Below are 226,658 nucleotides of genomic sequence, written 5' to 3' on the forward strand. Positions count from 1 at the left end.
CTGGCCGCCGTCAGGACCCAGGCGCGCGGGCTGGCGGCCGGGCCGGGACCGGGGGAGCGCGACCGGGGGCGATGACTCCGGGGGTGGTCGCCGGTCTCCCCTCGCAGCCGGCCGACCGCACCCCAGGAGGGCACCGTGACCGCCACCTACACCTTCGACGTCTTCTCCACCCTCGACGGCTTCGGCTCCTACGGCGAGGACGGCGACTGGGGCGGCTACTGGGGCAAGGAGGGCCCGGAGTTCCTCGACCACCGCCTCGCGGAGTACCGCGCGGAGCAGCGGCTGGTCCTCGGGGCCGCCACCTTCCGGGAGTTCGTGCAGTTCCTGGACCCGGCCCGGGTCACCGACCCGCTCAACACCCGGATGCGGACCATGCCGACGACGGTCGTGTCGACGACGCTGCAGGCCCCCCTCGACTGGCCGGACGCGACCCTCGAGCACGGGGACGCCGTCGACGTCGTCGCCCGGCTCAAGGAGGAGTCCGAGGTGCCGCTGCGCTCGCACGGCAGCCTGTCGATGAACCGGGCGCTGATGGCCGCCGGCCTGGTCGACCGCGTGCAGGTGACGGTCTTCCCCGTGATCACCGGGAGGACCGGGACGGCGCCGGTCTTCGGGGGCGCGGCCGACTTCGACCTCGAGCTGATCGGGAGCCGGACGTTCGACGGCCGCATCCAGGAGCTGGTCTACCGGCCCACCCTGCACGGCTGAGTGGACCGTGCGGTGAACCCGTCGTCCGGCGTGCCCGCCGCCCGGTCCCGCGGGTCCTGGCGCCCGCGCGGATAGGGTCCGAGGTCCGGGCCGGGTCCACGGCTCGTCGACAGTGGCCGCCGGATCGCGCCGGGCGGCCGTCGCGGGGGTCCAGCGTGGTTCTGCTGCTCGTGTTCGCCGGCCTGTTCGGGCTGGCGATCGGGTCGTTCCTCAACGTCGTCGTGCACCGGGTGCCGGCCGGGCTGTCCGTCGTCGCGCCGCCGTCGCGCTGCCCGGTGTGCGAGAACCCGATCCGGGCCCGGCACAACGTCCCGGTGCTCGGCTGGCTGGTCCTGCGGGGGCGGTGCGCGGACTGCGGGACGCCGATCGCGCCGCGCTACCCCCTGGTCGAGCTGCTCACCGGCGTCCTGTTCGTGCTGGTGACCTGGCGGTTGGCCGAGCTGGACGAGCCGGCCGCGCTCCCCGCCTGGCTCGTGTTCACCGCCCTCGGCGTCGCGCTGGCGTTCATCGACCTGGACACCCGGCGGCTGCCGAACGCGCTGGTCCTCCCGGCCTACCCGGTGCTCGGCGTCCTGCTCACGGGCGCCGCCGCCGTCTCCGGCGACTGGGAGGCGCTGCTCCGGGCGGGGCTGGGCGCCGGGGCGCTGTTCGGCGCGTTCCTGCTGATGGCGCTCGCCTATCCGGGCGGGATGGGGATGGGCGACGTCAAGCTCGCCGGTGTGCTCGGCCTGGTGCTGGGCTGGTTCTCGTGGGCCGCGGTGGTCGTCGGGGCGTTCGCCGGCTTCTTCCTGGGCGCGGTCGTCGGCGTCGTCGTCATGGCCGCCGGGCCGCACGGACGCAAGACCGCCGTCCCGTTCGGGCCGTTCATGATCGCGGGCGCGCTGCTCGGGCTGTGGATCGCGGACCCGGTGGCGGACCTGCTGCTGCGCAGGTGACCCGGGTCAGACCCGCTGCGGGACCTCGGGCGACCGGCGCGGCGCCGGCACGACCGGCCGGGCCGAGCCGGGCGGGTGCTGCGTCAACCCGAGACGGACGGCGGTCATGACGGCCTCGGCGCGCGAGCGGACGCCGAGCTTCTCGTAGACGCGGGACACGTAGGTCTTCGCCGTCGACGGGCTGATGAACAGCTCGGCGGCCAGCCCCGGGATCGACCGGCCGGCGACCAGGAGGTCGAGCACCTCGCGCTCGCGGGCGCTGAGGTCGGTGCCGCTCGGGACGGCCGCCTCGCGCTGACGGCGGAGCGCCGCGGCCAGGCCGGCGGCGGTGAAGGAGGTCGCGGCGACCGCGGCGTGGCGCACGGCGGCGACCACCTCCACCACCGGCGCCGTCTTGGGGACGTAGGCGGAGACGCCGGTCTCGAAGGCGTCGAGCAGGACGGCGTCATCGGAGGTGGCGGTCAGCAGCACGATGCCGAGGTCGTCGAACCGCTCGCGCAGTTCGCGGGCCAGGGCCATCCCGTGCTCCTCGCCCGCATCGAGGCCGATGACCACGACGTCGGGCAGCAGGGTGGCCGCGAACCGCACGGCCTGGTCGGCGGACGCCGTCTCGCCGACGACCTCGAGCCCGTCCTGCTCCTCGATCAGGTGGCGGATGCCCCATCTGGTGACCGGGTGGCTCTCGACCACCACGACGCGTGCGCCCATAGCGCGTTCCCCGTTCTGTGCCCCCGTGTACAGACCGCGCCGCTCGTCGACTCCGAGGAGAGACACGTTGCGCACAATTTGTAACGGGCAGCAAGGGGCCGGGTCAATGCCAGGTGTCGCCCAGACGGGGGAGGGCGCTTGGGCAGGACTGCACCAGCCGGCTCCACGACGGGACATCCGCTGTACTGCACAGCGTACCGAGATCGCAACGCACTGTAGTCGACCACGCCGTGTCAGGGCCGTGGTGTCCACCGAACGGCCGACAGCTGTCCACCGGTCGTCGTCCGGATCAGGACCGAACGTCCGTCCCGCCGGCCTCCTGACCACCGCATTCTCCTCTCGGCAACCGCACGACCACACAGCGCGGTTACGGCGACGAGGAGGTGACGGCGATGGCCCTGGCGTTCGGTCTCGACGAGCGCGACGTGGCGACGTTCTCCGCCGCCCTCCGCCTGCCGGTGCTGCTGCTCGACGACCTCGCCGCCGTCGTGGGCGCAGCCCGCCACGACCGCGACCTGCGCCTGGTCGTCCTCGGCCCGTCGCTCGCCGCCGCGGACGTGCTGCGCTGCGCCGCCGAGGTGCGCGCCGCCCGCCCCGGGGCGGTCGTCGTCCTCCTGCGGACGGCGCTGAACCGGCTGGAGCGGCACGTCGTCGGCAGCGCCGGCGTCGACGCCGTCCTCCCGGCAACCGACATGGCCGCCGCGGCACGCAGCTGCCTCGAGTTCCTCGCGGCCCGCGCCGCGTGGGGGAGCGGCCGCGTGGTCACCGTGCACGCCGGCAAGGGGGGCTGCGGGACGACGACGGTGGCGGTCAACCTCGCCGTCGCGCTGGCCCGGGACACCGGGCAGCGGGTCTGCCTCGTCGACCTCGACCTCCGCTCCGGGGACGTCGGCGTGACGGTGGGCCTCGAGCCGCACCGGACGCTGGCCTCGGCGCGGGCCGCGGGTGACCTCCTGGACGCCGTGGTCACGCCGCTGGAGTCGGGCCTGGACTGCGTGCTCGCGCCGCCCTTGCCCGCGGATGCCCAGCGCCTCGACGTCGGGCTGGTCGAGTCCGTGCTCGACGCGCTGACCCCGCGCTACGACGTCGTCGTCGTCGACACGCCCCCGGTCGTGACCCGGCTCGTCATGTCGGCCCTGGACCGGTCCGAGCACCACGTCCTGGTGACGACGCCCGAGCGCCCGGCGCTGCTGGGCCTGCGGCGGACGCTCGACACCCTCGACCTGCTCGGCCACCGGCGCGACGTCCGGTCGGTGGTCTTCAACCGCTCGGACTCGCGCGTCGGTCTCACCGCCGCGGACGCCGAGCGCATGCTCCGCGCGCCGATCGCGGCCCACGTGCCGTCGAGCCGGGACGTCGCGGCCTCGATCAACTCCTGCCGGCCGTTGACGGCCGCGAGCCCCGACCACCCGGTCAGCTCGGCCGTCCGGCACCTGGCCCGGACACGGCTCGCTCCCCCGATCGCCGTGCCGCGACTCCCGGCAGGGGGCGCCGTGACGTGATGCGCGCCTGAGCCGCGCCGGTCCGCCCTCCGGCGGCCCGGCAGGCACCGGAACCAGCACCACCCGCACCACCGCCGGCCTCAACGGGGGCGCCGGCGTCATCCACCCGGCGGCCGACCGGCCGTCGACCTCCACGAGGAGAACGCAGTGCTCGCCTACATCCGCAACGCCCGCAAGAACGACGAGGGCTTCACCCTCATCGAGCTCCTGATGGTCATCGTCATCCTCGGCGTCCTGGCCGGCATCGTCGTCTTCGCGGTCGGCGGCATCAACGACCGCGGTGAGCAGGCCGCGTGCGACGCCGACCTCCGGACCGTCCAGACCGCTGTCGAGGCCTACTACGCCAACCCGGCGGGCGGTGACGGCAGCTACCCGACCGCGCTCGGCGACCTGGTTCCGGAGTACCTGCGCTCCGTCCCCACCACCGTGGCGCTCGGTGCTGACGGGGCCGTCACCAGCACCTGCTGACCCAGGCTCCGACTGGGGGAGGGCCGCCGGTGCCCGGCGGCCCTCCCCACCTGAATTCCACACGCCCAATCGGATCCTCCAAGGGGAGCACCGTGCTCACGCACATCACCGGAAGCCGCGTCGACGGCCTGCTCGAGGAGCTCTGGAACGCCGGCGGCACCGACCTGCTGCTCACCGCCGGCAGCCCGCCGCGGATCCGGGTGCACGGCGACCTCCACCCCGTCCACGGCGCCCGGCCGCTGACCGCCGACGACACCGAGGCGCTCGTCGCGGAGCTCCTGACCCCGGCCCAGTCCACGGCCTTCGCCGCGCAGCAGGACTACGACTTCTCGTTCAGCTGGCGCGACGCCGCCCGCATCCGTGGCAACGCGTTCACCCAGCGCGACCAGGTGGCGCTCGCGCTGCGGATGATCCCCCGCGAGGTGCCGAGCCTCGACGCGCTCGGCCTCCCCCCCGTCCTGGGCGACCTCGCGACGAGGCACCAGGGCCTCGTCCTGGTCACCGGCCCCACCGGCTCCGGCAAGTCGACGACGCTGGCCGCCCTCGTCGACCGGATCAACAGCCAGCGGGCCTGCCACATCCTCACCATCGAGGACCCGATCGAGTACGTGCACGACCACAAGCGCTCGCTGGTCAGCCAGCGCGAGGTCGGCACCGACACCCCGTCGTTCCCCGATGCGCTGCGCGCGGCGCTCCGCGAGGACCCCGACGTCGTGCTGGTCGGCGAGATGCGCGACCTGGACTCCATCCGTTTCGCGCTCACCATCGCGGAGACCGGCCACCTCGTCCTCGCGACCCTGCACACCAACGACACCGCGCAGTCGCTGTCCCGGATGATCGACGTCTTCCCCGGTGACCAGCAGGCGCAGATCCGCGTCCAGCTCGCCGCCGCGCTCACCGCGGTCGTGTACCAGCGGCTGGTCCCGCGGACCACGGGCGGCATGGTCGCCGCCTACGAGGTGCTCGTCGCGACCTCCGCGGCGCGCAACCTCATCAAGGAGGGCAAGACCCACCAGCTGCGCAACGTGCTGGTCACCGGTCAGCGCGAGGGCATGGTGACGCTCGAGCAGTCGCTGTCCGAGCTCGTCCGGACCGGTGCGGTCCGGTACGAGGACGCGGTGCCGCGCAGCCTCTACCCCAAGGAGATCGACGTGCCCCGGATGCACGGGAGCGTGGCCTGATGCGGTTCGGACGGCACGCATCGGCGGCCGAGGACGAGGTCGTCGTCCCCGTCGAGGACCGGCCGGCCCCCGCGGAGTCCTCGGTGCACCAGGGCGGCCGCCGTCTCGGTGAGGTCCTCGTGGAGAGCGGGCTGGTCAGTCGGGCCGACGTCCTCGCCGCACTGGACAAGAAGCGCAAGGGCGCGCCGCAGCGGCTGGGCCGGCTGCTCATCGACAGCGGCGCGCTCTCCGAGCGGGACCTCACCGCTGCCCTCGCCCGGCAGAACTCGCTGCAGGTGGTCGACCTGCGGGACCTGACGCCGGCGCCCGAGGCCCTGGCGTTGATGTCCGACAGCACGGCGCACCGGCTGCAGGCACTGCCGATCGGGTTCTCCGGCGACTCCGTCACGGTCGCGGTGGCGGACGGCTCGGCGGCCACCGCGGCCGCGGTCGAGGAGGCCCTCCAGCGCCCGGTGGTCCTCCGCCTGGCCGCCCAGTCCGAGCTGCGCCGCGCGATCGACAGCAGCTACCGGGCCCTCGCCCACCTCGAGGACCAGGTCAAGGTGTTCGAGGCGCGCGACGCCGTCCGCCGCGACGCGGTCCGGGCCGAGACCGAGGCCGTCGCCGACGACGCCCCGGTCGTCCAGGTCGTCGACAAGATCCTCACCCAGGCGCTGCGCGACCGCGCCTCCGACGTGCACGTCGAGCCGCAGGAGGAGCGGGTGCGCGTGCGCTACCGCATCGACGGCGCGCTGCACGACGTCCTCGAGCTGCCCGGCTCCATGGGCCCCGCGCTCACCAGCCGCATCAAGATCATGGCCGGGATGAACATCGTCGAGCGGCGCCGGCCGCAGGACGGCCAGATCACCACCTCGATCGAGGACCGCGACGTCGACATCCGCGTCTCCACGGTGTCCGTGGTCGGCGGCGAGAAGGTGGTCATGCGGGTGCTCGACAAGAGCCGCCCGCTGTTCGACCTCGGCCGGCTCGGCATGCCCGAGGAGATGGTCGAGCGCTACCGCGCCCAGATCCACTCCCCGTACGGCATGGTCGTCTGCTCCGGCCCGACCGGGAGCGGCAAGACGACCACGCTCTACGGCTCGCTCGGGGAGCTGAACAGCCCCGACCGCAACATCATGACGATCGAGGACCCGGTCGAGTACACCTTCCCGTCGATCAACCAGATCCAGATCAACGAGCAGGCCGGGGTCACCTTCGCCAACGGCCTGCGGGCCATCCTGCGGCAGGACCCGGACGTCATCCTCGTCGGGGAGATCCGCGACGCCGAGACCGCCCGGATCGCCGTCCAGTCCGCCCTCACCGGTCACTTCGTGCTCTCGTCGGTGCACGCCACCGACACGGTCTCGGCCCTGTTCCGGCTGGTCGACATGGGCATCGAGACGTTCCTCGTGGCCTCCTCGGTGACCACCGTGCTCGCCCAGCGGCTCGTGCGCCGGGTGTGCGGCTACTGCCAGGCGGCCCACGCCCCGACGCGGGAGGAGGTCGCCTTCCTCGAGTCCCTCTCGCCGGGGGTCAGCGAGGACGCGGTCTGGGTGCGCGGCACGGGCTGCACCTTCTGCGCGCAGACCGGCTACCTGGACCGCGTCGGCGTCTACGAGATGATGCCGATCACGTCCCGCATCCGGGAGATGGTGGTCGACCGGTCGCCGCACGACGACGTCCGGAAGACCGCTCGCGCCGAGGGCATGAACACCCTCGTCGAGCAGGCCGCCCAGCTCGTCCGCGCCGGCGTCACGACGACGTCCGAGGTCATGCGCTCCGTCTACGTGGTGGGAGGCTGACGTGCCCACGTTCACCTACTCGGCGACCTCGCCCACCGGCGAGCTGACCCGCGGGAAGTACAAGGCCGCCAGCCAGGAGGCGGCCGAGCTCGCGCTGTACGAGCAGGAGCTCCGCAACATCCGCGTCGCGGAGAGCAAGAGCTTCCTCAAGATGGAGCTCACCGCCCCCCGGGTGAAGCGTGAGGAGGTCATGCACCTCTCCCGCCAGCTCGGTGCCTTCCTCCGCGCCGGCCTGCCGGTGGTCGAGGCGGTGCGGCTCATCGGGGAGGAGGCCTCGAACAGCTCCGTCAAGCGGGTGATGACCGAGGTGGAGGTGGGGCTGCGCGGCGGCGACACGCTGTCGGACTGCTTCGACCGCCACCCCAAGGTCTTCCCGGAGTTCTACCGGGGGATCCTGCGGTCCGCCGAGCTCACCGGCCGACTCGACACCGTGCTCAGCCAGCTGGCCGAGTACCTGGACAAGGACCTGGCCACCCGGCGCAAGATCAAGTCCGCGGCGCTGTACCCCTCCGTGATCGCCGGGATGGCCGTCGTCACCGTGGCGATCCTGGCCGGCTGGGTGCTCCCGCGCTTCAAGGAGTTCTTCGCGTCGCTGGACGCGGAGCTGCCGCTGCCCACCCGCATGCTGCTCGCGGTCACCGACTTCCTCCTGGGGTACTGGTGGGCGCTGCTCGGCGGGCTGGTGGCGCTGGTCCTGGTCGTCGTCCTCGTCCTGCGGACCCAGCGGGGCAAGTACGGCAGGGACCGGCTGCTCCTCTCCGTCCCGGTGCTGGGCAACACCATCCAGTTCGTCCTCGTCGAGCGCTTCTGCCGGATCCTCTCGGCGATGGTCGGCGCCGGGGTGTCCCTCCCCGAGGCGCTGCGGGTGGCGTCGGACTCCCTGCGCAACAGGGTCTACATCCGGTCCCTGTCCTCGGTCGGCGAGGCCATGCTCCGCGGCGAGGGCCTGGCCGGTCCGCTGGCGGCCACGGGACGCTTCCCGGGCACGGCGACCCAGATGATCCGGGTCGGCGAGGAGACCGGGACGCTCGACGCGCAGCTGGAGTCCACGGCCGAGTACTACGAGGGCGAGCTGACCTTCAAGATCGACAAGCTGACCTCACTCTTCGAGCCGGCCGTCCTCGTCGCCATGGGGCTCGTCGTGGGCTTCGTCGCGGTGGCCCTCGTGTCGGCGATGTACGGGATCTACAACCAGGTGCAGGTCTGACGTGTCCCTCCGCACGGACGACCGAGGCGAGACCCTCCTCGAGCTCCTCGTCGCCACGGTGATCCTCGGGATCACGGGGGTGGCGGTCCTGACGGGGCTCATGACCACGGTCACGGTCTCGGACGCGCACCGCAAGCAGGCCACAGCCGGCGCCGCGGTCAAGGACTACGCCGAGAACCTCAGCCGCCACGTCGCGGCCAGTGACGCCCACTACGTGGAGTGTGCAGCGGCCGGGGCCTCGTCCCCCTACCAGCCGGTCTCCGTGGGCTACGCGGCCCCGGCCGGCTACTCGGCGAGCGTGTCCGCGGTCCAGTACTGGAACCCGATGAGCCGCACGTTCACCGCCGACTGCTCCTCGGCCGGCATGGAGCGCGTGACCCTCCAGGTCTCCAGCAGCGACGGGAGAGCCACCGAGCGGCTGGTCATCGTGGTCCGCAAGGCGTGCGGGGCCGGGTCGGCATGCTGAGGACGAGGCGGGACGCCGAGGCGGGGTTCACGCTCGTCGAACTGCTGATGGCGATCGTCATCCTCGGCATCGTCGCCGTTCCCCTGGCGAACGTCGTCATCGGCTACTTCAAGACCACCGGCGTCACGGCCGCCCGGATGAACGAGTCGCACGACGCGCAGATCGCCGCGGCCTACTTCGCGCAGGACGTCCAGGCGGTCGGGGTGCGCGACTACGTCGCCTTCGGCACCCGCGAGGACCCCTTCGCCCTGAAGCGGTCGGTGCAGACGAACGTCGCCGCGACCGGCGGTGACTTCCCCTGCGGGGTCGCCGAGACGCCCGACGCCGTCCTGCGGCTGGCCTGGGACGTCTTCCCGTCGGCCGGGGCGGCCACCCCGGCCGGCCAGACGCGGGTCTCCTACGTCGTGGAGGGCACGGAGCTGCACCGGATCGTCTGCACGACCTCGGCCACCCCCGCATCGGACACGGTCGTCGCGCACAACCTCGTCGACCCCGCCACGGCCGCCGCGCTCGGCGTCGACCAGTGGGACCTGAGCTGCGCCGACCCCGCGGGTACGCCGCTCGCCTCGTGCGAGGGAGCGGGCAGCGCCGTGCCCAGCACCATCACCCTGACGTTCACCGTCCGTGACCCCAACAGCCGGCCGGGCACCACCTACGCCGTCACCCTGACCGGCCACCGGAGGCAGTCGTGACCACCCCCCGGCGGCGCCGACCCGCCGTCTCGGACGACTCGGGGGCCACGCTCGTGCTGGCCCTCGTCATCGTCACCGTCGTCGCCGTCCTGGTCAGCGGGCTGCTGACCTTCGCCGACACGAGCGTGCGCGCGACGGTCAGCCTCCGTGACCAGGCCGCGGCCGCCGCCACGGCGGACGGAGCGGCGCAGGCGGCGATCAACGAGCTGCGGACGAGCGGCAGCAACAACGCCACCACTGCCGCCCAGTGCTTCCAGGCAGCCGACGGCACCTGGTCCGAGGCCACCCGCGTCTTCTCCGACCTCGTGCCCGGCAGCACGGGCAAGCCGGCCAACTCGGCGCGCGTCGAGTGCAGCATCGACAAGTCGACCGGCGCTTCCGGCGACCTCGTCCCGATCACCGCCGCCAACAGGCCCGGCAACGCCATCCTGACGCTGAGCACCAACCCGGCCGAGGTCGGCCTGCAGGTGCAGGCGAACAGCACCTCGATCCCCTTCAGCGTCAAGGGCGGGATCATCTCGAACTCGAGCATCGCCGTGACCAACGGGTCGCTCCAGACGACGACCTACGCCTACGGCGGCACCACCTGCACCGGCACGATCGTCAGCAACCCGCCGGTGCAGTGCCCCCGCGGCGGCCTCCCGGGCGACCCGAACTACGCGCCCGACACCACGACCGTCCCCGCGTACCGCGCGGTGCCGACCAACGCGGCGAGCAACTGTCCCGGCAAGGTGGTCACCTTCCAGCCCGGCTACTACGACGACGCCTACGCGCTGTCCGACCTCATGAGCGGCAACGGCGCGTGCAAGGACAGCGTCTGGTGGTTCAAGCCCGGCGTGTACTACTTCGACTTCAAGAACGCCTCGGGGGCCGTTCCGGGCATGGGCGGGTCGACCGACGAGTGGTTGATCAGGGACGGCCAGCTCATCGCCGGTACGCCGGTCGACGCGGCCGGCTCCCCGATGACCACCCCTGTCAACCCGATGTCCGTCCCGGGGGCGTGTCAGAACCCCATCACCTCGACGTCCGCCCAGGGCGTGCAGTTCATCTTCGGCGGGGACAGCCGGTTGCGGGTGGCCAACGACGCCGACGTCGAGATCTGCGGCACCTACTCGGCCACCAAGCCCCCGCTGGCGGTGTACGGGGTGAAGTCGGGGTCCGCGACCCAGACCGTCGTCCCGGACGCGGTGGCCCAGACGGTGACCGCCACCGGTTACACGGTCCCGGGGGGCGACCTGAGGTCGGCACTCGCCACCACCGGGGGCACCGCCGTGTCCTGGACCGGGGCGAGGAACGACACCGGGACCCTGCAGCTGTCGAACCTCCTCCCGGCGCCGGCCATCCCGGCCGGCTCGATCCTCAACTCCGCGAGGCTCCGGATCGTGTACGGCGCCTCCGTGAAGGCGACGAGGACGGTGACCGTCACGCCGTCGTCCGGGGCAGCGGCCGGGACCCCCTTCGACGTCTCCCCGAGCGGCGCGGCCCTGCCCGCGGGGACGCAGACCGTGGACCTGACCGCGGGGCTGGCCGCCACGGTGCACTCGGGTGGCCTGGCCGGTCTCGCCCTGTCCTACAAGTCGAAGCTCGGAGACCCCGGGACGGAGTCGATCGACGCCGTCTACCTGGACCTGACGTACACGCAACCCGCCTTCCGGGGGCAGAGCGGGTGCATCACCGCCGTCTACACCGGCGGGTCGGGCGGCCAGTGCGCGGTCATCTCCACGCCGGAGTCCTACTCCGGACGCTTCTACATCCAGGGCACGACGTACACGCCGTTGGCACCCATCGACATCGCGCTCAGCAACATCACCGAGCAGGTGCTGCGCTTCGGCGTGATCTCCCGTGTCCTCTGGCTCAAGGAGACCGGGTCGATCAGCTACTCGGGCCCGGTGATCGAGATCCCCGACGACTCGCCCGGCTACGGGCCCGGCGGGACGGTCTTCTTCCTCACCGTCTTCGTGTGTCACGAGGCGCCCGCGTGCTCGACCGGCGGGGACCGGTCGATCGTCGCGCGTGTCTACGCCCACGACACCGCCGGCTCACCCACCGCAGCGGGAAACCACAGACAGATGATCGTCCAGAGCTGGGACGTCATCCGCTGACGAGCGACGGGGGCCGGGTCTCACCCGTCCGGGTGAGACCCGGCCCCCGTCGCGTGGAATCGCTGCAGTCGAGGTCCCGGTCCGCCGACATGGCTCCTGAGCCGCCGCACCCCGCGCCGGCCAGGAGAGAGGCGACCCAGTCGTGAACCCGTTCAGGCACGCCACGGTCCAGGGCATCGAGGTCGAGCTGCCGTCCGGCGCCGTCCGCCGGTACGAGGACCGCTTCGATCTGTCCCCCGCCGACGACGGCGGCTGGGAACTCTCGGCCCACACCTTCACGTGGGACCGCGACGGCACCGGCTCGGTCGTCGTCCGCGAGACCGTGCGGGAGTGGGCCCTCGCCGACCCGGCCGACGCCGTCGCCGCGGTCGAGACCGAGCCGGCCGGGACCGAGCAGCGCGACGTCTCCGTCTTCCGCGCCTCGGGCCTGCTGCGCCTGGAGACCTACCTGCTCCTCGACGCCGCCGTCTGGGACCCGCTGTACCAGGGCTGGGACCCCGCCGAGGGCTTGGAGCTGCGCCGGGCCGGCTGACCGCCCGCCGGGACGCGACCGGAGCCCCGCGCCACCACCGGGTGGCGCGGGGCTCCGGCGCGTGCACGGCGGGCCGCTCCATCGAGTTTCCTCGAGGTCAGGACGGGGGCCGCACGACCCGGTAGTTCAGGAGCACGATCCCGGAGGGGAAGGGCCGGCACTGGATCAACCGCAGCTTCGTGCTCGCGGTCATCGTGCCGAAGAAGGGCACGCCGTCCCCGAGGACGACGGGGACGACGGAGACGCCCAGCTCGTCGACGAGGCCGAGCTCCAGCAGCTGGGTGACCAGCCGCCCGCCACCGAAGACGCAGATGTCCTTCCCGGGGTCGATCCGGGACCGCACGGTGTCGATCAGCTCGGTCAGGTCGCCGGCGTACGCGCGCGTGTTCCGGCCGGTCGGCAGGTCGGCGTCGTGAGTGACCACCCAGGTCGGGACGGCGCCGATCCCGGCGGTGCCCATCTCCCGGTACGTGTTCGCGCCGACGACGTAGGCGCCGGTGCGGGCCTCGGTCTCCGCGAAGCCGTAGTCCTCACCGGGGGCCATGGCGTCGTTGAGCCACGCGAGGTCCCCGGACCTCGACTGGATGAAGCCGTCCAGGCTGGCCGCCATCCCGGCGAAGACCGTCGCCATGCCGGACGAGCGTAGGCCGGGACGGCACGTGGCCCCAGGCGCTGCTCCGCCGCGCGCGGCTCCTCAGCCCGCCGTGTCGCCCTCCGCGGTGTACGGGCAGCCCGGCCAGTACGCCCACTCCTCGAAGTCCGCGACCCGGCCGTCGTCGGCGAAGCGCAGCACCCACAGGTCCCGGTACTCCTGGACCGGGTCGGCGTAGCGCACCTCCAGCCGGACCACCGCGTCCCGCCCCTCGACGGCGACCGGCTCGGCGGTCACCGTGAACGCCCGGCCCTCGTCCTCCCGCCAGAACGCCCGGATCGCCGCGTGGCCGACCTCCGACGGCTCGTAGGGGGAGCGCCGGTACCGGGCGTCGTCGGTGAACAGCCGGGCGACCCCGGCCACGTCCCCCTCCCGCCACGCGCGCTCGTACCCGGCCACCCACTGCACCACCCCGGCGCGGTCCACGCGGCCACGCTGCCACGTCTACCGGGGCCGGCGGGGGTTCCCGCCGCCGTGCCGATCGCGCGACGATCGCCGACTCCGGACCGCCGAGGAGGGGCGCCATGACCGACACCGCTGCTGTGACGAGGACCGGCTACGCCCCGGTCGACGGACTGGAGATGTACTTCGAGGTCCACGGGCCCGCGAGGGAGCCGGCCGCCGGCCCGGTCCTCCTCCTGCACGGCGCGTACATGTCGGCCGGCGACCTCGGGCCGCTGGTGAGCGCCCTGGCCGTCACCCGGGAGGTCGTCGTCCCGGACCTGCAGGCGCACGGCCGGACGGCGGACGTCGACCGCCCGATCACTTACGAGGGCCTGGCCGACGACGCCGCGGCCCTCCTCGCCCACCTCGGCATCGAGCGCGCCGACGTCCTGGGTTTCAGCATGGGCGGCGCCGCGGCGCTGCAGGTGGCCGTCCGCCACCCGGGCGCGGTCCGGACGCTGGTCGTCGTGTCGGCGTCGCACTCCAGCGAGGGGATGCAGCCGGAACTGCTGGAGATGATCCCGACCATCACGCCGGAGGCGTTCGCCGGCACCCCGATGGAGGAGGGCTACCGGGCGCTCGCGCCCGACCCCGACCACTTCCCGGTCCTCGTCCAGAAGCTCAAGACGCTCGACGAGACCCCCTTCGACTGGCCCGCCGAGGACATCCGCGGGATCACCGCGCCCACCCTGGTCGTCGCCGGGGACGCCGACGCCGTCCGGGTCGAGTCCGCGGTCGAGCTCTTCCGCCTCCTCGGCGGCGGCGCGATGGGCGACCTGGCCGGCCTCCCACGAGCGCGCCTGGCGGTCCTGCCGGGGACCACCCACTTCATGCCGCCGGGCAGCGGCGTCCTCGACCGCCTGGACTGGCTTCTCCCGATGGTCGTCGCCCTGTTCGACGAGCCGCCGGGAGGGCCGGCCTGAGCCCGGCCCGGTCAGTCGTCGACGAGGACGACCTCGTACTGGTCCGCGGTGGGCGGCAGTCCGGTGTCGAAGTGCGTGTTCACGACGGCGAGCCGGCCGTCGTACCGGATGGCGGTCGCCGGGATCCGGAAGAGGTCGCTGGTGACGACGTCCCGGACCGACCCGGACGTCAGGTCCCCGCTCAGCCGCACCTCGGTCACCTGGCCGAGAGGGTTCTCCTCGGTGCTGCCCTGCACCGCCCACAGCCGCCGGCCCTGCACCTCGATGCCGTCGACCCCGGGCACGGTCACCCCCGCGACCGGGGCACTGTCGCCGGTTGCCGGGTCCACCGTGTACAGCTCGCCGTTGGCCGAGTGGGCGACGACGAGCGTCCTGCCACCCCGGACGGCGGCGATGCCGTTGAGGTTGAACTCGCCGCTCGTGTCCGCCGCCGGTCCCCGCAGGGGCAGTGTGCGGAACCCGCCCGGGTTCCCGTGGTGGTCGATCGGCACGTGGTACAGGACCCCGTGCCTGCTGTCGGTGAACCACGCGCCCGTCCGGGTGACGACGACGTCGTTGACCAGCGTGGTGGGGATCATGACGTCCATGGGGGACGGCGGCGCGAACTGGTACTCCGCGACCGTCTTCCCGGTGTGCAGGTCGTACACGTACGCCTGTCCGGTGAAGCCCCCTGCCACGTAGAGCAGGCCGTGCCGGAGGTCGGTGTCCATGCCGACCGCCCACCGGCCCTCCGGAGCGTCGATGAACAGCTCGGCGGTCCCCTTCTCCAGGTCGCCGCGGAAGACGTCGCCGGCGAACAGGTCGCCCGCGTAGAACGTGTCACCCCTGCCCGCCGCGATCCCCTCGGCCGAGGTCGCGCCCGGCAGGACGATCACCTCCGGCCAGGACGCCGCCGCGGACGGGACGGTCGTGACCGTCAGGGCGACCACGCCGGTCACCAGCACCGCCGCTCGCAGGTGGCCGGTCGTCCTCCGCGTCGTCGGCACGGCTTCCTCCGGTGGGCGTCGTCGGTCGGGAGGTCGTTCCCCCGTCCGGTCCACGGTGGCCCGCCTGCCGCGTGCGGGACAGGGCCGAACGCCCCGGGACGGGGTCGCGGTCAGGCGAGGGCGAACAGCACGGCGCCGGCGGCGAACAGGGGCAGGGACACGAGCAGGAAGACGCCCACGCCGGTCAGTACCCCACCGGGGGAGCCGTGGTCGTCGAGGTCGGGCCGCCGGCCGTGCTCGTGGTCGTGGGCCCGGGTGAACACCGCGCCGCTGGTCAGGCCGACGAGGCCGGCGAGCACGAGCAGGACCAGCGCGAACCCCTGCAGGAAGCTGCCGTCCCCGAGCAGGGTCCACAGCGCCGCGACGGCCAGTGCCACGGCCGCCGCGAGCAGCACCATGACCAGCGCCTGGCGCAGGCCCCGGAGGACGACGCCCACGGGCTGACGGTAGCTCCGTCAGGCACGGCACGGGTCCTCCGCGGCGCGGGCGGCTGGACGCGGTGGGGCCCGCTGACCCTCGGCGCCGCTCTGCCGGACGCGGGGTCCGAGGTGCTGCGCCCCCGGCCGACGCTGGGGGCCGACGACCGCCAGCCGCTCAGTCGTCGACCGCCCGGCGGTGGCTCGGGCTGTCCGGGGCCAGGAGCGAGTGCTTCCGCCCGTAGGTGAAGTAGACGACCAGCCCGATAAGCAGCCAGACCCCGAAGCGGGCCCAGGTCTCCCACGGCAGCTGCCAGATGAGGAACAGCGACGCGAGCACCCCGAACGCCGGGACGACGGGCATGAGCGGCAACCGGAACGGCCGCGGCGTCTCCGGCCGCGTGTAGCGGAACAGGATGACGGCGACGCAGACCACGATGAACGCCGACAGGATGCCGATGTTCGTCAGGTCCGCGACGGCGCGGATCGGGAAGACGCCGGCCAGCAGGACCGCCCCCGCGCCGGCGATCCAGGTGACCCGTTGCGGCGTACCGGTGCGGTCGACCTTCGCGAACCACGGCGGGAGCAGCCCGTCCCGGCTCATCGAGAACCACACGCGGGTGACGCCGAGCAGGAAGGTCAGCATCACGGTCAGGATGGACAGCACGGCGAAGACGGAGATGATGCTGGCGACCACCGGCAGGCCCACGCTCTCGAAGGCCGAGGCGAAGCCGGCGGTCGGGTCGATGTCCCGGTAGTCCTGCATCCCGGTGAGCACCAGCGTCGCGGCGACGTAGAGCAGCATCGCGATGACCAGCGACAGGATGATCGCCTTCGGCATGTGCCGCTTGCCGTCCTCGGCCTCCTCGGCGGCGGTGCTCATGGCGTCGTAGCCGAAGACGGCGAAGAAGACGGTGGCCGCGCCGGTGAGCACCGGGCCGAAGCCGGACGGCAGGAAGGGGTCGTAGTTCCCCGCCTCGACGTAGAAGACGCCCAGCCCGATGATGCCGAGGATCAGCAGGATCTTGATGCCCACGGCCACCAGCTCGAACCGGCCGAAGGTCCTCGTGCCGCGGCTGAGGATGAACGTGACCAGCAGGCAGATCAGGACGGCGGGGACGTTGACGACGCCGCCCTCCTCGGCGGAGGCGGTGAGCGACGTCGGCAGGGTGAGCCCGAGGTTGTCGAGCAGTTCCCCGAGGTAGCCGGAGATGCCGATCGCCACGACGGCGACGATGGCGATGTACTCCAGGAGCAGGTCCCAGCCGATGAACCACCCGATGACCTCGCCGAGGGCCACGTAGCCGTAGGTGTAGGCGGACCCGGCCCGCGGGATCATGCCGGCGAACTCGGCGTAGGACAGCGCCGCTGCCGCGGAGGCCAGGCCCGCGATCAGGAAGGCGACGAGCACGGCCGGCCCGACGGGCTCGTTGTCGGCGTCGCCGGCGGCCACGAGCCCCGCGAGGGAGAAGATCCCGACGCCGATGATGCCGCCGACCCCGATCGCGGTCAGCTGCCACAGCCCGAGGCTGCGGGTGAGCCGGCCGCCCGCGCTGTGCTCCTCGAGGTCCTCCATCCGGTCGACCGGCATGCGCCGCCAGATCGAGTGCCCGTCACCGGTCATGGGTCCCCCTTCGTCGGCTCACCGAGGGTCCCGCTGCGGCACCGGTCGCGCAGAGCGGAGCGCGAGCCCCTTGTCGGCGGGGACCGCCGGCGAGCACCGTGACGGGGAGCGACGCGGGAGGCGTGATGCCGAAGCGACTGGTCGTGTGCTGCGACGGCACCTGGAACACCCCGGACCAGGTGGCCGAGGGCCGGCCGTGCCCGACCAACGTCACCAAGCTCGCCCTGGAGGTCGCCCCGGCCGGCGACGACGGGTTGCGGCAGTGCGTCTACTACCTGCGCGGGGTCGGCACCGCCCGCGGCGAGCGGTACCGCGGCGGCGCGTTCGGCGTGGGGCTGTCCCGCGCCGTCAAGGACGCCTACCGGACGATCGTCGACAACTACGACCCCGGCGACGAGCTGTGGTTCTTCGGGTTCAGCCGCGGCGCGTTCACCGCCCGCAGCACCGCCGGGTTCGTCCGCACCGCCGGGGTGCTCGAGCGCCGCCACGCCGGCCGGCTCGACGAGGCCTACGAGCTGTACCGGTGCCGGGAGGCCCATCCCCGCGGCACCGAGGCCGAGCTGTTCCGGCGCTCCTACTCCCACGAGCCCGACGTCCACTTCATCGGCGTCTGGGACACCGTGGGCGCGCTCGGGCTGCCGGTGCGCGGGCTCGGCTTCGTCAACCGCCGGTGGGCGTTCCACGACACGACGCTGAGCTCGAAGGTGCGCAACGCATTCCAGGCGCTGGCCGTGGACGAGACCCGCCGCGCCTTCCGGCCCACGCTGTGGGAGCCGCGCGAGGGCGACGCCCGCCCGGAGGGCCAGCGGCTGGAGCAGGTCTGGTTCTCCGGCGTGCACTGCGGCGTCGGCGGCGGCTACCGCGACACCTCGCTGTCCGACGTCGCGCTGCTGTGGATGGTGGACCGGGCCCGCGAGTGCGGCCTGGCGTTCCACCGCGACGCCTTCGCGCCGCCCCCGCCCGGCGGGGCCCCGGACGACAACCGGCCGCGCCCGGTGCCCGACCCGCTCGGCGAGCTGCGCGACTCCCGCACCGGCCTCTACCGGCTGCTGCCGCGGTACCACCGGTCGATCGGCGTGGGCCACCCGCGCACCGAGAGGCTGGCCTCGACCGCCGTCCGCCGGTACCTGCAGGACGAGCGCTACCGCCCGCCCGGCGTCGCCGCGTTCCTCGCCCGCGGCGGCCCGCGCACCGAGGTCGACGCCGGCCGGCGCTCAGCGGGCGGACGCCCGCTGCCACTCCCGCGGACTCATCCCGAAGGCCTCGCGGAACCGGCGGGCGAAGTGGCTGGGGTCGGCGAAGCCGCAGGCACGGGCGGTCGCGGCGATGGACCGCTGCCGCCCGGCGGGTGAGGTCAGGCGGGTCCGCGCCGCCTCCAGCCGCCGGGCGATGACCTCCTGCTCGAGGCTGGCGCCGGCCGCGGCGAAGGCCTTGTAGAGCTGCCGGACCGAGACGCCGTGCGCCCGGGCGACGGCGGCCGGGGTGAGGCCCGGGTCGGTGAGGTGCCGGGCGACGTACGCCCGCACCCGGGTCACCAGCGTGTCCTCCCGCACCGGCGGGCCGTGCCGGTCGTCCCCGGCCGCGGACACCACGAGCGCGCGGACCAGCTCGACCGTGGCCGCGCCGAGCGCGGCGGCTCCGGGGTCGGCCGACAGCGCCGCGGCGTCGTCGGCGATCCGCTGCAGGTGCGCGCGCACCAGCCCGTGCAGCGCGCTGGACCGCAGCCGCGGCGCCGCCCGGCGGACGACGTCGACCGGCAGGCCGAGCCGGTCGAGGGGGACCAGCAGCGCGCGGGACCCGCCGCCGGTCGCGCAGGCGAACCCGTGGGGCGCGGTCATGTCGACCAGCATCAGGTCCCCGCCCTCGACGAGCTGCTCGTGGCCGAGCTGGTCGAACTCGCCGCGGCCGCGGTGCTGGAAGGCCAGCGCCACCAGCGGGACGTCGTCGCGGGCGACGTGCCGCCGGGTGCGGACCATGCGGAAGCGGGTCGCGTCGGTGGCCAGCAGCACCGCCGTCCCGTACGGGAACGCGTGCACGCGCGCCTGCACCTCCGCGGGGTCCTCGCGGTGCTCGACGCGGCAGGCCGCCGACGCCTCCTGCACGGCGACGCGGAAGGCCTCGGCGCGGTCGGCGCGGGGGAGCGGGGTGGTGTCGAAGAGCAGCATCGCGCCGTCCCTGGGCGTCGGCAGCGGACGTCCCCCGTGGACGCCGAGCCTGGCAGAGCCGGGCCGCTCCCGGAACCCGCACGGATGCAGGCAGGGACCGCAGCCGTGCACGCAGGGACCGTTCGCCGGCCGGGTCCGCTGCCAGGCTCGCGCTGACCGGCCACCACCCCGAGGGAGCGACCGTGACCACGCCACCAGCACCTCGCACCGCACCGAGCACCACCGCACCGGGCACCACCGCGCCGGACACCATCGTCCTGATCCACGGCTTCTGGGTGACCCCGCGCAGCTGGGAGCACTGGAAGACGCACTACGAGCAGCGCGGCTTCCGCGTGCTCACCCCGACCTACCCCGGCTTCGAGGGCGAGGTCGAGGCGCTGACCGCCGACCCGACGCCGATCGCCGAGGTCACGCTGCCGGCCATCGTCGAGCACCTGTCCGCGCTGGTCCGCGGGCTGGACCGTCCGCCGGTGCTCATGGGCCACTCCGCCGGCGGGACGTTCACGCAGCTGCTGCTCGACCGCGGCCTGGGCGCGGTGGGCGTGGTGTTCAACTCGGCGCCGACCGAGGGCGTGAAGGTGGTGCCGCTGTCGCAGCTGCGCTCCACCTGGACGGTGCTCAGGAACCCCGCCAACCGGCACCGCGCCGTCGGGCTGACCGAGGAGCAGTGGCACTACGCCTTCGCCAACACGTTCCCCGAGGACGAGTCGCGGGCGCTGTACCGGCGGTACCACATCCCGGCGTCGGGCCGGATCCTGTGGAACTCCGTGCTGGCCAACCTCATGCCCGGCCCGCAGGACGCGCACGTCGACTACGGCAACGAGGCGCGGCCGCCGCTGCTGTTCGTCTCCGGCGGCGAGGACCACCTCATGCCGCCGTCGGTGCAGCGGTCGAACGCGGCGCACTACCGCGCCGACACGGTGACCGAGGTGCGCGAGTACCCCGGCTACCCCCACCTGCTGCCCGCCTCACCGGGCTGGGAGGCGATCGCCGACGAGTCCCTCGACTGGGCGCTCGCCCACGCGACGGGACCGCGTCGGCAGGTCGCCGGCGCGCAGTGACGCGCACCCGGGGTGCCCGCCGACGTCCGACCCGTTCCTGCTGGCCAGAGGCGGCTCCGGCGGCGATCATGGCGTGATGACGGTCACCGCGATGCCGGCACGGGCCCGCTGGGTGTGGGACGCACGCGACCGGACGCGCGCGGTCCGCGTCTCCGCGCACCCGGCGCAGGGCCTGGTCAACCTGAGCATCTGGCGCGACGACGCGTGCGTCGGCACCGTCAAGCTCCGGCCCGACGAGGTGGCCGGCCTGGTGTCCGGGCTGACCGAGAGCCTCGCCGAGCTCGCGGTGACGCCGCCGCCCGCCCCGGCGGCCCCGGCCACGGTCACCGAGCTGGAGACGCGGCTGGCCGCCGTCGAGTCGCGGCTCGAGGCGCCGCGTCCGACCTCCGGCCGGCTGGTGCAGACCGTGCTGCGGCGCGTGCAGGACCGCCTGCGGCGCTGACCGGGTCAGCGCCGCAACGCCGCGTCCAGCGCGGCCACGAGCCGGCTCGTCCGGTTCCCGCCCGACGGAGCGGCCGGGTAGCGCCGGAGCACCGCGACCAGGCCGGGCGTCGCCCGCTGCCGCGCCCGCTCGATCCACTCGGCTCCCACCGCCTCGTCGCCACCGGCGGCCAGCTCCGCCGCCCGTGCCGCGGACGCCGCCGCCCCCAGGACGTGCCGCACCTGCGTCGCCCGCGCCAGCGGGTGCAGGTAGGCCGCGGCCGCTGCGGAACCGGCCGCGCGCGCCGCCTCGCGCGCGGCCCCGGGCGGAGCCTCCGCCGCGGCCCGGTGCGCCGCCAGGGCGGTCGTCCGCTGCAGCACCGTCCGGGCGGCCCCGCCGGCGAAGGCCTCCGCCGCCTCGACCGCCGTCCGCGGTCGCCCGTCGCCCGGGCGCTCCGCCTCGAACAGCGCCAGGACCTCCCGGGCGCACCCGGCCGCGTAGCGGGCGACCAGGCGGATGTCCTGCAGGCTCAGCTCGACCTCCCCGGGCACCGGGGCAGGGTCGCAGACGACGGCCCCGGACCGGCGCCGTCCGTACATTCGAGGGGGTGACCGTCACCCCCGGCGTCTCCGTCGCCCTCAGCACCCGCTTCGTCACCGCCCTGCCGGAGATGGCGGTGCCGTGGCGGGCCGTGGAGACGCCCGACCCGCGGCTGCTGGTGCTCAACGAGCCGCTGGCCGCGGAGCTCGGCCTGGACCCCGAGGCGCTGCGCGGTCCCGCGGGCGTCGGGCTGCTCACCGGCACCGTCGTGCCCGAGGGTGCCCGGCCGGTCGCGCAGGCCTACGCCGGCCACCAGTTCGGCTACTACAACCCGCGGCTGGGCGACGGCCGGGCGCTGCTGCTGGGCGAGCTCCCCGGCGCCGACGGCCGGCCGGTCGACCTGCACCTCAAGGGCTCGGGCGCCACGCCGTTCTCCCGCGGCGGCGACGGGCTGGCCGCCGTCGGGCCGATGCTGCGCGAGTACGTCGTCAGCGAGGCGGTGCACGCCCTCGGCATCCCCACCACCCGCGCGCTCGCCGTCGTCGCCACCGGGCGGCCGGTGCGCCGGGAGACCCTGCTGCCCGGCGCCGTCCTCGCCCGGGTGGCCGCCAGCCACCTGCGGGTGGGCAGCGCGCAGTACGCCCGCGCCACCGGCGACGACGACCTGCTGCGCCGGCTCGCCGACGAGGCGATCGACCGCCACCACCCGGCAGCCGCCGACGCCGGCAACCGGTACCTCGCGCTGTACGAGGCCGTCGTCGCCGCCCAGGCGGACCTGGTGGCGCGCTGGGCGCTCGTCGGCTTCGTGCACGGTGTGATGAACACCGACAACGTGACGCTGTCCGGCGAGACGATCGACTACGGGCCGTGCGCGTTCCTCGAGGCCTACGACCCCGACACCTGGTTCAGCTCGGTGGACGAGGGCGGGCGCTACCGGTACGGCAACCAGCCCCTGGCTGCCGAGTGGGACCTCGCCCGGCTGGCCGAGGCGCTGCTGCCGCTGTTCGCCGACGAGCAGGAGCAGGCGGTCGCGCTCGCCGTCGAGGCGCTCGGCGGCTTCCGCCCGCGGTACGAGGCGGCGCTGCTGGCCGGGTGGCGGGCCAAGCTCGGCCTGCCCGCCGGGCTGGACGACGAGGTCGCCCGGCCGCTGGTCGGCGACTGGCTGGCGCTGCTGCAGGCGAACCGGGTCGACCTGACCTCCTCGGTGCGGACGCTGTCGGCGGCCGCGCGCGGCGACGCCGAGCCGGTCCGCGAGCTGGTCCTCGACCTGGCCGGGATCGACACCTGGCTCGGGCGGTGGCGGGCCCTGGCGCCGGACGCGGACGCCATGGACCGCGTCAACCCCGTGTACGTCCCGCGCAACCACCTCGTCGAGGAGGCGCTGGCCGCGGCCACCGCCGGCGACCTCGGCCCGGTCGAGCGGCTGGTCGAGGTGGTCCGGCGCCCGTTCGACGAGCGGCCCGGCCTGGAGCGCTACGCCGCGCCCGGCCCCGAGGGCCCGTTCGTCACGTTCTGCGGCACCTGACCCCGCAGGTCGAGCTCCCAGCGCCGGCAGCGGAACGGGCGCCCGGCGAACTCGACGTCGACCTCCCCGCGGTCGGCGAAGCCGAGGGAGGCGCACAGCCGGTTGGAGGCCGCGTTGCCGACCGACGGCAGCGCCGTCACCGTGCCCCACCGCTGCGCGGCCCCCGGTAGGCCGAGCAGCAGCCGGACGGCGGTCCGCGCCACCCCGCGGCCGCGGTGGTCCGGGTGCACCACCCACCCGATCTCGGCGCCGGCGGGGTCGTGGCCGACCAGGGAGACGTTCCCTGCGGGCACCCACCCGGCCGCCGTCGCGACCTCCGCGACGACGACCCACGCCCGTCCCGCCGCGGTCTCGGCCACCTCCCGGGCGTGCCCGGCGCGGATCCGGCCGGCCGGCAGCGGGCCGCCGAGGTCGCGCATCGTCGCGGCGTCCCCGCGCAGCGCCAGGTACAGGTCGACGTCGCCGACGGCGACCGGGCGGATCCGGACGTCCCCGTCCCCGGCCGTGAGCACCTCCGTGGGCACCTGCGCATCCTCCCGTCCCTTGTCCCACCGGGCGCGGCGGGTCGATGCTGCGGCATGGCGTCCAAGAAACGGTCCGGCCCCTCCGTCGAGGAGGCACCCAGGTCCACCCGCAAGGTCGACCCCGCGTACTACGAGAAGGAGATGACCCGCCTCCAGGTGGAGCTGGTCAAGCAGCAGGAGTACATCCGCGCGACGGGCCTGCGGGTCGTCGTCCTGTTCGAGGGCCGCGACGCCGCCGGCAAGGGCGGCGCGATCCAGCGCATCACCGAGTCGGTCAACCCGCGGGCCACCCGGGTGGTGGCCCTGCCGGCGCCGACCGAGCGCGAGCGCGGGCAGTGGTACTTCCAGCGCTACGTGGAGCACCTGCCCACCCGCGGCGAGATGGTCCTGTTCGACCGGTCCTGGTACAACCGCGCCGGCGTCGAGCGGGTCATGGGCTTCTGCACCGACCAGGAGTACGAGGAGTTCCTGCGCTCCTGCCCCGAGTTCGAGCGGATGCTCGTCCGCAGCGGGATCACCGTGCTCAAGTACTGGTTCTCGGTGAGCGACACCGAGCAGGAGAAGCGGTTCCAGGCGCGGCTGCGCGACCCGGCCAAGCGCTGGAAGCTCAGCCCGATGGACCTCGAGGCGCGCAACCGCTGGGTCGACTTCTCCAAGGCCAAGGACGCCATGTTCGCGGCCACGGACATCCCCGAGGCGCCGTGGTGGGTGGTCGAGGCCGACGTCAAGACGCGCGCCCGCCTCAACGTCATCAGCCACCTGCTCGGCCAGGTGCCCTACGAGGACCTCACCCCCGAGCCGCCGGTGCTGCCGCCGCGGCCGCCGAACGACGAGGAGTACGTGCGCCCGCTCATCGACACCCAGCGCTTCGTCCCCGACGTCGTCCCCTGACGGTCAGGGGAGGACCGGCAGCACCACGCACGAGGGGTGCGCGGCGTCGTGCCGCACCTCGAACCGGTTGGCCCGCAGCTCCGTCGCCGTGCCCAGCGGCTCGCCGGTGCCGGGGTTGCGCGCGAACCGCGGGAACGCGCCGCCGCTGACCTGCACCCGCACCCGGTGGCCGGCGCGGAACCGGTAGGCGGTGGGGAACAGCGTGACGTCGACGGCGAGCGTGCCGTCGCCCGCGACCGCGACGTCGACGGCCGGGACGGTGCGCGGGTCGAGCCGGCGGATCCCGTCGACGACGTTGCGCGAGACGCCCGCGGGGTCGACGTCGCAGACGCGGACGAAGACGTCGGCGTGCGGCAGCTCGGTGCGCAGGTGCACCCGCGCCCGCACCGGCCCGACGACGTCGAGGTCGGCGGCCAGCGGGGGACCGGTGAACACCAGGACGTCGTCGCGCGCCTCGACGTCCCGGTTGTCGGCCTGCTTGCCCGGCGGCTGCAGCAGCGGCCCGCCGACGGTCGGCGTCGGGTCGGCCGGGTCATAGGTGAACCGGCTGGGCGCCTCGTCCTCCGGGGTGCCGCCGAGGCCGCCGCCGGCGCGCAGGTGCAGGACCTGCTCGCGGGCCCGCGCCGGGGGCCACTGGTCGAGGTCGAGCCAGCGGCCGGCCTGCTGCAGGAACACCCGGACGGCGGCGCCCTTGGGCACCGGCCCGCCGAGCAGGTGGTGGTCGAGCCAGGCGACGTCGCTGCGCAGGACCGCTCGCAGCTCGCCGGGCTCGCCGTGCAGCCAGGGCCCGAGGGTGATCCGCACCGGGACGCCGGCGGCCTGCAGGGCGGTGACGTCGGCCATCTGCCCGGCGACGAACAGGTCCCACCAGCCGGTGACCATGTTGACCGGCGGCATGCGGGTCAGGTCGGCGCCGCCGTGGTCGGCGGCGGACCAGAACGGGTCCCCGGGCTCGGAGTGCGCCACGTAGTCGCGCCAGAAGGGGACCGGTGCGCCGGCCACCGGGACGTCGGCGGCCTGCAGCGGCAGCCGCTCCAGCGCACGGCGGACGCGCTCGCGCAGCCGCGGGTTCGGCAGGCCGCCGAGCAGCCCGCCGCGCTCCTGCCGGCCGATCTGCGCCGACCACGCGAGCGCCGTGTGCACCGAGGGCGCGCCGCCCGGGAAGAAGACCGTGCCGCTGACGTCGGCCGAGGTGATGTGCGGTGACACCGAGGTGAGCGGCGGGTCGGCGTAGGGCGCCACCGCCCACTGCGTGTGGCCGAAGTAGCTGCCGCCGGTGGTGGCCACCCGGCCGTCGCACCACGGCTGGGCGCGCAGCCAGGCGACGGTGGCCAGGCCGTCCTCGTGCTCGGTGGTGAACGGGCGGAAGTGCCCGCCCGAGCCGAACGTGCCGCGGGTCGCCTGCACGAAGACGGTCAGGCCGCGCCGGGCGAGGGGCGCGGCGAACAGTTGCCCGCCCGCACCGGCCCGGCCGTAGGGCGTGCGGACGAGCACGACCGGCTGTGGTCCGCGCGCGCCGGCGGGGCGCCACAGGTCGCCCACCAGCGCGACGCCGTCCGGCATGGGGACGGCCAGGTCCCGCTCGACGGTGTACGTGCCGGCGGTGGGGCGCAGCCCCAGCGCGAGGTCCGCGGCCAGGGCGCCCAGCCTGCTCAGGACGGTCATGGCCGGACGCTACCGACCGTCCGTGTGCCCGGGAGGGCGGTTCAGGAGGTCCGCTCCGCGGGCTCCTTGAGCGCCCGGTTCATGGCCTCGAAGGCGGGCAGCGTGCTCCGCCGCAGCGACCGCGCCAGAAGCGGGACGAGCACACCGCGGAAGGTCTCCTCCTGGACCAGCCGGGTGCCCGCCCCGGCGGGCTCGAGGCGGAAGGCGTGCTCGCCGTCGAAGAGGCCCGGGACGCCGAGCCGGCCGAGCCACCGCAGCTCGCGGGCCGGGGCGACCTCGCGCAGGCGCGGGCGGATGGTCAGCAGCCGCCCGCCCACCGGCTGCATCCGCAGCGACAGCCGGGCGCCGGGGACGACGTCGCCCTCGGCCCGGACGATGAACGGGTTCCACTCGGGATAGGCGCCCAGGTCCGTGAGCTCGGCCCACACCCGCTCGGGCGGCGCGTCGATCTCGATCGCGGTGGACAGCCGGGTCATCGCGCGGGGCTCCTCGGGTCGGCTCCGCCCACCGTGGCCGACGTCGGCTGCCGCCGTCGAGGGCTCCCGCTGCGGGCTCGCCGTGGCGGAGGAACTGCGCTGAGCGGCCCCGCCGACCTACGCTCGTCGCGCCGAGGGCCGGAGGCGGCCCGGAGGGGGCGGTGACCATGACGCGGAGCCCTGACTTCCTGCCCGTCCTGAGCCGGGGACGGCACCGCACGCCCGTACGCGGCGCGTGCTTCCTCGAGTACACGGCCCTGCTGGCCGGTGAGCCGTTCAGCGACGCTCCGGCGTGCGTCGACGCGGAGCTGGCCGCCGTCCTGCGGCACGCCAACGACGTGCTCTCCGACGCCGACCGGCCGCGCCTGGTCCCGCTGCTGGGCCGGGCGATCGGCCTGGCCGTCCCCGCGGTGCCGGGGCGGCTGCGGAGGGAGGCCGCGCGGCGGTTCGCCGCGGCCGTCGGGTCGACGCTGTCGGTGGACGAGCGGCGGTTCGTGCGCACCGCGCACGTGGACCGGTTGTTCTGGTCGCTGATGTTCGAGCCGGTGCCGGTGAGCACGTCCGCGGCGTGGGTCGACCGGCTCGTCGAGCGGCTGGACCTGCTGCACGGCTGCTACGAGTCGGTGGTCGCCGAGCTCACCGCGCGGCCGGCGCCCGCGGTCGGCTGACGCCCGCGTGACGCTGCCGCCGGCCGTCGTCCGCGTGCGCGGGGAGGCCTCCGCCGACCACGCGCCCGACTGCGCGACGCTCGCGGTGCACGTCCGCGAGGTCTCCCCGGACGGCCGGGCCGCGGCGCTGGCGCTGGCGTCGGAGGTCGCCGCCGGCCTGCGCGCCGCGCTCGCCGGGGCCGCCGGGGTCCGGGCCGTGGTGCTGTCGCGCGTGTCGGTGCACGAGCGGTTCGTCTGGGACACCGGCACCGCCGAGCGGGCCGGGTGGGAGGCGACCGTGGGCGGCACCGTGCAGGCCGACGCGGGCGCCGTCCCGGAGCTGGCGGAGGTCGTGGCCGCGGCGGGCGCCGGGATCGGCGGCGTCTCCTGGGACCTCGACGACGCCGCCGCCGCGCGCCGCGCCGTCCGCCGGGCCGCCGTCGCCGCCGCCCGCGAGGCCGCCACCGACCTCGCCGACGCCGTCGGCCGCCCGCTCGGGCCGCTGCTGGAGCTGGCCGACCCGGGGCTGTCCTCCGCGGTGCCGGGCGCCCCGGAGGCCATGGCGGTCATGGCCCGCGGCGGCGGTCCCGCGCTGGAGCTGGACCCGCAGGACGTCGTCGTCCGCGCCGTGGTCGAGGCGACCTTCGCCCTGGGGGAGTGAGCCGAGGCCATGCCATGATCGGCCGGTCGGCGCCGGACCCCGCCCGGGGACACCCGCCGGCCCCGACCCGCGAGACGGTCCGTCCCCGTGGCGCCGGCCCGGCGGTCCCCGCCGGCTCCCCGCCCCGGGGCGTCCCGTCCGCGCGAGGACCGACATGACCACGCAGCTCTCCCGCCCGCCGTCGCCCTGGCCGGGCTCCCGCCACGAGACCGAGCACCGCTGGGACCTCGACGACGTCGTCTCGCTGGCCGACGCCGCCGCGCGGGTCCGCGCGCTGGCCACCGAGCTCCGCGCCGCGCACGCCGCCGGCTGGACGCTGACCCAGCCGATGCGCGACGGCCACCTGCTCGCGACCCGCCCGTCCCGGCGGCAGCGCGCCCACGCGTCCCCCGCGCCGGTGCCACTGCCGGCACCCGACGTCGCCCCCGCCCTGCGATGGCGGGTCCGGGTGGTCGACGAGCCGCCCGTCCCCGGGGACGACGTGCTGTCCGTCGGCGCCGTCCCCGGCAGCCCGGTCGTGGCCCGCGGCGGGGGAGGAGCGGTGCAGTTGAGCGGGCCGGACCTGCCCTCCGAGGTGCTCGCGGACCTCGTCCGCCAGGTGCCGCCGGCGGAGCTCGGCTCCCGGCGGTGGGCGGTCGTCGCAGCCCGGGTCGGTCCCGGCCGCGACCTGGTCGCCGAGGGCAGCGCCCTGCGGGTGCACGCGGTCGTCGGTGGCGTCCTCGTCCGGACGGTCGAGTCCCTGACCTTCCGGCACGCGGCCGACCGGGCGGCGACGCTGCCCGACGCGGCGGCCGCCTACGAGCGGCTCGCGCGGGCGGCGGAGGCGATGGCCGCGGCGGGCGGGCGGCTGACCGAGACCGACGACGGCCTGCTGCACATCCGGTACGGCCGCTGACGTGGGCACGCGGCAGGGCAGCCGGGCACCTCGGCAGGGAGGCGGCGGCTGCGACGCTGCGATGCGGTGAGGTGAGGACGGGCGTCGGCTCGGCGCACGTGCACGAGCCGACGCCCGCCGGCTCGGTCAGAACGGTGGCGGGTCGTCACCCGGGTCGGCCGGCGGCATCCCGGCGTCCTGGGGTGGTGGATCAGGTTCGGCCGCCGGTGGTGGTCGCATGCCCGGTGGTCGGGTCGTGCGGGTGATGCCCGACGGGGTGGTGACGGTGAGGGTCCCGTCGGTGCCCATCTGGAAGCGCCAGCCGCGGGCGAAGGTCTTCAGGCGGTGGTGGCTGCGGCACAGGCAGCAGAGGTTGGCGCAGTCGGTGGTGCCGCCGTGGGCGTGGGGGATGACGTGGTCGGCATCCGCCCAGCCGACGCGCTGGCCGCAGGTGGGGAAGCGGCAGGTGCGGTCGCGGGTGTGCACGAACCGCCGCTGCGGCGCGGAGGGCGCGTAGCGGTCGGTCGGCTCGGGCCGGTCGACCGCTACGCGCCCGCAGTCGTCGCCGGCTCCAGCCGACTGCTCGACGTCAGCGTCGGCCGGGTGGTCGGGGCAGCCGCGGCCGGCCAGCCGGCGGAGCTGGTCGAGCGTGGTGGTGGCGCGCAGCGTGCCGTCGTCGTCGACCAGCGCGAGGGTGACCGACCCGCCCTCGGGTGCCCGGACGCCCAGCGCGTCGAGCTGGGTGAGCAACTCCCGCAGGTGGGCGGCGGTGATCGGCAGGCCGTTGACGTGGCCGGCCTCCTGCGAGCGGCCGGTCAGCGCGCTGAGCGTGGCGATGATCTGCAGGTGCGCGGTGACCGGCGGGTGGCCGGTCTCCCACGGGCGGTGCAGCAGGTCGGCGTAGACCAGGGTGCGCAGCTGCCCGATCGGGCGGGGATCGCCGTCGGCCTTGAGCGTCCGGGCGAGGGCGTCGACGAGGGCGTAGCCGGCGGCGGCGACGTCGGCGGGGAGGTCGGCGGCGAGGGTGGCCATGCCGTCGAAGGGGGAGTCGTAGAGCCGCACGTCGGCGTGCCGCTCGGCCTGCGTGCGGCGGCCGTCGATGGCGTCGGCGTCGGCCTCCTGCAGCAGCGCCAGCGCCCGGTCCTTGAGTTTGCGCACCGTCAGCGACGTGGCCTCGGGCAGCAGCCGGGCCTCGATCATCCGGGCGGTGGCCGCGGTGGTGTGCTCCAGCACGTCGACCAGCGCCCTGGCGCGGGCCTCGTCCAGCTGCCCGGCGGCCAGCGCGGCCCGGGTCGCCGGCAGGTGCGAGCGGTAGGTCCACGCCCGCTGCGCCAGGTGGGAGGCGGCGCCCCGGCCGACGTTCAGAACTCCGACACCCCCGGTAGTTCGGTGTCCGGGGCCCATGCACCACTCCTCGCACCGGGCGTCCCGGCCGGGGGGTCGGTGTCATCGGGAGAGTCATCCGCCAGGCCCAGGACGAGTTCGGCCTCATAGGCGGAGGCCATCGCCTTGAGGGCCTGCACCCGTTCGAGTTCGGCGGCCTTCTGCGCGCGCGACAGCAGCGCCACCGGCAGCCGGGGGATGGACACGGGCCTCTGGAGCAGCCAGCCGGCGAGCGCGCGCTCCACCGGCGAGACGTGCTCGGCGACCTCCTCCACACCCCGCACGCTACGGCCGGGGTACGACAGTTCCCGCAGGTCAGCGGCGGGTTCTCACAGACGGACGGCGTCCACCTCGACGTCGACCATGACGACGTCGCCGTCGTCCTTGCCCCGCCGGATCCGCGCGGGCACGGGGAGCAGCCAGCCCGCCGCGCGGTCACGCCAGACGCTGGTCGACCACGTGCGCCCGTCGACGGTCGCCGTCACGGGAACCCGGCCGAAGGGACCGGCGGTCTCCGGCGCGTGCTCCTCCGGCACGGGCGCGAAGACCCAGCCGCCGGCACCGGGCCACCGCACGAGCGTCGCGTCGAAGGGCACGCGCGCAGCCTGCCGGACGGGGACGACGGTCCGGCGGGCTCAGCCGACGAGGAACGGCCCGATGACGGCGAGCGGCACGCAGACGAACAGGGACACGCCCACCGGCCCGAGCGAGCCGCCGGCCGGGACCTGGTCCGTCTCGGGCGCCGTGTCCAGGAACGCCCGGACCGCATCGGTGGCGCGTCCTCCTCGTCCGGTCCCGGTGCCGACCCGGTCGCCGGCCGCCGAGATCCTGCCACCGCGTCGAGGCCGGGGATCTCACCCGAAGGGGGCGCATTTCGCTCACGGGCCCCCGAGTCGCGCCGTGTCATCGTGACCGCCGTGTCCGCCACCGCCGTCGCCACCGGGGTCGTCGCGCTCCTCGGTCTGGCCGCAGGCGTGGCGGTCGACCGCGCTGCCGCGACCTTCCCCTGGCCCGCACGGCGACCGGGGACGCGGCGTCGGGACGCCCGGGTGCCCGCCGGCGGGGCGTCGCTCCCGTCGCAGGACGCGCGAGCCGGCGAGCGGCCGGCGACACGGCCGGTCCCGGTCCTCCTGACCGCCGCGCTCTGCGCGCTCACCGCCTGGCGCTTCGGCGTCTCCGCCGCGCTGCCCGCCTACCTCCTGCTCGCCGTCGCGGGGGTGCTGCTGGCCGCGATCGACCGGCGGCACTCGCTGCTGCCCAACCGGGTCGTGCTGCCCACCCTCGTCGCGGGCGCCGTCCTGCTCACGGGCGCGGCGGCGGTCACGGGGGAGTGGCCGGCGCTGCTGCGCGCGGTGCTCGCGACCGCGGCCGTGTTCGGTGTCCTGCTCGTCATGGCCCTGGTCTCGCCGGCCGGCATGGGGATGGGGGACGTCAAGCTGGGCGCCGTCCTCGGCCTGTACCTGGGGTGGCTCGGCTGGCCGCACGTCGTGCTCGGCCTGTTTGCCGGGTTCGCCGTCCAGGCCGTGCTGGCTCTGGTCCTGATGGCGGTCCGCCGCGCGGGACTGCGCACCGAGCTGCCCTTCGGCCCGGCGTTGCTGCTGGGCACCGGACTGGTGGTCCTGGCCCCGCTCGTCACCTGACGAAAGTCAGATACACAGCGTGACCGTCCGTGTGCTGAGAGCACCGGAGAGGATGAACCACCTCCTCAGACGGGGTGAAGGACCCTCAAGTCTGCGCATCTCCTGCCCGACGGTGTCCGCAGCGCCGTGACTGGCCGGGTCGACCGACCCGGACCGGCGGCCCACCCCCACAGGAGAGAACCGTGCTGAACCCGCTCGCCGCCCTCGTCACCCTCGTCTCCCTCGCCAAGGACCGCGTCGAGCGGGAGGAGAAGGGCGCCACCGCCGTCGAGTACGGCCTGCTCGTCGGCCTGATCGCCGTCGCGATCATCACGACCCTGCTCCTGCTCGGCCCCCAGCTGGACCAGCTGTTCACCACGGTGCTGGGCGGCCTCCAGGACGCCAACGCGCAGGGCTGATCCACACACACCCGGCACCGGGCGTCGTGGCGACGACGAGTCGCCACGACGCCCGGCCGCAGCGTCCAGGGAGGGAGGCTGACATGAGGAAGCGGTTGCACCGCGAGCGCGGCGCCAGCGTCGTCGAGTTCGCGCTGATCGTGCCCCTGCTGATGATCCTGGTCCTCGGGATCGTCGAGTTCGGCCACGCCTTCCAGGTGCAGGGGACCCTGTCCGCGGCGGCCCGCGAGGGCGCCCGGGTCATGGCGCTGCAGAGCAACCCGGCCGCGGCCCGCGCCGCCGTCCGCGACGCGGCCCCCACCCTCGACCCGGCGATCACCGACGCCCAGATCGCGATCACGCCCGCCGCGTGCCCGATGACCGCGGCGACCACGGCCAACGTGCGGGTCACCATCAGCTACCCGATGCCCTTCCTGACCGGCTTCTTCGGCGCCGACGTCGACCTGACCGGGACGGGGGTCATGCGGTGCAACGGCTGACCCGCGCGCTGCGGGCCCGCGTCCGGCGCCGGCTGGCCGGCGAGCGCGGCGCGGTGGCCGTGCTGCTGTCCGTCCTGCTCGTCCCGCTGCTCGGCTTCACCGCGATCGCCGTCGACGTCGGCGCCCTCTACGCCGACAAGGCCCGCCTCCAGGTCGCCGCCGACGCCGCCGCCCTCGCGGTGGCCCGCGACTGCGCCCGCGGCGCCTGCGGCGACATGCAGGCCACCGCCCAGGAACTGGTCGACGCCAACGACGAGGCCGCCGCCGGCGCCGGGGCGGCCACCGCGGCACCGCCGGTGCTGGAGAGCGGGCCCACCCGCGTGACGGTCACCGGCAGCGCCCCCCGCGAGCACTGGTTCGCCCCGGTTATCGGCCACGACGCGAGTTCCGTCTCGGCGACGGCGACCGTCACCTGGGGCGCGCCCAGCGGCGGGACGGCGATGCTGCCGCTGATCTTCTCCTGGTGCGAGTGGCAGGCCCAGACCGGCGGCGGCATGCCCTCGGGCACCACGGAACGCACCATCGTGCTGCCCAAGAAGTCCGACACCGGCTGCACCGGCCCCTCGCGCATGTTCGTGCCCGGCGGCTTCGGCTGGCTGCAGTCCGACGGCGGCAACACCTGCAAGGCGACCACGCGGATGGGCAACCGCTTCGACTCCGAGCCGGGCAACAACCCCTCGCAGGGCTGCTCGGTGGGTGACGTCGCGGCCCTGGTCGGCCGGACCGTGCTGCTGCCGATCTTCGACGAGTCCGGCGGCACCGGCAGCGGCGCCTGGTACGAGGTCTACGGCTACGCCGCCTTCACGATCACCGGCTACCACTTCGGCGGGCTCTTCGACTCCGGTGAGCCCTGCAAGGGCGAGGAGCGCTGCATCCGCGGCTACTTCACCCGCTTCGTCGACGCCTCCGGCGCCTTCGACACCAGCACCGACGCCCCGGACCTGGGCGCGTCCATCCTCCGACTGATCCGTTAGGGGCCCTTCCGTGAGACGCCGACTGCTCGCCGCCGTCGCGGCGCTGGTCCTCGTGGCCGCCGGCACCGTGGTGCTGCTGGCCTACGTGCGCGGCGCCGACGCCCGCGCCCTCGCGGGGGTGCGCACGGTCGAGGTGCTCGTGGTCGACCAGCCGATCCCCGAGGGCACCCCGGCCGAGGAGGTCGCCGACCTGGTCCGCACCGAGGTGCTGCCCGCCAAGGCGGCGGTCGAGGGGCGGGTGACCGACCTCGAGCAGCTCGCCGGCCAGGTCGCCACCGCGGACCTCGAGCCCGGCGAGCAGCTGCTGGCCGGCCGGTTCGCCGCGCCCGCCGACCTGCAGGCGCCCGGCACCGTGCCGGTGCCCGAGGGGCTGTCGGAGGTGAGCGTGGTCCTCGAGCCGCAGCGCGCGGTCGGGGGCCGGCTGGCCGCCGGCGACGAGATCGGCGTCTACATCTCGATGGAGCTGCAGGGCAACATCGACGCCGACCCCGACGAGGAGCAGATCGGCACCACGCACGCCACCCTGCACGGCGTCCTCGTCACCCAGGTCCAGGGCGCCCCGGCGCCCGCCGGCACCGAGGACGGGGACGTGGAGACCGCCTCGGCCACCAGCGTCGCCCCGACGGGGAACCTGATGGTCACGATGGCCCTGCCGGCCCGCGACGCCGAGCGGGTCGTGTTCGGCATGGAGCACGCGACCGTGTGGCTGGCGCTCGAGCGCGAGGGCACCGACACGTCCGGCACCCGCGTGGTCACCCAGGGCAACGTCTACGGCGACCTGCTCGCCGCGCTCGGCGCCGTGGCCGCGGAGGCGACCGAATGAGCCGCGTCGTGCTCGCCGGCGCCGACGACGACCTCCGGTCCCGGGTCGAGGTCGCCGTGGACGGCGACGTCCAGGTCCTGCCGCCCGGCCGGCTGCCCGGCGACCCGGGCCGGCTGTTCGAGCTGCTCACCGACGGCGAGCTGCCCGACGTCCTGCTCGTCGGCCCGCTGGCGCCGCTGCACGAGGTGCTGACCCTGGCCGCGCGGCTGGACGTGCAGTGCCCCGGCATCAGCGTCGTCCTCGTCGCCGAGCCCACGCCGGAGCTGTGGCAGGCGGCGATGCGGGCCGGCATCCGCGACCTGGTGCCACCGCGCGCCGAGCCGGGCGACCTCGCCGCGGCCGTCGAGCGCGCCGGCGCGGCCGCCGCCGACCGGCGGCGGGTGCTGCGCCCGCTGGAGGAGACCGCCCGGTTCACCGGCCGGGTCATCACCGTCGCCTCGCCCAAGGGCGGCGTCGGCAAGACGACGGTGGCGACCAACCTCGCCGTCGGCCTGGCCACTGCGGCGCCGCAGGGCACCGTGCTGGTCGACCTCGACGTGCAGTTCGGCGACGTCGCCTCCGCGCTCGGCCTGGTGCCCGAGTACACGCTGCCCGACGCCGTCCACGGCCCGGCCAGCCAGGACACGATGGTCCTCAAGACCTTCCTCACCCAGCACCCCAGCGGGCTGTTCGCCGTCTGCGGGTCGGAGTCGCCGGCCGCCGGGGACACGGTGACCGCCGAGGACGTGGGCCGGCTGCTCCACGCCCTGGCCCGCGAGTTCCGCTACGTCGTCGTCGACACCGCGCCGGGGCTGTCGGAGCAGACGCTGGCCGCCATCGACGGGGCCACCGACGTGGTCCTGCTCAGCAGCATGGACGTGCCCGGCGTCCGCGGCCTGCGCAAGGAGGTCCAGGTGCTCGGCGAGCTCGGCATGATCCCGGCCGGGCGGCACGTGGTCATGAACCTGGCCGACCCGAAGAACGGGCTGTCGCAGCGCGACGTCGAGTCCGCGATCGGCACCGGGGTCGACGTCGTCGTCCCGCGGTCGCCCGCGGTCCCGGCCTCGACCAACCAGGGCGTGCCGATCCTCGCCAGCAACGGCAAGGACCCGGCGGCCAAGGAGCTGCGCCGGCTGGTCTCCCGGTTCGCCGCCACCCCGCTGGTCAAGCCGGGCCGCTACCGCGCCAAGCACCGGGCGGCGTCGTGAACCTCGCCTCCCGCCTCGCCGCCGCCAAGGGCCGGCCCGCCGAGCCGGCGCCCGCGCCGGTCGCGCTGCAGAAGCCGGCGCCCGCGGCGGCGACGCCGCCGGCCGTCCCGGCGCCCCGGCCCGCGGCCCCGGTCGCCCCGGCGCCGCCGACCGACGCCCTCACCCGGCTCAAGGACCGCGTCGCCAAGGCGCTGTTCGAGCGCATGGGGGCGCGGCTCAACGACCCGTCCCTGTCGGAGGACGCGCTGCGCGGCCTCGTCCTCGGCGAGCTGGACACCGTCGTCGACGAGGAGAAGGTGCCGCTCTCGCCGGACGAGCGGGCCCGGCTGACCGCGGAGCTGGCCGACGACGTGCTCGGCTTCGGCCCGCTGCAGAAGCTGCTCGACGACTCCACGGTCACCGAGATCATGTGCAACGGCCCGGAGATGGTCTACGTCGAGCAGGGCGGCAAGCTGGTGCGCAGCGCCGCCCGGTTCACCTCCGAGGAGCACCTGCGCCGGGTGATCGACCGGATCGTCTCCAAGGTGGGACGCCGGATCGACGAGTCCTCGCCCATGGTCGACGCGCGCCTGGCCGACGGCTCGCGGGTCAACGCGATCATCCCGCCGCTGGCCTTCTCCGGGTCGACGCTGACCATCCGCAAGTTCTCCAAGGACCCGTTCGGCGTCGACGACCTCATCGGCTTCGGCACGCTCAGCCCGGAGATGGCCGAGCTGCTGCACGCCTGCGTCGAGGCCCGGCTCAACATCATCGTCTCGGGCGGTACCGGCACCGGGAAGACGACGCTGCTCAACGTGCTGTCGTCCTTCATCCCGGAGGGCGAGCGGATCGTCACCATCGAGGACGCCGTCGAGCTGCAGCTGCAGCAGGAGCACGTCGTCCGCCTGGAGTCGCGCCCGCCCAACATCGAGGGCAGGGGCGCGATCACCATCCGCGACCTGGTCCGCAACAGCCTGCGGATGCGCCCCGACCGCATCGTGGTCGGGGAGTGCCGCGGCGGTGAGTCGCTGGACATGCTGCAGGCGATGAACACCGGCCACGACGGCTCGCTGTCGACGGTGCACGCCAACTCGCCGCGCGACGCCATCGCGCGCCTGGAGACCCTGGTGCTCATGGCCGGCATGGACCTGCCGCTGCGGGCCATCCGGGAGCAGATCGCCTCGGCCGTCGACGTCGTCGTCCAGCTGACCCGGCTGCGCGACGGCACCCGCCGGGTCACCCACGTGACCGAGGTGCAGGGCATGGAGGGGGAGACGGTGACCCTGCAGGACGCGTTCCTGTTCGACTACTCGGCCGGCGTCGACCCCTCGGGCCGGTTCCTCGGCAAGCCGGTCGCGACCGGCGTGCGGCCGCGGTTCACCGACCGCTTCGAGGAGCTCGGGATCCGGGTCTCCCCGGCGGTGTTCGGGACGCCCGAGCCGGTGCACGCGCGGCGGTGGGCCTGATGTCCCCGGCGCTGCTGCTGCTCGGGCTGGTGCTGGTGACCGGCGGGCTGGCCGTCCTGGCGCTCGGCGTCGTGCCCGCCGGCCCGCGCCGGGTGCCCCTGGCCCGGCTGGACCCCTCGGTCGCGCCGCCGCCGACCCTGCTGTCGAAGGTGGCCGCGCAGGCCTCCGGCGGTGTCGAGCAGGTGATCGCGCGGCGCGGCGGGGTCGCGGCCGGGACGGCCGCCCTGGAGCGGGCCGGCATCGCGACCGGTCTGGCCGAGGTCGTGCTGCTCACCGGCCTGGCCACGCTCGTGCTGGGTGCGCTCGGGTGGCTGCTCGGGGGCGTGCTCGCCGGGCTGCTGCTCGCGCTCCTCGCCCCGCTGGGCGCGCGGGTGCTGGTCCGGCTGCGGACCGGCCGGCGTCAGGCCCGGTTCGCCGACCAGCTCGACGACGCGCTGCAGCTGATGGCCAGCAGCCTGCGGGCCGGGCACAGCCTCCTGCGCGCCGTGGACGCGGTGGCCGAGCAGGCGCCGGCCCCGATCGGCGAGGAGTTCGCCCGGATCGTCAACGAGACGCGGGTGGGCCGGGACCTCGGCGTCGCGCTCGACGAGGTGGCCGCGCGGGTCGACAGCGACGACTTCCGCTGGACCGCCCAGGCCATCGCCATCCACCGGGAGGTCGGCGGCAACCTGGCCGAGGTGCTCGACACCGTCGGCCACACGATCCGCGAGCGCAACGCCATCCGCCGTCAGGTGAAGGCCCTGTCGGCCGAGGGCCGGCTGTCGGCCTGGGTGCTCATGGCCCTGCCGGTCGGCATCGTCGCCTTCCTGGCGGTGAGCAACCCGGTCTACCTCTCCGCGTTCACCGAGTCCCTGGCCGGCTGGGTCATGATGGCCGTGTCGGCGGTCCTGCTGGTCGTCGGCGGGCTGTGGCTCAAGAAGACCGTGGCGATCCGGTTCTGATGACCACCGTCCCCGCTCCCGTCCTCGCCGCCACGCTGGCCGTGGCCCTCGGCGTGCCCCTGCTCGGCTGGGCGCTGTTCGCGCGACCGGAGGACGCCGCCGCCCGGTCCCGCGCCAACCTCACCCGCGGGCTCGACCTGGCCGGCGCCGGGCCGCGGGCCGCCCGGACCCGCCCGGGACCGCTCGGCCGCCTGGTCTCGGTGCTGACACCGGCGGGCACGGTGGCCCGGCTCGACCGGATGGCCGGCGCGGCCGGGCGGCCGGCGGCCTGGCCCGTCCACCGGCTGGTCGCCGCCAAGCTGGTGCTGGCCGCGATCGCCGCGGCGCTCGGGCTGCTGGTCGTGAGCAGCCGTCCGGGGCCGCTCACCGTGCTGGTGGCCCTCGCCACGACGGCCGTCGCCTACGTCGTCCCGGAGCTGCTGCTGTACAGCCGGGGCCAGGAGCGCCAGCAGGCCATCGGGCTGGAGCTGGCCGACACCCTCGACCAGATGACCATCGCCGTGGAGGCCGGTCTCGGGTTCGAGGCCGCGATGGCCCGCGCCGGGCGGAACGGGCGCGGCCCGCTCGCCGAGGAGCTGGTGCGCACCCTGCAGGACATCGGCGTGGGCCAGCCCCGCCGGGAGGCCTACCTCGCCCTGGCCGAGCGCACCGGCGTGGAGGACCTGCGACGGTTCATCCGGGCCGTCGTGCAGGCCGACGCCTACGGCGTCTCGATCGCCGACGTGCTGCGCACCCAGGCGCAGGAGATGCGGCTCAAGCGCCGGCAGCGGGCCGAGGAGAAGGCCATGCAGATCCCGGTCAAGGTCATCTTCCCGCTGATGCTGTGCATCCTGCCGGTCCTGTTCGTCGTGCTGCTCGGCCCGGCCGCCATGGACATCGTCGACGCCTTCAGCTGAGCGCCGCGGCGGCCGCGCACCCGGTGGGGTGCGCGGCCGCCGTCGGATCGGAGGGAGGTCAGCCGGTCGAGCGGGGCTGGGCCGGGTTGGTCGGGTCGCCCTGCGACGGCGGGTTCATCGCCGGGCCGGTCGTGGCCTCGGACACCTTGGAGCCCGCGGAGGCGTGCACCGGGTCGTCGGCCGCCGGGGACGCCGGGTCGCCGCCGGAGGGCTGGGCGCCCTCGTGCAGCGACCGCAGCCGGTTCTCCATGGCCGTGACCACCTGCAGCCGGTCGGCGTGGGCGCGCTCGTAGTCGAGCACGGTCTGCAGGCCGGTGGCGTCCAGCGTGCGGATGCGCGAGATCAGTCCCTCCACCGGCAGGTGGTCGTAGTCGGGCAGCGGCAGCTGGTCGTGCTCGGTCATGCGGGACCGCCTACCCGCGCCTCCCGGATCCGACACGGTGTGTGGCACTCGGGCCGGTGGGTAGGCGGCGAGCGGAGCGCGTCCCGTCGCGGGCGCCGAACCGCCACCGATCAGCACAGAGGAAGTGGTCCCCACCCCATGGACGTGTCCTTCCTGACACCGGTCTTCCAGGCCGCAGGTCCCTTCGCCACCGTGACCGCCGACGTCACGCACACCACCGAGAACGCCGACACCGAGCTCGACCTCCGCGTCCGCGCGGTCGCCGAGAAGCTCACCGAGCAGGGCGCGCCGGAGGCGGTCGTCGAGGCGGTCCGCGGCCGGCTGCTGGAGGGCAACGACGGCGGCGAGGCGGGCACCATCCGCGGCCGCGCGGTCGTCGTCGCCGCCGACGGCACCGTCGTCTTCGACTCCCAGCTCGCCGACGTGCCGCGCCAGGAGCTCGCCGAGTGGTCGCCGCAGCCGGACCTGATGCCGGTGCTGCGCGCGCTGCCCGGACGCGTCCCGCACGTCGTCGTCCTCACCGACCGCACCGGCGCCGACCTCACCGTCGCGAGCCTCCCCGGCCACGCCGAGGAGGAGGAGACGGTGAAGGGCGACACCTTCCAGATCCGCAAGTTCCAGGGCGGCGGCTGGGCCCACCACCGGTACCAGCACAACGCCGAGAACAAGTGGGTCCACAACGCCGACGACGTCGCCGAGCACGTCGCCTCGGTGGTCCGGCGCCACCAGCCGCGGTTCGTGCTGCTCGCCGGCGACATGCGCGCCCGCCAGATCCTCACCGACCGGGCCAGCGGGCTGTGGTCGGACCTGATCGTGTCCATCGACGAGGGCGGCCGGGCCGCCGGCGCCGACCGCGAGCCGGTCGAGCGGAAGGCCGCCGAGCTCGTCGCCGAGCACGAGGCGCGGGACGAGGCCGACGCCGTCGAGAAGATCAGCTCCGCCGGCGCCCACGGCCTGGCGGTGACCGGGACGGCGAACGTCGTCGAGGCGCTGCGCAAGGCCCAGGTGGAGACGCTCGTCCTCGCCGACCCGGCCGACGACGAGCAGCTGCTCGTGGGCGCCTCGCCGCTGGAGCTCGGCATCGACCGGGCCGACATGGACGCCCTCGGCGTGCAGGAGGCGCAGTCGGTCCCCGCCGAGCGCGCGCTGCTGGCCGCCGCCGTGGCGAGCACCGCCGGCGTCGTCGTCGTGCCGCGGGCCGCCATGCCCGGCGACATCCCCGTCGCGGCGATCCTGCGCTACACCGACGACTCCACCCCGACCCCCCAGTGACGGAGGCTGACCCGATGAGCGACCCGCACCAGGAGGGCACCCCGGCCGGCACCAGCCCGGCCGACGTCGACCGCCGCGCCGCGATCGCCGAGACGCTCGGCAAGGAGGTGTGGCCGGCCGACCGCGACGCGCTCCTGGCCCGCGCCGAGGAGTCCAACGCCGAGGACCGCGTGCTCGCCGACCTGCGCCGGCTCCCGGCCGGGCAGACGTTCGAGAACGTCCAGGACGTCGCCCGCGCGCTGGGCATCGGCACCGAGCAGCAGCGCTTCTGAGGAGGTCCGCGTGACCACGAACAAGGAGCCGAGCCCGGAGGCCCTGGCCAACGTCACCGAGCACAACGTCGAGACCCGCGCCGACCTGCTCCCCGAGGAGGCCGGCATGAAGGGCAGCGGCATGGAGGAGGTGGCCGCCGAGGTGATCCTCGCCGAGTCGGAGGAGCGCACCGTGCACCCCGACCCGGACGACGCCCAGGGCGCCCACCGCCAGTCCGCGGAGACGGCGGACCTGCCCTGAGCGAACGGCACGAGCACCCGGTCCAGCTGCGCTGGTCGGACACCGACGTCTACGGGCACGTCAACCACGCCCGCGTCCTCGGCCTGCTCGAGGACGCCCGGCTGGCCATGGTCGACCCCACGCCGGGCGGGGGGATCATCCTCGCCCGGCTGGAGGTCGACTACCTGCGGCAGGTGCACTACCGGATCGGGGAGCACCTGACGGTGTCGACGTCGATCACCCGGCTGGGCCGCAGCTCCATCGGCATGTGCCAGGAGCTCACCCAGGACGGGCAGGTGGCCCTGCGGGCGGAGATGGTGCTGGTCAACTTCGACTACGCCGCCGACGCCTCGGCGCCGCTGACCGAGGCGCAGCGCGCGCACTGGTCGCGCTGGCTGGTTCCCCGACCGGGGGACGCCGCGGACCGCTGACGCCGGGTGGCTCCCGGCGTAGCGTCCCGCCATGGCCGAGACCGCCGCGCCGCCCTTCGCCCGGGACCACGACGGCGGGGAGCGGCTGGTCTTCTGGGGGACGACGATCGTCGTCCGTGCCTCCGCGGACACCACGGCCGGGGCCTTCACCCTGTTCGAGGAGCAGACGCCGATCCTCGACACCTCCCGGCACGTGCACCGGGACACCGACGAGCTCTACTACGTGATCGAGGGCGAGCACGTCTTCGTGTGCGGCGAGCGGGAGTTCACCGTCGGCCCGGGCGGGACGCTGTTCCTCCCGCGCGGCGTCCCGCACTCCCACCGGCGGGTGGTGCCCGGCGAGGGCCGGCTGCTGTGCACGACCTCCCCGGCCGGCTTCGAGGGCTTCTTCCGCACCCTCGCCGAGGCCAGCGCCACCGGCGGCTCGTTCGACGAGGCCTACCGGCGGGCCTCCCGGGAGCACGGCGTCACCTGGCTCGGCCCCGACGACTGACCGCCCCACCTGCGGGTACCTGCGCCGGCATGCCCGAGACGACGAAGAGCGGAGACGCGAAGGCCGACGAGATCCCCAGCACGCTGCAGCGCTCGGACGAGAAGGCGCAGCGCACCTTCGCCAAGGCGCACGACTCCGCCGTCGAGAACTACGACGGCGACGAGCAGCGGGCCAACCGGGTGGCGTGGGCGGCGGTCAAGCACACCCACGAGAAGGTCGGCGACCACTGGGAGCCCAAGGACCACAAGGGCCCGAGCGACCCCCAGGCCGAGGGCGGCGCGGACACCGACCGGGAGACCAAGGGCGGCGTCGACGCCAACGCCACCAAGGAGCACCTCATGGACGTCGCGAAGCGCCTCGACGTCCACGGCCGCTCGTCGATGACCAAGGACGAACTGGTCGACGCGATCCGGAAGGCCAGCGACCGGGCGACGGCGAGGGCGCGCGAGAGCTAGGCGCCGGCTCAGCCCGCGGGGACGGCCCACAGCTCGCGCTGCGGGGACCCGAGCGGCGCCGCGCCCGCGGACGTGAGGACGACCTCCTCCTCCAGCGCCAGCCGCAGGCACTGGCCGCCCCACTCGGGCACCGTCACCCGGACGGCGAGCTCCAGGGCGAACACGGTGTCCGGGTGCAGCACCCGGTCGCCCTCGCCGGGCACGCCCCGCTGGTCGTCCCACCGGCCGACCACCGGCCCGGCGCCGTGGCCGTGCACGCCCACCGGGTGGGAGTAGACGTCGGCCTCCAGGCCCTCGGCGGCCAGCGCCGCCCGGGCGGCGGCGAGCACCTCGTTGCCGGTCCGCCCCGGCACCAGCGCCGCGGCGGTGAGCTCCTGCGCGCGGCGCCCCGCCGCCCACGCCCGCCGCAGCCCCGGCGGCGGGCCGTCCTCCCCGGGGCGCAGCAGGTAGGCGCTGCGCTGCAGGTCGGTGACCAGGCCGAGGCTGCTCAGCCCGGCGTCGCAGGTCACCAGGTCGCCGGGCTCCAGGACGGCGTCCTGCGGCACGGCCGGCAGCTCGACCCCGCCGTCGGCGAGCAGCGGCACGCCGGCCCGCTGCACGGTGACCCCGGGGTGGAACCACGGCGGCACACCCCGGCCGGCCATGCGCTCGTGCACCTCCCACGCCAGGTCCGCCGCCGTGCTCACGCCGGGGACGAGCACGGCGGGGGAGAGGACCTCGGCCAGCACCCGGTCGGTGTACCGGGCGAGGGTGTCGAGGGCGGCGACCTCCTCGGGCAGCCGGGTCTCCAGCCAGCCGACGACGAGGTCCTCGGCGGAGACCAGCCGGCCGGCGAGGTCGCCGAGCGCCGCGGTGAGCCGCCGGTGCTCGGCCACCGACAGCCCGTCGGCCAGCGGGCACCCGGCCGAGACGTCGACGCCGATCCGCCGCGGCGCGGCCTGGGCGACGATCCGCCGCACCGCGGCCCACTGGGCGTCCTCGTCGTCGCCCCCGTCCCCGGCGCCGCCGTCGTCGCCGGGGGCCCAGCCGGGCAGGAACTGGCCGACCGGGTAGCGGGAGACCGCGACCGGCGTGACGCCGTCGTCGCTGCGGTGCAGGACCAGGACGACCAGCCGCCGGGCCGACAGCCAACTGGCCGGCAGCAGGGTCGGCAGCACCGGGTCCTCGCCGCCCTCGCGGCCGACGACCAGCCACAGGTCGATGCCGGCGCGGTCCATCAGGCCGGGCAGGAGGTCGAGCAGCCGCTGGGTCAGCCACCGGTCGCGGACGTCGGCCTGCTCGCGCCGCGGCAACGGCACCGTCCGCGTCGGGTCCGGGACGACCAGCGTCATGGGGACAGGGAAGCAGAGAACCGCCGCCCGCACCCGGTGGAACGGGAGGTCAGGCCCCGGTGGGCGCCGCACCGGGCCGCGCGGCCCCCGGGACCGTCGGCGGGCCGAGCCGCTCGCCGGGCGGGGTGGGCCGCGGCAGCGGCGGCGCGACGGTGGCCACCCGGTCCCGGCCGGCCTGCTTGGCCCGGTACATGGCCGCGTCGGCCCGGTCGACCAGCCGCCACAGCGCGCCGGGGGCGTCCTCGCCGTCGGCCGGCCGGGTCAGCGCGACGCCGATCGAGGCGGTCACCGTGTGCCCGTGCCGGTCGCGGGTGGCCCGCACCGCGAGCCGGAGCCGCTCGGCCAGGTGCGCGGCCTCGCCGGGGTCGCCGACCAGGCCGAGGACCACCAGCTCCTCCCCGCCGATGCGGGCGAGCACGTCGCTGGGCCGCACGGTGTCGGCCAGCGCCTCGGCGACGGACTGCAGAACGGTGTCGCCGGCGGCGTGCCCGTGCCGGTCGTTGACCTGCTTGAAGTGGTCGAGGTCGATGACCATCGCGGCGACCCGCAGCCCCTCGCGGCGGGCCTGCCGCCAGATCCGGGAGGCCTCCTCGACCAGGTGCCGGCGGTTGGCCAGCCCGGTGAGCGGGTCGCGCCGCGACTGCGCCTCGGTGGCCGCCAGCAGCCGCCGCTCGCGGCGGCGCAGCAGGTGCACGCCGACCGCCACGAGGTCGAGCATCCCGGCGGAGACGGCCACCTGGACGGCGAACCCGACCGTGCTCGCGTAGCTGTGCTGCACCGCCACCGCGACGGCGACCGGCGTGACCGCCATGTGCACGCCGAGCATCCACGGCCGCAGGAACCACGCGGCCACCACCGAGGGGAACAGCAGCATCAGCGGCGTCGCGTACCGGACGGGGTCCTCGATGCACAGCGCGACGACGGCGTAGACGAGGTCGCCGAGCAGCACCAGGCCGAAGGTCTGCCACAGCCCGACGCGGCGGCGCACGATCAGCGGCACCGCGGCGAGCACGCAGGCGGCCATCGTGGCGCCGTAGGTCAGGCCCGTGGCGCCCTCGCGGACGACGCCGTCGAGGGCGAGGTTCACCAGGCCCGTGAGGCCGCCGACGACGAGCAGGACGGCGAGCAGCAGCGCGGCGACCCGGTTCTCGGGACCGCCGGGCCCGAGCACGTCGTCCGACGTCGGGGCGTCGCGGTCGGGCGGCCGGACGGAGGTCACCGGCGCAGGATGCCGCACGGGGCGGCGTCGCGGGAGGTCCACGGCGCGGAGCCCCACCACCCGGGGGACCGGGCGGGCGCCGCAGGGGCGGCGGCGCGGCGCCGCCGCTGGCAGGCTGCCCGCATGTCGCACCCGGATCCCGGCCTCGTCGACGTCCGCCCGCTGGCCGACCACCCGCTCGCCGAGGCCGGCTCGGCCGCCCTGCGCATGGTCGCCCCGGGCGCGGCCACCGCCGGCCGGTTCGGGCTGGTCGAGTACCGGCTCGGCCCCCGGTCGGCGGGCGCGGCGCCGCACTACCACCAGACGTTCTCCGAGTCCTTCTACGTGCTCTCCGGCGAGCTGACGCTCTACGCCGGCGGGCGCTGGCAGCCGTGCCGGCCCGGCGACTTCGCGCTGGCCCACGAGCGGGGCGTGCACGGCTTCCGCAACGACTCCGACGAGCCGGCGTCCTTCCTCATCCTGTTCACCCCCGGCATCGCGCGGGAGTCGTTCTTCGCCGAGATGGCGGAGATGCGCCGGAGCGGGCTGCGGCCGTCCCCGGAGGAGATGACCGCCTTCTACGCGCGGCACGACCAGGTGATGGTCGAGGAGTGACGACCGCGGCGAGCATGGCGGCCCCGTTCGGGGGCATGTCGTGATCGGGTGTCCCCGACACGTGGGGACCGGCTGACAGGAGGCGCACGTGGCCGAGGGACCGTGGTTCTACTGCCTGAAGCACCACACCGTGGAGACCCGGGACGGCTGCGCCGAGCGGCACCGCCTCGGGCCCTACGCCACGCGCGAGGAGGCCGAGCACGCGCTGCAGTCGGTGGCCGAGCGCAACGAGCGCCTGGACCAGGAGGACCGCGAGTGGGAGGGCCGCTGACCGGCCCCTGCTGACCGGCCGCTCCCGACCGGCCCGGCATGATCGGGCCCGGTGCGCCGGACCCGCCGGTGCCCGGGAGGAGGCAGCGTGACCACCGCAGCGGAGAGCCGTCCCGTCGAGGAGCTGGTCGTCGGGGTGCTGGGGGGGACCGGCCCGCAGGGGCGCGGGCTCGCGGTCCGGCTGGCCGCCGTCGGGCAGCGGGTGCTGCTCGGGTCCCGGGACGCCGACCGCGCCCGCGAGGTGGCCGCGCAGGTGGCCGAGCGGGCCGCGGCCGCCGGCGGGGGCGAGGTCTCGGTGCAGGGCGGGTCGAACCTCGACGTCGCCGGCGCCGCCGACCTGGTGATCGTCGCCGTCCCCTACGCCGGGCACGCCGACACGCTCGCCGAGCTGGCGCGCCCGCTGGCCGGGAAGGTCGTCGTCGACTGCGTGGTGCCGATGGGCTTCGACGAGCTGGGCGCCTACGTGCTCGACGTCGAGGAGGGCAGCGTGACCCAGCAGGCGGCGGCGCTGCTGCCCGACTCGCACGTCGTCGGCGCGTTCCACCACCTGTCGGCAGTGCTGCTCGAGGACCTGTCGAGGCCCACCCTCGACGGCGACGTCATGGTCGTCGGCGACGTTCGGGCGGCCACCGACCAGGTGCAGGCGCTGGCCGGGCGGCTGCCCGGGATGCGCGGGATCTACGCCGGCCGGCTGCGCAACGCCCGCCAGGTCGAGGCGCTGACGATCAACCTGGTCTCGGTCAACCGCCGGTACAAGGCGCACGCCGGCATCCGCGTCACCGACGTCTGAGCCCGCTCACCGCCCGGCCAGCGCCAGCAGGTCCGGGACGACGTCGGCCGGGGCGGGCATCGCGGCGATCTCGGCGGCCACCTCGCGGGCGGCCGCGGCCAGGGCGGGGTCGGCGACCAGCCGCTCCAGCAGCGCCGGGGTGATCCCGCCCGGCTCGACGGCGAGGCCGGCGCCGCGCGCGGCCACCAGGTCGGCGTTGGTGCGGCGGTCGCCGGCGCCGCGGACCACCAGCTGCGGCACGCCCGCGGCCAGCGCGGTCAGGACGGTGCCCGCGCCGCCGTGGTGCACCACCCCGGCGGCGGCCGGCACGACCCGGGGGAACGGCAGCCAGCCCGCCGTCCGCACCTCCGGCGGCAGAGGCCGGCGGGTGGCCCCGCGGTCGGGCCGGACCAGGACGACGTCGAGGCCGGTGCCCGCCGCGGCGGCCGCGGCGTCGCGCATCAGCCGGTCGGGGCCGGGGGTGGCCACGGTGCTGCGGCTGACCAGCACCCGCGGCCGGTCACCGGGGCGGGTGAGCTCCGCGTCGACGGGCCGGTCCGGCGTCCACGGCACGAACCGCAGCGGCGTGCCGGAGCGCGGGCCGACCACGCTCGGCGGGGACGAGGTGAGCACCTGCCGCGGCGGCGGCAGCTCGCCGAGCCCGCGGGTCGGGCGGTGGGTCCCGAGCGCCGCGGCGAGCAGCCTCTCGGCGTCGAACAAGTTGCCCTCCACCAGCACCGACGGCACCCCCTGGCGGGCGGCGGCCTCCGCCCCGGCCGGGGCCAGCGACTCGTGCACCACCAGGTCCGGACGGTGCCGGGCGGCCGCGGCGAGGACCCCGTCCGCCGTCCGGGCGCCGAGGGTGCCGAACAGCAGTCCGACCGCCTCCGTCCCGCCCCGCCCGGCCAGCTCGCGGCGGGCCAGCCGCGGCCGGCGCAGCATGATCCGCCCGAACAGCGGGCCCAGCCGCAGCCCGGGCGCGACGTCGACCGGGGACAGCTCCGGCGGGCAGCTCGCGACCGCGTCCCCGGCCGTGGCCACCACCACCTCCGCACCGGCGTCGCGCAGGGCCAGGGCGAGCGGGACCAGCGGCAGGACGTGGCCGGTCAGCGGGGAGGCGACGACCAGCACGCGCATGCGGTCAGGCTGGCCCCGCCCGCCGCGGTGCGGAAGGCGTTCCGCCGCGCCCGGCCGGCGGCGAGGATGGGGCCGTGCTGCTCGCGAGCGCGGTGGCGGTCCTGCACGCGGCCGTCGTCCTGTTCATGCTCACCGGCGCGCTGCTCGCGCTCCGGTGGCCGCGGCTGGTGTGGCTGCACGCCCCGGTGGCGCTCGGCGTCCTGGCGGTCAACCTGGCCGGCGCGCCGTGCCCGCTCACCACGCTGGAGCTCGCGCTGCGGGAGCGGGCCGGCGCCGCGCCCTACGACGACGGCTTCCTGGGCCACGTGCTGTTCGGCCCGCTCGGCCTGGACGTGCGCTCGGCCGGCGTCCAGGTCGGCGTCCACACCGTCGCGCTGGGCCTCAACGCCGTCGGCTACGGGCTGCTCCTGGCGCGGGCCCGGCGCACGGTCGGCGGCCGCCGGGCCTGATCAGTCGAAGGAGTGCTCCGGGCCGGGGAAGACGCCGCTGTGCACCTCGTCGGCGTACTCGCGGGCCGCGCGCAGCAGCTCGGCCCGCAGGTCGGCGTACTTCTTCACGAACCTCGGCACCCGGCCGCCGTTGAGCCCGGCCATGTCCGGCCACACCAGCACCTGGGCGTCGCAGTCGGGCCCGGCGCCGATGCCGATCGTCGGGATGGACAGCTCCTTGGTGACCTGACCCGCGATCGCGGCGGGCACCATCTCCAGGACGACGGCGAACGCGCCGGCCTCCTGCACGGCGTGCGCGTCGGCCAGCAGCTGCTCGGCGCCCGCGCCGCGGCCCTGCACCCGGAACCCGCCCAGGGCGTGCTCGCTCTGCGGCGTGAAGCCGACGTGCGCCATCACCGGGATGCCGTTCTCGGTGAGCATCCGGATCTGCGGCGCCACCCGCACCCCGCCCTCGAGCTTGACCGCCTGCGCGCCGCCCTCCTTCATCATCCGCACGGAGGTGGCGAACGCCTGCTGCGGCGAGGCCTCGTAGGAGCCGAACGGCAGGTCGGCCACGATCAGCGACCGCTTCGTCGAGCGGGTGACCGCCTTGGTCATCAGCAGCAGGTCCTCGACGGTGACCGGCACGGTCGAGGAGTGGCCGAGCACGACGTTGCCGGCCGAGTCGCCGACCAGCATCACCGGGATGCCGGCCTCCTCGAACACCTGCGCGCTGTAGGTGTCGTAGGCGGTGAGCATCGCCCACCGCTCGCCGCGCTCCTTCGCCTGCTGCAGGTGGTGGATGCGCACCCGGGCGGTCGACGTCCCGCCGTAGAGGACCGACTCGCTCATGCCGTGCTCCCCGTCGAACTCGCGAGCTCGTTCACGCCTGGGCTCCTTCGCGGACGCTGGGCAGGCTCTCCCGCCAGCGGTTGGTGATGGGCAGCCGCCGGTCGCGGCCGAACGCCTTGAGGCTGATCTTCGTCCCGGGCGCGGACTGGCGGCGCTTGAACTCCGCGACGTCGACCAGCCGCAGCACCCGCGCCACGACCTCCGGGTCGTGGCCGCGGTCGAGCAGCTCGGCCATCCCGAGGTCGCGGTCGACGTAGTCGGCGATGACGGCGTCGAGCTCCTCGTAGGAGGGCAGCGAGTCGCTGTCCTTCTGCCCGGGCGCCAGCTCCGCCGACGGCGGCTTGTCGATGGAGTTCTGCGGGATCGGCTCGGTCTCGCCGCGGTCGCGGGCGTGCGCGTTGCGCCAGCGGGCCAGCTCCCACACCAGGGTCTTGGGCACGTCCTTGATCGGGGCGAACCCGCCGGCCGCGTCGCCGTAGAGCGTCGAGTAGCCGACGGCGACCTCGCTCTTGTTGCTGGTGGCCAGCAGCAGGTGGCCGTGCTGGTTGGACAGCCCCATGAGCAGCGTGCCGCGGATGCGCGCCTGCAGGTTCTCCGCCGCCGTCCCGGACAGCTCGACCTGCGACTCGAAGGCGTCCACCATCGGCGCGATCGGCACGGTGGAGAAGTGCAGGCCCAACCGCCGGGCGCTGTCCTCGGCGTCGGCCAGCGAGTGCTCCGTGGACCACCGCGAGGGCAGCGCGACGGCGTGCACCCGGTCGGCGCCGAGCGCGTCCACCGACAGCGCGGCCACCAGCGCCGAGTCGATGCCGCCGGACAGGCCGAAGACCACCGACGGGAAGCCGTTCTTGTCGATGAAGTCCCGCAGGCCCAGGACCAGCGCCCGCCAGACCTCCTCGCAGTCGGAGAGCGGCTCGGCGACCGAGCCCGGCCGCGGCGCGAAGGCCGGCACCGGCTCCTCGGAGAGGACGGTGCGGGCGACCGTCATCGGCCCGATCCGGCCCTCCCGCCGCTCGGGCACCCGTCCCGGGTCGAGGTCGAGGTCGACGCAGAGCAGGTGCTCGACGAACTGCGGCGCGCGGGCGAGCAGCTCGCCGTCGGCGGAGACGGCCAGCGAGTCGCCGTCGAAGACCAGCTCGTCCTGCCCGCCGACCTGGTTGCAGTAGACGATCGGCGCGTTCGCCTCGGCGGCGCGGCGGCGGACCAGCGGCAGCCGCAGGTCGTCCTTGGCGCGCTCGTAGGGGGAGGCGTTGGGGGAGACGACGAGGTCGACGCCGGCCCGCCCGGCCACGCCGCACGGCCCGCCCTCGACCCAGAGGTCCTCGCAGATGGTCAGCGCGACGTCGACGCCGCGGAACCGCACCACCGCGAGCTCCGAGCCCGGCACGAAGTAGCGGGCCTCGTCGAAGACGCCGTAGTTGGGCAGGTGCCGCTTGGCGTAGCGGGCCACGACCCGCCCGCCGTGCAGCAGCGCGGCGGCGTTGCGGGGCTGGATGCGGCGCGGGTTGGCGTCGCCGGGCCGCTCCTCGTCGAGGGTCTCCTCGTCGCTCGGCGCGGTGTCGATCGCGGCCGGGCCCTCGGTGTGCGCCAGGTAGCCGACGACGACGGCGAGCTCGCCCAGCCCCTGCCGGTCCAGCGCGGCGGCGAGGTCGGTGAGCGCCCGCTCGCTGGCGCGGGCGAAGGACTCGCGCAGCACGAGGTCCTCGGCGGGGTAGCCGGTGAGCGTCATCTCGGGGAAGACGACGAGGTGCGCGCCGGCGCCGGCGGCCCTCCGCGCCCACTCGACGACGAGCGCGGCGTTGCCGTCCAGGTCGCCGACGCGGGTGTCGACCTGGGCCATCGCGACTCTCAGCTGCACCGTCACGGTCCCATCCAACAACCGGCCCCCGGGACCGGCCAGACCGGGGACGGGAGGTGGACCCCGCCCGGCCGCCGGCGCGGCCGCGCTGCCGCAGTCGGGACCGGAGCACGTCGTCCGGCCGGGCGCCGACCCGCCGGCGCGGGACGACGACCCGGACGGCCTCCGTGCGGACGGCGCCGCGCCGGTCCGCGGCTGAGCCTCAGCGCCCGTCGGGGGGCACGACCGCGCCGTTCGGCGCCGGCCGCGGCGCGGGCACCTCCGCGGTTGCCGGCGGTGGCGCCGCGCGCTCCAGGAAGCGCAGCAGCTCCACCGGGAACGGCAGGACGACCGTCGAGTTCTTCTCCGCGGCCACCTCGACCATCGTCTGCAGCAGGCGCAGCTGCAGCGCGGCCGGTTGCGCGGCCATGACCCCGGCGGCCTGCGCGAGCTTCTGCGAGGCCTGCAGCTCGCCCTCGGCGGTGATCACCCGCGACCGGCGCTCCCGCTCGGCCTCAGCCTGGCGGGACATCGACCGCTTCATCGACTCCGGCAGCGCGACGTCCTTGATGTCGACGCGGTCGATGTGCACGCCCCAGTCGACGGCGGGGGAGTCCAGCATCAGCTCCAGGCCCTGGTTGAGCCGCTCCCGGTTGGAGAGCAGGTCGTCGAGGTCGCTCTTGCCGATGATCGACCGCAGCGACGCCTGGGCGACCTGGGCGATCGCCGCCTGGTAGTTCTGCACGTCGACGACGACCCGCACCGGGTCGAACACCCGGTAGTAGACGACCGCGTCGACCTTGACCGTCACGTTGTCCCGGGTGATGCCCTCCTGCGCGGGGACCGGCAGGGTGACCACCTGCACGTTCACCTTGTGCAGGCGGTCGACGCCGGGCCGGATGAGGGTCAGGCCGGGCTGCCGGGGCTCACCGAGCAGCCGCCCCAGCCGGAGCACCACCCCGCGCTCGTACTGCGTCACGACGCGGACGCTGCCGGCCGCCAGGGCCAGCAGGAGCGCGAACGCGACCAGGGCGATCGTGAGAACGACGTCCATCGCGTCCTCCACCGTCGGCGTCCGGGCGGGGCGCGCGGGTCGCGCCCGTGGCCGGGACCTCCGCCGAGCGGTGCCCTCATTGAACCGCTCCGGGGTCACCCCGGAGCCGGATCCGTTCCGCGGTCCGCCACCACGCTCGAGCCTGTTCCGACAACCTTCGTTGGTTCTAGAATCGGGCCATGACGGACCGGGACGCCGCGGTCTCCGCGGTCGCGGCCCTGGCGGAGCCGACCCGGCGCCGGCTGTACGAGCACGTCGTCCGCGCCCCGCACCCCCTGAGCCGCGACGACGTGGCCGGCGCCACGGGCGTCCCCCGGCCGACCGCGGCCTTCCACCTGGACCGGCTCGTCACCGACGGCCTGCTCGACGTCCACTACGAGCGGCGGTCCGGCCGCAGCGGCCCGGGTGCCGGGCGCCCTGCCAAGCTCTACCGGCGGGCGGAGTCCCCGGTGTCGGTGTCCCTGCCGGAGCGGCGCTACGACCTGGCCGGCGACCTGCTCGCCGCGGCGCTGGCCGAGGCGGAGCGGTCGGGGGAGCGGCCGGCCGAGGTGCTGGGCCGGCGGGCGTCCGGTCGCGGCCGGGAGCTGGCCGCGGAGGCCGGGGGCTCCGGTCCGGGCGCCGCGCTGCGCGTGCTCGAGGAGCACGGCTTCGAGCCGCGGGCCGACGGCGGGGAGGTCGCGCTGGCCAACTGCCCGTTCCACGCCCTCGCCCGGCGGCACACCGACCTGGTGTGCGGCATGAACCTGCGGTTGGTCGAGGGGGTCCTGGAGGGCGTCCCGGACGCGGGCCTGGTCGCGTCCCTGCGCCCCGCGCCGGGCGCGTGCTGCGTGCGGCTGGAGGTCGCCACCCGCGACGCCAAGGGTGATTGACAGGGGTGTGAGGCAGGTCTCTACTGCTAACTGTCGTTGTCTTTAGAAGGAGAGCGCCATGGCCCGCCGGACGAGCCGCTCTCGCACCGCACCCCGCGACGGCGGCCCGCTTGCCGGCGCCGCCACCACCGCGGGCGAGCGGCCGGTGCCGCTCCGGGTGGTCCGCGAGCGGGGCGCCGTCGAGGTGCCGGCGGCCGAGCGGGCGGTGGCCGACCTGCTCGCCGCCCTGGGCCGGGACCCGCGGTCGCGGACCGGCAGCCCGGCGTGAACGGTCGCAACCAGATGCGGAGGAGCTGAGGACCATGGAGACGTTCGTCCTGGTCGGTGGCGGTCTGGCTGGTGCCAGGGCGGCCGGGACCCTGCGCGCGGAGGGCTTCGACGGCCGCGTCGTGCTGGTCGCGGCCGAGCCCGAGGTCCCCTACGAGCGGCCGCCGCTGTCGAAGGGCTACCTGCTCGGCACCGCACCCCGCGAGGCGGCCCAGGTGCTCCCGCCCGGCTGGTACGCGGAGCACGACGTCGACCTGCGGCCCGGCGTGCGCGCCGTCGCGCTCGACCCCGCCGGGCACCGGCTGACCCTGGACACCGGCGAGGAGCTCGCCTGGGCGCGGCTGCTGCTGGCCACCGGCTCGTCGCCCCGGCGGCTGCCCGTCCCCGGCGCCGACCTCGACGGGGTCCGGTACCTGCGGACGCTGGCCGACGCCGACCGCCTGCGCGCCGACCTGTCCGGCGGCGGACGGCAGGTCGTGGTCGTGGGCGCCGGGTGGATCGGGCTGGAGGTGGCGGCGGCCGCCCGTTCCCACGGCAACGCGGTGACCGTCGTCGAGCCGCAGCCCACGCCGCTGCACGCGGTGCTGGGGCAGCGGATGGGGGAGGTCTTCGCCCGCCTGCACCGGCGGCACGGTGTCGACCTGCTCACCGGGACCGTCGTGCGCGAGATCCGGGGAGCCGGCGGCCGGGTCACCTCGGTGGTGACCGACCGGGACGTGGGACTGTCCGCGGACGTGGTCGTCGTCGGCATCGGTGTCGTGCCGGACACGCGGCTGGCGGCGGCCGCGGGCCTGGAGGTCGACAACGGGGTGGTCACCGACCACGCGCTGCGGGCCTCCGCGCCCGACGTGTTCGCCGCCGGCGACGTCGCGTCGGCGTTCCACCCGTTCTACGGCCGGTACGTCCGCGTGGAGCACTGGGCCAACGCGCTCCACCAGGGCCCGGCCGCCGCGCGGTCGATGCTCGGCCAGGACGTCAGCTACGACCGCGTGCCCTACTTCTTCACCGACCAGTACGACCTCGGGATGGAGTACTCCGGGCTGGGCGCGCCCGGGGACACGGTGGTCTGCCGCGGCGATCCGGAGGACGGGGGCTTCATCGCCTTCTGGACGTCGGACGGTCGCGTCACCGCGGCGATGAACGTGGACGTCTGGGACGTCACCGGGCCCCTGCAGGCGCTGATCCGGAGCCGCCAGCGGGTGCCGGCCGCCGCGCTCACCGACCCGGACGCGCCGCTGGAGTCGCTCCTCGTCGGACCGCCGGCCTAGACGCCGGCGACACGGGGCGACGGGGGGCGCCCCACCGGTGTGCCCGGCGCCCGGACCGGGCAGGCTGTGCACGGACGACACGGCGACGAAACGAGCGGACCCGATCATGGCCAGCATGGACCGGCAGCAGGAGTTCGTCCTGCGCACCCTGGAGGAACGCGACATCCGCTTCGTGCGGCTGTGGTTCACCGACGTCTCGGGCTACCTCAAGGCGGTCGCCGTGGCGCCGGCGGAGATCGAGGCGGCGTTCGCCGAGGGGATCGGCTTCGACGGCTCGGCGATCGAGGGCTTCGCGCGCGTCTACGAGTCGGACATGCTCGCCAAGCCCGACCCGGCCACGTTCCAGGTGATGCCCGCGACCAAGGGCCAGCCCAGCGACACCGCGCGGATGTTCTGCGACATCACGCTGCCCGACGGGTCGCCGTCGTGGGCCGACCCGCGGCACGTGCTGCGCCGGGCGCTGTCGAAGGCCGCCGACATGGGCTTCACCTTCTACACCCACCCCGAGGTCGAGTTCTTCCTGCTCAAGGACCTGCCCACCGACGGGCGGCCGCCGGAGCCGGCCGACACCGGCGGCTACTTCGACCTGTCCACGCACAACGTGGCGCACGACTTCCGCCGCGAGGCGGTCTTCGCGCTCGAGGCGATGGGCATCTCGGTGGAGTTCAGCCACCACGAGGTCGCCCCCGGCCAGCAGGAGATCGACCTGCGCTACGCCGACGCCCTGTCGATGGCCGACAACGTGATGACGCTGCGGCACGTCGTCCGGGAGGTGGCGCTGGCCCAGGGCGTGCACGCGACGTTCATGCCCAAGCCGTTCACCGACCTGGCGGGCTCGGCGATGCACACCCACGTGTCGCTGTTCGAGGGCGACCGCAACGCCTTCCACGACCCCTCGGACCCGATCCGGCTGTCGGCCACCGGGCGCCAGTTCATCGCCGGGCTGCTCACCCACGCCCGCGAGTACACCGCCGTCACCAACCAGACGGTCAACTCCTACCGGCGGCTGCTGGCCGGCACCGAGGCGCCGACGGCGGCCACGTGGGGCCGGGCCAACCGCTCGGCGCTGGTGCGGCTGCCCTCCTACAAGCCGAACAAGGGCCAGTCGGCGCGGATCGAGGTCCGCTCGCCGGACTCCGCGTGCAACCCGTACCTGACCTTCGCGGTGCTGCTGGCCGCCGGGCTGCGCGGCATCGAGAAGGGCTACGAGCTGCCGCCGGAGGCCGAGGACGACGTCTGGTCGCTCACCGACACCGAGCGCCGCGCCGCCGGCTACGAGGACCTGCCGGTCTCCCTGGGCGAGGCGCTGACCGCGATGCAGGGCAGCGAGCTGGTCGCGGAGACCCTCGGCGAGCACGTCTTCGAGTTCTTCCTCCGCAACAAGTGGGAGGAGTTCAACTCCTACCGGCAGAACGTGACGCCCTTCGAGCTCAAGCGCTACCTGCCCGGCCTGTGAGGTGGCGGCGCCGAGGGTCGTTCCCCGAGGCGCCGTGGACGTGGCCGTGCCGCCCCGGAGCGCGGCTGGTACGCGGCGACGGCGTTCGTGCCGCCGCGCACGCTCGACGACGGTGCGTCGTGGTTCGTCCGGCGGGGCTCCCACCCGGGTGAGCCGGGCTCGCCGTGGTCGTGGTCACGGAGGGTGCACGGGCCCTCGCCCCCTTCCACGTCGAGGCCGTCGACGGAGGCTGACCGCGCCGCTTCGCGGGTGTTCCTCGTGCTCTACGGGCGCTGCAGGACCCGCAGAGCACGAGCGACACCCGTAGTGGGCCGGCCAGGCGGGCGCACCTTCCGCGCGCGGACGGCGGAGCGGGGCGGCGGCACGGGGGCGCACTAACCTCGGCACCGTGCCGGAGACCCCCGCCCGACTGCTCGTCGTCGTCCCCAGTGACACCGCCCCGCCCGCGCGGCTCGGGGACTGGCTGCGCGCCGCCGGCCTCGAGCTCGAGGAGCGGCACCTCGACGCCGGCGACGAGGTGCCGGCCGACCTGACCGGGTTCGACGGGCTGCTGGTCACCGGCGGCCCGCAGTCCAGCCTCGACGACGACGCCACCAGCGGGCTGGGCCCGGTCCGCGAGCTGCTGGCCCGCGCGCTGGCCGCCGACGTCCCGACGCTGGCCGTCTGCCTGGGCGCCCAGCTGCTGGCGCAGGCCGGCGGCGGGCGGGTGCGCGTGGGGATCGAGGGCCCGGAGGTCGGGGCGTCGCTCGTGGCCAAGCGGGACGCCGCGGCCGGGGACCCGGTGTTCGGCCCGCTCCCGCTCTCGCCCGACGTCATCCAGTTCCACCACGACGAGATCAGCGAGCTGCCGGCCGGTGCCACCCTGCTGGCGAGCAGCCCGGTCTACGCGAACCAGGCCTTCCGGGTGGGCCGGCACGTCTACGGGCTGCAGTTCCACATCGAGACGACACCGGAGATCGTCCGCGAGTGGGCCGACCGGGACACCGTCGGCGTCGCGGCGAGCCCGTACGACCGCGAGACGCTCTGCCGGCTGACCGACGCCGTGCACCCCGACCTCGAGGAGGTCTGGGCGCCGTTCGCGGCCCGCTTCGCCGACCTCGTGCGCGCGGGCCGCGGCGCCGCGGTCTGAGCCGGTGACCGCATCCCGGGAGGTGCCCCGCCGCGCGGTCGTGCGGCTGGCCCGCTTCGGCTTCGAGGACGGCGAGAAGGCCGCGCTGCTGCTGTCCGACCCGGCGCTGGGGCTGTGGGACCTCGACCGCAACGAGCCCGCCGACCCCGAGGCCGGCTCGGTCGTCTCCGCGCTGGCCCGCGCCGGCGACCCCGACCTCGCCGTCCGCTCGCTGACCCGGCTGGTGGAGGCCCTGGACGCCGCCGACGAGACGGGCGGGGCGGCCGCCGGCCTGCTCGCCCGGCTGCGCGGCTCGGGCGCGCTGCGCAGCCGGCTGCTGTCGGTGCTCGGCGCCAGCGCGGGCCTGGCCGACCACCTCGCCGCCCATCCCCACGACTGGACCGTCCTCGACTCCGACGGCCGCGGCGCGGTGCGCCCCGCCGCGTACGCCCTGGAGCGGCAGATGCTCGCCGCCGTCGGCGCCGACCCCGACGACCCGCCGTGGGGCGTGCGGCTCGGGAAGGCCGCGCCGGACGCCTCGCCGCACCGGGTCGCCGCGCTGCGGCTGGCCTACCGGCGGGCGGTGCTGGACCTCGCCGGCCGCGACCTGGGGGAGGGGTTGTCGGCCGAGGACGTCGCCGCCGAGCTCGCCGACGTCGCCGCCGCGGTGCTCACCGCCGGCCTCGCGCTCGCCGTCGCCGAGCAGCCCGAGGGCGCGGCGGCCTGCCGGCTGGCGGTCATCGCGCTCGGCAAGACCGGCGGGCGGGAGCTCAACTACGTCAGCGACGTCGACGTGGTGTTCGTCGCCGAGCCGGTCGACCCCAGCGACCCCGAGGCCCCGGCCCTGCAGAGCGCCACGCGGGTGGCCGCCGCGCTCATGCGGATCTGCCGCGAGGCGGCCTGGGAGGTCGACGCCGCGCTGCGCCCGGAGGGCAAGGCCGGCGCCCTGGTCCGCACCCTGGCCGGGCACACCGCCTACTACCGGCAGTGGGCGAGCACGTGGGAGTTCCAGGCGCTGCTGAAGATGCGCCCGGTGGCCGGCGACCCCGACCTCGGCCGCGGCTACGTCGAGGAGCTGTTCCCGATGGTGTGGGAGGCCGGCGACCGCCCCGGCTTCGTCGCCGAGGTGCAGGCCATGCGGCGGCGGGTGGAGGACAACATCCCGCCCGCCCAGGCCGACCGGGAGATCAAGCTCGGCCGCGGCGGCCTGCGCGACGTCGAGTTCGCCGTCCAGCTGCTGCAACTGGTGCACGGCCGGGTCGACGTCCGGCTGCGGACCGGGGGGACGCTGCCGGCGCTGCACGCGCTGCGGGCCGGCGGCTACGTCGGCCGCGACGACGCCGACACCCTCATCGCCTCCTACCGCTTCCTGCGCACCGTCGAGCACCGGCTGCAGCTGCTGCGGCTGCGCCGCACCCACCTGCTGCCCACCGACGAGCAGCAGCTGCGCTGGCTGGCCCGCTCGCTGGGCTACAAGCCCGACGCCCGCGGCACCGCCGTCGACGTGCTGCGCGCGGAGATGGCGCTGCACACGCGCGAGGTGCGCCGGCTGCACGAGAAGCTCTTCTACCGGCCGCTGCTGTCGGCGGTGGCGCGGGTGCCGGCCGAGGCCGCGCAGCTGGGCAGCAAGGCCGCCGGCGACTGGCTGCGCGCGCTCGGCTTCGCCGACCCGCAGGGGGCGCTGCGGCACATGGGTGCGCTCACCGGCGGGGTGTCCCGGTCGGCGTCGATGCAGAAGTACCTGCTGCCGGTGGTGCTGCAGACCCTCGCCGACTGCGCCGACCCCGATGCCGGGCTGCTGGCCTACCGCCAGGTCAGCGAGGCCCTCGGCGGCAACCAGTGGTACCTGCGTCTGCTGCGCGACGAGGGCCAGGTGGCCGAGCGGCTGGCCCGGCTGCTGGGGTCGAGCCGGTACGTGGCCGCGCTGATCACCCGCACGCCCGAGGCGCTGCGCATCCTCGCCGACGACGACGAGCTCGAGCCGCGGAACGCCGCCTCGCTGGCCGGGGCCTGGCGCGCCGCCGCCGGCCGCGCCGCCGACCCGCAGGCGGGCATCACCGTGCTGCGCGGGCTGCGCCGGCAGGAGCTGCTGCGGATCGCCTCGGCCGACCTGCTCGGCCTGCTCGACGTCGTCCGGGTCGGGCAGGCGCTCACCGACGTCGCCGTCGCCACGCTGCAGGCCGGGCTGGACGTCGCCGTGCGTGCGTGGGCCCGCGAGGCCGGCATCGACCCGGCCGACGTCCCGATGGAGCTCGCCGTCATCGGCATGGGCCGGCTCGGCGGCGGCGAGATGGGCTACGGCTCCGACGCCGACGTGCTGTTCGTCCACCGCCCGCGGGCGGGGGCGGAGGAGGCGAGGGCGACCCAGGCGGCCAACGCGGTCGCGCACACGCTGCGCCGGCTGCTCGGTGAGCCCGCGCCCGACCCGGCCTTCGAGGTCGACGCCGACCTGCGCCCCGAGGGCCGGCAGGGCGCGCTGGTGCGCAGCCTGGACGCCTTCCGCGAGTACTACGAGCGCTGGGTGTCGGTGTGGGAGGTGCAGGCGCTGCTGCGCGCGGCGCCGGTGGCCGGCAGCCCGGAGCTGGGCGCGGCCTTCGTGGAGCTGGTCGACCCGCTGCGCTATCCGGAGGGCGGGCTGTCGGCCGAGCAGGTGGCCGAGATCCGCCGGATCAAGGCGCGCGTGGAGCGGGAGCGGCTGCCGCGCGGCGCCGACCCGGCCACGCACACCAAGCTCGGCCGCGGCGGCCTGGCCGACGTCGAGTGGACCGTCCAACTGCTGCAGCTGCAGCACGCCGCGACGGTCCCCGGGCTGCGGGTGCCCTCGACCGTCGGGGCGCTGTCCGAGCTGTCGGGGAACGGCCTCCTGACCGTCGCGCAGGCCGGGTCGCTGCGCGACGCGTGGGAGCTGGCCAGCCGGGCGCGCAACGCCGTCTTCCTCGTCCGCGGCCGGCCCGGCGACCAGCTGCCCCGGCCCGGGCTGGAGCTGGCCGGCGTGGCGCGGGCCAGCGGGTACGGCCCCGACGTCGACCCGGGGCAGTTCCTCGACGACTACCGGCGCACCACCCGGCACGCCCGCGCCGTGGTCGAGCGGGTCTTCTACGGTCAGTCGCAGGGGGAGTGACCGGTCGTGTCGCCGTCCGGCGGCTCGGGGACCAGGCCGACGCGGCGGCTCTCGGCCTGCACGACGTCGTAGCAGTCGCACGCGGCCTCGTGCAGGCGCTCGGGGTCGACCACCGTGATCCGTCCCCGGGTGTACCGGATCAGGCCGGCCTGCTGCAGCAGCCCGGCCACCAGCGAGACGGTGCCCCGGCGCACGCCGAGCATCTGGCCCAGGAAGTCCTGGGTGAGCTGGAACTCGTCGGCGCCGACGCGGTCGCGGGTCTGCAGCAGCCAGCGGGCGCAGCGCTCCTCGGTGCTGTGCAGCCGGTTGCAGGCCACGTTCTGCGACAGCTGGACGACCATCGCCTGCGTGTAGCGGTGCAGCAGGTCGTGCAGGGCGCCGTCGCCGGAGAGGAACCGGCGGAGGTCGGCCGTGGCGATGCACAGCGCGTCGCCGGCCACCTGGCAGAAGCAGTCGTGGGGACTGGTCGGCGTCCCCAGGAACACCGGCAGGCCGGAGACGCCCTCGTAGCCGATGGTGGCCACCTCGACGGCCGGCTCGCCCTCGACCGACGCGACCACGGACAGCACGCCGTCGACGGGGAAGTAGACCGCGTCGATGTCGCCGTCGCGGCGGTAGACCTGGTCGCGGACCTGCAGGGTCACCGGCTGCAGGGCCGGCAGCAGGCGGTCGTACTCGTCGTCGGGCAGGGCCCGCAGGATGAGGTTGCGCCGCGGGTCCTTCGCGTCCGTCCGCTGCGGGCCGCACGCGGTCCGGTCGCGGGCCTGGTCGGGAGGGACCACGGCGGACCTCCGGTGCCGGGTGGGGCTCCCCGCGGGCTCGGGGGACGTCAGGCGGGCAGGGCGCCGGCACCCAGCCGCGCCCACGGCGGCAACGGTACGGCGAGCAGTTCGGCAGCGCCCGGCGCCATGGCGTAGGCGACCAGCGCGGGGGCGACCAGCCGCAGCGGCAGGACGTGCTCCACGCAGCCGGTGGCCAGGGCCGCGCTGGGCATCCCCGGCGCCTCGGCGTCGGCCGGGTCCTGGGCGAGCACCCGGCCGCCGGCGCGGCGGACCGCGCGGACGCCGGCCGCGCCGTCGTCGAGCCGGCCGGTGAGGACGGCCGCCAGCACCCGCGGGCCGTACGCGCCGGCGGCGCTGGCCATCAGCCGGTCGGCCGTGCCCAGGGTGGGGTGCTCGACCAGGGTCAGGTCCCCGTCCGGCCCCAGGACGCCGGTGGTCCCGGCCGGGAGCACCGACACGCCGGCCCGGAGCGGGCCGGCGGCCGCCGCCCGGACGGGGAGGTCCGCGGCGGCGCACAGCAGCGGGACCAGCACGTCGGTCGTGCCCGCCGCGCGGTGCTGCACCACGAGCACCGGGGTGGGGAAGTCGCGCGGGAGGCCGGCGAGGACCGTGCGCAGCGCCCTGACGCCACCCGCGGAGGCGGCCAGCACCACGACGCCGAACGGCGCCGGTGCGTCGATCTCGACCGGACCCGGCACGCGGTCGAGGGTACGCGTGTGTACGGCACCTGACACAGGATCGCGCCGGGTGTGCCGCACCCCGCGGCGGGGCACGCTGGGGGAGTGAGCGCAGCCGTCCCTGCCGAGGACCCCGACCCGACCGACGAGGACGCCGCCCCCGGCGCCACCATCACGCCCTACCGCGACGGCCCGCTCATCGTGCGCGGCGACTTCCGGCTGGTCGACCAGGACGGCGCCGAGATCGACCCGGGCCGGAGGACGGTGGCGCTGTGCCGGTGCGGCAAGTCCGGCATCAAGCCGTTCTGCGACGGCAGCCACAAGCGGTCGGGCTTCTCCGCCCCGAGCGCGCCGAGCCGCCCCCGGCCGGCCGCGGCGATCCTGCGCCAGGCGCGGGGGCCGGAGGGGCGGGCCGACTGAGGGCGGGCCGACTGAGGGGCGGGGGGACCGGAGGGGTGCGGGCCGGCCCCCGTGCCCGGCCCGCACCCCGGCTCAGGTGGCCGACTCGATCGCGCGGGCCATCCGGACCTGCTCCTCGAGCACGTCCGTGATCCGCGCCTGCACCGCGTCGAGCTGACCGATGACCTCGCTGGTCGCGTGGATGCCGGCGGTGACCTGGTCACTGCTGGTCTGGATGCCGGCGATCTGGTCCGACACCCGCTGGGTGGCCGCCGCGGTCTCCCGGGCCAGGTCCTTGACCTCGCTGGCGACGACGGCGAAGCCGCGGCCGAGCTCACCGGCGCGCGCGGCCTCGATGGTGGCGTTGAGGGCGAGCAGGTTGGTCTGGTCGGCGATGCCGGAGATGATCCGGATGACCTCGCCGATCGACGCCGACGCCTCGGTGAGGGCCGCGACCTCGGCGGTCATGGCCGACGCCTGGGACACGGCCTTCTCGGCCACCTGCCCGGCCGCGGCGGCGGCCTCGCGCAGCCGGTCGACGCTGTCGAGCAGCTCGCGGGAGCGCTGCGTGTCGGCCTCGGCCCGGCGCAGGGTGTCCAGCCGCTGGCTGACCAGCTGCTGCACGTTGCGCAGCGCGTCGGCCCGCGACTCGGACAGCTCGATGGTCTCGGTGACGAAGAAGTCCATCGTCCCGATCACCCGGCCCCCGGCGGTGACGGGGAAGCAGACGCCGGACTTCACGCCGGCGCGCAGGGCGGCGGGCCGGCGCACGCAGTCGGTCACCTCCGCGAGGTCGCGGACGAAGACCAGGTCGCGCCGCTTCCACGCGCGGCCGGACAGGCCCACGCCCTCGGCGAAGCTGGCGGCCAGGGTGACCTCGCGGAACTCCTCGCCGGCCGAGCCGGACTCGAGCTGGAAGCGCAGCACGTCCTCCGCCTCGTCCAGCGCCCAGAACGAGCCGTAGGCCCAGCCGAAGGAGGTGCGCACGCTCTCCAGCGCCGTCCGCAGGGCCGAGGCCTCGTCGGTGGCCTCGCCGACCCGGGTGACCACGGTCGTGACGGCGGCGCGGTCGTCGAGGGTCTCGCGCAGCGCGGAGGTGGCCAGGGCGGCCCGCCGGGCGTGGCCGAGCAGCCGGGTGATGGCCTGCCACTTCTCCCGGCGGACGCCGAAGAAGGGCAGCGGCGTGGCGTTGTGGAACTCCAGCACGGCGGTGACCCGGCCGTCGTCGACGGCGGGGAGGAAGCAGCCCTCCCGCGCACCGGCGGCCCAGGCGGTCTCCCAGCGCACGCACTGGCCGCGTCCGGCCGGTGCGCTGGTCAGGTGCACCGTCTGCCGCTCGCGCAGCGCCTTCCCGCCCATCCCGGCGGACTCGGTCAACCGGCCGTCGCCCGGCCACGCGGCGGACATGGCCGGGGTGAGCGGGCCGCCCTCCCAGGCGAGCGCGAACGCGCCGGTGGCGTCGGGCAGCCAGACCGCGCCGTACCCGAGGCCGCAGGTCTCCACGATGGTGCGGACGACGGCGACGTGGGCGTCGAGCACCGTCGTCACGCCGTAGTCGAGGGCCTCGACCACCTTCTCGAGGGTCTCCACGTCCCGCGGCATCGGCGTGCTCTCCGGTGTGCCGGACGGGGCCGGGTCGGTGCGCCGCCACATGGTCGTCCTCCGCGGTCGGGGACCCCGGGCCTGAGGGGTCCTGCGCCGAGAGGTTCGGCAGCGCCGTCGCCGACTGCAGCCGGACCGGAGCCGTCGTGGGGCCCCGAGACCGGATCGCGACTCAGGCGGCGAGCGCGGGCTGGGTGTACAGCGCCGAGCGCCCGGCCTCCCAGGCGCCGAGCAGGTGCCGGGCGGCGAGCCCGTCGAGGGCGAGGGAGCAGGCCGCGCCGAACAGCACGTCGCCCAGGAGCGAGGGGTCCTCGGCCACCAGGGAGCCGCACATGTCCACCGAGGCGATCTGCTCGTGCACGGCGTCGGCCTCGACGTGCTCGTCGTAGAAGACGGTGGTCGTCGCGTCGTGGCCGAGCCGGCGCAGCCCCGCGGAGTAGCGGCGGCTGGGCTCGGAGGAGGTCATCTCCACGCAGGCCAGGTGGCCCAGCGCCGCCCCGCGCCAGCGGCGGTGCAGGCCGAACAGCGACATGGTGTTGACCGAGGTGAACGCCACGGCGGGGGCGTCGTCCCACAGGGCGCCGTACCCGGCGTCCAGGCCCAGGTCGCGCATCATCCCGGCGAACAGCTCGCTGTGCATGCGCTCGGGGGCGCCGCCGCCGTACTCGTCGGCCTGGATCTCCACCATCGCGGCCTTGGCCCGTCCCGACAGCCGGGGGACGGCGAAGGTGTGCGGGTCGGCCTCCTTGAGGTGGTAGACCGACCGCAGGGTGAGGTACTCGCGCCACTGCTCGGCGGTGCCGCGCTTGGCCATGAACGACGACAGCGACGGGCCGTCGTCGGCGGCGATCAGCGCGGTCAGCTGCCGGTCGACCGGCTCGCCGGTGGGGGAGGGCGGGCCGGTCAGCTCGCGCAGCGCGGCCTGGTGCCGGCGCTCGAGGCGGGCGCGCAGCGCGATCAGGCCGGGGTCCCACTCGAGGGTGTCGTCGACGCCGTCCAGGCCCCGGTAGTGCAGCTCGTAGCACAGCGCCAGCGCCAGCTGCAGGTCGTCGTCGTGCAGGGGGTCGGTCGCGGCCGCGGCGGTCGTGCGGGCGAGCTCGGCGGTGGCGGGGGAGACCGACCCGGCGAGCAGGTCGTCGCGGAGGGCCGCGGACAGGGGGCCCCGGGCGTGAGGCAGGCGCATGGTCCGGCCCATGCCCAGACCCGCGCAGTTCGATGCACCGCGCGCGATGGGATGCCGCACACCCGTGGTACCGACGGCTCCCGCGAGCGGACGCGCCGGGCGGGGAGGAGGGTGCGGACGTGCCCTTCGACCCGCCCGCCGGCGTGCTCGGCACCGCCGGCGCCGGCGGCTGGACCCTGGTCGAGCCGCTCACCTACCACGGCACGCGGGACACCTTCGTCGTCCCGGCGGGCTTCCGCACCGACCTCGCGTCCGTGCCGCGGCCGGTGCGGTGGCTGGTCCCGGAGTCCGGGCGGTACACGCTGGCCGCGGTGCTGCACGACTGGCTGTGCCACGAGGGCATCGCCACCGGCGCGGTCACCGCGCGGCAGGCCGACGGTGTCTTCCGCCGGGCGATGCGCGAGGCCGGCGTCCCGGTGCTGCTGCGCTGGCTCATGTGGGCCGGCGTGCGCTGGGGCGCGCTGACCGATCCGCAGCGGCGGCGCGGCTGGCCGGTCAGCGCCCCGGGCGTGCTGGCGATCACGGCGCCGGCGGCGCCGCTGGTGCTGCCGCCGTCGCTGCTGGCCGTGCCGGCCCTGCTCGTCTACGCCGCCGCGGAGCGGCTGGTGTCGGGGGAGGCCGGGGGCCGCCCGTGGAGCCGCCGGCGTCCCTGAGCGTTCAGAGACGCAGGGTTCCGGAATCGGTGCGGCTTGGCCAGACTCCGTGCGGGACGCGGGCGGACCGCCGGCGTCCGTCCCCGGTGACCACAGGAGATCCTGCATGTCCCTGCCCGTCCTGCGCCGCACCACGGTGGCCGCGGCGGTGACGGCGACGATGACCGGTCTGGTCATCGCCGCCGCACTCGCACCGGCCGGCGCCGCGCCCGGCGTCCCCGACCGGCAGACGCCGGTCGACGTCCAGCTGCTGGCCCTCAACGACTTCCACGGCGCGCTGGAGGCCCCGTCGGGGTCCGGTGGCCGCGTGCAGACCGGCCCCGACCCCGACGGCAGCGGCCCGCTCGCCGCTCCCACGATCAACGCCGGCGGCGTCGAGTACCTCGCCACCCAGCTCCAGCAGCTGGCCGCTGCGCAGCGGCAGGGGAACACCGTCACGGTCGCGGCCGGCGACCTCATCGGCGCCTCGCCGCTGCTGTCGGCCGCCTTCCACGACGAGCCGACCATCGAGGCCCTCAACCTGGCCGGCCTGGACTACGCCAGCGTCGGCAACCACGAGTTCGACGAGGGCTCGGCCGAGCTGCTGCGCATCCAGAACGGCGGCTGCCACCCGGTCGACGGCTGCGCCGACGGGACCCCCTACGAGGGTGCGGACTTCCAGTACCTGTCGGCCAACGCCTTCGTGACCGCGACCGGGCAGCCGCTGCTGGAGCCGTACGCGGTCCACGAGGTCGGCGGCGTCCGCATCGGCTTCATCGGCATGACCCTCGAGGGCACCGAGCAGATCGTCAGCCAGCAGGGCGTCGCGGGCCTGGACTTCGCCGACGAGGTGGAGACCGCCAACCGCTACGCCGCCGAGCTGCAGCGCCAGGGCGTCAAGTCGATCGTCGTGCTCCTCCACGAGGGCGGTGTCCAGAGTGGCCCGGACGCGTGGAACGTCGACCAGTGCAACGGCCTGACCGGCCCGATCGTCGACATCGCCAACGGCATGTCCGACGACATCGACGTCGTCGTCAGCGGCCACACCCACCAGGCCTACAACTGCCTGGTCGACGGCAAGGTCGTCACCAGCGCCGGCAACAACGGCCGGCTGGTCACCGACATCGACCTGCAGATCAACTCGCGCAGCGGCGACGTCATGCGCGACCGGACGCGGGTCGACAACGTCATCGTGCAGCGGACCGTCGCGGCCGACCCGGAGCAGACCGCGCTCATCCAGCGCTACCGCACCGCCCTCGGCCCCATCGCCACGCGGGTCGTCGGCACCGCCGCCACGGACATCACCCGGGCGCCCGACGCCCAGGGCGAGACCCCGCTGGGCAACCTGATCGCCGACTCGCAGCTGGCCGACACCCGGGACGAGGGCGCCGTCGCGGCGTTCATGAACCCCGGCGGTGTCCGTGCCGACCTGGGGGCCGGGGACATCACCTACGAGGAGGCGTTCACGGTGCAGCCGTTCGCCAACAACCTCGTGACGCTGGACCTCACCGGCGCCCAGCTCGACTGCGTCCTCGAGCAGCAGTACGCCCGCACCGGCAACCCGGTCGTGCTGCAGCCGTCGTCGACGGTGAACTACGTCGTCGACCCGGCGGCACCGGCGGGCTCGGCCACGGACCCGTGCAGCGGGTCCCGGGTGAACGCCCTCGCGATCGGCGGCGTCGCCGTCGTCCCGACCCAGGTCTACCGGGTCACGGTGAACAACTTCCTGGCCGGCGGGGGTGACGGGTTCACCCAGCTCACCAACGGCACGAACGCCGTCACCACCTCGATCGACCTGGACGCGTTCACGGCCTACCTCACGGCGAACCGGCCCGTGACCGCACCGGCGACCGACCGGGTCGACCCGGTCGCCTGATCCCCGCACCACCCCGTCCCGGCGGCGGTCCCCACCCGGGGGCCGCCGCCGGCGCGCGTCCGGGGCCGTCCTGCGCCAGGCTCGCGGCATGACCGACACCTCCGGCCCGCCGTTCCGCGCCGACCACGTCGGCAGCCTGCTGCGCCCCGCGTCGCTGCTCGAGGCCCGCGCCCGGCACGCCGCCGGGGAGATCGACGACGCCGAGCTGCGTGGGATCGAGGACGAGGCGATCACCGACGTCGTCCGGCTGCAGGGCGACGTCGGCCTGCGCACCGCCACCGACGGCGAGTTCCGCCGCGCCTCGTGGCACATGGACTTCATCTACGCCATCGACGGCATCACCAAGGTGACCGGCGAGGACATCGTCGTCCACTTCCGCAACGCCGACGGCACGATCGACTTCACGCCGGCCGGCCTGCGCGTCGACGGCCCGCTGTCGATCGGGGAACCGGTCTTCGGGGCGGACCTCGCCTACCTGCAGTCGCAGGTGGGGGAGGGGCAGACGGCGAAGCTGACGATCCCCTCGCCGTCGATGGTCCACTACCGCGGCGGCGCGGCCGCGATCGACCCGGCCGTCTACCCCGACGAGGACGCCTTCTGGGACGCCCTGTCGGCGGCCTACGCGCAGCAGGTGCGCGGGGTGGCCGCGCTGGGCTGCCGCTACCTGCAGCTCGACGACACCAGCCTGGCCTACCTCAACGACCCCGCCCAGCGCGCCGAGCTCGCCGCCCAGGGCCGCGACGCCGAGCACCAGCACGAGCGCTACATCCGGCAGATCAACGCCGCGCTGGCCGGCCGGCCCGAGGGCCTGACCGTCACCACCCACATGTGCCGGGGCAACTTCCGCTCCTCCTGGGTGGCCGAGGGCGGCTACGACTTCGTCGCCGAGGCGCTGTTCGGCGGCCTGGAGGTCGACGGCTTCTTCCTCGAGTACGACGACGCCCGCTCCGGCGGCTTCGAGCCGCTGCGGTTCGTCCCGCCGGGCAAGCGGGTCGTCCTGGGCCTGGTGACGACGAAGCGGCCGGAGCTGGAGAGCAGGGACGCGCTCAAGCGGCGGATCGACGAGGCCGCGCGGTACGTGCCGCTGGAGCAGCTGGCGATCTCGCCGCAGTGCGGCTTCTCCTCGACCGTCGAGGGCAACGCGCTGACCCGCGACGAGCAGGTGGCCAAGCTGGCACTGGTCGTCGAGGTCGCCCAGGAGGTCTGGGGCTACGCCTGAGCCGGCACCGGGTCGCTGCCGCCGGCGCCCGGGCGGCAGCGGCGCAGCCGGTCGAGGGTCAGCCACAGCCCGCGCAGCGCGCCGTGCGTCCGCAGCGCCTCCAGCCCGTAGGTCGAGCAGGTCGGCGTGAACGGGCACACCGGCGGGCGGGTGGGGCTGACCCGCTCGCGGTAGGCGACGACGAGCCGGACCGGCCAGCGCGCCGCCCACGGCGTCCCGGCCGGCGCCGGGGTGACCAGCGCCGCGGGCAGGGCCAGCCAGAGCAGGGTGAACAGGCTGATCGCGTCGCAGCCGTCCGAGCAGCCGTCCCAGCCGTCGCAGGAGTTGCGGGAGGAGCGGGCGGAGCGGCGGCGGCGACGGCGGGTGCACCCCGGGCGGCTGGTCACGGCGGGGCATCGTGCAGGCCGCCGCCGGACCGGGGAAGGGGTTGCTGCACGGGTCGGGCGCGCAACGTCTCGTCCCTCGCGTCCCAGCCGTCCGCGCCGCCCCAGGCGTGGTCCGGTGCCGCGCCCGGGTTGCCGACCCTGGGGACAGGCCCCACGCCCGCGGGGCCCGTCCGACAGGAGGCCCCGATGTCCGACCCGCAGCCCGCGCCGTCACCCGGCCGCCGCTCCCGCCGGCTCACCGAGCTGCGTGCCGGGATGTCGGTCCTGGGCAGCGCGGCCGCCGACCTCGGCGTCGGCAGCCAGCCCGACGTCCGCGTGCTGCCCGACGGGCGGCTGTGGCTCGACGACCTCGAGATGGCCGTGTCCGCCGCCGACGTCTACCAGGCCGCCCGCGGGCTGGTCGCCGCCCAGCTCGACGCCATCGCGCACGTCTCCGGCCGCCCGGTCGAGGACCACGCGCTGGCCTGGCTGGTCACGCTGCAGACCAACGAGGTCATGGTGGCGGTGGAGGACGAGCCCGCCGTCGACGACGCCGCCTGACACCCACCCGCGCGGCGCCCCGGTCAGCGCAGCGCCCGCGCCACCGCCTCCTCGGCCCGCCGCCGGGCCGAGCCGTCACCCTCGACCAGCGCCGACAGCACGGACCCGTCGACGAGGGTGACGAGGGTCCCGACGTCGGCGCCCGGGCGGCCGCACCGGTCCAGCAGGTCGGTCAGGGCGGCGTCCGTCCGGGCGCGCGCGTCCCGCAGGAGCGGGCGCAGCGCGGGGTGCCGGCCGCAGGCGAGGAAGCGCTCGTAGAGGGACAGCAGCTCCTCGTCGTCGTCGCGGCCGGCGCCCAGGACGACGTCGACGACGTGCCGGGCCGTCGCGGACGCCGACCGCGGACGGCGGGGGAGTGCCGCGACCAGCTCCTCCGCCCGGCCGGTCTCCTCGGCCAGCAGGGCCCCGACCGCCGCCGCCCGCAGCTCGTCGAGCGCGCCGAAGTGGTAGGTGATCGTGCCCAGCGGGATGCCCGACGCCGCGGCCACGGCCCGGTGGGTCAGCGCGTCGGGGCCCCCGTCGGCCACCACCCGCGCCGCCGCCGCGGCGATGGCCGCGCGCCGGGCCTCGCCCCGGGCGGTCAGGGAGGCCATCAGTGCGCCGCCGACGGCGCCAGCTGCAGGGCGACGACGCCACCGAGGATCAGCAGGATCGCGACGATCCGCACGGTGGTGACCGGGTCACCGAGCAGCCACATGCCGACCACCGCGGTGCCGCCCGCACCGATCCCGGTCCAGACCGCGTAGGCCGTGCCGACGGGCAGCGTCCGCAGGGCCGCGGAGAGCAGCAGGAAGCTCGCCGCGGCGCAGGCCACGAAGGCGATCGACCACCACAGCCGGGTGAAGTTCTCCGACTGCTTGAGCGAGACGGCGAAGGCGGTCTCGAACAGGCCGGCGACGACGAGCAGGACCCAGGCCACGGCGCTCTCCAGAAGTGGGACGGACGTACGGGAAAGACCGTACACCCGTACGGGATTAGGTGCGCCTGTCGTGATCCTCCGCACAGCCGGGATGCGGCGCGTCCACGTCCGCATTGCTCCCTGGCGTGCCGAACCTCTGGGGACTCACGCGCCGGCGTGAGGTGGACAACTGCCGGATGACGACCGCGGGCTGTTGACGCCTCCCGCGCCCGCCTCCCCCTCCCGCAGACCCCCCGAAAGGCACCTCAGTGCTCGCACGTCTCCGCCGCGTCCCGTTCGCGGCGCAGGTCCTCCTCGCCCTCGTGGTGGGCGTCGCGCTCGGCCTCGTGGCCCGCGACCTCGGCCCCGTCGCCGACGGGACGCCGAACTGGCTCACCAGCACCCTGCAGACCGTCGGCCAGACCTTCGTCACGCTGCTCAAGGTCCTGGTCCCGCCGCTCGTCGTCACCGCGGTCATCGTCAGCATCGCCAACCTCCGCCAGGTCTCCAACGCCGCCCGGCTGGCCGGCCAGACCCTGCTGTGGTTCGCGATCACCGCGCTGATCGCGGTGTCCATCGGCATCGGCCTGGGCCTGCTCACCCAGCCCGGCCGCAACAGCAGCGTCGACGCCGCCGCCCAGGCCGCGCCCGAGACCACCGGCTCCTGGTGGGACTTCCTCACCGGCCTGGTGCCGGGCAACGTCCTCGGCCTGCAGGCCTCGGCCGGCGACGACGGCTCGATCGGCCTGTCGTTCAACGTCCTGCAGCTGATCGTGCTGTCGGTCGCGATCGGCGTGGCGATCCTCAAGGTCGGCGAGCCGGCCGAGCCGTTCCTCGGCCTGGTCCGCTCCGCCCTGGCCGTCGTCCAGAAGCTGCTGTGGTGGGTCATCCTGCTGGCCCCGATCGGCACCGTCGGCCTGATCGGCAACGCCGTGGCCACCTACGGGTGGGACTCGCTCGGCTCGCTCGGCGTCTTCGCCGGCTCGGTCTACGCGGGCCTGGCGCTGGTGCTGTTCGTCGTCTACCCGGTGCTCCTGCGCCTGCACGGCCTCTCGCCGCTGCGGTGGTTCGCCGGCGCCTGGCCGGCCATCCAGCTCGCCTTCGTCTCCCGGTCCTCGATCGGCACCCTGCCGGTGACCGAGCGGGTCACCGAGCAGAACCTGGGCGTGCCGCGGTCCTACGCCTCCTTCGCCGTCCCGCTCGGCGCGACGACGAAGATGGACGGCTGCGCCGCGATCTACCCGGCGCTGGCGGCGATCTTCGTGGCGCAGTTCTTCGACGTGCCGCTGTCGCTGACCGACTACCTGCTGATCGCGCTGGTGTCGGTGGTCGGCTCGGCCGCCACCGCCGGCGTCACCGGCGCGGTGGTCATGCTGACGCTCACGCTGTCCACGCTGGGCCTGCCGCTGGCCGGCGTCGGCCTGCTGCTGGCGATCGACCCGATCCTCGACATGGGCCGCACCGCGGTGAACGTCGCCGGCCAGGCGCTGGTCCCGACGATCGTCGCCCGGCGCGAGGGCATCCTCGACGTCGAGCGGTTCCGCACCGGCGCGGCGTCCGGCCCGGTCGCCGCCGAGGCCGGGGGCGTCGACGCCGACCTGCGGCAGCCCGTCACCGCCTGACCCGACCGGTCCTCCGACGGGCCGGGGACCCCGCACGCGGGGTCCCCGGCCCGTCGCCGTCGCCGGGGTCCCGTGACACGATCCGGCGATGGAGGACCTGCTGCGGAGCCTGGCCCGGATCACCCTGGTCGACCGGCCGCTGGAGGACGTCCTCACCGAGATCGTCCAGGCGGCCGAGCGGGGTCTGGACGGCGCGGACGCGGCCTCGGTCACCCTGATGCGGGGGGACGAGGCGTTCACGGCCGACTACCCGGACGAGATGGCGCTGCGCGCTGAGGAGCTGCAGTACGAGCGCGGCCACGGCCCGTGCACGGACGCCGGCCGGGGCGGCGTGGTGCTCCGCGTCGACGACACCCGGACCGAGCAGCGCCGGCGCGACTACGCCGCCCGCGTCGTCGAGCACGGGGTCCGCAGCTCGCTGTCGGTCCCGCTGCCGTTCCAGGGGACGGTGATCGGCGCGCTGGACGTCTACTCGCGGGAGCCGGGGAGGTTCGCCGACCCGGAGGTGGTCGACGCCGCCTCGACCGTCGCGGAGACCCTCGCGGTCGCCGTCGCCAACGCGCGCGAGCACGCCCGCCGGGGCGAGGAGGCGGCCCACCTGCGGCTGGCCATGCAGTCCCGCGCGGTGATCGAGCAGGCCGAGGGCGTGCTCATGGCCCAGCGCGGGGTGGACGCGGCGCGGGCCTTCGAGATCCTGCGCGAGGCCTCCATGCGCTACGACCGCGAGCTCCGCGACATCGCCGAGGGCATCGTCGAGTCGGTGCAGGCCCCCCGGCAGTAGGGGGTTCCGGTGCCCGCCCGCCGCTCCGACCTCCGCCGGGCCGCCGGCCTGACCGTGCTGCTCGCGGCCTGGAACGACCTCCTCGTGCCGCGGCTGCCGGAGCAGGCGTACGCGCCGCTGAACGCCGCGGCCACCGCCGCGCTGCTGGTGGCCGCCCGCGCGGGCGGGGTGTCCTCGGCCGAGCTCGGCCTGGACCCGCGGCGGCTGGGGTCCGGTGCCCGGTGGGGCGGGGCCTGCGCGGCGGTTATCGGCGCCGGCTACGCCACCGGCCTCGCCGTCCCCGCCCTGCGGCCGCTGCTCGCGGACGCCCGCGTGGCGGGGCTGGGCGCGCGCGGACTGGCCGCGCGGGTGCTGGTGCGCATCCCGGTCGGCACCGTGCTGTGGGAGGAGGTCGCCTTCCGCGGCGTGCTGCCCCCGGTGCTGCGGCGGGTGCTGCCCCCGGGGCGCGCGACCGCCGCGGCGGCGGCCCTGTTCGGCCTGTGGCACGTGGCGCCGACCCTGGAGGGGCTCAGGCTCAACGGGCGGGGCGCGGACCCGGTGCGCAGGGCCGGCGCGGTCGCCGCGGCCTGCCTCGGCACGGCGGGCGCGGGCGCGCTGTTCACCTGGTTGCGCGAGCGCAGCGGCAGCCTGCTGGCGCCCGCGCTGCTGCACCTGGCCGCCAACGACCTCGGGGTGCTCGCGGCCGCGGCGGCGGGCCGGCGCTGAGACGGCGGTCGGCGGCGACCGGGCCCACCGGCTCACCGTGCCGATCCGGAACGGCACGGTGTGGTCCCCCCCTCGGTCCGGGTACGGGGTCGGCGCCCTGAGCCACGGGGCGACCCACCTCCCTCCGGAGGACCCGTGCCCGTGCTGCCCTCCCTCCGTCCCGCCGGTCCCGCTCCGCGACGGGTCTGGACCGACGTGCCCGCCCTCGGCACCCGGGTGCACGCCCGGACGTGGCGCTCCGGCGAGGACGCGGGCCGGACCCCGGTCGTGCTGCTCCACGGCCTGGGGCTGTCCAGCCGCTACCTCGTGCCGCTGGGGCGGCGCCTGGCCGCGCTGGGCCACGACGTCGTGGCGCCCGACCTGCCGGGCTTCGGCCGCTCGCCCCGGGACCCGCGGCTGCGCCGGCCCGGCGGGCCCGACGTCGCCACGCAGACCGGGCACCTGCTCGCCTGGCTGGACGCGGTCGGCATCGCCCGGGCGCACGTCTTCGGCAACTCGATCGGCGCGCAGGTCGGCGCCGAGCTCGCCGCCCGTCACCCGGAGCGCGTGGCACGGCTGGTGCTGTCCGGCCCCACCCCGGACCCGCGGTACCGCCGGCCGTGGCAGCAGTACCCGCGGGTGCTGCGCAACCAGGTGTTCGAGGTGCCCACGCTGCAGCCGGTGATGCAGGTCGAGTACCTGTCCACGGGCGTGGCCCGGATGGTGCAGCAGCTGGTCCGCAGCTCCGGCGACCCGGTCGAGCGGCGGCTGCCCGACGTCGTCGCGCCGACCCTGGTGGTGCGCGGCCGGCACGACCGGACGCTGACCCAGGCGTGGGCCGAGCAGGTCACCCGGCTGCTGCCCGACGGCCGGCTGGTCGTGGTCGAGGGCGCGGCGCACAACGCCCACTGGTCGGCGCCGGACGTGACCGCGCGGCTGGTGGAGGTCTTCCTCTCCGGGGAGCTGGACCGCCGCGAGCCGATCGACGACGACGTGGTCATCCCGCGCTCCCGGCCCGGTGACCCGCTCGCCCCGGCCCGGCCGCTGCCGCCCCGGGCGCACGCCGTCCTCGACGTGGTGAGCACGCTGGCGCTGCTCGTCGTGCCCTGGACCCGGCCCTGGGGGCCGCGGACGCGGGCGCTGCTGGCCGCCTCCGGCGCGGCGGGGCTGGCCGACACGCTGCTCACCGACCACCCGGCCGGGCTGCTGCGCGTGCTGCCGCTGCCGGTCCACCTCAACCTCGAGGCGGCGGCCGGCCAGCAGCTGCTGCTCGCCGCCGCCACCTGGCTGCGCGGCGAACCGGTGGCCGGCCGGTGGGCCGCCGCCGTCCAGGGGACCTACGACCTGCTGCGGGCCGCAACCGCCCAGGCGCCCGCGGGGCCGGCCCGGCTGGTCCCGGCCGGGCACTGACCGGACCCCGGCCGTTCCGAGGTGGTCTCGTCCGGGGCGGCACGGCCGGGTGCGGCACTGCTCCTCCCCGGGACCCGCGGCCGCTGACGCCGGGCGGGTGCCGCCACGTCACCGGGTCGCGGGCGCGCCCCCGCTGGTCAGGACATCGGACAGGCCGGTGAGGTCGAGCAGCCGCCGGGCCGACCCGCCGGGCGGCAGCACGACCTCGAGGTGGCCGCCCGCCGTCCGGGCGGCCTCGAGCAGCAGGCCGGCGCCGACGCTCGCGACGAAGCCCAGCCGGGTGAGGTCCAGCAGGAGCGGCCGGCCGTCGGCGACCTCGGCGAGCAGCGCCGTCCGGACCTCCGTGACGCCGGCGAGGTCCAGGTCGCCGGCCAGCTCCACCCGGCGGCCGTACGGCTCGTCCACGGCCCGCAGGACCGCGGGGGCGCCCGCCACCGCAGCGGACCCCGGGGCCGGCGGCGGCACCGGGCCCGGTGGCGCCAGCCGGAACCGCAGTGCGGTGCCGCCCGGACCGGGGAGGACGTCGACACCGCCGGCGAGCGCCGCGATCATGTCCAGCCCGCGGCCGCGGAAGCCGCGGTCGGCGGCCGCCGGCTGCCAGGTGCCGCCGTCGGTGACGGTGGCCGCCACCCCGCCGTCGGGGTCGGCGACGAGCTCGACCAGCACGCGGCCGGGCTCGGTCGCGTCGCGGTAGGCGTGCTCGACGGCGTTGGCCGCGGCCTCCCCGACCGCCAGCTGCAGGTCCCCGGTGGCGTCGGGGGACAGCGCGGCCTCGCCCGCCCACCGGGACACCTCCCGCCGCAGCCGCGCCAGCTGCAGGGGGTCGGCGGGCAGCTCGAGGCGCAGGGGGGCGGGGTGCAGCCGGGCGGCGAGCACGGCGACGTCGTCGTCGGCGCCGTGGTCGCCGCCGAGCAGGTCGGTGAGCACGCCGTCGACCAGCGCCGGCAGCGGCGCCGTCGCCCGCGCCCCGGCCGCCGCCGCCAGCCGCGCGAGGCCCTCGTCGAGCAGGCTGCCGCGCCGCTCGACCAGTCCGTCGGTGTAGAGCAGCAGGGTGGCGCCGGCGGGCAGGACGCTGACCGTCTCGGGGCGCCGGCCGGTGCCGGCCACGCCGAGCGCCGGGCCGTGCCCGCCGTCGAGCAGGACGGCCGACCCGTCGGGGGCGACCAGCAGCGGCGGGGGGTGGCCGGCGGTGCTGGCGGTGAGCCGGCCGGTGGCCGGGTCCAGGACCAGGCAGGCGACGGTGGCCAGCGCGGCGCCGTCGATCCGCCCGGCGAAGCCGTCGAGCAGCTCCAGCGCCCGCGCCGGTCCCTCCCCGGTGAGCAGCACGCCGGACAGCGCGCTGGACAGGCGGCCCATCACCGCCGCCGCCGAGGCGCCGTGCCCGACCACGTCGCCCACGACCAGCGCCGTCCGCTGGCCGGGCACGGGCACCACCTCGTGCCAGTCGCCGCCGGCGGACGTGCCGGTGACCGCGGGCAGGTAGCGGGCGGTCACGGTCAGCCGGTCGGAGGTGGGCAGGCGGGCGGGCAGCAGGCTGCGCTGGAGCGTGTCGGCCATCTCCCGGCGCACGTCGGCCAGCGCGGCCCGCTCCAGCGCCCCGGCGACCTGCCCGGCGACGGTGAGCAGGAACGCGCGCTCGGCGGCGTCGAAGGCCCGCGGCCGGTCGAAGACCACCGCCACCGCGCCGACCAGGCGGGGACCGGCCAGCAGCGGCAGCGACGCCGTCGCCTGGGTCTCCGGCCGCAGGAACGGCTCCATCTCCGGGTAGCCGGACACCAGCGCCTCGCGGTCGGGCAGCCACACCGGGCGGCGGGTGCGGGCGGCCTCGGCCAGCGGGGCCGGCGCGGACAGCCGGATGGTGCTGAACCCGGCGGTCCACCCGGGGGAGTCGCCGTGGACGTCGATGGTGTGCAGCAGGCCGTCCTCGCCGAGGGCGCACACCGCGACCACCGCCGCGCCCAGCGACTCGTGCAGGCGCGCGGTGAGCTCGGCGCCGGCCTCCGCGGCGGTGCCGGCGGCGGCCAGGGCCACGGCGAGGTCGTGCAGCTGGCGCTGCCGCTCGGCCAGCCGCTCGGCGGCCACCGTCGTCGCGACCAGCCGGCCGAGGTCGCCGGCGAGCGCCCGGTCCGCGTCGTCGAAGCGGCGGCCGGGGTCCGCGACGGCCAGGGACAGCAGCCCGACCCGCTCCCCGCCGGTCACCAGCGGCACCACCAGGCGGGGGCCGACCGGGAGCGGGTCGGCGGGCAGCCGGGCCGGCGCGCGCCCGGTGGCCTCGTCCCGCAGCGCCTCGGTCACCGTGCCGACGACGAACGGCTGCCCGGCCTCCACGGACGGGCGCAGCTCCTCGGGGACGACGAGCAGGGGCACGCCCGTGAGGCCCGCGGCCGCGTCGGCGGGGGCGGCCGCGACGATGCTGTGGCGGTCGTCGTCGCCGCGCAGCCACACCAGGGCCCGGTCGGCGAGCTCCTCGATCGCGAGGGCGGCCACCGCGGCCAGCCGGTCCTCCACCGCCCCCGGGGCGGCCAGCGCCGCGCCGGCGGCCGCCAGCAGCTCCGCGGCCCGCTCCCGGCGCCGGGCCTCGGTGACGTCGAACAGGACCGCGTGCAGCGTGCGGGCGGTGCCGTCCTCGTCGCGGGCGACGTGGCCGAGGTGCTGCAGCCACACCCACCGGCCGTCGGCGCTGCACACCCGGTAGGTCAGCGTGAAGTCCACGGCGCCGGCGTCCACCTCGCGGCGCACCCGGTCCAGCACGGCGTCGCGGTCGTCGGGGTGCAGGATCCGCGACCACAGCCCCTCGTCGGCCAGCCACCGCGAGGCCGGGTAGCCGAGCAGCTCCTCGGCCCGCTCGTTGACGAAGGTCAGCCGCAGCGTGGCCGGGTCGCGCTCCCACACGATCGCGTTGAGCCCCGCGACGGTGGCCTGCAGCCGGGCCACGCTCGCCTCCGCGGCCCGCCGGGCGATCTGCTCCGCGATCCGGCGGGCGGCCTGCGCGGCGAGGGCGGTCTCGGTGGCGCGCCGCTCCGTGACGTCCAGGAGGCTGCCGCGGACCAGCCGCCGCTCGGGGTCGGGCAGCCGCAGCAGGGTGACCTCGCACGGGACGTCGGTGCCGTCGGCGCGGCGGTGGGTCCAGTCGAAGCGGGGCCGCTCGCCGGCCAGCGCCCGGTCCAGCTGCGCCGCCGACGCCTCCCGCGAGGACCGCCCGTCGGGCTGCTGCGGCGGGCTGACCTCGACCGGCCCCACCTGCAGCAGCTCGGCCCGGCTCATGCCGAACAGCTCCTCGGCGGCCCGGTTGACCGTGACGAACCGGCCCGTGTCCAGGTCGAGGATCACGACGGCGTCGGGGGCGTACTCCACCAGCGCCCGGTACCGCCGCAGCTCCGCGCGGTCGTCGTCGGCTCCCGGAGGTGGGTCCGACCCCTCCTGGGCGTGCGGGCCGGTCCCGGGTGCCGGTGCGCGCCGGTCCGGCCGGTCCACGGTCCCCCCGGGTCCGAGCCCGGGGGCCCCAGACGCGTCCACGGTGTCTCCCGTCGGTGCGGTGTCGTCCCGTGGCTCGAGTCGGCTCCCGGCATCTTCCCTCCGTCGGCGCCGTCTGCGGAAGTCCCCGCGCGCGCCCTGCCGTGCCGGGCCCGGTCCGCGGGGAGCGGACCCGGAGGAGGCTGTCCGGATGGACGTCACCACCGTCAACGACCGGCACCTCTACGAGGGACGGGTCGTGGTCGAGGACCCCGCGGACCCGTCCCGTCGGCTCGAGCTGCCCCGGAGGATCGTCCGGTTCGGGCCCGCCGGCTGGCTCACCGTGATGGCCGCCGCGGCCGAGGACCCCGAGATCGAGCTCTACCCGGCCGGCCGCGTCCTGGCGGTCACCGACCTCCGGGAGGTCGGGGCGCCCGGGCACCGGCCGGCCGGGGACGGCTGACCGCGGATCGGGAGGACGCGAGAGGGGCCGGGCACCTGCTCGCGCAGGTCCCCGGCCCCTCGTCGTGCGCCGCGTGGATCAGGTGTCGCGTGGATCAGATGTCGTAGTACATGGCGAACTCGTGCGGGTGCGGGCGGAGGCGGATCGGGTCGATCTCGTTCTCCCGCTTGTACTCGATCCACGTCTCGATCAGGTCGGGCGTGAAGACGCCGCCGTCGATCAGGTACTCGTGGTCGACCTCGAGCCGGTCGAGCACGGCGTCCAGCGACGCCGGGACCTTCTCGATGCCCAGGGCCTCCTCGGGCGGCAGCTCGTAGAGGTCCTTGTCCACCGGCGCCGGCGGCTCGATCTTGTTCTTGATGCCGTCGAGGCCGGCCATGAGCATCGCCGAGAAGGCGAGGTAGGGGTTGGCCGACGGGTCGGGCACGCGGAACTCGATGCGCTTGGCCTTCGGGTTGTCGCCCGAGATCGGGATGCGGCAGCAGGCCGAGCGGTTGCGGGCCGAGTAGACGAGGTTGATCGGGGCCTCGTAGCCCGGCACCAGGCGGTGGTAGCTGTTCACCGTCGGGTTGGTGAAGGCCAGCAGCGACGGGGCGTGGGCCAGCAGGCCGCCGATGTAGTGGCGGGCGGTGTCGGACAGGCCCGCGTAGCCGGTCTCGGCGTGGAAGAGCGGCTCGCCGTCCTTCCAGAGGCTCTGGTGGCAGTGCATGCCCGACCCGTTGTCACCGAACAGCGGCTTGGGCATGAAGGTGACGGTCTTGCCCGCCTGCCAGGCCGTGTTCTTGATGACGTACTTGAACAGCATCAGGCTGTCGGCGGCGCGCAGCAGGGTGTCGAACTTGTAGTTGATCTCCGCCTGACCGCCCGTGCCCACCTCGTGGTGGCCGCGCTCGAGCTCCAGCCCGACGTTCGTCAGGTTGGTCATCATCGTGGCGCGCAGGTCGCTGTAGTGGTCGAAGGGCTCGACCGGGAAGTAGCCGCCCTTGGCGCGGGTCTTGTAACCCAGGTTGGGGCCGCCGTTCTCGCCGGTCAGCGCGCCCGAGTTCCAGGAACCCTCGACCGAGTCGATGTGGTAGTAGCCCTCGTTGATGCCGGTCGAGTGCCGGATCGAGTCGAAGATGTAGAACTCCGCCTCCGGCCCGAAGTAGGCGGTGTCGGCGATCCCGCTGCTGGCGAGGTACGCCTCGGCCTTCTTCGCCACGTTGCGCGGGTCGCGGCTGTAGGCCTCGCGCGTGATCGGGTCGTGGATGAAGAAGTTGACGTTCAGCGTCTTGTGCCGGCGGAACGGGTCCAGGAAGGCGCTGTTGGCGTCGGGCAGCAGCAGCATGTCCGACTCGTTGATCGCCTGGAACCCGCGGATCGAGGAGCCGTCGAAGCCGAGGCCGTCGGAGAAGGTGTCCTCACCGAACGTCGACGCCGGGATGGTGAAGTGCTGCATGACGCCGGGCAGGTCGCAGAAGCGCACGTCGACGTACTCGACGTCGTTGTCGCGGATGTAGGCGGCGACCTCGTCGGGACTGGTGAACATCGATCCTCCGGTATGGGGCGGACAGCCGACTCGCAAGCTATGGCCGGGGAGTTGCCCCGGGGTGTCCCGTCTGTTTCGGGGCGGTAACAACGGCTCCGGCGTGTCGCACCGGACGCCGTCGCGTGCGGGCGGCCGGGCGTACGGCGGGCGGGTCCTACGCTGGTGGGCATGGTCAGGGACGCACAGCCACCCTCTCAGGAGCGCCGGCGGGGTGCGTCGCTGGGCCTGCCGGGGAGCGGGCCCGGGTCGCTGGCGCCCTTCGGCACCCGGGTGCTGGCCTTCCTGGTCGACGCCTTCCTCTCCGCCGTCGTCGCGGGGCTGTTCACCGCCCCCGACCTGCCGGGCAACTGGAGCCTGCTGTCGTTCGCGGTGGTCTACGTCGTGTTCCTCGTGGCGGTCGGGCAGACGCCGGGGATGCGGCTGCTGGGCCTGCGGCTGGCGCACCCCCACCCCGCGTCCCGGCTGGCGCTCTGGCGCGCCGTCGTCCGCACCGGGCTGCTCATGCTGCTGGTGCCGGCGCTGGTGGTCGACGCCGACGGCCGCGGCCTGCACGACCGCGTCACCGACACCGCCGTCGTCCTCGACAGGTGATCGTCCGCCGCGAGCGGCCGGCCGACGCCGCCGCCGTCGACGCGGTGCACCGGGCGGCGTTCCCCACCGACGTCGAGGCCCGGCTGGTGGGGGAGCTGCGCGCGGACGCGGGCTTCCTGCCGCACCTGTCGCTGGTCGCCGTCGGCGGGGACGACGTCGTCGGGCACGTGATCGCCACCCGCGGGTGGATCGACCCCCTCGACGCCCCGGTCCTCGGGCTGGGCCCGCTCGGCGTGCGGCCGGATCGGCAGGGGAGGGGCGTCGGGACGGTGCTCGTGCACGCGCTGGTCGCCGTCGCCGAGGCCGCGGGGGAGCGCCTGGTCGCGCTGCTCGGCGACCCGGGCTTCTACGCCCGGGCCGGGTTCGTGCGCGCCTCGGACCTGGGCGTCGAGCCGCCGGACCCCGCGTGGGGCGCACACTTCCGGGCCCGCCGGCTCGCCGGCCGCGAGCAGCGCGGCACCTTCCGCTACGCGGAGCCCTTCGGCCGGCTGTGACGGCCTCCCTGCAGGGGCCCGCCGCGAGCGTGCGAGCGGTGGGGGCAGGGAGGTCCTTCCTCAGCGGCGGCGGACCTGCCGCTGGCTGACCGTCATCTGCCGGCCGCCGGGCAGCGGGCCGCCGGGGACCGGCGGGCGCGCGCCGCCGAGCGCGGCCAGCCGCCGGCCGAGGGTGTTGACCTCACCGGCGGACAGGTTGCGGGGCAGCTTCATCACGTGGGCGCTGAGCTTGCGGAGGGGGACCTGCCCCTCCTCCTCGCCGACGGTGACGTCGTAGATGGGGGTGTCGCCGACGACGCGGGCGATGCGCTTCTTCTCCTGCGCCAGCAGGCCGCGGACGCGGACCGGCGAGCCCTCGGCGACCAGGATGACGCCCGGGCGGCCGAGCACCCGGTGCACCGCGTCGAGCTGGGCGGTGCCGGCGACCCCGGCGGAGACCCGCCAGTCACCGCGCATGCCCTCGAGCACCCACGCGGCGGCGCCGGGCTGGCCCTCCACCTGGCGGTAGGCCGAGCCCTGCGCGCGGCGGCCGAAGACGATCATCGCCGCGAGCACGCCCAGGATGACCGCGATCGGCAGGAACAGGAACGGCGCCCCGAACAGGATGGCCACCAGCTCGACCACACCGGCCACCGCCACGAAGGCGATGAGCATGTACCACGGCAGCCTGGGGTCGTTCTTGCGCGTCAGCGAGTAGGCCTGCTTGATCATGCGGACCTGGTTGCCGACCTTCTTCAGCCGGCCGACCTTCGGCTCGCCGTCCTTGCCGGTCCTGGCGGGCTTGCCCGCCTTCCCCGCCGCGGTGGCACCGCCCGAGGACCGGCCGCGCCCCGCGGCGGGACCCCGACCGGCGTTGCCGGCGGGAGCGGGGGAGTCTGTGGGCTTGCTGCGTGCCATGTCCCCAGGATAGGGGCGTCGCGCCGCGGTCCCGGGGAGCCCGCGGGGCGGTCAGCCCCGAGTGGTGAGACCGCGGGCCTCGACGGCCTGCTGGTAGAGCCGCCCGGCCCGGTAGGAGCTGCGCACCAGCGGCCCGGCGAGCACGCCCGGGAAGCCGATCTCCTCCGCCTGCTGCTGGAAGCCGACGAACTCGTCGGGCTTGACCCAGCGGACGACGGGGTGGTGCCGCGGCGAGGGCCGCAGGTACTGGGTGATCGTCAGCAGGTCGCAGCCGGCCTCGTGCAGCGCGCGCATGGTCTCGACCACCTCGTCGGGCTCCTCGCCCATGCCGAGGATGAGGTTGGACTTGGTGACCAGCCCGGCCTCGCGGGCGGCGGTGATCACCGCGAGCGACCGCTCGAAGCGGAAGCCGGGGCGGATGCGCTTGAAGATCCGCGGCACCGTCTCGACGTTGTGCGCCAGCACCTCCGGCCGGGAGGAGAACACCTCGGCCAGCTGGTCGGGGTCGGCGTTGAAGTCGGGGATGAGCAGCTCGACGCCGCACCCGGGGACGGCGGCGTGGATCTGGCGGACGGTCTCGGCGTAGAGCCACGCGCCGCCGTCGGGCAGGTCGTCGCGGGCGACGCCGGTGACGGTGGCGTACCGGAGCTGCATCGTCGCGACGCTCTCGGCGACGCGGCGGGGCTCGTCGGCGTCGAACTCGGCGGGCTTGCCGGTGTCGATCTGGCAGAAGTCGCAGCGCCGGGTGCACTGGTCGCCACCGATGAGGAAGGTGGCCTCCCGGTCCTCCCAGCACTCGTAGATGTTGGGGCAGCCGGCCTCTTCGCAGACGGTGTGCAGGCCCTCGCGGCGGACCAGCGACTTGAGCTCGGTGTACTCCGGGCCGGTCTTCAGCCGGGTCTTGATCCACTCCGGCTTGCGCTCGATCGGGACCTGGCTGTTGCGCACCTCCAGGCGCAGCAGCTTGCGGCCCGAGGGACCGATCCGGGACGGCTCGGAGGTACTGGTCGCCACCGTCTCGCTCATGATCCCCACCGTACTCCCGGACGGCGATCGCCCCCGCCGCCTCGAGGGCAGCGGGGGCGATCGGGGTGCGGGTGCCGGACCGTCAGGCCTGGCCGGCGGCGGGCCCGGCGGTCGGGCCCTCGTCGGCCCCGCCGCCGCTGGTGAACGGCTCGGGCGCCGTCTCGGTCGGGTCGGTGGCGCCGGCGTCGTCGTCGCCGGCGACGTTCTGGGCATCGCGGATGCCCATGTCAGACTCGGGCGGGGCCGAGTCACCGGCGACGAACATCGCGTCGGAGACGGTCTTGCCGGAGTCGTCGTTGCTCGGGGAGCTGGGCACGGGGTCCTCTCGGTAGCTGGGCACGGGCCCGTCGCCGGCGGGCGCCGGCGTCCACGGGTCCTCGGTCTTGCGGCGCAGGAACGAGAACGCCGCCGCACCGACCGCCAGCGCGAGGAGCACCCACGGCCAGCGGCGCGGCCCGGACTCCGTACCCACCTTCCGCTTCGCCTGCGCAGCCTTCTTCGCGGTCTTCCGCGTGACCGTGCGCGTGGCCTTGCGGCCGGTCTGCGCGGCGCCGCCGACGAGCTCCGCGCGCCGGTGCTCGAGCTCGCTGAGAGCGGTGCCGACGCCGGCGACCAGGCTGTCGCGGGCGCTGCCGAGAGCCGGGACGACGGTGTCCCTCGCGGCGGCCACCCGGGGGGCGACCTCGGCGGCCAGCGCCTTGCGGGTGGCGGCCGAGGCGGCCTCCACCCGGGGCGCGAGCTCCGCGGCGGCCTTGGCGGCGGCGGCACCGGCGGCGGTGAGCGCCGAGGTGACCGCCGGGCCCGCGGACTCGCGGGCGGCGACCACGCGCGGGGTCAGCGCGTCGACGGCGGCGTCGACGCGCTCGCGGGCGGCGTCGAGGACGGGGTTGGCGGCCTCGCGGGCGGCCACGACCCGCGGGGTGAGCGCCACGACGGCGGCGTCGACGCGCTCGCGGGCGGCGTCGAGGACCGGGCTCGCGGCGCCGCGGGCGGCGTCCACCCGCGGGGCCAGGGCCTCACGGGCGGAGGCGACGGCGGGCGCGGCCACCGCGACGGCGGCGGCGACCCTGGGGGCGGCCGCCTCGCGCGCGGCGTCCACGCGGGGGGCGAGTTGCTCCGCGGCGGCCCGGCCGGCCTCCGTGACGGCGGCGCCGAGGTGGCTCAGCCCCTCCTGGAACTCGGCCCCGATGACCTGGCCGCGGGACTGTGTGACCGGGCCGCGGGACTGTGTGCGGGACACGGGATGCACCTCCGGGTTGATCGACTCCGGCCATCCTGCCCGCTCCGGCGGGAAGGCACATCCCCGGAACGACCCTCCCGTGCGCTCAGGCCGGGCGGAGCAGCCCCGAGCGGTGGGTGGCCAGCCAGCGCAGCAGGTCGGTGACCGGCATGGGCCGGGCGACGGCGTAGCCCTGGGCGACGTCGCAGCCCAGCGCGGCCAGCCGGGCGGCGGTGGTGAGGTCCTCGACGCCCTCGGCGACCAGGCTCAGGCCCAGGTCGTGGGCGAGCGCGACGGTGTGCCGCACGATCGCGGCGGCCCGCTCGTCCCGGTCGACGTCGGCGGTGAGGCTGCGGTCGAGCTTGAGCTCGTCGGCGGGCAGCCGGCGCAGGTAGGCCAGCGAGCTGTAGCCGGTGCCGTAGTCGTCGATGGAGGTGCGCACGCCCAGGCGGCGCAGCTCGCCGAGCACGGTGCGGCCGCGCTCGGGGTCGGCCATGAGGGTGTCCTCGACCAGCTCCAGGGTCAGCGCGGCCGGGGGCAGCCCGCGCCGGGCCAGCTTGGCGGCGACCTTGCCGGGCAGGTCGAGGTCGGCGACGTTGGCCGCGGACAGGTTCACCGACACCGGCACCCGGTGCTCGTCCCACCAGCGGGCGACCGCGTCCAGCGAGCGCTCGAGCATGGCGTCGGTCAGCGGGCGCAGCAGGCCGGCCTGCTCGGCGGCGGGCAGCACCTGCGCGGGGCCGAGCAGCCCGCGCCCGGGGTGGTGCCACCGCAGCAGCGCCTCGACGCCGACGGTGCGGCCGTCGTCCATGGCGACCTGCGGCTGCAGGTGGACGTCGAGCTGGTCCTCGACCAGCGCGGTGCGCAGCTCCTCCATCGTGCGCAGCCGCTCGCCCGAGCCGCTGGTCGGGTCGGGGACGTAGACGTGCACGCCGGTGCGCTCGGTCTTGGCCGCGTACATCGCCACGTCGGCGCAGCGCAGCAGCTCCTGGACGTCGTCGGCGGGGACGGGCGCGGTCGAGACGCCGATGCTCACCCCGACGTGCAGCCGGATGCCGTCGACCTCGAACGGCCGGCGCAGCAGGTCGTGGACGACGCCGGCGCGCTCGGCGGCGGTGTCCAGGTCGACGGCGGGCAGCAGCACGGCGAACTCGTCGCCGCCGAGCCGGGCGAGCACCTCGCCGGGCCGCAGCGCGGGGGCCACCCGCGGGCCGACCTGGCACAGCAGCTGGTCGCCGGCGCCGTGCCCGAGGCTGTCGTTGACCTCCTTGAACCCGTCGAGGTCGAGCAGCAGCAGCGCGGCGGGGGAGGCGGTGGTGGCCCGGGCGACGACGGTGCGGGCGCGCTCGAGCAGGGCCCGCCGGTTGGGCAGGCCGGTGAGCTCGTCGGTGCGCGCCTCCTGCCGGACCACCGCGAACGTCCGCACCTCGCGGAAGGTGACCGCGGTGCGGGCCAGCGCGGCGAGCACGCAGCCGACGGCCAGCCACCCGGCGCTGTCGGGCAGGTCGTCGCCGTAGCCGGCGGCCAGCACGGCGAGGGCGGCGAGCGTGCCGGCCAGCGGCAGCGCGACCAGCCGCCAGGTGATGCGGACGCCCTCCTGCCCGGCGGCGCGCCGCGGGTCGCCGGTGGTGCGCCACGCGGCGACGGCGGCCAGCAGCACGCCGGCCTGCCACACCAGCTCCAGCGGCCCGCCGTCGGCGTAGCGGCCCTCGGCGCTCAGCACGAACAGGGCGGCGTCGGCGACGCAGAACAGCGCGATGGCCCCGGCGATGGTCAGCAGGGTGCGGTCCAGGTGCACGCCGAGGATGGCGCTGACGCCGACCAGCAGGGACAGCAGCAGCAGGTCGGCGCCGGGCCAGGCGAGCTGGGCGACCGAGACGTGGCCGCTGTCGGTGAGGTAGGGCCCGAGCAGGAACCCGGTGCCGACCGCCGTGGTGCCCAGGGCGGCGACGACGCCGTCGAGCCACATGCTGGGCAGGAACCGCGCGACGCGGGCGCGGATGAGCACGAACAGCGCGACGTAGAGGCTGCCGTAGGCGACGGCGACGCAGGTGTCGGCCACGGGGGCCGGCGTGGTGCCCGCCTGGCCGGTCTCGATGATGCGCGCGACGTTGCCGGCCGCGCCGACGACGAGGGAGGTGGCCAGCGCCCGCCAGGCGAGGCCCTCGCGGGGGGCCTGCCGGGCGGTCAGCCAGCAGGCGGCGCCGGCCGCCAGCCAGGACAGGTGGTAGAGGACGACGTCGTAGAGGACGTCCCAGGCCTGCCCGGGCGGGCGTGGGCCGACGCCGGTGGCGAAGAGGGCAGCGGCGAGCGCCGCGACCACCACGAGGGGGCCACGGGGACCGGTCCCCGCACGCCGGGGGGACACCTGAGCGCGCCGCACGAGGACGACAACGGTCCGTCCGCCGTCCGGGTGCAGTCCGGAGCGCCCGACCGACCCCTCCGGGTGAGTCCCCGGGCGTTAGACTCGGGGCGTGACCGGCGGACGTCTGCTTCTCCGGCCGTGCTGACCTGAGCGCTCAGTCAGCACGGCGACCCCTCCTGTGCGAGGGGTCTTTTCATGTCCGCCGACGGATGACACCGGGAGCACCGCGATGAGCCAGACGGCCAGCCAGCCCACGACCGAGCCGGCCGAGGAGGGCGTCCCCCCGCACCGCTACACCCCGGCCCTCGCCCAGCGGATCGAGCTGGAGTGGCAGGACCGGTGGGAGCGGGAGGGGACGTTCCACACGCCCAACCCGGTGGGCCGCCTGTCCGAGGGCTTCGAGCGGGTCGAGGGCCGGCCCAAGACCTTCATCATGGACATGTTCCCGTACCCCTCGGGTGCGGGCCTGCACGTCGGGCACCCCCTGGGCTACCTGGGCACCGACGTCACCAGCCGGTTCCGCCGCATGGACGGCGACAACGTGCTGCACCCGATGGGCTACGACGCCTTCGGCCTGCCCGCCGAGCAGTACGCCGTGCAGACCGGGCAGCACCCGCGGATCACCACCGAGGCCAACATCGCGGCGATCCGGGCGCAGCTGCGCCGGCTGGGCGTCGACCACGACGAGCGCCGCACCTTCGCCACGATCGACCCCGGCTACTACCGGTGGACCCAGTGGATCTTCCTGAAGATCTTCGGCGCCTGGTTCGACGAGCAGGCCGGGAAGGCCCGCCCGGTGGAGGAGCTGGTCGCCGAGCTGGACGCCGGCACCCGCGAGCCGGCGCCGGGCACCAACCCGTCGGGCCGGCCGTGGGCCGGGCTGTCCGACGTCGACAAGCGGAAGGTCGTCGACGCCCACCGGCTGGCCTACCTGCACGAGGCGCCGGTCAACTGGTGCCCGGGCCTGGGCACGGTGCTCTCCAACGAGGAGGTCACCCCCGACGGCCGCTCCGAGCGCGGCAACTTCCCCGTGTTCCGGCGCCCGCTGACCCAGTGGATGATGCGGATCACCGCCTACGCCGAGCGGCTGCTGGCCGACCTGGACCGCCTGGACTGGTCGGACTCGGTCAAGCAGATGCAGCGCAACTGGATCGGCCGGTCCACCGGTGCCCGGATCGGTTTCAGCTGCGGGGACGAGACCATCGAGGTCTTCACCACCCGCCCGGACACCCTGTTCGGCGCCACCTACATGGTGCTGGCGCCGGAGCACCCGCTGGTAGAGACGCTGACCGCCGAGGCGTGGCCCGACGGCACCGACCCGCGGTGGACCGGCGGCGCGGCGACCCCGGGCGAGGCGGTGCGCGAGTACCAGCGGCAGGCCTCGCGGCGCTCGGAGCTGGACCGGCAGAACGAGAGCCGGGAGAAGACCGGCGTGTGGCTGGGCGCCACCGCCGTCAACCCGGTCACCGGGGCGGAGCTGCCGGTCTTCATCGCCGACTACGTGCTGACCGGCTACGGCACCGGCGCGATCATGGCCGTGCCGGGCGAGGACACCCGCGACTGGGAGTTCGCGCAGGCCTTCGGCCTGCCGATCGTGCGCACGGTGCAGCCGCCCGCCGACTTCGGCGGCGGCGCGTACACCGGCAGCGGTCCGATGATCAACTCGTCGAACGAGCAGGTCTCGCTGGACGGGCTGACCGACAAGGCCGCCGCCATCGCGCGGATGACCGAGTGGCTGGTGGCCGCCGGGCACGGCGAGGCGACGACCACCTACAAGCTGCGCGACTGGCTGTTCAGCCGGCAGCGCTACTGGGGCGAGCCGTTCCCGATCGTGTACGACGCCGACGGCCTGCCGCGCGCGGTGCCCGAGTCGCTGCTGCCGGTGCTGCTGCCCGACGTCGACGACTACTCGCCGAAGACCTTCGCCGACGACGACGCCGACTCCCAGCCCGAGCCGCCGCTGTCGCGGGTCACCGAGTGGACGACCGTCGAGCTGGACCTGGGCGACGGGCCGAAGCCCTACCGGCGCGAGACCAACACGATGCCCAACTGGGCGGGCTCCTGCTGGTACTACCTGCGCTACCTGGACCCGGGCGACGACGCGCAGATGGTCGACCCGGAGCTGGAGCGGTACTGGCTGGGCCCGCGGTCGCCGGGCGACGTCGGCGGCGTGGACCTCTACGTCGGCGGCATGGAGCACGCGGTGCTGCACCTGCTGTACGCCCGCTTCTGGCACAAGGTGCTGCACGACCTGGGCTACGTGTCCAGCGAGGAGCCGTTCCGGCGGCTGGTCAACCAGGGCTACATCTCGGCCTACGCCTACACCGACGAGCGGGGCTTCTACGTGCCGGCCGCCGACGTGGTGGAGGAGGACGGGCAGTTCTTCTACGAGGGCCGGCCGGTCAACCGCGAGTACGGGAAGATCGGCAAGTCCCTGAAGAACATGGTCACGCCCGACGAGATGATCGGTGCGTACGGGGCCGACACGTTCCGGGTGTACGAGATGTCGACCGGGCCGCTGGAGCAGTCCCGGCCGTGGGACACCAAGGCCGTCGTCGGCTCGCAGCGGCTGCTGCAGCGGATCTGGCGGGTCGTCGTCGACGAGGAGACCGGCGCGGTCCGGGCCGCCGACGACGCCGCGCCCTCCGAGGACGTGCTGCGGGCGCTGCACAAGGCGATCGCCGGCGTGCGCGACGGCATGGCGACGCTGCGGTTCAACGTCGCCATCGCCCGGATCGCCGAGCTGACCAACGCGCTGACCGCGGCCTACGGCGCCGACTCCCCGGTGCCGCGGGCGGTGGCCGAGCCGCTGGTGCTGCTGGTGGCGCCGCTGGCTCCGCACCTGGCCGAGGAGCTGTGGGCGCGGCTCGGGCACGCCGACTCGATCGCCTGGGCGCCGTTCCCGGTGGCCGACGAGCGGTGGCTGATCGAGGACACCGTGCAGGTCGCCGTCCAGGTCAACGGCAAGGTGCGGGCGCAGGTGACCGTGCCGGCCGACGCCGACGCCGCGGCGCTGGAGGAGGCGGCGCGGGCCGACGAGAAGGTCGCCGCGCAGCTGGACGGCCGGAGGGTGCGGCGCGTGATCGCCGTCCCGGGCCGGCTGGTCAACTTCGTCGTCGCCTGAGGCCGTCGCCTGAGGCCGTCGCCCGAGGCCGCCGCCCGAGGCCGCCGCCCGGGCCGCCGGGCCCCGCCTGGGCCCCTGCTCAGGCGGGGCGGACGCGGATCATGGCGTGCCGCTCGGTGCCCGGGCGGGTGAGCCGCTGCCAGAGTCTCGAGCCGGCGTAGGAGACCCGCCACTGCCAGCCGTAGCGGCGGGCGAGCGCGGCGCGCGCCTGCCGCCACTCGTGCGGCTCCAGCAGCTCGGCGGTGGCCTCGACGACCGGCCCCGTCACCCGGCCGCGGACGTCGCACGGGGCCACGGTGACCCGCGCGGTGTGCCGCAGCCGCTTGACCTTGCCGGAGTCGGCACGGGTCCAGACGACGAGGCCGTCGCCGTCGGGGGCGGCCCAGACCGGCGTGGGCACCGGCTCCCCGGTGCGGCGGAACGTGGTCAGGCTGACGTAGGTGCTGTGCGGCAGGCCGGCCATCAGGCGGCCGGGGCGAGGGTGAGCACCCGCCGCATCGCCGCCTCCACCGTGTCGACCACCTCGGCCACCGGGACGTCGCGGCCCAGCTCGGCGCTGAGCGAGGTGACCCCGGCGTCGGCGATGCCACAGGGGACGATCGCGCCGAACGCGCCGAGGTCGGGGTCGCAGTTGAGCGCGAACCCGTGCATGGTCACCCCGCGGGCGACGCGCACGCCGATCGCGGCGATCTTGCGCTCGGGCCGGAACCGGCTGCCGGGTCCGGGGGCGTCGGCGGCCACCCAGACGCCGCTGCGCCCGTCGACGCGCATCGTGTCGACGCCGACCGAGGCGCACACCTCCATGAGCGCGTCCTCGAGCCGGCGCACGTGCGCCACGACGTCGACCGGGTCGCGGAGCGCCACGATCGGGTAGCCGACGAGCTGGCCCGGCCCGTGCCAGGTGATCTTGCCGCCGCGGTCGACGTCGACCACCGGCGTGCCGTCGAGCGGGCGCTCGTGCGGCTCGGTGCGCCGGCCCGCGGTGTAGACCGAGGGGTGCTCGAGCAGCAGCAGCGTGTCCGGCGCCTCGCCGGCGATCCGCGCGGCGTGGATCTCGCGCTGCCGAGCCCAGGCCTCCTCGTAAGGGACGGTGCCGGCCCGGACGACGCGCAACTCGGTCACGACTCCCAGCCTAGGCCCGCGCTCACCGCAGCCGCCGGGGCTCGAGGCGGGTCTCGACGGCGGTGCCGTCCGGGCCGCGCTCCACCCGGTAGGCGGCCTTGCCCGGCCGGTCGGCCACCGCCTCGACCAGCGCGGTGCCGCGGTAGACCAGGCCCACGCCGTCGTCGGTGGCGTGCCCGGCGGGCAGCGTCCCGTCGGCCACCAGCCGCTGGTACAGCGGCCGCCGCTGCTCTTCGGAGTCGTGGTGGACGCCGTTGGAGGTGGGGATCAGCCCCAGCCCGTTCGTCACCGGCCGCAGGTCGGGACCGTAGGAGTCGGTGGTGCCGCCGACGTGCCAGCACAGCGACCCGGCCGACACCCCGCCGAGCACCACCCCGGCCTGCCAGCACTCGGCCAACACCTCGTCGAGGCCGTGCACCCGCCACACCGCGAGCAGGTTGGCCACGCTGCCGCCGCCCACCCGGACGACGTCCTGCGCCAGCAGGTGCGCCCGCACGTCGGCGACGGTGGGCATCGGGAACAGGCTCAGGTGGCTCAGCCGGACCGCGCTGCCGGCGAAGGCGCCGTACACGCCGGCCAGGCGCGCGGGGTCGTCGCCGGTGGCGGTGCCCAGATAGCAGAGGCGCGGCTGCGCGGGCGCTCCGGCGAGCTCGACGGCCAGGTCGAACACCGGGCCCGGCGCCCAGTCGTAGGGACCGCGGCCGCGGGAGTCGAAGCCGATGCTCGTGGCCAGCACGGTCGGGGCGGTGGCGGGCATCAGGCGGCTCCGGCCGCGGCTGTCGAGGCGGTCGCGGGCCGCAGCCGGCGCAGGACCGCGGCGGCGGTGCGGCGGCCGCTGGCCATGGCGCCCTGGATGGAGGGGGTGTCCCGGTGGTCGCCGCAGACGTACAGGCCACCGCCGAGGTCGACCGGGCGGCGCAGCCGCAGCGGGGGCAGCGCCGCGGGCTGCGCGCCGGTCACGGTGACCGTGGTCAGGTGCTGCAGGTCCGCGGTGGCGACGTCGTGCAGCCGGGCCACCTCGTCGCGGACCTCGGCCTCCGGCGTGGGTGCCAGCGAGCTGCTGGCCACCAGGGCGCGGCCGTCGGGGGAGTAGGCCGGCTGGGCGTCGGTGAGCACCGCGCTGTTGACCAGCCGGCCGCCCGGCGTCCCCAGGACGATGAGCGGCTCGGGCCACGGCGAGGCCGGCAGCACGTGGTAGTGGGTCGTCACCTGGCGGGGCGCGGCGGCCTCGACCGCCGGCACGAGCAGAGCCGCGGTGTCGGGGTCGGTGGCCACCACGACGGCGTCGGCGCGCACCGGGCCGGCGTCGCTGTCGACCGAGCTGCCCGAGACCTCCCTGACCCGGACCCCGTGGTGGACGCGCCCCTCACCGACCCGGGCGGCCAGCTGCTCGCCGATCGCCTGGATGCCCCGCGCCGGCAGGCCGGTGCCGCCGCGGACGAAACTGCGCCACAGCAGGTCCAGGTAGCGGCTGGAGGTCTCCAGCCGGTCCTCGAGCAGCACGCCCGCGAAGAACGGCCCGAAGAACCGTTCCAGGGCCGGGGCGCCGACCCCGGCCCGCCGGAGGTGCTCGGCCGCGGAGGTCTCCGGGGCCGTCAGCAGGCGCGGGACCGGCCAGAACCCGGCGCGCGCGGAGAACGCGGCGATCGCGGCCTTGTGGGGCAGGGACCCCACCGGTGCCCGCAGCGTGTCCGCCACCGCCGAGGGCCGGCGGCGGGGGTCGGCGACCCGGTGTGCGCGGCCCCCGACGCGGATGACCGCGCCGGGGGTGAAGAAGCCGAGGTCGAGGGCAGGCAGGTCGAGGTCCGCGGCGCGCGGGTAGCCGGTGTTGAACACCTGGAAGCCGCGGTCGACGACGAAGCCGTCGACCCGCTCGGTGGCCAGCCGCCCGCCCGCGGAGGCGGAGGCCTCCAGGACGTGCACGTCGATCCCGGCGGCGGCCAGGCGGGTGGCCGCCGACAGGCCGGCCAGCCCGGCGCCCACGACGACGACCTCGGCACGGGCGGGCAGCGGCATGCCCCGAACCTAGGTGCAGTCGGCGGCGGGCACCCGTCCGGGACGGCGCCTGTGGACGCCGCCCCGGGCTGTGGACGGCGGGCGCGGGACGACGGCGGCGCGGCCTACGGTCCCCGCCGTGCCCGCCACCCCCTCGCCCAGCGCCGGCCCCGACGCCGCCCCGGTGCCACCCGTCGTGCCCGGCTACCGGCTCGACCGGCTGCTCGGCCGCGGCGGTTCCGGCGAGGTCTGGCGCGCGCGGCCCCGCGACGGCGGCGCGGCGGTGGCGGTGAAGCTGCTCGTGGCCGGCGACGCCGGGCGGCAGGCGCGGGAGGCGGCGCTGCTGGGTGCGCTCGACCACCCGCACCTGGTCCGGCTGCACGAGGTGGTGCACCAGCCTCGCCGCGGCGGCCCGGCCCGGGTGGCGCTCGTCCTCGACCTGCTCGAGGGCGGCAGCCTGGCGGCGCTGCTGGCCCGGCGCGGCCGGCTGCGCCCCGGCGAGGTGGTCACCGCGCTGGCGCCGGTCGCCGCCGCACTGGCGTGCGCGCACGAGCAGGGCGTCGTGCACGGCGACCTGTCCCCGGGCAACGTCGTCTTCACCGCCGAGGGGCGGCCGGTGCTCACCGACCTCGGCGTGGCGCGGGTGCTGGGCGAGGACGCCGCCGGTGAGGTGACGCCGGCCTACGTCGACCCCGCCGTCGCCCGCGGGAGCGCGCCCGGCCCGGCCTCGGACGTCTTCGGCGTCGCCGCGGCCGCCTTCCACGCGCTGACCGGCGTCCCGCCGTGGAACGCCGCGACCCCCGCCGACACCCTCGCCGTCGCCGCCGCGGGCGAACTGCCCGACCTCGCCGAGCTGGCCCCCGGCACGCCGCCCTCGCTGCTCGAGGTGGTCGGCCGCGGCCTGTCGGCCGATCCGCACGCACGGGGGTCGGCGGCGGCCTTCGCGCTCGACCTGCGGCACGCCTGCCGCCCGGAGCCGGTGCGGCTGCCGGCACCGGGCATCCCCGACGCCGAGCTGGCCCGGACCGGCCGCGGCCCGCGCACCGAGCTGACCCACCAGGTGCCCGGCCGGCGCCGCCGGCCCGCGCCCGCCGAGGTCCGCGCACCGTCGGGCCGGTCGGGGTGGCCGGGAGGACCGCTCGCGCGGCGGGCTGCCGCGGGCATCGCGCTCGCCGCTCTGGTGCTGGGCGCGGTGGCCCTCGGGCTGGCGCTGACCCGCTCCGGGCCCGGCGGACCGGCGGCGCCGGCGGCCGCGGCCACTCCGGAGTCCGCCGTCCCGGCGCCGTCCCCGGTCCTGTCCACCGCCCCGGCGCCGTCCCCGATCCCGTCCTCCGCCCCGGCGCCGTCCTCCGCCCCGGCCCCCGCCCCGCCGCCGTCGGCGGAGCAGGTCGACTGGACCACCGTCCTCACCGACCTCTACGACCGTCGCGCACGGGCGTTCACCACCGGCTCCCCGGCGCTCCTGGACGAGGTCTACACCGCCGACAGCCCGCTGCTGGCCGCCGACCGCGCCTACCTGGCCGCGCTCACCGCCGCCGGTGAGCTGCTGCGCGGCTTCGCCCCGTCGGTTTCCGACGTGACGGTCGAGGCCGCGACCTCCGGGGACGGGTCCGTGCGGGTGCGGCTGGTCGACAGCTGGCCGGAGTACGCGGTCGTGGCGGCCACGGCTCCGGACGGCCCGGTACTGCGCACGGAGGCCGGCCGCGGGGACGCCCCGGTGACGATGGTGCTGGTCCCCGGGGCCGGCGGCTGGCGGATCGGGACCGCGGGGCGGCTGGCGTGAGGCCGGCGGTGGCGTCAGTCGCGGCCGAGCGCGTCGCGGAGGGCGGCGGGCAGGTCGCGGTGCCGGAACGGGTAGCCGGCCGCGAGCAGCCGGGCGGGCACGGCCCGCTGCCCGGCGAGGACGCTGGAGCGGCCGAACTCGCCGAGAGCCGAGCGGATGGCGAAGCCGGGCACCGGCAGGACCGTCGGCCGGTGGACGGCCCGGCCCAGCTCCCGGACGAACTCGTCGTTGCGCACGGGGTCGGGACCGGTGACGTTGACCGGCCCGGACACCTCGTGGGCGGTGAGCAGGAAGCGGATGGCGCCCACCTCGTCGTCCAGGCTCACCCACGGCCAGTACTGCTGCCCCGACCCCACCCGGCCGCCGAGGCCGAGCCGGAAGACCGTGCCGAGGATACGCACGAGCATGGCGCCGCGGCCGATGACCAGGCCGGTCCGCAGCGCGACCACCCGGACGCCCGCCTCGGCCGCGGGGGCGGTGGCGGCCTCCCACTGCACGCACACGCGGGCGAGGAAGTCGTCCCCGGGCGGGGCGTCCTCCTCGACCACCCGGTCCCCGGTGTCGCCGTAGTAGCCGACCGCGGACGCCGACAGCAGCACCCGCCGGCGCGAGGGGTCCTCGGCGGCCGCGGCGGCGAGCGCCTCGGCGATCGTGGTGGTGCTGTCCACCCGGCTGGTCAGCACGTCCCGCCGGTAGGCCTCGGTGAACGGGCGCGGCCGGATCGGCGTGCCGGCGAGGTTGACCACCGCGTCGACGTCACGCAGCAGCGCCGGGTCGATCCGCCGGTGCTGGGGGTCCCAGCGGTGCTCGTCGGCGGTGCGGGGAGTGCGGCGGACCAGCCGGATGACCTCGTGCCCGTCGGCGCGCAGCGCCGGCACCAGCGTCGACCCGATGAGGCCGGAGGCCCCCGTGACGGCGATCTTCATGACCCTCCTCGTCCCCCCTGCCCGGTACGACCTCGGGCCCCGGCGCGTGCGCCGGGGCCCGAGCGGGGGACGTCAGCTCAGGCCGAGCTCGCCCTGGAACTGTCCGGCCTCCAGCCGCTCCTTCACCGTGCCGAGGAACCGGGCGGCGTCGGCGCCGTCGACGATCCGGTGGTCGTAGGTGAGGGCCAGGTAGACCATCGAGCGCACCGCGATGACCTCGCCGAGGTCCGGGTCCTGCACCACGACCGGGCGCTTGACCACGGTGCCGGTGCCCAGGATCGCCACCTGCGGCTGGTTGATGATCGGCGTGTCGAACAGGGCGCCGCGGCTGCCGGTGTTGGTCAGCGTGAACGTGCCGCCGCCCAGCTCGTCCGGGGTCACCTTGTTGAGGCGGGTGCGCTCGGCCAGGTCGGCGATCTTGCGGGCCAGCCCGCCGATGCTCAGGTCACCGGCGCCGTGGATGACCGGCACGAGCAGGCCGCGCTCGGTGTCCACGGCGACGCCCAGGTTCTCCTGGTCGTGGTAGGTGACGGTGCCGGCCTCCATGTCGACGGAGGAGTTCACGGCCGGGTGGGCCTTGAGCGCCTCGACCGCCGCCTTGGCGAAGAACGGCAGGAACGACAGCTTGACGCCCTCGCGGGCCTCGAAGTCCCGCTTGGCCCGGTCCCGCAGCTTGGCGATCCGCGTGATGTCGACCTCGACGACGGTGGTCAGCTGGGCGCTGACCGCCAGCGACTCGACCATCCGCCGGGCGATGACCCCGCGCAGGCGGGACATCTTCTCGGTGCGGCCGCGCAGGGAGGTGTCCGGCTGGGCCGCCGGCGACGGGGTCGTGGCCCGACCGGCGGCGGCCGGAGCCGGGGCGGCGGCCGGAGCCGGAGCGGCAGCCGGGGCGGAGGCGGCCTCCGCGGCGGCCAGGACGTCCTGCTTGCGGATGCGGCCGCCCACGCCGGTGCCGGTGACGCCGGCCAGGTCGACGCCGTGCTCGGCGGCCAGGCGGCGCACCAGCGGCGTCACGTAGGTGCCGCCACCGTCGGCCGGAGCCGCGGGCGCCGGGGCCTCCGCCCGCGCGGGCTGCGAGGGCTGGCTGCTCTGCTGGGCGCGGACGGTCTCGGCCTCGCCGGACCCGTAGTCGGCCCCGGCGGGGACCGACGGCGGGGCGGCCGGCGGCTGGGGCGCGGGCTGCTGCTCCTGCCGCGGCGCCGGAGCGGGAGCCGGGGCCGGGGCCGGGGCCTCCTGCGGCGCAGGGGGCTCCTGCGAGGCGGGGGCCGGCGCGGCAGGGGCGGGGGCACCGCCACCGGCAGCTCCGGACCCGATCACGGCCAGCTGGGCGCCGACCTCGACGGTCTCGTCCTCGTTGACGGTGATCGACAGCAGCGTCCCCGACACCGGAGCGGGGATCTCGGTGTCGACCTTGTCGGTCGAGACCTCGAGCAGCGGCTCGTCCGCGGTGACCTCGTCGCCGACCGCCTTGAGCCAGCGGGTGACGGTGCCCTCGGTGACGCTCTCGCCGAGCGCCGGCATGGTCACCGGCGTCCCCTCGCCGCCGCCCTGACCGCCGCCCTGGTCGGCGGGGGCCGGGGCCTCGGCGGCCGGAGCGGGCTGCGGCTCGTCGGCGGCGCCGGGGCCGGCGTCCTCCACCTGCTCGACCGGGGTCTGCGGGGTGGTGGCGTCCTCGGCGGAGGCCGGCCCGCCGGCACCCGCGTTGTCACCGTCGCCGCCGATCACGGCCAGCTCGGCGCCGACCTCGACGGTCTCGTCCTCGGACACGAGGATCTTGGTGAGGACACCCGCCGCGGGGGAGGGGATCTCGGTGTCGACCTTGTCGGTCGAGACCTCGAGCAGCGGCTCGTCGACCTCGACCTGCTCACCCTCCTGCTTCAGCCATCGGGTGACCGTGCCCTCGGTGACGCTCTCGCCCAGGGCGGGCATGGTGACGGAGGTCGGCATCGGGGCGGGGCTCCTTCGTGGCGGCGCGGGTGGGGGAGACGGAGAGCGGAGCCGGCCGGCTCAGCTGTGGGCGTGCAGCGGCTTGCCGGCGAGGGCCAGGTGGGCCTCGCCGATCGCCTCGCTCTGCGTGGGGTGCGGGTGGATCAGGGAGGCGACCTCGTCGGGCAGGGCCTCCCAGTTGAAGATCAGCTGCGCCTCGGCGACGAGCTCGCCGACCCGGCTGCCGACCATGTGCACGCCGACGACCGGGCCGTCCTTCTGACGGATCAGCTTGACCGCGCCCTGGGTCTTGAGGATCTGGCTGCGGCCGTTGCCGCCCAGGTCGTAGACGAGGGTCTCGACGTCGCCGTACTCGTCGCGGGCCTGGGTCTCGGTCAGGCCGACCGAGGCGACCTCGGGGTCGGAGTAGGTGACCCGCGGGACGCCGGCGTAGTCGATCGGCACGACCGGGAGGCCGGCGAGCCGCTCGGCGACGAGGATGCCCTCGCCGAAGCCGACGTGGGCCAGTTGCAGGGTGGGGATGAGGTCACCGACGGCGGAGATGGTCGGCACGTTGGTCTGGCAGTACTCGTCGACCAGCACGTAGCCGCGGTCCATCGCGACGCCGGCCTCCTCGTAGCCCAGGCCCTGGCTGACCGGCCCGCGGCCGATGGCCACCAGCACGATCTCGGCCTCGAACTCCTTGCCGTTCTGCAGGGTGACCTTCACGCCGTTATCGGTGGACTGCACCGAGGAGACCATGTTCCCGAGCTCGAAGTTGATCTTCCGGCGGCGGAAGGCGCGCTCGAGGAGCTTGGAGGAGTTCTCGTCCTCCAGCGGCACCAGGTGCTTGAGGCCCTCGATGATCGTGACGTCGACGCCGAAGGACTTCCAGGCGCTGGCGAACTCGCAGCCGATGACGCCGCCGCCCAGGATGATCGCCGAAGTCGGGACGCGGTCGAGCGTGAGGGCCTGCTCGCTGTCCATGACGCGGACGCCGTCGAGCTCGACGCCGGGGATGGAGCGCGAGTAGGAGCCGGTGGCCAGCAGGACGTGGCGCCCCTCGTAGGTCTGCCCGTTCACCGCGACCGCGGTGGGGGAGACCAGCCGGCCCTCGCCCTCGACGTAGGTGATCTTGCGGCTCTTGATCAGGCCCTGCAGGCCCTTGTACAGCCGCGAGATGACGCCGTCCTTGTAGGAGTTGACGCCGTCCATGTCGATGCCGGCCAGCGAGGTCTTCACCCCGAACTGCTCGCCCTCGCGGGCCAGGTCGGCGACCTCACCGGCGTGCAGCAGGGCCTTGGTGGGGATGCACCCGCGGTGCAGGCAGGTGCCGCCGACCTTGTCCTTCTCGATCAGGACGACCGACATCCCCAGTTCCGCGGCCCGCAGCGCGGCGGCGTAGCCACCCGAGCCACCACCGAGGATGACCAGGTCGGCGGGGGTGGTGGGTGCGCTCACGACGTGCTCCTCGATGCTCTCGGCCTGCCCCACCCGAACGGGTGGGGGATGGTCCTCGACCATCCTGCCACTCCGGGTGACGGGGCAGGCCGAGGCGGTTGCGTGCCGCGTGCGGCCGGGGTCCCCGGCCGCACGCGAGGTCAGCGGGTCAGCAGGTCCTCGATGGTGGCCAGCAGGGTGCGGACCGGCACCCCGGTGCCGCCCTTGGGCGTGTAGCCCCAGGGTGCGCCGGTGTTGAAGCTGGGCCCGGCGATGTCGACGTGCGCCCAGGGCAGCCCGGCCGGGACGAACTCGGCGAGGAAGTGCGCCCCGACGAGCATCCCGCCCATGCGGTCGGCGTTGGCGTTGACGAAGTCGGCGACCGGCGAGTCGATGCCGCGCCGCAGCTCCTCCGGCATCGGCATCGGCCACATCGGCTCGCCGCTGCGCCGGCTGGCCGCGACGACGGCGTCGCGCATGTCGTCGCTGCCCATGACGCCGGCGGTGCGCGCGCCGAGCGCGACCAGCTGCGCGCCGGTCAGCGTCGAGGCCTCGAGCAGGACGTCGGGGGAGTCCTCGGCCGCACGGGCGATGGCGTCGGCCAGGATCACCCGGCCCTCGGCGTCGGTGTTGGTGATCTCGGCCTTCTTGCCGTTGCGGAAGGTGACCACGTCGGCCGGCCGGTAGGCGGTGCCGCTGGGCAGGTTCTCCGCCATCGGGACCGTGGCGGTGACCTCGACCGGCAGGCCGAGCTGGGCGACCAGGCAGACGGTGGCGATCACGGCCGCGGCGCCGGCCATGTCGCTCTTCATCTCGTCCATCTTCGCGGCGGGCTTGATCGACAGGCCGCCGCTGTCGAAGGTGATGCCCTTGCCGACCAGGGCGACCTTCTTCTGCGCCTTCTTGCCCGAGTAGGTCAGCCGGAGCAGCCGCGGGCCGCGCGCCGAGCCCTTCCCGACGGCCAGGATGCCGCCGTAGCCGCCGGCGGCGAGCCCGTCCTCGTCGAGCACCTCGACCTTCAGGCCGGCGGCCTTGCCCGCGGCTGCACCGCGGGCGGCCAGCTCGGCCGGGTAGAGGTCGTTGGGCGGGGTGTTGACCAGGTCCCGCACCAGCGCGACCGCGTCGGCCACGGCGCGGACCCGTGCCAGCGGGGCCTTCGCCGCGCCGGCGTCGGGGACGACGACGGTGAACTCGCACGGCGGGGTGGGCCGGTCGGCGGGCAGGTCGGATTTGTAGGCGGTGAACTCGTACGCGCCGAGCAGCGCGCCCTCGCCGACGGCGTGCAGCCGCTCGGCGTCCGGGGTCCCGCCGACGGCGGCCAGCAGGGTGACGACCGAGCCGCGGCCGGCCAGCGCGCGGCTGGCGGCGCCGGCGGCGCGGCGGATCGCCTCGGGGGAGTAACCGCCGGTGGCCTCGGGGGCGCCGAGCCCGACGGCGGCGACGACGGGGAACGGGCCCTGCCCGAGGCTGGCCACCCGGGTGACCTCGTCCTGGGTGCCGCGCGCCCCGAGGTCGGCCAGGGCGGGCAGCAGCCGGCCGCCAAGCAGGCGGTCCACGGCCTCCGCGCCCGGTGTGGGCAGCGGGCCGGAGGAGCCCTTCCCGATGCCGACGACGACGGCGTCGGCGGGTGTCTTCTCGAGCGGGCGGTCGGTGGCGGTGATCGTGGGCGGCACCGCTCGATCCTAGAAGGACCCCCGTGCCCCCCACGCCTCGCAGGCTCGGCGCGGGCCCCTGCACGGGGGCCGGTTCCGGCACGCCGCCGGATAGCGTGCGGGGGTGACCGCGCGCACCTCGCCCCTCCACGACCGCCACGTGGCGGCCGGCGCCAAGCTGGCCGACTTCGGCGGCTGGTCGATGCCGATCGAGTACGCCGGCGGCGGGGTGCTCGCGGAGCACGCCGCCGTGCGCGAGGCGGTGGGCCTGTTCGACGTCTCGCACCTGGGCACGGGCACCGTGCGCGGGCCCGGTGCCGCGGCCCTGGTCGACGCCTGCCTGACCAACGACCTCGGGCGGATCGGGCCGGGGCAGGCGCAGTACACGCTGTGCTGCGTCCCCGACGGCGAGGCCGACGCCGGCGGCGTGGTCGACGACCTCATCGTCTACCTGCACTCACCCGACGACGTGCTGCTCGTGCCCAACGCCGCCAACGCCCATGAGGTCCTCGCGCGGATCGCCGCCGCCGCGCCGGCCGGCGTCACGGTGACCGACCGGCACGAGGAGGTCGCCGTCCTCGCCGTGCAGGGGCCGCGCTCGGCCGCCGTCCTCGAGGCCGCCGGGCTGGCCGCGGAGCTGGACTACATGGCCTTCGCGGGCGGGGAGGGGCAGGAGGTCACCGTCTGCCGCACCGGCTACACCGGCGAGCACGGCTACGAGCTGCTCGTCGCCGCCGAGCGGGCCGGCGCGCTGTGGGACCGGCTGCTCGAGGCCGGCGCTGCCGAGGGCATCCGCGCGTGCGGGCTCGGCGCGCGGGACACCCTGCGCACCGAGATGGGCTACCCGTTGCACGGCCACGAGCTGTCCCGGCAGATCACCCCCAACCAGGCGCGCAGCGGCTGGGCGGTCGGGTGGAAGAAGCCGGCCTTCTGGGGCCGGCAGGCGCTGCTGGCCGAGCGCGAGGACGGCCCGACCCGACTGCTGTGGGGCCTGCGCGCCACCGGCCGCGGCATCCCGCGTCCCGGCATGGACGTCCTCGACGAGGCCGGCCGCCGCATCGGCGAGGTCACCAGCGGCACGTTCTCCCCGACGCTCCGGACCGGGATCGCGCTGGCCCTGCTCGACGCCGCGGCCGGCGTCGCGCCGGACACGCCACTCGCCGTCGACGTCCGCGGCCGCCCGCAGCCCGTCGTCGCCGTCCGGCCGCCGTTCGTGCCCTCGCACGTGCGCTGAGGACGGCGCCCGCCGGGAGAGGCCCTCAGGCCTTCTGCTTGGACTCCTTCGTGGGTTCCGGCGGGTCGGGCAGCTCGTCGGCCATCGTGGCGTTGCGCTGGCCCATGGGGACCGGCGGGCCCTCGGTGGTGTCCTCGGCCGTCTGGTGCTCGGCCTCGGAGTTGATCTCCGCGCCCAGCAGGACCAGGTAGCAGGTGAGGTACAGCCACAGCATCAGCACGATGACGCCGGCGATGGCGCCGTAGGTCTTGTCGTACGAGCCGAAGTTGTTGACGTAGAAGCTGAAGCCCAGGCTGACCAGCGCCCAGATGACCGTGACGACGATCGCGCCGAGGCTCACCCACTTGAGCTGCGGCGCGTCGCGGTCGGGCGCCACCCGGTAGAGCACCGCCAGCGAGCCGGCGAACACCCCGAGCAGCAGCACCCAGCGCACGACCTGCGCCAGGACCGTCCCGACGACGCCCAGTGGCAGCGCGTCGAGCACCGCCGGGACGACGGCGACCAGCGTGAAGGTGACCAGCACGAACACGATGGCGCCGAGCGTGAGCCCGAGTGCCATCGCCTTGCGCTTGACGAACCCGCGGGTCTCGACCTCGTCGTAGGCGATGTTCACCGCGGTGATCACGTTGCCCGTGCCGCCGGACGCCGACCACAGCGCCGCCAGGACCGAGATCACCAGCGACACCGACAGCGCGCCGCCGCTGTTCTGCGTGATCGCGGTGAGCTGGTCGCCGATCAGGGCGGCCGCCTCGTCGGGGAGCTGCGCCGAGAGGCTCTCGACCTGCCGCGCGACGGTCTCCGGGGAGGCCACGAGGCCGTAGATGGAGATCGTCGCGATCAGCGCCGGGAAGATCGCGAGGAAGGCGAAGAACGCGACGCCGCCGGCGATGATCGGCATGTTGTCGGCGTTGTTCTCCGCCCACGCCCGCTTGACGATCTGCTTCCAGCCCCGGGCCGGGATCTCGGTGGGCTTGTCCGCGTGCATCCCGGGGAGCTCGGCCGGGGTCGGGCCGCCGGGGGGCACCCGGCCCGGCTCGGCCCCCTCCTCGCCCCGGGCGGCCCGCTCGGCCGCCTCCCGCGCGGCCGCCCGCCGGGCGGCCTTCTCCTCGACCCGCTCGCGGATCCGGTCGACCGCGCTGTCGCGCTGCCTGGTCCCGGACATGCCAGGCCCCCTCCCGTCGGTCGCCGTCGTCCCGGCGTCAGTCGCCCGGCCAGCTGCCGGTGAGCTTGGTGAAGCCGCGCGCGCCGGCGCGGTCGATCGCCGCCTTGGTGGCGGCGAAGATCGCCCCCTGGATGGCCGCGGCGAGGACCACCTCGCGCATGCGGTACTCGCTCTGCAGCGCGTCGGGGGCGTCGTCCTCCCCGGAGATGCGCTTCCACACCTGCTTGAAGACCGCCCCGGAGACGACGCCGGCGAGGATGCCCCCGACCAGGCCGACCGGGCGGTAGACGAGCCTCGCGCCCTTGCTGCTCACGTGCGCACCTTCCTCGCGGCCTTCCGGGTCCGCTGCTTCGTCCTCCGCGCGTTCCGCGCCACCGCCCGGCGGGCCCGGGCCGCCTCGCGGGCGGCCTCCTTGCGGGCCCGGTGGGCCTCGGCGCGGGCCTGCGCCAGGGCCGTCGCCGACCCGGTGGCGGCGGCCGCGGCCCGGCGGCGCTTGCGGCGCTGCCGCCAGACGACCAGCCCGACCAGGCCGGCGAGCGCGGCGCCGGCGCCGATGACGGCCGGCGGGCTCTCGCGGTAGGTCTCGACGGCGGTGTCCTTGGCCCGGGCCGCGCCCTCCTTGGCCCGGGCGGGGACGTCGAGGCGGTGGCTGAGCTCGTCGACGGTGCGGCCGAGCTGCTCGCGGGTGGCCTCGATCTCGGCCTTGATGGCCTCGGGGTCGGTCGGCCCGTTCGCCGCGGCGTCCTCCGGGCGGGAGCCACCGGTCGGGGTGCTCATCGGCGCGCACTCTCCTTCACCGTCGCGATGTCGGCCTTGGCGCTGGCGATCGCCTCGGTGGGCACCGGCGGCGTGCCCTTCTGCACGTCCTTCTTGCCGACCAGCGCCAGGACCCCGGCGACCGCGAACAGCACCACCGCCACGATCAGGGCGGCGAGCCAGGCGGGCAGGACCACGTCCAGGGCCAGGACGGCGGTGGCGACCAGCACGCACAGTCCCAGGAAGCCGAACAGCCCGGCGCCGCCGAACAGGCCGGCGCCGATGCCCAGGCGCTTGGCCTTCTGGGTCATCTCGGCCTGGGCCAGCCGGGCCTCGTCGCGGACCAGGCGGGAGACCTGCTCGGTCAGCTGGCTGATCAGCTGGCCGGTCGAGGCCTCGTCGGTCGACGGCGGCGGGGGTGTGGCGCGCGAGGCGCCCGCGGGGGGCACGGTCATCGGTCCTCCGGGGAACGGGGCGGTCGATGACCTCCCATGCCCGGGGAGATCGACGGCGTAACCCCGCGGGTGGTCACACCACGGACACGACGCGGGCCGGCGGCGCGGTCACTACCCTCGCGCCATGAGCTGGACGTGGCGGCTGGAGGACCCGACCGGCGCGACCCTGGACCCGGCCGCGCTCGGCGTCGAGGTGCCGCCCGCGGACAACCAGGGCGACGCCGAGTCGTGGCTGGGGGAGAACTGGCGCGACCTGTTGGCCCGGGGCGTGGCCGCGGTGAGCCTGTTCGACGGCGACACCAAGGCGTACGGGCCGATGGCGCTGGCCCCGGCTTGAACCTCAGGTGGAGGTCCAGGCCGGGGGTGGGTCAGCCGCGGGCGGTCTTGGCCGGGTCGCGCTCCACGACGTCGCCGAGCACCTCGTCGATGCGCGCCATCACGTCGTCCTCGAGGCGCACGCCCGCGGCCTTGACGTTGTCGTGCACCTGTTCCGGGCGGGTCGCGCCGATGATCGCCGCGGCCACGTTGTCGTTCTGCAGCACCCAGGCGACGGCGAGCTGTGCCATCGACAGGCCGAGGTCGTCGGCGACCGCCCGCAGCTCCTGCACGCGGGTGAGGACGTCGTCGCGCAGGAAACCGCGCATCGACCGGCCGGCCTCCTCGTGCCCGGCCCGGCTGTCGGAGGGCGGCTGCTCGCCCGGCCGGTACTTGCCGGTGAGCACGCCCTGGGCCAGCGGCGACCAGACGATCTGCGAGACGCCCTCACGCTGCGACGTCGGGACGACCTCGTCCTCGATCACCCGCCACAGCATCGAGTACTGCGGCTGGTTGCTGATCAGCTGGATACCGAGGTCGCGGGCCAGCGCCGCGCCGGCGGCGATCTCCTCGGCCCGCCACTCCGAGACCCCGACGTAGAGGACCTTGCCCGCCCGCACCAGGTCGGCGAAGGCGGTCATCGTCTCCTCGAGCGGCACCGTCGGGTCGTACCGGTGCGCCTGGTAGAGGTCGATGTGGTCGGTCTGCAGCCGCCGCAGCGAGGCGTCGCAGCTCTCGGTGACGTGCTTGCGGCCCAGGCCGCGGTCGTTGGGTCCTGGGCCGGTGGGCCAGTAGACCTTGGTGAAGATCTCCAGGCCCTCGCGGCGCTGGCCGGCCAGGGCACGGCCGAGCACCGACTCGGCGCGGGTGCCCGCGTAGACGTCGGCGGTGTCGAAGGTCGTGATGCCGGCGTCGAGGGCGGCGTGCACGCAGGCCTGCGCGGCGTCCTCCTCGACCTGGCCCCCGTGGGTGAGCCAGTTGCCGTAGGCGATCTCGGAGATGGTCAGGCCGGAACGGCCGAGGCGTCGGTACTCCACGTGCCCCGACGCTAGTGCCGGCTAGACCTCGGCGCCGACCGCGACCTCGGGCTTCGGGAACCGCCAGCGGCGGATCATCGTCGCGCGGCTGACGCCGTACCAGACCAGGCCCTTCATCCGGTGCGGCTGGTCGGGGAAGCGCTGCCGCACCGTCCTCGAGATCCGCCGGCCCAGGAACACCGAGTCGACGATGATCACCAGGAAGAACAGGAACCAGACGAAGACCGTGTAGTTCTGCACCGCCGGGCTCGGGATGAAGTACCCGACCAGCACCAGCGCGGCCACCGGCAGGAAGAAGCTGCCCGCGTTGCGGCGCGCGTCGACCATGTCGCGGACGAGCTTGCGCACCGGGCCGCGGTCGCGCGCCGGGAGGTAGGCGTCGTCGCCGCGCGCCATGCCCGCGCGCGTGTCGGCCCGCCGCTGCGCCTGCTGCTGGCGCATGCGGGCGTAGGCCTCCTTGCGCGTGGTGGGCGGCGGCGGGGGCGGGCCGGGACGGCGGCCCTGCGCCTCGGCGCGCTTGGGCGTCGGGCGGCCCTTGCCGCCGGCCTTCACCAGCTGCTGCCCGGTCAGGTCGGCGGCGGTGTCCGGGGCGGTCTCGGCGGCGCGGTCCCGGCGCCCGGGCAGGCGGAGCTTCACGCCCGCGAGTCTACGTGCGTCCCCGCGAGGGACTGGCTCTCCGCACTGCGCGCCGTACAGTGGGAAGAGGGCCCGCCACGGCGGTGTTGACCCGCGGCAGGGACTGCCGCAACGGACGCCCTCGGATGTGGGAGGACAAGACATGACGGTGCAGGACACCGAGACCACCGGCAGCACCGGCGTGCTGCTCAGCGAGCCGGCCGCCTCGAAGGTCAAGGCGCTGCTGGACCAGGAGGGTCGTGACGACCTGCGTCTGCGCATCGCCGTCCAGCCCGGTGGCTGCTCCGGCCTGCGCTACCAGCTCTTCTTCGACGAGCGGTTCCTCGACGGCGACCAGACCTACGAGTTCGGTGGCGTCGAGGTCATCGTGGACCGGATGAGCGGCCCGTACCTGGGTGGCGCGGTGATCGACTTCGTCGACACCATCGAGAAGCAGGGCTTCACGATCGACAACCCGAACGCGCAGGGCTCCTGCGCGTGCGGCGACTCGTTCCACTGAGGAAGGACCCCGTCGCCCCCCGGGACACGCTCCGCGCGCCCCGGGGCCCTGCGACGGGGCCGTTCCAGCAGGTCGCTGACGGCGCCCGCCCCCTCCCGGGGGCGGGCGCCGTTCCGCGTTCTCAGAGCTTGACGGGGTAGACCGTCTCCGGGACGTCGACGACGATCCGCTCCTCGACGAAGATCCCGTGCCACACCATGAAGACCAGCACCGACCACAGCTGACGGGCGATCCGCTTGCTCGGCACCTCCTCGGCGCGCAGCCGGTCGAGCAGGCCGAGGACGACGTCGCGATCGAGCCACTCCTGCGTCTGGCTGGAGGTGACGATCTCGCGGGCCCACTCGTGCAGCGGGCCGGCGAGGAAGTCCGCCGTCGGCACGGGGAAGCCGAGCTTGCGGCGGTTCATGATCCGCGGCGGCACGATCTGGCGCATGGCCTGGCGCAGCGCGTACTTGGTGGCGTCGCCGCGGCGGGGCACCCGCTGGTCCACCGGCAGCGAGCTCGCGATCGCGAAGACCTCGGGGTCGAGGAACGGCACCCGCAGCTCGAGCGAGTTGGCCATGGTCATCTTGTCGGCCTTGACCAGGATGTCGCCGCGCAGCCAGGTGAACAGGTCCACGTACTGCATCGCCGTCACGTCGTCGTAGCCGGCCTCGCGGGTGCGCCGGTACAGGTCCTCGGTGACCGCCACGTGCGACAGGTCGGGGTCGCGGCCGGGCAGCAGCGCGGCCAGCTCGTCGTCGCGCAGGTTGCGGGCGTTGCCGTAGTACCGCTGCTCGAGCGGGATCGACGCCCGGCGCAGCAGGTCCTGGCCGCGGACGCCCTCGGGCAGCACGTCGGCGATCCGGGCCATCGCCCGGCGGGCGGCCGGCGGCAGCTTCGACGCCCACGCGAGGCTGATCGGCTCGCGGTAGATGGTGTAGCCGCCGAACAGCTCGTCGGCGCCCTCGCCGGACAGCACGACCTTGACGTGCTTGCGCGCCTCGCGGGCCACGAAGTACAGCGGCACGAGCGCAGGGTCGGCGACCGGGTCGTCGAGGTACCAGACCACCTCGGGGATGGCCGCGGCGAACTGCTCGGCGGTGACCTCGACCGGCACGTGCTTGACGCCGAGGATCGACGCCGACTCGGCGGCGATCTCGATCTCCGACTGCGCCTGCCGCTGGAAGCCGACCGTGAACGTGAGCAGGTCCGGGTTGTAGCGGTGCGCGAGCGCGGCGATCGCGGTGGAGTCGATGCCGCTGGACAGGAACGACCCGACGGTGACGTCGGCCCGCATGTGCTTGGCCACCGACTCGTCGAGCACCTCGGCGATGCGGTCGTGGAGCTCCTGCTCCCGGCCGGCGGGCACCGGCTGCGGCGTCCAGGCCGGGTGGAAGTAGCGCGCGGTGGACAGCTCGCCGTCGACGACGGTGAAGGTCGTGCCGCTCTCGATCCGGCGGATGCCGCGGTGCAGGGTCGCCGGCTCCGGCACGTACTGCAGCGTCAGGTAGTGCTGCAGCGACGCCGGGTCGACCCCGCCGGCGGCCGCGCTGCCGCCGAGCAGCTGCAGCAGCGCCTTCTTCTCCGAGCTGAAGACCAGCCCGCCGTCGGCCAGGCGCGCGGTGAACAGCGGCTTGATGCCGAACGGGTCGCGGGCGCCGAAGGCGGTGCGGGTCTCGGTGTCCCAGATGACGAAGGAGAACATCCCGCGCAGCCGCCGGACGACGTCCTGGCCCCACAGGTGGTAGCCCGCGACGATCGTCTCCGTGTCGCCGTGCGTGGCCAGCTGCGCGCCGGCGGCCTGCAGCTCCTCGCGGAGCTCGACGTAGTTGTAGATCTCCCCGTTGAAGAGGATCCGGTAGCGGTCACCGGCGTAGGGGAGGGGCTGGGGGCTGCCCTCGACGTCGATGATCGACAGCCGGTTGAAGCCCAGGACGACGTTCGGGTCCGACCAGACCGCGGTGTCGTCGGGGCCGCGGTGGTGCAGGCAGTGCAGCGCCTCGCGGACGTCGTCGACGTGCCGCTCGGCGACCCGGGGCGCGTCGGTGGACAGGTAGGCCAGCAGGCCGCACATGCGGAGTTCTCCCGAGCGTGAGGAGGACGGTCAGAGGGGTCGGCCGGCGCGGACGCGGGTGGTCACCCGGCGCTCCGCCACGAACGACACGAGGGGGACGACGCCGGCCAGCAGCACCAGCAGGGTGCCCTTGGCGGTGAACCGCGCCTTGAGGGCCAGGTCGAACGCCGTCAGGAGGTAGACGATGTAGAGCAGCCCGTGGACGGGCGAGACGACCGCGGACACCTCGGGCACCCCGGCCGCGTAGCGCAGCGGGATGGCGACGGCGACCAGCACCAGGAGCATCACGCCGACGGCGTAGGCCATGACGCGGTAGCGGGTGAGCGCGCCGGCCACCTGCGGGGTCAGCGTCGCCTGCTGCGGCTCAGCGGCCACCGGGACCCCGCTGGCCGAGCGCCCGCTCGTTGAGCTCGGCGAGGTAGGCGTTGTAGGCGGCCAGCTCCGGGTCCCCGCTGGTGTCCACCCGCGGTCGCTGGTACAGGACGACGGCGGTGGTCGGCTCGTCCTCGTCGGGGTGGCGGTTGAGCTCGACGCGGACCATGCGGACGTAGAACCACAGGCCCATGAACCCGTACAGCGGCCACTGCAGCGCGTAGCTCCAGTTGACCGCGCCGCCGCCGTTCTCGGCCTTGGACAGCTGCCAGTAGCCGAGGAAGAACGTGGCGACGAACAGGGCGGCCACCAGCAGGTGCAGCAGCACCCACCGGGGGGTCAGCAGCCGCGTCCACACGCCCTCGACTCTAACCGCCCCCGCCGCCGGCGAGGCGGCACGGTGAGCAGGGCCACGGGCCGCCGGTCACCGGCGTCCCGGCGGTCCCGGCCGACCCGCCGGTACCGGGTCTCCGGTGGTCGGCCGCCGTGCGGGGTCGGCTAGTCTCGGCCCAGACTGAGGTCGGCGCACGGACCAGGGCGGGTACCCGCCCGCGGCCGCGCCGGGAGAGCCGCCCGGGGAACCGCCGGGCGGAGGACGAGGAGGCAGCGAGCAGTGGCTCGACGCAGCAGGCTCGCGCGGGTCGCCGCGCTCGGTCTCCTGGGGGTGCTCACCCTCACCGGGTGCGACCTCAACAACGAGTTCTGGCGCTTCGGGTTCCCCGAGGGGGTGACCGAGGAAGCCACGGAGATCCGTCAGCTGTGGACCGGCTCGGTCATCGCGGCGCTGATCGTCGGCTTCATCGTCTGGGGCCTGATCATCTGGTCGGTGGTCATGCACCGGAAGAAGGGCGACGACCTGCCGCGGCAGACGGCGTACAACCTGCCGCTGGAGATCGCGTACTCGATCTTCCCGTTCATCATCATCGCCGCCCTGTTCTTCTTCACCGTCTCGGTGCAGAACGACGTGCAGGAGCGCAGCGACGACCCCGACACGACGATCGCGGTCAACGCCTTCAAGTGGAACTGGCAGTTCGTCTACCCGGAGACCACCGGTCCCGACGGCGAGCCGGTGAGCACCGTCGGCGCGACCGACGAGATCCCGATCCTCGTGCTCCCGGTCGACCAGGACATCCGCTTCGAGGTCGCCTCCGCCGACGTCATCCACTCGTTCTGGGTGCCGGAGTTCCTCTTCAAGCTCGACGTCATCCCGGGCAACGAGAACGGCCGGGACAACGTCTTCGAGCTGCACCCGAACGAGACGGGCGCCTACGTCGGGCGCTGCGCGGAGCTCTGCGGCTCGTACCACGCGTACATGAACTTCGAGGTCCGCATCGTCGAGGCCGAGGACTACGAGGCCTACCTGGCCGCCCGCGAGGCGGGTCAGGACACCCGCGAGGCGCTCGAGAGCATCGGCCAGGACGGCGAGGCCACCACGACCGAGCCGTTCCGCGTGGGCGACGGCTACTACCAGCGTGCGGCCGACTGACGTGTCCGCCGGCACCGAGGACCACCGCACCGACGCTGCGCAGGGAGGACGGCCGTGAAGGTCGAGGCGCTCATCTTCAACCTGATCGCGGTGTTCTGCATCGTCGCCGCGGCCGTGTACGGCTTCTGGGCGCAGGAGCCGATCGGCACCACCGCGCTGATCCTGTCCGGGGGGCTCACCGGCCTCATCGGCGGCTTCTTCTGGTTCATCTCCCGCCGTATCGACGCCCGGCCCGAGGACCGCAAGGACGCCGAGATCGCCGAGGGCGCCGGTGAGCTGGGCTTCTTCCCGCCGGCCAGCTACTGGCCGTTCGGCCTGGCCTCGGCCGCGGCCGTCACGGGCCTCGGCCTGGCCTTCTGGTACGACTGGCTGATCATCATCGGGGTCGTGAGCCTGCTCGTGACCATCGGCGGCCTGCTGTTCGAGTTCTACGTGGGGCAGAACGCGCAGTCCAGCTGACGTCCGCCCGCTGACGAGGGCCCCCTCCCGCACCGCGGGAGGGGGCCCTCGCGCGTTCTCCGGCCGGCCGCGCGCTGCCCCGTGAGGTCCTCGGGGGACGAGGCGCGGGAGGCCGGGGCGGGGGAGTGGCGCCCGGCCCGCCTGCTGCGCGACGACGGGCGCCGGCCGGAGCCGCCGTCGCCCCGGACGCGTCCTCTCCGCTGCGTCCGGGGCCGCCGGGGCCGACGCCCCGAGCCTCCGCGGCGTGACCTGTGACGCCCTGGCCGAGAGCCCGGCGCTGCCCAGGGGTGTCCCTCCGCCCTGCAGGGCGCGTCCCAGCCGGCCGGGTCCCTCGGCGTGCCCCTGGCCGTCGACCGGGACGGTGACGTCGTCGCCACGGTGACCCGCTGTCGAGGCGTCAGCGCGGCGTCCCGCTGCTCGGCGCCCACACCGAGGCGCGGACCCAGACCGGCCTGCGGGTGCTCGCCGGCGGCGAGGCGCCCGTGGAGGAGCCGACGCAGCCCGTCCGCCACTCGCCGACCCGGGAGGTCCGGCGGGAGGCGACGGTGGGGTGGGACCGCCAGGACGGGGAGCGGCCGGGACGGCCGGGCAGGGGGCACCCGGGTCTCCTGGGCGGAGCCGCGCGTGGCCGCCTCCGTCCTGCGCGTCGGCACGCGGTCCGTCCCGGTCGCCGACCACGGGGAGGCGACACGTCGGTGAGGCCGCCGGTGCCGCTCCGGCCGGATGGGGTGGGGCACCGGCGAGCGGTCGCGCGAGAAGCCGTGGAGGGGCCGCCGCTGTGCGGCCCGGAGATGCAGCAGGGCCCCGGTGGAGTGCTCCACCGGGGCCCTGCGTGCTCAGTGCCGTGCGGCCTGAGTGCCTCGCGTCAGTCGCGCGGTTCCTGCGGGCGTCCACCCTCGGACGGCCGGCCGCCCTCCGCGGGACGGCCGCCCTCGGCCGGGCGCCCGCCGTCGGCGGGACGGCCGCTGGTGGTGAGCTCGCGGCCCGGCTCGGCCGCGGACAGGCCCCGCTCCTCGGCGCGCTGCTCGAGCTCCACCGCCGCCGGCTCCTCGATCGGCGAGAAGAACCCGCGGATGGCGCGGCGGGCGCCACCCACCTGGTTCATCTTCTTGGGCACCGGAGCGCCGCCGTAGGCCAGCTGGCTGTGGCCGTGCGCGTCCACCGGGCCGAGGGGCTGGTGGACCTCGATGAACTCACCGTGCGGCAGCCGGCGGATGACACCGGTCTCGATGCCGTGCTCGAGGATCTCGCGGTCGTGCTGCTGCAGACCGAGGCAGATCCGGTAGGTGAGCACGTACGCGATCGGCGGCAGGACGATCAGGCCGATGCGGCCGATCCAGGTCATCGCGTTGAGGCTGATCTGGAACTTGTCGGCGATGACGTCGTTCGCACCCGACAGCAGCAGCACCACGTAGAAGGCGATCGCCATCATGCCGAGCGAGGTGCGCACGGGCACGTCGCGCGGGCGCTGGAGCAGGTGGTGCGAGGCGGTGTCGCCGGTCAGCTTCCGTTCCAGCACCGGGTAGGCGAGCAGGAGCGTGAAGATGATGCCCGGGAGCACGACCGTCGGCCAGAACAGCGCCGGGATGTTGTAGTTGCCCGGCAGGTAGATGTCCCAGGCCGGGAACAGGCGGGTCGAGCCGTCCAGGAACATGACGTACCAGTCGGGCTGCGACGCCGAGGACACCTGCGCCGGGTTGTACGGGCCCCACAGCCACACCGGGTTGATCTGCACGAGGCCACCGAGGGCGGCGCAGACACCGAAGACCACCAGCAGCAGACCGGTCGCCTTGCCGGCGAAGGTGGGGAAGAGCCGGTTGCCGACCACGTTGTGCTCGGTGCGGCCCGGGCCGGGGAACTGGGTGTGCTTCTGCTTGACCAGGATCAGCAGGTGCACCGCGATCAGCGCCAGGATGATCGCCGGGATGAGCAGCACGTGGGCGATGTAGAGCCGTCCGACGATCAGCTCGCCGACGTAGTCACCGCCGAAGACCGCCCAGTGCACCCAGGTGCCCACGACCGGGATCGACAGGATGATCGCCGACATGATCCGGAGGCCGGTGCCCGAGAGCAGGTCGTCCGGCATCGAGTAGCCGGCGAAGCCCTCGAAGATGCCGAGGATCAGCAGCGTGACACCGATCAGCCAGTTGGTCTCGCGCGGCCGGCGGAAGGCGCCGGTGAAGAAGATCCGCAGCATGTGGCAGACGATCGCGGCCATGAACAGCAGCGCCGCCCAGTGGTGGATCTGCCGCATGAGCAGCCCGCCGCGGACGTCGAAGGAGATGTCCAGCGTCGAGGCGTAGGCGATCGACATGTGCACGCCGCGCAGGGGCGCGTACGAGCCGTCGTAGGTGACCTCGGTCATCGAGGCCTGGAAGAAGAACGTCAGGTACGTGCCGGTGAGCAGCAGGATGATGAACGAGTAGAGCGCGATCTCCCCGAGCAGGAACGACCAGTGGTCGGGGAAGACCTTGTTCAGCGTCCGGCGGAGCGGACCGGCGACGATGAGCCGGTCGTCGACCTCGAGAGCGGCCTTGCCGAGGCGCGTGGTGGGCGCCCCCGGCGCGGTGGCGGTGCGAGCCATCAGATGCGCTCCCGGTTCCAGTAGGTGGGACCCACGGCCTCAATGTAGTCGCTGCGCGCGACGAAGAATCCCTCGTCGTCGACCGTGATCGGCAGCTGCGGGAGCGACCGGGTGGCGGGCCCGAAGACCGGCTTGGCGCCCTGCGTGACGTCGAACTGCGACTGGTGGCACGGGCAGAGGATCCGGCTGGTCTCCTGCTCGTACAGCGACACCGGGCAGCCGGCGTGCGTGCAGATCTTGGAGTAGGCGACGTAGTCGCCGTAGCCGAAGTCCTCCTGGCCCGCCCGCGGCACCGACTCCTCCTGCTGCGAGGGGCGCAGCCGGATGAGCATCGTGGCGGCGTCGGACAGCCGGTTGCCGCCGGGGACGGCCGGGAACACGGTCTCCAGCGAGCCGGGCACCTGGTCGCCGGGGCGGATGGGGGTGCCGTCGTCGCGGACGAGGCGGACGCCCTCGGCCCACTCGGTGGTGCCCAGCGGGTTGCCCCGGTTCGGGTTCTTGATCAGGCCACCCAGCGGGGCGATCAGCATCAGGCCCAGGCCGCCGCCCATGAACAGCAGGCTGCGGGTGAGCAGCTTGCGCCGCTTCAGGCCGCTGTTGTGCAGCCCGCCGACGAGGGTGGCGCCGGTGGTGACGCGGTCGAAGTGCGAGCCGTCGTGCTTGTCCTGCACCGCCGTCTCGTGCGGCAGCAGCTTCTTCGTGTAGAGCACCAGGCCCACGCCGAAGAAGGTGAACGCCAGGCCCATGAGGGCGCCGAGCAGCGGGGTGTAGAGCGTGCTGAAGGTGCTGCTGCCCAGCTCCCACTGCCAGTCGGGCAGGAACCAGCCGGCGCCGGCGTAGACGACGACGAACGCGAACGCCGACAGCCCGGCCAGGCCGAACATGAGGCCGACCTGGCGCACGGCGCGCCGCTCCACCGCCGACCCGGGCTCGGGACCCGGCTCGACGTGGAGGACCTGCACGCCGTCGTACCGGGCACCGAGGCGGTCGAGCTCCTCGCGGGGGAGGGCCGCGAGCTGCTCGGGGGTGTAGTCGTCGTCCGGTCCGCCGTGCAGCGGGCCCGGGGTGTCCGCCCCGCCGGTCGAGCCGGGGCGGGTGTCGTGCGTGGTCACGCCTTGCTCCCCATCCAGAAGATCCCGAACATCAGCGCGGAGATCGCGACGGTCCAGATGACCAGGCCCTCGCTGACCGGGCCGATGCGGCCGATGCCCGCGCCACCCGGGTCGGGCATGTCGGTGATCGTCTGCACGTAGTTGATGATCGCCCGCTTCTCCTCGGGGGTGATCTGGTTGTCCCCGAAGACCGGCATGTTCTCGGGGCCGGTCAGCATGGCGGTGTAGATCTCGAGGTCGTTGGAGTCCTCGAGGCTCGGCGCGTACTTGCCGGACGAGAGCGCGCCGCCCTGGCCGACGAAGTTGTGGCACTGCGAGCAGTTGAGCCGGAACAGCTCGCCGCCGGCGGCCAGGTCGCCGTCGCGCAGGTCCCCGGAGGGGAGGGTCGGGCCGCCGCCGTTGGCCTGGACGTAGGCCATCAGCTGGTCGATCTCCTCGTCGGAGAAGACGGCCGGCTTGTCGGGGCCCTGCTCCGCCTGGCGGACCAGCGGCATGCGGCCGGTGTGCACCTGGAAGTAGACGGCGGCCTCGCCGACGCCGATCAGCGACGGGCCGCGGTTGGGCACGCCCTCGAGGTTCTCGCCGTGGCAGCTGATGCAGCTGCGCTCGTACAGTTCGCGGCCGGCGGCCTCGGCGCTGGACTCGCTGCCCTCGTCGGCGGCCTGGGCGCCCGGGGCGAGGGTCGAGTAGAGCGCGCCGGTCAGGACCAGCCCGGCCATGAGGGCGGCGACGTTGCCGACGCGGCGGCGCTGCTTGGAACGGCGGCGGGCGCGGGCGGCGGCAGCCGGGGTCCCCTCGGCCGGACGGCGGCGCGACCAGCGCGACCGCCGCGGCTCCTCGTCGGGCAGGGTGTCGGACTGCGGGTTCGTGGTGGACACCGGTTCCCTAGCGGATCAGGTAGATCGTGGCGAAGAGCCCGACCCACACGACGTCGACGAAGTGCCAGTAGTAGGAGACCACGATCGCCGAGGTCGCCTGCGCCGGCGTGAAGCGGCCCATGGTGGACCGGATGAGCACGTAGATGAAGGCCACGAGGCCACCGATGACGTGCAGGGCGTGGAAGCCGGTCGTCAGGTAGAAGACCGAGCCGTAGGTGCTGCTCGAGATGCTGGTGCCGTGCTCGGTGACGAGCACCCGGTACTCGTTCGCCTGGCCGAGCACGAAGACCAGCCCCATGACGAACGTGATCGTGAACCACCGGCGCAGGCCGTAGACGTTGCCGCTCTCGGCCGCGAACACGCCGATCTGGCAGGTGACCGAGGAGGCCACCAGGATCAGCGTGAAGACCAGCGCGTACGGCAGGTTCAGCTCGGTGGGTTCCGGGGGCCAGCCCTCGGTCGCGCGCGCCCGCGCGGTGAAGTACATGGCGAACAGCCCGGCGAAGAACATCAGCTCGCTGGAGAGCCAGATGATCGTGCCGACGCTGACCATGTTCGGTCGGGTCAGGGAGTGCACCCGCGAGGTGTCGAAGGTGCTGCTCGCCACGGGGGCCGTTGTCACGCCGCCCATCATGGCATCGGCCGCCGACGTGCACAGACCGTGGGTGGCACGGCGTGGCCGCGCCGTGACCCGCCCGAGACCGTCCCCCGGACGGGGGTCCGCGTCCACCCGGACGGGAGCCGCGCGGGCACTAGGCTGCCGGGCGTGAGCGACGCGCCGGCCACCGTCCTGGTCTACAGCTCCCGGCCCGAGGTCCGCGAGGCCGTCCGCACCGCGGTCGGCCGCCGGCCGGCGCCCGACGTCGGACCGCTGACCTGGATCGAGTGCGCCACCGGGGAGGACGTCGTCGACACCGTCGACGGCGGCGGCGTGGACCTCTGCATCCTCGACGGCGAGGCGCAGCCGACCGGCGGCCTGGCGCTGTCCCGGCAGCTGACCGTCGAGGTCGCCGACCGGCCGGCCCTGTGCGTGCTGATCGCCCGCCAGCCCGACCGGTGGCTGGCCCACTGGTCGCAGGCCGACGCCACGCTCGCGTTCCCGGTCGACCCGCTGGCCGCCCCCGAGGTCGTCGCCGGCCTGCTGCGCGCGCACGCGGGCCGCCGTCCCGTCTCGCGGTGAGCGCGGGCACCACCGCCGGGCCGACGTGGCCCGGTCTGCTGACGCGCCTGCTGGCCCGCCAGGACCTCACCGCCGCGGACACGGCGTGGGCGATGCGCGAGGTGATGTCCGGCGAGGCGACGCCGGCGCAGGTGGCCGGGTTCGCCGTCGCCCTGCGCGCCAAGGGCGAGGCGCCGGAGGAGGTCGCCGGGCTCGCCGCCACGATGCTCGAGCGGGCGACGCCGGTCGAGGTGCCGGTGCCCACCGTCGACATCGTCGGCACCGGCGGCGACGGCGCGCACACGGTGAACATCTCGACGATGGCCGCCGTCGTCACCGCGGCCGCGGGCGTGCCGGTGGCCAAGCACGGCAACCGCGCGGCGTCGTCGTCCTCGGGGGCGGCCGACGTGCTCGAGGCGCTGGGTGTCGTCATCGACCTGCCGGCCCCGGCCGTCGCCCGCTGCGTGCAGGAGGCCGGCATCGGGTTCTTCTTCGCGCCGGTCTTCCACCCGAGCTTCCGGCACACCGCGGCGCCGCGGCGGGAGCTGGGCATCGGGACCGTCTTCAACTTCCTCGGGCCGCTGACCAACCCGGCGCGCCCGGTGGCCGCCGCGATCGGCTGCGCCGACCCGCGGATGGCGCCGGTCCTGGCCGAGGTGGTCGCCGGGCGCGGCGCCCGCGCGGTGGTCTTCCGCGGCGACGACGGCCTGGACGAGCTGACGACGGCGACGACGTCGCGCGTGTGGGTGGCCCGCGACGGCGCGGTGACGCCCGGGCGGGTGGACCCGGCCGCCCTCGGCATCGCCCCGGCGGGGCCGGACGCGCTGCGCGGCGGCGACCCGGCGCACAACGCGGCGGTGTTCCGGCGGGTGCTCGACGGCGAGCGGGGGCCGGTGCGCGACGCGGTCCTGCTCAACGCCGCCGCGGCGCTGGCCGCCTTCGACGAGCGCGGCGGGGAGCTCGGGGACCTGCTCGGCGCGGGGATCGCCCGGGCCGCCGCCGCGGTCGACGACGGTCGGGCCGCCGCGCTGCTGGACCGGTGGGTGGCCGTCAGCCGGGAGGCCGCCGGCCGCTAGCGCAGGTAGCTCACTCGCCCTCGAGGCCCAGGGAGAACGCCGCCTCCAGGTCGTGCCGCGAGTAGGCGCGGAAGGCGATGTGCGTCTCGGTCTCCAGCACGCCGGGCACCTTGTTGATCCGCCCGGCGATCACCTCGGCCACCTGGTCGAACTCGCGGACCCGCACGATCGCGATCAGGTCGACCTCCCCGGCGGTCGAGTAGACCTCGCTCACGCCGTCGAGGTCGGCGATCGCGGCCGCCACCTCGGGGATCGCGTCGGTGGCCGCGTCGACCATCACGATGGCGGTGATCACGCCGGCGATGCTAGTTGAAGGACCCTCCTGCCCCCCACGCCTCGCTCCGCTCGGCGCGGGCCCCTGCAGGAGGGCCGTTCCAGTACGTCACCGGGCCGCCGGGCGCCGGGCCCGCGGCGGACGGGCCCGCGGCGGACGGTCCCTCGGGGGTGACCCGCTCGGGGCGGGCGCGGGTGCCCAGCTGCCGGCCGTCGTGGAAGGGGTCGCGCAGCGCCCGGCCGGCCTCCACCCGGGCGAGGAACCCGCTGAGCCCGCCGGTGCCCGGCGCGACGCAGGCGAGCGTGCCGGTGACCTCGACCAGCCGGGTGCCGGGCTTCTCCATCCACCGCATGACCAGCTCGGTCTCGTCGACCGTGGCGGCCAGCCCGCCGTCGTCGGGGGTGGTCTCGGCGGTGGCACGCAGGACGGCGAGGGTGTCGCGGACGGACGTCCCGCGCGGCGCGCACCCGGCCGCGACCAGCCGGCCCCGCCGGACGACCGACAGCGCCCACCCGCCGGCGCCGTCGGGCCGGGCGATGGTCAGCTCCGGCACGGCGGCCAGCGACTCCAGCCGCTGCCGCCGGCGCACCGCGCGCACGAGGACCGCGACCCGGTCGCGCAGCACCCCGGCGTCCTCGAACCGCTCGGCGGCCGCCAGCCGGTCGACCCGGTCCAGCAGCGGGGCGACCAGGGCGCTCGGGTCGCCGGCCACCGCGGCACGCAGCACCGCGGCGATCGCGGCGTACTCCTCGACCGACTGGTGGCCCGCGCAGGGGCCGCCGCAGCGGCCCATGCCGAACAGGGCGCAGGTGCTCGTGTGCACCCGCGGGGACAGCCGGGCGGTGCACTGCCGCAGGGGCAGCGCCTCGTGGATGGCGGCGGTGGCCATCTCCGCGGCCCGCCGGTCGGCGAACGGGCCGAGGAAGAGCCCCGCGTCGGGCCGGACCCGCCGCACCGTCGACAGCCGGGGGAAGGGCTCCTCGGTGAGCCGCAGCCACAGCGCGCGCTCGGGGAAGCGGGACCGGCGGTTGTAGCGCGGCTTGTGCTCGGCGATCAGCCGCAGCTCCCGGACGGCGGCCTCGAGGTCGTGCGCGCACGGGACGGCCTCGACGCGCTGGGCCAGCGCGACCATCTCGGTCATCCGGCTGCGCTGCTCGCCGGAGGAGAAGTAGCTGCGCACTCGGGTGCGCAGGTCGTTCGACGTCCCGACGTAGAGCGGCTCCTCGCGCGGCCCGCGGAAGACGTAGACGCCCGGCCCGGACGGGACGCCGTCGGCCAGGTGGCGCTTCTTCCTGCGCACCGGGTCGACCTGGCGGGTGAGCCCGTGCAGCTCCTCCAGCGACGTCACCCCGAGCGGGCCGAGTCGTTCGAACAGGCCGTGGAGGACGTCGACGGTCGCGCGGGCGTCGTCGAGAGCCCGGTGGCAGGGCGAGGTCGAGGCGGAGAAGTACGGCGCCAGGGTGGCCAGCTTGCAGTTGGGCACCTCGTCGCGGGAGAGCAGCCGCCGCGCGAGGACCGCGGTGTCGACCGAGGCGGCGGCGGGCCACGGCGTGCCGGTCTGCTCGCAGGCCGCCTTGAGGAAGCCGAGGTCGAAGGGGGCGTTGTGCGCCACGAGGACGGCGCCGCGGGCGAACTCCAGGAAGGCCGGCAGCACGGCGTCGATCCGCGGGGCGGTGGCGACCATCGCCGTGGTGATCCCGGTGAGCACGCTGATGTAGGGCGGGACCTCGCAGCCGGGGTCGACCAGCGTCTGGAACTCCCCGAGCACCTCGCCGCCGCGCACCTTGACCGCCCCGATCTCGGTGATCGCGCTGTCCTTCGGCGACCCGCCGGTGGTCTCCAGGTCGACGACGACGAAGGTGACGCCGGCCAGCGGCGTGCCGAGGTCGTCGATGCTCGCCTGGACGTAGGGGGTGCGGGGGAGCGGCCGCTCGCCGTGGGCGGGTGCCTGCTCGTGGCGCGGCCCCAAGGAGCCCGTGCCGCTGGCGGGGAAGAGCACGGCGGGACGGTAGGCCGGGGGTCGGACAGTCCCGGGGACGCGCGCCCGGGGGAGGCCTCGCCCGACCGGGGGACCGGTGGGGCGCGTCGCGCTTGCGGCGGCGGCTCCGCGGAGATGACGATCCCCGGGCGGGCCAGCGGGGTCCGGAACTGCAGAGGTGGTCCGATGCGCGCGCGTTCCCTGGGGCGCACCCGGCGGGGCGTGGTGTCCGTGCTGGTCACGGCGGTGGCGGCCGTCCTGCTCGCGGCCCCGGCGGCCGCGGAGCCCAGCGACCAGCCCGGCGGGACCAGCGGGGTCCTCGACAGCGAGGCGCTGGACCGGCTGCAGCAGCGCGCCGCCGAGGTCCAGGCCGACCTGCAGCTGCGGCAGACCGAGGTGGCCGCCGCGCGGCAGCAGCTGGCCGACGCGCAGGCCGACGTCGACGCCGCCCGCGCCACGGTCGACGCCGCCGAGGGCGAGCTGGCGCAGTACCGGGCGGTGGTGGCGCAGTACGCGTCGGCGGTCTACCGGGACGGCGGTGCGCTGACCCCGCTCACCGTGCTGCTCACCGGCGGCGACCCGGCCGACGTCGTCGCGGCGCTGGGCTACCTGGAGGCCGTCGACGCGCACACCGCCGAGGTGGTCGGCGCCGCCGAGGAGCAGCGGCGGGCCGCGGTCGACCGGCAGACCTCCGCCGACGCCGTCCTCGCCGAGGCGCGGCAGCGGGCCGACCGGCTGGCGGGGGAGGTGGCCGACCTGGAGGCCGCCGCCGACGCGGTGACCGCGGAGCTCGACGTCGCGCTCGGCGACGTCGACCGGCAGCTGTCGGACCTGCAGCGCCAGCAGGTGGACGTCAACACCCAGACGGCGGCCAACTGGCGGGCCTACCTCGACCAGCTGCGCGAGGCCGGGGTCGCCGCGCCGCCGGCGGCCGAGCTGCTCGACCCCGTGCGGGGCCTGCCCGCGGGGCTCACCCCGGTCGGCGCGGCCGCCGGCGGCGCCCAGCGCGGCGCCGCGCAGCTGTCGCGCCGGCCGGTGTCGCTGCTCGTGCTGCCCGCCGAGACGCTGGCGGCGGTCACCGCGGCGATGGACGCCCTCGGGCGGCCCTACGCGCCGGGGACGGCCGGCCCGGACTCCTGGGACTGCGGCTCGCTGGTCTCCACCGTCTACCGCGGCGCGGGCATCGACCTGCCCGGCGACCAGGCCGGCCTGTTCGCGGTCACCACGCCCGTCGACCTGGCCGACGTCCTGCCCGGCGACCTGGTCTTCCTCGGCACCCCCGAGTCGGGCCTGGGGCACGTCGGCATCGCGCTGGACGCGCAGACCATGCTCGCCGCCGACGCGCGGGCCGGCGCCGTCGTCGTCCGCCGGCTGCCCGCCGACCAGGTGCTGCACGTCGGCCGGCCCAGCCTCGGCCCGCGGCCGGAGGTACCCGCCCCCGGCCCGGCCGGCGGCGCCCTGCGGGTCGAGTGCGGCAACACCGTCTACCCGCCGAGCTTCGACGGCGCCCGGGCCTGGGGCGGCTACCCCAACGGCCTCATCCCGCCGAGCGCGCTGTGCCCGATCGGGGTGGGCGGCCACTCGCTGCGCTGCGACGCCGCGGCGGCCTGGCGGGCGATGAGCGCGGCCTTCGCGTCGGCGTTCGGGCAGCCGCTCTGCATCACCGACTCCTATCGCACCTACGCGGGCCAGGTCCGCCTCTACGGGGAGAAACCGGCGCTGGCCGCGGTCCCGGGCACCAGCAACCACGGGTGGGGGCTGGCGGTCGACCTGTGCGGCGGCGTCGACGGCTTCGGCACGCCGCAGTACGCGTGGATGGTCGCCAACGCCGGCCGGTTCGGGTGGCTGCACCCGACCTGGGCCGACCCGGGCAACGGCCGCGAGGAGCCCTGGCACTGGGAGTACGCGGGCGGCTGAGCCGGGACTGTCGGTGGCCGTCCCTAGCGTGCCGGGCAACCGACAGGGAGACCCGTCCCGACCGCGGCCCGGCACCGGGCGGCGCGGCCGGGGCACCGGAGGGACACGGCCATGCTCATCGACTGCGACTCGTGCACCGCGCGTGGTGTCGGCTGCGCCGACTGCGTCGTCACCGCCCTGCTGGGCGCCCCGCCCGCGGAGCGGGACACCGGCCCCGTGCTGCTGCCGGTGCCTCCCGTCCCCGCGGCCCGGACCGCCGACGGCGCCCTGCCGCGCCCGGGCGTCGTCGTGGAGCTCGACGACGTCGAGCGGCGGGCGGTGCGGGCGCTGGCCGAGGGCGGCCTCGTGCCGCCGCTGCGGCACCGGCCGTCGCGGGACGGGCGCCGGCGCACGGGCTGACCGGCGGGGGCCACCCGAATCGGGTACGCACCGGGGTGGCGCGGCTGCTGACCGTGTGTGTTCTCACAGTCCACGCACCCCCCGTTTGTCACAACTGCATCACGTCCGTACTGTGGCGCCGTCCGGCCGGGTGGTCGTCACCCGACGCAGGGTGACCTCGGCCGACACCGCCGAGTCACCGGACGCCCCTCCCGGAGGTGCGCGAGGTGAGCCGGGGACCCACCGCAGCACTGGGGTGAGTTCTCGTGCGCGCCGGTCCCGACCGGGGCGCGGAGATAGGGCACGTCTTCCCAGCCCGAACCCGTCAGCTAACTCGGTAGGCGGTTGCTGAGGAAGAAACGGAGAGCCGCCGCCCGTGGCGACCCCCCGCCCCGTCCTGGGGCATGCACGCGAGAAGTCCACATCCGCCACCCGCACCGCCGGGCCGCACCGCCCGTCGCGGGCCCGCCACCTCGGCCGGGTCACCCTCGTCGGCACCACCGCCGCGCTGACCCTGGGCCTGCTGTCCGGCACCGCGGCCGCCGACCCCGAGCGGGCCGGCACCCCGGAGCAGGCCGCCCAGCTCGCCGCCGAGGCCGGTCACCGGCTCGAGGTCGTCAGCGAGCAGGTCAACGAGGCCCGCGAGGTCCTCGCCCAGCAGCAGGCCGCCGCCGACGAGGCCGACCGGGCCGCCGCCGAGGCGCAGGACCAGCTGCAGGACCTCGACGGCCAGATCCGCCAGGTGGCGCGCAGCGCCTACACCGCCGGCAACGGCGACGGCTTCGCCGGGCTCGACCTGCTGCTGACCAGCGACTCCGCCGAGGACTTCGTCGCCTCGCTGGCCACCCTCGGCCAGATCGCCGACCACACCACCTCGGTCCTCGACCAGGTGAACGAGGCGGCGGCCGCCGCCCGGCAGGCGCAGGCCGACGCCGAGGCCGCCGAGGCCGAGGCGCAGCGCACCCTCGACGACCTGAGCGCCCAGGAGGCGCAGCTCCAGGACGACATCGCCGACTACCAGGCGCAGTTCGCCGCGCTCACCGAGGCGCAGCGGCAGGCGGCGCTCGCCGCGCAGGAGGCCGGCCTGGCCGCCGGCGCGCAGGCGGAGGCGGGCGACGAGCCGGCCGGCGGCTCGCGCGGCGACAGCGCTCCGACCGCGGTCGGCACGCAGGCCGCGGCCCCCGCGCCGGCCCCGGCGCCGTCGGCGGGCAGCGGCGGCAGCGGTGCCGCGCAGACCGCGGTGCAGACGGCGCTGGCCCAGGTGGGCGACCCCTACGTGTGGGGCGCCGGCGGGCCGAACGCCTTCGACTGCTCGGGCCTGACCCAGTACGCCTACGCGGCGGCCGGGATCAGCCTCCCGCACTCCAGCAGCATGCAGTCGCGCATGGGCACCGCCGTCTCGCGGGCGGACCTGCAGCCGGGCGACCTGATCTTCTACTACAGCCCGGTCAGCCACGTCTCGATGTACATCGGCAACGGCCAGATGGTGCACGCCTCCACGTCGGGGCAGCCGGTGAAGGTCGTGTCGGTCGACTCGATGGGCGGCATCACCGCGATGCGCCGCATCGCTTAGACGAAGGACCTCCCTGCGCCCCACCGCTCGCGAGCTCGCGGCGGGACCCTGCAGGGAGGCCGTTCCATCACGTCGCCGGGGCCGGTGACCCGTCCGGGTCGCCGGCCCTCGGCGTCCGCGGAGGGAGCGCCCTGCGGAGGGAGAGCGCGGTGCGGGGCCGGCGCGCGCCTAGGATCGGCCGGGTGAGCAGGGCGGGCGGGACGAGCACCCGCCCCGCGGCCACCCGGCCCGACCGCACGGGCTCCCGCCGGGCCGCGCTGCTCGTCGCGCTCCTGCTCGGCGCGGCGCTCGTCGTCGTCATCGCCCTCCGCACGCCCTGGACGCTGCTGCCCACCCCGCCCGGCGGCGCGTCCCCGGTCACCGACGACGCCGGGCTGCCCGCCGAGGTCGTCCGCCGCGCCGAGGCCCTCGCCGCCGACATCCGTCCCGCGTCGCTGACCAACCTGGTGCTCGGGCTCGCGGTCTCCGCGCTGCTCGGGCTCACCCGCCTGGGCAGCCGGCTGGTCACCGCGGTCGGCCGCGCGGGCGGCCGCCGCTGGCCGCTCACCGTGCTGCTGGGCACGGTCGCGCTGGCCGTCGTCGGCCGGCTGGTGACGCTGCCGATCTCCGCCTACGGCGAGGTGGTGCGGCACCGCTACGGGCTGTCCACGCGCTCCTGGCCGCTGTGGCTGCGCGACGTCGCGGTCTCCACCGCCATCGACGCCGGGCTCACCGCCCTCGGCCTGCTCGTGCTCGTCGCGCTGGCCCGCCGCGCACCCCGCACCTGGTGGGCGTGGGCCGCCGGCGGCGCGGCCGCGCTGGTCGTCGCAGGCTCCTTCCTCTACCCGGTGGTCATCGAGCCGGCGTTCAACAGCTTCACGCCGCTGCCGGCCGGGGAGTTGCGCACCGACCTGCTGCGGCTGGCCGAGGAGAGCGGCTCCCCGGTCGAGGACGTCCTGGTCGCCGACGCGTCCCGGCGGACGACGTCGCTCAACGCCTACGTGTCCGGGTTCGGCTCCACCCGCCGGGTGGTCCTCTACGACACCCTGCTGGCCGACGTCCCCCCGGAGGAGATCGAGTCGATCGTCGCCCACGAGCTCGGGCACGTCGCCACCGACGACGTCCTGACCGGCACGCTCATCGGGGCGCTCGGCGCGGCCGCCGCCGTCGCCCTGCTCGGCTGGCTGCTGACCTGGGCGCCGCTGCTGCGCCGGGCCGGCGCGGACTCGGCGGGGGACCCGCGCGTGGTGCCGCTGGTGCTGTTCCTCGTCGCGGTCGGGTCCCTGGTGGCGACGCCGGTGCAGAACCTCGTCTCGCGGCACGTCGAGGCCCGGGCGGACCTGCACGCGCTCGACCTCACCCGGGACGCCGCCTCCTTCGTCGAGATGCAGCGGCGGCTGGCCGAGACCAACGTCGCCGACCCGAGCCCGCCGGCGGCGTGGCAGTGGTTCTTCGGCTCGCACCCGACGGTGGCCGAGCGGGTCGCGATGGCCGGGGACTGGCTGCGGCTGGGCGACCGGTGAGCGACCGCGGCCGCACGCTCGTCGTCACGAACGACTTCCCCCCGCGGCAGGGCGGCATCCAGACCTTCGTCGCGGCGCTGCTCGAGCGCCGCCCCCCGGACTCCCTCGTCGTGCTGGCCTCCCGCTCACCGGGCTGGGAGGCCTACGACGCCCGCCTGCCGTATCCCGTGGTCCGGCAGCGGACCGCGATGCTGCTGCCCACCCCGGCGACCGCCCGCGCCGCGACGGCGCTGGCCGCCGAGCACGGCTGCGACACCGCCTTCTTCGGCGCCGCCGCGCCGCTGGGCCTGCTGGCGCCCGCCCTCCGCGACGCCGGGGTGCGGCACCTGGTCGGCGCCACCCACGGGCACGAGACCGGCTGGGTCGCGCTGCCCGGCGCCCGGCAGCTCATGCGCCGCATCGCCGGCGGCCTGGACGTCCTGACCTACATCAGCGAGTACACCCGCAGCCGCCTGGAGCCGGCCCTCGGCGGGCGCACCCGGCTGGCGCAGCTGTCGCCCGGGGTCGACGTCGACCGGTTCACCCCCGCGGTCGACGGCACCGCGGTGCGGCGGCGGCACGGGCTGGGGGAGGCGCCGGTCGTCGTCTGCGTGTCCCGGCTGGTGCCGCGCAAGGGGCAGGACGTGCTCGTGGCCGCCTGGCCGCAGGTGCTGGACCGGCACCCGGGCGCGCGGCTGCTGCTGGTCGGCGGCGGGCCGGACGAGAAGCGGCTGCGCCGCGCGGTGGCCACCCGGCGGCTGGGCGACTCGGTGGTGCTGACCGGCCCGGTGCCCCCGGACCGGCTCCCCGAGCACTACGCGGCGGGGGACGTGTTCGCCATGCCCTGCCGCACCCGCCGCGGCGGCCTGGACGTCGAGGGCCTGGGCATGGTCTACCTGGAGGCCGCCGCCGTCGGGCTGCCCGTCGTCGCGGGCACCTCGGGCGGGGCGCCGGAGGCGGTGCGCGACGGCGAGACCGGCACGGTCGTCCGCGACCCGCGGTCCCCGGACGCGGTCGCCGCCGCGGTCACCGCGCTGCTCGACGACCCCGCCCGCGCCCGCGCCATGGGCGCCGCCGGGCGGGCGTGGGTGGAGCGGCGCTGGTCGTGGACGACGATCGCCGCCGACCTCGCCGCCCTGCTGGAGCCCGCGGACGACTGAGCCCCGCCGCCCCGCACGTGGCGGGACGGGGCTCGGCCGGTCGGGTTCAGCGGCTGTAGAGGGTCTCGACCTCCTGGTCGAACTCCTTCATGACCACCGCGCGCTTGAGCTTCAGGCTCGGCGTCAGCATCCCGTTGTCCTCGGTGAAGTCCGTGGCGAGGACGCGGTACTTCTTGATCGCCTCGGCCTGGGACACCGCCTTGTTCGCGTCGGCGACGGCGGCGTCGAGCTCGGCCTTGACCTCGGGGTCGTCGACCAGCGCCGACGGCGGGGTGTCGGCCGGCTTGCCCTTGCTCTCCAGCCACGCGGGCAGCGCCTCGGCGTCCAGGGTGACCAGCGCGGCGATGAACGGACGCTGGTCGCCGACGACGATGCACTGGCTGACCAGCCGGTGGGCGCGCAGCCGGTCCTCGAGCACCGCGGGGGCGACGTTCTTGCCGCCGGCGGTCACCAGGATCTCCTTCTTGCGGCCGGTGATCCGGGTGAAGCCGTCGGCGTCGATCTCGCCGATGTCGCCGGTGTGGAACCAGCCGTCGGGGTCGATCGCCTCGGCGGTGGCCTGCTCGTTCCTCCAGTAGCCGCGCATGACGACGCCGCCGCGGACCAGGATCTCGCCGTCGTCGGCGATCCGGAACGAGACGCCGGGCAGCGGGCGCCCCACGGTGCCGATCCGCAGCGCGCGGTCGTGGTTGACCGAGGCGGCGGCGGTGGTCTCGGTGAGGCCGTAGCCCTCGTAGACGGTGACGCCGGCGCCGCGGAAGAAGTGGCCGAGCCGCTCGCCGAGCGGGGCGCCGCCGGAGATGGCGCCGAGGCAGCGGCCGCCGAGCGCGGCGCGCAGCTTGCTGTAGACGAGCCGGTCGTACAGCGCGTGCTGGACCCGGAGCAGGAGCCCCGGACCGCCGGTGTCCTGGGCGCGGGACCAGGCGATGGCCACCTGGGCGGCCCGGTCGAAGATCTTCCCCTTGACCGGGCTGTCGGCCTCGGCCTTCGCCTTGGCCTGGTTGAACACCTTCTCGAACACGCGAGGGACGGCCAGCACGAACGTCGGCTTGAACCCGCCGAGGTCCTCGACCAGGTTCTTCACGTCCGGCGTGTGGCCGATCACGGTGCGGGTCTTCACCGCGCCCACCTGCATGACGCGGGCCAGCACGTGCGCCAGCGGGATGAACAGCAGCAGCGAGCCCTGCACGTTCATGAACCGGTCGAGCAGGCTCATGCCGTTGCCGACCTCGAACAGGAAGTTGCCGTGGGTGAGCTCGCAGCCCTTGGGCCGGCCGGTGGTGCCCGAGGTGTAGATGAGCGTGGCCAGGCTGTCGGCGTTCAGCGTCGCGCGGCGCGCCTCGAGCTCGCTGTCGGGGACGGCCTCGCCGGCGGCGGTGAGCGTGCCGACGGCGTCGTCCTCGATGACGTACAGCGGGCCGAGGTCGGGGGCCTGGTCGCGGACCGAGTCGACGGCGGTGGCGTGCTCGGCCTTCTCGACGATCGCGGCGACCGCGCCGGAGTCGGAGAGGATCCAGGCGACCTGGTCGGGGCTGGAGGTCTCGTACACCGGGACGGTGACCGCGCCGGCCGTCCAGACGGCGAAGTCGATGACGGTCCACTCGTAGCGGGTCTTGGCCTGCAGCGCGACCCGGTCGCCGGGCTGCACGCCCGCGGCGATCAACCCCTTGGCCACGCCGGCCACCTGCTCGCCGAACTCCCGCCAGGTGACGTCGACCCAGCGGCCGTCCCGCTGCCTGCGCAGGCCGACCTCGTCGCCGTGCTCGGCGACGTTCTCCGCCAGCATGTCGGTGAGCGCCTCCGAGGCGCCCACCTCGGTCGTCGCCGGGACGCTGTACTCGCGCACGCTCCGTCCTCTCCTCCCCGTGCGGCCGGGGCGCCGCTGCCCGCGGTCCCCGCGCGGGACACGTCCCGCCGAATCTACCGGCTGGGGCTACCGGTGAGTAGCCGTGCCCTGCCCGCCCACCCTGCACCCTTCGGGTGAACGGCTAGCCTCAGCGCATGGCGGAGCAGTCCACCCAGTCGATCGTCGTCTCCGCGCCGGCGGCCGACGTGATGGCCGTGATCGCCGACTTCGAGGCGTATCCGCAGTGGGTGAACGCGGCCCGGACCGTCGAGGTGCAGGAGCGCGGGCCCGACGGCCGCGCCCGCCGGGTCCGGTTCGTCATCGACGCCACCGTCCTCACCGACGAGTACGTCCTCGACTACACCTGGGACGACGACCGGCAGGTCTCCTGGACCCTGGTGACCAGCAAGCTCATGAAGCGCCAGGACGGCTCGTACACGCTCCGCGAGACCGGCGGCGGCACCGAGGTGACCTACCGGCTCGCCGTCGACATCGGCGTCCCGATGCTCGGGATGATGAAGCGCCGCGCGGAGAAGGTCATCCTCGACACCGCGCTCAAGGAGCTCAAGAAGCGCGTCGAGGGCTGACCCGCGTGCGCACCCTGCTCCTCACCGGCCCCGGCGGGGCCGGCACGACCACCCTCGCCGCCGCGGCCGCAGTGCGCGCCGCCCGGGACGGGCGCCGGGTGGTGCTGGTGACCCGGCAGCCGGTCCCCGAGGGGACGGCGGCCGCGGGCGTCGAGGTGGTCGTCGCCGAGCCGCAGGCCGGGCTCGAGGCGCTGTGGGCCGAGCGGGTGGCCGGGCCGGCCGCCGCGGTGCCCGACCTCGAGCTGCCGCCGGCGAGCTCGGTGGTGCCGCTGCCCGGCGCGGGCGAGCTCGGCGTCCTCGCGGCGCTCGGCCGGGTGCGGCCGGACACCGACCTCGTCGTCCTCGACGCCGGGCCGCTGCCCGCCGCCACGGGGCTCGTCGCGCTGCCGGGCGCGCTGCGCTGGTGGCTGGAGCAGGTGGTGACCACCCGGGTGCGGGTCCTCGCCGCCGTCCGCACCGCCGCCGTCCGCACGGGCACGGTGCGCCGGGGCGCCGCCGACCTCGCCCTCGACGCGCTGCCCGACCTCGAGGCGCTGCTGGACCGGCTCCCCCTGACCGACCCCGCCGCGACCGCGGTCTGGCTGGTGGGCCGGCCGCGGCCCTCCGCCGTCGCCGCGCTGCGGGCCGCGACGACCGCCCTGGCCGTGCACGGGCAGCGCCCGGTGGGCGTGCTCGCCCGCCGGCTGCCCGGCGGGCCGGCGGACTGGGCGGCCGCCCGGGCGGCCGAGGAGGACGCCGCGCTCGCCGCCCTGGCCGGGGTCGCGCCGGTGCAGGAGGTCGCCGAGGCCGCGGTCGAGCCGGCCGGCGCCGAGGCGCTCGCCGCGCTGCTGCCCGCCCTCCCCGGGCCGGCCGGCGGGTCGGTCCCGCCGGTGCCCGCACCCGAGCGCGTGGACGGCGGCTGGCGGCTGACACTCCCGCTGCCCTTCGCCGAGCGCGCCGGGGTCCGGCTCACCCGCTGGGACGACGACCTGGTGGTGACCGCCGCCGGCAGCCGCCGCTCGCTGCGCCTGGACGCCCTGCTGCGCCGGTGCGTGGTCACGTCGGGCACCCTGGCCCACCCGGGCACCGCCGCCGCGCGGCTGGTGGTCGGCTTCGCCGCCGACCCCCAGCAGTGGCCGGCCGACCTGCTGGCGGCCGTCGGGGCGGACGGCGCGGAGGGAGCGCCGTCGAGCAGTGCGGCGGACGGCCCGGCGGACGACAGGGGGACACGGTGACCGAGGGAGCCGACTGGCTCGATCAGGCGCGGCGGCTGGTGGCCGGGCTGGGACAGGCCTGGGCCGAGACCGGCGCCGCCGCGGAGGGGGCGACGGCCGGGCACGAGCCGGGCGGGGACTGCCGCTGGTGCCCGCTGTGCCGGGCGGCCGCCGTCGCCCGCCGGCCGGACGTCAACGAGGCGCTCGCCGACCTGCTGACCAGCGCCGCCGGGGCGCTGCGGTCGGTGTCCACGCCGCCGGCGCCGCCCGCGTCCGAGCCGGCGCCGGCGCCGGAGCCGGCGCAGGTCCAGCACATCGAGCTCGGCTGAGTGGCCGGCGACCGGACCGACCCCGCGGCCCTGCCCGCGCTCGGCGTCGACGTCGGCGGCACCAAGGTGGCCGGCGGCGTCGTCGCGCCGGACGGGACGGTGCTGGACACCGCCCGCCGCTCGACGCCGACCGCGTCGGTGACCGAGACCGAGGCCGCGATCGCCGGCGTGGTCGAGGAGCTCGCCGTCCGGCACGGCGGCCCGCTGGCGGCGGTCGGCGTCGGCGCGGCCGGCTGGTTCGACCGCACCGGCGACGTCGTGCTGTTCAGCCCGCACCTGGCCTGGCGGCACACCTCGCTGCGCCGCGACCTCGCCGCCCGCCTGCAGCGGCCGCTGTGGGTGGGCAACGACGCCGACGCCGCCGCCTGGGCCGAGTACCGCTTCGGCGCCGCACGCGGGGCGGAGCTGGCCCTGTGCATCACCCTCGGCACCGGCATCGGCGGCGGGATCGTCGCCGGCGGCCGGCTGCAGCGTGGCGCGCACGGGGTGGCGGGTGAGTGGGGGCACATGCGGGTGGTCCCCGACGGGCGGCTGTGCGCCTGCGGCAACCGCGGCTGCTGGGAGCAGTACGCCAGCGGCAGCGCCCTGGCCACCACCGCCCGCGAGGTGGCCACCCGCTCGCCGGCCGCGGCGGCGCGGCTGCTCGACCGCGTCGACGGCGACCCGGCGCGGCTGACCGGCGAGGACGTGGCCCGCGCCGCGGCCGACGGCGACCCGGTGGCGCTGAGCCTGGTGAGCGACGTCGGGGAGTGGCTCGGCCAGGGCATCGCCGACCTCGCCAGCGTGCTCGACCCGGACGTCGTCGTGATCGGCGGCGGGGTGAGCGTGCTCGGCGACATGGTGCTCGACCCGGCGCGCGAGCGGCTGGGGCGGGCGCTGCCCGGCCGCGGCTTCCGGCCCGGCCCGAAGGTGGTCGCCGCGGCCCTCGGCGCCTCGGCCGGCCTGGTCGGCGCGGCGGACCTCGCCCGCGCGGCGGTCTGCGCCGGGCGCTAGGCGCCCGCGCCGCTAGACGACGGCCCCGTCGTCGCCGTCGTCGTCGCGGTCGCGCATCCGGGACAGCGCCAGGGCGGCGCTGCCGACCAGGGCCGCGACGCCGAGCACCAGGCCGGTCTCGGTCCGCAGGCCCAGCACGCCCGGCGCACCGACCAGCACCACGCCGGCGGCGGCCAGCAGCACCGCGTACAGCGTCGACGGCGAGGGCATCGGCACCGGCGGGGCCGGCGGGGGCTCGTAGTGCTCCTCGGCGAGCGGGTCGTCCTCGTCGTCGGGGGGCGGCGCGGCGGGCCGGACGACGGCGGGCTCCGCGGGCTCGGCGTCCTCGACGACGGTGCGCCCGTGCTCGGCCTCGTAGGCGGCGACGATGCGCGCCCACTCGGCGTCCTCGTCGAGGTCGCGCCGCAGCGGGCGCCGCTCGGCCGCGGGGCCGCCGGCGGGGGCGTGGTCGTCGGCGTGCCGCTCGACCAGGGAGCGGCCCTCGCCGAGGCGGGTGCGGTCGACGAACAGCCGGTCGGCCGGCGGGCTGGGGAGGAACACGGTGCGGGTGTAGGGCCCGACGTCGGCGGCCGGCTCGAGGTAGGCGGCGATGCCGGCGTCGCGCAGCACGTCGAGCAGGTGCTCGCCGACGCGCGGGTCGACGTCGCGCAGCGGCGCCCAGAGCGCGGCGTCCAGGCCGTTGTCGCGGCGGCCCCGCCCGCGCCGCGGCCCGGTCACGCCGCGGCTCCCCGGGGGAGCGGCCGGTCAGCAGCCACGGTGGTCCTCCTCCGGGGTCGGGCGTGCGGTGCGGCCGGTGCGACGCGCGGGGCCGATTGTCGGCGGGGCACCCGGATCCCTAGTCTGGCAGTTCCACAGGGAGGCGTGTTGTTCTACTGGTTCCTCAAGTTCGTGGCCATCGGCCCGGTCGTGAAGCTCGTCTTCCGCCCGCGGGCGGAGGGGCGTGAGCACGTACCGGCCGACGGCGCCGCGATCCTGGCCAGCAACCACCTCTCGGCCTCGGACTGGATCTTCATGCCGCTGTCGCTGCGGCGCCGGGTCACCTTCCTGGCCAAGCAGGAGTACTTCACCGGCACCGGCGTGAAGGGGTGGCTGCAGCGCGCCTTCTTCTCCGGCGCGGGGCAGGTGCCCATCGACCGCTCCAGCGCCACGGCCGCCGAGGACGCCATCCGCACCGGCCTCCGGATGCTCCGGGAGGGCCGGCTGCTCGGCATCTACCCCGAGGGCACCCGCTCGCCCGACGGCCGCCTGTACCGCGGCAAGGTCGGCGTGGCGCGCATGGCGCTGGAGACCGGCGTGCCGGTGATCCCGGTGGCGATGGTCTACCGGCCCCGGCGGATGCCGTTCGGCAGGAAGCTGGTCCGGGTGCGCGTGCGCTTCGGCGAGCCGCTGGACTTCTCCCGCTACGAGGGCCTGGCCGGCGACCGCTTCGTCGAGCGGTCCATCACCGACGAGATCATGTACGAGATCATGACGATGTCGGGCCAGGAGTACGTCGACGTCTACGGCGCCACCGTCAAGAAGTCGATGCAGGCCACCGGCGCCAGCGCCGCCGACGTCGTCGGGCGGCTGCAGCCGCCGGCCGGCGAGGCCGGTGACCGGGCGCCCGACACCCTCGCCGGCTAACGCTCGAGGAGCCGGCCGAGCAGGTCGGTGAGCAGGGCCAGCAGCTCGTCGCGGCTGGTCGCGGGTTCGCGCACCCACTGGTGCACGAGGTCCTCGGTGAAGGCGAACCACGAGCGCACCAGCTGCCGGCGCAGCGGGTCCTCGAGCCCGCCGAGCGCGCCGATGCCGAGGTCGACCAGCGCCTCGCGGGTCTCCTCGTAGACCTCGGCCACCCACGGGTCGCCGCCGGCGGCGCCGCGGACGAATGCCAGGTGCGACTCCCGGTAGGTCTCCACCCAGCCGACGTAGCGGTCGAGCATCCACGCCGGTCGCTCCGCGGCCGGCACGTCCGCCGCCGGGGTGAGGTGGGCGCGCAGCAGGTCGGCGGCCGCCCGCGTCACGGCCTGGTAGTACTCCCGCTTCGACGGGAAGTAGTGGAACAGCAGGCTGCGGCTGATGCCCGCCCGCCGGGCCACCTCGTCGATGGTCAGCTCCTGCACCGGCGTCGTGGGCAGCAGCTGCAGGCCGATGCCGACCAGCTGCTCCCGCCGGTCGGCGGCCGACCGGCGGGAGCGCGCGGGGGAGGGAGGCACGGCCGGACCGCTCAGGCGGCGGCCCGGGACGCCGCGGCCTCGGTGAGCAGCCGCGCGATCGACGCGGTCACCAGGGACGGCCGCTCGTTCGGGAGCATGTGCCCGGTCCGCGGGACCACCTGCACGTGCGCGCCGGGCAGGGCCTCGGCGATCCGGCGGGTGTGGCGCACGGGGGTCAGCTTGTCGGAGTCGCCGACCAGCAGCTCGACCGGCACGCGGGTGAGCGCGGCGAGCTCGGCGGACTTGTCGTGGTCGCCCAGCGCCGGCAGGAACGCGGTGAACGCCCGCACGGTGGTCGCGTGCACGATCTCCGCCCCGGCGTGCACCATCGCGTCGGTGGCGTCGGCGCCGTAGAGCAGGTCGCGCACGAGCGCCCGGTGCCGCGGGTGCTCCGGCGGCACCAGCCGGCGCAGCCGCTCGACCACGCGCGCGCCGGCCAGCGCGAGCGACAGGGCGCCGGGGGTGAGCCGCTGCCGGAGCCGCTCGGCGCGGGTGCGCGGCGGCGGCTGCAGGTCGCCGGCCGACGTCGACACGAGCGCGACGCCGCGCACCCGGTCGCCGAACAGCCCGGGCCGGGCCGCGGCCAGGCACATGACCGTCATGCCGCCCATCGAGTGGCCGGCCAGCACGACCGGGCCGGTGGGCGCGAGCCGGTCGAGCACGGCGGCGAGGTCGAGGCCGAGCCGGTCGATCGAGACGTCGGCCGTGCCCCAGCTGGAACGGCCGTGGCCGCGCTGGTCGTAGCGGACCAGGCGCAGCCGGCCGTCGGCCACCTGCGGGGTGAGCAGCGCGGCGACGTCGTCCCAGGCGGCCTGCGACAGCGTCCAGCCGTGCGCGAGGACCAGCGTCACGGGGGCGTCGTCGGGACCCTCGACGGTGGCGTGCAGCAGGGCGCCGTCGGGGGTGGCGACGGCGGCGGTGCGGCGCAGCCGCAGAGGAGCGGTCGTGCTCACGCGGCCACCTCCGGGGTGCGGGCGGGCGCGCCGGCGGGGGTGCCGACGTAGTTCTCGCGGTCCAGCCGCCGGGTCAGCCTCCGGAAGCGGAAGGTGAAGTCCGGCCAGAGCGTGGTGTTGTGGCCGTGCCGGTCGAGGTACCAGCTGCCGCAGCCGCCGGCCAGCCACACCGTGCCGCGGGACCGGCGGGCGATGAGCTCGCGGTAGGCCTCCTGCGCCTCCGGGGTGGTCTCGAGCGCGTCCAGGCCCTCGGCGGCCATGGTGCGCAGGGCGTCGTCGACGTAGGCCACCTGCGACTCGATCATGTAGACCATCGACGTGTGGCCGACGCCGACGTTCGGCCCGACCAGCAGGAACAGGTTGGGGAAGCCGGCGACGGCGCTGCCCCGGTTGGTGACCATGCCCTCGTCCCACACCTGCGCGAGGGTGCGGCCGTCGCGGCCGGTGATCCGCCGGGCGATGGGCAGGTCGGTGACGTGGAAGCCGGTGGCCAGCACGATCGTGTCGGTGGGCCGTTCGACGCCGTCGACGGTGACGATCGAGTGTGGCCGGACCTCGGCGATGCCCGCGGTGACCAGCTCGGCGTTGGGGGCCGACACCGCCGGGTAGTAGTCGTTGCTGATCAGGATCCGCTTGCAGCCGATCGTGTAGTCCGGCGTCAGCGCCTTCCGCAGCTTCGGGTCGCGGACCTGCCGGTGCAGGTGCGCCCTGGCCACCCGGTCCACCGGCCCGAGGAAGCGCCGGTTCTTGGCCATGCCGACGACGAGGAACTCGCGGACCAGGTAGAGCACCGCGCGGACCAGCCGCTGGAAGCCGGGGACCAGCCGGTACAGCCGCTGCACCCGCGGGGACACCGGGTGGTCGGTGCGCGGCACGATCCACGGCGGCGTGCGCTGGTAGACGGCGAGGCTGCCGACCCGCGGCTGGATGGCGGGGACGATCTGGACCGCCGAGGCGCCGGTGCCGACGACGGCGACCCGCTCGCCGGTGAGGTCGTGGCCGTCGTCCCAGCGCGCCGAGTGCACGACGGTGCCCGCGAAGGAGCGCAGGCCCGGGATGTCGGGCCAGCTCGGGTCGGCCAGCGCGCCGGCGGCGGAGACGAGCACGCGGGCCCGGAACCGGCCGGCCGTCGTCTCGACGTCCCAGCGGCGGGCGGCGTCGTCCCAGCGGGCGGCGGTGACCTCGGCGCCGAAGACGCAGTGCCGCCGGACGTCGAAGCGGTCGGCGGTGGCCTGCAGGTAGGCCTGGATCTCCGGCTGCTCGGAGTAGGAGCGCGGCCAGTCCGGGTTGGGCGCGAAGGAGAAGGAGTAGAGGTTGGACTGCACGTCGCAGGCGGCGCCCGGGTAGTGGTTGTCGCGCCACGTGCCGCCGACGTCGTGCGCCCGCTCGAGCAGCACGAAGTCCGCCTCGCCGCGCTGCCGCAGCCTGATCGCCATGCCCAGGCCCGCGAACCCGGTGCCGATGATCGCGACCCCGACCTCGCGGGTGTCCTCGGCGCCCGGGGCGGGCCTGTCCAGCGTGCTGGTCACCGGGTGCTCCTCCTACGACGTCCGGCTTGCTGAGCAACGGTCAACAAGCTACAACCGTCGTTGAGCAGTGCTCAACACGAGCGCCGAGACCCCGAGGGAGCACCGATGCCGCTGTGGCCCCGCAGGAGGACCCGCACCCCGCTGGCCGGGAGGGCCGTGCTGGTCACCGGCGCCGCCCGCGGCATCGGTGCCGAGCTGGCCCGCCGGGCCGCCGCCCGCGGCGCCCGGGTGGCGCTGGCCGGCCTCGAGCCCGAGCTGCTCGCCCGGGTCGCCGACGAGCTGGGCCCCGAGCACCTGTGGGTGGAGTGCGACGTCACCGACCCCGAGGCGCTGCAGGCCGCCGTCGCCCGGACCGTGGACACCTTCGGCGGGCTCGACGTCGTCGTCGCCAACGCCGGGATCGCCCCGCTGACCACCGTCATGACGAGCTCCGCGCACGCGCTGTCGCGGACGATCGAGGTGAACCTGACCGGCGCGATGCTCACCGCGCACGCCGCGCTGCCGGCGGTGGCGGAGCGGCGCGGGCACGTGCTGCTGGTCAGCTCCGCCGCCGCGTTCACGGTGCTGCCGGGCATGAGCGCCTACTGTGCGGCGAAGGCCGGGCTGGAGCGCTTCGGCGACGCGCTGCGGCTGGAGGTGGCCCACCGCGGCGTCACCGTGGCCAGCGCCCACCCGACCTGGATCGACACCGACCTGGTGCGCGACACCGAGGCGGCGCTGCCCACCTTCGCCGCGACCCGCCGGCGGCTGCCCGGCCCGCTGGGCGCGTACACGTCGGTGGAGGAGTGCGCCGAGGCGCTGGTGGAGAACCTGGAGACCCGCGGCCGCCGGGTGTTCGTGCCGCGCTCGGTCGGCGTCGTCTCGGCGCTGCGCCAGGCGGTCACCGGCGCGGTGGCGGAGAAGGTGGTGCTCCGGCTGTCGGCCGCCCGCGTGCCGCAGCTGGAGCGGGACATCGCCGCGCTGCAGGGGCAGGAGTTCGGCCGCTCCTCGGTGGGCGGCCGCCGGGCGGGCTGAGCGCACCTACGGTGGGCGGTGTGCGGCGGTTCTTCTACGACACCGAGTTCATCGAGGACGGGACGACGATCGACCTCGTCTCGATCGGCGTCGTGGACGAGACCGGCCGCGAGTTCTACGCCGTCAGCACCGAGTTCGACGAGCGCCGCGCCATCCCGTGGGTGCGCCGCAACGTGCTCGACCAGCTCCCGCCGCCGGCCGACCGGGCCTGGCGCAGCCGCCGGCGCATCCGCGACGACCTGCTCGCCTTCCTCACCGGCCCGGGGCAGGAGGTCGAGCTGTGGGCGTGGTTCGCCGCCTACGACCACGTGGCGCTGGCCCAGCTGTGGGGGCCGATGACGGCGCTGCCGCGGGCGGTGCCGCGGTTCACCCGGGAGCTGCGGCAGCGGTGGGACGACCTCGGCCGGCCGGAGCTGCCGCCCAAGCCCGCCGGCACGCACGACGCGCTGGTCGACGCGCGCTACAACCTCGCCCGCTGGCAGGCGATGGAGGCCGCCCGGCCCCGCTGAGCGGCGGGCCCGGGCGGCCTCGGTGCGTGGGCAGGGGCCTCAGACGGTGAAGACGGCGAGCAGGCGGGTCAGCTCCTGGGAGAGCCCGTCGAGCTCCACCGCGGCGGCGTGCGCCCGGTCGACGTCGTCGGCGCTGTCGCGGGCGTCGGCGCTGACCGTGGTGAGCGTGGCGGACACCGAGCCCGCGCCCTCGGCGGCCGCGGCGACGCTGCGGGTCAGCTCGCGGGTGGTCGCCGACTGCTCCTCCACCGCGCTGGCGATGGTCAGCTGGTGGTCGTTCATCGCGTGCACGACCTCGGCGATGCGGGTGATCGAGCCGACCGCGGCGCCGGTGTCGGCCTGGATCGCCTCGACCCTGCGCGCGATGTCGTCGCTGGCGCGGGCGGCCTCCTGCGCGAGCTCCTTGACCTCGTTGGCCACGACGGCGAAGCCCTTGCCCGCCTCGCCGGCGCGGGCGGCCTCGATGGTCGCGTTGAGCGCGAGCAGGTTGGTCTGCTCGGCGACGGCGGCGATGACGCGCACCACCTCGCCGATCTCCGCGGAGCTGGTGCCCAGCGCGGCGATCGCGCCCTCGGTCCGGCGGGCGAGCTCGGCGGCCTGCCGCCCCACCTGCGCGGCCTCGGCGGCGCTGCGGGCGATGTCGGTGATCGACAGGCCCATCTCCTCCGCGCCGGCCGCGGCCGCGGACACGCCGGCGCTGATGTCGCTGGCCGCGGTGTGCGCCGCCTGCGCCTGGTCGCGGCTGCGGGCGGCGCGGGTGGCCAGCCCGTCGGCGACCGCGGCCACGCCCGACGCCGACGCCGCCACCTGGCGGGCGCAGCCGCCGATGTCGCGCACGGTGCCGGCGACCTTCTCCACGAACCGGTTGAACGCCGCGGACAGCTGGCCGACCTCGTCGTCGCCGGTGACCGTCGTGCGCTGGGTCAGGTCGCCCTCGCCGTCGGCGATCTCGGCCATGCGGGCGCGCAGCTGGTGCAGCGGCGCGGTGAGCCGCCGGCCGAGCTGCCAGGCGACGACCCCGCCGAGCAGCGCGACGAGGACGGCGGCGAGGACCAGCGCGGTGACCATGGCGGCGCGGCCGTCGGCGAGCCGGTCGACCGGGCCGGTGAAGTCGGCGTCGCGGGCGAGGGTGACCAGCACCCAGTCCCACGGCGCGTAGTAGGCGACCTGGGCGGTGGTCGGGCCGGCCTCGGGGTCGGTGAAGTGCACGGTCGCCTGCTCGCCGTCCGCCAGGCCGAGGGCCGCGTCCACGATCTCGCGCACGTGGGGGCGGCCGTCGGCGTCGGTGGCGTCGATCAGCGCCTGCCCGTCGCGGGCGCCGCCGGGGCTGACCAGCACGGTGCCGGCGCGGTCGCCGGTGCCGCCCCACACCTCGACGTGCCCGTGCGCGCCGACCTGCGTGGCCTCCAGGCTCTCCCGCAGCGCCGGGATGGCCTGCTGCTGCTCGCCGACGTAGAGCATCCCGACCAGCTGCCCGGCCCGGTCCAGCAGCGGCGTGTAGGCCGCCACGTACCAGGAGCCGACGACGAAGGCGTTGCCGCGGTAGGTCTGCCCGGAGGTGACCGCCGCGACCACCGGGTTCGGCTGCCCGTCGGGGTTGACCGCGGGGATGTAGGTGCCGATCGCCCGCCGGCCGTCCGCGCCGGTGACGTTGGTGGCCACGCGGAGCATGTCGCCCGTCGGGGTGCGCTGGAAGATCGTCGCGGTGCCGCCGACCAGCGCCTCCACCTGGTCGACGACGGCGGTGGGCAGCGCGGGGTCGCCGTTCTGGCCGAGCCACTGCCCGCCGACGGTCACCCGGGGCAGGTCGACCGGCGTCACCTCGCCGGACTGCTGGTTCTCCGCCTCCCAGTGCACGGGCCCGCCGGGGCCGCCGACGGTGAGCCCGCCCGAGCGGGCCAGCACGTCGAGGGCGACGGCGAGCTGGCTGTCGACCCGCGCGGCGGTGGACTGGCCCTGGGTGGCGACGACGTCCTGCACGCCGGCCGCGGTGCGCGCGACGCTCTCCTCGACCAGTTCGGTCACCGACTCCTGGGTGGTGTCGGCGAACCGCGCGCTCTGCCACGCGCTCACCCCGGCCATCGCGCCGCCGGTCGCCGCCACGCTGGCGACGGCCAGCGCGACCACCTTCGTCCTGATGCCCCACCGTCCGAGCACGTCGTCCCCCTCCCGGCCCGGGCAGAGCACCCGGCACCGCGCCGCAGCGTCGGCAGGAGGCGGCCGGTCCTGTACCGGAACCCGCCGCGGTGGGGCGGCCGGGGCGGGTGGGGCGGACCGTGACTCAGGCGGGTCCGAGCACGGCCTGGGTCTGGGTGACCGAGGCCACCGGCCGCCCGTCGTCGTCGGTCACCTCGGTGAGGACGACGTCCGTCGAGCGGCCGACGTGCAGCGGGCGGGCGGTGGCGTGCGCGGTCCCGCCGCGGACCGCGCGCAGCAGCGACGTCGAGGAGGCGAGGGTCGACGTCGACGCCCCGGGCGGCAGGTTGAGGAAGGCGCAGACGGCGCCGACGGTGTCGGCCAGCGTCATCAGCGCGCCGCCGTGCAGCGCCCCGCCCGCGGTGCACCGCTGCGGCGCCCACGGCAGCCGGCCGGTGACCTCCCCGGGCCCGGCCCGGTCCAGCTCGACGCCGGTGGCGACGGCGAAGGGCATCAGCGCGAGCAGCTCGGCGGGGTCCACGGCGGCGATCCTGCCGGTTCCGGCGCGCAGACGGTGACCGCGGTCACGGATGGGTGCAGGATCGTGCTGACCTGCGGTTCGTCCCTCCGGGAGGCGTCGTGCGCATCGGGATCCTGACCGGCGGGGGCGACTGCCCCGGCCTCAACGCGGTCATCCGGGCCGTGGTCCGGTGCGGCATCGGCTCCGGGGACGAGGTGGTCGGCTTCCGCGACGGCTGGCGCGGCCTGCTCGACGACGACGCCGTCCCCCTGGACCTGCCCGCCGTCCGCGGGCTGCTGCCCCGCGGCGGCACCGTGCTCGGCACCTCCCGCACCAACCCCTACGCCATCGACGGCGGGCCCGCGCGGGTGATGGCCACCCTCGAGCGGCACGGGATCGAGGCGCTGGTCCCGGTGGGCGGCGAGGACACCCTCGGCGTCGCCGCGAAGCTGACGGGGGAGGGGGTGCGGGTGGTCGGCGTGCCCAAGACGATCGACAACGACCTCGACGGCACCGACTACACGTTCGGCTTCGACACCGCGGTCGGCGTCGCGATGGAGGCCATCGACCGGCTGCACACCACCGGCGACAGCCACCACCGGACGCTGGTCGTCGAGGTGATGGGGCGGCACGCCGGCTGGATCGCGCTGCACGCGGGGATGGCCGGCGGCGCCACCGTCGTGCTGGTGCCCGAGCGCCCGTTCGACGTCGAGGCCGTGGTCGCGCACTGCCTGCACCGTTTCGAGTCCGGCTACTCGCCGATCCTCGTCGTCTCGGAGGGCGCGCGGCCGGCCGACGGCGACCTGGTGACCGCCACCGGCGAGCGCGACGCCTTCGGCCACGTCCGGCTCGGCGGCATCGGCGCGGCGCTGGCCGCGCTGCTCGAGGAGCGCACCGGCCGGGAGGCGCGCGCGGTGGTGCTCGGGCACATCCAGCGCGGCGGCACGCCGTCGGCGTTCGACCGGGTGCTGGCCACCCGGTTCGGCCTGGCCGCGGTCGGCGCGCTGCACGAGGGGCGCTCCGGTGTCATGGTGGCGCTGCGCGGGACCGACGTCGTCCCGGTGCCGATCGCGGAGGCCACCGCGCGGCTCAAGCTGGTGCCGCTGGAGCGGTACGCCGAGGCCGAGGTGTTCTTCGGGTGAGGCGGGGGACCGCCGTACCCTCGACGGCGTGAGCCTGTCCCCATCCCCGCAGCCGGTGCCCGGTCTCGACCGGTGGCGCGAGCTCCCCGCCGCCCAGCAGCCGACCTGGCCCGACCGCGCCGCCCTCGACGGCGTCCTCACGACGCTGTCGTCCGTGCCGCCGATCGTGGCGCCCAGCGAGGTCGACGAGCTGCGCGGCCGGCTGGCCGAGGTCGCGCAGGGGCGGGCGTTCCTGCTGCAGGGCGGGGACTGCGCGGAGACCTTCGACCTCAACACCGACGCCCACCTGCAGAGCACCACCCGCACGCTGCTGCAGATGGCCGTCGTCCTCACCTACGGCGCGAGCGTGCCGGTGGTCAAGGTCGGGCGGGTGGCCGGGCAGTACGCCAAGCCGCGCTCGTCGGACACCGATGCCCTGGGCCTGCCGTCCTACCGCGGCGACATGGTCAACTCGCTGGAGCCGGTGCTCGAGAAGCGCATCCCCGACCCGAACCGGCTGGTGCGCGCCTACGCCAACTCGGCCGCGGCGATGAACATGATCCGCGCCTACGCGCACGGCGGCCTGGCCGACCTGCACGCCGTCCACGACTGGAACAAGGACTTCGTCGCGAACTCGCCGGCCGGCGTCCGCTACGAGGTCATCGCCCGCGAGATCGACCGGGCGCTGGCGTTCATGAAGGCCTGCGGGGTCGACGACAGCGCGCTGCGCGGCGTCGAGCTCTACAACAGCCACGAGGCGCTGATCCTCGACTACGAGGCCGCGCTGCTGCGGGTGCACGAGGGCCGGCCCTACGCCGCCTCGGCGCACTTCGTGTGGATCGGCGAGCGCACTCGCCAGCTCGACGGCGCGCACGTGGAGTTCATGTCGCGCATCGCCAACCCGATCGGCGTCAAGATCGGGCCCTCCACCACCCCGGAGCAGGCCACCGAGCTGGTCGAGCGGCTGGACCCCCACGGCGTCCCGGGCCGGCTGACGCTGATCAGCCGCATGGGCAACGGGAAGATCCGCGACGTCCTGCCGCCGATCGTGGAGAAGGTCACCGCGAGCGGCCACCAGGTCGTGTGGCAGTGCGACCCGATGCACGGCAACACCCACGAGTCCTCGACCGGCTACAAGACCCGGCACTTCGACCGGATCGTCGACGAGGTGCTCGGCTTCTTCGACGTGCACCGCGCGCTGGGCACCTGGCCCGGCGGCATCCACGTCGAGCTCACCGGCGAGGACGTCACCGAGTGCCTCGGCGGGGCCATGGAGATCAGCGACGAGGACCTCAACAGCCGGTACGAGACCGCCTGCGACCCGCGGCTGAACACCGGGCAGTCCCTGGAGCTGGCCTTCCTCGTGGCGGAGATGCTGCGTGGATGAAGGACCCCGCTGCCCCCCACCGTTCGCAGGCTCACGGCGGGCCCCTGCAGCGGGGCCGGAAAGACTGACGGGATGACCTCCTTCATCGACCTCCGCTCCGACACCGTCACCCGGCCCACCCCGGCGATGCGCCGGGCGATGGCCGAGGCCGAGGTGGGCGACGACGTCTACGGCGAGGACCCGGCGATCCGGGCGCTCGAGGAGCGGGTCGCGGACCTGTTCGGCCACGAGGCGGCGCTGTTCGTCCCGTCCGGGACGATGGGCAACCAGATCGGCATGCGGCTGGTCTGCGAGCCCGGCCAGGAGGTGCTCTGCGACGCCGACGCGCACGTGGTCACCTACGAGATGGGTGCCGCGGCCGCGGTGTTCGGCATCTCCACCCGCACGGTCGTCTCCGACGGCGGGCTGCTCGACGCGGACGCGCTGGTCGACCAGGTGCGCCCGCGCGGCGACTGGCACCTGACCGCCACCGCCGCCGTCGCCGTGGAGAACACGCACAACCGCGGCGGCGGGCGGGTGCAGCCGCTGGCCGAGCTCGAGCGGCTGTTCGCCTGGTCCCGCGACGCCGGCGTCGCCGTGCACCTCGACGGCGCCCGGATCTGGAACGCGTCCGTCGCCTCCGGCGTGGAGCTCGCCACCTACGGGCGGCTGGCCGACACCGCGTCGGTCTGCCTGTCCAAGGGCCTCGGCGCGCCGGTCGGGTCGGTGCTGGTGGCCTCCGCCGAGCGGATCGCCGCCGGCCGGCTGTGGCGCAAGCGCCTGGGCGGCGGCATGCGGCAGGCCGGGGTGCTGGCCGCGGCCGGGCTGTACGCGCTGGACTCCCACCTCGCCCGGCTGACCGAGGACCACGAGCACGCCCGGCTGCTGGCCAAGCGCCTGGGCGTCGACCCGGCCACGGTGGAGACCAACATGGTCGTCGTCGACGACGTCCCGGCGCCGGTCGTGGCCGAGGCCGCCAAGGCGCGCGGCGTGCTGGTGTCCCAGGTGAGCCCCCGGCGGATCCGCCTGGTCACGCACCTCGACGTCGACCGGGCCGCGGTCGACCGCGCCGGCGACGTCCTCGCCGACCTCCTCGACCGCTGAGGCGCCCGCCGGCCACCGCTGGGGTGGCCGGCGGGCGCCGCGGCTCACCAGGAGCTGAACAGCAGCCGGTTGGGCGTGCCGGCCCGGGTGGCGGTCCGCGAGAGCGTCACGTGGTTGGTCGTCGCGGCCGCGGTGACCGCCCCGGCGACCGTCGCCGGCGCGGCGCCCGCGTTGCCCTGCAGGTACAGCGCGGCGACGCCCGCGACGTGCGGCGTGGCCATCGACGTGCCGCTGATCGTGCTGGTCGCCGTCGGCGAGGTGTGCCAGGCGCTGGTGATGCCGACGCCGGGCGCGAGCAGGTCCACGCAGGTGCCGTGGTTGCTGAACGACGCGGCGGTGTCGGTGCGGTCGGTGGCGCCCACGGTGAGGGCGGCGGGCACCCGCGCGGGGGAGGAGGCGCAGGCGTCCTGGGCCACGCCCGCGGTGTTGCCGTTGCCGGCCGCGACGGCGTAGGTCACGCCGTCGGCGATGGAGTTGCGGACGGCGGTGTCGATCGCCGTGCTCGCCCCGCCGCCCAGGCTCATGTTCGCCACCGCCGGCGCGCCGGCCGCGTGGTCCGCGGTCACCCAGTCGATGCCGGCGACGACGCCGGAGGTGGTGCCGTTGCCGGCGCAGTCCAGGACGCGGACGCCGACCAGCCGCACGCCCTTGGCGACGCCGTACGTGGTGCCCCCCACGGTGCCCGCGACGTGGGTGCCGTGGCCGTTGCAGTCGTCGGCCGGGCCGCCGTCGACGGCGTCGTACCCGGAGACCGCCCGGCCGCCGAAGTCGGCGTGCGCGTCGTTGATGCCGGTGTCGACGACGTAGGCGGTGACGCCGCTGCCGGTGGCGGTGTAGCCGAACGTGCCGGACAGCGGCAGGTCGCGCTGGTCGGTGCGGTCCAGGCCCCACGGCGCGCCGGACTGCGCGCCCTCGGCGGTGACCACCTGGTCGCGCTCGACGGCGACCACGCCCGGGATGGCCGACAGCCGGCCCGCGGCGGCCTCGGGCAGCTCGACGGCGAAGCCGGTGAGCGCCGCGGTGTAGACGTGCGCGATCCGGCCGCCGAGGCCGCGGGCCCGGTCCGCCGCCTGGTCGGGCAGGGTCGAGCGGTCGACGGTGACCACGTAGGTGGCCCGCGGGCCGCCGTCGGCGGAGGCGGCGGAGGCGGGGCCGGCGGTGACGCCGAGGCCGGCGGTCGCCAGCGCGACGACGCCGACGGCCAGGGTGCGACGAGTGGGCAAGGACGGCTCCTCGGGGGAACTCCCCGCAACCGGGCGGCCGCGGCGGGATGCGAGCCAATCCCGTGCCGTAGATCACCGCAAGTGAAGGAACGAATCCGCAGGGTGACCGCGGCGTGTCGCCCTCCCCGGGCGCGCCGCTCAGGCGGCGGAGGACTCCACCGGACGGCCGTCGCGCAGGGCGCACAGCAGGGCGATGTCGCGGGCGTGGCCGCGGTCGGCGCTCGGCGTCTCGACGACGACCGGCACCCCGGCCATCGACGGGTGCGCCATCAGCTCGCCGAACGCGCCGACGCCGATCGAGCCCTCGCCGATGGTGGTGTGCCGATCCCGCTTGGAGCCGCGCTCGTCGAGGGAGTCGTTGGCGTGCACCAGCCCGAGCCGGCCCGGGCCCACGGTGGCCTCCAGCGCGTCGAGCGTCGCCGTCGTCCCGCCCGGGGCGGCCAGGTCGTGCCCGGCCGCCCACGCGTGGCAGGTGTCCAGGCAGACGCCCACCCTCGGGTGCCAGTCGAGCGCCGCGAGGTAGGGGCCGAGGTCCTCGACGGTGGCCGCCAGCGACCGGCCGCCGCCCGCCGTCGGCTCGACCAGCAGCCGCGGGCCGTCGTCGGGGAGGGCGTCGAGCACCGGCAGCAGCCGCTCGTGCAGCTGGCGCAGCGCGGCCTCGTAGCGGTCCTCGTCCACGGCGGAGCCCGCGTGCACGACGACGCCGCGCACGCCGAGCTGCACCCCTCGGGCGAGGTCGGCGGCGATCGTCTCGATCGAGCGGTCGACGGTCGCCGGGGTGGGGGAGCCGACGTTCACCAGGAACGGCGTGTGCACGAACGACGGGACGCCGCGTTCGGCCAGGCCCGTGACGAACGCGGCGTCCTGCGCGGGGTCGCCGGCCGACCGTTTCCAGCCGCGCGGGTTGCCGACGAAGACCTGCACCGCCTGCGCGCCGACGTCGTCGGTGTAGCGCAGCCCGCCGGTGGCCAAACCGCCGGCCACCTGGACGTGCGCCCCGACGGGGATCGACGTCACCCGAAGCTCAGCAGCAGGCTCACCTGGCTGCCCAGGTCGACGACGGTGCCCGCGCCGGGGCTCTGCCGGTACACGCGGTCGCCGGTGATGAAGGTGGACGTGGTGACCGTCAGGCCCGCGGCCTCCAGGGCCGCGGTCGCCTCGTCCTCGCCCATGCCGGTCACGTCGGGCACGGTCACCTGCGGCACGCCGATGGAGACCTGGATGGTCACCTCGCTGCCGTAGGGCGCCTCGGTGCCCGGGCCCGGGGTGACCGCCATGACCGCCCCGGTGGGGACGTCGGCGCTGCGGCCCTCGGTGCGGACGACGGTGAAGTCCTCGGCCTCCAGGTTGGCCTGCGCGGCGTCGGCGGGCTGGCCGACCACGTTGGGGATCGCGACCGGCGCCGGCCCGCGGCTGACGTAGACGACCACCGGGTCGCCGCGCCGGACCTCCGTGCCGGCCTCGGGCTCGAAGCCGGTGACCGACCCGACCGGGACGTCCTCGTCGTAGTCCTGCTGCTCGGTGGGGAGGACGGGGATGCCGGCCAGCGCCTCGCGCACCGCCTCGATCGGCTGCCCGACCAGGTCGGTGGGCACGGTGAACCGCTCGGGGCCCTTGGAGACCACCAGCTCGACGTCGGTGTTGCGGATCGCCTCGCCGCCGTCGGGGTCGGCGGAGATGACCACGCCCTCGGGCACGGTCTCGCTGAACTGCTCCTCGGCGAAGACCGGGTCCAGGCCCGCCTCCTGCAGCAGGTCGACGGCGGCGGCGCGGTCGCTGCCGACCAGCGCGGGCACCTGCGTCCAGCGGCCGGAGCCCATCCACCAGCCGATCGCGCCGACGGTGACCGCCAGCAGCAGCACGACGGCGACGGCCAGCCGCGCGCGGCGGCGCCGCACCTGCGGCGAGACGCCGGTGCGCTGCGGCGGGGCGGGCCGCCGCCCGCCGACGTCGGCCGTCGAGCCGGTGCCGACGTTCGGCAGCAGGCTGGTGCGGCCGGCGCGGGAGGAGCGGGCGCCGCCGAGCACCTCGGTGCCCGGCTCGGTGCCGCCGTCGCCGGGGTCGCTCGGGTGCCGGCGAGGGGGCCGGTTGGTCGGCCGGATGGTGGCGGGTCCCGCGGAGCTGCGCCCGGTGGGCACCGGCACGCGGGCCAGGCCCAGGTCGCTGCGGACGTCCTCGAGGTCGGCGAGGAAGGCGCCGGCGTCGAGCGGGCGGACGGCGGGCTCGCGGCGCGTCGTCCGCTTGACCAGCTCGTCGACCTGCCACGGCACGGCCGGCACCTCGGCCGAGGGCAGGGGCACGTCGTGGTGCACGTGCTGGTAGGCCACGGCCAGCGGGGTGTCGCCGCCGTAGGGCGGGTGGCCGGTGAGCATCTCGAACAGCACCAGCCCGGCGGCGTAGACGTCGCTGCGGGCGTCGGCGCGGCCGCGCTCGAGCTGCTCGGGGGACAGGTAGGCGACGGTGCCGATGAGCACGCCGCCGGTGTGGCTGGTCTGCCCGGTGCCGGTGAGCGCGCGGGCCAGGCCGAAGTCGGCCACCTTCACGGTGCCGTCGTGGCCGATGAGCACGTTCTCGGGCTTGACGTCGCGGTGCACGATGCCGGCGCGGTGCGCGGCCGACAGCCCGGCCAGCACCGGCTCGAGGACGGCGAAGGCCTCGGCGACGGTCAGCCGGCCGCGGGCCTGCAGCAGGTCGCGCAGCGTGCGGCCGCGGACCAGCTCCATCACCAGGAAGACCAGCCCCTGGTCGCTGCCCTGGTCGCTCACCCCGACGACGTTGGGGTGGCTGAGCATCGCGGCGGCGCGGGCCTCGCGGGTGAACCGGCCGACGAACGTCGGGTCGTGGGCCAGGTGCTCGGCCATGACCTTGACCGCGACCGTGCGGTGCAGCCGGAGGTCGGTGGCGGCGTAGACGGTGGACATGCCGCCGCGCGCGAGGCGCTCCTCGAGGCGGTAGCGCCCCTCGAGGACCAGGCCGACCACGGGGTCGGTCACGGCGGTGTCCACGGGCAGGAGTCTAGGAGCGCACCGCCCCGGAGCGGTCGGCACACGCGCAGGCGGGCGGGCCGCCACACCCTCCCGTCACACCGGTCACGGGAGGGGTCGCCCGCGTGCCCCCGCCCCGGCGGGGGTAGGCGTGCGGGCACCGATCGACGAGCGAGAGGACGAGCGCGTGAGCGAGCAGACACCCGAGCCGGGCCCGCAGGGCGAGGTCGAGCGCGGCGGCGCGGACGAGGGGAGCGGCGCCCCGGTCACCGAGACCGAGGTCGAGACGTCGAAGAAGCCCGAGGACCGCGACAGCGACGTCTGACGGTCCCGGCCCGGGGCACCCGCCCCGGGCTCAGGACAGCTCGAGCCCGGGGTAGAGCGGGTGCGCGGCGACCAGCTCGGCCGCGGCCGCGCGGGTCTTCTCGGCCAGGCCGCCGTCGACGACGTACCTCGCCTTCGACGGCGAGCCGTCCTTCGTGGCGGTCGGGCTGGTGTGCGACAGCACGTCGACGATCAGCTCGGCGGTGCGGTCGAACTCGGCGGCGCCGAACCCGCGGGTGGTCAGCGCCGGGGTGCCCAGCCGGACGCCGGAGGTGTACCAGGCGCCGTTCGGGTCGGCCGGGATCGCGTTGCGGTTGGTGACGATGCCGGCGTCGAGCAGCGCCGACTCGGCCTGCCGGCCGGTGAGGCCGAAGCCGGAGACGTCGAGCAGCACGATGTGGTTGTCGGTGCCGCCGGTGACCAGGCGGGCGCCGCGGCGGGACAGCCCCTCGGCGAGGGACACGGCGTTGTCGACGACGGCCTGCGCGTAGCCGGCGAACTCCGGCCGGCGGGCCTCGGCGAAGGCGACCGCCTTGGCGGCCATGACGTGCGGCAGCGGGCCGCCGAGCACCATCGGGCAGCCGCGGTCGACGGCGTCGCTGTACTCGGGCTGGGCCAGCACGAACCCACCGCGCGGGCCGCGCAGCGACTTGTGGCTGGTGCTGGTGACCACGTGCGCGTGCGGCACCGGGTCGAAGTCGCCGGTGAAGACCTTCCCGGCGACCAGGCCGGCGAAGTGGCTCATGTCCACCACGAGCGTCGCGCCGACCTCGTCGGCGATCTCGCGCATCTTCGCGAAGTCGACCTTGCGCGGGTAGGCGGAGTAGCCGGCCATGAGGATCAGCGGGCGGAACTCGCGGGCGCGGGCGCGGACGGCGTCGTAGTCCAGCAGCCCGGTCCCCGGGTCGGTGCCGTAGGAGGACTGGGCGAACATCTTGCCGCTGATGTTCGGCCGGAAGCCGTGGGTGAGGTGGCCGCCGGCGTCGAGGCTCATGCCGAGCATCCGCTGGTCGCCGAGGGCGTGCCGCAGGGTGGCCCAGTCCTCGTCGGTGAGGTCGTTGACGTGCCGGACGCCGGCCCGCTCCAGGGCGGGGGACTCGATCCGCTGGGCGAGGACCGCCCAGAACGCGACCAGGTTGGCGTCGATGCCCGAGTGCGGCTGGACGTAGGCGTAGGGGGCGCCGAACAGCTCGCGGGCGTGCTCGGCGGCCAGCGCCTCGACGGTGTCGACGTTCTGGCAGCCGGCGTAGAAGCGGTGCCCGACGGTGCCCTCGGCGTACTTGTCGCTGAACCAGTTGCCCATGGTCAGCAGCACCGCGGGGCTGGCGTAGTTCTCGCTGGCGATGAGCTTGAGGGAGGCGCGCTGGTCGGCGAGCTCCGCGCCGATCGCGTCGGCCACCCGCGGCTCGACGTCGGCGATGACCGACAGGGCGCTGCGGTAGGCGGTGGACGCGGCGGCGGCGTCGAAGGAGGGGGTCACGTCGCTCATGGGGGCTCCTGGCGGGTGTCGGCGTCAGCGGTGCCCAGGCGCCCGGCGGGGGAGTGCAGGCCGCTCCCCGGTGGTGCCCCACCTCGATGCGCCAGTCACGGCCCGCCGCCGATGGTAGCCGGGTCCCGCGCCGTCCTAGGCTCGGACCGTGCAGCCCGACGAGATGAAGACCCTCACGCCGGCAGAGGTCGCCGACGCCCTCGGGGTCTCGCCCAACAAGGTCCGGCAACTGGTCCGCGAGGGCAAGCTCATGGCCGTGCCGGGCAGCGGCAACAGCCGCATCCCCGCCGACTTCCTGCAGGACGGCGCCGTCCTGCGGCACCTGCAGGGGCTGATCACCGTCCTCAAGGACGGCGGGTTCAGCGACGCCGAGGTCTTCGAGTGGCTGTTCCGCGAGGACGAGTCGCTGCCCGGGACCCCGGTCGAGGCGCTGCGCGGCGACCGGCACACCGAGGTCACCCGTCGCGCGCAGGCCCTCGCCTTCTAGGAGCGCCGCCTTCTGAGTCGCACCGCCTGGGCGCTCGCGAGGCGGCGGGCGAAGATCCCGAGCCGGCGCGGCTCGGACACCGTCACCCGGCGGTCGAGCACCCGGTAGTCGGCGCGCTCGATCTCGGTGAGGATGCCGCCGTAGAGCGCCGTCGCCGCGCGGACGCAGTCCCGGGACTCCGGCGCGAGCATCGGCGTCCCGGGGGCCGCATCGTCGTAGCGGCGGCGGACGATCTCCACCATCTCCTGCATCAGCGCGCGGAAGCGGGCGTCGTACCGCTTGGCCTCGATCTGCTCGCGGGTGACGCCGTGGGCGGCCATGACGTCGGCGGGCAGGTAGACCCGGCCGCGGTCGGCGTCCTCGGCGACGTCGCGCAGGAAGTTGGTCAGCTGGAACGCCTCGCCCAGCGCGATGGCGTGCGGCGCGGCCTCCTCCTGCGTGACGCCGGGCGCGGTGCCGAGCACGGGCAGCACCTGCAGGCCGATCACCGACGCCGAGCCCCACATGTACCGGTCGAGCGCGGCGATGTCGGCGTAGCCGGTGACGGTGAGGTCGCTGGTCATCGCGGCGAGGAAGTCGACGAGGTGCTCGACCGGGATGCGGTACCGGCGGTAGGTGTGCACCGTGGCCAGCCGCACCGGGTCGTCGGACCAGCCGGCCTCCAGCTCGTCGAGCAGCGCCCGCGACCAGTCGGCGAGGTCGGCCGCGGGGTCGGCGCCGGGGTGGTCGACGAGGTCGTCGGCGGTGCGCGCGGCGGCGTAGAGCGCGTGGATCGCCGGGCGCCGGTCCGCGGTGAGCAGCCGGGTGGCCAGGTGGTAGCTCTTGCCGTGCTCGGCGTTGACCGCGGCGCAGTACCGGTAGGCGGCGTCGAGCCGCTCCTGCCGCCCGGCCTGGGTCAGCGGCCGCTCGGTCGCCGTCACCGCGTCACCGGCCCGGTGATCCGCTCGGCGGCCAGCCGGCCGCTGATGACCACCATCGGGACGCCGACGCCGGGCTGCACCGACGAGCCGGCCAGCACCACGTTCTCCGGGCCGCGGCGGGGCAGCGTCGGCGTCCGGAACGGGCCGGTCTGGCCGAAGGTGTGCGCCAGGGCGAACGGCGTGCCGGCCGCCATGCCCTGCCGCGCCCAGGTCAGCGGGGTGTCCACGTGCTCCACCTCGATCGCGTCGGAGATCCCCGTCCAGCCGCGGGCCTCGAGCACACCGAGCACCTCGTCGCGGTAGCGGGGGGCGAGGGCGTCCCAGTCGATGCCCGGGTTGCCGCCGGAGTGCGGGTCGAGGTTCGGCGCGGGCGCCACGACGCTGAGCACCTGCCCGCCGCCGGGCGCCAGCGACCGGTCGGTGACCGAGGGCATGCTCACCAGCAGGCTCGGGTCGCTCATCGGCCGGCCGTCGCGGGTGAGCTCGTCGAACACCTGCCGCCAGGCCGCGCCGAAGCTGATCGTGTGGTGCGCCTGCCCGGGCAGCTCGGCGTGGACGCCGAGGTGCAGCGTCACGCACGACGGCGAGTAGGTGGGCCGGCGGCGGCGGGAGAACCCGGGCACCAGCCGCTCGGGCACGTCGGTGGTCACGACGACGGCGTCGGCGGGCAGCCGCTCGCCGCCCGCGAGGCAGACGCCGGTGACCCGCCGGCCGCGCAGCTCCAGCTGCTCCACCGTCGCGCCGTACCGGAATCCCACGCCGGCGTCCGCGGCCGCGGCGGCCATCGCCCGCGGCACCGCGCCGATCCCGCCGACCGGGTGCCAGACGCCGGCGCCGATGTCGAGCTGGGCGATCACGGCGTACGCGGCGATCGCGCGGAACGGCGACACCCCGGCGTAGAGCGCCTGGAAGCTGAACAGCCGCCGCAGCCGGTCGTCGTCGAAGAACCGCGCGACGTGCGAGGACAGCCGGCCGAAGCCGCCGCGCCGGACCAGCGCCCACAGCTCGGGGCCGAGCAGGTCCAGCGGGGTGTCGAGGTTGCGGTCGATGAAGGTGGCCAGCTGCAGCCGGTACAGCTCGGCGAGGTCGGCGAGGTAGCGGCGCAGCGCGGCGGCCTCGGCCGGGCCGGCCAGCGCCTCGACCTCGGCGGCGAACCGGTCGGCGTCGGCGTGCACGTCCAGGTGCGAGCCGTCGGCGAACTGCGCGCGGTAGGTGGTCTCCAGCGGCAGCAGCGTCAGCCGGTCCTCCAGCTCGTCGCCGACGGCGGCCAGCGTGTCGGCGACCAGCTCCGGCGCGGTGAACACCGAGGGGCCGGTGTCGAGCACGTAGCCGTCGCGGGCGACCACGCCGGCGCGCCCGCCGGGACCGTCGCCGCGCTCGACGACGGTCACCTCGCGGCCGGCGCCGCGCAGCCGCAGCGCCGTCGCGAGACCGGCGAGGCCGGCACCGACGACGACGACCCGGTCGGTCGGCCCGGGGACGGTGCGCACGCTCAGGCGGTCCGCGAGGTCGCGGCGACGGCGAGCGCGTCGAGCGCGGCGCGGGCCTCGTCGGCGATCGGGGCGGCGGCGATCGCGCGGCGGGCGGTGGCGGTGCGCTCCGCGATCCGCTCCTCGACCCGGGCGCGGGCGCCGGTGTCCTCGATCAGCCGGCGCAGCGCGTCCAGCTGCTCGGCGTCGCAGTCGGGGTTGCCCAGGCAGGTGCGCAGCAGCCGGCGGCCGGCGTCGTCGGCGGCCTCCTCGGCGAGGGCGACCAGCAGCGTCTGCTTGCCCTCGCGCAGGTCGTCGTCGGCGGACTTGCCGGTGACGGCGGGGTCGCCGAACACGCCGAGGACGTCGTCGCGCAGCTGGAACGCCTCGCCCAGCGGCAGGCCGACGGCGGTGTAGACGTCGGCGGCGCGCGGTCCGGCACCGGCGATGGCGGCGCCGAGCTGCAGCGGCCGCTGGACGGTGTAGCCGGCGCTCTTGTAGCGGGCGACGGTGAGCGCGCCCTGGGCGCCGGGCAGGCCGCCGGCGGCGCGCAGCAGGTCCAGGTACTGCCCGGCGGTGACCTCGGTGCGCATGGTGTCCCAGACGGAGCGGGCGCGGGCCAGCGCCGGGGCGCTGATGCCCGAGCGGCGCAGCAGCTCGTCGGACCACACCAGCGCGAGGTCGCCGACGAGGATGGCCGCGCCGACGCCGAAGGCCTCGCCGTCGCCGGTCAGGCCGCCGTCGCCGTGCCGCGAGGCGAACCCGATGTGCGTGGCCGGCCGGCCGCGGCGGGTGAGCGCGCCGTCCATGACGTCGTCGTGGACCAGGGCGCTGGCGTGCACGAACTCCAGCGCGGCGACCGCGCGCAGCACCGCGGCGTCGTCCTCGGCCGGGCCGCTGACGTCCTCGGTGACCCCGCGCCAGCCCCAGTACGCGAACGCCGGGCGCAGCCGCTTGCCGCCGTCGGCGAGCGCGCACACCTCGTCGACGACGGGGGTGAGCGCCGGCGCCATCCCGGCGAGCGTGGTCCGCTGCTCCTCGAGGAAGCCGGTCAGCGCCGCGGACACCGCGCCGCGGATCCGGTCCAGGTCGGCGGCCTCCAGGGGCGGTGCCAGGGGCCGGACCACGGACTCTGCCTCTGCCGCCCCGGTGATCACGCGGCCAGTATCGCCCCATCGAGTAGTGCGCGTCCTGTCCAGGGGCCGGTGGTGGGCGCTCACGGGACCTCCTCGCCGCTCTGCCATCGCGTTGCCGTGGTCTTCCCCGGGTCTTCTGCCGGGAACGTGTGGACGGATGCAGCGACTGCGGCTCCCCGTACCCTCGGCACCCGTGACCCGAAGCGTCCGCGAGCTGCTCGCCTCGTCGCGGCCCACGTGGTCGTTCGAGTTCTTCCCCCCGAAGACGCCCGAGGCCGAGGTCCAGCTGTGGACGGCGCTGCGGCAGCTGGAGCGGCTGCGGCCGTCGTTCGTGTCGGTCACCTACGGTGCCGGCGGCTCCACCCGCGAGGGCACCGTGGCCGTGACCGAGCGGATCGCCGCCGAGACGACGATGACGCCGCTGGCGCACCTGACCGCGGTCAACCACTCGGTCGCCGAGCTGCGGCACGTCGTCAGCCGGCTGGCCGCCGCGGGCGTGCGCAACCTGCTGGCGCTGCGCGGCGACCCACCGGGCACCGACCCGCAGGCCGAGTGGGTCCGGCACCCCGAGGGCCTGGAGTACGCCTCGGAGCTGGTCGAGCTGATCCGCTCGATGGGCGACTTCTCCGTCGGCGTCGCGGCCTTCCCCGAGCGGCACCCGCGCTCACCGGACTTCGAGACCGACGTCGAGATGTTCGTGCGCAAGTGCCGCGCCGGCGCGGACTTCGCGATCACGCAGATGTTCTTCCGCGTCGAGGACTACCTGCGGCTGCGCGACCGGGTCGCCGCCCACGGCTGCGACGTGCCGGTCATCGCGGGCGTCATGCCGGTCACCAACGCGCGGCAGATCGCCCGGATCGTGCAGCTGTCGGGCCAGGCGTTCCCCGAGGACCTGGCGGCGCGGTTCGCCGAGCTCGACGGCGACTCACCCGAGGAGAAGGCGGCGGTGCGTGCCTACGGCGTCGAGGTGGCGACGGCGATGTGCCGGCAGCTGCTGGACGAGGGCGTGCCCGGCATCCACTTCATCACCATGAACCGGTCGACGGCGACGCGGGAGGTCTTCACCAACCTCACCGACGCCGGCACCGGGACCTCGGTGCCCTCGACGCTGGCCGCTATCCCCTGACCGGACCGGCTGCTGCGCGTCGCGCGGGCAGCGGAGCTCGCCGGCTCGCCACGGTGCGGGCGAGCCGTCGTCTCCTCGTCGGTCAGAACGGTGGGGGTTCGTCGTCCGGTCCGGCCGGTGGCGGTGGTCCGGGATCGTCGGGTGGCGGGTCGGGTTCGGCTGGTGGTGGTCGCATGCCCGGTGGCCGGGTCGTGCGGGTGATGCCCGACGGGGTGGTGACGGTGAGGGTGCCGTCGGCGGTCATCTCGAACCGCCAGCCCTTCGCGAAGGTCTTCACTCGGTGGTGGCTGCGGCACAGGCAGCAGAGGTTGGCGCAGTCGGTGGTGCCGCCGTGGGCGTGGGGGATGACGTGGTCGGCGTCGGCCCAGCCGACCCGCTGGCCGCAGGTGGGGAAGCGGCAGGTGCGGTCGCGGGTGTGCACGAACCGCCGCTGCGGCGCGGAGGGTGCGTAGCGGTCGGTCGGCTCGGGCCGGTCGAGCACCGCGCACCCGCAGGCGGCCTCGGCGGGGTGCTCGGGGCAGCCGACCCGGGCGAGCCGGCGGAGCTGGTCCAGGGTGGTGGTGGCGCGCAGCGTGCCGTCGTCGTCGACCAGCGCGAGGGTGACCGACCCGCCCTCGGGAACGCGCAGGCCCAGCGCGTCGAGCTGCTGCAGGAGTTCGCGGAGGTGGGCGGCGGTGATCGGCAGCCCGTTCACCGCACCCGCCTCCGGGGAGCGGCCGGTCAGCGCGCTGAGGGTGGTGATGATCTGCAGGTGGGCGGTGACCGGCGGGTGGCCGGTCTCCCACGGGCGGTGCAGCGGGTCGGCGTAGACCAGGGTGCGCAGCTGCCCGAGCGGGCGGGGATCGCCGTCGGCCTTGAGCCTCCGGGCGAGGGCGTCGACGAGGGCGTAGCCGGCGGCGGCGACGTCGGCGGGGAGGTCGGCGGCGAGGGTGGCCATGCCGTCGAACGGGCAGTCGTAGAGCCGCACGTCGGCGTGCCGCTGCGCGGTCTCCCGGCGGCCGTCGATGGCGTCGGCGTCGGCCTCCTGCAGCAGCGCCAGCGCCTTCTTCTTCAGCTTGCCCACGGTCAGGCCGGTGACCTCGGGCAGCAGCCGGGCCTCGATCCGGCGCGCGATCGCCGGGCCGGTGTGCTCCAGCACGTCGACCAGCGCCCTGGCGCGGGCCTCGTCCAGCTCCCCGGCGGCCAGCGCCGCCCGGGTCGCCGGCAGGTGCGAGCGGTAGGTCCACGCCCGCTGCGCCAGGTGGGAGGCGGTGCCCCGGCCGACGTTGAGCACGAGTGCGAGTTCGGCGGTGAAGAACTCCGACACCCCGGGCAGCTCGGTGTCCGGGGCCCATGAACCACTCCTCGCACCGGGCGTCGCGGGCGCGGGGTCGGTGTGGGCGGGGCGGGCGTCGGCGAGGCGGAGCACCAGTTCGGCCTCGTAGGCGGCCTCCATCGCCTTGCGTGCCTGCACCCGCTGCAGTTCGGCGGCGGCCTGCTCGTCCGACAGCAGGGACACCGGCAGTCGCCCGATGGTGACCGGCTGGTCGAGGAGCACGCCGACGAGTGCCCGTTCGATGGGCGAGACGTACTCCGCGACCTCCTCCACACCCCGCACGCTACGGCCGGGGTACGACAGTTTTCACAGGTCAGTGGGCCATACGGCCGAAGCGGATCACTGCACGCTGACGCGGCGACCGGGCTCGAGGAGGTCGGTGGTCATGCGGGCGGCCCTGCGCAGCGCCTCGCGCTCGGCGGCGTACCCGCCGAGGACGCCGACCACCGGCAGCTGGGCCAGCGCCCGCGCGCCGATCCGCCCCTTGGGGCGGGCGTCGAGCGCCTCGTCGATGCGGCCGAGCAGCCGGGAGGCCCGCCAGATGGTGCGCACGATGCCCCGCAGGCCGGCCCGCTCCTCCTTCGCGCCGATCGCGGTCTCGGTGTAGGCGCCGCGCACCCGTTCCAGCAGTGGACGGACCCGGCCGGGCGGGAGGTCGCGGTCGAGCAGGACCTCCGACAGCAGGGAGACCCGCACGGCGGGGTCGGTGACGCCGTGCTCGTTGGCCACGCCGAGCACCACGAGCGACTGGACCGCCGTCCCGACGGTGTTCTGCAGCGGCAGGAGGTCGGCCAGCCGGCCGGCCACCCGCGGCAGACTGCTCGCGACCGCGCCCACCTGGGCGGCCTGTTCGGCCCACCAGGCGTCGCGCTGGGTGGTCGGGAGGTGCGGTGGACGGGCCAACCGCCGCACGAGAGGGGCGGTGAGCCGGTCCAGCCGGCGCAGGACGTCGACGACGACGGCGTCGCTCAACGGAGGAGCCATGCCCCAGCGGTACCCGTTGGCGCGGCCGGTCCATGCGCGGGCGGTGCAGCGGCGACGGCGAAGCCGTCGGCCAGTGCGTTCCCCCGGCGCCGCGGGCCGCCCGTGCGCGGCGCTCGTACCGTGGCCGTCATGGCCGCACGCGGGTACGGGCGGGCCCGCCGCTGGTCGGTCGTGGTCGGGCTGGTCGCCGTCCTCGCGTCGCTGCCCGCGCTCGTGGGCGCGCTGCCGGCCGCCGACGCCGACGTCCCCGCCGCCGACCTGCGGGACGCCGTCCTCGCCAGCGACGGCGTCGGCTTCTCCGGCTACGCCGTCTCCGCCGGAGGGCTCGCGCTGCCCGTGGGTGACCAGCTGCCCGCCGTCGCCGACCTGCTCAGCGACCGCACCGCGCTGCGCGTCTGGTGGCGCGGACCCGAGGAGCACCGCGTCGACGTCGTGTCGGCGACGGGGGAGACCGGCGTGCACGTCGACGTGGGCGGCACGTGGACGTGGGAGTACGAGTCCGCGACCGCCACCCGCACCGCCCCGGCCCCGCTCGCCCTGCCCACGGCGCCGGACCTGGTGCCGGCGACCCTGGGCCGGCGGCTGCTGTCGGAGGCCGCCGACGACGAGCTGTCCCGGATCGGCGCCCGGCGGGTCGCCGGCCGCGACGCGCTCGGCCTGCGCCTGGTGCCCGCGGCGCCGGCCGCCTCGGTGGCGCACGTCGACGTCTGGGCCGACGCGGGCACGGGCCTCCCGCTGGCCGTGGAGGTCGTCGCCGACGGCGCGTCGGTCCCCGCGCTCGACACCCGCTTCCTCGACCTCGACCTGACCGTCCCCTCAGCCGGCGTCGTCGCGTTCGTGCCGCCGGCCGACGTGCGCGCCCGGGCCGGCCAGGACGCCGAGGGCCTGCTGCGCGAGGCCGACCGCCGGCTGCGGCTCGTCCCGCTGCCCCGCGAGCTGGCCGGCCTGCCGCGGCGGGAGCTGGCCGGCGCGCCGGAGGTGATCGGCGTGTACGGCAGCGGCGTGACGCTGCTGGCGGTGGCGCCGGTCCCCGGCCGGCTGGCGGCGGCCGTCCGCTCCGCGCTGGCCGCCTCGCCCGACGCCGTGCGCGACGGGCGCGGCACCCGGGTCGCCGTCGGCCCGCTCGGGCTGATGCTGCTCGACACCCCCGGCTCCGGCACCTACCTGCTGACCGGGACCGTCACCCTCGACGCGCTCGCCGACGCCGCGGCCGGCCTCCCCGGGGCGCCGTCGTGAGGGTGCCGTCGTGAGCTCGGTGATCGTCACCCGGGGGCTGGTCAAGCAGTACGGCCGGGTGCGCGCGGTCGACGGCATCGACCTCGACGTCCGCGCCGGCGACGTCTACGGCTTCCTCGGCGCCAACGGCTCGGGCAAGACGACGACGGTGCGCATGCTGCTGGGCCTGGTGCTGCCCACCCGCGGCGAGGTCGAGCTGCTGGGTGAGCGGATGCCGCGGGCCGGGCGCCGGGTGCTGCCCCGCGTGGGCGCGCTGATCGAGGGCCCGGCGCACCACCGGCACCTGTCCGGCGCGGCCAACCTGGCGCTGCTCGACGCCGCCGGCCCGGGCGGCTCGCGCCGCACGCGGCGCCGGCGGATCGCCGAGGTGCTCGACCAGGTCGGCCTGGGCGGGGTGGGCCGGCGGAAGGTCGGCGCCTACTCGCTCGGCATGCGCCAGCGCCTGGGCCTGGCCGGGGCGCTGCTGCGCCGGCCGGAGCTGCTGGTCCTCGACGAGCCGACCAACGGCCTGGACCCGCAGGGCATCCACGAGATCCGCGAGCTGCTGCTGGAGCTGCACCGCGGCGGGACGACGGTGTTCCTGTCCAGCCACCTGCTGGCCGAGGTCGAGCAGCTGTGCAGCCGGGTCGGCGTCCTCGACCGCGGGCGGCTGGTGCTGCAGGACGAGATCGCGCGGCTCACCGCGCCCACCGGCGCCACCGTCGTCGACACCCCGGCGCCCGAGCGGGTGCGCGCCGTGCTCGACGGGCGGGTGCTCGGCACCGACGGCGGCCGGGTGGTGGTGCGCGGGGCGGACCCGGCGGAGGTCAACGCGCTGCTGGTCGGCGCCGGCGTCCCGGTGGCGGGGCTCGCGCTGCAGCGGCCCACGCTCGAGGAGGTCGTGCTCGCCGCCGCGGGCACCAGCGCGGACCGGGTGGAGCGGGCGTGATCGGCAGGGAGCGGGCGTGATCGGCAGGGAGCGGGCGTGATCGGCACGGAGCTGCGCAAGACCTTCGGCCGGCCGCGCACCTGGGCGACGATCGCCGTCCTCAACGCGCTGCCGGTGCTGGTGGCGGTGCTCCTGCAGGTCACCGACCTCGCGCCGCGGCCGGGCGAGGGCCCGCCGTTCCTGTCCGCCGTCCTCACCAACGGGCAGCTGTACCCGCTGGCCGCGCTGGCGATCGTGCTGCCGCTGTTCCTGCCGATCGCCGTCGCGGTGGTCAGCGGCGACGCCGTCGCGGGGGAGGCGCAGGCCGGGACGCTGCGCTACCTGCTCGCCCGCCCGGCCGGCCGCACCCGCCTGCTGGTGGCCAAGCTGGTCGCGGTGCTGGCGTTCGTCGTCGTGACCGTCGTGGTGGTCGCCGCGGTCGGCTACGTCGTCGGCCAGCTGCTGTTCGACGCGCGGCCGGTCGCGGGCGGCACGTCGGTGTCGGGGACGTCGCTGACGGCGGAGGAGCTGGCCGGCCGGACGCTGATGGCGATCGGCTACGTCGCCGTGTCGATGCTCGGGGTCGCGGCGTTCGGGCTGTTCTTCTCCACGCTCACCGACTCGCCGCTGGCCGCCGCGCTCGGCGCGCTGGCGGTGCTCGTGACCTCGTCGCTGCTGTTCACCCTCGACGCCGCCTCGCCGATCGCGCCCTACCTGCCCACGCGCTACTGGCTCGCGTTCGTCGACCTGTTCCGCGACCCGGTCCTGTGGCGCGACGTCGTCCGCGGGCTGGCGCTGCAGGGCGTGTACGTCGGCGTGCTGCTGACCGCGGCGTGGGCGAACTTCACCACCAAGGACGTGACCAGCTAGCCGCCGAGGCGGGCGCAGTCGGCCGGGCCCAGCGGGACGGGGTCGCCCGGCGCGAGCTCGGCCAGCACGATGGCCTGCACCAGCGGGTCGCGCGGCAGGTCGCCGTGGCCCACCTGCGCCTGCGCGCACACCGACTGCACGGTCAGGTTCAGCGCGCCGTCGAGGCGGGCGGAGTCCGGCGGGGTCACCGTCGCGTCCTGCGTCGTCCACACCGACACCCACGTCGGCCCGGCGGGGGTCTCGTCGTCGGCGTTGAGACCGGCGAGCAGCTCGCTGTCGGTGGCCAGCTGCCGGCAGGCCTCGGGGCACTGGCCGGGCGCGACGCCGGCGGCGAGGTCGGCCAGGGTGGTGCCGTGGTGCGGCGAGCCGAGGGTCACCACCCGGCGGGCCACCTCGCCGCCGTCGCCGGCGGCCCACAGCCTGGCGACGACGCCGCCGGCGGAGTAGCCGACGACGTCGACGCTCTCGGCGTCCGTGCGCTCGAGCGCGGCGTCCGCGGCGTCGTCCAGCGCGCCGGCCGCGGCGGTGAGGTCGCCGGTGCCGTTGCCCGGCAGCGCGACCACCGTGGCGTCGCGGCCCTCGGCGGTCAGCCGGTCGGCCAGCGGCGTCAGCGAGCCGGTGGCGCCGCCGTAGCCGGGGACCAGCAGCACCGGGCCGGGCTCCTCCTGCGACACCGGCGCGGCCGGGCCGGGCCCGTCCGCCCGGGTGAGGAGCAGCACGGTCGTCGCCACGGCGGCGACGAGGAGGAGGGCCAGCACGGCGAGGACCAGGCGGCGGCGGGCGGGGGACAGGCCGGCGAGCACCCGTCCACTGTCCCCGGTCCGGCCGGGGTCCACCCCGGCCGGGAGACACTGCGCCGGTGAGAGGGTGCGCGTGCTGAGCCGCGACGAGTACCTCGCCGAGTGGTCGCGGTGGCACGGCGGCACCGACCCGGCCGCGAGCCGGCTGGTGCACGGCTGGCTGTCGCTGGCCTACGCGCTGGCCCGCGCGCTGTCCTGGCTGCCGCCGCTGGCCGCCACGGCGCTCGGCCTGCTGGTCGCGCTGGCCGCCGTCGGCCCGGCGCTGGCGGGCGGCGCGTGGCTGGTCGCGGCGGGGCTGCTGATCGGGCTGTCCGGGCTGCTGGACTCCCTCGACGGCGCGCTCGCGCTGGCCGGGGGGCGGGCGTCGCGGCGCGGCTACGTCCTCGACTCCGCCGTCGACCGGCTCACCGAGGCCGCGTACGCGCTCGCGCTGTGGGCGGCCGGGGCACCCGGCTGGCTGGCCGCCGTCTTCGGGGCGCTGTGCTGGCTGCCGGACTACCTGCGTGCCCGGGCCGGGCAGGCCGGGGTGGCCGAGACCGGGGCGATCTCGGTGTGGGAACGGCCCACCCGGGTGGTGATGGCCGGGTTCACCGTCGGCGGGGCCGGGATCGTCGCGGCCACCGGTCTGGACGCGCTCGCCGGCGTCGACGACGGCCCCGCGGTCGTGGTCACCGCCGGGGCCGCCGTCGGGGCCGCGCTCGGGCTGGTCGGGACCGCCCAGCTCGGCGTCTCGCTGCGCCGGGCGCTGGGGGACTAGTCGTTCGCCTCGGCGTGCTCGGTCAGGCGGTCCAGCGCCGACTGGTGGTCGGGCTCGGGGTCGCTGCGCCAGCCGCAGGCGCAGACGGCGACGTGGTCGCCGAGGCTGCCCTTGCCGTGGCCCAGGTCGAGCTTCTCCATGGTCGCGAGGGTGTGCTGGTCGCTCATGGGACGCACCTACCCGATCCGTCCCGCTGCACGCCGGGGCGCGTGTGACCGGGGCCGCCTTCTAGGGTTTGCGTGCTCGCCGTCCCACCCCGCTCGCCCCGAGGAGCCCCCGTGCCCGTCGTCGTCACCGGCTCCATCGCCACCGACCACCTGATGACCTTCCCCGGTCGGTTCACCGAGCAGTTCGTCGAGGGGCAGATGGAGAACGTCTCCCTGTCCTTCCTCGTCGACGACCTCATCCAGCACCGCGGCGGCGCCGGCGCCAACATGGCCTACGGCCTGGGCCTGCTCGGCCTCTCGCCGGTCCTGGTCGGCTCGGTGGGCAGCGACTTCGCCGACTACGACGCCTGGCTGACCCGGCACGGCGTCGACACCCACGGCGTGCGGTGGTCCGAGCTCAAGCACACCGCCCGGTTCGTGTGCACCACCGACGCGGTCAACAACCAGATCGCGTCCTTCTACTCGGGTGCGATGAGCGAGGCCGGCGAGATCGAGCTCGGGCCGGTCTGCGACCGCGTCGGCCACCCCGACCTCGTCGTCATCGGCCCCAACGACCCGAAGGCGATGGTGCGGCACACCCAGGAGTGCCGGGACCGCGGCTACCCCTTCGCCGCCGACCCCAGCCAGCAGCTGGCCTGGGCCGACGGCGAGATGATCCGCGAGCTGGTCGACGGCGCGGACCTGCTGTTCACCAACGAGTACGAGTCGGCGCTGCTCACCCAGAAGACCGGCTGGGACGCCGGCGAGATCCTCGCCCGGGTCGGCACCTGGGTCACCACCCGCGCCGCCAAGGGCGTGCTCGTGCGCCAGCAGGACGCCGCCCCGATCGAGGTCATCGCCGTCCCCGAGACCAAGCCGGTCGAGCCCACCGGCGGCGGCGACGCGCTGCGCGCGGGGTTCATCGCCGGCCGCACCTGGGGGCTGGGCCTGGAGCGGGCCACCCAGCTGGGCTCGGCGGTGGCCACCGAGGCCGTCGAGGTCGTCGGCACCCAGGAGTACGAGCTGCGCCGCGAGCCCTTCCTCCGGCGGTTCGCCGCGGCCTTCGGCGACGACGCCGCCGCCGAGGTCGCCGAGCACCTGCCCGCCTGACCGCCTCGCCCGGGTGGCGGGCGGTCAGCCGCCGCGGACCTGCTCGCCGATCGAGGGGTCCTCGGCCCACGTCGCGTAGGGGATGCGCGGGATCGCGCGCACCTCGCCGACGGTGCACCACTCGTTGCCGCCGAGCCGGGCCAGCGGCCGCAGCGCCTCGATCCGCGGGCGGCCGTCGCGGACGGCGTCGGCCCACACGCTGACCCACTCGACCCGGCCGAAGACGACGGTGCTGTCGCCCAGCCGCAGCGTCGAGTGCAGCGTGCACTCGATGCTCACCGGCGACTGCGCCACCCGCAGCGCGCCCACCCGCTCGCTCGGCTCCAGCCGGATGCCGGCGGCCTCGGCCTCGCTCTGGTCGGGCGGGAAGTCGGTGCCGGTGGCGTTGGCCTGCTCGAACAGCTCCTCGGGCACCAGGTTGACCGTGAAGTCCCCGGTGGCCTCGACGTTGTTCAGCGAGTCCTTGCGGCCCACCGAGGTGAACTGCACGACCGGCGGCCGCACGCACGCCACGGTGTAGAAGGAGTGCGGCGCCAGGTTGTGCACGCCCTCGGCCGAGCGGCTGCACACCCACGCGATCGGCCGCGGGACCACCACCGAGTTCATCACCCGGTAGAAGTCCGTGGGGCGCATGTCCCCGGGGTCGAAGGCGGTGCGGGCCGGGCTGCTGGAGGGCGAGGTCACGCCCCATCCTGGCCCGGGTCAGCGCAGCGCGCGTCCGCGCCAGGTGAGCGTGCCCCGCCGGTGCCCGGCCACCGACCCGGCCAGCAGCACGTCGAGGGCCAGCAGCGACAGCGGGTGCGCCAGGGCGTCGGGCCACACCCGCCCGCCGGTCGCCGCCGCGCTCACCGCGCGGCCGGCCACCCCGGCCAGCCAGCCGGCGAGGCCCGCCCGCGACCCGCGCAGCGCCGCCAGCGGCGGGACGACGCCGACGGCGGTCAGCCCCGCCGCCGCGGCCACCGACGCCGCCGGCGACCCGCCGACCGACGCCCACAGCGACTTGCCGTAGCCCTCCCGCATCGCCGCCCAGCCGTCGTACATCCGGCACTCGGCCAGCGCCGCGCCCGCCGCCGGCACCGCCCGCCCGCCGGACCGCTTGACCGCCCGCGCCAGCGCGACGTCCTCCACCACCTCCGCGCGCACCGCCGCGTGCCCGCGGGCGCGCAGGTAGCCGCGGCGGGTCAGCGCGAGGAACTGGCCGTTGGCCGCGGTCAGCGACGGCCGCGGCGAGCGCTCGGCCACCCGCAGCGGCAGCGTGGTCATCCACAGCCACGGCGACAGCGGCTGCACCAGCCGCTCGGCGAGGGTGCCCGCCACCGGCCGCGGCCACGGCGAGACCAGGTCCAGGCCGTGTGCCTCGAGCAGCCAGGCGGCGGCGGCCAGCGCGTCGGGCGCCACCCGGACGTCGGCGTCGAGGAAGACCAGCACGCCGTCGTCGGTGACGGTCTGCGCGCCCACCCAGCAGGCGTGCGGCTTGCCCAGCCAGCCCTCCGGCGGGTCCCCGGCCGGGACCAGCCGCACCCGCGGGTCGCCGGTGCCGCGGACGACGGCGGCGGTGCCGTCGGTGGAGCCGTCGTCGACGACGACCACCCGCAGGTCCGGGACGCCGGCCGAGGCCAGCACCGCGGCCAGGCAGTCGCCGACCTGCGCCTCCTCGTCGCGCACCGGCAGCACCACGGTGACCGGCCGGGTCGCCTCCGGCGGGTCGGCCGGCGGGCGGCGCAGCAGGGCGGCGTTGACCGCGGCGTGCGCGGCGCCGGCGACCGCCAGGCCGGACAGGACCCGGACGACCGCGCCGCTCACCGGCGGCGGGCCTGCACCGCGAGCACGGCGGCGACGACGGCGGTCAGCGCCGCGCCCCACGCCGCCGAGCCGGGCAGGTCCAGCCAGACGGCGTGCGCGAGCGCCCCGCCGGCCACCATCCAGGCGACGACCAGCAGCGGCGCGGCGTCGACGGGGACCGTCGGGGGGACGACGAGCTCGAGCAGCGCCATGAGCACCAGCCCGGCCAGCAGCCAGCCGGCGAGGTTGGTCAGCGGCACGGTGTCGATGCCGGGCAGCCCCGGGGTGGGGTGCGCCCAGGTCCAGTAGCCGGCCTGCACCAGCTGCGGGTCCAGGACGACGTCCCAGCCGGCGAACACCGCCGCGGCGACGGCGACCCGCGCGGCCCGCCGCCGGCCCGGCCGCACCCGGCGGGTGAGCAGCCCGGCGAGCACGCGGCTCGGCCAGGCCATCATCAGCCAGGCCAGCGGCACGAGGAACGGCACGCCGAGCAGCGTCGGGCCCAGCGCGTCGCTGTAGGAGTAGGTGCCGTAGGGGACGCCGGTGGCCAGCCCGACCGACTCGAACGCGACCGCGGTGACCGCCACCAGCCCGAGCACCGCGGCGCCGGCGCGCGCGCCGTGCGCGACGGCGGCCGAGGTCACCGACACCGCCGAGCCGAGCAGCACGATCGTCCAGGACACCGCGTCGCGGGCGGCGCCGTCGGTGAGCGGGTAGGCGACCGCGGCCAGCACCAGCAGCACGGCGAGGGCCAGCGGCAGCCGGGCGGGCGCGGGTGCCCGCCGGAGCGCCGCCGTCGCCGTGCTCACCGGGCCGCCCGCGCGAGCCGCCCCGCCGCCGCCCGGGCGCGGGCGAGCGGCCGACGGCCGGCGAGCACCACCCGGGCCGCCGTCCGGCCGGAGTTGCCCGACACCCCGCCGCCGGGGTGGGTGGAGGCCCCGGCCAGGTACAGCCCGGCCAGGCCCGGCACCCGGTAGCCGGCCAGGGCCGGCGTCGGGCGCAGCGAGAACATGCTGGCCAGGCCCATCTCCACGTGCATGACGTTGCCACGCAGCAGGGACAGCTCGCGTTCCAGCAGCACCGGCGTCTGGACGTACACGTCCTGCACCGAGGCGGCGAAGCCGGGGGCGTACCGGTCGACGGCGGCCACCAGCCGCTGCGCCTCCGCGTCGGCGAGGGCGTCCCAGTCGCCGCCGTCGGCGAGCGCGTAGGGGTACCACTGGCCCCACACGGTGACCACGTGCCGCCCGGGCGGGGCGAGGGTGTCGTCGCTGGCGGAGAAGGACATCGCCAGCGGCACCGGCTCGCGGGGCAGCCGGCCGCCCAGCCAGTCGCCGTGCGCGGCGGCCAGCTGCGCGCGGTCGGTGCACAGCAGCTGCAGGCCCTGCGCCGACACGGCCGGGTCGACGCCGGGGTAGGCCGGCAGCGCGTCGGTGAGGCAGCGCAGCACCAGGCCGAAGCCGTTGCCCACCGGCGGGGCGGCGTCGGCCAGCGCCGGCGGGGCGTGGTCGCCGGCGAGGTCGCGGGTGGCCAGCACGTGGCAGGCGGCGACGACGACCGGGGCCGCGATCCGCCGTCCGGAGACCGTCTCGACGCCGGTCACGCGGCCGCCGTCGACGAGCAGCCGCGCGGCGCCGTCGCCGAGGACGACCCGGCCGCCGTCGGCCTCCAGCCGGCGCCGGAGCGCCTGGGTGAGCCCGCCGGACCCGCCCACCGGGTGGCCCGGCGGGGTGTCGTGCAGCAGCGCCACCCAGGCGACCATCGCCGCGGTGCCCGGCTCGCTCATCGGCGGGCCGGACTGCGCGCCGAACCAGGCCAGCGCCGCCTTGAGCCGCTCGCTGCCGAACCAGCGGTCCAGCAGCGCGTCGCCGGAGCCGAGGAACTCGGCGGCGAGGTCGCCGCCGGGGGTGCGCGGGGCGTCGCCGGACGGGGCGCCCAGCGGCCAGAACGCGCGGGCCAGGCCCAGCGGGGTGGGCCGGCGGCCGAAGGAGTCGACGACGGCGCGGCTGCGCGGCCCCCACACGCCGACGAACCGGCGGTAGGCGTCGGCGTCGTCGGGCCCACAGGCGGCGGCGATCGAGGCGCAGGTGGCGTCGAGGTCGACGGAGAACACCAGCGGGCGGCCGTCCGGGCCGGGGTCACCGGGCGCCGGGGCGGGCGCGAAGCCCCACGGGTCGCAGTCCACGTAGCGCAGGCCGTGGGCGGCGAGGTCGAGCTCCTCGACGACCCCGCTGTGTCGGACGATCACGTGCGCGCTGGAGCCGCGGTCGACCCGGACGCCGGGCCAGCGCTCCACGGTGGACACCGCCCCGCCGAGGACGTCGTCGCGCTCGACCACCTCGACGGCCAGCCCGGCGCGCGCCAGGTAGCAGGCGGCGACCAGCCCGTTGTGGCCGGCGCCGACGACGACGGCGTCGACGGCCCGGTCCGGCTCCCGCACGCTCAGGTGCCGGGTACCGGCCGCAGCGGCAGCCGGGCGCCGAGGATGGCGAAGGGCCGGGCGTCCCCGGGGAAGTGGTGGCCGCGGGCGAGGTCGACGAACCCGTCGGCGTGGTACAGCCGGAACGCCTTGGTGTCGGCGTCCGGGGTGGACAGCAGCGCGACCGGCGCGTCCACGCCCTCGACCAGCGCGTGCAGCAGCCGCCGGCCCAGCCCGCGGCTCTGCGCCTCGGGGTGCACGTGCAGCTCGCACACCTCGAACGCGCCGGGCAGCCAGCGCTTGGCGGTGCGCCGGTCCAGCGCCGCGCGCACCTGGTCGTGCCACCACTGGCCGGGGGCGACGAGGTAGCCGTAGCCGAAGCCGACCAGCTGCTCGCCGTCCGGGGTCGCGGCGAAGGCCCCGACGGCGCGGAAGCCGGGGCGCTCGGTGTGCTGGACGGCGTAGCCGTAGCGGCCGGCGACCACCGAGGCGTCATAGCCCATCGCCTCGCCGTAGATGGCCAGCGCCTCGTGCATGTGCTCGCGCAGCCAGCCTGCGGGCAGTTCGGTCACCCGCGTCGCGGGCGTCGTGCCGGTCACGGGGTTCTCCTCGTTCACGGGCCCACCGCGGCGGGGTGGGGAGCGGCGGCCGGACCGTCGGCGGTCGGGCCGCTCCCGACCTCGGCGGGGGTGCCGGCGGTCAGTCGCAGCAGCTCGTCGTAGCTGGTGGGGAAGACGGCGGACGGGTGGCCCGCAGCGGCCCACACCTGGTCGTACCGGGCCAGCTCGACGTCGACGAGGGTGCCGATCGGCGCCGGGTGGCCGACCGGGGCGACCCCGCCGATCGGCTGGCCGGTGTGCGCGCGGACGAAGGCGGCCGAGGCGCGCTCCACGCGGGGCACGCCGAGCAGGGCGGCCACCTTCGCGACGTCGACCCGGTGCGCGCCGCTGGTCAGCACGAGCAGCGGCTGCCCGCCGACGTCGAACACCAGGCTGTTGGCGATGGCCCCGACCGGGACGCCGAGCTGTGCGGCGGCCGCGGCGGCGGTGTGCGCGCCGTCGGCGAGCTCGTGGACCCGCCCGGTGGCGCCGGCCCCGGCGAGCAGGCCGGCGATCGCGGCCACCCGGGGGTGGGCGGGTCGGCTCATGCGCTGATCCTGCCACCGCTGTCGTACCCCCGCCGTACCGTCCGGCACGCGGGCGGGAGGGGCTCCTCCCGGGGGAGGACGCGGGAGCGCGTCCGGCTTGACGGGACCGGCGCGGTCGGGTCTACTCGAGGTGTTCGAACACACGTTCGAACAGGTCGGCCACCGCCCCGGGACCTTCCCCGCCCGGGCGGTGGGCAGACCGTCGAGACGCGGCACGGGGTGGGGAGACGGGCATGAGCCGGGTGCTGGGTGACGTCGGCGAGCGGGCCGGCGAGGAGGTGCAGGTCGAGCGCGGTCCGCTCGGGCCGGCGCAGTTCTGGCGCGGGCAGGGCCGCTACGTCGTCGGCGAGCTGCTCGACTCGTGGGTCGAGACCGCGCCGTGGTGGCAGCGGGCCGCCGGCACCCCCGGCGGCGCCTCGGCCGACCTGGTCGCCCCCCGGGAGGTGTTCCGGGTGGAGGCGCTGCGGGCCGGCCGCTCGCGGATGAGCTTCGCCGGGGTCTACGACCTGTGCTGGGACGCCGCGGACAACCGCTGGTCTCTCGTGCGGGTGCACGACTGATGGGCGCCGCGCACGCCATGGCCCAGCAGCTTCCCCTGCCCCCGCCGCTCCCGGCGGCCGCGGGCCAGTTGCTGGACCAGGCCACCCGGGCCCTGGCCGAGGCCCGGCACGCCCCCGACGCGTGCCGCCGCTACGCCACCGCGCACCTGGCGGCGCTGCGGGCCGCCGCGGGCGTGCTGGCCGCCCGCACCCGGCCGGAGAGCGGCCGCCGCCGGCCGCGCAGCGCCTGGGTGCTGCTCGAGCAGGTCGCCCCCGAGCTGGGGGAGTGGGCCACCTTCTTCGCCGCCGGCGCGGCCAAGCGCGCCGCGGCCGAGGCCGGGCTGTCCCGCGCGGTCACCGAGCGCGAGGCCGACGACCTGGTCCGCGACGCCGGGACCTTCCTCGCCGTGGTCGAGGAGCTGCTGGCCACCACGCCCGAGCCGGCGCCCCGGCCGCGCGTGGTCGGCGGCACCGCCCACCGTCCCGCCCGCGGGCGGTGAGCGGGGACCCCTTCGTCCACCTGCACGTCGCCTCCGGCTACTCCCTGCGGTACGGGGCCAACCACCCGGCCGACCTGGTCGCGCGCGCCGCCGAGCACGGCATGACGGCGCTGGCCCTGACCGACCGCGACGGTCTCTACGGCACGGTCAAGTTCGCGCTGGCCTGCCGGTCGGCCGGGCTGCGGCCGGTCTTCGGCGTCGACCTCGCGGTCGCGCCGACGGTGGACACCACCGTGCCGCCGGCGCGGGCGCACGTGCTGGGCGAGGACGAGTTCTCCCTGCGCCGCACCGGGCGCGCCCCCGCGCGGCCGGCGCCGGCGCGGCGCCACCCGGTGCGGGGCGGCGCCGGTGTCGACCCGCGGCTGCCGCGGGTCACCTTCCTCGCCCGCGACGGCGCCGGCTGGCGCTCGCTGTGCCGGCTGACCAGCGCCACGCACCTGCGCGGCACCCGCGGCGAGCCGGTGGCCTCGCTCGCGCTGGCCGCCGAGCACGCGCCCGGGCTGGTCGCGGTGCTGGGGCCGGACTCGCCGGTGGGCCGGGCGCTCGCGGCCGGGCGGGCCGACGTCGCCTCCGCGCGGCTGGACGCCTGGCGGTCGGTGTTCGGCCCGGGCTCGCTGGTGCTGGAGGTGGTGCACCACCGCGGCCGGGGCGACCGCTCCCGCGCCCAGCGGCTGCTGCGCTTCGCCGACGAGGAGGGCGTGCCGGCGGTGCTCACCAACGCCGTCCGCTACGTCGACGCCCTCGACGCGCCCACCGCCGACGTCCTCGACGCCTCCCGGCGGCTGGTCGCCCTCGACACGCGGCACGTCGACCGGCGCACCGCCGAGGGCTACCTCAAGTCGGGCAAGGAGATGGCCGAGGTCGCCGCGGACCTCGCCGGCCCCGACCGCGACGCCGCGCTGCGGCTGACCGAGCGCACCGCCCGGCTGGCCGAGCAGTGCGCCGTCGACGTCCGCGAGGACCTCGGCATCGGCACCGTGCGCTATCCCGAGCTCGACGTCGTCACCGCGCCCGGCGAGCAGGGGATGGACCCCTCCGAGGTGCTGCGCGCCCGCTGCGAGGCCGGGCTCGGCCGGCGCGGGATGGCCCGCACGGCGCGGGTGACCCGGCGGCTCGAGGAGGAGCTCGCCGTCATCGACTCCCTCGGCTACCCGTCCTACTTCCTCACCGTCGCCGACGTCGTCGACCTCATCAGGGGCCTGCGGGTCCGGGCGGCCGCGCGCGGGTCGGGCGCGGGCAGCCTGGTCACCTACCTGCTCGGCATCTCCGACGTCGACCCGATCCGCTACGGCCTGCTGATGGAGCGGTTCCTCTCCCCGCTGCGCCACCAGCTGCCCGACATCGACATCGACGTGGAGTCCGCCCGGCGGATGGAGGTCTACGACGCGGTCCTCGACCGCTTCGGCGCCCACCGGGTCAGCTGCATCTCGATGATGGACACCTACCGGGTGCGGCACGCCATCCGCGACGTCGGCGCCGCGCTCGGCCTGCCGCCGGCCGAGATCGACGCCGTCGCCAAGGCCTTCCCGCACGTCCGGGCCAACCAGGTGCACGCCGCGCTGCGCGACCTGCCGGAGCTGCGGGCCAGCCGGATGGGCTCCCGGCGCGGCGGCGGCACCGGCGACCTCGACCTGCTGTTCGACCTGGTCGCCCGGCTCGACGGCCTGCCCCGGCACATCGCGCTGCACCCGTGCGGCGTGCTGCTGTCCGACGCCACGCTGCTCGACCGCACGCCGGTGGAGGGCAGCTACCTCGGCTACCCGATGAGCCAGTTCGACAAGGACGACGTCGAGGAGCTCGGGCTGCTCAAGCTCGACCTGCTCGGCATCCGGATGCAGTCGGCGATCGCGCACGCCCTCGACGAGGTGGCCCGGGTCGACGACACCGCCGTCGACATCGACGCCGTCCCGCGCGACGACCCGACGACCTTCGAGCTCATCCGCAGCACCCGGACCCTCGGCATGTTCCAGATCGAGTCGCCGGGGCAGCGCGAGCTGGTCGGCAAGTTCGGGCCGGAGACGTTCGAGGACATCGTCATCGACATCTCGCTGTTCCGGCCCGGGCCGGTGAAGAGCGACATGGTGACGCCGTTCCTGCTGGCCCGGAACGGCTGGCAGGACCCGGTCTACCCGCACGAGGACCTCGCGCCGTTCCTGCGGGAGACCGCCGGCGTCGTCGTCTTCCACGAGCAGGTGCTGCAGATCGTGGCGCAGATGACCGGCTGCGACCTGGCCCAGGCCGACGAGGCGCGCCGGGCGCTGGGGGACAGGGAGCTGCACCCGGAGGTGCGGGCCTGGTTCGTGCCCGAGGCGCTGCGGCGCTACCCGCTCGACGTCGTGGAGGAGGTGTGGGAGGTGCTCGTCGCCTTCGGCTCGTTCGGGTTCTGCAAGGCGCACGCGGCCGCGTTCGCGCTCCCCACCTACCAGTCGGCGTGGCTGAAGACCCACCACCCGGCGGCCTTCCTCGCCGGGGTGCTCACCCACGACCCGGGCATGTACCCGAAGCGGCTGATCCTCGACGACGCCCGCAACTTCGGGATCCGGGTGCTGGGCCTCGACGTCAACGCCTCGACCGGCACCTACCGGGTGGAGCGGCTGGCGCCGGAGGACCGGCGGGAGGACTGGCGGCGGCCGGAGTGGATGCCCGCGGCGATGCCCGACCCGTCGGCCTACGGGATCCGGCTGTCGCTCACCGACGTCAAGGGGATCGGCGAGGACGAGGTGGAGCGGATCGTCGCCGGGCAGCCCTACCGGTCGCTGACCGACTTCTGGTCGCGGGCCGCGGTGTCCCGGCCGGTGGTCGAGCGGCTGGTGCTCGCCGGCGGGTTCGACTCGCTCTACGGGTTCGGTGTCCGCGACCGCGAGGCCGGCCGGCCCACCCGCTCCCGCCGGTCGGTGACCCGCCGCGACCTGCTGCTGCAGATCAGCGAGCTGGACCGGTGGAGCCGCAGCGGGGCGAGGGCCGGGGCGGTGGGGCAGCTCAGCCTGGACCTGCTGGGCCTGGAGTCCGCGGAGGAGGCCGGCCCGGAGGAGTCCGGTCCGGTGGAGACCGGCCCGGGGTGGGGCGGGGGGTCCGGGCTGCCGGAGTTCACCGACGCCGAGCTGGTGCGCGCCGAGCTGGAGGTGCTCGGGCTGGACGCCAGCCGGCACGTCGTCGACTTCTACCGGCCGTTCCTCTCGGCGATCGGCGCGGTGCCGGCGGGGGAGCTGCTCGGCGCCCGCAGCCACGCCGAGGTGCTGGTGGCCGGGGTCAAGGTGGCCACCCAGACCCCGCCGATCCGGTCGGGGCGCCGGGTGGTGTTCGTGACCCTCGACGACGGCACCGGCTGCACCGACTCGACCTTCTTCGAGGACGTGCAGGGCCCCTACGCGGCGACGGTGTTCCACTCCTGGCTGCTGGTGATCCGCGGGGTGCTGCGGCGCACCGGCCCGCGCGGGGTGTCGATCCGGGCCACCGGCGCCTGGGAGCTGCCCGCGCTGTACGAGGCCTGGGAGACCGGCGGCCTGGCCGCGGTGGCCGAGCACATGGCCGCGCCGGGGGAGTACACCGACCAGGCCATCGCCGGGGCGGCGGCCTCGCACGGCTCGCGGCCCGTGGTGGTCAAGCCGGTGCTCGTGCACCCGACCGGCTTCCGGATGTCGCCGTACGCGGACGTCAGGCCCGCCGGGGCCGACGCCGCGACCGCCGCCCGCCGCGCCGCGGCACAACGGAGCGCCGCCGCGACGTCGAGGGGTGCCGCCGCAGCCGCCCCGCGCAAGCTCTGGCACTCCAGCCCGGGCAGCTCGGGTCACTAGAGGACTCTCGGGTCACTAGAGGACTCCTGTACCCCGGTGGCCCGTTCTCCCCGCCGAAACGAGCCACCGGGGTACGGCGGTGCCGCCCCGCACCGGCTCGCCCGCCCCGATCCGGCCCGCCAGCCCGGACGCGACCGCTGCGCCAGGGCCGGCCGATCGGGGACCGGCTCACCGACGGCGGCGAGGAGGCGCCCTGCGGCCGGCTCGAGGACCGCTTCGGCGTCTCCTGGCCGGTCGTGCCCGTCCGGCTGCTGGAGCTGCAGGCCGACCCCGACCCGACCGGCGGCAGCGCGCGGTCGAGGCGATGTCCACCATGCGCACGATCGTCATCGCCGATCTCGGGCGGGCCGCCGACCCGGTCTCCGCCTGGACGGGAAACCGGCGCCGCCCCGCCACTAGGGTCGGACGGGTGACCGCCCCCGCACCGTCCACCGGCGAACAGCTGCCCGTCCGGACCGCCGCGGTCTGGGCCGCGCTCGACCCGCTGGCCGGCGCGGGGACCCCGCTGCGCGTCCTCGACGTCGGCGGCGGCAGCGGCGTCTTCGCCGTCCCGCTGGCCCGCCGCGGCCACGAGGTCACCGTCGTCGACCCCAGCGCCGACGCGCTGGCCACCCTAGGGCGCCGGGCGCAGACCGCCGGGGTCGGCGACCGGGTCCGCGGCCTGCAGGGCGACGGCGACCTGCTGCACGAGCTGCCGCTGGGCAGTGACGGTCCCGACGGCGGCTACGACCTCGCGCTGTGCCACGCGGTGCTCGAGGTGGTCGACGACCCCGCCACCACCCTCGGCGAGATCACCCGCGCGCTGCGCCCCGGCGGCCACGTGAGCGTGGCGACCGCCAACCGGGCCGGCGCCGTCCTCGCCCGCGCGCTGGGCGGCCACCCCAAGGAGGCGCTGGCCCTGCTCGAGGACCGCGACCCCGCCCCGGGCCGCACCCGCCCCGCCCGCCGCCGGTTCGGCTCCGAGGACCTGCTCGCGCTGCTGCGGAACGCCGGGCTCGAGCCGGAGGAGTGGCGCGGCGTCGCCGTCGTCGCCGACCTGCTCGACGCGAGCTCCGGCGCCGACCCGGAGGCCGTCCGCCGCCTCGAGCTCGCGCTCGCCGGCACCTCGCCCTACCGCGACGTCGCCGCCGGCCTGCACGTCCTGGCCCGCCGCCCGTGACGGCGCTGCCCTCGGACCTCGTCCGCCCCGCCTACGGCGCGGCCAGCCTCGCCGACGTCCTGCCCGGCGCGGCCGCCGCGCTGGGGGTCGGCGTCGACCGCGGCGGCCTGCCCGCCGACCCGCTCGGCCTCACCGCCGCGCTGGCCGGCGCCCGCCGGGTGGCGGTCCTGCTCGTCGACGGCCTCGGCGCGCACCTCCTGCGCGCGCACGCGCAGCTCGCCCCGGCCCTCGCCGCCCTGGCCACGCCCGCCGGTGACCTCGCCGCCCCGTGCCCGAGCACCACGCCGGTCAGCCTGGCCACGCTCGGCACCGGCGTCCCCCCGGGCGGGCACGGCGTCCTCGGCTTCGTCACCGCCGTCCCCGGCGAGGACCGGCTGCTCAACCACGTCCAGTGGGGCGACGACCCCGACCCCCGCGACTGGCAGCCCCGCCCGACGGTCTTCGAGCAGGCCGCGGCCGCCGGCCTGCCGGTCACCGCGGTCGCCCCCTACGCCTACGCGGGCTCCGGCCTCACCACCGCCGTGTACCGGGGCGCGGCCTACGCGGGCACGGTCAGCGCCGGCGACCTCGCCGCGGTGCTGCTGCGGTCGCTGGCCGCCACCCCCACCGGGCTGGTCTACGGCTACACCCCCGAGCTCGACCTCACCGGGCACGTGCGCGGGGTCGACTCCGAGAGCTGGCGGGTGCAGCTCACGCTGGTCGACCGGGTGGTCGAGCAGGTGGTCGCCGGCCTGCCCGACGACGCCGCCCTGCTGGTCACCGCCGACCACGGCATGCTCGACGTCCCCGCCGGCACCCGCGTCGACGTCGACGACGAGCCCGCCCTGCTCGACGGCGTCGCGCTGCTGGCCGGCGAGCCCCGCGCCCGCTACGTGCACACCGTCCCGGGCGCCGCCGCCGACGTCCTCGACGCCTGGCGCGGGGTGCTCGGCGACCGGGCCTGGGTGGCCGGGCGGGAGGAGGCGGTCGCCAGCGGGGTGTTCGGCGCCGTCGGCGAGGGGATGGCCGCCCGCATCGGCGACGTCGTCGCGCTCGCCCGCGGCCCGTGGGCGGTCACCGCGTCGGCCACCGAGCCGGGGCCGAGCCGGCTGGCCGCCTACCACGGGTCGCTCACCGACGCCGAGGTCGCGATCCCGCTGCTGCTCGCCCGCGGCCGCGCGCTCGCCTAGCGGTTCAGCGGACCGGGGACACCGACAGCGCCGTCCACGTGCGCGGGTGCGCCGCGTGCACCGCCCGGCAGGTCAGCTGCGCCGCCTCGGCCGCGGGCCGGCTCTCCACCCGCACCACGACGTCGCCGTCCGCGCCGCCGAGCACCACCTCGAACCGCTCGACGCCGTCGGCGTCCTCCGCCGCGGTGGTGGCCAGCCGCCGGGAGCCGCGCACCGGCAGGTCGTCGACGCCGAGCAGCCCGAGCCGCTCCCGCGCGGCCTGCTGGGCGGCCTGCGCCGGCAGCGGCAGCCCGGCCCGCCCGCGCAGCCACGGCAGGGCCACCTCGCCGCGCGCGTGCGCGGCGACCAGGTCGGCGCCGTCGCCGGGCACCTGCCCGTAGGCGAACCCGTGCGGCAGCACCAGCACGTTGGAGGCGAACCGGCAGCCGCCGAGGTGGCTGCACTCCCAGACGTCGGCGGGCGCGGGCATCGCCGCGGCCAGCGGCCGGCCGCGCAGCGCGCAGCAGGCGTCGTGCTGCCCGTGCGTGCACACCAGGTACGCCGGCCGGTCGGCGCGCTCGCCGACCGAGCCGTCCCAGGGCGCCTCGACCAGGTCGGCGTCGTCGGCGCGGGTCGACCACCACAGGCCCTCGCGGCCCGGGCGGCCGTCGGCGTAGGCCCAGCGGCGCCCGGAGTCCGCGGCCCGGTCGCCGGGCCGGCGGACCAGCAGCACCCGCACGCCCTCGGCGCGGGCGCGCGCGCCCAGCCGGGCGGTCACCTCCGGGTCGATGCGGGAGCCGGTCAGCGCGTCCCGGCCCCACGGGCCCGGCTGCTCGACGAGCAGCCAGCGCTGCGCCGGCCCGGCCGTGGCCACCGGGGAGTCCTCCCGGACCAGGGCCGTGACCGAGCAGCGGGTGGCGTCGAGCCGGCCGGCACGAGCGGGGGCGGTCACCCGGGAGGAGGCGACGGGGTCACGACCCGGTCCCGAGGGCGTCGGCACGCTCCCCATCGTCCCCGCCGGCGCCGGGCGCCGGGGCGCCCGGTCCGTGCGGTCCCGGCTCGGGGGCGGTGGCCGGGACGCCGTCGACCCCGTGCGCGCCCTGCACCGCCGCGTCGGCGACCAGCGCGATCGACTCGGTGACCAGCCGGCGGGCGAGGACGAGCCGGTCGTCGGCATCGAGGCCGGCCAGGTCGGCGACCTTGAGCTCGCCGGCCGCCAGCAGCCCCTCCAGCGCGGCGCGGGTCGAGGCGGGGAACTCCAGCCGGCGGCGGCCGGCCAGCAGCGCCACCCGCTCGCCCTCGGCGGTGGCCGGGGCGTCCCGCAACGCGCAGCGCAGCCGGCGGCGCAGCCGCAGCACGGTGTCCGGGGTCAGCGCCGCGGCCGCGGTGGCCTGCGCCAGCGGCGCCACCGGCTCGGGGCGCACCTGCGACCAGGTCCGCGAGCGCAGCCGCTCGGCGACCTCGCCGGGGTCCACCCGGCCCAGCCACTCCTGCAGCGCGGTCACGACCGTGGCGACGTCGTCGCGGACCGACGCCGGGTCGGACAGGTCCAGGCCCAGCGGCAGGGCGCGGCGCAGCTCCCGGTCCTCGGCGGCCAGCACCCGCACCAGGTCCAGCGCGGACTCGGCCGCGGCCCAGCGGGTCACCGAGTGCACGCCGATGGTCAGGTGCGCGCTGGTCTGCCCGAGCGCGACCGCCGAGTGCAGGTAGCCGCGCGGCAGGTAGAGGGCGTCGCCCGGGCGCAGCACGGCGTCGACCACCGGCTCGCGCTCCGCGGCGGCGGCCACCGCGGCGGCCCGGTCGTTCCACGGCTGGGTGCGCAGCGGCTCCTCGAGCACCGGCTCGTGGATGGTCCAGTGCTTCTCGCCGGCGACCTGCAGCACGAAGACGTCGTGGACGTCGTAGTGCGGGCTGAACCCGCGCGAGGACGGCGGCGTGACGTAGGCGTTGACCTGCGTGGGGTGCCCCAGGTCGGCGGCGAGCTGGTCGGCGAACTCGACCAGCGGCGGCCAGAGCCGGTGCAGGCCCTGCAGGACGACGGTGCTGCCGTCGGCGAACAGTCGCAGCACGGCGTCGGAGGAGACCTGGTCGGCCACCTCGGCGCCGGCGCCACCGGAGGTGGTGAACCGCTTCGGGTCGACGACGGCGCCGTCCTTGGCGATCCGCAGGAACGGCGTGCGCAGGCCGCGCCGCGACAGCAGCTCGTCGACGTCGGTCAGCGTCAGCAGGTCGGTGAACGACTCCCCGGTGTCCTCGGCGCGGGCGAGCAGCGGGCGGCGGGACCAGTACTGCTCGGCGAAGACCGCGGGGTCGAGGTGCGTGCACCGGCGCAGGGCCGGGCGGGCGTCAGCCCCGCCCGGCCCCGCGACGGCCGGGTCCTGGCTCAGGCCGAACCGTCCGCGCCACCGTCGGCGCCGCCGTCGGCACCGCCGTCCGAGCCACCGTCCGAGCCACCGTCCGAGCCACCGCCCGCCGCGCCGCCGTCGGCCGGGCCGTGACCGGCACCGCCGTCGGCGCCGCCGTCCGCGCCACCGTCGGCGCCGCCATCAGCACCGCCGTCGGCACCGCCGTCGGCGCCGCCCCCGGCCGCGCCGCCGTCGGCCGGGCCGTGGCCCGCGCCGCTGTCGGCACCGCCGTCCGCGCCGCCGTCGTGCTGGCCGGGCGTGCCCTCGCCGGCACCGCTGTCGGCCGGACCCTCCGTGCTGGTCATGTCGTCGTCGTCGAGCGCCATCGGGCTCCTCCGGGATCCGGGTCGGGACCGTCCGCCGGACGGCGGTCGGGCGTGTCCCACCTACCTCGCCCGTGTGCCGGTCACACATGCGCCGACCAGCGAGTTCCCCGTGCGCCGGGACACGCCGGGGACGGCGCGCCGTCCCCCGCGGAGGGCCGCTAGTCTCCGAACAGGTGTTCGATCGGGGAGGTCGCGTGCGGTCGTCGGGCGGACGTGCCGAGGGGTGCACGGTGCTGCACGTCGACATGGACGCGTTCTTCGCCAGCGTCGAGGTGCGCCGGCGCCCCGAGCTCGCCGGCACGCCGGTCATCGTCGGCGGCGCGGGCAACCGCGGGGTGGTCACCTCGGCCACCTACGAGGCCCGCGCGTACGGCGTGCACGCCGCCATGCCGACGGCGCGGGCGCTGCGGCTGTGCCCGACGGCGACCGTGCTGCCGGGCGACATGGCGCTGTACGCCGAGGTGTCCCGGGCGGTCATGGCGCTGTTCCGGTCGGTGACCCCTCTGGTGGAGCCGCTGAGCCTGGACGAGGCCTTCCTCGACGTGGGCGGGGCCGGGCGCCGACTGGGCGACGCCGCCGAGATCGGGGAGTACCTGCGCGCCCGCGTCTTCGACGAGCAGGGCATCACCTGCTCCGTCGGCGTGGCCGGCACCAAGTTCGTGGCCAAGCTCGCCTCCACCCGCGCCAAGCCCGACGGGCTGCTCGTCGTCCGCCCGGCCGAGGTCATCGACTTCCTGCACCCGCTGCCGGTCGGCGCGCTGTGGGGCGTGGGCGCGAAGACCGAGCAGGTGCTGCTGCGGCTCGGGCTGCGCACCGTCGGCGACCTCGCGCACGTCCCGGCGCGCACCCTGCAGCGGGCGCTCGGCCCCGCCGCCGGCGCCCACCTGCACGAGCTGGCCTGGGGCCGCGACCCCCGCCGGGTGGTGCCCGACGAGCCGGAGCGCTCGACCGGGCACGAGGAGACCTTCCCCACCGACGTCGACGACCCCGCCGTGGTCCACCGGGAGCTGCTGCGGCTGGCCGAGCGGACGGCGGCCCGGCTGCGCGCGGGCGGCTGGCTGACCCGCACGGTGAGCATCAAGGTCCGCTTCGCCGACTTCACCACCATCACCCGCAGCCGCACCCTCGGCGTCCCCACCGACGTCGGGCAGGACGTGTACGAGACCGCGCGGGCCCTGTTCGACGCGCTCGGGCTGGACCGGGCGCGGATCCGGCTGGTCGGCGTGCGGGCCGAGCGGCTGGTCCCGGCCGGCCAGGCGCCCCGGCAGCTCGAGCTCGGCGCCCGCGAGCACGGCCGGCGCGACGCCGAGCTCGCCGCCGACCGGGCGGCCCGCCGGTTCGGCGCCGGCGCGGTGCGGCCGGCCACGCTGCTGCACCGCGACGGCGACCGCCGGGTGCGCTGAGACGGCCCCCGGGGACCCCCCGTGGGGGTGGTCACGACGGCGGTGCGGCGGGTCGCCGCGCACTCGCCTTTCGCACCCCGCCGACGGCTCGTATCCTCGGTGTCACCACCGGGTACGGGCCCGGTGGTGTCTGGCTCCGCCCACCTGGAGGTCTCGGTGCCGCTCTCCGAGCACGAGCAGCGACTGCTGGAGCAGATCGAGCGCGCCCTCGTCGACGACGATCCCAAGTTCGCCTCCTCCGTCCGCACCGGCGACCGCCGGCTGAGGGCCCGGCGAAAGCTCCAGCTCGGTGCGCTGCTGGTCGTGGTGGGCCTGGCCGTCCTCGTCGGCGGTGCCGTCGTCCCGTCCGTGCCGCTGGGTGTCCTCGGGTTCCTCGTGATGTTCGGCGGTGCCGCGCTCGGCGTCCTCAACTACCGCTCGGCCACCGGCGCCGTCGAGACCGGCCCGGCCGGTGCCCGCGGCGCGCAGGGCGGCCGCGGCCGGGGCGGGCGGCCCCGCAAGCAGCCGCTGAAGAACCGGCTCGAGGAGCGCTTCCGTCGCCGCTACGACCAGTAGCCCGCGAGACCCCGCCGACGGCCGCCGTCCCACCCGGGACGGCGGCCGTCGCCGTTCCCGGGGGCTTCGCCGTTCCCGGGGGCCGAGGGGGTCGACCCGCCGCCGGGGGGACGAGGACGATGGGACACGCCCGACGAGCCGATCGGGAGGGGGAGTCCCGATGACGCAGACGCAGCCCCTGGAGCACCTGTCCTTCGACCGCCCCGACGAGGTCCGGCAGGGCGAGAACTGGCGGCTGGAGCTGCTGCACCTGGCCGGCGGCGCCGAGGTCGGCCGCATCACCGTCCAGCCCGGCTGGCGGTGGTCCGAGCACGTCCGGCCGGTGGCCGGCACCGACCTGTGCCAGGCCCCGCACCAGCAGTACCAGGTCTCCGGCCGCATCCACGTCGTGATGGCCGACGGCACCGAGATCGAGTCCGGTCCCGGTGAGGTCACCTCGCTGCCGCCGGGACACGACGCCTGGGTCGTGGGCGACGAGCCGGTCGTGGCCATCGACTGGCACGGCGCCTCGGTCTGGGCGACCCGGACGTAGGCCCACCGGGACCGGCGGGGTCCCCGGTCAGGCGGCGGAGGTCCTGCGGGGGAGCCGGGCGGGGACCGCGGCCGCGAGCGCGTCGCCCAGCGACGCCGGCCACAGCAGCGCCCGCAGCCGGGCCTGCGGCGCCGCCGCCGCGGCCAGCCCCCGCCGCGCCCGGGTCAGCGCGGCGCCCAGGGACGGGTCGGCGGGCGCGCCGGGGCGGCCGTAGCTGGCCGCCTCCTCCGCGCGGGCCAGCCGCCCGATCGCATCCGCCGCGTCGGGGACGCCGGGGCGGTGCGCGCCCCCGGCGACCGCGGCGCGGTCGAGGGTGCGGGTCAGCGCCGCCGCCTGCTGCCGCGGGGTCTGCGCGGGGTCCCAGGGCAGGCCGAGGTCCCGCGCGGTCGAGGCGAGCTCGTCCCACAGCGCCGCCGGGCTGCCGCCGGCCACCCGGCGGCGCCGCTGGAGCGCGCGGGCGCCGGCCGGTGCGGCCAGCAGCGCGGCCAGCCCGAGCAGCACGCCGGTGGCGACCAGCACCGGGCGCGCCGACGCCGGCTCCTGCGCCGACCCGGGGTCCTGCGGGGCGCCGGCGGCGGCCCGGTCCCGCACGGGGGTGGTCGGCGCGGCGGGTGCGGTCGGCGCGGTCGGGACGTCCTGCGGGCGCTCGAGCACCTCCTGGTCGGCCGGCCGCGGCGCCCACGGCAGGTCGACGGCGCGCTCGCTGTCGATCGGGGTGGGGTCGAACGGCACCCAGCCGAGGTCGTCGAAGTACACCTCGACCCAGGCGTGCGCGTCGTCGCTGGTGACCAGCCGCCCGCCGCCGGGCTGTACCCGGCCGGGCGTGTAGCCCAGCGCGACCCGGGCGGGGATGCCCGCGGCGCGGACCATGGCGGCCATCGCCCCGGCGTACTGCTCGCAGTAGCCCTGCTTGAGCTGCAGGAAGTCGACGAGGTCGTCGCCGCTGGTACCCGGCTGGGTCGCCAGGCTGTAGATGAAGCCGTTGGCGCGGGAGAAGTGGCCCTGGATGGCGCGCACCGCGTCGTAGGGGGTGGCCGCGCCCGCGGTCAGGCTCGCGACCAGGTCGGTGACGACGGGGTCCAGCGGCGGCAGTGCGGTGTCGCGTTCCCGCACCGGCGAGCCGGGCGGCACCTCCCCGGAGGCGCGCAGCTCCTCCTCGGTGGGGCGGGCCTCGACCGCGGTGACCCGGTAGCTCTGGGCCGCGGTGCTGACGTCGCGGCCGAAGACGGTGCCGGTGGTGGGGTCGAACCGCCAGGCGCCGGGGTCGGCGATCTCCACCGTCAGCGGGGAGGTGGGCACCGGCAGGAACCGGTCGTCGTGGCCGACGGCGGTGATCGTGGCCTCGACCCGCCGCCCGTCCCGGCGCCCGGGCAGCGGGGCCAGGTCGTCGGGCTGGGCCACCGACGTCTCGCCGTCGAGGTTGCCCACCGTCCAGCCGTCCTCGGCGCCGTAGACGTCGAGGGTCACCACGCGCAGGTAGCCGGGGTCGAGCACCGAGGCGTCGAACCGCAGCAGGTCGATCGGCTCGGGCAGCGTGAGCTGGCCCTGCAGCGCCGCGGCCGCGTCGAGCGCGGTGCCGGTCGACCCGCCGCCGCCCCCGGGGCCGAAGCCGGCGGCCAGCCGGCCCTCGGGCAGGGTCGGCACCACGCTGCCGCCCACCAGCGCGGCGGCCAGGGCCAGCACGGCGGTGCCGGTCGCGGCGAGCCCGCCGGCGCCGCCCCGCCGCCCGGCCCGCGCGGCCAGCCGCCGCGCCTGGTCGGCCCACAGCAGCAGCGCCAGCCCTGCGGCCGGGGCCGCGACCGCCGTGAGCCCGATGCTGCCGCTGACCGTGCTGACCGGCACGCAGAACAGCACCAGCAGCCCCAGCCCGGCCAGGGCCGGCTGCCGGCCGCCGACGGCGATCAGGTCGACGACGACGGCGACGATCCCGACCAGCAGCACGGTGAGCGCGAGCAGGCCGGTGAGCGGCAGGGCGGGCGTGGACTGCTCGCGCATCTCGGCCGAGCCGTCGGTGAGCACCGCGGCCAGGTCGCCGAGGGAGTCCGGGGTGGGCAGCCAGCCGCCGATCGCGTCGCCGGGGGCGAACAGCGCCGTCATCAGGCCCAGCAGGGCGGCGAGCTGGCCCAGCGGCACCAGCGGCACGCCGGCGGCGCCGGCGCGGGCGGGCAGCGCCCGGCCGCCGGAGGCCCAGGCCCACAGCGCCGGGCCGGCCGCGCGCAGCGCCAGCCCGGCGAGGGCGACCACCGCGACGGCCGCCAGCGCCGGCGGCACCCAGGCCGGGCGGGTGAAGACCGGCGCCAGGGCGCAGCTGCCGAGCGCGGTGGCGACCGCGGCGGCCAGCGTGGTGCCGCCCTCGCGGCGCACCGTGCCCGGCGGCACGGGCGCCGGCGGGGGTGCGGGGACCGGCGGCGGGACCGGCCCGCCGGACCGGACCGGGGGCGGCGGCGGGGCCAGGGTGGTCACGCCGGCACCCCCAGGACGCCGCCGGCCCGGGCCCCGGCGGCGGCCGGGGCGAGGTCGGCCCACACGGCCTCGACGGTGCGCGAGGAGTCGGCGACGACGACCTGCCAGCCGGCGCCGCGCAGCAGCGCCGCGGACTGCTCCAGCTGGGTGGTCAGCGCCGAGCGCGCGGTGGCCGAGAGCCCGCGCCTGCTGCGGGCGCCGGGGTCGCCCCAGCTTGCGACGTCGAGCAGCACGGCGACGTCGGCGGACGGGCCCGAGCGGACGGCGACGAGCTCGGTGAGGTCGTCGGGGCCGACCGCGCCGAGCAGCGCGACGACCGGGCCCTCGCCGGCCACCCGGTGCACCAGCTCCGCGGCCGGTCCGAGGCCGGTGCCACGACAGGGGCCGAGCGCGGCGAGCCGGTCCAGCAGCTCGCCCGGTCCCAGGGCCGCCCGCGCGGCGGGGGCGGCGCGGCCGCCGTCCGGCGCGGTGGGGGTGAGCTCGCCGGCGGTGGTGACCACGCGCAGCGCCGCCCCCCGGAGCGCGAGCGTGGTGCCGATGCTGGCCGCGGCCTCCACCAGCCACTCGAGGCTGTCCTGCGGCGGCGTGGGGTCGCCGGGCGGGCCGGGGGCGGTGCCGCCGGCGGCCGGTCCCGGGCCCGCGGCGCGGGTGAGCAGGTGGGCGCGGGTGCGGATGTCGAGCAGCAGCGCCGCCTGGGCGCGCCAGGGCCGCTCCTCCAGCCGCACCATGAGCTCGCCGGTGCGGGCGGTGGCCCGCCAGTGCACCTTCCGCAGGTCGTCGCCGTGCCGGTACGCGCGGGTGCTCACGTCGTCCTCGCCGTGCACCGCGATCGAGCGGCGGGCGCCCTCGCCGCCGCCGCCGTGCCCGCCGCCCGGGCCGCCGGGCCCCAGCGGCCGGACCCGCGGCACGACCACCAGCGGCGCGCCGTCGGTGCCGCTGGTGGTGCGCTGCACCAGCCCGAAGGGGTCGACCAGGCGCAGCCGCAGCGGGCCGAGCCGGAACCGGCCCCGGCGGGCGCCGGACACCCGGTAGCGCATGCCGGCGGTCGCGGCGGCGGGTAGCCGCTCGACGACGAAGGAGGGAGAGCGGCCGAGCTCGGGCGGCAGGTGCTCGGACAGCAGCCACAGCCGCCCGGTGCGCCGGTCGGCGTTGGTCACCTCGAGCAGCACCTCGGCGTCCTGGCCGCGCGGGACCCGCGACGGCGACACGGTGCGCCGGACGCCGACGCGGAACCGCTGCCGGGCGACGGCGACCGCCGACAGCAGCGGCAGCGCGAGCACGAAGACGGCGATCTGCACCAGCGGCCGCTCGCCGAGCAGCGCGCCCAGGCCGAGCAGGGTGGCCCCCGCGGCGACCAGGCAGCGGCCGCGGAGGGTGAGCGAGGTCAGCGCCGAGCGCAACGGCCCACCCACGGCGGTCAGCGCCCGCGGAGCACGGGCACGGTGGACAGCAGGGCGGTGACCACCTGCTCGGCGGTGCGGCGCGCGGCCGCGGCGTCGGCGGTGAGCAGCAGCCGGTGGGCGAGCACCGGGACGGCCATCGCCTGCACGTCGTCGGGGAGCACGTGGTCGCGGCCGGACAGCGCCGCCGACGCGCGGGCGGTGCGCAGCAGCTGCAGCCCGGCCCGCGGGGAGGCGCCCAGCCGCAGCTCGGGGGAGCGGCGGGTGGCCTCGACCAGCGCGACGACGTAGCGGCGGATCGCGTCGGAGACGTGCAGCGACTGCACCGCCGTCACCAGCGCGCGCACCGTGCCGGCGTCGGCCACCGGCGTCAGGGAGGCCAGCGGGTCGGCGGTGCCGCGGTCGTCGAGCATGGCGACCTCGGCCTCGCGGTCGGGGTAGCCCATCGACACCCGTGCGGTGAACCGGTCGCGCTGGGCCTCGGGGAGGGGGTAGGTGCCCTCCATCTCCACCGGGTTCTGGGTGGCCATCACCAGGAACGGCCGGGCCAGCTCGTAGCTGACGCCGTCGACGGTGACCTGCCGCTCCTCCATGCACTCCAGCAGCGCCGACTGCGTCTTGGGCGAGGCCCGGTTGATCTCGTCGGCGACGACGACGTTGGCGAAGACCGCGCCGGGCTTGAACTCGAAGGCCCGGGTCTCCTGGTCGTAGACGGCCACGCCGGTGACGTCGCTCGGCAGCAGGTCGGGGGTGAACTGGATGCGCCGCACGCTGGCGTCGATCGAGCCGGCCAGCGCCTTGGCCAGCGTCGTCTTGCCGGTCCCGGGCACGTCCTCCACCAGCAGGTGGCCCTCGGCGAGCAGCACCACGAGGGCCAGACGGACGACGTCGGGCTTGCCCTGGACGACTCGGGACACGTTGGCCGCGATCCGCGCGCCCTCCGCGGCGACGTCGACCGGAAGCCCCGCCGTCCCGTCCGCCGCACGCATGGTGTCGGTCACCCGGCCCACGGTACGTGCCCACGGCGGTCCGCAACGTGTTCGCGCACCGCCCCCACCGGGCCCCTCCCGGGCCCCCACCACGGCGGCCCCCGCGACCCCTCCCGGTGGGCCGTCCCCCCACCGCGCCCCACCCGGCCGCCCCCCGCCGTCCCCGCGCCCCTGACCTGCACGCCAACGGGTGGAGCGGGTGGGTCACGACATGGTGTCGAGTGGTGTCTGGTGGGGCGTAGTGGGTTAGTGTGTGGCGCGGTGGGGAGCCAGGGCCCGTCCCGGGTCCGCGGAGGACACGAGGAGGACCACATGGGGGAGGTGATCCGGTGTTCGTCGGCAGCTTCGCCCTGCGTCTCGACGAGAAGGGCCGGCTCGCGCTCCCCGTCCGGTTCCGCGACCAGGTGGCCGACGGCATGGTGATCAAGAAGGGCCAGGAGCGCTGCGTCTACGGCCTGACCATGGCCCGGGTCGCCGAGCAGAGCCGCGCCGCCGCCAGCATGGCCCCCGCCGACACCGCCGAGGCCCGGATGCGCGCCCGCATGAGCTTCGGCTCGATGGTCGAGGTCGAGCCGGACAAGGCCGGCCGCATCACGATCCCGGCGAACCTGCGCCAGTACGCCGGCCTCGACCGCGACGTGGTCGTCGTCGGCGTCGACACCCGCTTCGAGATCTGGGACCAGGCCACGTGGGACGCCTACGTGGAGGAGCAGGAGGCGGCCTTCGCCGCCATGGAGAGCGAGGGGATGCCCACGCTGTCCTGACCCCCGTCCCGCCGGTCGCCCCGACCCCGCACGCCCGTCCGCGAGCCGACTTCCCCGCGGCTCGACCGGGTGCGGCCCGAACCGTCTTCCCCGCGGCTCGGACCCCGTGCGCAGGCGGCGCTCCCCGCCGCCGGTCGGACCGGCCACCGGCAACCGGCGACCCCCGCTCCCGCGGACGCCTCCTGACGCTCTTCCCCGGCGCCAGGCGACACCGCGGGGGCGGGGGTCTCCTCTTCCCCGGGCCCGGGAGGCCCGGTCCCCGCGCGGCACGCCCGGCGAGCTCCCCCAGCGGGCGCGCCGTCCGCGCCACCATGAGACACCCGCCCGGCGCGCCCCGCCGGGCCCGGCCCGCGAGGAGGACGACGTGAGCGCACCGGCGGTGCACGTCCCGGTCCTCCTCGACCGCGTGACCGCGCTGCTCGGCCCGGCATGCGCCGCCGACGGCGCCGTGCTGGTCGACGCCACCCTGGGCCTGGCCGGGCACTCGCTGGCCCTGCTCGACGCCCACCCCGGGCTGCGCCTGGTCGGGCTGGACCGCGACCCGCACGCCCGCGCCGAGGCCGCCGCCCGCATCGCCGCCGCCGGCCACACCGACCGGGTCACCCTCGTGCCCGCCGTGTTCGACGAGCTGCCCGACGTGCTCGAGCGCCTGGACCTCGCCGAGGTGCAGGCGGTGCTGTTCGACCTCGGCGTCTCCTCGCTGCAGCTCGACCGCGCCGACCGCGGGTTCAGCTACGCCGCCGACGGGCCCCTGGACATGCGGATGGACCCCGGCGCGCCGCGCACCGCCGCCGACGTCGTCAACACCTACTCCGCGGCCGAGCTCACCCGCGTGCTGCGGGTGTACGGGGAGGAGCGCTTCGCCTCCCGCATCGCCGCCGCGATCGTGCGCGAGCGGGCGCGCGAGCCGTTCACGCGCACCGAGCGGCTGGCCCACCTGGTGCGCGACGCCATCCCCGCCGCCACCCGCCGCACCGGCGGCAACCCGGCGAAGCGGACCTTCCAGGCGCTGCGGATCGAGGTCAACGACGAGCTCGGTGCGCTGCAGCGGGCCCTCCCCGCGGCGCTGGACGCGCTCGCCGTGGGCGGGCGGATCGCCGTCATCACCTTCCACTCGCTCGAGGACCGCATCGTGAAGCAGACCCTCGCCGCCGGTGCCACCGACCGCACGCCGCCGGAGCTGCCGGTCCGGCTGCCCGAGTACGGCCCCGTGCTGCGGCTGCTCACCCGCGGCGGCGAGGGCCCCACCGACGCCGAGGTCGCCGCCAACCCGCGCGCGGCGTCGGCCCGCGTCCGCGCGGCCGAGCGCACCCGGCGGCCGGCATGAGCGCCGCCGCGCGCGCGTCGCGCGCCGAGCCCTCGGCACCGGGGGAGCGGGTCGCCCGCACGCTGCCCAGCCGCCCGCTGCGCGCCCTGCCCTCCCGGCCGGCCCGCACCCGCACCACCGGCCCGGCGCCCCGGGTGGGGATCTCGCGGACGGCGTCCCGCACCGCGGCGCCCGAGCTGCGGCTGCTGCCCGGGGGCGCGGCCCGCACCCGCTCCGCGGCGGCCCGGCGGCGGGCGCCGTTCGTGCTGCTGGTCGTCGCGCTGCTGGTGCTCGCCACGATCGGCGCGCTGGTGCTCAACACCTCCATCGCGGTCAACTCCCTGCGGGCCACCGAGCTGCGCAACGCCAACGCCGAGAAGGCCGAGGAGGTGCAGGAGCTGGAGCAGCAGGTCGTCTCCGGCAGCACGCCGGTGCAGCTGGCCGCGGCCGCCGTCGCCGCGGGCCTGGTCCCGGCCGGCGCGGCCGGGCACCTGGTCATCGGCGCCGACGGCAGCGCCACCCTGCGCGGCACCCCGGAGCCGGCCCCGGACCCCGCCGCGGCCGGGGACGAGGGCTGAGCGTGCTCCCGCCCGCCCCCGGTCCCGAGCCCGCCCGCCGCACCGCCCCGCGCGCCGCCGCCCGCGGCGGCCGGGGCGCGCTGCCCCGGCCCGTGCCCCGCGCCGGCGGTCCCCGCGGCCCGCGCGAGCCGCTGCCCCGCTCCGGCGCCTTCGTGCCGCGGCGCGCCCCGGGCAGCCGGCGGGTGGGTCGGCCGCTGCGGATGGGCGCCAAGCGGCTCCGGTGGGGGCTGGTGCTCGTCGTCGTCCCGCTGCTGGTCGTCACCGGCAAGCTCGTGCTGCTGCAGGGCGTCGACGGCGCCGACTACGCCAACGCCGCCGAGCAGGACCGGCTCGCCGAGTACCCCATCTCCGCGCTGCGCGGGGCGATCGTCGACCGCAACGGCCACCCGTTCGCCTACACCGTCGACGCCTCCCGGGTCGTCGCCGACCCCACCGTCGTGGAGGACCCCGAGCGCACGGCGCTCGCGCTGACCGCCCTGCTCGACGTGCCGGTGCCCGAGCTCACCGAGCTGCTCGGCCGCGACGGCCGCTACGTCGTCCTCGCCCGCCAGGTCTCGCCCGAGACCGTCGACGCCATCGACGCCCTGGGCCTGGCCGGGATCGTCTTCGAGGACGACCCGGTCCGGCTCTACCCGACCGGGACCGTGGGCGGCCAGGTCGTCGGTTTCGTCGGCCGCGACGGCGACGGGCTGGCCGGGATCGAGCTGCAGTTCCAGGACGAGCTCGGCGGCACCGACGGCATGCGGCGGGTCGAGGTCGGCAGCGGCGGCCACCCCATCCCCTCGGGCATCGACGAGTCGACGCCGGCCACCGACGGCAGCACCGTCGAGCTGACCGTCGACCAGGACGTCCAGTTCACGACCGAGCAGCGGCTGGCGGAGGCCTGCTCCGACGGCGCGACCACCCGCGCCTCGGCCGTGGTGCTCGACGTGCACACCGGCCAGGTGGTCGCGATGGGCTCCTGCCCCGGCTACGACCCCGCCCGGGCCGGCAGCACCGACCCGGAGCTGCTCGGCAACCCCGCTGTGACCAGCATCTTCGAGCCGGGCTCGGTGATGAAGGCGGTGACCATGGCCGCCGCCATCGAGGAGGGGAAGGCCACCCCGGACCGGGTGCTGAACGTCAACGGCCACATCCAGGCCGGCGACGCCGTCGTCACCGACGCCCACGACCACGCCCCGGTCGACTGGACGGTGACCGGCATCCTCGCCAAGTCCAGCAACGTCGGGACGATCATGCTGGCCCGCGAGGTCGGCGACGCCACGCTCGAGCGGTACCTGCGCGCCTTCGGGGTGGGGGAGGAGACCGGCGTCGAGCTGCCCGGCGAGAGCGGCGGCCTGCTCGCGGACTCCGACGAGTGGGAGGAGAGCCGCGCGGCCAACATCGCCATCGGCCAGGGCGTGTCGGTGACGACGCTGCAGATGGCCTCGGTCTTCCAGGCCATCGCCAACGGCGGCGTCCGGGTCGCGCCGCGCATCGTGGACTCGGTCACCGCGCCCGACGGGACGAGGTCGACGCCGGACGCGCCCGAGCCCACCCGGGTGGTCAGCGAGGCCACCGCCGACGACCTCGCCCACATGCTCGAGGCCGTCGTCGGCCCGGGCGGCACCGCGCCGCTGGGCGAGGTCGAGGGCTACCGGGTGGCCGGCAAGACCGGGACGGCGCAGCGGGCCAACCCGGAGTGCGGCTGCTACGCGGGCGGCGGCTACGTGACGACGTTCGTCGGGTTCGCCCCCGCCGACGACCCGCAGTACGTCGTCGCCGTCGACCTCGAGCGGCCCAGCAGCTCCGCCGAGGGCGGCCAGGTCGCCGCGCCCGTGTTCGCCGACGTCATGCGCTACGTGCTCACCGAGCGCGGCGTGGTGCCGTCGGGGACGCCGCGGCCGGACTTCGCGCTCACCGGCGAGGACCTCGCCGAGGCCGCGACCGGCGGTCCCGCCGGCGACTAGTGGCGCACCGCCGAGGCCGTGCGGGTGCGCGGGGCGGGCGGGTGCCGACGGTAGATTGGGAAGACGTGAGCCCGACCGGAACCGGGTCGGTGCCCCGGCCAGCGGGGACCCGCCCGCTCGCCCTCAGCGCGCTGCGCGACCTCGTCGGCGACCCCGTCGAGGGGGACCCCGCCACGCCGGTGCACGGGGTGACCCTGGCCACCCCCGAGGTGCGCCCGGGCGACCTCTACGCGGCCCTGCCCGGCGCCCGCACGCACGGCGCCCGCTTCGCCGCCGACGCCGCCGCCCGCGGCGCGGCCGCCGTCCTCACCGACCCCACCGGCCGCGACCAGGCGGTCGCCACCGGCCTGCCGGTGTGCGTCGTCGACGCGCCGCGCGCCCTGCTCGGCGACGTCGCCGCCCGCGTGTACGGCGAGCCGGCCCGCCGGCTGCCGGTCGTCGGCATCACCGGCACCAACGGCAAGACGACGACGGCGTACCTGGTCGAGGCGGGCCTCGCCGCCGCCGGGCGCGGCACCGGGCTGCTCGGCACCGTGCAGACCCGCACCCGCGCCCGCGGCGTCGAGACGGCCTTCCCCAGCGTCCGCACCACGCCCGAGGCGCCCGTGCTGCACGCGCTGCTGGCCACCATGGCCGAGTCCGGCGTCGACTCCGTGGTCATGGAGGTCTCCAGCCACGCGCTGGTGCAGGGCCGGGTCGGCGGCGTCCCGTTCGCCGCGGCCGGGTTCACCAACCTCAGCCAGGACCACCTCGACTTCCACCGCGACCTCGAGGACTACTTCCAGGCCAAGGCGCTGCTGTTCGACGGCCGCGCCGCCCGCGAGGTCGTCGTGGTCGACGACGGGCACGGCCGCCGCCTGGCCGGGATGCTCGGCGGGCGCGCGGTCACCGTGTCCGCCGAGGGGAACCCGGCCGACTGGGCCGCCACCGGCGTCGCGCCGGCCCCCGACGGCGGCTCGGCGTTCACCCTCACCGGCCCCGGCGGCACGTGGCCCGCCCGCGTCCGGCTGCCCGGCCGGTTCAACGTCACCAACGCCGTGCTCGCCGTCGCGCTGCTCGACGCCGTCGGCGTGCCGGTGGCCGCGGCGCTCGAGGGGATCGCCACCGCCGTGGTCCCCGGGCGGATGGAGCCGGTGGACGCCGGCCAGCCGTTCACCGCGGTCGTGGACTACGCGCACACCCCCGACGCCGTCGCCTCGGCGCTCGCCGCGCTGCGCGGCGCCACGACCGGCAGGCTGGTGACCGTGCTCGGCTGTGGCGGTGACCGCGACCCCGGCAAGCGCCCCGCGATGGGCGCCGCCGCGGCACTGGGCAGCGACCACCTCGTCGTCACCGACGACAACCCGCGCTCGGAGGACCCGGCCGCCATCCGCGCCGCCGTCCTCGCGGGCGTGCCGGCGGAGCGGCGCGGCAGCGTGGAGGAGATCGGCGACCGCCGGGCGGCCATCGCCCGCGCGGTGGCGCTGGCCCGGCCCGGGGACACCGTCCTGGTCGCCGGCAAGGGACACGAGACGGGTCAGGAGGTCGCCGGCACCGTGACGCCGTTCGACGACCGCGCGGTGCTGCGCGAGGTCCTGACCGCGGCGGCCGCCGGGGCGGCGCGCCGGTGATCGCCCTGACCCTCGCCGAGGTCGCGGAGGCCGTCGGCGCCGCGCTCACGCCCGCGGCCGACCCGGCGGCGACCGTCACCGGAGTCACCCTCGACTCCCGCACCGTCGCCGCCGGCGACCTGTTCGTCGCGGTCGCCGGCGAGCGGGTCGACGGGCACGAGTTCCTCGACGCCGCGGCCGCCGCCGGCGCCGTCGCCGCGCTGACCACCCGCCCCGGCGGGCCGCTGCCGGCGCTGGTCGTCGACGACACGGTGGACGCCCTGGGCCGGCTGGCCGCCGCGGTGCACGCCCGGCTGGCCGCGGGCGGGCTGCTGACCCTCGGCATCACCGGCTCCTCGGGCAAGACCTCCACCAAGGACCTGCTCGGCCAGGTGCTCGCCGCCGCCGGCCCGACCGTCAGCCCGCCCGGCTCGTTCAACAACGACATCGGCCTGCCGCTGACCGTGCTGTCCGCCGACGAGGGAACCCGCCACCTGGTGCTGGAGATGGGCGCACGCGGCGTCGGGCACATCGCCCGGCTGTGCGCGGTCGCCCGGCCCGACGTCGGCGTGGTGCTCAACGTCGGCTCCGCCCACCTCGGCGAGTTCGGCTCGGCCGACGTCATCGCGCAGGCCAAGGGCGAGCTGGTGGAGGCGCTGCCGGAGACCGGCACCGCCGTCCTCAACGCCGAGGACCCGCGGGTGGCCGGCATGGCGCCGCGCACCCGCGCCCGGGTGGTCACCACCGGCCGGTCCGACCGCGCCGACGTCCGCGCCACCGCCGTCGCCCTCGACGACGCCGCCCGCGCCCGGTTCACCCTCGTCGCCGGCGGCGAGGAGCACCCCGTCGCGCTGCAGGTGGTGGGGGAGCACCAGGTGGCCAACGCGCTCTCGGCCGCGGCCGCCGCGCTCGCCGCCGGCATGACCCCCGTCGCCGTCGCGCGGGCCCTGTCGGCCGCGGAGCCGCGCAGCCGCTGGCGGATGGAGGTCACCCGCCGCGCCGACGGCGTGACCGTCGTCAACGACGCCTACAACGCCAACCCCGAGTCCATGCGCGCCGCGCTGGCCGCGCTCGCCGGGCTGCCCGCGACCCGGCGGGTCGCCGTCCTCGGCGGGATGGCCGAGCTCGGGCCCGACGCCGAGGCCGAGCACGAGCGGCTGGGCCGCGACGCGGTCGCCGCCGGTGTCGACCTGCTCGTCGCCGTCGGACCCGATGCGGTAGGGATGGTGTCGGGTGCTACCGCCGCCGGTGCCCGCCACGGGGAGGGCCACGGGACGCAGGTCGCGTCCGTGCCCGACCGAGCGGCCGCTCTCGACCTGCTCTCGGAGGTGCTGGTGCCCGGTGACGTCGTGCTGGTGAAGGCCAGCCGGGCCCACGGGCTGGAGGTCCTGGCCGACGGCCTGCTGACCGCCGGGGCAGGCGCGTGAAGTCCGTCCTGATCGCGGCGGCCTTCGGGCTGTTCATCTCGATCCTCTGCACCCCGCTGGCCGTGCGGGCCTTCCGCCGGCGCGGGTTCGGGCAGGAGATCCGCGACGACGGCCCCGAGAGCCACCTGTCGAAGAAGGGCACGCCCACCATGGGCGGCACCGTCATCGTCGGGGCGACCGTCGGCGGCTACCTGATCTCCCACCTGTTCCTCGTCGGGCAGCCCAACCGGGGGGTGACCGCCAGCGGCCTGCTGGTGCTGTTCCTCATGGTGGGCCTGGGCACCGTCGGGTTCCTCGACGACTACCTCAAGATCCGCTTCCGGCGCAGCCTCGGGCTGAACAAGACCTCGAAGCTGGTCGGGCAGCTGGTGATCGGGGTCGCCTTCGCGGTGCTCGCGATCAACTTCCCGGACGAGGCCGGGGTCACCCCGGCGTCGGAGTTCGTCTCCTTCGTCCGCGACATCGACCCGCTGTTCCTCGGCTCGGTCGGCTTCGTGATCCTCGCCTACCTGTTCATCGCCGGGTTCTCCAACGCGGTGAACCTGACCGACGGGCTGGACGGGCTGGCGGCCGGCTGCTCGGCGATGGTCTGCGGCGCCTACACGATCATCTCGTTCTGGCAGTTCACCCACGACTGCTCCGGCGCGCTGGTCGACGGTTGCTACCAGGTGCGCGACCCGCTCGACGTCACGCTGGTCGCCGCCGCGGGGCTCGGCGCGTGCCTGGGCTTCCTGTGGTGGAACACCAGCCCGGCGCGGATCTTCATGGGCGACACCGGGTCGCTGGCCCTCGGCGGCCTGCTCGCGGGCCTGGCCGTGGTCACCCGCACCGAGCTGCTGCTGATCGTCCTCGGCGGCCTGTTCGTCGCGGTGACGCTGTCGGTGGTCATCCAGGTCGCCTTCTTCCGCGCCACCCGGCGGCGGGTGTTCCGCATGGCCCCGCTGCACCACCACTTCGAGCTCGCCGGCTGGGCGGAGAACACCGTCATCGTGCGGTTCTGGCTGGTGACCGGCATGGCCGTGGCCTTCGGGCTGGGCCTGTTCTACGCCGACTGGCTCTCCATCACCGGGCTGTGAGAAGGGACCCCCTCGCCCCTCACGCCTCGCACGCTCGGCGCGGGCCCCTGCGAGGGGGCCGCTCCGGAAGCTCACCGCGGGGCCCGGTCGGCGGCGACCGGACGCGACACGCGCCGTCGGTGCTCCTGCTGCGCGGGCGCAGCGGCGACGATGGCGGGATGGACGGCCGGAGCGAGTCCACCCGCCCCCGCCGCACGGCCCGCCGGGTGCCCGCGGCCGCGGCGCGGCCGCGGCTGCGCGGGCCGGCCTGGCTCGACGGGCCGATGACCAGCTGCCACCTGGTGATCGGCGCGGCCGGGCTGCTGCTGGCCATCGGGCTGGTCATGGTCTTCTCCGCCTCGGCGATCGAGGCGGCGCTGGCCGACCAGCCGGCCTGGCGCCCGGGCGTGGACCAGCTGCTGTTCGCCGCGCTCGGCCTGGTCGCCCTCGGCGTCGCGGTGCGACTGCCGGCCGGGTGGGTGCGGCGCTGGTCGCCGATCGCGCTGCTGGTCGTCGTCGTCCTGCTGGTGGCGGTGCTGATCCCGGGCATCGGCGTCATGTACAACGGCTCGCGGGCCTGGATCAGCCTCGGGTTCACCGACTTCCAGCCCTCCGAGCTGTCCAAGCTCGTCGTCTCCCTGTGGGGGGCGCACGTGCTCGCCGTCCACGGGCGGCACCTGACGGTCAGGACGCTGCTGCTCCCGCTGCTGCCGGTGTTCGCCCTGCTGTCCCTGCTCCTCATGCTCGAGCCGGACTTCGGCGCCGTGATCAGCCTGCTGCTCGTGGTCTCGGGCCTGCTCTACGCCGGCGGCCTGCCCTGGCGGCTGTGGGCGGTGGGCGGCGCGACCGTGGTCACCGGCGTGGTGCTCATGGTCATGGCCGAGCCGTACCGGATGGAGCGGATCACCGCCTTCCTCCACCCCTTCGACGACCCCACCGACACCGGCTTCCAGGCCATCCGCGGCTTCTACGCGCTGGCCAACGGCGGCCTGTGGGGCGTGGGCCTGGGCAACAGCGCCATGAAGTGGAACCTGCTGCCCGAGGCCGAGTCGGACTACATCTTCGCGATCATCGGCGAGGAGCTCGGCTTCCTCGGCTGCCTGGTCGTGATCACCCTCTACGCGGTGCTGGCCTACGCCGGCTTCCGCATCGCCCGCCGCGCCACCGACCGCTTCGTGTCGCTGGCCAGCGTGGCGATCACCGTCTGGCTGGTCGGCCAGGCGGCCCTGAACATGGGCTACGTGGTGGGCCTGCTCCCGGTCACCGGGGTCACCCTGCCGCTGGTCTCCGCCGGTGGCACCTCGCTGGTGCTCACCCTCTTCATCGTGGGACTCCTCATCCGCTTCGCAAGATCCGAGCCCGAGGCCATCGAGCACCTGCGCCGCACCCCCCGCGGTCGCCTGGCCCGCTGGCTGCTGCCCGTCCCCGCCCACGCCGTCGACCCGGTCCGGCCGCCCCGGTCCCGGCCCGAGCGCGCGCCCCGCCCGGTGCCCCGCCGCCCGGTGGAGGCCCACCCGGTGCGCCGGCCCGCCGAGGACCGCCCGGCCGAGCGCCGGGTGCCGCCCCCGGCGGCCCGCCGTCCCGACCGCGACCGGGTGCCCGCCCGGCCCGCCGACCGCGGTCCCGTGCGCCCGGCCGACCGCCCGGCGCGCCCCGCCGACCGCCCGGGGCGGTCCCGGTGAGCGCCCCGTCGGTCGTCCTCGCCGGCGGCGGCACCGGCGGCCACATCGAGCCGATGCTGGCCCTGGCCGACGCCCTGCGACGGCGGGACCCCGGCCTGCGGGTCACCTGCCTGGGTACCGCCCGCGGCATGGAGACCCGGCTGGTGCCCGCGCGCGGCTACGACCTGCGGCTGATCCCGCCGGTCCCGCTGCCCCGCAAGCCCACGCTGGACCTGCTCCGCGTGCCCGGCCGGGTGCGCCGCTCGGTCCGCGACACCCGCGCGCTGCTCGACGAGCTCGCCGCCGACGTCGTCGTCGGGTTCGGCGGCTACGTGGCGCTGCCGGCGTACCTCGCCGCGCGGCGGGCGGGCGTGCCGGTGGTGGTGCACGAGCAGAACGCGCTGCCGGGGCTGGCCAACCGGATCGGCGCGCGGATCGCCGCCCGGGTGGCGGTGACCGTGCCCGGCACGCCGCTGCACCGCGGCGAGCACGTCGGCATGCCGCTGCGGACGGCGATCAGCGGCCTGGACCGCGCCGCCCGCCGCGCCGAGGCCCGCGCCGCCTTCGGCCTGGACGCCGACCGGCCCACGCTGCTGGTGTTCGGCGGCTCGCAGGGCGCGGCCTCGCTCAACCGGGCGGCGGTCGCCGCGGCCGACGCGCTCACCGCCGCCGGGGTGCAGGTGCTGCACGCCCGCGGCCCCAAGAACACCGACGTCGAGGTGCCGCCGCGGCCGGCCGGTGCCGCGCCGTACGTCGTCGTCGACTACCTGGAGCGGATGGACCTCGCCTACGCCGCCGCGGACCTGGCGCTGTGCCGCTCGGGCGCGGTGACCGTGGCCGAGCTGTCCGCGGTCGGGCTGCCCGCGGCGTTCGTGCCGCTGCCCATCGGCAACGGCGAGCAGCGGCGCAACGCGCTGCCGGTGGTCGAGGCCGGCGGCGGGCTGCTGGTCGACGACGCCGACCTCTCGCCCGCCTGGATCCAGGCGACGCTGCTGCCCCTGCTCACCGACCCCGCGGCGCTGTCCGGGTACGCCGCGCACGCCGCCGCGGCCGGGGTGCCCGACGCCGACGAGCGGCTGGCCGACATCGTCCTGGAGGTGGCGACCGGTGACCGCTGACGCGACCGCCGCGTGGACCGCGCCGGTGCCCTCGCTGGAGCGGCTGGGCGCGGTGCACTTCATCGGCATCGGCGGCGCCGGCATGAGCGGCATCGCCCGGATCCTGCTGGCCCGCGGGGTGCCGGTCTCCGGCAGCGACCGCCGCGACACCCCGACCCTGCTGGCGCTGCGGGCGCTGGGCGCGCGGGTGGAGGTCGGGCACGACGCGGCCAACCTCGGCGACGCCGACAGCGTCGTCGTCTCCTCGGCGATCCGGGAGGACAACCCGGAGCTGGCCGCAGCGAGGGCCCGGGGGCTGCTCGTGCTGCCGCGCGCGGTGGCGCTGGCCGCGGTGATGGCCGGGCGGCGCAGCGTCGCCGTCGCCGGCACCCACGGCAAGACCTCGACCACGTCGATGCTCACCGTCGCGGTGCAGGCCTGCGGCGTCGACGCCTCCTTCGCCATCGGCGGCACGCTCAACGAGTCCGGCAGCAACGCGCACGCGGGGGAGGGCGACGTCTTCGTCGCCGAGGCCGACGAGAGCGACCGCTCGTTCCTGCTGCTCGCCCCGCACGGCGCGATCGTCACCAACGTCGAGGCCGACCACCTGGACAACTACGGCGACCTCGCCGCGGTCGAGGCCGCCTTCGACCGGTTCCTCGGCACCGTGGACCCCGCCGGGTTCGTCGTCCTGTGCGCCGACGACCCGGGCTCGGCCCGGCTGCGCGGGGTCCCGACGCCGGCCCGGGTGCGCACCTACGGCACCGCCGAGGACGCCGACCTGCGGATCGTCGACCTCGACGTCGGCCCGGACGCCACGAGCTGGACCGCGGTCCTCGACGGCGCGGTGCTCGGCCGGGTCCGGATCCGGGTGCCCGGGGAGCACATGGCCCGCAACAGCGCCGCCGCGCTGCTGGCCGGCCTCGAGCTCGGCCTGCCCGCCGACGGGCTGGTCACCGGGCTCGAGCGCTTCGGCGGGGTGCACCGCCGGTTCGAGCTCAAGGGCGTCGCCGCGGGCGTGCGGGTCTACGACGACTACGCCCACCACCCGACCGAGGTGACCGCCCAGCTGCACGCCGCCCGCGCGGTGGCGGGGGAGGGGCGGGTCGTCGTCGCGTTCCAGCCGCACCTGTACAGCCGCACCCGCGAGTTCGCGGGCGCCTTCGGCGAGGCCCTGGGCCTGGCCGACGAGGTGGTGGTGATGGACGTCTACGGCGCCCGGGAGGACCCGGTGCCCGGCGTCACCGGCGCGCTGGTCGCCGACGCCGTGCCGCTGCCGCCGGACCGGGTGGCCTTCGAGCCGTCCTGGTCGGCGGCGGCCCCGGCGCTGGCCGGCCGCGCCCGCGCCGGCGACGTGGTCATCACCATGGGCGCGGGCAACGTCTCGATGCTCGGCCCCGAGGTGCTCACCGCCCTCGGCGGCGGGACCGCCGGCGCGGAGGGCGCGGCGCGGTGAGCCGCACCGGCCTGACGACCGCCGACCGGGAGCGCGGCGTCCCGGCCGAGGTCGCCCGGCCGGCCCGCCGGAGGCGGCGGCTCAGCGCGGCCGACCGCCGCCGGCGCCGGATCCTGCTGGCCGCGGTCGCCGTCGTGCTCGTCGCCGCGGCGGGGTGGGCGGTGTGGGCGAGCCCGCTGCTGGCCGTGCGGTCCGTCCGCGTCGACGGCGCCACCACGCTCACCGCTGGGCAGGTGCGCACCGCCGCCGGCGTCGCGGAGGGCACGCCGCTGCTGCGGGTCGACGTCGAAGCAGCCGCCGCGCGGGTGGCCCGGCTGCCGCAGGTGGCCGACGTCACGGTCACCCGCGGCTGGCCGCGCAGCGTCGTCGTCACCGTGGTCGAGCGGCGGCCGGTGGCCGTCGTCGAGCAGGCCGGCACGCGCTCGCTGGTCGACCGCGACGGTGTGCTGTTCGACACCGTCACCGGCGAGGCGCCCGACGGCGTCGTCCCGCTCGAGGTCGCCGCGCCCGGCCCGGACGACCCGGCCACCCGGGCCGCGCTCGGCGCGCTGGTGTCGCTGCCGGCCGACGTCCGCGCGCAGGTCACCGGCGCGCGGGCCACCACCGGCGAGGACGTGACGCTCACCCTGGCCGACGGCACCACCGTCGTCTGGGGCGGCGCCGACGACGCCGGGGACAAGGCCGCGGCGCTGGTCGCGCTGCTGGCCCAGGTCGCGTCCGGGAGGCTGGAGCCGGCGACGACCATCGACGTCAGCTCGCCGCGCGCCGTCGTCCTGCGCTGAGCCCGCGGACCGCTCGCCCTCCGTGTGCGGCCGTTCGCGGACGGCAGCCGGGACGGCGCGCCGCCGACACGCCGATGCCGCGACACGCCCGACCCGCTGCGCGGATCCGATTCGTCCCCGGAGCACCGCGGTCCCGGGTCTCGACCCCGGGATGAGACCTGCGACAGGCGGGTCGTCACCGACCGTGGTGTGCTTGTGACACCCGGGTCGCCCGGTGACGGTGAGGTGTCGACGTTGCGACACGCCGGGCCGGCGAGGGTGCTTGTAGGGCCCGACGCGGCCCACCTAACTTCGTCCGCGTCGACCCAGTTGACATAACACTAAGTCTTTACTTGAGGATGAGGGTCGAGGTCGGGAGCCCCACATGACACCTCCGCACAACTACCTCGCGGTCATCAAGGTCGTCGGCATCGGCGGCGGCGGTGTGAACGCGGTCAACCGGATGATCGAGGTCGGTCTGAAGGGGGTGGAGTTCATCGCCATCAACACCGACGCGCAGGCGCTGCTGATGAGCGACGCCGACGTCAAGCTCGACGTCGGCCGCGAGCTCACCCGCGGCCTCGGCGCCGGCGCGCAGCCCGACGTCGGCCGCCAGGCCGCCGAGGACCACCGCGAGGAGATCGAGGAGGTGCTCAAGGGCGCCGACATGGTCTTCGTGACCGCCGGCGAGGGCGGCGGCACCGGCACCGGCGGCGCGCCGGTCGTCGCCTCGATCGCCCGCAAGCTCGGCGCGCTCACCATCGGCGTGGTCACCCGGCCGTTCTCCTTCGAGGGCAAGCGCCGCGCGGTCCAGGCCGAGTCGGGGATCGAGGAGCTGCGCAACGAGTGCGACACGCTCATCGTCATCCCCAACGACCGGCTGCTGCAGCTGGGCGACCGCAACGTCAGCGTGATGGACGCCTTCCGCACCGCCGACCAGGTGCTGCTCTCCGGTGTCCAGGGCATCACCGACCTGATCACCACCCCCGGCCTGATCAACCTCGACTTCGCCGACGTCAAGTCGGTCATGTCCGGCGCCGGGTCGGCGCTCATGGGCATCGGCAGCGCCCGCGGGGACAACCGCGCGCTGCTGGCCGCCGAGCAGGCCATCGCCAGCCCGCTGCTGGAGGCCTCGATGGAGGGCGCCCACGGCGTCCTGCTGTCGATCTCCGGCGGCTCGGACCTCGGCCTGTTCGAGATCAACGAGGCCGCCTCGCTGGTCTCCGACGCCGCGCACGCCGACGCCAACATCATCTTCGGCGCGGTCATCGACGACGCCCTGGGCGACGAGGTCCGCGTGACCGTCATCGCCGCGGGCTTCGACGGCGGCCGGCCCTCCACCCGCAAGGACGCCGCCGTCGCGGCCGCCCCCGCGGCGGCCCCGGCCGCCCCGCCGGCGCCGAGCCGGTTCGGCGGCAGCCCGCCGCCGGTGTCCTCGGCCGCGCCGCGCGCGACGGGGGAGCGCCTGGTCCCGCCGGCGCCCGCGGTCACCCCGGCGCCCGTCAGCCCGGCCCCGGTCCGCCCGGCCCCTCCGGCCGGCGGCGGGATCACCGTCCCGCCGCTGCCCCCGGTGCAGAACCACACGGCGGGCGCCACCGCGGGCCGCCGGCCGCTGGGCAACGAGGACTTCGAGGAGGAGCTCGACATCCCGGAGTTCCTCCGCCAGTGAGGAAGGACCCCCCTGCCCCCCACGGCTCGCAGGATCGCCGCGGGCCCCTGCAGGGGGGCCACGAGACGGCCGCCTCGCCGGCGGTGCGCCCCCGACGGGTGGTCACCGACCGGCGGGGCGGCCGCTCGCGTGCGCCCTACGACTCGTTCAACCTCGGCGGCCACGTCGGCGACGACCCGGCCGACGTCGCCGCCAACCGGGAGCGGCTCGCCCGCGAGCTGGGCGTGCCCGGCGACCGGCTGGTGTGGATGGACCAGGTCCACGGCACCGGCGTCGCGGTCGTCGACGGCCCGGCCGAGCGGCCGCTGCCGGCGACCGACGCCCTGGTGACCCGCACCCCCGGCCTGGTGCTGTGCGTGCTGGTCGCCGACTGCGTGCCGGTGCTGCTGGCCGACCCGGTCGCCGGCGTGGTCGCCGCCGTCCACGCCGGCCGGGAGGGGGTCCGGCAGGGCGTCGTCCCCGGCACCCTGGCGGCCATGACCCGGCTGGGCAGCCGCCCGGCCGACACCACCGCGCTGCTCGGCCCGGCCGTCTGCGGCGCCTGCTACGAGGTCCCGCGGGAGATGCAGGCCCAGGTGGCCCGGGTGGCGCCCGCGGCCGCCGTGCGCACGCGGAGGGGCACGCCGGGGCTCGACCTGCGCGCCGGGCTCGCCGAGCTGCTCGGCCGCGCCGGCCTGGCCCAGGTGGTGCACGACCCGCGCTGCACCGTCGAGGACCGGCGGCTCTACAGCCACCGCCGCGACGGCGTCACCGGCCGCCAGGCCGGCGTCACCTGGCTGGGGTGAAGGCGCCCCCCGCCCCCCCGCCCCTCGCAGGCTCGCGGCGGGCCCCTGCAGGAGGGCCGTTCCCGTCCGTCACCGGGGATGATCGTCGGCATGACCACCCCGGCCGACCGCCTGCGCGCCGTCCGCGAGCGCATCGCCGCCGCGGCCCGCGCGGCCGGGCGCGACCCCGCCTCGGTGGCGCTGGTGGCGGTGAGCAAGACGCGGACGGCCGACGACGTGCGCGAGCTCGCCGCGCTCGGCCAGGCGGCGTTCGGCGAGAACCGCGCCCAGGGGCTCACCGCCAAGGTGGTCGAGCTCGCCGGCCTGCCGCTCGAGTGGCACTTCATCGGGCAGCTGCAGCGCAACAAGGCCGCCGCGGTCGCCCGCACCGGCGCCGTCGTCCACTCCGTCGACCGGCTCCCGCTGGCCCGGACGCTGGCCCGGGCGGGGGAGGAGGCCGGCCGGCCGGTCGAGGTCTTCGTGCAGGTCGACCTCGGCGGCGCCGAGGGGGAGATCGCCGAGCGCGGCGGCGCCGCCCCGGACGACGTCCCGGCCCTCGCCGACGCCGTCGCCGGCCTGCCCGGACTGCGGCTGCGCGGCCTCATGGCCGTCGCCCCGCGCGACGAGGAACCCGGCCCCGCCTTCGCGCGGCTGGCCGCGGTCGCCGACCGCGTGCGGGCCGACCACCCCGGCGCCGCGGAGCTGTCGGCCGGCATGAGCGGCGACCTCGAGGAGGCGATCGCGGCCGGCGCCACGCTGGTGCGTGTCGGAACCGCGCTCTTCGGCCCGCGGCCCCTACCCTCGCCCGCAGTCACACCAGTCACAGGGGTCCCACCCGGGACGCCGGAGGAGGTCGTCTGATGGCCGGCGCCATGCGGAGGATGGGCATGTACCTCGGGCTCGTCGAGGACGACGACGCCCGCGCCTACGGGCGCTACGACGCCCGCCAGTCCGACCCCCACGACCGGTACGACGAGGGCCGCTACGACGACGGGCGGTACGACGAGGGTCGCTACGACGAGGGTCGCTACGACGACGCCCGCTACGACTCCGGGCGCCTGGAGGCCCCGCGGCTGGACGCCGGCCGGTACGACTCGGGCCGCTACGACGAGCGCCGCTACGACCGGTTCGACGACTCCTACGCCGGCGACCGCGTCGACGAGGGCCGCCGTCCCGCCGGTGACCGCCTCGACGGCGACCGCTTCGACGGCGACCGCTTCGACGACCGCCGCCCCGGTGACCGTGCCGACGAGGACCGCCCCGGCCCCCGCGTCGCCGCGGCGGCCGCGCCCGAGCCCGCCCCCCTCCGCCGCGCGGGCGCGACCCGCCTCGGCCTGGCCCAGCAGCCGCCGTCGACCCCCGCCGCCGCCCCGGCCGCGGCGTCGGGCCCGTCCCGGCTGGGCTCGGTGGGTGGCGGCACCGGTGGCGCGGCCGCCGGCCTGGCCGCCCGCGAGCCGGTCGCCGCGCCGGAGCCGGCTCCGGTGGCGCAGCCCTACCGGATCACCGCGCTGCACCCGAAGACCTACAACGAGGCCCGCGCCATCGGGGAGGCGTTCCGCGAGGGCAGCCCGGTCATCATGAACCTGACCGAGCTCGACCACGCCGACGCGCGGCGACTGGTGGACTTCGCCGCGGGCCTCGTGTTCGGTCTGCGCGGTAGCATCGAGCCCGTCACGGCCAAGGTGTTCCTGCTCAGCCCGCGGGACGTCGACGTGACGGCCGAGGACAAGGCCAGGATCCGCGAGGGTGGGTCCTTCCCCGAGTCCTGAGCCGTCGGCCGGGGCGCTGGAGGGAAGGCAGAGACGGCACCGCAGGTGCCCCGGGACGAGCGAGGACAGTGGCTCTCTTCTGGCAGATCGTGTCGTCGATCCTGCTCGTCTTCCTGATCCTGCTGTTCGCGCGTTTCGTCGTGGACTGGGTGATGGTGCTGGCGCGCAGCTGGCGCCCGTCCGGCTTCGTCGCCGCGGGCCTGGAGGTCGTCTACGCGACCACGGACCCGCCGCTCAAGGCGATCCGGAAGGTGATCCCGCCCCTGAACCTGGGGTCCATCCGCCTGGACCTCGCGTTCATGGTGTTATTGATCGCCGTCTACATCCTGCGGAGCATCACGTCCGGTCTCGCCCTCACCGCGTGACCGACGTGCGCGCGCCCCGCGCGTGATCCGACAGAACCCGTACCCGCCGTCCGACCCGAGGTGAGCCCCTTGCCACTCACGCCAGCCGACGTGCACAACGTCGTCTTCAAGAAGCCGCCGATCGGTAAGCGTGGCTACGACGAGGACGAGGTCGACGCGTTCCTCGACGTGGTGGAGGCCGAGCTCGCCCGCCTCATCGAGGAGAACAACGAGCTGCGCGCGGGCTCGGGCACCGGCCGGGTCGCCGCCCAGCCGGTCGCCCCGGAGCCGGCCCCGGCTCCCGCCCCGGTCCCGCCGCCGGCGGCGGCGGCGCGCGAGGACGACACCACCCGCGCGTCCCGGATGCTGGCGTTGGCGTCGGAGACCGCCGACCGCTACGTCAACGAGGCCAAGGCCCAGGCCGACCAGATGGTCGCCGGCGCCAAGACCCAGAGCGACCGGCTGGTCTCCGAGGCCCGCGCGAAGAGCGAGCAGATGGTCAACGAGGCGCGCCAGCGCGCCGAGTCGATGGTCAACGACGCCCGCACCCGCGCCGACACGATGGAGCGCGAGGCGCGCGCCAAGGCCGCCGCTCTCGACCAGGACGCCGAGCGCCGGCACCGCGAGGTCATGGGCCCCCTCGAGGAGAAGCGGCAGAACCTCGAGCGCAAGATCGAGGAGCTGCGGACCTTCGAGCGCGAGTACCGCACCCGCTTCCGCTCCTACCTCGAGTCGCACCTGCGCGACCTCGACGCCCGTGGCTCCGCCGAGCCGTCGTCGGCCAGCCGGCAGACGCAGCACGCGACCGCGTAGCGGCCTCACGCACAGGGCCCCCGGACCACCGGTCCGGGGGCCCTGTCGCGTTCCGGGGCCGGTCCGCGGACGGCGCCGTGCCGGCCCCGCGCGGGCGACGGCGCCGGAGACGGCGCCGGAGACGGCGCCGGAGACGCAGAAGGCCCCGGACGTCCCGTCCGGGGCCCTCTGCCTGCCCGCACCCTCCGAACGGCGCAGGGACCTCCGTCAGCCCTTGACGCTCCCGGCCAGCAGGCCCCGCACGAAGTAGCGCTGGAGGCCCAGGAACACCGCCAGCGGCAGCACGATGGAGACGAACGCCCCCGCCGCGAGCAGGTACCAGTCCGAGCCGCGTGTGCCGGCGAGTTCGGCGACCCGCACGGTCAGCGGCACGACGTCGGGCGCGCCGCCGGCAAAGGTCAACGCGACGAGCAGGTCGTTCCACACCCAGAGGAACTGGAAGACGGCGAACGCCGCGATGGCCGGCGTGAGCAGCGGCAGCAGCACCTGGAAGAAGATCTTCACGTGGCCGGCGCCGTCCATCCGGGCGGCCTCCACCAGGGAGGCGGGGATCTCCTTCATGAAGTTGTGCAGCAGGAAGACCGCCAGCGGCAGCGCGAAGATCGAGTGCGACAGCCAGATGGTCCAGAAGGAGCCGGCCAGCCCGGTGTCCACGTAGAGGCTCAGCAGCGGGATCAGCGTCACCTGGATCGGCACGACCTGCAGGGCGAACACGGCGACGAACAGGAGGTTGCGTCCCCGGAACGGGATCCACGCGAACGCGTAGGCCGCCAGCAGCGCCAGCGAGATCGGGATGACGACCGCCGGCAGCGTGATCACCAGCGAGTTGACGAACAGCGAGGCGAAGTTCGTCCCTCCGCCGTAGAGGACCTCGTTGTAGTTGTCGACGGTGAACGACGGGTCGGTGAACACCGACCACCAGCCGGAGCGGCGGATGTCGAGCTCCGGCCGGAAGGAGGTGATGAGCAGGCCGAGGGTCGGCACCGTCCACAGCACCGCGATGACCAGCGCGATGACCGACGCCGCGGGGGAGCTGAGCTTCGCCCGGGCGGCGACCGCGCGGCGCTCCGCCCGCGTGAGCCGGCGCTCGTCGGCGGGGACGGGCGCCATGACCGGGGTGGTCGTGGTCATCGGATCTCCTCGGCGAGACGCAGCTGTCGGACGTTGTAGGCGATGATCGGGACGACCAGCACGAACAGCAGGACGGCGAGGGCCGCGCCGAGACCGACGTTGAACTGCCGGAAGGCCTGTGTGTAGAACTCGTTGGCCACGACGCTCGTGCCGAACTGGCCACCGGTCATCGTCCGCACCACGTCGAAGACCTTGAGCGTCACGATCGCGACCGTCGTCAGCACGACGACCAGGGCCGGCCGGATGCTGGGCACGGTGACGTAGCGGAACATCTGGAAGCCGCCGACGCCGTCGAGGCGGGCGGCCTCGACGATGTCGTCGGGGATGGCCTTGATGGCCGCCGACAGCACCGTCATGGCGAAGCCGGCCTGGATCCAGATCATCACGACGATCAGGTAGAGGGTGTTCGACGGCGCGTCGAGCAGGAACTGCCGCGGCTCCATGCCGAGCATGACCAGCAGCTGGTTGAGCAGGCCGATCTGGTTCACGCCGGGCTGGTCGGGGCGGTACTCGTAGACGAACTTCCAGATGACGCCGGCGCCCACCATCGAGATCGCCATCGGGAGGAAGACCAGCGCCTTGGCCAGGCTCTCGAACCGCGTGCGGTCGACCAGGTAGGCGTAGACCAGCCCGAGGCCGGTGGTCACCAGCGGGACGAGGACCACCCACAGGAGGGTGTTCAGCAGGACGGTCTGGAAGTTGTCCTCGGTGAAGACCGTGACGTAGTTGTCCAGGCCGACGAACTCCGAGCCGTCCCGGTCGTAGAACGACCCGCGGATGGTGTCGAGGGCGGGGTAGACCAGGCCCACCGCGAGCAGCAGGAGCGTCGGGCCGACGAAGCCGGCCGCGACGACCCAGTTCGGCACCCGCCGGGGCCGGTCGACGGCGAACAGGATCGCTGCCATCACGGCGGCGAACAGGAGGATGGCGACCACCATCAGGGCGAGCTTGTGCCCCGTGGTGCTCGCGTCGAGGAACCACTGCACGGCTGACGACCTCTCTCCGGCAACGGAAGGCCGGGGGGACCGCGGCCACGGCTGCGGTCCCCCCGGTCTCCAGGGATGGGTACGGCGGTCCCGTCAGCCGGCGGCTGGCGGGACTCCGGTGATCAGGCCGTCGGCCAGGCGTTCTCGACGTCGGTGAGGACCTGCTGGGTCGGCTTGTCGGTCGCGATCCAGTTGGTGAGCTCGGTCCACAGCGCACCGGCACCGATCTCACCGGGCATCAGGTCCGACCCGTCGAAGCGGAAGACGGCGTCCGGGTTCTGGAACTGCTCGGCGGCCAGCCGGTCGATCGGGGAGACGAGGTTCTCGACGTCGAGGCCGGTGTTGGCGCTGACCCAGCCGGGGCCGGAGACCTGGGCCTTGACGTTGGCCCAGTCCGCCGAGGACAGGTAGGTCTGGAACGCCTGGGTCGCCGGGTCGTCGTTGAACGCCGCGGTGAACTCGCCACCGCCGAGCACGGGGGCCGCACCCTCGCCCTCGATGGCCGGCAGCGGGAAGGCGAAGACGTCGCCGTCCTCGGCGACCTCGGTGCCCTCGGGCCAGTTGGCCTGGTAGAAGGACGCCTGGCGGTGCATCCAGCAGCTGCCGTCGAGGATGGGCAGGCCCGCGTCACCGAACTCGGTGGAGGCGATGGACTGCACCTCGCCGAGGCCGCCGTTGACGTAGGCGGGGTTCTTCAGGATGCCGCCGACGGTGTCCAGCGCCTCGACGATCTGCGGGTCGTCGAACGGGATCTCGTGGGCGACCCACTGGTCGTAGACGTCGGGACCCGCGGTGCGCAGGACGACGTCCTCCAGCCAGTCGGTGGCCGGCCAGCCGGTGGCGTCACCGGAGCCGATGCCGGCGCACCAGGGCTTGGCGCCGGAGGCGGCGATCTCGTCGGAGAGCGCGACCATCTCGTCCCAGGTCGTCGGGACCTCGTAGCCGGCGTCCTCGAACGCCGACGGCGAGTACCAGACGAAGGACTTGGCGTTGGCGCCCAGCGGAGCCGCGTAGAAGGTGCCGTCGACGGTGCCGTAGGCCTTCCAGCTCTCGTCCCAGTACTGGTCGACGTTCGCCTCGACCTGCTCGGGGGCCGGGGCGACGGCGCCGGTGCCGGCGAGCGTCGCCAGCAGCCCCGGCTGCGGGATGAAGGCGATGTCGGGGGCGTTGCCGCTCTGGACGCGGACGACGAGCTGCGCCTCGAACTCGCGCGAGCCCTCGTACTGCACGTCGATCCCCGTGCACTCCTCGAACGGCACGTAGGAGTCGATGTGGGGCTGGTCCTCGGGGTCGACGATCGACGTGTAGACGCTCACCGTCTCGCCCTCGAGGTCGCCGAACTCCTCGTACGGAGCGCAGTCGATCGTCAGGTCGGAGGCCGCCGCGGTCCCGCCGCCGCCCCCGCTTGTCTCGCTTGCGCCGCAGCCGGCGAGCACCAGTGCCACGCCCAGGCCGCCGGCCAGCGCACCCTTGCGCCGGCCTGTCGCGCGCATCGTCATGTACGTCCCTTCAGGGTCCCCGCGGTCGTCGACCGCGGCGTGTGGTCACGTGCGAACGGGCCGGTCAGCTGCCGGCCCGTCTGGTACGCCGGGGGACCATAACGTCGCGGCCGACGCCGTCCGGTGACGTTGCCGAAACCGTTATGCAACGCCTGCCCCGTCCGAGGGAGGAGACCGCGATCACGGTCCGCGCAGGTCACGGGCCGGTCACGGTCGGCGGCCCGGACGGGTGCCGCCCCGGGCGGGGCGCTGGTCCCCGGGAACGCTGCGTGTCACAGTGGGCGCGCTCTGCACCGGCGCAGAAGGGATCCTGAACGAACGCCATGGCCGCCATCACCTACGACCGGGCCACGCTCGTGTACCCGGGGGCGACCCGCCCGTCGGTCGACGCGCTCGACCTGTCCATCACCGACGGCGAGTTCCTCGTCCTGGTCGGCCCGTCGGGCTGCGGCAAGTCCACGTCCCTGCGGATGCTGGCCGGCCTCGAGGACGTCACCGACGGGTCGATCCGCATCGGCGACCGGGACGTCACGCACCTCCCGCCCAAGGAGCGGGACATCGCGATGGTCTTCCAGAACTACGCGCTGTACCCGCACATGACGGTGGCCGACAACATGGCCTTCGCGCTCAAGATCGCCGGCATGTCCAAGGAGGACCGGCTGGCCCGGGTCCGCGAGGCAGCCCGGCTTCTCGACCTGGAGCAGTACCTCGACCGCAAGCCCAAGGCGCTCTCGGGCGGGCAGCGGCAGCGGGTGGCCATGGGCCGGGCGATCGTCCGCAACCCGCAGGTCTTCCTCATGGACGAGCCGCTGTCCAACCTCGACGCCAAGCTCCGCGTGCAGACCCGCACCGAGATCGCCGCCCTGCAGCGCCGGCTCGGGACGACGACGGTCTACGTCACCCACGACCAGGTCGAGGCCATGACCATGGGCGACCGGGTCGCGGTCCTCAAGGAGGGCGTCCTCCAGCAGGTGGACACCCCGCGTGCCCTCTACGACCGGCCGGTCAACGAGTTCGTCGCCGGCTTCATCGGCTCCCCGGCCATGAACCTCGTTCCCGTGCCGCTGCGCGAGGGTGGCGCCGTCCTCGGCGGCCACCCGGTGCCGCTCTCCCGCTCGGTGCTCGACGTCCTCGCACAGGACGGCACGGGGACCGCCACGCTCGGCTTCCGGCCCGAGGCCGTCCAGTTCGTCGGGGCCGGGGAGGGGTTCCCGGTCGAGGTCCAGGTGGTGGAGGAGCTCGGCTCGGACGCCTTCGCCTACGGACGGCTCCAGGCCGGGAGCGGGGCCGACGGCGCGGAGACGACCGAGCGGCCCCTGGTGCTGCGGGCCGACGCGCGCCGGCCCCCGGCCAAGGGCGAGGTCGTGCACGTGACCATCCGCCCGGGCGAGGCGCACGTCTTCTCCGCCCTGACCGGACGGCGGATCGGCCATGCCGGGGACTGACCGGCGCCCGGCGCCCGGGAGCCGCCGGTGATTGTCGCCGCGGCGCTGCTGGTCCTCGCGGGCCTCGGGCTGTTCGTGCTGGGCGTCATCACCGCCGTCACCGCCTGGTACTGGGCCTGCGTGGGCGCCTGCGCCCTGGCGGCGGTCCTGCTGGTCGTCGCCCGGCTGCGCACCCCCGACCGCGCGGGCGCCCCTCCTCGCGAGGCGCGGACCCGCGCGGAGCCGGCCCGTGCTCCGGAGGAGCCCGCGGACCGGGCCGTGGAGGCGCCGGGGACCGGGGAGGCGCCCGCCGCGCCGGTGCGCGACCACGAGACCGGGGCCCACGCCGGACGGCACGAGGCGCCCGAGACGCCGCCAGCGACGTCAGCCGGCGGGACCCCGGACCGGGCCCCTGCGCAGCCCGCCCGGGCCGCCGCCACGGGCGTGCCGCGGAACGGCGGCGACACCCCCGAGGAGGACGTCGAGGTCACCGACCTGCTCGTGGTCGTCGACCTGACCGACGAGGTGCTCGTCGTCGACGAGCACCCTCGCTACCACCTGGCCGACTGCCCCTGGCTGGCCGGGCGGGAGACGATCCCGCTGCCGGTCAACGAGGCGCGCACCGACGGGTTCACCCCGTGCGCGGTCTGCGGGCCGGACGCGCACCTGGCCGCCGTCGAGCGCGCCCGGAAGGCCGCCCGCCGCGGCTGACCGCGGCGGGCGGCTGGGGGTCAGGCCCGGGCGAGCCAGAAGCGGGAGCCGTTCGGCCCCTCGACGCCGGGACCCTCGCCCGCGGTGCCCGCGTGGACGGCGGTCGCCAGCACCTCGCCGACCAGCTGCTCGCCGGACCCGGCGAGCGCCTCGGCCATCGCGCCGTCCGCGGTCCACCACAGCTCGATCCGGTCGCTGACCGCCAGGCCCGCGTTCTTGCGGGCCTCCTGCACCAGCCGCACCGCCTCGCGGACCAGCCCGGCCCGCTCCAGCTCCGGGGTGAGCGCGAGGTCCAGCGCCACGGTCAGCCCGGCGGCGCTGGCCACCGTCCAGCCCTCGCGCGGGGTCTCGGTGACCACCAGGTCGCCCTCCTGCAGGACCACCGCCTCGCCGTCGACGTCGACCGACGCCGTCCCGGCCCGGTAGGACGCGACCAGGGCGGCCGGGTCGGCCGCGGCGACGGCCTTCGCCACCGCCTGCACCTGCTTGCCCAGCCGCCGCCCGACGGCGCGGAAGTCGACCTTGACGCTGACGTCGACCAGGTCGCCGCCCACCGCCCCCAGCTCGTCGAGCGCGGCGACGTTGAGCTCGTCCGCGACCTCGGCCACCAGGTCGCGGCCCATCGCGGACCAGCCGGGCGCGGCGACCAGCGCCCGTGCCAGCGGCTGGCGGGTGCGCACCTTCGCCGAGGTCCGCGCCGCCCGGCCCAGCTCCACCAGCCGGCGCACCAGGTCCACCTGCGCCACCAGCTGCGGGTCGCGGGCGTCCTCGTCGACGGCCGGCCAGGACGCCAGGTGCACCGAGTCGGGCGCGTCTGCCCCGTCGCCCGTGACCAGGCCCGGCCGCACGACCCGGGTCCACACCTCCTCGGTGACGAACGGCGTGATCGGCGCCATGAGCCGGGTCAGCCCGTCGAGCACCTCGTGCAGCGTGCCCAGCGCCGAGGGGTCGCCATCCCAGAACCGGCGCCGCGAGCGGCGGACGTACCAGTTGGACAGGTCGTCGACGAACTGCGCGAGCAGCCGCCCGGCGCCCTGGGTGTCGAACGCCTCCAGCGCGTCGGTGACGCCCTCGGTGACCGCGGCCAGCTGCGCGAGCGCCCAGCGGTCCAGCAGCGGCCGCTGCGCCCGCGGGGGCGCGGGGGAGGCGGCCGGGTCCCAGCCGTTGGTCTCGGCGTACAGCGTGAGGAAGCTGGCGGTGTTCCAGTAGGTCAGCAGGACCTTGCGGACCACCTCGGACAGCGTCTCGTGCCCGACCCGCCGCGCCGACCACGGCGAGCCGCCGGCCAGCATGAACCAGCGGACGGCGTCGGCGCCGTGCCGGTCCATGAGCGGGATCGGCTCGAGGATGTTGCCCAGGTGCTTGCTCATCTTGCGGCCGTCCTCGGCGAGGATGTGGCCCAGGCACAGCACGTTCTCGTAGGAGCTCTTCCCGAACACCAGCGTGCCGACGGCCATGAGCGAGTAGAACCAGCCGCGGGTCTGGTCGATGGCCTCGGCGATGAACTGCGCCGGGTAGGCCGCCTCGAACTGCTCCCTGTTCCGGTGCGGCGCGCCCCACTGCGCGAAGGGCATCGAGCCGGAGTCGTACCAGGCGTCGATGACCTGCGGCACGCGCCGGTAGGTGCCCTCCTCGCCGGGGCGGGTGAAGGTCACCTCGTCGATGAAGGGTCGGTGCGGGTCCAGGTCGGACAGGTCGCGACCGGCCAGCTCCGACAGCTCCGCCAGCGACCCGACGACGACCGTGCGGGACGGGTCGGCGTCGTTGCGCCAGATCGGCAGCGGGGTACCCCAGTACCGGTCGCGGGACAGCGCCCAGTCGACGTTGTTGTTCAGCCAGTCGCCGTAGCGGCCCCACTGGATGGTCTCGGGGTGCCAGTGGGTCTTCTCGTTCTCGGCGAGCAGCTGGTCCTTGACCGCGCTGGTCCGGATGTACCAGGACGGCTGCGCGTAGTACATGAGCGGCGTGTGGCAGCGCCAGCAGTGCGGGTAGCTGTGCTCGTAGCGCTGCTCGCGCCACAGCACCCCGCGCTGCTGCAGGTCGACGACGAGGGCGTCGTCGGCGGCCTTGAAGAAGCGCCCGCCGACCAGCGGCAGCTCGGGCAGGAAGTGGCCGGAGGCGTCGATCGGGTTGACCACCGGCAGGCCGTAGGCCCGGCAGACGGCGAGGTCGTCGGCGCCGAACGCGGGGGACTGGTGGACCAGGCCGGTGCCGTCGTCGGTGGTGACGTAGTCGGCCAGGACGACGTAGTGCGCGTCCTGCGGCTGACCGTCGGGGCCCTCGGGGAACTCGACCAGGTCGAACGGGCGCCGGTAGTGGGTGCGCTCCCAGTCGCGGCCGGTCGTGCGGGCCAGCACCTCGACGTCGTCGGTGTCGCCGAACACGGCACCCAGCAGCGGCTCGGCGACGACGAGGGTGTCCTCGCCGCGCCGGGCGACGACGTAGGTGACGTCGGGGTGGACCGCGACGGCGGTGTTGCTCGGCAGCGTCCACGGCGTCGTCGTCCAGACCAGCAGGTCGGCCTGCCCGGCCCACTCGCCGTCGGTGACCGGCAGCCGGACGTACACCGAGGGGTCGGTGATCGACTCGTAGCCCTGGGCGACCTCGTGGTCGGACAGGCCGGTGCCGCAGCGCGGGCAGTACGGGGCGACGCGGTGGTCCTCGACCAGCAGGCCCTTGTCGAAGACCTGCTTGAGCGACCACCAGACGCTCTCGATGTAGGAGGGGTCCATCGTCCAGTAGGCGGTGGACATGTCGACCCAGTAGCCCATGCGGCGGGTGAGGTCGCTGAACGCGTCGACGTGCCGCATGACCGACTCGCGGCAGCGGGCGTTGAACTCGGCGATGCCGTAGCGCTCGATGTCGGGCTTGCCGGCGAAGCCGAGCTCCTGCTCGACGGCGATCTCGACCGGCAGGCCGTGGCAGTCCCAGCCGGCGCGGCGGGGCACATGCCAGCCCTGCATCGTCTTGAAGCGGGGGAAGACGTCCTTGAACGCGCGGGCCTCGATGTGGTGGGTGCCCGGGCGGCCGTTGGCGGTGGGCGGGCCCTCGTAGAAGACCCACTGCGGGCGGCCCTGCGAGGCCTCCAGCGACCGGCCGAAGACGTCGGCGTCCTCCCAGCGGCGCAGCACGTCCTGCTCGAGCGCGGGCAGGTCGACCTGGGGCGGCAGCGCACGGAACGGAGAGCTCACGTTTCAATCCTCCCACCCGGCCCTTCCCTCGTCCCCGAGCCGTCGAGCCCGCCCGCGGGCAGGCGCGGCGGGCCGGACGCGGTCGTACGGGAGACTGGCCGCCATGGGTGGCGGGCGGTGAACACCACGGTCACCCTCGCCCTCGCCGTCGGGGCGCTGGTCGTGCTGGTGGCCGCCGTCGCCCTGCGGCTCGCCGACCGCCTCGGCCTGCCCAGCCTGCTGCTCTACCTGGCCCTCGGCGTGGCGCTGGGCGAGAGCGGTCTCGGGGTCCAGTTCGAGGACTACCGGCTCACGCACACGCTGGCGTACGCCGCACTCCTCGTCATCCTCGCCGAGGGAGGCCTGACGACGCGCTGGGCCGACGTCCGTCGGGCGGTCGGACCCGGGGTCTCGCTGTCCACCGTCGGTGTGGCGGTCAGCGTGGGCCTGACCGCGGCCATCGGGGTCCTGGTCCTGGGCTTCGACTGGGGCTTCGCCCTCCTGCTGGCCGCGGTCATCAGCTCCACCGACGCCGCCGCCGTCTTCGCGACCCTGCGGCGGCTGCCTCTCCCGCGCCGGGTGGCCGCCTCCCTCGAGGCCGAGAGCGGCCTCAACGACGCCCCGGTCATCCTGCTCGTGACCGTGCTGGCCGAGTCGCTCGCGGGGGCGGCGACGCAACCGTGGTGGCTGGTCGGCCTGGTGGTGGTCGTCGAGCTCATCGGAGGCGCCGTCATCGGGGTCGGGATCGGCTTCGGGGGTGCGGCGCTGCTGCGCCGGGTGGCGCTCTCCGTGGCCGGGTTCTACCCACTGGCGACACTGGCGCTCTGCGTGCTCGCGTACTCGTCGGCGTCACTGGCGCACACCTCCGGCTTCGTCGCGGTCTACCTGTGCGGTCTGGTGCTCGGCAACGCCACGCTGCCGCACCGGGCGGCGAGCATCGGGTTCGCCGAGGGCATGGCCTCCCTCGCCCAGATCGGCCTGTTCGTGCTGCTCGGTCTCCTCGTCTCCCCGGGCCGGCTGCCCGAGGCCGTGGGACCGGCGCTCGTCGTGGGCGGCGCGCTGCTGCTGCTCGCCCGGCCCCTGTCGGTGGTGGCCAGCCTGGTGTGGTTCCGCTTCCCGTGGGCGCAGCAGGCGTTCATCTCCTGGGCGGGCCTGCGCGGAGCGGTGCCGATCGTGGCGGCGATCATCCCGCTGACCGCGGAGGTCCCGAGGGCGACGACCGTCTTCGACACCGTCTTCGTGCTGGTCGTCGTCTTCACCCTCGTGCAGGGGTGGTCGCTGCCGTGGGTGGCGCGGCGCCTGCGGATCGCCACCCCGGTCACCCCCCGTGACGTGCAGGTCGAGGCGGCACCGCTGGAGGAGCTGGACGCCGAGATGATGCAGCTGACCGTGCCCGAGGGCTCGCGGCTGCACGGCGTCTACCTGCCCGAGCTGCGGCTGCCCGAGGACGCCGCGGTGGTGCTCATCGTCCGCGACGGCCGCTCGTTCGTGCCGGACGCGACCACCCGGCTCATGCGCGGTGACCAGGCGCTGCTGGTGTCGGCCCGCCGCTCCCGCCCGGAGGCCGAGCGCCGGCTGCGGGCGGTCAGCCGCGCCGGCCGGCTGGCCACCTGGCGCGGCGAGCAGGGCGCCGCGACCGAGTCCGACTAGCCCCCGTGTGCACTTCCGCGGAGTTGCCCGGTGCACTTCCGCGGATGTGCCCGCCCGGGCCTCGCTCCTGTGGACAACCGGAGCCCGGCGGTGATCGACCAGCACGATCGCTCCGTGCTGTTGCGACCGACCACCCCGGAGGGCGTCTTCGTCGGCTCGCTCGCCGTCGCCGACGGGCGTCTGACCCGGAGACAGTTGGCGGAGGGGCCCTACGTCCGCGTCCTGCACGGCGTCTACGCCGACGCTTCCGTGCCACGCGACCACCTGCTGCGCTGCCGCGCCGCGGCACTGCTCATGCCGCCGGGCGCGGCGCTGGGCGGCCGGTCGGCCGCGGCGCTGCTCGGTGCACCAGCGCCGAGCTGGCGGGACCCGGTGACGGTCGTGCTGGCTGAGCCGCACAAGTGGCGCGGCCCGGACGGCGTCCGTGTGCACCGGACCGACCTGGATCCGGTCGACGTCCGGGACGACGGCTACGGACTCCGCTGGACAGCGCCGTTGCGCACCGTGTGGGACGTCGCGGTCCTCGAGACGACGGGGACGGCGGTGGGGGTGCTGGACGCGATGCTGCGTGCACGCCTGGTCGACCCCCGCGCGATGCAGGACCTCCTCCGGAGACGGACGGGGCGGCGGGGATCCCGGCGGTTCCGCCAAGTGCTCGAGCTGGCCGACCCGCGCAGCGAGTCACCGCCGGAGTCGTCGGTCCGCGTCGCCTGCGTCCTGGCCGGTCTCCCGGCACCCGTACCGCAGTACGACGTCGTGGAGGCCGGCGGCTGGCTGGCGCGGGTGGACCTCGCGTGGCCGGAGCAGAAGGTGGTCGTCGAGTACGAGGGCGAACACCACTTCGACGGCCTGCAGATCGTGCGGGACGACGCCCGGCTGGCGCGGCTCGCCGCGGCGGGCTGGCTGGTCATCCGGCTGTCGGCGTCCGACCTGCGTGCGCTGGACGACGCCGTCGCCCGGGTTCGAGCGGCCCTGAGCGCGCGCTCGGGTGCCCGGTGACGTGCACTTCCGCGGATGTGCACGGTGCACATCCGCGGAAGTGCCCCGAGGGGGCCTCAGCCGTTGAGCTCGAGGGTCTGCATCGTCTCCGCGCGGACGGCCTGCAGCAGGGCCGGGTCGGAGGACAGGTCGCGGCCGTAGGAGGGGATGGCCTCCTCGAGCGCGGCGCGGCGCGCGGCCACCCGGTCGGGGAACGCCCGCTCGACGAGCGACAGCATCGCCGAGACCGCCGTCGAGGCGCCGGGGGAGGCGCCCAGCAGGCCCGCGATCGAGCCGTCGCCGCTGACGATGAGCTCGGTGCCGAACTGCAGCACGCCCTTGCCGCTCTTCGGGTCCCGCTTGATGACCTGCACCCGCTGGCCGGCGGTGATCATGTCCCAGTCGGCCTGCTCGGCCAGGGGCACGAACTCCGTGAGCGTGCGGTGGCGCGCCTTGCGCGACTGCAGCAGCTCGGTGACCAGGTACCTGGTCAGCGCCATCTCGGTGCGCGCCACGCCCAGCATCGAGCCGAGGTTGTTCGGCTTCACCGACAGCGGCAGGTCGAACATCGAGCCGGCCTTGAGGAACTTCGGCGACCAGCCGGCGTACGGGCCGAACAGCAGCGAGAACTCGCCGTCGACCAGGCGCAGGTCCAGGTGCGGCACCGACATCGGCGGCGCGCCGACGGCGGCCTGCCCGTAGACCTTGGCCTGGTGCCGGCTGACCAGCTCGGGGGAGCGGGTGCGCAGGAACATGCCGCTGACCGGGAAGCCGCCGAACCCGCGGATCTCGGGTATCGCGGCCTCCTGCAGCAGCGGCAGCGCGCCGCCGCCCGCGCCGACGAAGACGAACCGGGCGCGCACCGTGCGCTCCTCGTCGGTCCGCTTGTCCGTGACGGTGACCTTCCAGCGGCCGTCGTCGCGCTTCTCCAGGCCGGTGACCCGCTGGCCGGTGTGCACCTGCACGCCGCGGGCCTCGCCCTGCTCGAGCAGCAGCCGGGTCAGCGCGCCGAAGTTGACGTCGGTGCCGGCGACCGAGCGGGTCGCGGCGACGACCTGCGCGGGGTCGCGGCCGTCCATGACCAGCGGCACCCACTGCGCCAGCTCGGCGGGGTCGTCGGTGTACTCCAGCCCCGCGAACAGCGGCTCGGCCGACAGCGCCGCGTGGCGGTTGCGCATGTAGGTGCGGCCGCCCTCCCCGGTCACGAAGCTGACGTGCGGGACGGGGGAGATGAACTCCTTGGGCGAGCCGGTCAGGCCGCTGCGCACCAGGTGCGACCAGAACTGGCGCGACACCTGGAACTGCTCGTTGATGAGGCGGGCCTTGGCGGTGTCCACCCGGCCGTCCGGCCCCGCGGGCGTGTAGTTCAGCTCGCACAGCGCCGCGTGCCCTGTGCCGGCGTTGTTCCACGCGTCCGAGCTCTCGCCCGCCACCGCGTCCGCGGACTCGAAGACGGTGATGCTCCACTCCGGCGCGATGACACCGAGCAGCGACGCCAGGGTCGCGCTCATGATGCCCCCGCCGACGAGCACCACATCGGGGTCGGTGGCTGAACCGAGGTCGGTGGACACGACTGCCTTCCTGCCGGGTGGACGTGCGCCATCTCCGACGATCGGCCGAACGGCGCGCTGGGACGCCCTCGACGGGGTGTGAGATTCGTCTACCCCGCGGTGAGGTGCCTCACCGTCGCGGCGGGGGTGCGGCCGCGCGGCGGGCCGGGAGGCACAGCCGCCGAGGCTATCGTCGGCTCGTCGGCCGCCTCCCCGCGGCCACCCGCCGACCGCCGCGAGCACGAGGAGCCCCCGCTGAGCGAGCGACCCGAGGACCCCGCGGAGGCCACCGCCGCGGCCGCTCCGGACGACGCCGCCGTGGACGACGCCGCCGTGGACGACGCCGCCGTGCCCGACGCCGCCGTGCCCGACGCCGCCGTGGACGACGCCGCCCCGGCGCCGGCCCGGCGGCCGCGCACGCGGCCGCGCACGCGGCTGCTGCTCCTGCTCGCCGCGGTGGTCTTCCTCGCCGACCTCGGCAGCAAGCTGCTCGTCGTCGCGACGATCGACCGCGGCGAGAACCTGCGGCTGCTCGGCGGGGCGCTGTACCTCACGCACGCGCGCAACACCGGCGCCGCCTTCTCCTTCGCCGAGGGCTTCACCGTCGTCTTCACGCTGATCGCGGTCGCCGTCGCGGTGGTGATCGTCCGGACGGCGCGGCGGCTGTACTCGACCGGCTGGGCGGTCGCGCTGGGCCTGGTCCTCGGCGGCGCCCTGGGCAACCTGGTCGACCGCGTGTTCCGCGAGCCGGGGTTCCTGCGCGGCGGCGTCGTCGACTTCCTGTCGGTGTTCGCGCCGAACGGCGAGGTCTACCCGATCTTCAACCTGGCCGACTCCGCGATCGTCTGCGGCGGGCTGCTCGGGGCCTACCTCGCGCTGCGCGGCGTCGAGTTCGACGGCACCCGGACCCGCGACCGCGGCGACGGCGCGGTGTCCCGCGGCTGACCTGTCACGATGGACCGGTGAGCGCTCCCGGCCAGCACCGCGCCCTCCCGGTGCCCGACGGCCTGGAGGGCCAGCGGGTGGACCAGGCGCTGGCGCGGCTGTTCGGGCTGTCCCGCGCGGTCGCCGCCGACCTCGCCGACGCCGACAAGGTGTGGGTCGACGGCCGCGTGCGCGGCAAGGGCGACCGGCTCACCGGCGGCAGCTGGCTGGAGGTCGAGCTGCCACCGCCGCCGGGCGAGGCGCCCCCGCCCGAGCCGGTGCCCGGCCTGACCGTCGTCCACGACGACGACGACGTGGTGGTCGTCGACAAGCCGGTCGGCGTCGCGGCGCACCCGAGCCCCGGCTGGGAGGGCCCGACCGTCGTCGGCGGGCTGGCCGCGGCCGGCTACCGCATCTCCACCTCCGGCGCCCCGGAGCGGCAGGGCGTGGTGCACCGCCTGGACGCCGCGACGACGGGGCTGATGGTGGTCGCCAAGAGCGAGCGCGCCTACACCCTGCTCAAGGCGGCGTTCAAGGAGCGGACGGTCGACAAGGGCTACCACGCGCTGGTGCAGGGCCACCCCGACCCGTCGCGCGGCACCATCGACGCGCCCATCGACCGGCACCCGCGGCACGACTGGAAGTTCGCCGTCGTCTCCGGCGGGCGCCCGTCGATCACCCACTACGAGGTGATCGAGGCCTTCCCCGCGGCCAGCCTGGTCGACATCCACCTCGAGACCGGCCGCACCCACCAGATCCGGGTGCACTTCTCCGCGCTGCGCCACCCCTGCGTCGGCGACACGACCTACGGCGCCGACCCCACGCTGGCCGCCCGGCTCGGGGTGGCCCGGCAGTGGCTGCACGCGGTGCGGCTGGGCTTCGCGCACCCCGCCGACGGGCACCGGGTGGAGTTCACCAGCGACTACCCGGACGACCTCGCGGGGGCGCTGGCCGTCCTGCGCGCCGAGTCCTGACCCTCCCGTGACCGGCCTCCCCGCCACCCTCGCCGACTGGGGTCCCGCGGCGCTGTCGGCCGTGGTCGTCGGGGTCTACCTGGTCGTCGGCGAGCCGCTGGTCGGGCACGTGCTGCACCGCCGCTTCGAGGGCCGGCTGCGCACCGACCCGGCCGCCCGGCGCTCCTTCTACCGGCGGCTGCTGGTCCTCGAGTGGGGGCTGGCGACCCTCGCCCTGGCCATCTGGCTGGCCGCGCCGGACGTCGGCGCCGCCGCGGTCGGGCTGGCCTGGCCCACCGGCGTGCCCGGGCCGGTCACCGGCGCCGCCGCGCTGGCGGTGCTGGTGCTGGCGCTGGTCTCGGTCCGGGCGCTGCGCGGCGGGGCCTTGGCGCGGGCGACCGCGGCGCCGCAGCCCGGCGAGGGGCGGCACGCCGAGCCGACGGTGCACGCCACGCTGGCGCTGCTGCCGCGCAGCCGGTCCGAGCGGCGGCTGTTCACCGTCGTCGGGGTGACCGCGGGGGTGTGCGAGGAGTGGCTGTACCGCGGGTTCTTCCTCGCGGTGGTCGCCGCGGTGGGCGGCGGGCTGCCGCAGGGGGTGCTGGTCGCCGTCGCGGCCGTGGCCTTCGGGCTGGCGCACGCCTACCAGGGGGTGGGCGGGGTCGTGCTCACCGGCGTGCTCGGCGGGGTGTTCGCGGCGCTGTACCTGGAGACCGGGTCGCTGCTGCTGCCGGTGCTGCTGCACGCCGCGGTCGACCTGCGGTTCCTGCTCGTGCCGTCGTCGGCGCTGCCCGAGGCGCTGCCGGCGCCGCGCGCTCCCGGTGGGGCGCCCGCGTGAGCGCCGCGACGGCCGCCGTCGCCACCGCCGCCGACTGGCCGGAGGTGGTCGCGGTGCGCACCCGGGTCTTCGTCGAGGAGCAGGGCGTGCCGCCGGAGATCGAGCAGGACGCCGCCGACGCCACCGCCGTCCACGCGGTCGGTCGTGACGGCAGCGGCCGGGTGGTGGCCACCGGGCGGCTGCTCGAGCGCGACGGGCGGGGCGTGATCGGCCGCATGGCCGTCGACGCCGCCGCCCGCGGCGCCGGGCACGGCGCGGCGGTGCTGGCCGAGCTGCACCGGCAGGCGGCGCTGCGCGGCCTGACCGAGGTGGAGCTGCACGCGCAGGTCACCGCCCGCGGCTTCTACGAGCGGGCCGGCTACACCGCCGTCGGGGAGGAGTACGAGGAGGCGGGCATCCGGCACGTCACCATGCGCCGCCGACTGTGACGGGGTCGTCCCGCCGCGCCGAGACACGTCCTGTCAGACCCTCGGCGTAGAACGTCCCCGGTGCGAGGATCAGGGGACCGGCCCGGGCCTGCGTCGGTGCCCGGCCGGACCAGTCCCGAGCCCGCACCGCACCGCCCGGTCTTCCCCGCCGGTCGCCCGCCGGAGCACCCGACGGCCGGGCCAGCACGACCCGTGAGGAGCGCCGCAGCACCGTGAGCAGCCCGTCGACCGACTCGTTCGCGCACCTGCACGTCCACACCGAGTACTCGATGCTCGACGGGGCGGCCAAGCTGCCCGAGGTGACGAAGGCCGCGGCCGAGCAGGGCATGCCGGCGCTGGCGATGACCGACCACGGCAACGTCTTCGGCGCCTACGACTTCTACAAGCAGGCCAAGGCCGCCGGCGTGAAGCCGATCATCGGCATGGAGGGCTACTACACGCCCGGCTCGCGGTTCGACCGCGCGCCGTTCGACTTCGGCGACAACCTCATCGACGAGGACGGCGAGGGCGGGTCCTCGCGCGGCAAGGCCGCCTACACGCACATGACCCTGCTGGCGCGCACCACCGAGGGGATGCACAACCTCTTCCGCATCTCCTCGCTGGCGAGCCTCGAGGGCCAGTACCGCAAGCCGCGCTTCGACCGCGACCTGCTCGAGCGCTACGGCACGGGCCTCATCGCGACGACGGGCTGCCCGTCCGGCGAGGTCAACATGTGGCTGCGCGCGGGCAAGCTCGACCGGGCCCGGCAGGCGGCGGCCGACTTCCAGGACATCTTCGGCAAGGAGAACTTCTACGCCGAGCTGATGGACCACGGGCTGTCCATCGAGCAGAAGACCCGCCCGCAGCTGCTGGAGATCGCCAAGGAGCTCGGGATCCCGCTGCTGGCCACCAACGACCTCCACTACACGCACAAGGAGGACGCCGAGGCCCACGACGCCCTGCTGTGCATCCAGACCGGCTCGCGGCTGAACGAGACCAACCGCTTCAAGTTCAACGGCGACGGCTACTACCTGAAGAGCGCCGCCGAGATGCGCGCGCTGTTCCCCGGTGACCTCGCCTCGGCGTGCGACAACACGCTGCTGATCGCCGAGCAGTGCGAGGTGTCCTTCACCGAGGGCGCCGACCTCATGCCGCGGTTCCCCCTGCCGCCGGGGGAGGACGAGACCTCCTGGTTCGTCAAGGAGGTTGAGCGGGGCCTGCACAAGCGGTACCCGAACGGCATCCCCGACCACGTCCGCAAGCAGGCGGACTACGAGGTCGGGATCATCACGCAGATGGGCTTCCCGGGGTACTTCCTCGTGGTCGCCGACTTCATCAACTGGGCCAAGGACAACGGCATCCGCGTCGGTCCCGGCCGCGGCTCGGCCGCGGGTTCGCTGGCCGCCTACGCGATGGGCATCACCGACCTCGACCCGCTGCAGCACGGGCTGATCTTCGAGCGGTTCCTCAACCCCGAGCGCGTCTCGATGCCCGACGTCGACATCGACTTCGACGACCGCCGCCGCGGCGAGGTCATCCAGTACGTCTCGCGGAAGTACGGCGAGGAGCGGGTCAGCCAGATCGTCACCTACGGCACCATCAAGGCCAAGGCCGCGATCAAGGACGCCGCGCGGGTGCTCGACCGCCCCTACTCGGTGGGCGACGAGCTGACCAAGCTCATGCCCCCGGACGTGATGGGCAAGGGCATCCCGCTGGCGGGGGTCTTCGACCCGGCGCACCCCCGCTACAAGGAGGCGGCGGAGTTCCGCGCCCGCTACGAGTCCGACCCGGGCGCGGCCGAGGTGGTCGACCAGGCGCGCAAGCTCGAGGGCCTGAAGCGGCAGTGGGGCGTGCACGCGGCCGGCGTCATCATCGGCCGCTACCCGCTGATCGACTCGATCCCGATCATGCGCCGCGAGAACGACGGCGCGATCATCACGCAGTTCGACTACCCGACCTGCGAGACGCTCGGCCTGCTGAAGATGGACTTCCTGGGCCTGCGCAACCTCACGGTCATCGACGACGCCCTGCGCAACATCGTCGCGAACGGCAAGGAGCCGATCGACCTCGACGAGATCAGCAAGGACCTCACCGACAAGGCCACCTACGACCTGCTGGCCCGCGGTGACACCCTCGGCGTCTTCCAGTTCGACGGCGGGCCGATGCGCTCGCTGCTGCGGCTCATGCGGCCGGACAACTTCGAGGACATCTCCGCGGTCGGCGCGCTCTACCGGCCGGGCCCGATGGGCGCGAACTCGCACACCAACTACGCGCTGCGCAAGAACGGCCAGCAGGAGATCACGCCGATTCACCCCGAGCTGGCCGAGCCGCTCGAGGACATCCTGGGCGGCACGTACGGCCTGATCGTGTACCAGGAGCAGGTCATGGCGATCGCGCAGAAGGTCGCCGGGTACTCGCTCGGCAAGGCCGACCTGCTGCGCCGCGCGATGGGCAAGAAGAAGAAGTCCGTCCTCGACGCCGAGTTCGTCGGCTTCGAGGCCGGCATGAAGGAGCGCGGCTACTCCGACGCCGCGATCAAGACGCTGTGGGACATCCTCGTCCCGTTCGCCGACTACGCGTTCAACAAGGCGCACTCGGCGGCCTACGGCCTGGTCTCGTACTGGACGGCCTACCTCAAGGCCAACTACCCGGCCGAGTACATGGCCGGGCTGCTCACCAGCGTCGGCGACGACAAGGACCGCCGGCCGGTCTACCTGGCCGAGTGCCGCCGGATGGGCATCAAGGTGCTCCCGCCGGACGTCAACGAGTCCTCCTGGGACTTCACCGCGGTCGGCACCGACATCCGCTTCGGCCTGGCGTCGGTGCGCAACGTGGGCACCAACGTCGTCGACTCGATCGTCCGGGCGCGCGAGGAGAAGGGCGCGTTCAAGGACTTCGCCGACTTCATGCGCAAGATCGACACGGTCGCCTGCAACAAGAAGGTCATCGAGTCCCTCGCCAAGGCCGGCGCCTTCGACTCCCTCGGCCACTCCCGCCAGGGCATCGCCGCCATCCACGCCCAGGCCGTCGACGCCGCCATGTCGCTCAAGCGCAAGGAGGCCGAGGGCCAGTTCGACCTGTTCGGCAGCTTCGGCGGCGACGGGGGCGGCGACGACCCGTTCGGCGGCGCGCTGGACATCGCCGTCCCGACGGCGGACTGGTCGAAGTCCGAGCGGCTGGTCTTCGAGCGCGACATGCTCGGCCTCTACGTCTCCGACCACCCGCTGCACGGCGTCGAGCACGTGCTCGCCGCGAACGCCGACACCCCGATCGCGGAGATCAACGCCGGCGGGGTCGAGGACGGCGCCAACGTCACGATCGCCGGCATCCTCACCTCGGTGCAGCCCCGCACCAACAAGCAGGGCGCGCCGTGGGCGATCGCGACGCTGGAGGACCTCGAGTCCGGCATCGAGGTGCTGTTCTTCCCCAAGACGTGGGCGGAGGTCTCGGAGAAGGTCGTCCGCGACCAGATCGTCGTGGTCAAGGGCCGGATCAGCCGCCGCGACGACCAGCCCTCGCTGTTCGGCTCCGAGGTGACCATCCCCGAGCTCACCGAGGGCCCCCGCGGCCCGGTGCTGGTGTCGATGGCCGCGGCCCGCTGCACCCCGCCGGTGGTCGAGCGGCTGCGCGAGGTGCTGGGCAGCCACCCGGGCACCACCGAGGTGCACCTCAAGCTGCTCAACAACGGGCGCGAGACGGTGCTGCGGCTGGACCAGGGGCTGCGGGTGCGGCCGAGCACGGCGCTGATGGGCGACATCAAGGCACTGCTGGGGCCCACCAGCGTCGCCCTGCTGTGACCGGCGCACCCGGGAGCGGGTCGTCCGCTCCGCGGGGTTCACTGGGGGCCGTGAGCAGCCCGTCTCCGCTCCCCGACAGCCCGTACGCCCCGCCCGCCGCGGTGGTCGGCGCCGCGGCCCCTGCTCCGGACGCCCCGCCCGCGGCCGTGCCCGCCGCCGTGCCGCCCGCCCGGCGGGCCCGGGCCGCGGTGCTGGCGGAGCTGCGGCGGGACCTGCGGGGGGCGGCGCTGTGGGCCGCGCTCGTCGCGCTCGCCGGTATCCCGGCCGGCCTGCTGTGGGTCTGGCTGGCGCCGCGGGCCCGGTTCGAGGTGGTCGAGGGCGGCGCGGTGCCGGTCGGGCGCCCGTCGGCGGAGCTGCTGGTCGCCGACGACTCGGTGCTGGTGCTCGTCCTCGCCGGCCTGGGCCTGCTCGCCGGCGGTATCGCCTGGGCGATGCGCCGCCGGCGGGGCGTGGCCACCGTGGTGGGCACCGCGGTCGGCACCGCGCTGGCCGGGGTGCTCGCCTGGCAGCTCGGGGAGCTGCTCGCGCCCGGGCCCACGCCGGCCCAGCTCGGCGACGTCGGCACCCGGGTGACCACCGGGCTGGAGCTGTCCAGCCCGCCGGCGCTGGCGGTGGCCCCGTTCGCCGCGCTCCTGGTCTACGTCGTCGCGGCGCTGTTCGCCGCCCGCGACGACCTCGGCCGGGACACGGAGCGGCTCGCCGGGGGCTCGCCGCTCAATTGAGGCTGGTGGGGCCCGCGAACTGCTGCAGCGGCGCCGGCACGGCACCCACCGTCTCGAGCAGGGTGAGTTCCCGGCGCAGCATCCGCGTCTCGGCCACCAGCCGGCGGCGGGTCGCCGACTCGGCCAGCAGCGCCTGCCGGTCCTCGGTGGTCAGCAGCGCCGCCGAGGCCACCAGGTAGGACAGCGCGCGGGCGTCGCCGTCGACGACGTCGAGCAGCGCGTCGACGCCGTCGAGCTCCTGCGCGTCGCCGGCCACGGCGGTCTCCGCGCTCCCGGTCTGCAGGCCCGCCACGGCGGTCACGTAGCGGGTGAACAGCGAGCCCACCCCGCGCTCCAGCACGCCGAGCGACCCGCGGGCCACCTCGGCCACCAGCCCCTCGTCCGGGCCCCCGCCGGCCGGGGCGGAGCCGACCTCCTGGTCGCCGGCCGCCTCCTCGGCGGCCTCCTCCTCGGCCAGCCACTCGACCTCGGCGCGCAGGTAGGGCGGGCCGTCCCCGTCCTCGCCGTCCCCGCCGACCAGGACGTCGAGCAGCCGGAACCGGTCGCCGCCGACGGTGGTGACGCGGAACCCGCCGTCGGGCTGCGGCCGCACGGTCTGCAGGTGCGCGGTACAGCCGACGTCGTAGAGCGCCTGGGCGGGGGAGACCCGCTCGACCTCCCACCCCTGCCGGATCGCGACCACCCCGAAGAACCGGCCGTCGCCGTCCTCCGGCTGCGCGAGCAGGTCCCGCACCAGCGCCCGGTAGCGGGGCTCGAAGACCTGCAGCGGCAGCACGATCCCGGGGAACAGCGGCGACCCGAGGGGGAACAGCGGGATGAGGTCGCCCACACCGGCGAGCCTACGGGCGCCGTGCGCCCCCGGCGGCGTGACGGCGG

217 protein-coding genes, 1 pseudogene and 2 riboswitches (1 of these 220 running past the window's edge) are annotated in these 226,658 nt (G+C 75.9%); of the genes and pseudogenes, 125 read left to right on the top strand and 93 right to left on the bottom strand.

The window, feature by feature from the left end:
- From ACI8AR_RS02690 to ACI8AR_RS02700, 3 genes are all read left to right on the top strand, one after another.
- Positions 1-75 carry the final stretch of a LysR family transcriptional regulator gene (locus ACI8AR_RS02690; RefSeq protein WP_457049605.1) on the top strand. 876 nt of this gene lie to the left of the window's left edge, so only the last 75 of its 951 coding nucleotides appear in the window; the start codon falls outside the window, past its left edge; it ends in the stop codon at positions 73-75.
- 60 nt (positions 76-135) lie between these two features.
- Positions 136-708, top strand: coding sequence for a dihydrofolate reductase family protein (locus ACI8AR_RS02695; protein ID WP_457049606.1), 573 nt, complete (start codon positions 136-138; stop codon positions 706-708).
- Between the two features lie 155 nt (positions 709-863).
- The gene (locus ACI8AR_RS02700) at positions 864-1,643 is read left to right on the top strand and encodes a prepilin peptidase (RefSeq protein ID WP_457049607.1); all 780 of its coding nucleotides are present in this window, start codon (positions 864-866) and stop codon (positions 1,641-1,643) included.
- Positions 1,644-1,649: 6 nt separating this feature from the next.
- On the opposite strand, the gene ACI8AR_RS02705 is transcribed toward ACI8AR_RS02700, so the two are convergent.
- A complete protein-coding gene (locus tag ACI8AR_RS02705; RefSeq protein WP_457049608.1) occupies positions 1,650-2,351 on the bottom strand; it encodes a response regulator transcription factor in 702 nt (233 codons plus the stop codon).
- A gap of 392 nt (positions 2,352-2,743) precedes the next feature.
- Between ACI8AR_RS02705 and ACI8AR_RS02710 the strand changes: the two genes are divergently transcribed.
- The 9 genes from ACI8AR_RS02710 to ACI8AR_RS02750 all read left to right on the top strand — a co-directional run bounded on the left by ACI8AR_RS02710 (position 2,744) and on the right by ACI8AR_RS02750 (position 12,282).
- Positions 2,744-3,853, top strand: a complete 1,110-nt coding sequence (locus ACI8AR_RS02710) for an AAA family ATPase (protein ID WP_457049609.1) — start codon at positions 2,744-2,746, stop codon at positions 3,851-3,853.
- 147 nt (positions 3,854-4,000) lie between these two features.
- Positions 4,001-4,321, top strand: a complete 321-nt coding sequence (locus ACI8AR_RS02715) for a competence type IV pilus major pilin ComGC (RefSeq protein ID WP_457049610.1) — start codon at positions 4,001-4,003, stop codon at positions 4,319-4,321.
- Positions 4,322-4,413: 92 nt separating this feature from the next.
- Positions 4,414-5,502: a type IV pilus twitching motility protein PilT gene (locus ACI8AR_RS02720; protein ID WP_457049611.1), complete on the top strand. Its 1,089-nt coding sequence runs from the start codon at positions 4,414-4,416 to the stop codon at positions 5,500-5,502.
- The gene (locus ACI8AR_RS02725; protein ID WP_457049612.1) at positions 5,502-7,283 is read left to right on the top strand and encodes a GspE/PulE family protein; all 1,782 of its coding nucleotides are present in this window, start codon (positions 5,502-5,504) and stop codon (positions 7,281-7,283) included. The genes ACI8AR_RS02720 and ACI8AR_RS02725 overlap by 1 nt, the downstream gene beginning before the upstream one ends.
- A gap of 1 nt (position 7,284) precedes the next feature.
- A complete protein-coding gene (locus tag ACI8AR_RS02730) occupies positions 7,285-8,490 on the top strand; it encodes a type II secretion system F family protein (RefSeq protein ID WP_457049613.1) in 1,206 nt (401 codons plus the stop codon).
- 1 nt (position 8,491) lies between these two features.
- Positions 8,492-8,956, top strand: coding sequence for a PulJ/GspJ family protein (locus tag ACI8AR_RS02735; protein ID WP_457049614.1), 465 nt, complete (start codon positions 8,492-8,494; stop codon positions 8,954-8,956).
- Entirely contained in the window at positions 8,950-9,648 is a 699-nt protein-coding gene (locus ACI8AR_RS02740; RefSeq protein ID WP_457049615.1) for a PulJ/GspJ family protein, read from the top strand. Before ACI8AR_RS02735 ends, ACI8AR_RS02740 begins: the two co-directional genes overlap by 7 nt.
- Positions 9,645-11,750, top strand: a complete 2,106-nt coding sequence (locus ACI8AR_RS02745) for a hypothetical protein (protein ID WP_457049616.1) — start codon at positions 9,645-9,647, stop codon at positions 11,748-11,750. Before ACI8AR_RS02740 ends, ACI8AR_RS02745 begins: the two co-directional genes overlap by 4 nt.
- Before the next feature lie 142 nt (positions 11,751-11,892).
- On the top strand, positions 11,893-12,282 hold the full coding sequence (locus ACI8AR_RS02750) for a hypothetical protein (RefSeq protein WP_457049617.1): 390 nt from the start codon (positions 11,893-11,895) through the stop codon (positions 12,280-12,282).
- A gap of 97 nt (positions 12,283-12,379) precedes the next feature.
- On the opposite strand, the gene ACI8AR_RS02755 is transcribed toward ACI8AR_RS02750, so the two are convergent.
- Complete coding sequence (locus ACI8AR_RS02755; protein ID WP_456936477.1) at positions 12,380-12,913, bottom strand: dihydrofolate reductase family protein; 534 nt, start codon at positions 12,911-12,913, stop codon at positions 12,380-12,382.
- Between the two features lie 63 nt (positions 12,914-12,976).
- Positions 12,977-13,360, bottom strand: a complete 384-nt coding sequence (locus ACI8AR_RS02760; protein ID WP_457049618.1) for a YybH family protein — start codon at positions 13,358-13,360, stop codon at positions 12,977-12,979.
- Between the two features lie 98 nt (positions 13,361-13,458).
- On the opposite strand from ACI8AR_RS02760, the gene ACI8AR_RS02765 reads away from it, so the two are divergent.
- Positions 13,459-14,301 (top strand): alpha/beta fold hydrolase, encoded by an 843-nt coding sequence (locus tag ACI8AR_RS02765; RefSeq protein ID WP_457049619.1) that lies wholly within the window; start codon positions 13,459-13,461, stop codon positions 14,299-14,301.
- 11 nt (positions 14,302-14,312) lie between these two features.
- Here ACI8AR_RS02765 and ACI8AR_RS02770 read toward each other — a convergent pair whose 3' ends face one another.
- From ACI8AR_RS02770 to ACI8AR_RS02780, 3 genes are all read right to left on the bottom strand, one after another.
- A complete protein-coding gene (locus tag ACI8AR_RS02770; RefSeq protein ID WP_457049620.1) occupies positions 14,313-15,287 on the bottom strand; it encodes a hypothetical protein in 975 nt (324 codons plus the stop codon).
- 110 nt (positions 15,288-15,397) lie between these two features.
- Positions 15,398-15,724 carry a hypothetical protein gene (locus tag ACI8AR_RS02775; protein WP_457049621.1) on the bottom strand — a complete coding sequence of 109 codons (327 nt, stop codon included), beginning with the start codon at positions 15,722-15,724 and terminating at the stop codon, positions 15,398-15,400.
- 157 nt (positions 15,725-15,881) lie between these two features.
- Positions 15,882-17,327, bottom strand: a complete 1,446-nt coding sequence (locus tag ACI8AR_RS02780; RefSeq protein ID WP_457049622.1) for an amino acid permease — start codon at positions 17,325-17,327, stop codon at positions 15,882-15,884.
- Between the two features lie 125 nt (positions 17,328-17,452).
- Between ACI8AR_RS02780 and ACI8AR_RS02785 the strand changes: the two genes are divergently transcribed.
- Positions 17,453-18,679, top strand: a complete 1,227-nt coding sequence (locus ACI8AR_RS02785) for a DUF2235 domain-containing protein (protein ID WP_457049623.1) — start codon at positions 17,453-17,455, stop codon at positions 18,677-18,679.
- On the opposite strand, the pseudogene ACI8AR_RS02790 reads toward ACI8AR_RS02785, so the two are convergent.
- Positions 18,605-19,492 (bottom strand): annotated as a pseudogene (locus ACI8AR_RS02790) (AraC-like ligand-binding domain-containing protein); the annotation flags it as partial. The gene ACI8AR_RS02785 and the pseudogene ACI8AR_RS02790 sit on opposite strands and share 75 nt — an antisense overlap.
- Before the next feature lie 182 nt (positions 19,493-19,674).
- Here ACI8AR_RS02790 and ACI8AR_RS02795 point away from each other — a divergent pair.
- Together ACI8AR_RS02795 and ACI8AR_RS02800 are read left to right on the top strand one after the other, a co-directional pair.
- A complete protein-coding gene (locus ACI8AR_RS02795) occupies positions 19,675-20,553 on the top strand; it encodes an alpha/beta hydrolase (RefSeq protein WP_457049624.1) in 879 nt (292 codons plus the stop codon).
- Positions 20,554-20,629: 76 nt separating this feature from the next.
- Positions 20,630-20,995, top strand: a complete 366-nt coding sequence (locus tag ACI8AR_RS02800) for a hypothetical protein (protein WP_457049625.1) — start codon at positions 20,630-20,632, stop codon at positions 20,993-20,995.
- 5 nt (positions 20,996-21,000) lie between these two features.
- Here ACI8AR_RS02800 and ACI8AR_RS02805 read toward each other — a convergent pair whose 3' ends face one another.
- Positions 21,001-21,525 carry a putative immunity protein gene (locus ACI8AR_RS02805; protein WP_457049626.1) on the bottom strand — a complete coding sequence of 175 codons (525 nt, stop codon included), beginning with the start codon at positions 21,523-21,525 and terminating at the stop codon, positions 21,001-21,003.
- A gap of 56 nt (positions 21,526-21,581) precedes the next feature.
- Between ACI8AR_RS02805 and ACI8AR_RS02810 the strand changes: the two genes are divergently transcribed.
- A complete protein-coding gene (locus ACI8AR_RS02810) occupies positions 21,582-23,039 on the top strand; it encodes a protein adenylyltransferase SelO (protein WP_457049627.1) in 1,458 nt (485 codons plus the stop codon).
- Here ACI8AR_RS02810 and ACI8AR_RS02815 read toward each other — a convergent pair.
- Positions 22,988-23,563 (bottom strand): GNAT family N-acetyltransferase, encoded by a 576-nt coding sequence (locus ACI8AR_RS02815; protein ID WP_457049628.1) that lies wholly within the window; start codon positions 23,561-23,563, stop codon positions 22,988-22,990. The two genes, ACI8AR_RS02810 and ACI8AR_RS02815, sit on opposite strands and share 52 nt — an antisense overlap.
- Positions 23,564-23,617: 54 nt before the next feature.
- Here ACI8AR_RS02815 and ppk2 point away from each other — a divergent pair, with 54 nt between their 5' ends.
- Complete coding sequence (ppk2, locus tag ACI8AR_RS02820; protein ID WP_457049629.1) at positions 23,618-24,454, top strand: polyphosphate kinase 2; 837 nt, start codon at positions 23,618-23,620, stop codon at positions 24,452-24,454.
- 3 nt (positions 24,455-24,457) lie between these two features.
- Here the strand turns inward: ppk2 and ACI8AR_RS02825 are convergent, their stop codons facing one another.
- Entirely contained in the window at positions 24,458-26,119 is a 1,662-nt protein-coding gene (locus ACI8AR_RS02825) for a CocE/NonD family hydrolase (protein ID WP_457049630.1), read from the bottom strand.
- Between the two features lie 41 nt (positions 26,120-26,160).
- A complete protein-coding gene (locus tag ACI8AR_RS02830; protein WP_457049631.1) occupies positions 26,161-26,595 on the bottom strand; it encodes an SRPBCC family protein in 435 nt (144 codons plus the stop codon).
- A 167-nt stretch (positions 26,596-26,762) separates the two neighbouring features.
- On the opposite strand from ACI8AR_RS02830, the gene ACI8AR_RS02835 reads away from it, so the two are divergent.
- The 3 genes from ACI8AR_RS02835 to ACI8AR_RS02845 all read left to right on the top strand — a co-directional run bounded on the left by ACI8AR_RS02835 (position 26,763) and on the right by ACI8AR_RS02845 (position 28,798).
- A complete protein-coding gene (locus tag ACI8AR_RS02835; protein WP_457049632.1) occupies positions 26,763-27,263 on the top strand; it encodes a hypothetical protein in 501 nt (166 codons plus the stop codon).
- A 7-nt stretch (positions 27,264-27,270) separates the two neighbouring features.
- Positions 27,271-27,903 (top strand): SIMPL domain-containing protein, encoded by a 633-nt coding sequence (locus ACI8AR_RS02840; protein WP_457049633.1) that lies wholly within the window; start codon positions 27,271-27,273, stop codon positions 27,901-27,903.
- A 154-nt stretch (positions 27,904-28,057) separates the two neighbouring features.
- Positions 28,058-28,798: a hypothetical protein gene (locus tag ACI8AR_RS02845; RefSeq protein ID WP_457049634.1), complete on the top strand. Its 741-nt coding sequence runs from the start codon at positions 28,058-28,060 to the stop codon at positions 28,796-28,798.
- Positions 28,799-28,924: 126 nt separating this feature from the next.
- Here ACI8AR_RS02845 and ACI8AR_RS02850 read toward each other — a convergent pair whose 3' ends face one another.
- From ACI8AR_RS02850 to ACI8AR_RS02860, 3 genes are read right to left on the bottom strand one after another with little or no spacing between them, the layout of a single operon-like run.
- The gene (locus ACI8AR_RS02850; RefSeq protein ID WP_457049635.1) at positions 28,925-30,181 is read right to left on the bottom strand and encodes a DUF222 domain-containing protein; all 1,257 of its coding nucleotides are present in this window, start codon (positions 30,179-30,181) and stop codon (positions 28,925-28,927) included.
- Complete coding sequence (locus tag ACI8AR_RS02855) at positions 30,139-30,435, bottom strand: hypothetical protein (RefSeq protein ID WP_457049636.1); 297 nt, start codon at positions 30,433-30,435, stop codon at positions 30,139-30,141. The genes ACI8AR_RS02850 and ACI8AR_RS02855 overlap by 43 nt, the downstream gene beginning before the upstream one ends.
- A 54-nt stretch (positions 30,436-30,489) precedes the next feature.
- Entirely contained in the window at positions 30,490-30,756 is a 267-nt protein-coding gene (locus tag ACI8AR_RS02860; RefSeq protein WP_457049637.1) for a DUF1905 domain-containing protein, read from the bottom strand.
- 312 nt (positions 30,757-31,068) lie between these two features.
- On the opposite strand from ACI8AR_RS02860, the gene ACI8AR_RS02865 reads away from it, so the two are divergent.
- The 9 genes from ACI8AR_RS02865 (at position 31,069) to ACI8AR_RS02905 (ending at position 38,943) form a co-directional block, all read left to right on the top strand.
- Positions 31,069-31,800 (top strand): prepilin peptidase, encoded by a 732-nt coding sequence (locus tag ACI8AR_RS02865; protein ID WP_457049638.1) that lies wholly within the window; start codon positions 31,069-31,071, stop codon positions 31,798-31,800.
- Positions 31,801-31,982: 182 nt separating this feature from the next.
- Positions 31,983-32,198, top strand: a complete 216-nt coding sequence (locus ACI8AR_RS02870; RefSeq protein WP_457049639.1) for a Flp family type IVb pilin — start codon at positions 31,983-31,985, stop codon at positions 32,196-32,198.
- A gap of 83 nt (positions 32,199-32,281) precedes the next feature.
- Positions 32,282-32,677: a TadE/TadG family type IV pilus assembly protein gene (locus tag ACI8AR_RS02875; RefSeq protein ID WP_457049640.1), complete on the top strand. Its 396-nt coding sequence runs from the start codon at positions 32,282-32,284 to the stop codon at positions 32,675-32,677.
- Positions 32,665-33,651 carry a pilus assembly protein TadG-related protein gene (locus ACI8AR_RS02880; RefSeq protein ID WP_457049641.1) on the top strand — a complete coding sequence of 329 codons (987 nt, stop codon included), beginning with the start codon at positions 32,665-32,667 and terminating at the stop codon, positions 33,649-33,651. The genes ACI8AR_RS02875 and ACI8AR_RS02880 overlap by 13 nt, the downstream gene beginning before the upstream one ends.
- A gap of 10 nt (positions 33,652-33,661) precedes the next feature.
- Complete coding sequence (cpaB, locus tag ACI8AR_RS02885; RefSeq protein ID WP_457049642.1) at positions 33,662-34,474, top strand: Flp pilus assembly protein CpaB; 813 nt, start codon at positions 33,662-33,664, stop codon at positions 34,472-34,474.
- The gene (locus ACI8AR_RS02890) at positions 34,471-35,661 is read left to right on the top strand and encodes an AAA family ATPase (protein ID WP_457049643.1); all 1,191 of its coding nucleotides are present in this window, start codon (positions 34,471-34,473) and stop codon (positions 35,659-35,661) included. Before cpaB ends, ACI8AR_RS02890 begins: the two co-directional genes overlap by 4 nt.
- Positions 35,658-37,106 carry a CpaF family protein gene (locus ACI8AR_RS02895; RefSeq protein ID WP_457049644.1) on the top strand — a complete coding sequence of 483 codons (1,449 nt, stop codon included), beginning with the start codon at positions 35,658-35,660 and terminating at the stop codon, positions 37,104-37,106. The genes ACI8AR_RS02890 and ACI8AR_RS02895 overlap by 4 nt, the downstream gene beginning before the upstream one ends.
- Positions 37,106-38,047 (top strand): type II secretion system F family protein, encoded by a 942-nt coding sequence (locus ACI8AR_RS02900; RefSeq protein ID WP_457049645.1) that lies wholly within the window; start codon positions 37,106-37,108, stop codon positions 38,045-38,047. The genes ACI8AR_RS02895 and ACI8AR_RS02900 overlap by 1 nt, the downstream gene beginning before the upstream one ends.
- Positions 38,047-38,943, top strand: coding sequence for a type II secretion system F family protein (locus ACI8AR_RS02905; RefSeq protein WP_457049646.1), 897 nt, complete (start codon positions 38,047-38,049; stop codon positions 38,941-38,943). The genes ACI8AR_RS02900 and ACI8AR_RS02905 overlap by 1 nt, the downstream gene beginning before the upstream one ends.
- Before the next feature lie 58 nt (positions 38,944-39,001).
- Here ACI8AR_RS02905 and ACI8AR_RS02910 read toward each other — a convergent pair whose 3' ends face one another.
- A complete protein-coding gene (locus tag ACI8AR_RS02910; protein WP_456930360.1) occupies positions 39,002-39,346 on the bottom strand; it encodes a hypothetical protein in 345 nt (114 codons plus the stop codon).
- A 138-nt stretch (positions 39,347-39,484) separates the two neighbouring features.
- Here ACI8AR_RS02910 and ACI8AR_RS02915 point away from each other — a divergent pair, with 138 nt between their 5' ends.
- Genes ACI8AR_RS02915 through ACI8AR_RS02940 form a run of 6 tightly spaced genes read left to right on the top strand, consistent with a single transcriptional unit; the run spans position 39,485 to position 42,489 of the window.
- Positions 39,485-40,618, top strand: coding sequence for a baeRF2 domain-containing protein (locus ACI8AR_RS02915; RefSeq protein ID WP_457049647.1), 1,134 nt, complete (start codon positions 39,485-39,487; stop codon positions 40,616-40,618).
- Positions 40,619-40,632: 14 nt separating this feature from the next.
- Positions 40,633-40,890 (top strand): DUF2795 domain-containing protein, encoded by a 258-nt coding sequence (locus tag ACI8AR_RS02920; RefSeq protein ID WP_457042473.1) that lies wholly within the window; start codon positions 40,633-40,635, stop codon positions 40,888-40,890.
- Positions 40,891-40,900: 10 nt separating this feature from the next.
- Complete coding sequence (locus tag ACI8AR_RS02925) at positions 40,901-41,131, top strand: hypothetical protein (RefSeq protein WP_456936507.1); 231 nt, start codon at positions 40,901-40,903, stop codon at positions 41,129-41,131.
- A gap of 26 nt (positions 41,132-41,157) precedes the next feature.
- The gene (locus ACI8AR_RS02930) at positions 41,158-41,541 is read left to right on the top strand and encodes an acyl-CoA thioesterase (protein ID WP_456936562.1); all 384 of its coding nucleotides are present in this window, start codon (positions 41,158-41,160) and stop codon (positions 41,539-41,541) included.
- A 31-nt stretch (positions 41,542-41,572) separates the two neighbouring features.
- A complete protein-coding gene (locus ACI8AR_RS02935) occupies positions 41,573-42,034 on the top strand; it encodes a cupin domain-containing protein (protein ID WP_457049648.1) in 462 nt (153 codons plus the stop codon).
- A 29-nt stretch (positions 42,035-42,063) separates the two neighbouring features.
- Positions 42,064-42,489 carry a ChaB family protein gene (locus ACI8AR_RS02940; RefSeq protein WP_457049649.1) on the top strand — a complete coding sequence of 142 codons (426 nt, stop codon included), beginning with the start codon at positions 42,064-42,066 and terminating at the stop codon, positions 42,487-42,489.
- An 8-nt stretch (positions 42,490-42,497) separates the two neighbouring features.
- Here the strand turns inward: ACI8AR_RS02940 and ACI8AR_RS02945 are convergent, their stop codons facing one another.
- Together ACI8AR_RS02945 and ACI8AR_RS02950 are read right to left on the bottom strand one after the other, a co-directional pair.
- Positions 42,498-43,820: a M24 family metallopeptidase gene (locus ACI8AR_RS02945; protein ID WP_457049650.1), complete on the bottom strand. Its 1,323-nt coding sequence runs from the start codon at positions 43,818-43,820 to the stop codon at positions 42,498-42,500.
- A 49-nt stretch (positions 43,821-43,869) separates the two neighbouring features.
- A complete protein-coding gene (locus ACI8AR_RS02950; protein WP_457049651.1) occupies positions 43,870-45,039 on the bottom strand; it encodes a diguanylate cyclase in 1,170 nt (389 codons plus the stop codon).
- 123 nt (positions 45,040-45,162) lie between these two features.
- On the opposite strand from ACI8AR_RS02950, the gene ACI8AR_RS02955 reads away from it, so the two are divergent.
- From ACI8AR_RS02955 to npdG, 3 genes are all read left to right on the top strand, one after another.
- The gene (locus ACI8AR_RS02955; protein WP_457049652.1) at positions 45,163-45,633 is read left to right on the top strand and encodes a cupin domain-containing protein; all 471 of its coding nucleotides are present in this window, start codon (positions 45,163-45,165) and stop codon (positions 45,631-45,633) included.
- 88 nt (positions 45,634-45,721) lie between these two features.
- Positions 45,722-45,904, top strand: a complete 183-nt coding sequence (locus ACI8AR_RS02960; protein ID WP_387989058.1) for a hypothetical protein — start codon at positions 45,722-45,724, stop codon at positions 45,902-45,904.
- An 87-nt stretch (positions 45,905-45,991) separates the two neighbouring features.
- A complete protein-coding gene (gene npdG, locus ACI8AR_RS02965) occupies positions 45,992-46,693 on the top strand; it encodes an NADPH-dependent F420 reductase (RefSeq protein WP_456930370.1) in 702 nt (233 codons plus the stop codon).
- Positions 46,694-46,699: 6 nt separating this feature from the next.
- Here the strand turns inward: npdG and ACI8AR_RS02970 are convergent, their stop codons facing one another.
- Positions 46,700-47,809, bottom strand: coding sequence for a glycosyltransferase (locus tag ACI8AR_RS02970; protein WP_457049653.1), 1,110 nt, complete (start codon positions 47,807-47,809; stop codon positions 46,700-46,702).
- A 74-nt stretch (positions 47,810-47,883) separates the two neighbouring features.
- On the opposite strand from ACI8AR_RS02970, the gene ACI8AR_RS02975 reads away from it, so the two are divergent.
- Positions 47,884-48,258, top strand: a complete 375-nt coding sequence (locus ACI8AR_RS02975) for a DUF2784 domain-containing protein (RefSeq protein ID WP_457049654.1) — start codon at positions 47,884-47,886, stop codon at positions 48,256-48,258.
- Here ACI8AR_RS02975 and panB read toward each other — a convergent pair whose 3' ends face one another.
- The 3 genes from panB to ACI8AR_RS02990 form a co-directional block, all read right to left on the bottom strand.
- On the bottom strand, positions 48,259-49,089 hold the full coding sequence (panB, locus tag ACI8AR_RS02980) for a 3-methyl-2-oxobutanoate hydroxymethyltransferase (RefSeq protein WP_457049655.1): 831 nt from the start codon (positions 49,087-49,089) through the stop codon (positions 48,259-48,261).
- Positions 49,090-49,120: 31 nt separating this feature from the next.
- The gene (locus tag ACI8AR_RS02985; protein ID WP_457049656.1) at positions 49,121-50,953 is read right to left on the bottom strand and encodes an NAD+ synthase; all 1,833 of its coding nucleotides are present in this window, start codon (positions 50,951-50,953) and stop codon (positions 49,121-49,123) included.
- A 196-nt stretch (positions 50,954-51,149) separates the two neighbouring features.
- The gene (locus ACI8AR_RS02990; protein ID WP_457049657.1) at positions 51,150-51,980 is read right to left on the bottom strand and encodes a slipin family protein; all 831 of its coding nucleotides are present in this window, start codon (positions 51,978-51,980) and stop codon (positions 51,150-51,152) included.
- 179 nt (positions 51,981-52,159) lie between these two features.
- Between ACI8AR_RS02990 and ACI8AR_RS02995 the strand changes: the two genes are divergently transcribed.
- The 6 genes from ACI8AR_RS02995 to ACI8AR_RS03020 all read left to right on the top strand — a co-directional run bounded on the left by ACI8AR_RS02995 (position 52,160) and on the right by ACI8AR_RS03020 (position 60,069).
- A complete protein-coding gene (locus tag ACI8AR_RS02995; RefSeq protein WP_457049658.1) occupies positions 52,160-52,849 on the top strand; it encodes a helix-turn-helix transcriptional regulator in 690 nt (229 codons plus the stop codon).
- Positions 52,850-52,907: 58 nt separating this feature from the next.
- The gene (locus tag ACI8AR_RS03000) at positions 52,908-53,117 is read left to right on the top strand and encodes a hypothetical protein (RefSeq protein ID WP_457049659.1); all 210 of its coding nucleotides are present in this window, start codon (positions 52,908-52,910) and stop codon (positions 53,115-53,117) included.
- A gap of 34 nt (positions 53,118-53,151) precedes the next feature.
- The gene (locus ACI8AR_RS03005; protein ID WP_457049660.1) at positions 53,152-54,384 is read left to right on the top strand and encodes an NAD(P)/FAD-dependent oxidoreductase; all 1,233 of its coding nucleotides are present in this window, start codon (positions 53,152-53,154) and stop codon (positions 54,382-54,384) included.
- A 115-nt stretch (positions 54,385-54,499) separates the two neighbouring features.
- Positions 54,500-55,840: a type I glutamate--ammonia ligase gene (gene glnA, locus ACI8AR_RS03010; protein WP_456936520.1), complete on the top strand. Its 1,341-nt coding sequence runs from the start codon at positions 54,500-54,502 to the stop codon at positions 55,838-55,840.
- A gap of 388 nt (positions 55,841-56,228) precedes the next feature.
- Positions 56,229-56,969, top strand: coding sequence for a type 1 glutamine amidotransferase (locus ACI8AR_RS03015; RefSeq protein ID WP_457049661.1), 741 nt, complete (start codon positions 56,229-56,231; stop codon positions 56,967-56,969).
- Positions 56,970-56,973: 4 nt separating this feature from the next.
- On the top strand, positions 56,974-60,069 hold the full coding sequence (locus ACI8AR_RS03020; protein WP_457049662.1) for a bifunctional [glutamine synthetase] adenylyltransferase/[glutamine synthetase]-adenylyl-L-tyrosine phosphorylase: 3,096 nt from the start codon (positions 56,974-56,976) through the stop codon (positions 60,067-60,069).
- On the opposite strand, the gene ACI8AR_RS03025 is transcribed toward ACI8AR_RS03020, so the two are convergent.
- Both ACI8AR_RS03025 and ACI8AR_RS03030 read right to left on the bottom strand, forming a co-directional pair.
- On the bottom strand, positions 60,051-60,851 hold the full coding sequence (locus tag ACI8AR_RS03025) for a Crp/Fnr family transcriptional regulator (protein WP_457049663.1): 801 nt from the start codon (positions 60,849-60,851) through the stop codon (positions 60,051-60,053). The two genes, ACI8AR_RS03020 and ACI8AR_RS03025, sit on opposite strands and share 19 nt — an antisense overlap.
- A 47-nt stretch (positions 60,852-60,898) precedes the next feature.
- The gene (locus ACI8AR_RS03030) at positions 60,899-61,549 is read right to left on the bottom strand and encodes a chemotaxis protein CheB (RefSeq protein ID WP_457049664.1); all 651 of its coding nucleotides are present in this window, start codon (positions 61,547-61,549) and stop codon (positions 60,899-60,901) included.
- A gap of 84 nt (positions 61,550-61,633) precedes the next feature.
- On the opposite strand from ACI8AR_RS03030, the gene ACI8AR_RS03035 reads away from it, so the two are divergent.
- Complete coding sequence (locus tag ACI8AR_RS03035) at positions 61,634-61,948, top strand: CDGSH iron-sulfur domain-containing protein (RefSeq protein ID WP_457049665.1); 315 nt, start codon at positions 61,634-61,636, stop codon at positions 61,946-61,948.
- Between the two features lie 72 nt (positions 61,949-62,020).
- Here the strand turns inward: ACI8AR_RS03035 and ACI8AR_RS03040 are convergent, their stop codons facing one another.
- Together ACI8AR_RS03040 and ACI8AR_RS03045 are read right to left on the bottom strand one after the other, a co-directional pair.
- The gene (locus ACI8AR_RS03040) at positions 62,021-63,529 is read right to left on the bottom strand and encodes a methyl-accepting chemotaxis protein (protein WP_457049666.1); all 1,509 of its coding nucleotides are present in this window, start codon (positions 63,527-63,529) and stop codon (positions 62,021-62,023) included.
- A 172-nt stretch (positions 63,530-63,701) separates the two neighbouring features.
- Entirely contained in the window at positions 63,702-64,712 is a 1,011-nt protein-coding gene (locus ACI8AR_RS03045) for an iron-containing redox enzyme family protein (RefSeq protein WP_457049667.1), read from the bottom strand.
- 119 nt (positions 64,713-64,831) lie between these two features.
- On the opposite strand from ACI8AR_RS03045, the gene ACI8AR_RS03050 reads away from it, so the two are divergent.
- The 3 genes from ACI8AR_RS03050 to ACI8AR_RS03060 all read left to right on the top strand — a co-directional run bounded on the left by ACI8AR_RS03050 (position 64,832) and on the right by ACI8AR_RS03060 (position 68,439).
- Positions 64,832-65,365: a DUF1353 domain-containing protein gene (locus tag ACI8AR_RS03050; RefSeq protein WP_457049668.1), complete on the top strand. Its 534-nt coding sequence runs from the start codon at positions 64,832-64,834 to the stop codon at positions 65,363-65,365.
- 106 nt (positions 65,366-65,471) lie between these two features.
- Positions 65,472-67,220 (top strand): bifunctional metallophosphatase/5'-nucleotidase, encoded by a 1,749-nt coding sequence (locus ACI8AR_RS03055; RefSeq protein ID WP_457049669.1) that lies wholly within the window; start codon positions 65,472-65,474, stop codon positions 67,218-67,220.
- Between the two features lie 88 nt (positions 67,221-67,308).
- Positions 67,309-68,439 (top strand): 5-methyltetrahydropteroyltriglutamate--homocysteine S-methyltransferase, encoded by a 1,131-nt coding sequence (locus ACI8AR_RS03060; protein WP_457049670.1) that lies wholly within the window; start codon positions 67,309-67,311, stop codon positions 68,437-68,439.
- Here the strand turns inward: ACI8AR_RS03060 and yidD are convergent.
- Positions 68,430-68,825: a membrane protein insertion efficiency factor YidD gene (gene yidD, locus ACI8AR_RS03065; RefSeq protein WP_457049671.1), complete on the bottom strand. Its 396-nt coding sequence runs from the start codon at positions 68,823-68,825 to the stop codon at positions 68,430-68,432. The genes ACI8AR_RS03060 and yidD overlap by 10 nt on opposite strands.
- Positions 68,826-69,011: 186 nt before the next feature.
- Here yidD and ACI8AR_RS03070 point away from each other — a divergent pair, with 186 nt between their 5' ends.
- Positions 69,012-69,365 carry a hypothetical protein gene (locus ACI8AR_RS03070; RefSeq protein WP_457049672.1) on the top strand — a complete coding sequence of 118 codons (354 nt, stop codon included), beginning with the start codon at positions 69,012-69,014 and terminating at the stop codon, positions 69,363-69,365.
- A gap of 23 nt (positions 69,366-69,388) precedes the next feature.
- Here the strand turns inward: ACI8AR_RS03070 and ACI8AR_RS03075 are convergent, their stop codons facing one another.
- Together ACI8AR_RS03075 and ACI8AR_RS03080 are read right to left on the bottom strand one after the other, a co-directional pair.
- Positions 69,389-69,958 (bottom strand): TetR/AcrR family transcriptional regulator, encoded by a 570-nt coding sequence (locus ACI8AR_RS03075; RefSeq protein ID WP_456936533.1) that lies wholly within the window; start codon positions 69,956-69,958, stop codon positions 69,389-69,391.
- Entirely contained in the window at positions 69,958-70,284 is a 327-nt protein-coding gene (locus ACI8AR_RS03080; RefSeq protein WP_456930306.1) for a DMT family transporter, read from the bottom strand. The genes ACI8AR_RS03075 and ACI8AR_RS03080 overlap by 1 nt, the downstream gene beginning before the upstream one ends.
- A 248-nt stretch (positions 70,285-70,532) precedes the next feature.
- Here ACI8AR_RS03080 and ACI8AR_RS03085 point away from each other — a divergent pair, with 248 nt between their 5' ends.
- The 4 genes from ACI8AR_RS03085 (at position 70,533) to ACI8AR_RS03100 (ending at position 74,760) form a co-directional block, all read left to right on the top strand.
- Complete coding sequence (locus ACI8AR_RS03085; protein ID WP_457049673.1) at positions 70,533-71,885, top strand: dicarboxylate/amino acid:cation symporter; 1,353 nt, start codon at positions 70,533-70,535, stop codon at positions 71,883-71,885.
- A gap of 88 nt (positions 71,886-71,973) precedes the next feature.
- Positions 71,974-72,666: a GAF domain-containing protein gene (locus ACI8AR_RS03090; protein WP_457049674.1), complete on the top strand. Its 693-nt coding sequence runs from the start codon at positions 71,974-71,976 to the stop codon at positions 72,664-72,666.
- A 9-nt stretch (positions 72,667-72,675) separates the two neighbouring features.
- On the top strand, positions 72,676-73,371 hold the full coding sequence (locus ACI8AR_RS03095) for a CPBP family intramembrane glutamic endopeptidase (protein ID WP_457049675.1): 696 nt from the start codon (positions 72,676-72,678) through the stop codon (positions 73,369-73,371).
- 141 nt (positions 73,372-73,512) lie between these two features.
- Positions 73,513-74,760, top strand: a complete 1,248-nt coding sequence (locus ACI8AR_RS03100; RefSeq protein ID WP_457049676.1) for an alpha/beta fold hydrolase — start codon at positions 73,513-73,515, stop codon at positions 74,758-74,760.
- Between the two features lie 108 nt (positions 74,761-74,868).
- Here the strand turns inward: ACI8AR_RS03100 and ACI8AR_RS03105 are convergent, their stop codons facing one another.
- Positions 74,869-78,438 (bottom strand): SpoIIE family protein phosphatase, encoded by a 3,570-nt coding sequence (locus ACI8AR_RS03105; protein WP_457049677.1) that lies wholly within the window; start codon positions 78,436-78,438, stop codon positions 74,869-74,871.
- Here ACI8AR_RS03105 and ACI8AR_RS03110 point away from each other — a divergent pair.
- Positions 78,425-78,676, top strand: coding sequence for a hypothetical protein (locus tag ACI8AR_RS03110; RefSeq protein WP_456936540.1), 252 nt, complete (start codon positions 78,425-78,427; stop codon positions 78,674-78,676). The genes ACI8AR_RS03105 and ACI8AR_RS03110 overlap by 14 nt on opposite strands.
- 94 nt (positions 78,677-78,770) lie before the next feature.
- Here the strand turns inward: ACI8AR_RS03110 and glnA (ACI8AR_RS03115) are convergent, their stop codons facing one another.
- Positions 78,771-80,204, bottom strand: coding sequence for a type I glutamate--ammonia ligase (gene glnA / locus ACI8AR_RS03115; RefSeq protein WP_456936541.1), 1,434 nt, complete (start codon positions 80,202-80,204; stop codon positions 78,771-78,773).
- Positions 80,205-80,372: 168 nt separating this feature from the next.
- On the opposite strand from glnA (ACI8AR_RS03115), the gene ACI8AR_RS03120 reads away from it, so the two are divergent.
- Both ACI8AR_RS03120 and ACI8AR_RS03125 read left to right on the top strand, forming a co-directional pair.
- Positions 80,373-80,795: an RDD family protein gene (locus ACI8AR_RS03120; RefSeq protein WP_457049678.1), complete on the top strand. Its 423-nt coding sequence runs from the start codon at positions 80,373-80,375 to the stop codon at positions 80,793-80,795.
- Positions 80,792-81,289 carry a GNAT family N-acetyltransferase gene (locus ACI8AR_RS03125; protein WP_457049679.1) on the top strand — a complete coding sequence of 166 codons (498 nt, stop codon included), beginning with the start codon at positions 80,792-80,794 and terminating at the stop codon, positions 81,287-81,289. Before ACI8AR_RS03120 ends, ACI8AR_RS03125 begins: the two co-directional genes overlap by 4 nt.
- Positions 81,290-81,349: 60 nt before the next feature.
- On the opposite strand, the gene ACI8AR_RS03130 is transcribed toward ACI8AR_RS03125, so the two are convergent.
- The 4 genes from ACI8AR_RS03130 to ACI8AR_RS03145 form a co-directional block, all read right to left on the bottom strand.
- A complete protein-coding gene (locus ACI8AR_RS03130) occupies positions 81,350-82,186 on the bottom strand; it encodes a DUF4191 domain-containing protein (RefSeq protein WP_456936544.1) in 837 nt (278 codons plus the stop codon).
- Between the two features lie 51 nt (positions 82,187-82,237).
- A complete protein-coding gene (lipA, locus tag ACI8AR_RS03135) occupies positions 82,238-83,212 on the bottom strand; it encodes a lipoyl synthase (RefSeq protein ID WP_456936545.1) in 975 nt (324 codons plus the stop codon).
- Positions 83,213-83,294: 82 nt separating this feature from the next.
- The gene (locus ACI8AR_RS03140; RefSeq protein ID WP_457049680.1) at positions 83,295-84,452 is read right to left on the bottom strand and encodes a hypothetical protein; all 1,158 of its coding nucleotides are present in this window, start codon (positions 84,450-84,452) and stop codon (positions 83,295-83,297) included.
- 85 nt (positions 84,453-84,537) lie between these two features.
- Positions 84,538-86,757, bottom strand: coding sequence for a putative bifunctional diguanylate cyclase/phosphodiesterase (locus tag ACI8AR_RS03145; protein WP_457049681.1), 2,220 nt, complete (start codon positions 86,755-86,757; stop codon positions 84,538-84,540).
- A 268-nt stretch (positions 86,758-87,025) separates the two neighbouring features.
- Between ACI8AR_RS03145 and leuS the strand changes: the two genes are divergently transcribed.
- Positions 87,026-89,920, top strand: a complete 2,895-nt coding sequence (gene leuS / locus ACI8AR_RS03150) for a leucine--tRNA ligase (RefSeq protein ID WP_457049682.1) — start codon at positions 87,026-87,028, stop codon at positions 89,918-89,920.
- A gap of 79 nt (positions 89,921-89,999) precedes the next feature.
- Here the strand turns inward: leuS and ACI8AR_RS03155 are convergent, their stop codons facing one another.
- Genes ACI8AR_RS03155 through ACI8AR_RS03170 form a run of 4 tightly spaced genes read right to left on the bottom strand, consistent with a single transcriptional unit; the run spans position 90,000 to position 93,058 of the window.
- The gene (locus ACI8AR_RS03155) at positions 90,000-90,383 is read right to left on the bottom strand and encodes a PPOX class F420-dependent oxidoreductase (protein WP_457049683.1); all 384 of its coding nucleotides are present in this window, start codon (positions 90,381-90,383) and stop codon (positions 90,000-90,002) included.
- Entirely contained in the window at positions 90,383-91,042 is a 660-nt protein-coding gene (gene lipB / locus ACI8AR_RS03160) for a lipoyl(octanoyl) transferase LipB (protein ID WP_457049684.1), read from the bottom strand. The genes ACI8AR_RS03155 and lipB overlap by 1 nt, the downstream gene beginning before the upstream one ends.
- A gap of 22 nt (positions 91,043-91,064) precedes the next feature.
- Entirely contained in the window at positions 91,065-91,799 is a 735-nt protein-coding gene (locus ACI8AR_RS03165) for a Type 1 glutamine amidotransferase-like domain-containing protein (RefSeq protein WP_457049685.1), read from the bottom strand.
- Positions 91,799-93,058: an NAD(P)/FAD-dependent oxidoreductase gene (locus tag ACI8AR_RS03170; protein WP_457049686.1), complete on the bottom strand. Its 1,260-nt coding sequence runs from the start codon at positions 93,056-93,058 to the stop codon at positions 91,799-91,801. The genes ACI8AR_RS03165 and ACI8AR_RS03170 overlap by 1 nt, the downstream gene beginning before the upstream one ends.
- Before the next feature lie 118 nt (positions 93,059-93,176).
- On the opposite strand from ACI8AR_RS03170, the gene ACI8AR_RS03175 reads away from it, so the two are divergent.
- Complete coding sequence (locus ACI8AR_RS03175) at positions 93,177-94,820, top strand: serine/threonine-protein kinase (protein ID WP_457049687.1); 1,644 nt, start codon at positions 93,177-93,179, stop codon at positions 94,818-94,820.
- Between the two features lie 14 nt (positions 94,821-94,834).
- Here ACI8AR_RS03175 and ACI8AR_RS03180 read toward each other — a convergent pair whose 3' ends face one another.
- The 4 genes from ACI8AR_RS03180 to ACI8AR_RS03195 form a co-directional block, all read right to left on the bottom strand.
- Complete coding sequence (locus ACI8AR_RS03180; protein WP_457049688.1) at positions 94,835-95,746, bottom strand: TIGR01777 family oxidoreductase; 912 nt, start codon at positions 95,744-95,746, stop codon at positions 94,835-94,837.
- A gap of 72 nt (positions 95,747-95,818) precedes the next feature.
- A complete protein-coding gene (gene sucB, locus ACI8AR_RS03185) occupies positions 95,819-97,696 on the bottom strand; it encodes a 2-oxoglutarate dehydrogenase, E2 component, dihydrolipoamide succinyltransferase (RefSeq protein ID WP_457049689.1) in 1,878 nt (625 codons plus the stop codon).
- A gap of 60 nt (positions 97,697-97,756) precedes the next feature.
- On the bottom strand, positions 97,757-99,136 hold the full coding sequence (lpdA, locus tag ACI8AR_RS03190) for a dihydrolipoyl dehydrogenase (RefSeq protein ID WP_457049690.1): 1,380 nt from the start codon (positions 99,134-99,136) through the stop codon (positions 97,757-97,759).
- A gap of 140 nt (positions 99,137-99,276) precedes the next feature.
- Complete coding sequence (locus ACI8AR_RS03195; protein ID WP_457049691.1) at positions 99,277-100,788, bottom strand: leucyl aminopeptidase; 1,512 nt, start codon at positions 100,786-100,788, stop codon at positions 99,277-99,279.
- Positions 100,789-100,891: 103 nt separating this feature from the next.
- Between ACI8AR_RS03195 and gcvT the strand changes: the two genes are divergently transcribed.
- Positions 100,892-102,001: a glycine cleavage system aminomethyltransferase GcvT gene (gcvT, locus tag ACI8AR_RS03200; RefSeq protein ID WP_457049692.1), complete on the top strand. Its 1,110-nt coding sequence runs from the start codon at positions 100,892-100,894 to the stop codon at positions 101,999-102,001.
- A gap of 25 nt (positions 102,002-102,026) precedes the next feature.
- Here the strand turns inward: gcvT and ACI8AR_RS03205 are convergent, their stop codons facing one another.
- From ACI8AR_RS03205 to ACI8AR_RS03220, 4 genes are read right to left on the bottom strand one after another with little or no spacing between them, the layout of a single operon-like run.
- Positions 102,027-103,163 (bottom strand): YihY/virulence factor BrkB family protein, encoded by a 1,137-nt coding sequence (locus ACI8AR_RS03205; protein WP_457049693.1) that lies wholly within the window; start codon positions 103,161-103,163, stop codon positions 102,027-102,029.
- A 37-nt stretch (positions 103,164-103,200) separates the two neighbouring features.
- Positions 103,201-103,476 (bottom strand): DUF4235 domain-containing protein, encoded by a 276-nt coding sequence (locus ACI8AR_RS03210; RefSeq protein WP_456936560.1) that lies wholly within the window; start codon positions 103,474-103,476, stop codon positions 103,201-103,203.
- Positions 103,473-103,940: a DUF3618 domain-containing protein gene (locus ACI8AR_RS03215; RefSeq protein WP_457049694.1), complete on the bottom strand. Its 468-nt coding sequence runs from the start codon at positions 103,938-103,940 to the stop codon at positions 103,473-103,475. Before ACI8AR_RS03215 ends, ACI8AR_RS03210 begins: the two co-directional genes overlap by 4 nt.
- The gene (locus ACI8AR_RS03220; protein WP_457049695.1) at positions 103,937-104,374 is read right to left on the bottom strand and encodes a phage holin family protein; all 438 of its coding nucleotides are present in this window, start codon (positions 104,372-104,374) and stop codon (positions 103,937-103,939) included. Before ACI8AR_RS03220 ends, ACI8AR_RS03215 begins: the two co-directional genes overlap by 4 nt.
- Positions 104,375-104,498: 124 nt before the next feature.
- On the opposite strand from ACI8AR_RS03220, the gene ACI8AR_RS03225 reads away from it, so the two are divergent.
- A complete protein-coding gene (locus tag ACI8AR_RS03225) occupies positions 104,499-104,711 on the top strand; it encodes a hypothetical protein (protein WP_457049696.1) in 213 nt (70 codons plus the stop codon).
- 31 nt (positions 104,712-104,742) lie between these two features.
- Here ACI8AR_RS03225 and ACI8AR_RS03230 read toward each other — a convergent pair whose 3' ends face one another.
- Both ACI8AR_RS03230 and ACI8AR_RS03235 read right to left on the bottom strand, forming a co-directional pair.
- Positions 104,743-105,726, bottom strand: a complete 984-nt coding sequence (locus tag ACI8AR_RS03230; protein ID WP_457049697.1) for an aldo/keto reductase family protein — start codon at positions 105,724-105,726, stop codon at positions 104,743-104,745.
- A gap of 21 nt (positions 105,727-105,747) precedes the next feature.
- Positions 105,748-106,362, bottom strand: coding sequence for a DUF3043 domain-containing protein (locus ACI8AR_RS03235; RefSeq protein ID WP_457049698.1), 615 nt, complete (start codon positions 106,360-106,362; stop codon positions 105,748-105,750).
- A 142-nt stretch (positions 106,363-106,504) separates the two neighbouring features.
- Here ACI8AR_RS03235 and ACI8AR_RS03240 point away from each other — a divergent pair, with 142 nt between their 5' ends.
- Positions 106,505-106,861 carry a HesB/IscA family protein gene (locus tag ACI8AR_RS03240; RefSeq protein ID WP_089402984.1) on the top strand — a complete coding sequence of 119 codons (357 nt, stop codon included), beginning with the start codon at positions 106,505-106,507 and terminating at the stop codon, positions 106,859-106,861.
- A 121-nt stretch (positions 106,862-106,982) separates the two neighbouring features.
- Here the strand turns inward: ACI8AR_RS03240 and asnB are convergent, their stop codons facing one another.
- The 3 genes from asnB to ACI8AR_RS03255 are packed head-to-tail and all read right to left on the bottom strand — an operon-like array spanning position 106,983 to position 109,647.
- On the bottom strand, positions 106,983-108,917 hold the full coding sequence (asnB, locus tag ACI8AR_RS03245; RefSeq protein ID WP_457049699.1) for an asparagine synthase (glutamine-hydrolyzing): 1,935 nt from the start codon (positions 108,915-108,917) through the stop codon (positions 106,983-106,985).
- A 30-nt stretch (positions 108,918-108,947) separates the two neighbouring features.
- A complete protein-coding gene (locus ACI8AR_RS03250) occupies positions 108,948-109,292 on the bottom strand; it encodes a DUF3817 domain-containing protein (RefSeq protein ID WP_457049700.1) in 345 nt (114 codons plus the stop codon).
- Positions 109,282-109,647 (bottom strand): metalloprotease, encoded by a 366-nt coding sequence (locus ACI8AR_RS03255; protein WP_456926569.1) that lies wholly within the window; start codon positions 109,645-109,647, stop codon positions 109,282-109,284. Before ACI8AR_RS03255 ends, ACI8AR_RS03250 begins: the two co-directional genes overlap by 11 nt.
- Positions 109,648-109,902: 255 nt before the next feature.
- On the opposite strand from ACI8AR_RS03255, the gene ctaC reads away from it, so the two are divergent.
- A complete protein-coding gene (gene ctaC / locus ACI8AR_RS03260) occupies positions 109,903-110,775 on the top strand; it encodes an aa3-type cytochrome oxidase subunit II (protein ID WP_456938680.1) in 873 nt (290 codons plus the stop codon).
- Positions 110,776-110,829: 54 nt separating this feature from the next.
- Positions 110,830-111,234, top strand: coding sequence for a cytochrome c oxidase subunit 4 (locus ACI8AR_RS03265; protein WP_456938679.1), 405 nt, complete (start codon positions 110,830-110,832; stop codon positions 111,232-111,234).
- An 865-nt stretch (positions 111,235-112,099) separates the two neighbouring features.
- Here the strand turns inward: ACI8AR_RS03265 and qcrB are convergent.
- From qcrB to ctaE, 4 genes are read right to left on the bottom strand one after another with little or no spacing between them, the layout of a single operon-like run.
- Positions 112,100-113,818 (bottom strand): cytochrome bc1 complex cytochrome b subunit, encoded by a 1,719-nt coding sequence (qcrB, locus tag ACI8AR_RS03270; RefSeq protein WP_457049701.1) that lies wholly within the window; start codon positions 113,816-113,818, stop codon positions 112,100-112,102.
- Positions 113,818-114,930, bottom strand: coding sequence for a cytochrome bc1 complex Rieske iron-sulfur subunit (gene qcrA, locus ACI8AR_RS03275; RefSeq protein WP_457045621.1), 1,113 nt, complete (start codon positions 114,928-114,930; stop codon positions 113,818-113,820). The genes qcrB and qcrA overlap by 1 nt, the downstream gene beginning before the upstream one ends.
- Positions 114,927-115,808, bottom strand: a complete 882-nt coding sequence (gene qcrC / locus ACI8AR_RS03280) for a cytochrome bc1 complex diheme cytochrome c subunit (protein WP_457049702.1) — start codon at positions 115,806-115,808, stop codon at positions 114,927-114,929. Before qcrC ends, qcrA begins: the two co-directional genes overlap by 4 nt.
- Before the next feature lie 7 nt (positions 115,809-115,815).
- A complete protein-coding gene (ctaE, locus tag ACI8AR_RS03285; protein WP_456926576.1) occupies positions 115,816-116,430 on the bottom strand; it encodes an aa3-type cytochrome oxidase subunit III in 615 nt (204 codons plus the stop codon).
- A 144-nt stretch (positions 116,431-116,574) separates the two neighbouring features.
- Between ctaE and ACI8AR_RS03290 the strand changes: the two genes are divergently transcribed.
- Both ACI8AR_RS03290 and trpD read left to right on the top strand, forming a co-directional pair.
- Complete coding sequence (locus tag ACI8AR_RS03290) at positions 116,575-116,988, top strand: hypothetical protein (RefSeq protein ID WP_456926577.1); 414 nt, start codon at positions 116,575-116,577, stop codon at positions 116,986-116,988.
- Positions 116,985-118,043 carry an anthranilate phosphoribosyltransferase gene (gene trpD, locus ACI8AR_RS03295; protein ID WP_457049703.1) on the top strand — a complete coding sequence of 353 codons (1,059 nt, stop codon included), beginning with the start codon at positions 116,985-116,987 and terminating at the stop codon, positions 118,041-118,043. The genes ACI8AR_RS03290 and trpD overlap by 4 nt, the downstream gene beginning before the upstream one ends.
- 10 nt (positions 118,044-118,053) lie before the next feature.
- On the opposite strand, the gene ACI8AR_RS03300 is transcribed toward trpD, so the two are convergent.
- On the bottom strand, positions 118,054-118,338 hold the full coding sequence (locus ACI8AR_RS03300) for an Lrp/AsnC family transcriptional regulator (protein WP_456938673.1): 285 nt from the start codon (positions 118,336-118,338) through the stop codon (positions 118,054-118,056).
- Positions 118,339-118,348: 10 nt separating this feature from the next.
- Entirely contained in the window at positions 118,349-120,316 is a 1,968-nt protein-coding gene (locus ACI8AR_RS03305) for a DEDD exonuclease domain-containing protein (RefSeq protein ID WP_457049704.1), read from the bottom strand.
- 165 nt (positions 120,317-120,481) lie between these two features.
- Between ACI8AR_RS03305 and ACI8AR_RS03310 the strand changes: the two genes are divergently transcribed.
- From ACI8AR_RS03310 to ACI8AR_RS03330, 5 genes are all read left to right on the top strand, one after another.
- Positions 120,482-122,212 (top strand): D-alanyl-D-alanine carboxypeptidase family protein, encoded by a 1,731-nt coding sequence (locus ACI8AR_RS03310; RefSeq protein ID WP_457049705.1) that lies wholly within the window; start codon positions 120,482-120,484, stop codon positions 122,210-122,212.
- A 111-nt stretch (positions 122,213-122,323) separates the two neighbouring features.
- Positions 122,324-122,611 carry a hypothetical protein gene (locus ACI8AR_RS03315; RefSeq protein ID WP_457049706.1) on the top strand — a complete coding sequence of 96 codons (288 nt, stop codon included), beginning with the start codon at positions 122,324-122,326 and terminating at the stop codon, positions 122,609-122,611.
- A gap of 158 nt (positions 122,612-122,769) precedes the next feature.
- Positions 122,770-122,950, top strand: a riboswitch (cyclic di-AMP (ydaO/yuaA leader).
- Positions 122,951-122,966: 16 nt separating this feature from the next.
- Positions 122,967-124,163 (top strand): C40 family peptidase, encoded by a 1,197-nt coding sequence (locus tag ACI8AR_RS03320; RefSeq protein WP_457049707.1) that lies wholly within the window; start codon positions 122,967-122,969, stop codon positions 124,161-124,163.
- Positions 124,164-124,345: 182 nt separating this feature from the next.
- Positions 124,346-125,665: a M48 family metallopeptidase gene (locus ACI8AR_RS03325; protein ID WP_457049708.1), complete on the top strand. Its 1,320-nt coding sequence runs from the start codon at positions 124,346-124,348 to the stop codon at positions 125,663-125,665.
- Complete coding sequence (locus ACI8AR_RS03330) at positions 125,662-126,804, top strand: glycosyltransferase family 4 protein (RefSeq protein ID WP_457049709.1); 1,143 nt, start codon at positions 125,662-125,664, stop codon at positions 126,802-126,804. Before ACI8AR_RS03325 ends, ACI8AR_RS03330 begins: the two co-directional genes overlap by 4 nt.
- A gap of 46 nt (positions 126,805-126,850) precedes the next feature.
- Here the strand turns inward: ACI8AR_RS03330 and ACI8AR_RS03335 are convergent, their stop codons facing one another.
- Positions 126,851-128,650, bottom strand: coding sequence for an AMP-dependent synthetase/ligase (locus ACI8AR_RS03335; RefSeq protein ID WP_457049710.1), 1,800 nt, complete (start codon positions 128,648-128,650; stop codon positions 126,851-126,853).
- A gap of 155 nt (positions 128,651-128,805) precedes the next feature.
- Between ACI8AR_RS03335 and ACI8AR_RS03340 the strand changes: the two genes are divergently transcribed.
- From ACI8AR_RS03340 to ACI8AR_RS03355, 4 genes are read left to right on the top strand one after another with little or no spacing between them, the layout of a single operon-like run.
- On the top strand, positions 128,806-129,237 hold the full coding sequence (locus ACI8AR_RS03340) for an SRPBCC family protein (protein WP_456926587.1): 432 nt from the start codon (positions 128,806-128,808) through the stop codon (positions 129,235-129,237).
- 5 nt (positions 129,238-129,242) lie between these two features.
- Positions 129,243-130,451, top strand: a complete 1,209-nt coding sequence (locus ACI8AR_RS03345) for an ArsA family ATPase (RefSeq protein WP_457049711.1) — start codon at positions 129,243-129,245, stop codon at positions 130,449-130,451.
- Complete coding sequence (locus ACI8AR_RS03350; protein ID WP_457049712.1) at positions 130,448-130,759, top strand: hypothetical protein; 312 nt, start codon at positions 130,448-130,450, stop codon at positions 130,757-130,759. The genes ACI8AR_RS03345 and ACI8AR_RS03350 overlap by 4 nt, the downstream gene beginning before the upstream one ends.
- Positions 130,760-131,752, top strand: coding sequence for an ROK family glucokinase (locus ACI8AR_RS03355; RefSeq protein ID WP_456938664.1), 993 nt, complete (start codon positions 130,760-130,762; stop codon positions 131,750-131,752). It begins immediately after the preceding gene.
- 12 nt (positions 131,753-131,764) lie between these two features.
- Here ACI8AR_RS03355 and ACI8AR_RS03360 read toward each other — a convergent pair whose 3' ends face one another.
- On the bottom strand, positions 131,765-132,469 hold the full coding sequence (locus tag ACI8AR_RS03360) for a hypothetical protein (protein WP_456938663.1): 705 nt from the start codon (positions 132,467-132,469) through the stop codon (positions 131,765-131,767).
- 144 nt (positions 132,470-132,613) lie between these two features.
- Here ACI8AR_RS03360 and ACI8AR_RS03365 point away from each other — a divergent pair, with 144 nt between their 5' ends.
- A complete protein-coding gene (locus tag ACI8AR_RS03365) occupies positions 132,614-133,375 on the top strand; it encodes a lysophospholipid acyltransferase family protein (protein ID WP_457049713.1) in 762 nt (253 codons plus the stop codon).
- Here ACI8AR_RS03365 and ACI8AR_RS03370 read toward each other — a convergent pair.
- From ACI8AR_RS03370 to ACI8AR_RS03380, 3 genes are read right to left on the bottom strand one after another with little or no spacing between them, the layout of a single operon-like run.
- Complete coding sequence (locus ACI8AR_RS03370) at positions 133,372-133,947, bottom strand: TetR/AcrR family transcriptional regulator (protein WP_457049714.1); 576 nt, start codon at positions 133,945-133,947, stop codon at positions 133,372-133,374. The two genes, ACI8AR_RS03365 and ACI8AR_RS03370, sit on opposite strands and share 4 nt — an antisense overlap.
- Before the next feature lie 11 nt (positions 133,948-133,958).
- Entirely contained in the window at positions 133,959-134,900 is a 942-nt protein-coding gene (locus ACI8AR_RS03375; protein WP_457049715.1) for an alpha/beta fold hydrolase, read from the bottom strand.
- Entirely contained in the window at positions 134,897-136,429 is a 1,533-nt protein-coding gene (locus ACI8AR_RS03380) for a flavin-containing monooxygenase (protein ID WP_457049716.1), read from the bottom strand. The genes ACI8AR_RS03375 and ACI8AR_RS03380 overlap by 4 nt, the downstream gene beginning before the upstream one ends.
- 105 nt (positions 136,430-136,534) lie before the next feature.
- On the opposite strand from ACI8AR_RS03380, the gene ACI8AR_RS03385 reads away from it, so the two are divergent.
- Positions 136,535-137,443 carry a short-chain dehydrogenase/reductase gene (locus ACI8AR_RS03385; protein WP_457049717.1) on the top strand — a complete coding sequence of 303 codons (909 nt, stop codon included), beginning with the start codon at positions 136,535-136,537 and terminating at the stop codon, positions 137,441-137,443.
- A 20-nt stretch (positions 137,444-137,463) separates the two neighbouring features.
- Positions 137,464-137,952, top strand: coding sequence for a polyadenylate-specific 3'-exoribonuclease AS (locus ACI8AR_RS03390; RefSeq protein WP_457049718.1), 489 nt, complete (start codon positions 137,464-137,466; stop codon positions 137,950-137,952).
- A 39-nt stretch (positions 137,953-137,991) separates the two neighbouring features.
- Here ACI8AR_RS03390 and ACI8AR_RS03395 read toward each other — a convergent pair whose 3' ends face one another.
- Complete coding sequence (locus ACI8AR_RS03395) at positions 137,992-140,109, bottom strand: methyl-accepting chemotaxis protein (protein ID WP_457049719.1); 2,118 nt, start codon at positions 140,107-140,109, stop codon at positions 137,992-137,994.
- A gap of 124 nt (positions 140,110-140,233) precedes the next feature.
- On the bottom strand, positions 140,234-140,629 hold the full coding sequence (locus ACI8AR_RS03400; protein WP_457049720.1) for a PaaI family thioesterase: 396 nt from the start codon (positions 140,627-140,629) through the stop codon (positions 140,234-140,236).
- A 98-nt stretch (positions 140,630-140,727) separates the two neighbouring features.
- Between ACI8AR_RS03400 and ACI8AR_RS03405 the strand changes: the two genes are divergently transcribed.
- The 3 genes from ACI8AR_RS03405 (at position 140,728) to ACI8AR_RS03415 (ending at position 144,199) form a co-directional block, all read left to right on the top strand.
- On the top strand, positions 140,728-141,750 hold the full coding sequence (locus ACI8AR_RS03405) for an ATP-dependent 6-phosphofructokinase (RefSeq protein WP_457049721.1): 1,023 nt from the start codon (positions 140,728-140,730) through the stop codon (positions 141,748-141,750).
- Between the two features lie 28 nt (positions 141,751-141,778).
- Positions 141,779-143,116 (top strand): class II 3-deoxy-7-phosphoheptulonate synthase, encoded by a 1,338-nt coding sequence (locus tag ACI8AR_RS03410; RefSeq protein WP_457049722.1) that lies wholly within the window; start codon positions 141,779-141,781, stop codon positions 143,114-143,116.
- A 72-nt stretch (positions 143,117-143,188) separates the two neighbouring features.
- On the top strand, positions 143,189-144,199 hold the full coding sequence (locus ACI8AR_RS03415; RefSeq protein ID WP_457049723.1) for a threonine aldolase family protein: 1,011 nt from the start codon (positions 143,189-143,191) through the stop codon (positions 144,197-144,199).
- Positions 144,200-144,243: 44 nt separating this feature from the next.
- Here the strand turns inward: ACI8AR_RS03415 and ACI8AR_RS03420 are convergent, their stop codons facing one another.
- The 3 genes from ACI8AR_RS03420 to pknB all read right to left on the bottom strand — a co-directional run bounded on the left by ACI8AR_RS03420 (position 144,244) and on the right by pknB (position 148,427).
- Positions 144,244-145,422, bottom strand: a complete 1,179-nt coding sequence (locus ACI8AR_RS03420) for a S8 family peptidase (protein WP_457049724.1) — start codon at positions 145,420-145,422, stop codon at positions 144,244-144,246.
- Between the two features lie 138 nt (positions 145,423-145,560).
- Positions 145,561-146,439, bottom strand: coding sequence for a deoxyribonuclease IV (locus ACI8AR_RS03425; protein WP_457049725.1), 879 nt, complete (start codon positions 146,437-146,439; stop codon positions 145,561-145,563).
- Positions 146,436-148,427, bottom strand: a complete 1,992-nt coding sequence (gene pknB / locus ACI8AR_RS03430) for a Stk1 family PASTA domain-containing Ser/Thr kinase (protein ID WP_457049726.1) — start codon at positions 148,425-148,427, stop codon at positions 146,436-146,438. The genes ACI8AR_RS03425 and pknB overlap by 4 nt, the downstream gene beginning before the upstream one ends.
- Positions 148,428-148,593: 166 nt before the next feature.
- Here pknB and ACI8AR_RS03435 point away from each other — a divergent pair, with 166 nt between their 5' ends.
- Complete coding sequence (locus ACI8AR_RS03435; RefSeq protein ID WP_457049727.1) at positions 148,594-148,731, top strand: hypothetical protein; 138 nt, start codon at positions 148,594-148,596, stop codon at positions 148,729-148,731.
- A gap of 30 nt (positions 148,732-148,761) precedes the next feature.
- On the opposite strand, the gene ACI8AR_RS03440 is transcribed toward ACI8AR_RS03435, so the two are convergent.
- Positions 148,762-150,219, bottom strand: a complete 1,458-nt coding sequence (locus ACI8AR_RS03440; RefSeq protein ID WP_457049728.1) for a glycine hydroxymethyltransferase — start codon at positions 150,217-150,219, stop codon at positions 148,762-148,764.
- A 25-nt stretch (positions 150,220-150,244) separates the two neighbouring features.
- A riboswitch (ZMP/ZTP riboswitch) is annotated at positions 150,245-150,328 on the bottom strand.
- A gap of 39 nt (positions 150,329-150,367) precedes the next feature.
- Between ACI8AR_RS03440 and ACI8AR_RS03445 the strand changes: the two genes are divergently transcribed.
- Positions 150,368-150,706, top strand: a complete 339-nt coding sequence (locus ACI8AR_RS03445; RefSeq protein WP_457049729.1) for an Rv2175c family DNA-binding protein — start codon at positions 150,368-150,370, stop codon at positions 150,704-150,706.
- On the opposite strand, the gene ACI8AR_RS03450 is transcribed toward ACI8AR_RS03445, so the two are convergent.
- From ACI8AR_RS03450 to ACI8AR_RS03460, 3 genes are read right to left on the bottom strand one after another with little or no spacing between them, the layout of a single operon-like run.
- Positions 150,703-151,626, bottom strand: coding sequence for a phytoene/squalene synthase family protein (locus ACI8AR_RS03450; protein WP_457049730.1), 924 nt, complete (start codon positions 151,624-151,626; stop codon positions 150,703-150,705). The two genes, ACI8AR_RS03445 and ACI8AR_RS03450, sit on opposite strands and share 4 nt — an antisense overlap.
- Entirely contained in the window at positions 151,623-153,116 is a 1,494-nt protein-coding gene (crtI, locus tag ACI8AR_RS03455; protein WP_457049731.1) for a phytoene desaturase family protein, read from the bottom strand. Before crtI ends, ACI8AR_RS03450 begins: the two co-directional genes overlap by 4 nt.
- 2 nt (positions 153,117-153,118) lie before the next feature.
- Positions 153,119-154,222 carry a polyprenyl synthetase family protein gene (locus tag ACI8AR_RS03460; RefSeq protein WP_457049732.1) on the bottom strand — a complete coding sequence of 368 codons (1,104 nt, stop codon included), beginning with the start codon at positions 154,220-154,222 and terminating at the stop codon, positions 153,119-153,121.
- A gap of 202 nt (positions 154,223-154,424) precedes the next feature.
- Here ACI8AR_RS03460 and metF point away from each other — a divergent pair, with 202 nt between their 5' ends.
- The gene (gene metF, locus ACI8AR_RS03465; RefSeq protein ID WP_457049733.1) at positions 154,425-155,357 is read left to right on the top strand and encodes a methylenetetrahydrofolate reductase [NAD(P)H]; all 933 of its coding nucleotides are present in this window, start codon (positions 154,425-154,427) and stop codon (positions 155,355-155,357) included.
- Positions 155,358-155,439: 82 nt separating this feature from the next.
- Here the strand turns inward: metF and ACI8AR_RS03470 are convergent, their stop codons facing one another.
- Together ACI8AR_RS03470 and ACI8AR_RS03475 are read right to left on the bottom strand one after the other, a co-directional pair.
- The gene (locus ACI8AR_RS03470) at positions 155,440-156,945 is read right to left on the bottom strand and encodes a DUF222 domain-containing protein (RefSeq protein ID WP_457049734.1); all 1,506 of its coding nucleotides are present in this window, start codon (positions 156,943-156,945) and stop codon (positions 155,440-155,442) included.
- A gap of 66 nt (positions 156,946-157,011) precedes the next feature.
- Positions 157,012-157,656 carry a hypothetical protein gene (locus ACI8AR_RS03475; protein WP_457049735.1) on the bottom strand — a complete coding sequence of 215 codons (645 nt, stop codon included), beginning with the start codon at positions 157,654-157,656 and terminating at the stop codon, positions 157,012-157,014.
- 129 nt (positions 157,657-157,785) lie between these two features.
- Between ACI8AR_RS03475 and ACI8AR_RS03480 the strand changes: the two genes are divergently transcribed.
- The 3 genes from ACI8AR_RS03480 to ACI8AR_RS03490 are packed head-to-tail and all read left to right on the top strand — an operon-like array spanning position 157,786 to position 160,669.
- Positions 157,786-158,892, top strand: coding sequence for a transcriptional regulator (locus ACI8AR_RS03480; RefSeq protein ID WP_457049736.1), 1,107 nt, complete (start codon positions 157,786-157,788; stop codon positions 158,890-158,892).
- A gap of 10 nt (positions 158,893-158,902) precedes the next feature.
- Positions 158,903-159,820: an ABC transporter ATP-binding protein gene (locus ACI8AR_RS03485; RefSeq protein WP_457049737.1), complete on the top strand. Its 918-nt coding sequence runs from the start codon at positions 158,903-158,905 to the stop codon at positions 159,818-159,820.
- A 36-nt stretch (positions 159,821-159,856) separates the two neighbouring features.
- Positions 159,857-160,669 (top strand): ABC transporter permease, encoded by an 813-nt coding sequence (locus ACI8AR_RS03490; RefSeq protein WP_457049738.1) that lies wholly within the window; start codon positions 159,857-159,859, stop codon positions 160,667-160,669.
- On the opposite strand, the gene ACI8AR_RS03495 is transcribed toward ACI8AR_RS03490, so the two are convergent.
- Positions 160,666-161,472: a lipase family alpha/beta hydrolase gene (locus ACI8AR_RS03495; RefSeq protein ID WP_457049739.1), complete on the bottom strand. Its 807-nt coding sequence runs from the start codon at positions 161,470-161,472 to the stop codon at positions 160,666-160,668. The genes ACI8AR_RS03490 and ACI8AR_RS03495 overlap by 4 nt on opposite strands.
- A 64-nt stretch (positions 161,473-161,536) precedes the next feature.
- Between ACI8AR_RS03495 and ACI8AR_RS03500 the strand changes: the two genes are divergently transcribed.
- On the top strand, positions 161,537-162,226 hold the full coding sequence (locus ACI8AR_RS03500) for a CDP-alcohol phosphatidyltransferase family protein (protein WP_457049740.1): 690 nt from the start codon (positions 161,537-161,539) through the stop codon (positions 162,224-162,226).
- Here the strand turns inward: ACI8AR_RS03500 and ACI8AR_RS03505 are convergent.
- Positions 162,223-162,393 carry a hypothetical protein gene (locus ACI8AR_RS03505; protein WP_456926622.1) on the bottom strand — a complete coding sequence of 57 codons (171 nt, stop codon included), beginning with the start codon at positions 162,391-162,393 and terminating at the stop codon, positions 162,223-162,225. The two genes, ACI8AR_RS03500 and ACI8AR_RS03505, sit on opposite strands and share 4 nt — an antisense overlap.
- A gap of 111 nt (positions 162,394-162,504) precedes the next feature.
- Between ACI8AR_RS03505 and ACI8AR_RS03510 the strand changes: the two genes are divergently transcribed.
- A complete protein-coding gene (locus ACI8AR_RS03510; RefSeq protein ID WP_457049741.1) occupies positions 162,505-163,482 on the top strand; it encodes a carbohydrate kinase family protein in 978 nt (325 codons plus the stop codon).
- A gap of 24 nt (positions 163,483-163,506) precedes the next feature.
- On the opposite strand, the gene ACI8AR_RS03515 is transcribed toward ACI8AR_RS03510, so the two are convergent.
- Genes ACI8AR_RS03515 through ACI8AR_RS03540 form a run of 6 tightly spaced genes read right to left on the bottom strand, consistent with a single transcriptional unit; the run spans position 163,507 to position 168,830 of the window.
- Positions 163,507-164,166, bottom strand: coding sequence for a flavin reductase family protein (locus tag ACI8AR_RS03515; protein WP_456937942.1), 660 nt, complete (start codon positions 164,164-164,166; stop codon positions 163,507-163,509).
- Positions 164,167-164,184: 18 nt separating this feature from the next.
- Positions 164,185-165,285, bottom strand: coding sequence for a glycosyltransferase (locus tag ACI8AR_RS03520; protein ID WP_457049742.1), 1,101 nt, complete (start codon positions 165,283-165,285; stop codon positions 164,185-164,187).
- Positions 165,282-166,073 (bottom strand): carotenoid biosynthesis protein, encoded by a 792-nt coding sequence (locus ACI8AR_RS03525; protein ID WP_457049743.1) that lies wholly within the window; start codon positions 166,071-166,073, stop codon positions 165,282-165,284. Before ACI8AR_RS03525 ends, ACI8AR_RS03520 begins: the two co-directional genes overlap by 4 nt.
- Positions 166,070-167,704 (bottom strand): phytoene desaturase family protein, encoded by a 1,635-nt coding sequence (locus ACI8AR_RS03530; RefSeq protein WP_457049744.1) that lies wholly within the window; start codon positions 167,702-167,704, stop codon positions 166,070-166,072. The genes ACI8AR_RS03525 and ACI8AR_RS03530 overlap by 4 nt, the downstream gene beginning before the upstream one ends.
- A 2-nt stretch (positions 167,705-167,706) precedes the next feature.
- The gene (locus tag ACI8AR_RS03535; RefSeq protein ID WP_457049745.1) at positions 167,707-168,282 is read right to left on the bottom strand and encodes a GNAT family N-acetyltransferase; all 576 of its coding nucleotides are present in this window, start codon (positions 168,280-168,282) and stop codon (positions 167,707-167,709) included.
- 14 nt (positions 168,283-168,296) lie between these two features.
- Entirely contained in the window at positions 168,297-168,830 is a 534-nt protein-coding gene (locus ACI8AR_RS03540; protein ID WP_457049746.1) for a YbaK/EbsC family protein, read from the bottom strand.
- Positions 168,831-169,063: 233 nt separating this feature from the next.
- Between ACI8AR_RS03540 and ACI8AR_RS03545 the strand changes: the two genes are divergently transcribed.
- The 5 genes from ACI8AR_RS03545 (at position 169,064) to ACI8AR_RS03565 (ending at position 175,991) form a co-directional block, all read left to right on the top strand.
- Positions 169,064-169,390, top strand: coding sequence for a DUF6504 family protein (locus ACI8AR_RS03545; protein WP_456937937.1), 327 nt, complete (start codon positions 169,064-169,066; stop codon positions 169,388-169,390).
- The gene (locus ACI8AR_RS03550) at positions 169,390-169,869 is read left to right on the top strand and encodes an SAV_6107 family HEPN domain-containing protein (protein WP_456926631.1); all 480 of its coding nucleotides are present in this window, start codon (positions 169,390-169,392) and stop codon (positions 169,867-169,869) included. The genes ACI8AR_RS03545 and ACI8AR_RS03550 overlap by 1 nt, the downstream gene beginning before the upstream one ends.
- Positions 169,866-173,663, top strand: a complete 3,798-nt coding sequence (locus tag ACI8AR_RS03555; protein WP_457049747.1) for a DNA polymerase III subunit alpha — start codon at positions 169,866-169,868, stop codon at positions 173,661-173,663. The genes ACI8AR_RS03550 and ACI8AR_RS03555 overlap by 4 nt, the downstream gene beginning before the upstream one ends.
- 409 nt (positions 173,664-174,072) lie before the next feature.
- A complete protein-coding gene (locus ACI8AR_RS03560) occupies positions 174,073-174,822 on the top strand; it encodes a class I SAM-dependent methyltransferase (RefSeq protein ID WP_456937933.1) in 750 nt (249 codons plus the stop codon).
- Complete coding sequence (locus ACI8AR_RS03565) at positions 174,819-175,991, top strand: alkaline phosphatase family protein (RefSeq protein WP_457049748.1); 1,173 nt, start codon at positions 174,819-174,821, stop codon at positions 175,989-175,991. Before ACI8AR_RS03560 ends, ACI8AR_RS03565 begins: the two co-directional genes overlap by 4 nt.
- Before the next feature lie 4 nt (positions 175,992-175,995).
- Here the strand turns inward: ACI8AR_RS03565 and ACI8AR_RS03570 are convergent, their stop codons facing one another.
- The 3 genes from ACI8AR_RS03570 to ACI8AR_RS03580 all read right to left on the bottom strand — a co-directional run bounded on the left by ACI8AR_RS03570 (position 175,996) and on the right by ACI8AR_RS03580 (position 178,701).
- Positions 175,996-176,922, bottom strand: coding sequence for a sucrase ferredoxin (locus tag ACI8AR_RS03570; protein WP_457049749.1), 927 nt, complete (start codon positions 176,920-176,922; stop codon positions 175,996-175,998).
- Positions 176,923-176,941: 19 nt separating this feature from the next.
- Positions 176,942-178,066, bottom strand: coding sequence for a cupin domain-containing protein (locus tag ACI8AR_RS03575; RefSeq protein WP_457049750.1), 1,125 nt, complete (start codon positions 178,064-178,066; stop codon positions 176,942-176,944).
- Between the two features lie 287 nt (positions 178,067-178,353).
- Entirely contained in the window at positions 178,354-178,701 is a 348-nt protein-coding gene (locus ACI8AR_RS03580; protein ID WP_457049751.1) for a BatC protein, read from the bottom strand.
- Positions 178,702-178,931: 230 nt separating this feature from the next.
- Here ACI8AR_RS03580 and dinB point away from each other — a divergent pair, with 230 nt between their 5' ends.
- From dinB to ACI8AR_RS03595, 3 genes are all read left to right on the top strand, one after another.
- Positions 178,932-180,104, top strand: a complete 1,173-nt coding sequence (gene dinB / locus ACI8AR_RS03585; protein WP_457049752.1) for a DNA polymerase IV — start codon at positions 178,932-178,934, stop codon at positions 180,102-180,104.
- A 126-nt stretch (positions 180,105-180,230) separates the two neighbouring features.
- A complete protein-coding gene (locus ACI8AR_RS03590; RefSeq protein ID WP_387994028.1) occupies positions 180,231-180,659 on the top strand; it encodes a DUF3040 domain-containing protein in 429 nt (142 codons plus the stop codon).
- Between the two features lie 160 nt (positions 180,660-180,819).
- Positions 180,820-181,191, top strand: coding sequence for a cupin domain-containing protein (locus tag ACI8AR_RS03595; protein ID WP_456926640.1), 372 nt, complete (start codon positions 180,820-180,822; stop codon positions 181,189-181,191).
- Positions 181,192-181,218: 27 nt separating this feature from the next.
- Here ACI8AR_RS03595 and ACI8AR_RS03600 read toward each other — a convergent pair whose 3' ends face one another.
- Genes ACI8AR_RS03600 through ACI8AR_RS03610 form a run of 3 tightly spaced genes read right to left on the bottom strand, consistent with a single transcriptional unit; the run spans position 181,219 to position 186,055 of the window.
- Positions 181,219-183,654, bottom strand: coding sequence for a transglutaminase family protein (locus ACI8AR_RS03600; RefSeq protein WP_457049753.1), 2,436 nt, complete (start codon positions 183,652-183,654; stop codon positions 181,219-181,221).
- Entirely contained in the window at positions 183,651-185,066 is a 1,416-nt protein-coding gene (locus ACI8AR_RS03605; protein WP_457049754.1) for a DUF58 domain-containing protein, read from the bottom strand. Before ACI8AR_RS03605 ends, ACI8AR_RS03600 begins: the two co-directional genes overlap by 4 nt.
- 5 nt (positions 185,067-185,071) lie before the next feature.
- On the bottom strand, positions 185,072-186,055 hold the full coding sequence (locus ACI8AR_RS03610; RefSeq protein ID WP_456926643.1) for an AAA family ATPase: 984 nt from the start codon (positions 186,053-186,055) through the stop codon (positions 185,072-185,074).
- Between the two features lie 317 nt (positions 186,056-186,372).
- On the opposite strand from ACI8AR_RS03610, the gene mraZ reads away from it, so the two are divergent.
- From mraZ to ACI8AR_RS03695, 17 genes are all read left to right on the top strand, one after another.
- Positions 186,373-186,807, top strand: coding sequence for a division/cell wall cluster transcriptional repressor MraZ (mraZ, locus tag ACI8AR_RS03615; protein WP_387994466.1), 435 nt, complete (start codon positions 186,373-186,375; stop codon positions 186,805-186,807).
- Between the two features lie 364 nt (positions 186,808-187,171).
- Positions 187,172-188,134: a 16S rRNA (cytosine(1402)-N(4))-methyltransferase RsmH gene (gene rsmH / locus ACI8AR_RS03620; RefSeq protein ID WP_457049755.1), complete on the top strand. Its 963-nt coding sequence runs from the start codon at positions 187,172-187,174 to the stop codon at positions 188,132-188,134.
- Positions 188,131-188,691: a hypothetical protein gene (locus tag ACI8AR_RS03625; RefSeq protein WP_457049756.1), complete on the top strand. Its 561-nt coding sequence runs from the start codon at positions 188,131-188,133 to the stop codon at positions 188,689-188,691. Before rsmH ends, ACI8AR_RS03625 begins: the two co-directional genes overlap by 4 nt.
- Positions 188,692-188,693: 2 nt before the next feature.
- On the top strand, positions 188,694-190,640 hold the full coding sequence (locus tag ACI8AR_RS03630; RefSeq protein WP_457049757.1) for a peptidoglycan D,D-transpeptidase FtsI family protein: 1,947 nt from the start codon (positions 188,694-188,696) through the stop codon (positions 190,638-190,640).
- 65 nt (positions 190,641-190,705) lie between these two features.
- A complete protein-coding gene (locus tag ACI8AR_RS03635; protein WP_457049758.1) occupies positions 190,706-192,250 on the top strand; it encodes a UDP-N-acetylmuramoyl-L-alanyl-D-glutamate--2,6-diaminopimelate ligase in 1,545 nt (514 codons plus the stop codon).
- The gene (locus ACI8AR_RS03640) at positions 192,247-193,656 is read left to right on the top strand and encodes a UDP-N-acetylmuramoyl-tripeptide--D-alanyl-D-alanine ligase (RefSeq protein ID WP_457049759.1); all 1,410 of its coding nucleotides are present in this window, start codon (positions 192,247-192,249) and stop codon (positions 193,654-193,656) included. Before ACI8AR_RS03635 ends, ACI8AR_RS03640 begins: the two co-directional genes overlap by 4 nt.
- Positions 193,653-194,732 carry a phospho-N-acetylmuramoyl-pentapeptide-transferase gene (gene mraY / locus ACI8AR_RS03645; protein WP_456937917.1) on the top strand — a complete coding sequence of 360 codons (1,080 nt, stop codon included), beginning with the start codon at positions 193,653-193,655 and terminating at the stop codon, positions 194,730-194,732. The genes ACI8AR_RS03640 and mraY overlap by 4 nt, the downstream gene beginning before the upstream one ends.
- Positions 194,733-194,890: 158 nt before the next feature.
- Positions 194,891-196,393, top strand: a complete 1,503-nt coding sequence (ftsW, locus tag ACI8AR_RS03650; protein ID WP_457049760.1) for a putative lipid II flippase FtsW — start codon at positions 194,891-194,893, stop codon at positions 196,391-196,393.
- Complete coding sequence (murG, locus tag ACI8AR_RS03655) at positions 196,390-197,490, top strand: undecaprenyldiphospho-muramoylpentapeptide beta-N-acetylglucosaminyltransferase (RefSeq protein ID WP_457049761.1); 1,101 nt, start codon at positions 196,390-196,392, stop codon at positions 197,488-197,490. Before ftsW ends, murG begins: the two co-directional genes overlap by 4 nt.
- Positions 197,480-198,925 (top strand): UDP-N-acetylmuramate--L-alanine ligase, encoded by a 1,446-nt coding sequence (gene murC, locus ACI8AR_RS03660; RefSeq protein ID WP_457049762.1) that lies wholly within the window; start codon positions 197,480-197,482, stop codon positions 198,923-198,925. Before murG ends, murC begins: the two co-directional genes overlap by 11 nt.
- Entirely contained in the window at positions 198,922-199,707 is a 786-nt protein-coding gene (locus ACI8AR_RS03665) for a cell division protein FtsQ/DivIB (RefSeq protein ID WP_457049763.1), read from the top strand. Before murC ends, ACI8AR_RS03665 begins: the two co-directional genes overlap by 4 nt.
- A 364-nt stretch (positions 199,708-200,071) precedes the next feature.
- Complete coding sequence (gene ftsZ, locus ACI8AR_RS03670; RefSeq protein ID WP_457049764.1) at positions 200,072-201,355, top strand: cell division protein FtsZ; 1,284 nt, start codon at positions 200,072-200,074, stop codon at positions 201,353-201,355.
- A gap of 83 nt (positions 201,356-201,438) precedes the next feature.
- Positions 201,439-202,140, top strand: a complete 702-nt coding sequence (pgeF, locus tag ACI8AR_RS03675) for a peptidoglycan editing factor PgeF (protein WP_457049765.1) — start codon at positions 201,439-201,441, stop codon at positions 202,138-202,140.
- 90 nt (positions 202,141-202,230) lie between these two features.
- The gene (locus ACI8AR_RS03680; protein WP_457049766.1) at positions 202,231-202,980 is read left to right on the top strand and encodes a YggS family pyridoxal phosphate-dependent enzyme; all 750 of its coding nucleotides are present in this window, start codon (positions 202,231-202,233) and stop codon (positions 202,978-202,980) included.
- Positions 202,980-203,888 carry a cell division protein SepF gene (locus tag ACI8AR_RS03685; RefSeq protein ID WP_457049767.1) on the top strand — a complete coding sequence of 303 codons (909 nt, stop codon included), beginning with the start codon at positions 202,980-202,982 and terminating at the stop codon, positions 203,886-203,888. Before ACI8AR_RS03680 ends, ACI8AR_RS03685 begins: the two co-directional genes overlap by 1 nt.
- Before the next feature lie 68 nt (positions 203,889-203,956).
- On the top strand, positions 203,957-204,253 hold the full coding sequence (locus tag ACI8AR_RS03690; protein ID WP_073422422.1) for a YggT family protein: 297 nt from the start codon (positions 203,957-203,959) through the stop codon (positions 204,251-204,253).
- Between the two features lie 60 nt (positions 204,254-204,313).
- Positions 204,314-205,045 carry a DivIVA domain-containing protein gene (locus tag ACI8AR_RS03695; protein ID WP_457049768.1) on the top strand — a complete coding sequence of 244 codons (732 nt, stop codon included), beginning with the start codon at positions 204,314-204,316 and terminating at the stop codon, positions 205,043-205,045.
- Positions 205,046-205,252: 207 nt separating this feature from the next.
- On the opposite strand, the gene ACI8AR_RS03700 is transcribed toward ACI8AR_RS03695, so the two are convergent.
- The 3 genes from ACI8AR_RS03700 to ACI8AR_RS03710 form a co-directional block, all read right to left on the bottom strand.
- Entirely contained in the window at positions 205,253-206,176 is a 924-nt protein-coding gene (locus tag ACI8AR_RS03700; RefSeq protein ID WP_457049769.1) for a carbohydrate ABC transporter permease, read from the bottom strand.
- On the bottom strand, positions 206,173-207,162 hold the full coding sequence (locus ACI8AR_RS03705) for a carbohydrate ABC transporter permease (protein ID WP_457049770.1): 990 nt from the start codon (positions 207,160-207,162) through the stop codon (positions 206,173-206,175). The genes ACI8AR_RS03700 and ACI8AR_RS03705 overlap by 4 nt, the downstream gene beginning before the upstream one ends.
- Before the next feature lie 122 nt (positions 207,163-207,284).
- The gene (locus ACI8AR_RS03710; RefSeq protein ID WP_457049771.1) at positions 207,285-208,655 is read right to left on the bottom strand and encodes an ABC transporter substrate-binding protein; all 1,371 of its coding nucleotides are present in this window, start codon (positions 208,653-208,655) and stop codon (positions 207,285-207,287) included.
- A 329-nt stretch (positions 208,656-208,984) separates the two neighbouring features.
- Here ACI8AR_RS03710 and ACI8AR_RS03715 point away from each other — a divergent pair, with 329 nt between their 5' ends.
- On the top strand, positions 208,985-210,106 hold the full coding sequence (locus ACI8AR_RS03715) for an ABC transporter ATP-binding protein (RefSeq protein ID WP_457049772.1): 1,122 nt from the start codon (positions 208,985-208,987) through the stop codon (positions 210,104-210,106).
- Positions 210,107-210,133: 27 nt separating this feature from the next.
- Complete coding sequence (locus tag ACI8AR_RS03720; RefSeq protein WP_457049773.1) at positions 210,134-210,796, top strand: hypothetical protein; 663 nt, start codon at positions 210,134-210,136, stop codon at positions 210,794-210,796.
- 20 nt (positions 210,797-210,816) lie between these two features.
- Here the strand turns inward: ACI8AR_RS03720 and ileS are convergent, their stop codons facing one another.
- Entirely contained in the window at positions 210,817-213,987 is a 3,171-nt protein-coding gene (gene ileS, locus ACI8AR_RS03725) for an isoleucine--tRNA ligase (protein ID WP_457049774.1), read from the bottom strand.
- A gap of 117 nt (positions 213,988-214,104) precedes the next feature.
- On the opposite strand from ileS, the gene ACI8AR_RS03730 reads away from it, so the two are divergent.
- Positions 214,105-215,616, top strand: a complete 1,512-nt coding sequence (locus tag ACI8AR_RS03730; RefSeq protein WP_457049775.1) for a potassium/proton antiporter — start codon at positions 214,105-214,107, stop codon at positions 215,614-215,616.
- Between the two features lie 114 nt (positions 215,617-215,730).
- On the top strand, positions 215,731-216,615 hold the full coding sequence (locus tag ACI8AR_RS03735; protein ID WP_457049776.1) for a DUF559 domain-containing protein: 885 nt from the start codon (positions 215,731-215,733) through the stop codon (positions 216,613-216,615).
- A gap of 56 nt (positions 216,616-216,671) precedes the next feature.
- Here ACI8AR_RS03735 and mqo read toward each other — a convergent pair whose 3' ends face one another.
- Entirely contained in the window at positions 216,672-218,165 is a 1,494-nt protein-coding gene (mqo, locus tag ACI8AR_RS03740; RefSeq protein WP_457049777.1) for a malate dehydrogenase (quinone), read from the bottom strand.
- 297 nt (positions 218,166-218,462) lie between these two features.
- Here mqo and lspA point away from each other — a divergent pair, with 297 nt between their 5' ends.
- The 6 genes from lspA (at position 218,463) to ACI8AR_RS03770 (ending at position 225,782) form a co-directional block, all read left to right on the top strand.
- A complete protein-coding gene (gene lspA, locus ACI8AR_RS03745) occupies positions 218,463-219,089 on the top strand; it encodes a signal peptidase II (protein ID WP_457049778.1) in 627 nt (208 codons plus the stop codon).
- Between the two features lie 17 nt (positions 219,090-219,106).
- Positions 219,107-220,042: an RluA family pseudouridine synthase gene (locus tag ACI8AR_RS03750; RefSeq protein ID WP_457049779.1), complete on the top strand. Its 936-nt coding sequence runs from the start codon at positions 219,107-219,109 to the stop codon at positions 220,040-220,042.
- Positions 220,043-220,049: 7 nt separating this feature from the next.
- Positions 220,050-220,856 carry a CPBP family intramembrane glutamic endopeptidase gene (locus ACI8AR_RS03755; protein WP_457049780.1) on the top strand — a complete coding sequence of 269 codons (807 nt, stop codon included), beginning with the start codon at positions 220,050-220,052 and terminating at the stop codon, positions 220,854-220,856.
- Positions 220,853-221,284, top strand: coding sequence for a GNAT family N-acetyltransferase (locus ACI8AR_RS03760; RefSeq protein WP_456926671.1), 432 nt, complete (start codon positions 220,853-220,855; stop codon positions 221,282-221,284). The genes ACI8AR_RS03755 and ACI8AR_RS03760 overlap by 4 nt, the downstream gene beginning before the upstream one ends.
- 212 nt (positions 221,285-221,496) lie before the next feature.
- Complete coding sequence (gene dnaE, locus ACI8AR_RS03765; RefSeq protein ID WP_457049781.1) at positions 221,497-225,060, top strand: DNA polymerase III subunit alpha; 3,564 nt, start codon at positions 221,497-221,499, stop codon at positions 225,058-225,060.
- A gap of 50 nt (positions 225,061-225,110) precedes the next feature.
- Entirely contained in the window at positions 225,111-225,782 is a 672-nt protein-coding gene (locus ACI8AR_RS03770) for a hypothetical protein (protein ID WP_457049782.1), read from the top strand.
- On the opposite strand, the gene ACI8AR_RS03775 is transcribed toward ACI8AR_RS03770, so the two are convergent.
- A complete protein-coding gene (locus ACI8AR_RS03775) occupies positions 225,775-226,611 on the bottom strand; it encodes an LON peptidase substrate-binding domain-containing protein (RefSeq protein WP_457049783.1) in 837 nt (278 codons plus the stop codon). The genes ACI8AR_RS03770 and ACI8AR_RS03775 overlap by 8 nt on opposite strands.
- Positions 226,612-226,658: the final 47 nt, after the last annotated feature.

The sequence above is a fragment of the Geodermatophilus sp. SYSU D01036 genome, from assembly GCF_054050435.1.

Coding starts and splice junctions, on each gene's coding strand:
- ACI8AR_RS03550 (WP_456926631.1), top strand. CDS start 169,390: ATGGGCGCCGCGCACGCCATGGCCCAGCAGCTTCCCCTGCCCCCGCCG.
- ACI8AR_RS02710 (WP_457049609.1), top strand. CDS start 2,744: ATGGCCCTGGCGTTCGGTCTCGACGAGCGCGACGTGGCGACGTTCTCC.
- ACI8AR_RS02910 (WP_456930360.1), bottom strand. CDS start 39,346: ATGACCGAGCACGACCAGCTGCCGCTGCCCGACTACGACCACCTGCCG.
- ACI8AR_RS03205 (WP_457049693.1), bottom strand. CDS start 103,163: ATGTCCGGGACCAGGCAGCGCGACAGCGCGGTCGACCGGATCCGCGAG.
- ACI8AR_RS02875 (WP_457049640.1), top strand. CDS start 32,282: ATGAGGAAGCGGTTGCACCGCGAGCGCGGCGCCAGCGTCGTCGAGTTC.
- leuS (WP_457049682.1), top strand. CDS start 87,026: ATGAGCCAGACGGCCAGCCAGCCCACGACCGAGCCGGCCGAGGAGGGC.
- ACI8AR_RS03685 (WP_457049767.1), top strand. CDS start 202,980: ATGGCCGGCGCCATGCGGAGGATGGGCATGTACCTCGGGCTCGTCGAG.
- sucB (WP_457049689.1), bottom strand. CDS start 97,696: ATGCCGACCTCCGTCACCATGCCCGCCCTGGGCGAGAGCGTCACCGAG.
- ACI8AR_RS02800 (WP_457049625.1), top strand. CDS start 20,630: ATGACGGTCACCGCGATGCCGGCACGGGCCCGCTGGGTGTGGGACGCA.
- ACI8AR_RS03000 (WP_457049659.1), top strand. CDS start 52,908: ATGGCCCGCCGGACGAGCCGCTCTCGCACCGCACCCCGCGACGGCGGC.
- ACI8AR_RS03505 (WP_456926622.1), bottom strand. CDS start 162,393: ATGAGCGACCAGCACACCCTCGCGACCATGGAGAAGCTCGACCTGGGC.
- qcrB (WP_457049701.1), bottom strand. CDS start 113,818: ATGGCTCGCACCGCCACCGCGCCGGGGGCGCCCACCACGCGCCTCGGC.
- ACI8AR_RS03595 (WP_456926640.1), top strand. CDS start 180,820: ATGACGCAGACGCAGCCCCTGGAGCACCTGTCCTTCGACCGCCCCGAC.
- ACI8AR_RS02915 (WP_457049647.1), top strand. CDS start 39,485: ATGGACGTGTCCTTCCTGACACCGGTCTTCCAGGCCGCAGGTCCCTTC.
- ACI8AR_RS02900 (WP_457049645.1), top strand. CDS start 37,106: ATGTCCCCGGCGCTGCTGCTGCTCGGGCTGGTGCTGGTGACCGGCGGG.
- ACI8AR_RS02835 (WP_457049632.1), top strand. CDS start 26,763: ATGACGCGGAGCCCTGACTTCCTGCCCGTCCTGAGCCGGGGACGGCAC.
- ACI8AR_RS02740 (WP_457049615.1), top strand. CDS start 8,950: ATGCTGAGGACGAGGCGGGACGCCGAGGCGGGGTTCACGCTCGTCGAA.
- ACI8AR_RS03120 (WP_457049678.1), top strand. CDS start 80,373: ATGGTCAGGGACGCACAGCCACCCTCTCAGGAGCGCCGGCGGGGTGCG.
- ACI8AR_RS03220 (WP_457049695.1), bottom strand. CDS start 104,374: ATGACCGTGCCCCCCGCGGGCGCCTCGCGCGCCACACCCCCGCCGCCG.
- ppk2 (WP_457049629.1), top strand. CDS start 23,618: ATGGCGTCCAAGAAACGGTCCGGCCCCTCCGTCGAGGAGGCACCCAGG.
- ACI8AR_RS03715 (WP_457049772.1), top strand. CDS start 208,985: ATGGCCGCCATCACCTACGACCGGGCCACGCTCGTGTACCCGGGGGCG.
- glnA (WP_456936520.1), top strand. CDS start 54,500: ATGGACCGGCAGCAGGAGTTCGTCCTGCGCACCCTGGAGGAACGCGAC.
- ACI8AR_RS02825 (WP_457049630.1), bottom strand. CDS start 26,119: ATGACCGTCCTGAGCAGGCTGGGCGCCCTGGCCGCGGACCTCGCGCTG.
- ACI8AR_RS02970 (WP_457049653.1), bottom strand. CDS start 47,809: ATGCGCGTGCTGGTCGTCGCCTCCCCGCTGACCGGCCACGTCCTGCCG.
- ACI8AR_RS02920 (WP_457042473.1), top strand. CDS start 40,633: ATGAGCGACCCGCACCAGGAGGGCACCCCGGCCGGCACCAGCCCGGCC.
- ACI8AR_RS03170 (WP_457049686.1), bottom strand. CDS start 93,058: ATGCCGCTGCCCGCCCGTGCCGAGGTCGTCGTCGTGGGCGCCGGGCTG.
- ACI8AR_RS03385 (WP_457049717.1), top strand. CDS start 136,535: ATGCCGCTGTGGCCCCGCAGGAGGACCCGCACCCCGCTGGCCGGGAGG.
- ACI8AR_RS03540 (WP_457049746.1), bottom strand. CDS start 168,830: ATGAGCCGACCCGCCCACCCCCGGGTGGCCGCGATCGCCGGCCTGCTC.
- ACI8AR_RS03110 (WP_456936540.1), top strand. CDS start 78,425: ATGGACGTCACCACCGTCAACGACCGGCACCTCTACGAGGGACGGGTC.
- ACI8AR_RS02830 (WP_457049631.1), bottom strand. CDS start 26,595: ATGACCCGGCTGTCCACCGCGATCGAGATCGACGCGCCGCCCGAGCGG.
- ACI8AR_RS03180 (WP_457049688.1), bottom strand. CDS start 95,746: ATGAAGATCGCCGTCACGGGGGCCTCCGGCCTCATCGGGTCGACGCTG.
- glnA (WP_456936541.1), bottom strand. CDS start 80,204: ATGTTCACCAGTCCCGACGAGGTCGCCGCCTACATCCGCGACAACGAC.
- ACI8AR_RS03215 (WP_457049694.1), bottom strand. CDS start 103,940: ATGAGCACCCCGACCGGTGGCTCCCGCCCGGAGGACGCCGCGGCGAAC.
- ACI8AR_RS03545 (WP_456937937.1), top strand. CDS start 169,064: ATGAGCCGGGTGCTGGGTGACGTCGGCGAGCGGGCCGGCGAGGAGGTG.
- ACI8AR_RS03005 (WP_457049660.1), top strand. CDS start 53,152: ATGGAGACGTTCGTCCTGGTCGGTGGCGGTCTGGCTGGTGCCAGGGCG.
- ACI8AR_RS03480 (WP_457049736.1), top strand. CDS start 157,786: ATGGCCGCACGCGGGTACGGGCGGGCCCGCCGCTGGTCGGTCGTGGTC.
- ACI8AR_RS02785 (WP_457049623.1), top strand. CDS start 17,453: ATGCCGAAGCGACTGGTCGTGTGCTGCGACGGCACCTGGAACACCCCG.
- ACI8AR_RS02755 (WP_456936477.1), bottom strand. CDS start 12,913: ATGGCGACGGTCTTCGCCGGGATGGCGGCCAGCCTGGACGGCTTCATC.
- ACI8AR_RS03710 (WP_457049771.1), bottom strand. CDS start 208,655: ATGCGCGCGACAGGCCGGCGCAAGGGTGCGCTGGCCGGCGGCCTGGGC.
- ACI8AR_RS02850 (WP_457049635.1), bottom strand. CDS start 30,181: ATGGGCCCCGGACACCGAACTACCGGGGGTGTCGGAGTTCTGAACGTC.
- ACI8AR_RS02705 (WP_457049608.1), bottom strand. CDS start 2,351: ATGGGCGCACGCGTCGTGGTGGTCGAGAGCCACCCGGTCACCAGATGG.
- ACI8AR_RS02725 (WP_457049612.1), top strand. CDS start 5,502: ATGCGGTTCGGACGGCACGCATCGGCGGCCGAGGACGAGGTCGTCGTC.
- ACI8AR_RS02905 (WP_457049646.1), top strand. CDS start 38,047: ATGACCACCGTCCCCGCTCCCGTCCTCGCCGCCACGCTGGCCGTGGCC.
- ACI8AR_RS03315 (WP_457049706.1), top strand. CDS start 122,324: ATGCTCATCGACTGCGACTCGTGCACCGCGCGTGGTGTCGGCTGCGCC.
- ACI8AR_RS03580 (WP_457049751.1), bottom strand. CDS start 178,701: ATGGCGCTCGACGACGACGACATGACCAGCACGGAGGGTCCGGCCGAC.
- ACI8AR_RS02845 (WP_457049634.1), top strand. CDS start 28,058: ATGACCACGCAGCTCTCCCGCCCGCCGTCGCCCTGGCCGGGCTCCCGC.
- ACI8AR_RS03070 (WP_457049672.1), top strand. CDS start 69,012: ATGTCCGACCCGCAGCCCGCGCCGTCACCCGGCCGCCGCTCCCGCCGG.
- ACI8AR_RS03075 (WP_456936533.1), bottom strand. CDS start 69,958: ATGGCCTCCCTGACCGCCCGGGGCGAGGCCCGGCGCGCGGCCATCGCC.
- ACI8AR_RS03340 (WP_456926587.1), top strand. CDS start 128,806: ATGGCGGAGCAGTCCACCCAGTCGATCGTCGTCTCCGCGCCGGCGGCC.
- ACI8AR_RS02765 (WP_457049619.1), top strand. CDS start 13,459: ATGACCGACACCGCTGCTGTGACGAGGACCGGCTACGCCCCGGTCGAC.
- ACI8AR_RS03440 (WP_457049728.1), bottom strand. CDS start 150,219: ATGAGCGACGTGACCCCCTCCTTCGACGCCGCCGCCGCGTCCACCGCC.
- ACI8AR_RS03475 (WP_457049735.1), bottom strand. CDS start 157,656: ATGGCTCCTCCGTTGAGCGACGCCGTCGTCGTCGACGTCCTGCGCCGG.
- ACI8AR_RS03130 (WP_456936544.1), bottom strand. CDS start 82,186: ATGGCACGCAGCAAGCCCACAGACTCCCCCGCTCCCGCCGGCAACGCC.
- ACI8AR_RS02955 (WP_457049652.1), top strand. CDS start 45,163: ATGTCGCACCCGGATCCCGGCCTCGTCGACGTCCGCCCGCTGGCCGAC.
- ftsZ (WP_457049764.1), top strand. CDS start 200,072: ATGACACCTCCGCACAACTACCTCGCGGTCATCAAGGTCGTCGGCATC.
- ACI8AR_RS02890 (WP_457049643.1), top strand. CDS start 34,471: ATGAGCCGCGTCGTGCTCGCCGGCGCCGACGACGACCTCCGGTCCCGG.
- ACI8AR_RS02780 (WP_457049622.1), bottom strand. CDS start 17,327: ATGACCGGTGACGGGCACTCGATCTGGCGGCGCATGCCGGTCGACCGG.
- ACI8AR_RS03060 (WP_457049670.1), top strand. CDS start 67,309: ATGACCGACACCTCCGGCCCGCCGTTCCGCGCCGACCACGTCGGCAGC.
- ACI8AR_RS03680 (WP_457049766.1), top strand. CDS start 202,231: ATGACCACCCCGGCCGACCGCCTGCGCGCCGTCCGCGAGCGCATCGCC.
- ACI8AR_RS03415 (WP_457049723.1), top strand. CDS start 143,189: ATGACCTCCTTCATCGACCTCCGCTCCGACACCGTCACCCGGCCCACC.
- ACI8AR_RS03625 (WP_457049756.1), top strand. CDS start 188,131: ATGAGCGCCGCCGCGCGCGCGTCGCGCGCCGAGCCCTCGGCACCGGGG.
- ftsW (WP_457049760.1), top strand. CDS start 194,891: ATGGACGGCCGGAGCGAGTCCACCCGCCCCCGCCGCACGGCCCGCCGG.
- ACI8AR_RS03225 (WP_457049696.1), top strand. CDS start 104,499: ATGAGCTGGACGTGGCGGCTGGAGGACCCGACCGGCGCGACCCTGGAC.
- ACI8AR_RS03040 (WP_457049666.1), bottom strand. CDS start 63,529: ATGCCGCGGGACGTGGAGACCCTCGAGAAGGTGGTCGAGGCCCTCGAC.
- ACI8AR_RS03045 (WP_457049667.1), bottom strand. CDS start 64,712: ATGCGCCTGCCTCACGCCCGGGGCCCCCTGTCCGCGGCCCTCCGCGAC.
- panB (WP_457049655.1), bottom strand. CDS start 49,089: ATGAGCGAGTCGGTCCTCTACGGCGGGACGTCGACCGCCCGGGTGCGC.
- ACI8AR_RS03700 (WP_457049769.1), bottom strand. CDS start 206,176: ATGACCACGACCACCCCGGTCATGGCGCCCGTCCCCGCCGACGAGCGC.
- ACI8AR_RS03055 (WP_457049669.1), top strand. CDS start 65,472: ATGTCCCTGCCCGTCCTGCGCCGCACCACGGTGGCCGCGGCGGTGACG.
- ACI8AR_RS03155 (WP_457049683.1), bottom strand. CDS start 90,383: ATGGCCGGCCTGCCGCACAGCACCTACGTCAGCCTGACCACGTTCCGC.
- ACI8AR_RS03310 (WP_457049705.1), top strand. CDS start 120,482: ATGCGCGCGCGTTCCCTGGGGCGCACCCGGCGGGGCGTGGTGTCCGTG.
- asnB (WP_457049699.1), bottom strand. CDS start 108,917: ATGTGCGGCCTGCTGGCCTACCTGTCCACCGACGCGCCCCGGGTCGCC.
- lipA (WP_456936545.1), bottom strand. CDS start 83,212: ATGAGCGAGACGGTGGCGACCAGTACCTCCGAGCCGTCCCGGATCGGT.
- ACI8AR_RS02945 (WP_457049650.1), bottom strand. CDS start 43,820: ATGACGCTGGTCGTCCCGGACCCGACGCGGACGGTGCCGTTGCCGCGG.
- ACI8AR_RS02940 (WP_457049649.1), top strand. CDS start 42,064: ATGCCCGAGACGACGAAGAGCGGAGACGCGAAGGCCGACGAGATCCCC.
- ACI8AR_RS03165 (WP_457049685.1), bottom strand. CDS start 91,799: ATGCCCGCCACCGCCCCGACCGTGCTGGCCACGAGCATCGGCTTCGAC.
- ACI8AR_RS02990 (WP_457049657.1), bottom strand. CDS start 51,980: ATGGACGTCGTTCTCACGATCGCCCTGGTCGCGTTCGCGCTCCTGCTG.
- ACI8AR_RS02935 (WP_457049648.1), top strand. CDS start 41,573: ATGGCCGAGACCGCCGCGCCGCCCTTCGCCCGGGACCACGACGGCGGG.
- ACI8AR_RS02995 (WP_457049658.1), top strand. CDS start 52,160: ATGACGGACCGGGACGCCGCGGTCTCCGCGGTCGCGGCCCTGGCGGAG.
- ACI8AR_RS03240 (WP_089402984.1), top strand. CDS start 106,505: ATGACGGTGCAGGACACCGAGACCACCGGCAGCACCGGCGTGCTGCTC.
- ACI8AR_RS03090 (WP_457049674.1), top strand. CDS start 71,974: ATGGAGGACCTGCTGCGGAGCCTGGCCCGGATCACCCTGGTCGACCGG.